This is a genomic window from Tsukamurella sp. TY48 (genome assembly GCF_019656655.1).
GTDB classification, from domain to species: Bacteria; Actinomycetota; Actinomycetes; order Mycobacteriales; family Mycobacteriaceae; genus Tsukamurella; species Tsukamurella strandjordii.
Genome location: NZ_BPMV01000001.1, coordinates 2,939,758 through 3,167,281, shown reverse-complemented (window position 1 = coordinate 3,167,281; position 227,524 = coordinate 2,939,758). Strand labels below are relative to the sequence as shown.

Annotated in this window: 230 protein-coding genes, 2 tRNA genes and 1 riboswitch (2 of these 233 running past the window's edge); of the genes, 97 read left to right on the top strand and 135 right to left on the bottom strand. The window is 70.1% G+C overall.

Features of this window, described 5'->3' with window-relative positions:
- The 4 genes in view from thrC to argS are tightly spaced (at most 12 nt apart) and all read right to left on the bottom strand, a layout consistent with a single transcriptional unit that may run on beyond the window.
- Positions 1-471 carry the start of a threonine synthase gene (gene thrC, locus TTY48_RS15595; protein ID WP_220658350.1) on the bottom strand. 618 nt of this gene lie to the left of the window's left edge, so the window shows 471 of its 1,089 coding nt (coding positions 1-471); the start codon lies at positions 469-471; its stop codon lies beyond the left edge, outside the window.
- Entirely contained in the window at positions 464-1,780 is a 1,317-nt protein-coding gene (locus TTY48_RS15590) for a homoserine dehydrogenase (RefSeq protein WP_220658349.1), read from the bottom strand. Before TTY48_RS15590 ends, thrC begins: the two co-directional genes overlap by 8 nt.
- On the bottom strand, positions 1,780-3,135 hold the full coding sequence (gene lysA / locus TTY48_RS15585) for a diaminopimelate decarboxylase (protein ID WP_220658348.1): 1,356 nt from the start codon (positions 3,133-3,135) through the stop codon (positions 1,780-1,782). Before lysA ends, TTY48_RS15590 begins: the two co-directional genes overlap by 1 nt.
- Positions 3,136-3,147: 12 nt before the next feature.
- Positions 3,148-4,800, bottom strand: a complete 1,653-nt coding sequence (argS, locus tag TTY48_RS15580; protein ID WP_220658347.1) for an arginine--tRNA ligase — start codon at positions 4,798-4,800, stop codon at positions 3,148-3,150.
- 132 nt (positions 4,801-4,932) lie between these two features.
- Between argS and TTY48_RS15575 the strand changes: the two genes are divergently transcribed.
- The 5 genes from TTY48_RS15575 to TTY48_RS15555 all read left to right on the top strand — a co-directional run bounded on the left by TTY48_RS15575 (position 4,933) and on the right by TTY48_RS15555 (position 10,632).
- Positions 4,933-5,005: transfer RNA gene (locus tag TTY48_RS15575), tRNA-Arg, on the top strand.
- 145 nt (positions 5,006-5,150) lie between these two features.
- On the top strand, positions 5,151-5,807 hold the full coding sequence (locus TTY48_RS15570) for a hypothetical protein (protein ID WP_220658346.1): 657 nt from the start codon (positions 5,151-5,153) through the stop codon (positions 5,805-5,807).
- A gap of 222 nt (positions 5,808-6,029) precedes the next feature.
- Positions 6,030-7,541 carry an FUSC family protein gene (locus TTY48_RS15565; RefSeq protein ID WP_374758712.1) on the top strand — a complete coding sequence of 504 codons (1,512 nt, stop codon included), beginning with the start codon at positions 6,030-6,032 and terminating at the stop codon, positions 7,539-7,541.
- 278 nt (positions 7,542-7,819) lie between these two features.
- Positions 7,820-9,778, top strand: coding sequence for a primary-amine oxidase (locus TTY48_RS15560; RefSeq protein WP_220658344.1), 1,959 nt, complete (start codon positions 7,820-7,822; stop codon positions 9,776-9,778).
- A complete protein-coding gene (locus TTY48_RS15555) occupies positions 9,775-10,632 on the top strand; it encodes a universal stress protein (protein ID WP_220658343.1) in 858 nt (285 codons plus the stop codon). The genes TTY48_RS15560 and TTY48_RS15555 overlap by 4 nt, the downstream gene beginning before the upstream one ends.
- A gap of 1 nt (position 10,633) precedes the next feature.
- Here TTY48_RS15555 and TTY48_RS15550 read toward each other — a convergent pair whose 3' ends face one another.
- Genes TTY48_RS15550 through TTY48_RS15540 form a run of 3 tightly spaced genes read right to left on the bottom strand, consistent with a single transcriptional unit; the run spans position 10,634 to position 14,062 of the window.
- Positions 10,634-11,158, bottom strand: a complete 525-nt coding sequence (locus tag TTY48_RS15550; protein WP_220658342.1) for a hypothetical protein — start codon at positions 11,156-11,158, stop codon at positions 10,634-10,636.
- Between the two features lie 50 nt (positions 11,159-11,208).
- Positions 11,209-11,598 carry a hypothetical protein gene (locus tag TTY48_RS15545; RefSeq protein ID WP_220658341.1) on the bottom strand — a complete coding sequence of 130 codons (390 nt, stop codon included), beginning with the start codon at positions 11,596-11,598 and terminating at the stop codon, positions 11,209-11,211.
- 4 nt (positions 11,599-11,602) lie between these two features.
- On the bottom strand, positions 11,603-14,062 hold the full coding sequence (locus TTY48_RS15540; RefSeq protein ID WP_220658340.1) for an HAD-IC family P-type ATPase: 2,460 nt from the start codon (positions 14,060-14,062) through the stop codon (positions 11,603-11,605).
- A gap of 66 nt (positions 14,063-14,128) precedes the next feature.
- On the opposite strand from TTY48_RS15540, the gene TTY48_RS15535 reads away from it, so the two are divergent.
- The 6 genes from TTY48_RS15535 (at position 14,129) to TTY48_RS15510 (ending at position 18,616) form a co-directional block, all read left to right on the top strand.
- Positions 14,129-14,572 (top strand): hypothetical protein, encoded by a 444-nt coding sequence (locus TTY48_RS15535; RefSeq protein WP_220658339.1) that lies wholly within the window; start codon positions 14,129-14,131, stop codon positions 14,570-14,572.
- Between the two features lie 110 nt (positions 14,573-14,682).
- Positions 14,683-15,144 carry an SRPBCC family protein gene (locus TTY48_RS15530; protein ID WP_220658338.1) on the top strand — a complete coding sequence of 154 codons (462 nt, stop codon included), beginning with the start codon at positions 14,683-14,685 and terminating at the stop codon, positions 15,142-15,144.
- Positions 15,145-15,200: 56 nt separating this feature from the next.
- Positions 15,201-15,581 (top strand): hypothetical protein, encoded by a 381-nt coding sequence (locus tag TTY48_RS15525; RefSeq protein ID WP_220658337.1) that lies wholly within the window; start codon positions 15,201-15,203, stop codon positions 15,579-15,581.
- A gap of 17 nt (positions 15,582-15,598) precedes the next feature.
- A complete protein-coding gene (locus tag TTY48_RS15520; RefSeq protein ID WP_220658336.1) occupies positions 15,599-16,153 on the top strand; it encodes a DUF3558 family protein in 555 nt (184 codons plus the stop codon).
- Positions 16,154-16,277: 124 nt separating this feature from the next.
- Entirely contained in the window at positions 16,278-16,901 is a 624-nt protein-coding gene (locus TTY48_RS15515) for a DUF3558 family protein (protein ID WP_220658335.1), read from the top strand.
- Positions 16,902-17,092: 191 nt separating this feature from the next.
- Positions 17,093-18,616, top strand: a complete 1,524-nt coding sequence (locus TTY48_RS15510; protein ID WP_220658334.1) for a long-chain fatty acid--CoA ligase — start codon at positions 17,093-17,095, stop codon at positions 18,614-18,616.
- Here the strand turns inward: TTY48_RS15510 and TTY48_RS15505 are convergent, their stop codons facing one another.
- From TTY48_RS15505 to TTY48_RS15480, 6 genes are all read right to left on the bottom strand, one after another.
- Positions 18,617-21,250, bottom strand: a complete 2,634-nt coding sequence (locus TTY48_RS15505; protein WP_220658333.1) for an AAA family ATPase — start codon at positions 21,248-21,250, stop codon at positions 18,617-18,619.
- Complete coding sequence (locus TTY48_RS15500) at positions 21,247-22,386, bottom strand: exonuclease SbcCD subunit D (RefSeq protein WP_220658332.1); 1,140 nt, start codon at positions 22,384-22,386, stop codon at positions 21,247-21,249. Before TTY48_RS15500 ends, TTY48_RS15505 begins: the two co-directional genes overlap by 4 nt.
- A gap of 108 nt (positions 22,387-22,494) precedes the next feature.
- Complete coding sequence (locus TTY48_RS15495; RefSeq protein ID WP_220658331.1) at positions 22,495-23,274, bottom strand: hypothetical protein; 780 nt, start codon at positions 23,272-23,274, stop codon at positions 22,495-22,497.
- Positions 23,274-26,159 (bottom strand): DEAD/DEAH box helicase, encoded by a 2,886-nt coding sequence (locus tag TTY48_RS15490; RefSeq protein ID WP_220658330.1) that lies wholly within the window; start codon positions 26,157-26,159, stop codon positions 23,274-23,276. Before TTY48_RS15490 ends, TTY48_RS15495 begins: the two co-directional genes overlap by 1 nt.
- Positions 26,160-26,161: 2 nt before the next feature.
- Positions 26,162-26,785 (bottom strand): GNAT family N-acetyltransferase, encoded by a 624-nt coding sequence (locus TTY48_RS15485; protein ID WP_220658329.1) that lies wholly within the window; start codon positions 26,783-26,785, stop codon positions 26,162-26,164.
- 10 nt (positions 26,786-26,795) lie between these two features.
- Positions 26,796-27,224: a thioesterase family protein gene (locus tag TTY48_RS15480; protein ID WP_220658328.1), complete on the bottom strand. Its 429-nt coding sequence runs from the start codon at positions 27,222-27,224 to the stop codon at positions 26,796-26,798.
- A 123-nt stretch (positions 27,225-27,347) separates the two neighbouring features.
- Between TTY48_RS15480 and TTY48_RS15475 the strand changes: the two genes are divergently transcribed.
- Together TTY48_RS15475 and TTY48_RS15470 are read left to right on the top strand one after the other, a co-directional pair.
- Positions 27,348-28,103 carry a hypothetical protein gene (locus TTY48_RS15475; RefSeq protein WP_220658327.1) on the top strand — a complete coding sequence of 252 codons (756 nt, stop codon included), beginning with the start codon at positions 27,348-27,350 and terminating at the stop codon, positions 28,101-28,103.
- Positions 28,104-28,217: 114 nt separating this feature from the next.
- A complete protein-coding gene (locus tag TTY48_RS15470) occupies positions 28,218-31,958 on the top strand; it encodes a multifunctional oxoglutarate decarboxylase/oxoglutarate dehydrogenase thiamine pyrophosphate-binding subunit/dihydrolipoyllysine-residue succinyltransferase subunit (protein ID WP_220658326.1) in 3,741 nt (1,246 codons plus the stop codon).
- Positions 31,959-32,029: 71 nt separating this feature from the next.
- Here TTY48_RS15470 and TTY48_RS15465 read toward each other — a convergent pair whose 3' ends face one another.
- Positions 32,030-32,677 carry a TetR/AcrR family transcriptional regulator gene (locus TTY48_RS15465; RefSeq protein ID WP_220658325.1) on the bottom strand — a complete coding sequence of 216 codons (648 nt, stop codon included), beginning with the start codon at positions 32,675-32,677 and terminating at the stop codon, positions 32,030-32,032.
- Positions 32,678-32,799: 122 nt separating this feature from the next.
- Here TTY48_RS15465 and TTY48_RS15460 point away from each other — a divergent pair, with 122 nt between their 5' ends.
- Positions 32,800-33,627, top strand: coding sequence for an SDR family oxidoreductase (locus TTY48_RS15460; RefSeq protein WP_220658324.1), 828 nt, complete (start codon positions 32,800-32,802; stop codon positions 33,625-33,627).
- Positions 33,628-33,630: 3 nt separating this feature from the next.
- On the opposite strand, the gene TTY48_RS15455 is transcribed toward TTY48_RS15460, so the two are convergent.
- Complete coding sequence (locus tag TTY48_RS15455) at positions 33,631-34,530, bottom strand: hypothetical protein (protein WP_220658323.1); 900 nt, start codon at positions 34,528-34,530, stop codon at positions 33,631-33,633.
- Positions 34,531-34,620: 90 nt separating this feature from the next.
- On the opposite strand from TTY48_RS15455, the gene corA reads away from it, so the two are divergent.
- Together corA and TTY48_RS15445 are read left to right on the top strand one after the other, a co-directional pair.
- On the top strand, positions 34,621-35,697 hold the full coding sequence (corA, locus tag TTY48_RS15450; protein WP_220658322.1) for a magnesium/cobalt transporter CorA: 1,077 nt from the start codon (positions 34,621-34,623) through the stop codon (positions 35,695-35,697).
- Positions 35,698-35,739: 42 nt separating this feature from the next.
- Positions 35,740-36,552, top strand: a complete 813-nt coding sequence (locus tag TTY48_RS15445; protein WP_220658321.1) for a hypothetical protein — start codon at positions 35,740-35,742, stop codon at positions 36,550-36,552.
- On the opposite strand, the gene TTY48_RS15440 is transcribed toward TTY48_RS15445, so the two are convergent.
- The 10 genes from TTY48_RS15440 to TTY48_RS15395 all read right to left on the bottom strand — a co-directional run bounded on the left by TTY48_RS15440 (position 36,549) and on the right by TTY48_RS15395 (position 45,951).
- Positions 36,549-37,178 (bottom strand): suppressor of fused domain protein, encoded by a 630-nt coding sequence (locus tag TTY48_RS15440; protein ID WP_220658320.1) that lies wholly within the window; start codon positions 37,176-37,178, stop codon positions 36,549-36,551. The genes TTY48_RS15445 and TTY48_RS15440 overlap by 4 nt on opposite strands.
- Positions 37,179-37,205: 27 nt before the next feature.
- Positions 37,206-38,078 carry a chromosome partitioning protein ParB gene (locus tag TTY48_RS15435; RefSeq protein WP_220658319.1) on the bottom strand — a complete coding sequence of 291 codons (873 nt, stop codon included), beginning with the start codon at positions 38,076-38,078 and terminating at the stop codon, positions 37,206-37,208.
- Entirely contained in the window at positions 38,068-38,748 is a 681-nt protein-coding gene (locus TTY48_RS15430) for a metallophosphoesterase (protein ID WP_220658318.1), read from the bottom strand. The genes TTY48_RS15435 and TTY48_RS15430 overlap by 11 nt, the downstream gene beginning before the upstream one ends.
- A gap of 7 nt (positions 38,749-38,755) precedes the next feature.
- Positions 38,756-39,937: an ABC transporter ATP-binding protein gene (locus TTY48_RS15425; protein WP_220658317.1), complete on the bottom strand. Its 1,182-nt coding sequence runs from the start codon at positions 39,935-39,937 to the stop codon at positions 38,756-38,758.
- Between the two features lie 28 nt (positions 39,938-39,965).
- Positions 39,966-40,799, bottom strand: a complete 834-nt coding sequence (locus tag TTY48_RS15420) for a carbohydrate ABC transporter permease (RefSeq protein WP_220658316.1) — start codon at positions 40,797-40,799, stop codon at positions 39,966-39,968.
- Between the two features lie 10 nt (positions 40,800-40,809).
- Positions 40,810-41,748, bottom strand: coding sequence for a carbohydrate ABC transporter permease (locus TTY48_RS15415; RefSeq protein ID WP_255585697.1), 939 nt, complete (start codon positions 41,746-41,748; stop codon positions 40,810-40,812).
- Positions 41,745-43,196, bottom strand: a complete 1,452-nt coding sequence (locus TTY48_RS15410; RefSeq protein ID WP_304941251.1) for an extracellular solute-binding protein — start codon at positions 43,194-43,196, stop codon at positions 41,745-41,747. The genes TTY48_RS15415 and TTY48_RS15410 overlap by 4 nt, the downstream gene beginning before the upstream one ends.
- Before the next feature lie 148 nt (positions 43,197-43,344).
- Positions 43,345-44,088: a TetR/AcrR family transcriptional regulator gene (locus TTY48_RS15405; protein WP_220658315.1), complete on the bottom strand. Its 744-nt coding sequence runs from the start codon at positions 44,086-44,088 to the stop codon at positions 43,345-43,347.
- 51 nt (positions 44,089-44,139) lie between these two features.
- On the bottom strand, positions 44,140-45,138 hold the full coding sequence (locus tag TTY48_RS15400; RefSeq protein ID WP_220658314.1) for a diiron oxygenase: 999 nt from the start codon (positions 45,136-45,138) through the stop codon (positions 44,140-44,142).
- A 291-nt stretch (positions 45,139-45,429) separates the two neighbouring features.
- Positions 45,430-45,951 (bottom strand): general stress protein, encoded by a 522-nt coding sequence (locus TTY48_RS15395; protein ID WP_220658313.1) that lies wholly within the window; start codon positions 45,949-45,951, stop codon positions 45,430-45,432.
- Between the two features lie 52 nt (positions 45,952-46,003).
- Here TTY48_RS15395 and TTY48_RS15390 point away from each other — a divergent pair, with 52 nt between their 5' ends.
- Genes TTY48_RS15390 through TTY48_RS15380 form a run of 3 tightly spaced genes read left to right on the top strand, consistent with a single transcriptional unit; the run spans position 46,004 to position 48,529 of the window.
- Positions 46,004-47,278, top strand: coding sequence for a magnesium transporter MgtE N-terminal domain-containing protein (locus TTY48_RS15390; RefSeq protein ID WP_220658312.1), 1,275 nt, complete (start codon positions 46,004-46,006; stop codon positions 47,276-47,278).
- Complete coding sequence (locus TTY48_RS15385; protein WP_220658311.1) at positions 47,275-47,802, top strand: DUF1003 domain-containing protein; 528 nt, start codon at positions 47,275-47,277, stop codon at positions 47,800-47,802. Before TTY48_RS15390 ends, TTY48_RS15385 begins: the two co-directional genes overlap by 4 nt.
- The gene (locus TTY48_RS15380) at positions 47,789-48,529 is read left to right on the top strand and encodes a hypothetical protein (RefSeq protein ID WP_220658310.1); all 741 of its coding nucleotides are present in this window, start codon (positions 47,789-47,791) and stop codon (positions 48,527-48,529) included. The genes TTY48_RS15385 and TTY48_RS15380 overlap by 14 nt, the downstream gene beginning before the upstream one ends.
- Here the strand turns inward: TTY48_RS15380 and ahcY are convergent, their stop codons facing one another.
- Together ahcY and TTY48_RS15370 are read right to left on the bottom strand one after the other, a co-directional pair.
- Positions 48,530-50,005, bottom strand: coding sequence for an adenosylhomocysteinase (gene ahcY, locus TTY48_RS15375; protein ID WP_220658608.1), 1,476 nt, complete (start codon positions 50,003-50,005; stop codon positions 48,530-48,532).
- 148 nt (positions 50,006-50,153) lie between these two features.
- Positions 50,154-51,650 carry an amino acid permease gene (locus TTY48_RS15370; RefSeq protein WP_220658309.1) on the bottom strand — a complete coding sequence of 499 codons (1,497 nt, stop codon included), beginning with the start codon at positions 51,648-51,650 and terminating at the stop codon, positions 50,154-50,156.
- Positions 51,651-51,840: 190 nt separating this feature from the next.
- Between TTY48_RS15370 and TTY48_RS15365 the strand changes: the two genes are divergently transcribed.
- Positions 51,841-52,044, top strand: a complete 204-nt coding sequence (locus TTY48_RS15365; protein ID WP_220658308.1) for a hypothetical protein — start codon at positions 51,841-51,843, stop codon at positions 52,042-52,044.
- Between the two features lie 12 nt (positions 52,045-52,056).
- On the opposite strand, the gene manA is transcribed toward TTY48_RS15365, so the two are convergent.
- The 4 genes from manA to TTY48_RS15345 all read right to left on the bottom strand — a co-directional run bounded on the left by manA (position 52,057) and on the right by TTY48_RS15345 (position 56,387).
- The gene (gene manA / locus TTY48_RS15360) at positions 52,057-53,280 is read right to left on the bottom strand and encodes a mannose-6-phosphate isomerase, class I (protein ID WP_220658307.1); all 1,224 of its coding nucleotides are present in this window, start codon (positions 53,278-53,280) and stop codon (positions 52,057-52,059) included.
- Positions 53,280-54,380, bottom strand: coding sequence for a tobH protein (locus TTY48_RS15355; RefSeq protein ID WP_220658306.1), 1,101 nt, complete (start codon positions 54,378-54,380; stop codon positions 53,280-53,282). The genes manA and TTY48_RS15355 overlap by 1 nt, the downstream gene beginning before the upstream one ends.
- A 49-nt stretch (positions 54,381-54,429) precedes the next feature.
- On the bottom strand, positions 54,430-55,800 hold the full coding sequence (locus TTY48_RS15350; RefSeq protein WP_220658305.1) for a phosphomannomutase/phosphoglucomutase: 1,371 nt from the start codon (positions 55,798-55,800) through the stop codon (positions 54,430-54,432).
- 107 nt (positions 55,801-55,907) lie between these two features.
- On the bottom strand, positions 55,908-56,387 hold the full coding sequence (locus tag TTY48_RS15345) for a DUF3499 domain-containing protein (protein ID WP_220658304.1): 480 nt from the start codon (positions 56,385-56,387) through the stop codon (positions 55,908-55,910).
- A 103-nt stretch (positions 56,388-56,490) separates the two neighbouring features.
- Between TTY48_RS15345 and TTY48_RS15340 the strand changes: the two genes are divergently transcribed.
- Positions 56,491-56,982 (top strand): metallopeptidase family protein, encoded by a 492-nt coding sequence (locus TTY48_RS15340; protein WP_220658303.1) that lies wholly within the window; start codon positions 56,491-56,493, stop codon positions 56,980-56,982.
- 22 nt (positions 56,983-57,004) lie between these two features.
- Here TTY48_RS15340 and TTY48_RS15335 read toward each other — a convergent pair whose 3' ends face one another.
- The gene (locus TTY48_RS15335; RefSeq protein ID WP_374758693.1) at positions 57,005-57,259 is read right to left on the bottom strand and encodes a WhiB family transcriptional regulator; all 255 of its coding nucleotides are present in this window, start codon (positions 57,257-57,259) and stop codon (positions 57,005-57,007) included.
- A gap of 54 nt (positions 57,260-57,313) precedes the next feature.
- On the opposite strand from TTY48_RS15335, the gene TTY48_RS15330 reads away from it, so the two are divergent.
- From TTY48_RS15330 to TTY48_RS15310, 5 genes are all read left to right on the top strand, one after another.
- Positions 57,314-57,481, top strand: coding sequence for a hypothetical protein (locus TTY48_RS15330; protein ID WP_220658616.1), 168 nt, complete (start codon positions 57,314-57,316; stop codon positions 57,479-57,481).
- An 87-nt stretch (positions 57,482-57,568) separates the two neighbouring features.
- Entirely contained in the window at positions 57,569-58,588 is a 1,020-nt protein-coding gene (cofD, locus tag TTY48_RS15325) for a 2-phospho-L-lactate transferase (RefSeq protein WP_220658302.1), read from the top strand.
- Positions 58,585-59,937 carry a coenzyme F420-0:L-glutamate ligase gene (locus tag TTY48_RS15320; RefSeq protein ID WP_220658301.1) on the top strand — a complete coding sequence of 451 codons (1,353 nt, stop codon included), beginning with the start codon at positions 58,585-58,587 and terminating at the stop codon, positions 59,935-59,937. The genes cofD and TTY48_RS15320 overlap by 4 nt, the downstream gene beginning before the upstream one ends.
- Positions 59,938-59,942: 5 nt before the next feature.
- Positions 59,943-60,500: an NUDIX hydrolase gene (locus TTY48_RS15315; protein WP_220658300.1), complete on the top strand. Its 558-nt coding sequence runs from the start codon at positions 59,943-59,945 to the stop codon at positions 60,498-60,500.
- Between the two features lie 2 nt (positions 60,501-60,502).
- Positions 60,503-61,273 carry a hypothetical protein gene (locus tag TTY48_RS15310; RefSeq protein WP_220658299.1) on the top strand — a complete coding sequence of 257 codons (771 nt, stop codon included), beginning with the start codon at positions 60,503-60,505 and terminating at the stop codon, positions 61,271-61,273.
- Positions 61,274-61,298: 25 nt separating this feature from the next.
- On the opposite strand, the gene TTY48_RS15305 is transcribed toward TTY48_RS15310, so the two are convergent.
- The 3 genes from TTY48_RS15305 to TTY48_RS15295 are packed head-to-tail and all read right to left on the bottom strand — an operon-like array spanning position 61,299 to position 64,296.
- Complete coding sequence (locus tag TTY48_RS15305) at positions 61,299-62,162, bottom strand: hypothetical protein (protein WP_220658298.1); 864 nt, start codon at positions 62,160-62,162, stop codon at positions 61,299-61,301.
- 44 nt (positions 62,163-62,206) lie between these two features.
- Positions 62,207-63,082, bottom strand: a complete 876-nt coding sequence (locus TTY48_RS15300) for a 3-hydroxyacyl-CoA dehydrogenase NAD-binding domain-containing protein (protein ID WP_220658297.1) — start codon at positions 63,080-63,082, stop codon at positions 62,207-62,209.
- Positions 63,082-64,296 carry a CaiB/BaiF CoA-transferase family protein gene (locus TTY48_RS15295; RefSeq protein WP_220658296.1) on the bottom strand — a complete coding sequence of 405 codons (1,215 nt, stop codon included), beginning with the start codon at positions 64,294-64,296 and terminating at the stop codon, positions 63,082-63,084. The genes TTY48_RS15300 and TTY48_RS15295 overlap by 1 nt, the downstream gene beginning before the upstream one ends.
- Before the next feature lie 104 nt (positions 64,297-64,400).
- On the opposite strand from TTY48_RS15295, the gene TTY48_RS15290 reads away from it, so the two are divergent.
- A complete protein-coding gene (locus tag TTY48_RS15290) occupies positions 64,401-65,273 on the top strand; it encodes a LysR family transcriptional regulator (RefSeq protein WP_220658295.1) in 873 nt (290 codons plus the stop codon).
- Between the two features lie 37 nt (positions 65,274-65,310).
- On the opposite strand, the gene glgC is transcribed toward TTY48_RS15290, so the two are convergent.
- Positions 65,311-66,528, bottom strand: coding sequence for a glucose-1-phosphate adenylyltransferase (gene glgC, locus TTY48_RS15285; protein WP_220658294.1), 1,218 nt, complete (start codon positions 66,526-66,528; stop codon positions 65,311-65,313).
- A 175-nt stretch (positions 66,529-66,703) separates the two neighbouring features.
- On the opposite strand from glgC, the gene glgA reads away from it, so the two are divergent.
- The gene (gene glgA, locus TTY48_RS15280) at positions 66,704-67,879 is read left to right on the top strand and encodes a glycogen synthase (RefSeq protein ID WP_220658293.1); all 1,176 of its coding nucleotides are present in this window, start codon (positions 66,704-66,706) and stop codon (positions 67,877-67,879) included.
- Positions 67,880-67,882: 3 nt separating this feature from the next.
- Here the strand turns inward: glgA and TTY48_RS15275 are convergent, their stop codons facing one another.
- The 4 genes from TTY48_RS15275 to TTY48_RS15260 all read right to left on the bottom strand — a co-directional run bounded on the left by TTY48_RS15275 (position 67,883) and on the right by TTY48_RS15260 (position 70,623).
- Positions 67,883-68,740: a putative RNA methyltransferase gene (locus TTY48_RS15275; RefSeq protein WP_255585696.1), complete on the bottom strand. Its 858-nt coding sequence runs from the start codon at positions 68,738-68,740 to the stop codon at positions 67,883-67,885.
- 96 nt (positions 68,741-68,836) lie between these two features.
- Complete coding sequence (locus tag TTY48_RS15270) at positions 68,837-69,004, bottom strand: DUF3117 domain-containing protein (RefSeq protein ID WP_220658292.1); 168 nt, start codon at positions 69,002-69,004, stop codon at positions 68,837-68,839.
- A gap of 109 nt (positions 69,005-69,113) precedes the next feature.
- Entirely contained in the window at positions 69,114-69,434 is a 321-nt protein-coding gene (locus TTY48_RS15265) for a DivIVA domain-containing protein (protein ID WP_220658291.1), read from the bottom strand.
- 7 nt (positions 69,435-69,441) lie between these two features.
- On the bottom strand, positions 69,442-70,623 hold the full coding sequence (locus tag TTY48_RS15260; RefSeq protein ID WP_220658290.1) for an erythromycin esterase family protein: 1,182 nt from the start codon (positions 70,621-70,623) through the stop codon (positions 69,442-69,444).
- A gap of 58 nt (positions 70,624-70,681) precedes the next feature.
- On the opposite strand from TTY48_RS15260, the gene TTY48_RS15255 reads away from it, so the two are divergent.
- Entirely contained in the window at positions 70,682-71,392 is a 711-nt protein-coding gene (locus tag TTY48_RS15255) for a MerR family transcriptional regulator (protein ID WP_255585695.1), read from the top strand.
- Positions 71,393-71,414: 22 nt separating this feature from the next.
- Here TTY48_RS15255 and TTY48_RS21390 read toward each other — a convergent pair whose 3' ends face one another.
- The 9 genes from TTY48_RS21390 to mgtE form a co-directional block, all read right to left on the bottom strand.
- Positions 71,415-71,720 (bottom strand): transcriptional regulator, encoded by a 306-nt coding sequence (locus tag TTY48_RS21390; RefSeq protein WP_255585694.1) that lies wholly within the window; start codon positions 71,718-71,720, stop codon positions 71,415-71,417.
- Positions 71,717-72,190 carry a hypothetical protein gene (locus TTY48_RS21385; RefSeq protein WP_255585693.1) on the bottom strand — a complete coding sequence of 158 codons (474 nt, stop codon included), beginning with the start codon at positions 72,188-72,190 and terminating at the stop codon, positions 71,717-71,719. Before TTY48_RS21385 ends, TTY48_RS21390 begins: the two co-directional genes overlap by 4 nt.
- Positions 72,191-72,263: 73 nt before the next feature.
- Complete coding sequence (locus tag TTY48_RS15245) at positions 72,264-73,169, bottom strand: glucosyl-3-phosphoglycerate synthase (protein ID WP_220658288.1); 906 nt, start codon at positions 73,167-73,169, stop codon at positions 72,264-72,266.
- On the bottom strand, positions 73,166-73,978 hold the full coding sequence (gene folP, locus TTY48_RS15240; protein WP_255585769.1) for a dihydropteroate synthase: 813 nt from the start codon (positions 73,976-73,978) through the stop codon (positions 73,166-73,168). Before folP ends, TTY48_RS15245 begins: the two co-directional genes overlap by 4 nt.
- 67 nt (positions 73,979-74,045) lie before the next feature.
- Positions 74,046-75,857 carry a long-chain-acyl-CoA synthetase gene (locus TTY48_RS15235; RefSeq protein WP_220658287.1) on the bottom strand — a complete coding sequence of 604 codons (1,812 nt, stop codon included), beginning with the start codon at positions 75,855-75,857 and terminating at the stop codon, positions 74,046-74,048.
- A 10-nt stretch (positions 75,858-75,867) separates the two neighbouring features.
- Positions 75,868-76,416: a TIGR00730 family Rossman fold protein gene (locus TTY48_RS15230; RefSeq protein ID WP_220658286.1), complete on the bottom strand. Its 549-nt coding sequence runs from the start codon at positions 76,414-76,416 to the stop codon at positions 75,868-75,870.
- On the bottom strand, positions 76,413-77,201 hold the full coding sequence (locus TTY48_RS15225) for a TIGR00730 family Rossman fold protein (RefSeq protein WP_220658285.1): 789 nt from the start codon (positions 77,199-77,201) through the stop codon (positions 76,413-76,415). Before TTY48_RS15225 ends, TTY48_RS15230 begins: the two co-directional genes overlap by 4 nt.
- A gap of 10 nt (positions 77,202-77,211) precedes the next feature.
- A complete protein-coding gene (gene dapE, locus TTY48_RS15220) occupies positions 77,212-78,288 on the bottom strand; it encodes a succinyl-diaminopimelate desuccinylase (RefSeq protein ID WP_220658284.1) in 1,077 nt (358 codons plus the stop codon).
- Between the two features lie 16 nt (positions 78,289-78,304).
- A complete protein-coding gene (gene mgtE, locus TTY48_RS15215; RefSeq protein WP_220658283.1) occupies positions 78,305-79,657 on the bottom strand; it encodes a magnesium transporter in 1,353 nt (450 codons plus the stop codon).
- A 119-nt stretch (positions 79,658-79,776) separates the two neighbouring features.
- On the opposite strand from mgtE, the gene dapD reads away from it, so the two are divergent.
- Entirely contained in the window at positions 79,777-80,727 is a 951-nt protein-coding gene (dapD, locus tag TTY48_RS15210; RefSeq protein ID WP_220658282.1) for a 2,3,4,5-tetrahydropyridine-2,6-dicarboxylate N-succinyltransferase, read from the top strand.
- Positions 80,728-80,736: 9 nt separating this feature from the next.
- Here dapD and TTY48_RS15205 read toward each other — a convergent pair whose 3' ends face one another.
- The 7 genes from TTY48_RS15205 to fdxA all read right to left on the bottom strand — a co-directional run bounded on the left by TTY48_RS15205 (position 80,737) and on the right by fdxA (position 84,625).
- The gene (locus tag TTY48_RS15205) at positions 80,737-81,195 is read right to left on the bottom strand and encodes a hypothetical protein (protein ID WP_220658281.1); all 459 of its coding nucleotides are present in this window, start codon (positions 81,193-81,195) and stop codon (positions 80,737-80,739) included.
- Between the two features lie 106 nt (positions 81,196-81,301).
- Positions 81,302-81,706, bottom strand: coding sequence for a hypothetical protein (locus tag TTY48_RS15200; protein ID WP_220658280.1), 405 nt, complete (start codon positions 81,704-81,706; stop codon positions 81,302-81,304).
- Positions 81,693-82,001 carry a hypothetical protein gene (locus tag TTY48_RS15195; RefSeq protein WP_220658279.1) on the bottom strand — a complete coding sequence of 103 codons (309 nt, stop codon included), beginning with the start codon at positions 81,999-82,001 and terminating at the stop codon, positions 81,693-81,695. The genes TTY48_RS15200 and TTY48_RS15195 overlap by 14 nt, the downstream gene beginning before the upstream one ends.
- Before the next feature lie 37 nt (positions 82,002-82,038).
- Positions 82,039-82,302: a hypothetical protein gene (locus TTY48_RS15190; protein WP_220658615.1), complete on the bottom strand. Its 264-nt coding sequence runs from the start codon at positions 82,300-82,302 to the stop codon at positions 82,039-82,041.
- 13 nt (positions 82,303-82,315) lie between these two features.
- Positions 82,316-83,197 carry a DUF692 family multinuclear iron-containing protein gene (locus tag TTY48_RS15185; RefSeq protein ID WP_220658278.1) on the bottom strand — a complete coding sequence of 294 codons (882 nt, stop codon included), beginning with the start codon at positions 83,195-83,197 and terminating at the stop codon, positions 82,316-82,318.
- Positions 83,197-84,297: a succinyldiaminopimelate transaminase gene (gene dapC, locus TTY48_RS15180; protein WP_220658277.1), complete on the bottom strand. Its 1,101-nt coding sequence runs from the start codon at positions 84,295-84,297 to the stop codon at positions 83,197-83,199. Before dapC ends, TTY48_RS15185 begins: the two co-directional genes overlap by 1 nt.
- A 1-nt stretch (position 84,298) precedes the next feature.
- A complete protein-coding gene (fdxA, locus tag TTY48_RS15175; RefSeq protein ID WP_220658276.1) occupies positions 84,299-84,625 on the bottom strand; it encodes a ferredoxin in 327 nt (108 codons plus the stop codon).
- A gap of 108 nt (positions 84,626-84,733) precedes the next feature.
- Here fdxA and TTY48_RS15170 point away from each other — a divergent pair, with 108 nt between their 5' ends.
- The gene (locus TTY48_RS15170) at positions 84,734-85,954 is read left to right on the top strand and encodes a NupC/NupG family nucleoside CNT transporter (protein ID WP_220658275.1); all 1,221 of its coding nucleotides are present in this window, start codon (positions 84,734-84,736) and stop codon (positions 85,952-85,954) included.
- A gap of 1 nt (position 85,955) precedes the next feature.
- On the opposite strand, the gene TTY48_RS15165 is transcribed toward TTY48_RS15170, so the two are convergent.
- The 6 genes from TTY48_RS15165 to typA all read right to left on the bottom strand — a co-directional run bounded on the left by TTY48_RS15165 (position 85,956) and on the right by typA (position 94,377).
- Positions 85,956-86,708 carry a hypothetical protein gene (locus tag TTY48_RS15165; protein ID WP_220658274.1) on the bottom strand — a complete coding sequence of 251 codons (753 nt, stop codon included), beginning with the start codon at positions 86,706-86,708 and terminating at the stop codon, positions 85,956-85,958.
- A complete protein-coding gene (locus TTY48_RS15160) occupies positions 86,705-89,257 on the bottom strand; it encodes a bifunctional FO biosynthesis protein CofGH (protein ID WP_220658603.1) in 2,553 nt (850 codons plus the stop codon). The genes TTY48_RS15165 and TTY48_RS15160 overlap by 4 nt, the downstream gene beginning before the upstream one ends.
- Positions 89,258-89,292: 35 nt before the next feature.
- Complete coding sequence (locus tag TTY48_RS15155; RefSeq protein WP_220658273.1) at positions 89,293-89,646, bottom strand: hypothetical protein; 354 nt, start codon at positions 89,644-89,646, stop codon at positions 89,293-89,295.
- Entirely contained in the window at positions 89,643-90,530 is an 888-nt protein-coding gene (mshB, locus tag TTY48_RS15150; RefSeq protein WP_220658272.1) for an N-acetyl-1-D-myo-inositol-2-amino-2-deoxy-alpha-D-glucopyranoside deacetylase, read from the bottom strand. The genes TTY48_RS15155 and mshB overlap by 4 nt, the downstream gene beginning before the upstream one ends.
- On the bottom strand, positions 90,527-92,365 hold the full coding sequence (locus TTY48_RS15145; protein ID WP_220658271.1) for an ABC transporter family substrate-binding protein: 1,839 nt from the start codon (positions 92,363-92,365) through the stop codon (positions 90,527-90,529). Before TTY48_RS15145 ends, mshB begins: the two co-directional genes overlap by 4 nt.
- Before the next feature lie 104 nt (positions 92,366-92,469).
- Positions 92,470-94,377 (bottom strand): translational GTPase TypA, encoded by a 1,908-nt coding sequence (gene typA, locus TTY48_RS15140; protein ID WP_220658270.1) that lies wholly within the window; start codon positions 94,375-94,377, stop codon positions 92,470-92,472.
- A 183-nt stretch (positions 94,378-94,560) separates the two neighbouring features.
- Between typA and TTY48_RS15135 the strand changes: the two genes are divergently transcribed.
- Positions 94,561-94,758, top strand: coding sequence for a hypothetical protein (locus TTY48_RS15135; RefSeq protein WP_220658269.1), 198 nt, complete (start codon positions 94,561-94,563; stop codon positions 94,756-94,758).
- Between the two features lie 3 nt (positions 94,759-94,761).
- Here TTY48_RS15135 and TTY48_RS15130 read toward each other — a convergent pair whose 3' ends face one another.
- Positions 94,762-95,445: a TetR/AcrR family transcriptional regulator gene (locus TTY48_RS15130; protein WP_220658268.1), complete on the bottom strand. Its 684-nt coding sequence runs from the start codon at positions 95,443-95,445 to the stop codon at positions 94,762-94,764.
- An 83-nt stretch (positions 95,446-95,528) separates the two neighbouring features.
- Here TTY48_RS15130 and TTY48_RS15125 point away from each other — a divergent pair, with 83 nt between their 5' ends.
- A complete protein-coding gene (locus tag TTY48_RS15125; RefSeq protein ID WP_255585692.1) occupies positions 95,529-96,569 on the top strand; it encodes a cation diffusion facilitator family transporter in 1,041 nt (346 codons plus the stop codon).
- A gap of 125 nt (positions 96,570-96,694) precedes the next feature.
- Positions 96,695-97,915 carry an HNH endonuclease signature motif containing protein gene (locus TTY48_RS15120; RefSeq protein ID WP_220658267.1) on the top strand — a complete coding sequence of 407 codons (1,221 nt, stop codon included), beginning with the start codon at positions 96,695-96,697 and terminating at the stop codon, positions 97,913-97,915.
- A gap of 1 nt (position 97,916) precedes the next feature.
- Here TTY48_RS15120 and TTY48_RS15115 read toward each other — a convergent pair whose 3' ends face one another.
- The 5 genes from TTY48_RS15115 to TTY48_RS15095 are packed head-to-tail and all read right to left on the bottom strand — an operon-like array spanning position 97,917 to position 104,888.
- Positions 97,917-99,863 carry a GMC family oxidoreductase N-terminal domain-containing protein gene (locus tag TTY48_RS15115; protein ID WP_220658266.1) on the bottom strand — a complete coding sequence of 649 codons (1,947 nt, stop codon included), beginning with the start codon at positions 99,861-99,863 and terminating at the stop codon, positions 97,917-97,919.
- A 4-nt stretch (positions 99,864-99,867) separates the two neighbouring features.
- Positions 99,868-100,881, bottom strand: coding sequence for an ABC transporter ATP-binding protein (locus TTY48_RS15110; protein WP_220658265.1), 1,014 nt, complete (start codon positions 100,879-100,881; stop codon positions 99,868-99,870).
- A gap of 12 nt (positions 100,882-100,893) precedes the next feature.
- Positions 100,894-102,495, bottom strand: a complete 1,602-nt coding sequence (locus tag TTY48_RS15105) for an iron ABC transporter permease (protein WP_220658264.1) — start codon at positions 102,493-102,495, stop codon at positions 100,894-100,896.
- Positions 102,496-102,517: 22 nt separating this feature from the next.
- On the bottom strand, positions 102,518-103,579 hold the full coding sequence (locus TTY48_RS15100; protein WP_220658263.1) for a thiamine ABC transporter substrate binding subunit: 1,062 nt from the start codon (positions 103,577-103,579) through the stop codon (positions 102,518-102,520).
- Positions 103,580-103,583: 4 nt separating this feature from the next.
- Positions 103,584-104,888, bottom strand: coding sequence for a glycosyltransferase 87 family protein (locus TTY48_RS15095; RefSeq protein WP_220658262.1), 1,305 nt, complete (start codon positions 104,886-104,888; stop codon positions 103,584-103,586).
- Between the two features lie 193 nt (positions 104,889-105,081).
- On the opposite strand from TTY48_RS15095, the gene TTY48_RS15090 reads away from it, so the two are divergent.
- Positions 105,082-105,777 (top strand): CPBP family intramembrane glutamic endopeptidase, encoded by a 696-nt coding sequence (locus TTY48_RS15090; protein WP_220658601.1) that lies wholly within the window; start codon positions 105,082-105,084, stop codon positions 105,775-105,777.
- A gap of 94 nt (positions 105,778-105,871) precedes the next feature.
- Here the strand turns inward: TTY48_RS15090 and TTY48_RS15085 are convergent, their stop codons facing one another.
- Positions 105,872-107,080: an MFS transporter gene (locus tag TTY48_RS15085; RefSeq protein WP_220658261.1), complete on the bottom strand. Its 1,209-nt coding sequence runs from the start codon at positions 107,078-107,080 to the stop codon at positions 105,872-105,874.
- 48 nt (positions 107,081-107,128) lie between these two features.
- Between TTY48_RS15085 and TTY48_RS15080 the strand changes: the two genes are divergently transcribed.
- Positions 107,129-108,118, top strand: coding sequence for a LacI family DNA-binding transcriptional regulator (locus tag TTY48_RS15080; RefSeq protein ID WP_220658260.1), 990 nt, complete (start codon positions 107,129-107,131; stop codon positions 108,116-108,118).
- Here TTY48_RS15080 and TTY48_RS15075 read toward each other — a convergent pair.
- Genes TTY48_RS15075 through TTY48_RS15060 form a run of 4 tightly spaced genes read right to left on the bottom strand, consistent with a single transcriptional unit; the run spans position 108,106 to position 114,612 of the window.
- Complete coding sequence (locus tag TTY48_RS15075) at positions 108,106-109,434, bottom strand: wax ester/triacylglycerol synthase domain-containing protein (protein WP_220658259.1); 1,329 nt, start codon at positions 109,432-109,434, stop codon at positions 108,106-108,108. The two genes, TTY48_RS15080 and TTY48_RS15075, sit on opposite strands and share 13 nt — an antisense overlap.
- Positions 109,431-110,339 (bottom strand): ROK family protein, encoded by a 909-nt coding sequence (locus TTY48_RS15070; protein WP_220658258.1) that lies wholly within the window; start codon positions 110,337-110,339, stop codon positions 109,431-109,433. Before TTY48_RS15070 ends, TTY48_RS15075 begins: the two co-directional genes overlap by 4 nt.
- Positions 110,336-112,804 carry an alpha-glucan family phosphorylase gene (gene glgP / locus TTY48_RS15065; protein ID WP_220658257.1) on the bottom strand — a complete coding sequence of 823 codons (2,469 nt, stop codon included), beginning with the start codon at positions 112,802-112,804 and terminating at the stop codon, positions 110,336-110,338. The genes TTY48_RS15070 and glgP overlap by 4 nt, the downstream gene beginning before the upstream one ends.
- A gap of 50 nt (positions 112,805-112,854) precedes the next feature.
- Complete coding sequence (locus TTY48_RS15060) at positions 112,855-114,612, bottom strand: 2-isopropylmalate synthase (protein WP_255585691.1); 1,758 nt, start codon at positions 114,610-114,612, stop codon at positions 112,855-112,857.
- A gap of 171 nt (positions 114,613-114,783) precedes the next feature.
- Here TTY48_RS15060 and TTY48_RS15055 point away from each other — a divergent pair, with 171 nt between their 5' ends.
- On the top strand, positions 114,784-115,476 hold the full coding sequence (locus TTY48_RS15055; RefSeq protein ID WP_220658256.1) for a FadR/GntR family transcriptional regulator: 693 nt from the start codon (positions 114,784-114,786) through the stop codon (positions 115,474-115,476).
- Here the strand turns inward: TTY48_RS15055 and TTY48_RS15050 are convergent.
- Positions 115,439-116,269 carry a helix-turn-helix transcriptional regulator gene (locus TTY48_RS15050; protein WP_220658255.1) on the bottom strand — a complete coding sequence of 277 codons (831 nt, stop codon included), beginning with the start codon at positions 116,267-116,269 and terminating at the stop codon, positions 115,439-115,441. The two genes, TTY48_RS15055 and TTY48_RS15050, sit on opposite strands and share 38 nt — an antisense overlap.
- Before the next feature lie 111 nt (positions 116,270-116,380).
- Between TTY48_RS15050 and TTY48_RS15045 the strand changes: the two genes are divergently transcribed.
- Entirely contained in the window at positions 116,381-117,802 is a 1,422-nt protein-coding gene (locus TTY48_RS15045; RefSeq protein ID WP_220658254.1) for an MFS transporter, read from the top strand.
- A gap of 1 nt (position 117,803) precedes the next feature.
- Here TTY48_RS15045 and TTY48_RS15040 read toward each other — a convergent pair whose 3' ends face one another.
- From TTY48_RS15040 to TTY48_RS15025, 4 genes are read right to left on the bottom strand one after another with little or no spacing between them, the layout of a single operon-like run.
- The gene (locus TTY48_RS15040) at positions 117,804-118,304 is read right to left on the bottom strand and encodes a MarR family winged helix-turn-helix transcriptional regulator (RefSeq protein ID WP_344186017.1); all 501 of its coding nucleotides are present in this window, start codon (positions 118,302-118,304) and stop codon (positions 117,804-117,806) included.
- Positions 118,305-118,311: 7 nt separating this feature from the next.
- On the bottom strand, positions 118,312-119,181 hold the full coding sequence (mmsB, locus tag TTY48_RS15035; protein WP_220658253.1) for a 3-hydroxyisobutyrate dehydrogenase: 870 nt from the start codon (positions 119,179-119,181) through the stop codon (positions 118,312-118,314).
- Between the two features lie 13 nt (positions 119,182-119,194).
- A complete protein-coding gene (locus TTY48_RS15030) occupies positions 119,195-120,358 on the bottom strand; it encodes an acyl-CoA dehydrogenase family protein (protein ID WP_220658252.1) in 1,164 nt (387 codons plus the stop codon).
- 17 nt (positions 120,359-120,375) lie between these two features.
- On the bottom strand, positions 120,376-121,896 hold the full coding sequence (locus tag TTY48_RS15025; protein ID WP_220658251.1) for a CoA-acylating methylmalonate-semialdehyde dehydrogenase: 1,521 nt from the start codon (positions 121,894-121,896) through the stop codon (positions 120,376-120,378).
- A gap of 106 nt (positions 121,897-122,002) precedes the next feature.
- On the opposite strand from TTY48_RS15025, the gene TTY48_RS15020 reads away from it, so the two are divergent.
- Genes TTY48_RS15020 through TTY48_RS15005 form a run of 4 tightly spaced genes read left to right on the top strand, consistent with a single transcriptional unit; the run spans position 122,003 to position 127,156 of the window.
- Positions 122,003-123,682 (top strand): AMP-binding protein, encoded by a 1,680-nt coding sequence (locus TTY48_RS15020; protein WP_220658250.1) that lies wholly within the window; start codon positions 122,003-122,005, stop codon positions 123,680-123,682.
- Between the two features lie 54 nt (positions 123,683-123,736).
- Complete coding sequence (locus TTY48_RS15015; RefSeq protein ID WP_220658249.1) at positions 123,737-124,501, top strand: ABC transporter ATP-binding protein; 765 nt, start codon at positions 123,737-123,739, stop codon at positions 124,499-124,501.
- Complete coding sequence (locus tag TTY48_RS15010; protein WP_220658248.1) at positions 124,498-126,105, top strand: ABC transporter permease; 1,608 nt, start codon at positions 124,498-124,500, stop codon at positions 126,103-126,105. The genes TTY48_RS15015 and TTY48_RS15010 overlap by 4 nt, the downstream gene beginning before the upstream one ends.
- Positions 126,106-126,160: 55 nt before the next feature.
- Positions 126,161-127,156 carry a helix-turn-helix transcriptional regulator gene (locus TTY48_RS15005; protein WP_220658247.1) on the top strand — a complete coding sequence of 332 codons (996 nt, stop codon included), beginning with the start codon at positions 126,161-126,163 and terminating at the stop codon, positions 127,154-127,156.
- Positions 127,157-127,164: 8 nt separating this feature from the next.
- Here TTY48_RS15005 and TTY48_RS15000 read toward each other — a convergent pair whose 3' ends face one another.
- Positions 127,165-127,371: a hypothetical protein gene (locus tag TTY48_RS15000; protein ID WP_220658246.1), complete on the bottom strand. Its 207-nt coding sequence runs from the start codon at positions 127,369-127,371 to the stop codon at positions 127,165-127,167.
- Between the two features lie 176 nt (positions 127,372-127,547).
- Between TTY48_RS15000 and TTY48_RS14995 the strand changes: the two genes are divergently transcribed.
- The 3 genes from TTY48_RS14995 to TTY48_RS14985 all read left to right on the top strand — a co-directional run bounded on the left by TTY48_RS14995 (position 127,548) and on the right by TTY48_RS14985 (position 129,834).
- On the top strand, positions 127,548-128,186 hold the full coding sequence (locus TTY48_RS14995) for an HAD-IA family hydrolase (RefSeq protein ID WP_220658245.1): 639 nt from the start codon (positions 127,548-127,550) through the stop codon (positions 128,184-128,186).
- A 68-nt stretch (positions 128,187-128,254) separates the two neighbouring features.
- Positions 128,255-128,824, top strand: a complete 570-nt coding sequence (locus TTY48_RS14990) for an RNA polymerase sigma factor (protein ID WP_220658244.1) — start codon at positions 128,255-128,257, stop codon at positions 128,822-128,824.
- Positions 128,821-129,834 (top strand): DUF4349 domain-containing protein, encoded by a 1,014-nt coding sequence (locus TTY48_RS14985; protein WP_220658243.1) that lies wholly within the window; start codon positions 128,821-128,823, stop codon positions 129,832-129,834. The genes TTY48_RS14990 and TTY48_RS14985 overlap by 4 nt, the downstream gene beginning before the upstream one ends.
- Here TTY48_RS14985 and TTY48_RS14980 read toward each other — a convergent pair.
- Entirely contained in the window at positions 129,804-130,778 is a 975-nt protein-coding gene (locus tag TTY48_RS14980; protein ID WP_220658242.1) for a DUF5995 family protein, read from the bottom strand. The genes TTY48_RS14985 and TTY48_RS14980 overlap by 31 nt on opposite strands.
- Before the next feature lie 258 nt (positions 130,779-131,036).
- On the opposite strand from TTY48_RS14980, the gene TTY48_RS14975 reads away from it, so the two are divergent.
- Complete coding sequence (locus tag TTY48_RS14975) at positions 131,037-132,560, top strand: OFA family MFS transporter (protein WP_220658241.1); 1,524 nt, start codon at positions 131,037-131,039, stop codon at positions 132,558-132,560.
- A gap of 57 nt (positions 132,561-132,617) precedes the next feature.
- Here TTY48_RS14975 and TTY48_RS14970 read toward each other — a convergent pair whose 3' ends face one another.
- Entirely contained in the window at positions 132,618-133,013 is a 396-nt protein-coding gene (locus TTY48_RS14970; RefSeq protein ID WP_220658240.1) for a MerR family transcriptional regulator, read from the bottom strand.
- A gap of 10 nt (positions 133,014-133,023) precedes the next feature.
- Between TTY48_RS14970 and TTY48_RS14965 the strand changes: the two genes are divergently transcribed.
- Complete coding sequence (locus tag TTY48_RS14965) at positions 133,024-133,662, top strand: NAD(P)H-dependent oxidoreductase (RefSeq protein WP_220658239.1); 639 nt, start codon at positions 133,024-133,026, stop codon at positions 133,660-133,662.
- A gap of 1 nt (position 133,663) precedes the next feature.
- Here TTY48_RS14965 and TTY48_RS14960 read toward each other — a convergent pair whose 3' ends face one another.
- The 5 genes from TTY48_RS14960 to TTY48_RS14940 all read right to left on the bottom strand — a co-directional run bounded on the left by TTY48_RS14960 (position 133,664) and on the right by TTY48_RS14940 (position 137,285).
- Entirely contained in the window at positions 133,664-134,290 is a 627-nt protein-coding gene (locus TTY48_RS14960; protein ID WP_220658238.1) for a maleylpyruvate isomerase family mycothiol-dependent enzyme, read from the bottom strand.
- A gap of 51 nt (positions 134,291-134,341) precedes the next feature.
- Positions 134,342-134,908, bottom strand: a complete 567-nt coding sequence (locus TTY48_RS14955) for a DUF1707 domain-containing protein (RefSeq protein ID WP_220658237.1) — start codon at positions 134,906-134,908, stop codon at positions 134,342-134,344.
- A gap of 9 nt (positions 134,909-134,917) precedes the next feature.
- A complete protein-coding gene (locus tag TTY48_RS14950) occupies positions 134,918-136,126 on the bottom strand; it encodes an RNA polymerase sigma factor (protein WP_220658236.1) in 1,209 nt (402 codons plus the stop codon).
- Positions 136,126-136,512, bottom strand: coding sequence for a YciI family protein (locus TTY48_RS14945; RefSeq protein ID WP_220658235.1), 387 nt, complete (start codon positions 136,510-136,512; stop codon positions 136,126-136,128). Before TTY48_RS14945 ends, TTY48_RS14950 begins: the two co-directional genes overlap by 1 nt.
- An 80-nt stretch (positions 136,513-136,592) precedes the next feature.
- The gene (locus tag TTY48_RS14940) at positions 136,593-137,285 is read right to left on the bottom strand and encodes a type 1 glutamine amidotransferase domain-containing protein (RefSeq protein ID WP_220658234.1); all 693 of its coding nucleotides are present in this window, start codon (positions 137,283-137,285) and stop codon (positions 136,593-136,595) included.
- A gap of 91 nt (positions 137,286-137,376) precedes the next feature.
- Here TTY48_RS14940 and TTY48_RS14935 point away from each other — a divergent pair, with 91 nt between their 5' ends.
- On the top strand, positions 137,377-137,811 hold the full coding sequence (locus TTY48_RS14935; RefSeq protein ID WP_220658233.1) for a MarR family winged helix-turn-helix transcriptional regulator: 435 nt from the start codon (positions 137,377-137,379) through the stop codon (positions 137,809-137,811).
- On the opposite strand, the gene TTY48_RS14930 is transcribed toward TTY48_RS14935, so the two are convergent.
- Both TTY48_RS14930 and TTY48_RS14925 read right to left on the bottom strand, forming a co-directional pair.
- A complete protein-coding gene (locus TTY48_RS14930; protein WP_255585690.1) occupies positions 137,808-138,248 on the bottom strand; it encodes an acetyltransferase in 441 nt (146 codons plus the stop codon). The genes TTY48_RS14935 and TTY48_RS14930 overlap by 4 nt on opposite strands.
- A gap of 17 nt (positions 138,249-138,265) precedes the next feature.
- On the bottom strand, positions 138,266-138,916 hold the full coding sequence (locus tag TTY48_RS14925) for a hypothetical protein (RefSeq protein WP_220658231.1): 651 nt from the start codon (positions 138,914-138,916) through the stop codon (positions 138,266-138,268).
- 88 nt (positions 138,917-139,004) lie between these two features.
- On the opposite strand from TTY48_RS14925, the gene TTY48_RS14920 reads away from it, so the two are divergent.
- Together TTY48_RS14920 and TTY48_RS14915 are read left to right on the top strand one after the other, a co-directional pair.
- Positions 139,005-139,637 (top strand): DUF2461 domain-containing protein, encoded by a 633-nt coding sequence (locus tag TTY48_RS14920; protein WP_220658230.1) that lies wholly within the window; start codon positions 139,005-139,007, stop codon positions 139,635-139,637.
- 13 nt (positions 139,638-139,650) lie between these two features.
- Positions 139,651-140,433, top strand: coding sequence for an SDR family NAD(P)-dependent oxidoreductase (locus TTY48_RS14915; RefSeq protein ID WP_220658229.1), 783 nt, complete (start codon positions 139,651-139,653; stop codon positions 140,431-140,433).
- A gap of 2 nt (positions 140,434-140,435) precedes the next feature.
- On the opposite strand, the gene TTY48_RS14910 is transcribed toward TTY48_RS14915, so the two are convergent.
- The 3 genes from TTY48_RS14910 to TTY48_RS14900 all read right to left on the bottom strand — a co-directional run bounded on the left by TTY48_RS14910 (position 140,436) and on the right by TTY48_RS14900 (position 141,826).
- Positions 140,436-140,789: a hypothetical protein gene (locus tag TTY48_RS14910; RefSeq protein WP_220658228.1), complete on the bottom strand. Its 354-nt coding sequence runs from the start codon at positions 140,787-140,789 to the stop codon at positions 140,436-140,438.
- Positions 140,790-140,858: 69 nt separating this feature from the next.
- Positions 140,859-141,365 (bottom strand): MepB family protein, encoded by a 507-nt coding sequence (locus TTY48_RS14905; RefSeq protein WP_255585689.1) that lies wholly within the window; start codon positions 141,363-141,365, stop codon positions 140,859-140,861.
- Positions 141,366-141,367: 2 nt separating this feature from the next.
- A complete protein-coding gene (locus TTY48_RS14900; protein ID WP_220658227.1) occupies positions 141,368-141,826 on the bottom strand; it encodes a peroxiredoxin in 459 nt (152 codons plus the stop codon).
- A 73-nt stretch (positions 141,827-141,899) separates the two neighbouring features.
- On the opposite strand from TTY48_RS14900, the gene TTY48_RS14895 reads away from it, so the two are divergent.
- Entirely contained in the window at positions 141,900-142,241 is a 342-nt protein-coding gene (locus TTY48_RS14895) for a DUF3060 domain-containing protein (RefSeq protein WP_220658226.1), read from the top strand.
- A gap of 4 nt (positions 142,242-142,245) precedes the next feature.
- Here the strand turns inward: TTY48_RS14895 and TTY48_RS14890 are convergent, their stop codons facing one another.
- Entirely contained in the window at positions 142,246-143,172 is a 927-nt protein-coding gene (locus TTY48_RS14890) for a GNAT family N-acetyltransferase (protein WP_220658225.1), read from the bottom strand.
- Between the two features lie 28 nt (positions 143,173-143,200).
- A complete protein-coding gene (locus tag TTY48_RS14885) occupies positions 143,201-144,352 on the bottom strand; it encodes an FAD-dependent monooxygenase (RefSeq protein WP_220658224.1) in 1,152 nt (383 codons plus the stop codon).
- Between the two features lie 92 nt (positions 144,353-144,444).
- On the opposite strand from TTY48_RS14885, the gene TTY48_RS14880 reads away from it, so the two are divergent.
- Positions 144,445-145,008, top strand: a complete 564-nt coding sequence (locus TTY48_RS14880) for a TetR/AcrR family transcriptional regulator (RefSeq protein WP_220658223.1) — start codon at positions 144,445-144,447, stop codon at positions 145,006-145,008.
- On the opposite strand, the gene TTY48_RS14875 is transcribed toward TTY48_RS14880, so the two are convergent.
- Genes TTY48_RS14875 through TTY48_RS14865 form a run of 3 tightly spaced genes read right to left on the bottom strand, consistent with a single transcriptional unit; the run spans position 145,005 to position 146,261 of the window.
- Positions 145,005-145,442 (bottom strand): YdeI/OmpD-associated family protein, encoded by a 438-nt coding sequence (locus TTY48_RS14875; RefSeq protein WP_220658222.1) that lies wholly within the window; start codon positions 145,440-145,442, stop codon positions 145,005-145,007. The two genes, TTY48_RS14880 and TTY48_RS14875, sit on opposite strands and share 4 nt — an antisense overlap.
- 4 nt (positions 145,443-145,446) lie before the next feature.
- The gene (locus TTY48_RS14870; RefSeq protein WP_220658221.1) at positions 145,447-145,794 is read right to left on the bottom strand and encodes a VOC family protein; all 348 of its coding nucleotides are present in this window, start codon (positions 145,792-145,794) and stop codon (positions 145,447-145,449) included.
- Between the two features lie 32 nt (positions 145,795-145,826).
- A complete protein-coding gene (locus TTY48_RS14865) occupies positions 145,827-146,261 on the bottom strand; it encodes a VOC family protein (protein WP_220658220.1) in 435 nt (144 codons plus the stop codon).
- Positions 146,262-146,434: 173 nt separating this feature from the next.
- On the opposite strand from TTY48_RS14865, the gene arr reads away from it, so the two are divergent.
- On the top strand, positions 146,435-146,845 hold the full coding sequence (arr, locus tag TTY48_RS14860; RefSeq protein WP_220658219.1) for an NAD(+)--rifampin ADP-ribosyltransferase: 411 nt from the start codon (positions 146,435-146,437) through the stop codon (positions 146,843-146,845).
- On the opposite strand, the gene TTY48_RS14855 is transcribed toward arr, so the two are convergent.
- Positions 146,838-148,319: an MDR family MFS transporter gene (locus TTY48_RS14855; protein WP_220658218.1), complete on the bottom strand. Its 1,482-nt coding sequence runs from the start codon at positions 148,317-148,319 to the stop codon at positions 146,838-146,840. The genes arr and TTY48_RS14855 overlap by 8 nt on opposite strands.
- Before the next feature lie 150 nt (positions 148,320-148,469).
- On the opposite strand from TTY48_RS14855, the gene TTY48_RS14850 reads away from it, so the two are divergent.
- Positions 148,470-148,934, top strand: coding sequence for a nitroreductase/quinone reductase family protein (locus tag TTY48_RS14850; RefSeq protein ID WP_255585688.1), 465 nt, complete (start codon positions 148,470-148,472; stop codon positions 148,932-148,934).
- A 54-nt stretch (positions 148,935-148,988) separates the two neighbouring features.
- On the top strand, positions 148,989-149,597 hold the full coding sequence (locus TTY48_RS14845) for a vancomycin high temperature exclusion protein (RefSeq protein WP_255585687.1): 609 nt from the start codon (positions 148,989-148,991) through the stop codon (positions 149,595-149,597).
- Positions 149,598-149,609: 12 nt separating this feature from the next.
- Here TTY48_RS14845 and ychF read toward each other — a convergent pair whose 3' ends face one another.
- From ychF to TTY48_RS14825, 4 genes are all read right to left on the bottom strand, one after another.
- A complete protein-coding gene (gene ychF, locus TTY48_RS14840) occupies positions 149,610-150,683 on the bottom strand; it encodes a redox-regulated ATPase YchF (RefSeq protein ID WP_220658217.1) in 1,074 nt (357 codons plus the stop codon).
- 83 nt (positions 150,684-150,766) lie between these two features.
- Complete coding sequence (locus TTY48_RS14835) at positions 150,767-151,750, bottom strand: ABC transporter substrate-binding protein (RefSeq protein WP_220658216.1); 984 nt, start codon at positions 151,748-151,750, stop codon at positions 150,767-150,769.
- Between the two features lie 42 nt (positions 151,751-151,792).
- On the bottom strand, positions 151,793-152,803 hold the full coding sequence (locus TTY48_RS14830; protein WP_220658215.1) for an ABC transporter permease: 1,011 nt from the start codon (positions 152,801-152,803) through the stop codon (positions 151,793-151,795).
- On the bottom strand, positions 152,803-154,365 hold the full coding sequence (locus TTY48_RS14825) for a sugar ABC transporter ATP-binding protein (protein WP_255585685.1): 1,563 nt from the start codon (positions 154,363-154,365) through the stop codon (positions 152,803-152,805). The genes TTY48_RS14830 and TTY48_RS14825 overlap by 1 nt, the downstream gene beginning before the upstream one ends.
- A gap of 354 nt (positions 154,366-154,719) precedes the next feature.
- Between TTY48_RS14825 and TTY48_RS14820 the strand changes: the two genes are divergently transcribed.
- The 7 genes from TTY48_RS14820 to TTY48_RS14790 all read left to right on the top strand — a co-directional run bounded on the left by TTY48_RS14820 (position 154,720) and on the right by TTY48_RS14790 (position 163,044).
- Positions 154,720-156,990, top strand: coding sequence for a carbon starvation CstA family protein (locus tag TTY48_RS14820; RefSeq protein WP_220658214.1), 2,271 nt, complete (start codon positions 154,720-154,722; stop codon positions 156,988-156,990).
- Positions 156,951-157,151: a YbdD/YjiX family protein gene (locus TTY48_RS14815; RefSeq protein WP_220658213.1), complete on the top strand. Its 201-nt coding sequence runs from the start codon at positions 156,951-156,953 to the stop codon at positions 157,149-157,151. Before TTY48_RS14820 ends, TTY48_RS14815 begins: the two co-directional genes overlap by 40 nt.
- An 83-nt stretch (positions 157,152-157,234) precedes the next feature.
- Positions 157,235-158,686 carry an Ada metal-binding domain-containing protein gene (locus tag TTY48_RS14810; RefSeq protein WP_220658594.1) on the top strand — a complete coding sequence of 484 codons (1,452 nt, stop codon included), beginning with the start codon at positions 157,235-157,237 and terminating at the stop codon, positions 158,684-158,686.
- Entirely contained in the window at positions 158,683-159,192 is a 510-nt protein-coding gene (locus tag TTY48_RS14805) for a methylated-DNA--[protein]-cysteine S-methyltransferase (RefSeq protein WP_220658212.1), read from the top strand. The genes TTY48_RS14810 and TTY48_RS14805 overlap by 4 nt, the downstream gene beginning before the upstream one ends.
- Entirely contained in the window at positions 159,189-160,430 is a 1,242-nt protein-coding gene (locus tag TTY48_RS14800) for an AI-2E family transporter (protein WP_220658211.1), read from the top strand. The genes TTY48_RS14805 and TTY48_RS14800 overlap by 4 nt, the downstream gene beginning before the upstream one ends.
- A 36-nt stretch (positions 160,431-160,466) precedes the next feature.
- Positions 160,467-161,555, top strand: a complete 1,089-nt coding sequence (locus TTY48_RS14795; RefSeq protein ID WP_220658210.1) for a DNA recombination protein RmuC — start codon at positions 160,467-160,469, stop codon at positions 161,553-161,555.
- Positions 161,556-161,622: 67 nt separating this feature from the next.
- A complete protein-coding gene (locus TTY48_RS14790; protein WP_220658209.1) occupies positions 161,623-163,044 on the top strand; it encodes a DUF6542 domain-containing protein in 1,422 nt (473 codons plus the stop codon).
- Between the two features lie 21 nt (positions 163,045-163,065).
- On the opposite strand, the gene TTY48_RS14785 is transcribed toward TTY48_RS14790, so the two are convergent.
- A complete protein-coding gene (locus TTY48_RS14785) occupies positions 163,066-163,227 on the bottom strand; it encodes a DivIVA domain-containing protein (protein WP_220658208.1) in 162 nt (53 codons plus the stop codon).
- 40 nt (positions 163,228-163,267) lie between these two features.
- On the bottom strand, positions 163,268-164,218 hold the full coding sequence (locus TTY48_RS14780) for a 4-hydroxy-3-methylbut-2-enyl diphosphate reductase (protein WP_220658207.1): 951 nt from the start codon (positions 164,216-164,218) through the stop codon (positions 163,268-163,270).
- 60 nt (positions 164,219-164,278) lie between these two features.
- On the opposite strand from TTY48_RS14780, the gene TTY48_RS14775 reads away from it, so the two are divergent.
- Genes TTY48_RS14775 through TTY48_RS14765 form a run of 3 tightly spaced genes read left to right on the top strand, consistent with a single transcriptional unit; the run spans position 164,279 to position 166,427 of the window.
- A complete protein-coding gene (locus TTY48_RS14775; protein WP_220658206.1) occupies positions 164,279-164,917 on the top strand; it encodes a lipid droplet-associated protein in 639 nt (212 codons plus the stop codon).
- Positions 164,914-166,218, top strand: coding sequence for an exodeoxyribonuclease VII large subunit (gene xseA, locus TTY48_RS14770; RefSeq protein ID WP_220658205.1), 1,305 nt, complete (start codon positions 164,914-164,916; stop codon positions 166,216-166,218). The genes TTY48_RS14775 and xseA overlap by 4 nt, the downstream gene beginning before the upstream one ends.
- On the top strand, positions 166,215-166,427 hold the full coding sequence (locus TTY48_RS14765) for an exodeoxyribonuclease VII small subunit (RefSeq protein WP_220658204.1): 213 nt from the start codon (positions 166,215-166,217) through the stop codon (positions 166,425-166,427). The genes xseA and TTY48_RS14765 overlap by 4 nt, the downstream gene beginning before the upstream one ends.
- Here the strand turns inward: TTY48_RS14765 and TTY48_RS14760 are convergent, their stop codons facing one another.
- Positions 166,428-167,045, bottom strand: a complete 618-nt coding sequence (locus tag TTY48_RS14760; RefSeq protein WP_220658203.1) for a DUF4245 domain-containing protein — start codon at positions 167,043-167,045, stop codon at positions 166,428-166,430.
- Positions 167,046-167,166: 121 nt separating this feature from the next.
- Between TTY48_RS14760 and glpX the strand changes: the two genes are divergently transcribed.
- A complete protein-coding gene (gene glpX / locus TTY48_RS14755) occupies positions 167,167-168,189 on the top strand; it encodes a class II fructose-bisphosphatase (RefSeq protein WP_220658202.1) in 1,023 nt (340 codons plus the stop codon).
- 66 nt (positions 168,190-168,255) lie between these two features.
- Positions 168,256-169,674: a class II fumarate hydratase gene (locus TTY48_RS14750; protein ID WP_220658201.1), complete on the top strand. Its 1,419-nt coding sequence runs from the start codon at positions 168,256-168,258 to the stop codon at positions 169,672-169,674.
- Positions 169,675-169,680: 6 nt separating this feature from the next.
- Here TTY48_RS14750 and TTY48_RS14745 read toward each other — a convergent pair whose 3' ends face one another.
- The gene (locus TTY48_RS14745; protein ID WP_220658200.1) at positions 169,681-170,229 is read right to left on the bottom strand and encodes an NPCBM/NEW2 domain-containing protein; all 549 of its coding nucleotides are present in this window, start codon (positions 170,227-170,229) and stop codon (positions 169,681-169,683) included.
- 158 nt (positions 170,230-170,387) lie between these two features.
- Between TTY48_RS14745 and TTY48_RS14740 the strand changes: the two genes are divergently transcribed.
- A complete protein-coding gene (locus tag TTY48_RS14740; RefSeq protein WP_220658199.1) occupies positions 170,388-171,044 on the top strand; it encodes a hypothetical protein in 657 nt (218 codons plus the stop codon).
- 79 nt (positions 171,045-171,123) lie between these two features.
- Entirely contained in the window at positions 171,124-171,720 is a 597-nt protein-coding gene (locus TTY48_RS14735; RefSeq protein WP_220658198.1) for a bifunctional 2-polyprenyl-6-hydroxyphenol methylase/3-demethylubiquinol 3-O-methyltransferase UbiG, read from the top strand.
- Between the two features lie 8 nt (positions 171,721-171,728).
- Here TTY48_RS14735 and TTY48_RS14730 read toward each other — a convergent pair whose 3' ends face one another.
- From TTY48_RS14730 to TTY48_RS14700, 7 genes are all read right to left on the bottom strand, one after another.
- Positions 171,729-173,423, bottom strand: a complete 1,695-nt coding sequence (locus TTY48_RS14730; RefSeq protein WP_220658197.1) for a fumarate hydratase — start codon at positions 173,421-173,423, stop codon at positions 171,729-171,731.
- A gap of 78 nt (positions 173,424-173,501) precedes the next feature.
- Entirely contained in the window at positions 173,502-174,830 is a 1,329-nt protein-coding gene (locus TTY48_RS14725; RefSeq protein WP_220658196.1) for a permease prefix domain 1-containing protein, read from the bottom strand.
- Positions 174,827-175,174: a PadR family transcriptional regulator gene (locus tag TTY48_RS14720; protein WP_220658195.1), complete on the bottom strand. Its 348-nt coding sequence runs from the start codon at positions 175,172-175,174 to the stop codon at positions 174,827-174,829. Before TTY48_RS14720 ends, TTY48_RS14725 begins: the two co-directional genes overlap by 4 nt.
- A 63-nt stretch (positions 175,175-175,237) precedes the next feature.
- Positions 175,238-176,602 carry a PhoH family protein gene (locus tag TTY48_RS14715; RefSeq protein WP_255585684.1) on the bottom strand — a complete coding sequence of 455 codons (1,365 nt, stop codon included), beginning with the start codon at positions 176,600-176,602 and terminating at the stop codon, positions 175,238-175,240.
- A gap of 198 nt (positions 176,603-176,800) precedes the next feature.
- A complete protein-coding gene (locus TTY48_RS14710; protein ID WP_220658193.1) occupies positions 176,801-177,631 on the bottom strand; it encodes an acyl-ACP desaturase in 831 nt (276 codons plus the stop codon).
- A 74-nt stretch (positions 177,632-177,705) separates the two neighbouring features.
- On the bottom strand, positions 177,706-179,004 hold the full coding sequence (glyA, locus tag TTY48_RS14705; protein WP_220658192.1) for a serine hydroxymethyltransferase: 1,299 nt from the start codon (positions 179,002-179,004) through the stop codon (positions 177,706-177,708).
- A 30-nt stretch (positions 179,005-179,034) separates the two neighbouring features.
- Positions 179,035-180,264, bottom strand: a complete 1,230-nt coding sequence (locus tag TTY48_RS14700; RefSeq protein ID WP_220658191.1) for a DUF885 domain-containing protein — start codon at positions 180,262-180,264, stop codon at positions 179,035-179,037.
- 87 nt (positions 180,265-180,351) lie between these two features.
- On the opposite strand from TTY48_RS14700, the gene coaA reads away from it, so the two are divergent.
- On the top strand, positions 180,352-181,275 hold the full coding sequence (gene coaA, locus TTY48_RS14695) for a type I pantothenate kinase (protein WP_220658190.1): 924 nt from the start codon (positions 180,352-180,354) through the stop codon (positions 181,273-181,275).
- 23 nt (positions 181,276-181,298) lie between these two features.
- Complete coding sequence (locus TTY48_RS14690; protein WP_220658189.1) at positions 181,299-181,910, top strand: TetR/AcrR family transcriptional regulator; 612 nt, start codon at positions 181,299-181,301, stop codon at positions 181,908-181,910.
- Between the two features lie 10 nt (positions 181,911-181,920).
- Here the strand turns inward: TTY48_RS14690 and TTY48_RS14685 are convergent, their stop codons facing one another.
- The 6 genes from TTY48_RS14685 to TTY48_RS14660 form a co-directional block, all read right to left on the bottom strand.
- A complete protein-coding gene (locus tag TTY48_RS14685) occupies positions 181,921-182,928 on the bottom strand; it encodes an oxygenase MpaB family protein (protein WP_220658188.1) in 1,008 nt (335 codons plus the stop codon).
- Positions 182,929-183,044: 116 nt separating this feature from the next.
- Positions 183,045-183,818, bottom strand: a complete 774-nt coding sequence (locus tag TTY48_RS14680; protein WP_220658593.1) for an isoprenyl transferase — start codon at positions 183,816-183,818, stop codon at positions 183,045-183,047.
- A 114-nt stretch (positions 183,819-183,932) separates the two neighbouring features.
- Positions 183,933-184,718 carry an ABC transporter ATP-binding protein gene (locus tag TTY48_RS14675; protein ID WP_220658187.1) on the bottom strand — a complete coding sequence of 262 codons (786 nt, stop codon included), beginning with the start codon at positions 184,716-184,718 and terminating at the stop codon, positions 183,933-183,935.
- Positions 184,715-185,755 (bottom strand): glycine betaine ABC transporter substrate-binding protein, encoded by a 1,041-nt coding sequence (locus TTY48_RS14670; RefSeq protein WP_220658186.1) that lies wholly within the window; start codon positions 185,753-185,755, stop codon positions 184,715-184,717. The genes TTY48_RS14675 and TTY48_RS14670 overlap by 4 nt, the downstream gene beginning before the upstream one ends.
- Complete coding sequence (locus tag TTY48_RS14665) at positions 185,752-186,612, bottom strand: ABC transporter permease (RefSeq protein WP_220658185.1); 861 nt, start codon at positions 186,610-186,612, stop codon at positions 185,752-185,754. The genes TTY48_RS14670 and TTY48_RS14665 overlap by 4 nt, the downstream gene beginning before the upstream one ends.
- 103 nt (positions 186,613-186,715) lie before the next feature.
- Positions 186,716-187,471 carry an SDR family NAD(P)-dependent oxidoreductase gene (locus TTY48_RS14660; RefSeq protein WP_220658184.1) on the bottom strand — a complete coding sequence of 252 codons (756 nt, stop codon included), beginning with the start codon at positions 187,469-187,471 and terminating at the stop codon, positions 186,716-186,718.
- A 126-nt stretch (positions 187,472-187,597) separates the two neighbouring features.
- Here TTY48_RS14660 and TTY48_RS14655 point away from each other — a divergent pair, with 126 nt between their 5' ends.
- Positions 187,598-188,524 carry a DMT family transporter gene (locus TTY48_RS14655; protein WP_220658183.1) on the top strand — a complete coding sequence of 309 codons (927 nt, stop codon included), beginning with the start codon at positions 187,598-187,600 and terminating at the stop codon, positions 188,522-188,524.
- Here the strand turns inward: TTY48_RS14655 and TTY48_RS14650 are convergent.
- From TTY48_RS14650 to mca, 6 genes are all read right to left on the bottom strand, one after another.
- Positions 188,445-188,987, bottom strand: a complete 543-nt coding sequence (locus TTY48_RS14650) for a DinB family protein (RefSeq protein ID WP_220658182.1) — start codon at positions 188,985-188,987, stop codon at positions 188,445-188,447. The two genes, TTY48_RS14655 and TTY48_RS14650, sit on opposite strands and share 80 nt — an antisense overlap.
- 9 nt (positions 188,988-188,996) lie before the next feature.
- Positions 188,997-190,058 carry a 3-deoxy-7-phosphoheptulonate synthase gene (locus tag TTY48_RS14645; RefSeq protein ID WP_255585683.1) on the bottom strand — a complete coding sequence of 354 codons (1,062 nt, stop codon included), beginning with the start codon at positions 190,056-190,058 and terminating at the stop codon, positions 188,997-188,999.
- Positions 190,059-190,264: 206 nt separating this feature from the next.
- Positions 190,265-192,265 (bottom strand): thioredoxin domain-containing protein, encoded by a 2,001-nt coding sequence (locus TTY48_RS14640; RefSeq protein ID WP_220658181.1) that lies wholly within the window; start codon positions 192,263-192,265, stop codon positions 190,265-190,267.
- An 18-nt stretch (positions 192,266-192,283) separates the two neighbouring features.
- Positions 192,284-194,170 (bottom strand): glycosyltransferase family 39 protein, encoded by a 1,887-nt coding sequence (locus tag TTY48_RS14635; RefSeq protein ID WP_220658180.1) that lies wholly within the window; start codon positions 194,168-194,170, stop codon positions 192,284-192,286.
- A gap of 64 nt (positions 194,171-194,234) precedes the next feature.
- Positions 194,235-194,540, bottom strand: a complete 306-nt coding sequence (locus TTY48_RS14630) for a hypothetical protein (protein WP_255585682.1) — start codon at positions 194,538-194,540, stop codon at positions 194,235-194,237.
- A complete protein-coding gene (gene mca / locus TTY48_RS14625) occupies positions 194,540-195,406 on the bottom strand; it encodes a mycothiol conjugate amidase Mca (protein ID WP_220658178.1) in 867 nt (288 codons plus the stop codon). Before mca ends, TTY48_RS14630 begins: the two co-directional genes overlap by 1 nt.
- A 60-nt stretch (positions 195,407-195,466) precedes the next feature.
- Here mca and TTY48_RS14620 point away from each other — a divergent pair, with 60 nt between their 5' ends.
- From TTY48_RS14620 to greA, 3 genes are all read left to right on the top strand, one after another.
- Complete coding sequence (locus TTY48_RS14620) at positions 195,467-195,895, top strand: DUF4307 domain-containing protein (protein WP_220658177.1); 429 nt, start codon at positions 195,467-195,469, stop codon at positions 195,893-195,895.
- Positions 195,892-196,662 carry a queuosine precursor transporter gene (locus TTY48_RS14615; protein ID WP_220658176.1) on the top strand — a complete coding sequence of 257 codons (771 nt, stop codon included), beginning with the start codon at positions 195,892-195,894 and terminating at the stop codon, positions 196,660-196,662. The genes TTY48_RS14620 and TTY48_RS14615 overlap by 4 nt, the downstream gene beginning before the upstream one ends.
- Before the next feature lie 163 nt (positions 196,663-196,825).
- On the top strand, positions 196,826-197,320 hold the full coding sequence (greA, locus tag TTY48_RS14610) for a transcription elongation factor GreA (protein ID WP_220658175.1): 495 nt from the start codon (positions 196,826-196,828) through the stop codon (positions 197,318-197,320).
- 70 nt (positions 197,321-197,390) lie between these two features.
- On the opposite strand, the gene TTY48_RS14605 is transcribed toward greA, so the two are convergent.
- Positions 197,391-198,413, bottom strand: coding sequence for a polysaccharide deacetylase family protein (locus TTY48_RS14605; RefSeq protein ID WP_220658174.1), 1,023 nt, complete (start codon positions 198,411-198,413; stop codon positions 197,391-197,393).
- A 163-nt stretch (positions 198,414-198,576) separates the two neighbouring features.
- Here TTY48_RS14605 and TTY48_RS14600 point away from each other — a divergent pair, with 163 nt between their 5' ends.
- On the top strand, positions 198,577-199,422 hold the full coding sequence (locus TTY48_RS14600) for a hypothetical protein (protein ID WP_220658173.1): 846 nt from the start codon (positions 198,577-198,579) through the stop codon (positions 199,420-199,422).
- Here TTY48_RS14600 and TTY48_RS14595 read toward each other — a convergent pair.
- On the bottom strand, positions 199,419-200,591 hold the full coding sequence (locus tag TTY48_RS14595) for a cystathionine gamma-synthase (RefSeq protein ID WP_220658172.1): 1,173 nt from the start codon (positions 200,589-200,591) through the stop codon (positions 199,419-199,421). The genes TTY48_RS14600 and TTY48_RS14595 overlap by 4 nt on opposite strands.
- A gap of 25 nt (positions 200,592-200,616) precedes the next feature.
- Positions 200,617-201,999, bottom strand: coding sequence for a cystathionine beta-synthase (locus TTY48_RS14590; RefSeq protein ID WP_220658171.1), 1,383 nt, complete (start codon positions 201,997-201,999; stop codon positions 200,617-200,619).
- Positions 202,000-202,068: 69 nt separating this feature from the next.
- Here TTY48_RS14590 and TTY48_RS14585 point away from each other — a divergent pair, with 69 nt between their 5' ends.
- Entirely contained in the window at positions 202,069-202,989 is a 921-nt protein-coding gene (locus TTY48_RS14585) for an SGNH/GDSL hydrolase family protein (RefSeq protein ID WP_220658170.1), read from the top strand.
- 75 nt (positions 202,990-203,064) lie between these two features.
- Entirely contained in the window at positions 203,065-204,417 is a 1,353-nt protein-coding gene (locus TTY48_RS14580; RefSeq protein ID WP_220658169.1) for a serine/threonine-protein kinase, read from the top strand.
- Positions 204,418-204,505: 88 nt separating this feature from the next.
- On the opposite strand, the gene TTY48_RS14575 is transcribed toward TTY48_RS14580, so the two are convergent.
- From TTY48_RS14575 to TTY48_RS14565, 3 genes are all read right to left on the bottom strand, one after another.
- On the bottom strand, positions 204,506-205,414 hold the full coding sequence (locus TTY48_RS14575; RefSeq protein WP_220658168.1) for a Bax inhibitor-1/YccA family protein: 909 nt from the start codon (positions 205,412-205,414) through the stop codon (positions 204,506-204,508).
- Positions 205,415-205,544: 130 nt separating this feature from the next.
- Positions 205,545-206,084, bottom strand: a complete 540-nt coding sequence (locus TTY48_RS14570; RefSeq protein WP_220658167.1) for a Clp protease N-terminal domain-containing protein — start codon at positions 206,082-206,084, stop codon at positions 205,545-205,547.
- 18 nt (positions 206,085-206,102) lie between these two features.
- On the bottom strand, positions 206,103-206,309 hold the full coding sequence (locus tag TTY48_RS14565; RefSeq protein WP_220658166.1) for an RNA polymerase subunit sigma-70: 207 nt from the start codon (positions 206,307-206,309) through the stop codon (positions 206,103-206,105).
- An 87-nt stretch (positions 206,310-206,396) separates the two neighbouring features.
- On the opposite strand from TTY48_RS14565, the gene TTY48_RS14560 reads away from it, so the two are divergent.
- Together TTY48_RS14560 and TTY48_RS14555 are read left to right on the top strand one after the other, a co-directional pair.
- Positions 206,397-206,470: transfer RNA gene (locus TTY48_RS14560), tRNA-Leu, on the top strand.
- A gap of 103 nt (positions 206,471-206,573) precedes the next feature.
- A riboswitch (guanidine-III (ykkC-III) riboswitch) is annotated at positions 206,574-206,638 on the top strand.
- Between the two features lie 17 nt (positions 206,639-206,655).
- Positions 206,656-206,970, top strand: coding sequence for a multidrug efflux SMR transporter (locus TTY48_RS14555; protein WP_220658165.1), 315 nt, complete (start codon positions 206,656-206,658; stop codon positions 206,968-206,970).
- 21 nt (positions 206,971-206,991) lie between these two features.
- Here TTY48_RS14555 and TTY48_RS14550 read toward each other — a convergent pair whose 3' ends face one another.
- The 5 genes from TTY48_RS14550 to eno all read right to left on the bottom strand — a co-directional run bounded on the left by TTY48_RS14550 (position 206,992) and on the right by eno (position 210,637).
- Complete coding sequence (locus TTY48_RS14550) at positions 206,992-207,273, bottom strand: short-chain dehydrogenase (RefSeq protein ID WP_220658164.1); 282 nt, start codon at positions 207,271-207,273, stop codon at positions 206,992-206,994.
- Positions 207,274-207,414: 141 nt separating this feature from the next.
- On the bottom strand, positions 207,415-208,371 hold the full coding sequence (locus TTY48_RS14545; RefSeq protein WP_220658163.1) for a Ppx/GppA phosphatase family protein: 957 nt from the start codon (positions 208,369-208,371) through the stop codon (positions 207,415-207,417).
- Positions 208,368-208,901 (bottom strand): DUF501 domain-containing protein, encoded by a 534-nt coding sequence (locus TTY48_RS14540; RefSeq protein WP_220658162.1) that lies wholly within the window; start codon positions 208,899-208,901, stop codon positions 208,368-208,370. Before TTY48_RS14540 ends, TTY48_RS14545 begins: the two co-directional genes overlap by 4 nt.
- Positions 208,901-209,323, bottom strand: coding sequence for a septum formation initiator family protein (locus TTY48_RS14535; RefSeq protein WP_220658161.1), 423 nt, complete (start codon positions 209,321-209,323; stop codon positions 208,901-208,903). Before TTY48_RS14535 ends, TTY48_RS14540 begins: the two co-directional genes overlap by 1 nt.
- A gap of 27 nt (positions 209,324-209,350) precedes the next feature.
- Positions 209,351-210,637 (bottom strand): phosphopyruvate hydratase, encoded by a 1,287-nt coding sequence (gene eno, locus TTY48_RS14530; protein ID WP_220658160.1) that lies wholly within the window; start codon positions 210,635-210,637, stop codon positions 209,351-209,353.
- 151 nt (positions 210,638-210,788) lie between these two features.
- Between eno and TTY48_RS14525 the strand changes: the two genes are divergently transcribed.
- From TTY48_RS14525 to TTY48_RS14445, 17 genes are all read left to right on the top strand, one after another.
- On the top strand, positions 210,789-211,796 hold the full coding sequence (locus TTY48_RS14525; protein WP_220658159.1) for an isopenicillin N synthase family oxygenase: 1,008 nt from the start codon (positions 210,789-210,791) through the stop codon (positions 211,794-211,796).
- Positions 211,793-212,215 carry a hypothetical protein gene (locus TTY48_RS14520; RefSeq protein ID WP_220658158.1) on the top strand — a complete coding sequence of 141 codons (423 nt, stop codon included), beginning with the start codon at positions 211,793-211,795 and terminating at the stop codon, positions 212,213-212,215. Before TTY48_RS14525 ends, TTY48_RS14520 begins: the two co-directional genes overlap by 4 nt.
- A gap of 115 nt (positions 212,216-212,330) precedes the next feature.
- The gene (locus TTY48_RS14515; RefSeq protein ID WP_220658157.1) at positions 212,331-212,690 is read left to right on the top strand and encodes an NADH-quinone oxidoreductase subunit A; all 360 of its coding nucleotides are present in this window, start codon (positions 212,331-212,333) and stop codon (positions 212,688-212,690) included.
- Entirely contained in the window at positions 212,681-213,235 is a 555-nt protein-coding gene (locus TTY48_RS14510; RefSeq protein ID WP_220658156.1) for an NADH-quinone oxidoreductase subunit B family protein, read from the top strand. The genes TTY48_RS14515 and TTY48_RS14510 overlap by 10 nt, the downstream gene beginning before the upstream one ends.
- Positions 213,232-213,951: an NADH-quinone oxidoreductase subunit C gene (locus TTY48_RS14505; protein ID WP_220658155.1), complete on the top strand. Its 720-nt coding sequence runs from the start codon at positions 213,232-213,234 to the stop codon at positions 213,949-213,951. The genes TTY48_RS14510 and TTY48_RS14505 overlap by 4 nt, the downstream gene beginning before the upstream one ends.
- 17 nt (positions 213,952-213,968) lie before the next feature.
- Positions 213,969-215,228 carry an NADH-quinone oxidoreductase subunit D gene (locus TTY48_RS14500; RefSeq protein ID WP_220658590.1) on the top strand — a complete coding sequence of 420 codons (1,260 nt, stop codon included), beginning with the start codon at positions 213,969-213,971 and terminating at the stop codon, positions 215,226-215,228.
- A complete protein-coding gene (gene nuoE, locus TTY48_RS14495; protein ID WP_220658154.1) occupies positions 215,225-215,947 on the top strand; it encodes an NADH-quinone oxidoreductase subunit NuoE in 723 nt (240 codons plus the stop codon). The genes TTY48_RS14500 and nuoE overlap by 4 nt, the downstream gene beginning before the upstream one ends.
- A complete protein-coding gene (nuoF, locus tag TTY48_RS14490) occupies positions 215,944-217,281 on the top strand; it encodes an NADH-quinone oxidoreductase subunit NuoF (RefSeq protein ID WP_255585681.1) in 1,338 nt (445 codons plus the stop codon). The genes nuoE and nuoF overlap by 4 nt, the downstream gene beginning before the upstream one ends.
- Positions 217,282-217,283: 2 nt before the next feature.
- Positions 217,284-219,593 (top strand): NADH-quinone oxidoreductase subunit G, encoded by a 2,310-nt coding sequence (locus TTY48_RS14485; protein WP_220658589.1) that lies wholly within the window; start codon positions 217,284-217,286, stop codon positions 219,591-219,593.
- Entirely contained in the window at positions 219,590-220,897 is a 1,308-nt protein-coding gene (nuoH, locus tag TTY48_RS14480) for an NADH-quinone oxidoreductase subunit NuoH (protein ID WP_220658153.1), read from the top strand. The genes TTY48_RS14485 and nuoH overlap by 4 nt, the downstream gene beginning before the upstream one ends.
- Positions 220,890-221,393, top strand: coding sequence for an NADH-quinone oxidoreductase subunit NuoI (gene nuoI, locus TTY48_RS14475; RefSeq protein ID WP_220658152.1), 504 nt, complete (start codon positions 220,890-220,892; stop codon positions 221,391-221,393). The genes nuoH and nuoI overlap by 8 nt, the downstream gene beginning before the upstream one ends.
- Positions 221,390-222,163: an NADH-quinone oxidoreductase subunit J gene (locus TTY48_RS14470; protein WP_220658151.1), complete on the top strand. Its 774-nt coding sequence runs from the start codon at positions 221,390-221,392 to the stop codon at positions 222,161-222,163. The genes nuoI and TTY48_RS14470 overlap by 4 nt, the downstream gene beginning before the upstream one ends.
- Positions 222,160-222,459 (top strand): NADH-quinone oxidoreductase subunit NuoK, encoded by a 300-nt coding sequence (nuoK, locus tag TTY48_RS14465; protein ID WP_220658150.1) that lies wholly within the window; start codon positions 222,160-222,162, stop codon positions 222,457-222,459. The genes TTY48_RS14470 and nuoK overlap by 4 nt, the downstream gene beginning before the upstream one ends.
- Before the next feature lie 3 nt (positions 222,460-222,462).
- Complete coding sequence (gene nuoL / locus TTY48_RS14460) at positions 222,463-224,340, top strand: NADH-quinone oxidoreductase subunit L (RefSeq protein ID WP_220658149.1); 1,878 nt, start codon at positions 222,463-222,465, stop codon at positions 224,338-224,340.
- On the top strand, positions 224,337-225,812 hold the full coding sequence (locus TTY48_RS14455) for an NADH-quinone oxidoreductase subunit M (RefSeq protein ID WP_220658148.1): 1,476 nt from the start codon (positions 224,337-224,339) through the stop codon (positions 225,810-225,812). The genes nuoL and TTY48_RS14455 overlap by 4 nt, the downstream gene beginning before the upstream one ends.
- The gene (nuoN, locus tag TTY48_RS14450) at positions 225,809-227,251 is read left to right on the top strand and encodes an NADH-quinone oxidoreductase subunit NuoN (protein WP_220658147.1); all 1,443 of its coding nucleotides are present in this window, start codon (positions 225,809-225,811) and stop codon (positions 227,249-227,251) included. Before TTY48_RS14455 ends, nuoN begins: the two co-directional genes overlap by 4 nt.
- Before the next feature lie 33 nt (positions 227,252-227,284).
- Positions 227,285-227,524, top strand: the 5' portion of a protein-coding gene (locus TTY48_RS14445) for a hypothetical protein (RefSeq protein WP_220658146.1). The gene runs 117 nt beyond the window's last position; 240 of the gene's 357 nt are visible here — the first part of the coding sequence; it begins with the start codon at positions 227,285-227,287; its stop codon lies off the right edge, out of view.

The following is a 227,524-nucleotide window of genomic DNA, read 5'->3' as shown; positions in this document are numbered from 1 at the left end:
GAAGGTGGCGGTGGTCTTGCGGGCCAGCTCCAGGCAGTCGTCGAAGTTGCCGTCCACCTCGATGATCTTGGCGCCGTACATCACGGCCTGGGCCAGCTTGCCCATGGCGATCTTGCCGGCCGGCACCAGCACGGCGCACTCGATGCCGGCGATGGAGGCGTAGGCGGCGGCCGAGGCGGAGGTGTTGCCGGTGGACGCGCAGAGCACGCCCTTCTTGCCGGTGGCCTTGGCCTCGGTGACGGCCATGGTCATGCCGCGGTCCTTGAACGAGCCGGTGGGGTTGAGGCCCTCCACCTTGAGGTACACCTCGCAGCCGGTGAGCTCGGACAGCGCCTTGGCGGGGAGCAGCGGGGTCGCGCCCTCGCGGAGGGTGACGGGCTCCCAGCCCGGCTCCCAGGTGTCGCACACGGGCAGACGGTGACGGTAGGCCTCGATCAGGCCGGGCCAGGGCTTGTGGACTGCCTCAGTCATTGGTTCCCTCCAGACGGAGCACGGAGGACACGGCGGTCACCACGTCCAGGTTCTTCAGGGCCTCGACGGTGGCCGAGAGGGCCGCGTCGGGAGCCTTGTGGGTCAGGATCACCAGGCGCGCGCCGCGATCGGGCGTGTCGGCCTGCTGGCGGACGGTGCTGATCGAGACGTTGCGCGCGGAGAACTCGTTGGCGACGGCGCTGAGCACGCCGGGCCGGTCGGCGACCTCCATGGCCACGTAGTAGCGGGTGTGCACGTCGCCGATGGGGGCCACGGGCAGGTTCGCGTACACCGAGTCCAGGGGGCCGCGGCCGGAGTGCACCTTGTTGCGGGCGGCCATCACCACATCGCCCATCACGGCGGAGGCGGTGGGCGCGCCGCCCGCGCCGGCGCCGTAGAACATGAGGCGGCCGGCGTTCTCGGCCTCGACGAAGACGGCGTTGTAGGCGCCGTCGACGCTCGCGAGTGGGTGCTTGAGCGGGACCAGCGCCGGGTACACGCGGGCCGAGACCCGTTGTTCGCCCGCGGCATCGGTGAACCGCTCGCAGATGGCGAGCAGCTTGATGGTGCAGTCGAAGGCCTTGGCGGCCTCGATGTCGGCGGCGGTCACCGAGGTGATGCCCTCGCGGTACACGTCGTCGGCGGTGACGCGGGTGTGGAAGGCGATCGAGGCCAGGATGGCGGCCTTGGACGCGGCGTCGTAGCCCTCGACGTCGGCGGTGGGATCGGCCTCGGCGTAGCCCAGGCGTCCCGCCTCCGCGAGCACGGTCTCGTAGGCCTCCCCCTTCTCCGCCATGTTGGAGAGGATGAAGTTGGTGGTGCCGTTGACGATTCCGGCCACGAGCTCCACGGAGTCGCCGGCGAGGGACTGCTGCAGCGGGCGGATCACCGGGATGGCGCCGGCCACGGCGGCCTCGAAGTAGAGGTCGGCGCGGGCGCGGTTCGCGGCATCGGCGAGTTCGCCGGTGTACTCGGCGAGCAGCGCCTTGTTCGCGGTCACCACCGACTTGCCGGCCTGCAGCGCACGCAGCATGTGGGTGCGGGTGGGCTCGATACCGCCCATCACCTCGATCACGATGTCCACATCGTCGCGGTCGATCAGCGATGCGGCGTCGGTGGTCAGGAGCGCGGGGTCCACGCCGCGGTCCTTGGCGATATCGCGCACGGCGATACCGCGGATGGCCAGCGGCGCACCGACGCGCGCGGTGATGTCGTCGGCGTTGTCGATGAGGATGCGGGCCACTTCGGCCCCCACGGTCCCCATGCCGAGCAGGGCCACGCCGAGCTCACGGTTCACGGGTTCAGTCATCAGAGCACCTCCAGGCTCACCAGGTCGTCCACGGTCTCCCGGCGCAGGATCAACCGCGCCGCGCCGTCTTTCACCGCCACCACAGCCGGGCGGGGCTGCATGTTGTAGCGGCTGGACATCGAGTAGCAGTAGGCCCCCGTGGCGGCCACGGCGAGCAGGTCGCCCTCGGCCAGGCCTTCGGGGGTGTCGGTGTCGCGCACCAGGATGTCGCCGGTCTCGCAGTGCTTGCCGACGATGCGCGAGGGTACGGGCGCGCCCTCGGGATCGCGGTCCGCGACGGCCACGGTGTACTCCGCGCCGTAGAGCGCGGGGCGGATGTTGTCGCTCATGCCGCCGTCCACCGAGACGTAGCGACGGAAGGGGATATCGGCATCGCCGTCGAGCGCCACGTCCTTGATGGTGCCCACCTCGTAGAGGGTGATTCCGGGCGGTCCGGCGATGGCGCGGCCGGGCTCGACGGCGAGGTGCGGGGTCGCCAGACCCAGTGCCGCCGATTCGGTTTCGACGATGCTGCGCAGCTTCGCGGCGAGGTCGGCCACGGGCGGCGGATCGTCGTCCGGGGTGTACGCGATGCCGAGGCCGCCGCCGAGGTCGATGGTGTTCAGCTGGGCGGTCTTCTCCGCGCCGAACCGGGCGACGATGTCGCGCAGCAGTTCCAGCACGCGACGGGCCGCGATCTCGAAGCCGTCCACGTCGAAGATCTGCGAGCCGATGTGGCTGTGCAGGCCCACGAGCCGGATGTTGTCGGCCTCGAAGACCGCCGTGACGGCCCGCATCGCCGGTGAATCGGACCCGTTCGAGGCGAGGGAGAAGCCGAACTTCTGGTCCTCGTGGGCGGTGGAGATGAACTCGTGGGTGTGCGCCTCCACACCGGGGGTCAGGCGGATCAGGACGTCCTGGACCACGCCGCGCTCCCCCGCGACGGCGTCGAGCCGGGCGATCTCGGAGAGCGAGTCGATCACGATGTGGCCGATGCCGGAGTCGACGGCGTAAGCCAGCTCCGCGACCGATTTGTTGTTGCCGTGCAGGGCGATCCGGTCCGCGGGGAACTCGGCGCGCAGGGCGATGGCGAGCTCGCCGCCGCTGCACACGTCCAGGTTCAGGCCCTCGTCGCGCACCCAGCGGGCGATCTCCATGGAGAGGAAGGCCTTCGAGGCGTAGTGCACGGCGGCGTCGTCGCCGAAGGCCTCGCGCATGCCGCGGCACCGGCCGCGGAAGTCGTCCTCGTCGATCACGAACAGGGGCGTGCCGAATTCCTCGGCGAGAGCGCGCGCGGGGATTCCGGCCACGGTGACGCCACCGTCGGCCTCGCGGCGCGCGTGCGTCGGCCAGACGCCGGGAGCGAGTTCACTCACTTGCGGGGCCTCTCACATCCGGTCGGGCGCCGAAACGCCCACGAGGGCCAGGCCGTTGGCGAGCACCTGGCGGGTGGCTGCGCACAGGGCCACGCGGGCCCGGTGCAGGTCGGTCGGCTGCTCGTCGCCGAGCGGCAGCACGCGGCACTCGCCGTAGAAGCGGTGGTACGCGCCGGCCAGCTCTTCGAGGTAGCGAGCCACGCGGTGCGGTTCCCGCATCGAGGCGGCTCCCGCTGCCACACCGGGGAATTCGCCCAGCGTGCGCACCAGATCGCCCTCGCGCGGGTTGTCGAGCAGGCCCAGGTGCTCCGTCGATCCCACGATGCCGAGTTCCGCGGCCGAGCGGGCGATCGCGGAGAGGCGGGCGTGCGCGTACTGCACGTAGTACACGGGGTTCTCGTTGCTGGCCTGGGTTAGCAGGTCGAGGTCCAGGTCGATGGAGGTGTCCACCGAGCTGCGGATCAGCGAGTACCGGGCCGCGTCCACACCCACGGCGTCGACGAGATCGTCGAGGGTGATCACGGTGCCGGCGCGCTTGCTCATCCGCACGGGCTGACCGTCGCGCACGAGGTTCACCAGCTGGCCGATGAGCACCTCGACGCGGTCGGGGTCGTAGCCCATCGCCGCGGCGGAGGCCTTGAGCCGGCCGATGTAGCCGTGGTGGTCGGCGCCCAGCATGTAGATGGCCAGGGTGAAACCGCGGTCGAACTTGTGCTTGAGGTAGGCGATGTCACCGGCGATGTAGGCGGCGTTGCCGTCCGACTTGATGACCACGCGGTCCTTGTCGTCGCCGTAGTCGGTGGAACGGAGCCACCAGGCGCCGTCCTTCTCGTACAGGTTGCCGTTGCCCTTGAGCTGCTCGACGCTCTGCTCCACCAGGCCCGAGGTGAACATCTCGTCCTCGTGGGTGAACACGGCGAAGTCGGTACCGAAGTCGTGCAGAGTGCGCTTGATGTGCTCGAACATCAGCTCCACGCCGTCGGCGCGGAAGGCCTCGATGCGCTCGTCCTCGGGGAGGTCGAGGATGCCGGGCCGGTTCTGCACCACGGTGGCGGCGATCTCGCCGATGTAGTCGCCTGCGTAACCGTCCTCGGGGACGGGCTTGCCGGTGGCGGCCGCATCGAGCGAGCGGGCGAACCGGTCGATCTGCGCGCCGTGGTCGTTGAAGTAGTACTCGCGGGTCACCTCGGCGCCCTGCGCTTCGAGGACGCGCCCCAGGCTGTCGCCGACGGCGGCCCAACGGGCGCCGCCGAGGTGCACGGGGCCGGTGGGGTTGGCGGAGACGAACTCGAGGTTGATCAGCTGGTCCTTGAGCGCGGTCCCGTGACCGAAGGCGTCCTTCTGGTCCAGGATCGAGGCGATCAGCTGATTCTGGGCGTCGGCGGCGAGGCGGATGTTGAGGAAGCCCGGGCCGGCGATCGTCGCCTCGTCGATGCCGTTCGCGCTGGACAGGGCCTCGGCGAGCCAGGTCGCGAGGTCACGCGGGTTCACTCCCGCCTTCTTCGCGACCTGCATCGCGAGGTTGGTGGAGTAATCGCCGTGCTCGGGGTTGCGCGGGCGCTCGACGGTGACGCGTTCCGGGAGCACCGAGACATCGAGGCCGCGCTCGGTGAGCACGGTCGTCGCGGTCGCATGCAGGAGTTCCGAAAGGTCAGCGGGAGTCACCGGTACATCCTATGGTGCGGGGAGTTCGCCCCAGCAGGCAGGACGTACCGATGACGGGGCCGCGACGCGCCACGGGCCCGCCAGCCGGTTTCCGGTCTGCCGTGACGATGCGCTAACCTTGCGTAGCCCTGCGCCCCCGTAGCTCAGGGGATAGAGCGTTCGCCTCCGGAGCGAAAGGCCGCAGGTTCGAATCCTGCCGGGGGCACTTTTTTGTATCCGCCGCATCTCTTGGGGCACGCCACCCCCACCACATGCCACATAGGGCGTCGGTGCCGCGCGTCCAGCCTCTTCCCACGATCACCGTCATGTGGAATCGTGAATCCGTGATCAGTCGATACCGTGGTGCATCGTTGGCGCTGCTGGTGCTCCTCACCGGTTGCTCCGCTCCGGATGACGGCCCGATTCAGTACGGACCAACATCTCTGATGAGCCGATCGTCGCCCCCGCCGATCGCGCCCGGCGATCCTGTTCCACTGCAATCCGCGACACCGGGAATCATCGTGGCGCCGGTGGGATCGAATGCGACGTGCCAGCTCGGCATGACGGCCGCTCAGGGGCAGGGCGAGAATCAGGTCCGCTACGCGATCGTCGGCAAGGAGTGCGCGGCACCCGTGGGCACCCAGATCGAGAACGTTGACGCCAGGGCGCTACTCGGGACGATCGCCGCCGTTGTCCGGGGTGGCAACGGCACATGGTCTGCGGTTGCGGTGAAGCTCGAGCCGGGCGTCGGCTGGTCCGTTTCTGCGCCGGGCGCCGTCGCCAACGCGGGCGACAAGGTGAAGGTCATGGGTATCGGCGAGCGGTTCCGGGTGGAGATCGAACCGAACCGTCTCCTGCGCCTGTCGGGCTTCACCTCTCCCGCGGGCAGGTCGGGTGCGGCCGTTCTCGATTCCGAGGGCCAGATCGTTGCTATATCTGCCGGAGACGGCGCCGCAGCCATCCCGATCTCGGAATTCTTCAGCGCCACAGCCGCCACCCCCGGCCTCGAAGGTCTGGTGCTCCTGTGACGAGCCGGGTGTCGCGTCCCTTGGGCTGAGGTGATTCCCCGCAGTTTCGCAGTCCCCGCGGGGTGATGGAATGAGTATGTGACTGCTGGCGAACCGAACCACGATCCACTCCCGCCGGTCAGTCGTGTGCGATCACTCGTCTTCGCGCAGTCGGCGGCCGGGCCGTGGCGCTGGGGTGCGGGGCTGCGGGCCGCAGCGGCGGTCGGAATTCCGGGCGCGGGCATGGTTGCCGCCGGCCACGGATCGTCGGCCCTGTTCGCGACGTTCGGCGCCTTCGCGGTCCTGTACGGCGAGGGCCGCGCCTACCGCATCCGCGCACAGGTGGTGGGCATCGCCGGAATCGCTCTGCTACTCAGCGTGATCGTCGGCACCGCACTCGGATCGGTGATCCCCGAGAGCAGTGTCCCGATCCGGATAGCGTCGGTACTGATGGTGGTCGTCCCGGCAGTCCTCGCGGTCTACGTGGTCGATGCACTGCGCCTCGGTCCGCCGGGGGCGTTGTTCTTCGCTCTGGTGGGATCGGGTGCCGTGATCGCCACCGAGGCGGGAGCCGGTGCGGCGTCACTCGTCGTCGGCACCGCGCTGGGAGTGGTGTCGTCGGTCGTCGTGTCCATGGCCGGTGCGCTTCGTGATCCGTCGCGTCCGCAGCGCGAGGCGGTCAACCGCGCCGTCGGGGCGGTCGACGCGTACCTCGCCCCCGACGGCGCGCGGACCGCCACGCAACGCAACGCCGCCGGATCGGCGCTCATTGCGGCGTGGTCCACGATGGACGATGCCCGCGCCGGTGCACGCTCCGCCGACGCCCCTCTCCTGGAACGCCTTCGCGATGCCAACCACCGCTTCACAGCCACGCAGGACGACACCGTCGAATCCGCGGGTGTGGACCCCACGCGCGAGGTGACCACCTCGACGATGCGGCCGAGCATCCGCCACCGCCTGCGGCGCTCGTTGACGATGTCCTCGCACGCGATGGTGACGGCAGTCCGAGTCGGTGTCGCATGCATCGCCGCCGGCGCCGCGAGTCTCGCGCTCGGTTTCGACCGCCCGCATTGGGCTGCCATCAGCGCCCTGGTCGTACTCCAATCCGGTGTCGATCGAGTACACGGCACCGTGCGCGGCCTGCAGCGTTTCATGGGGACCGCAGTCGGGCTCGCTCTCTATGCGGCGCTGTACGGGCTCGGACCGACCGGGTACGCGCTCATCGCGATCGTGGCCGTGCTCCAGTTCTGCATCGAGATGATGATCACGCGGAACTACGCGGCGGCGGTCACCTTCATCACGCCAGTCGCGCTGATGGCGAGCGGCGCCGGCGCGACGACGGGGTCGGCCGGACCCGTGATCCGGGACCGGCTCTTGGAGACCGTGATCGGCGTGATCGTCGCCTTCCTGGCGATGTACTTCCTGTATCCGAACGCGCACCGTCGCACCTTCGAATGGACCGCGCAACGCGTGCGCTCCACCGCCCTCGCACTCGTCGACCGGCCCGATGAGGTGGGCGCGGAGCCTGCCCGCGAACAGGCGCGGTGCCTGCACTTCGAGGTGGAGGGATGCGTGCGCGCGGCCATCGACTCGGCACACAACGAGCCTGAGTGGACCGATCAACACTGGCCCGCGCAAGCGCGACTCGTGCACTCCGGCTACGACCTGCTCTCGGCATTCTGGACCGCGCCACACGACCGCCCCCTGCCTGACGGTGCCGCCTGGACACGACGCTTCGTCGACCGAACCGAATGATTCTCAGCGGGCGGAACATCTCCCCGGCGCGCGACACTCGGATTCTGTCCATTTCGGACGCAGTGTCCATCGCGGACAGAATCCGAGAGCGACAAGTAATCCGATCCCCTCTGGCCCGCAGCCCGGCGTCGCACGACGCTCGAATCGCGCTCCGATTCGGAGCGACGACCATAGGATCAATGGACGCACCGGCGCGTGCTTCACGGTGTGGCACGGAGCACTGTGGAGATGATCGATCCACGCGCGCGCACGACCCGACCAGAGAGGCTCCCGCCCCGATGAGCGATTTCCAGCATCCCCTCGACCCGCTGACCGCCGATGAATTCCGGGCGGTCACGAGGCTGCTCGCGGACGCGCACGACGTGGACGAGAACTGGCGGTACGCGTCGATCGAGATGATCGAGCCGAGCAAGCCCGAGATCGCCGCCTTCGACGCCGACGGTGCGCCGTGCGAGCGCGCAGCCCAGGCCGTCCTGTACGACCGGAGCTCGAACCGCACGTTCCGGGCCCGGATCTCGCTGACCGACGGTGCCGTCACCTCCTTCGAGCACGTCCCGGACGTACAGCCGAACGTCACCGTCGACGAGTGGGTCGAAGCCGACGAGGCCCTCCGTGCACACCCTGACGTGATCGCCGCGCTCGCCGACCGCGGCATCACCGACCTGGACCTGGTGTTCATGGACACCTGGACGTACGGCGAGGTGCTCATCCCCGAGAAGTACAAGGGCCGCCGCATCGGCTGGTCGGACACCTGGGTGCGGGCGGCCGAGGGCGCGAATCCGTACGCCGGGCCGGTGAACGGCCTCCACTGCGTCATCGACCTCGCCACCATGGAACTGCTCGAGATCGAGGACACGTTCCGCGTGGACCGCCCGAAGATCATGGGCGAGTACGTGCCGCGCATGGTGCCCAAGGAGATCCGTGACGCCGATACTCGCGGCCCGCTCAAGCCGCTGGAGATCACGCAGCCCGAGGGGCCGTCGTTCACCCTCGAGGGCAACAAGCTCTCGTGGCAGAACTGGTCACTGCGTGTGGGTTTCAACTATCGCGAGGGCATGACGCTGCACGCCGTCACGTACAACGACAACGGCACCGAACGCAAGATCGCCCACCGGCTCTCGTTCGCCGAGATGATGGTGCCGTACCGCGACCACTGCGACGATCACTACCGCCGCACCGCCTTCGACATCGGCGAGTGGGGTCTCGGCTTCATGACCACCTCACTCGCGCTGGGCTGCGACTGCCTGGGCGAGATCAGGTACCTGGATGCGACCCTGCACAACAGCAAGGGTGATCCCTACCGCATCGAGAACGCGGTCTGCATCCACGAGGAGGACAACGCGGTCCTGTGGAAGCACGTGGATCACCATGCGGGGTCGGAGGTCCGGCGCATGCGCCGCCTCACGGTCTCCTTCCACGTGACCGTCGCGAACTACGAGTACCTCACCTACTGGCGGTTCTACCAGGACGGCAGCATCGAGTGCGAGGTCCGCGCCACCGGCATCATGGTGGTCAGTCACATCGCCGAGGGCGCCGCGCACCCGCACGGCACGCTCGTCGATCAGCGCACCTACGCGCCGTTCCACCAGCACTTCCTCACGGCCCGTATGGATCTGGATATCGATGGCGAGCAGAACACCGTCTACCGCTCCGATACCGAGCCGGTTCCCGTGGGCCCCGACAATCCGTACGGATTGTCGCTGCAGCAGGTGAACACGCCGCTGCGCACGGAATCCGAGGGCAAACAGAACCCGAACTACGCCACGCAGCGATCGTGGAAGATCGCCAACGACAACGTCACAACGGGTATCGGCCTCTCCCCCGCCTACAAGCTCGCACCCAGTGGCGCCTTCCCCCCGATGTTCCCCGACGATTCGCCCATCCTCGGCCGTTGCGAGGCGATCAAGCACACGCTGTGGGTGACCCCGAACGCCGCCGACGAACGCTGGCCGGCGGGTGAATTCGTCAACCAGGGCGGCTCCGGCATGGGTCTTCCGGCGTGGACCGCCGCCGACCGGAACATCGAGAACACCGACGTGGTGCTCTGGTACACCTTCGGCATCCACCACATCACCCGGCCCGAGGACTGGCCGATCATGCCCTCCGACACGGTGAGTTTTTGGCTCAAGCCCTTCGGCTTCTTCGACCGCAACCCTTCGCTCGACGTGGCACCCTCGCCCGCGAAATGCTGCACTGAGCAGGATGATTCCCCCACGGACGGAGGCTGTTGCTCGTGATCGTCTACGTGGCCTACCTCGCCACCGACGGCGGCCGCGATGCCGTCGTGCTCGGTGCGCAGCTCGCCCGCACCTTCGATGCGGAGCTCGCGATCGGCATGATCGTTCCTCCCGATGGCAACGCAGCGCTCGCTCCCGGGGATTTCGACGATGTGCTCACCGCCCAGGCCGACGAGTGGTTGGCCGAGGCGCGGGATCTGGTGACCGACGACATCCCGGTGTCCACGCACATCGGGATCTACGACTCGATCGCGGAGGGCATCATCGCCGAAGCCGCGCGAGTGGGCGCGACCCTGATCGTGGCGGGCGGCTCCGGTGGAGGCCTGCTGGGTCCGTACTCCCTGGGCTCGGTAGTCAACGACCTGATTCACTCGGCACCGCTGCCGGTGGCCCTCGCGCCGCGGGGGTTCCGCAATCAGGGTGTCCGCACCGTCCGCGAGATCACCTGCGCGTTGGGTACACGATCCGGTGCCGATGCCGTGCTGGCCACCGCCATCCGCGGGAGCCAGCGCGCCGGCGTGCCCCTGCGCCTCGTCTCGCTCATCGCGCTCGATCTCATGCCCGCCAAGCGCAGTGACGACCCGAACGCCGTCTACGCCGCGGAGAAGCACGCCGAACGCCTGCTCGACGAGGCCCGCGGCAAGTTGCCCGCCGTCGTCGAAGTGCGTTCGGCCGTGGTCACCGGCCCCAGCGTGGAGGACGCCGTGCGGCGACTCGACTGGCAGCCCGGCGACGTGGTCCTGGTCGGATCCAGCAGGCTCGCGGCACCGCGCAGGCTGTTCCTCGGCACGACGGCCGCGAAGATGCTGCGCGTGGTGGCGGTCCCGATGATCGTTGTTCCGCGCGAACTCTGAGTCAGCGACGGCCCGCGTGGTCGAGCGCGGTGGCGATCCGATCCGCGACGAACGCCGCGCGTAGGGGCGTGGTGACGAAGTAGTGATCGCCGCAGGTGAAACTCCATTTGGCGTAGTTCACGCCCCGGTTCCGCCACCCGTTGCGCTCGTGCTCCAGTAGTGCGGCGACCACCGCGGGAGCCGACTCCTGCAAGCCGTCGCCGGCCGTGCGCCGCAGCTCGACGGCGCCGTCCACCACGGCGACGTCCACGTCACCCATCTCCTGATACTCACGGTCGGAGACCTGTCGCGCCTCGTCCAACAGGGTGCGGCGTTGCTCATCGGTACCGCCGATGCAGAGGTCGCCCACCACCAGGTCGGTGCCGCCGTCGTCGAGCGCAGCGAGCTCCGCCTCGTCGAGCAGAACCACCCGACTGTCGGTGACGAAGGCGATCGCCAGGGGCGACGCCAGTGATTCCCAGACCGCGCGAACGCGAACATCGCTCGGTTCGACCACGGTCTCCGATCCCTCAGCTTCCGTGTCCATACCTGGACCCTACGCCTCGCACCTCACCCGCGAGCCCCCGAAAGAGCCCGTCAGGTCGGACCGAACGACCAATCGCCGACCAGGAGGAACCACCAGAACCACGGCACCCCCGCGCCGAAGGCGAAGATCGGCACGGCCAAGAACCGCACCCGCCGGATGCACCCGACGTACAACGCCGCCGCACACGCCGCCACCGTAGCCGTGATTGCCACCGCCACCGCGGTGCTCGCCTCGACCTCGCCCGTCGTGTCCAACAGAAGCAGACCGAGCACGAGCGCAATGAGCGGAAGAATCGCCAGCGTCGCCAATGTGATTGCGATCCAACCCGCGGCTTCCCGGGCCACTGCACCCGCGAGCTCGGCCGGTGACACGAATACGAGCCAGGCCGCAGCCGCTCCCAGAGCGCACGCGAGCGGAGCTCCGGGGAAGATGAGTTCCACCTGGTTATCGCTTTCTGCGGGAAACCCCGTGGAAGACCTTGGGCGCGAGGCGGCGGAACACCTCCACCATCACGATCGCGGCGGCGCCGAAGGCGAACCCGGTGCCCACCATCTGCGGATCGCTGATGTCCAGGAAGAACTTCTGCTGCGCCCAGGGGATGGAGAACAGCACCACGTAGAACGCTACGGACACCCCGACCAGCAGGATCTTCCACCAGTTGTACGGCCGCGCCACCAGGGCCAGCACCCACAGCGAGCCGACGAGCAGCGTGATGAGCGCCGCGGTCGAAGCCTGGATCTGCTGGGTCGTGAGCGCAGCCGCCTTGCCGCCGACGGCGGCACCCGATCCGCCGGGGTTCACCACCACCCAGCACAGGAAAGTGGCCAGGCCCACGGCCGTGCCCGACGGTGCGGCCAGGCGCAGCACACGGCCCACGAAGCCGGTCTTAGCCCGCTCGTTGTTCGGCGCCAGCGACATGACGAAGGCCGGGATACCGATGGTGAACCAGGCCGCGATCGTCACGTGAATGGGCTGGAACGGGTACGAGATCGGGGTGAAGCCGAACAGCTTGGCGCCGATGCCCGCGAGGCCCACGAGCCACGCCAGCAGCACCGCGTACACCGTCTTGGTGAGGAACAGGTTCGCGACGCGCTCGATGTTGCCGATCACCCGGCGGCCCTCGCCCACCACGTACGGCAACGTGGCGAACTTGTTGTCCAGCAGCACGATCTGGGCCACCGAGCGCGCGGCGGAGCTGCCCGAGCCCATCGCGACACCGATATCGGCGTCCTTGAGGGCGAGCACGTCGTTGACTCCGTCGCCGGTCATGGCCACGGTGTCGCCACGGGACTGGAGCGCCTTGACCATGGCCCGCTTCTGATCGGGGCGCACGCGCCCGAAGGTCACGTTGTCGGTGACGACGGTGCCCAGCTCGACGTTCTCGGCGGGCAGCTTCCGGGCGTCCACGGAGGAATCCGGCGAGCCGAGTCCGAGCGAATGCGCGACGGCGCCTACGGATACCGCGTTGTCGCCGGAGATCACCTTCACCGCGACGCCCTGCGAGTCGAAGTAGTCGAGGGTGCCGCGCGCGTCCGGGCGCACCCGCTGCTCCAGCGCGATCAGCGCGCGGGGCACCAGGTTTCCGGGTGCGGCCAGGTCGCCGGTGTCGGTGTCGACAGGTACATCGGTGGTGGCCACGAGCAGCACCCGCAGCCCCGTCGAACCGAGCTCGGTGGCGCGCCGCGCACCGTCGGACTCGGGATCGAGGAGCACGTCGGCGGCCCCGAGGATCCAGTTGCCGCGCGGGGAATCGCCCTCGGCGAGGGAGATTCCGGACCACTTCTTGGCGGAGCTGAACGGGGCGATCGCGGTGGCCCGCCATCCGGGCGAATCCGGGTAGGCCTCGGCGATGGCCTGGACGCTGGCGTTGGGTCGCGGGTCGAGCGCGGCGATGGCGGCCAGTGCCTGCTCGATGTCGCTGCGGTCCCCGTGGAGCACGTCCACCTCGGACAGTCGCATGCCGTTCTCGGTGAGGGTGCCGGTCTTATCGGCGCACACCACGTTCACACGCGCGAGGCCCTCGATCGCGGGGAGTTCCTGCACCAGGCACTTGCGCTGGCCCAGGCGCACCACGCCGACGGCGAAGGCGATCGAGGTCATGAGCACGAGCCCCTCGGGGATCATCGGCACGAGGGCCGCGACCATGCCGAGGATCGCCTGGTCGAGGCTCTGCCGCGAGATCACCAGCTGGTTCACCACGGTGAGCACGCCTGCAGGGACCAGCAGCCAGGTGATCACCTGGAGGATGCGGTCGATGCCCGAGCGCAGCTCCGAATCGACGAGGGTGAACTTGCTGGCCTCGTCGGCAAGCTGGGCCGCGTAGGCATCGGCGCCGACCTTGGTGGCGCGGTACGTGCCGGACCCGGACACCACGAAGCTGCCGGAGAAGATCTCGTCACCCGGCTGCTTGTCGACGGGGTCGGCCTCGCCGGTGAGGAGGGACTCGTCGATCTCCAGGGCTTCGGAGGCGATGGTCTCGCCGTCGACCACGATCTGATCGCCCGGCCCCACCTCGATCACGTCGTCGAGTACCACGTCGGATTGCGGGATCTCCACGGACTGTCCGTCGCGCCGCACCACCGGCCGGGCCTGCCCGACGATGGCGAGCGAATCGAGCGTCTTCTTCGCGCGCAGCTCCTGGATGATGCCGATCGCCGAGTTGAACACGATGAGCAGGCCGAACAGCCCGTTGATCAGCGAGCCGGTGAACAGCACGAGGACGAACAGCACACCCAGCATCGCGTTGATCCGGGTGAAGACGTTCGCGCGGATGATGTCCCACGTGCTGCGGCCCGAGCGGTTCGGCAGCTTGTTGACCTTGCCCTCGCGCACCCGCTCCTGCACCTGCGCCGTCGTGAGACCGGCGGCGGGGTGGTCGGCGGCGGTATCGGGTACTGCTGTCATGCCAGCGAGTCTAATGACGACCGAGGTATGCCCGGTGGTGCGATGCACCACGATAGATTCATCGCCGTGAACAAAGTCCGGGTCGTGCGCGCCGTCGGTGATGCCGGCTGGTGGGCCTACGTGGTGGCGATGATGCTGGTCTTCCAGCAGATGGGATCGGGATGGACGGCGTACGTCCCGTTGACCGATGCGAAGCGGTACTCGAATGGCGTACCCTCCGCCTTCGGCTACTTCGAGCAGCTCAATGCGGTCTCGACGCTCGGTGCCATCGGCCTCGGGTCGGCGGTCACGACGTCGATCGTGACCGCGCTCTGGCTGCCGACCCGGCGGGCGCGGGCCATCGCCGTCGCCGCTCCGCTGCTCGGCGCCCTGATCGTCTGGCTCGCCTCGAAGCCCCTCGCCGAGCTCGACGTCCTCGCGGCGTTCTTCGGGTTCCTCGCGGGCATCGCGGTCCGCGAGGCCGGCACCCGATGGTCACTGCGTTCGTTGCCGAGGGGGACGCAGGAGTGAGCCGCGCCCTGTCGGCGGCCTCGCTGTGGGTCTGCCCGGGACTGGCGGTGGTTCTGGTCTTCGTCGCGTTGGCCGCGCTCCGGCTGCGATAGCCCCGTACGCTACCTCGCATGGGAGCTTTCACCGTCGAACGGTCCACCGTGATCGACGCACCCGCCGACGTGATCTTCGGCCTGATCGACAATTTCCACGAGTGGCGGCATTGGTCGCCGTGGGAGGGGCTCGACCCCGATCTGAAGCGTGATTACAGCGGCCCCGCGGATGGGGTCGGCGCCACGTACGCGTGGAGCGGCAACCGCAAGGCCGGCGCGGGCCGGATGACCATCACCGGCGCGCTACCGAACGACTCCGTGGACATCGATCTCGACTTCGAGAAGCCGATGGCTGCGAACAACCACGTGCGGTTCGACATCCGTCCCGACGGTGGCGTCTTCCGGGTCACCTGGACCATGACCGGCGTGACCACCGGCTTCTTCGCTCTGGTGGGCAAGATCGTGCCCATGGACCGGTTCGCGGGCCGCGATTTCGAGCGCGGCCTCGCCGCGCTGAAGGCCCGCGCCGAGAACACCTAGGGAACCGATCGCCCCGCTCGTGCGTCCAATGGGAAAGCACGCGCATAGGAGGTCCCATGCCGCCCACCCCCGAGCCTGAGAAGATCCGCGAAGAAGCGATGAAACGCATCGCCGACCGTCCCGTCATGGTTCGCGACGGTGACGCGATCGAGGAGTTGGCACGGGCGCACGAGCGCCATGCCGAGAGGATTATCGCGATCGCCAACGAACTCCGCGATGTTGGCGCAGTGAACTACCTTGGGAACACGGTCGAGGGACACGCAGCGACCAACAACATCAGGGCAGCAGTCCACACTGACCCACGGTCCGTCACTGAAACTCTGCGTACACAAGCCAGGACTGCCCGGCATATCGCCGAGTCGCTGCGCGAAATCGGTCGAAGGATCGACCGAACCGAGACACAGAACCAAACTACGATTCAGAACAGCACTTCGTGAAACGGTCCGCTGCAGCTATGGCGATCTCAATCGGGCTGACAACCACCGCATGCACCATTGGACTGCCGGGCGATCCGGTGCCAGCCATCGATGTGAGCGCTTCACTACCATTCAAGCCCACGATCGTGGAACGCGTGAACGGTCGAAATGACGGAACTTCGTTCGAACCGTGTGTTGCATACAGCGCAACCGAGCTGTCGGCGCTGGGCATCAACGGCGCATCCGTTTCAGACGCCGGATTCTCCGAGTCGCCGAATTACCGTGGTTGTCACTGGACTTCGCAAGACGCAGCTACGCAATACAGTCAGATCGTCGGCGATGAAGCCTCCCTTGAGACATACAAGCGGAAACACTCTTATCGGCAGTGGAGACCCGACCGGGTCGCATCCGGCCGCACTGTCGCGATAGCTCCCGATTCCAACGATGGATGCATCGCAGCGTTCATCTCGCGCGACGCGGTCGTGGCGACGATCGTCGCCGGCAATCTATCCAAACCACCATCGGCCGGGCTGCAGGAAGAGTGCGACAAGGCATTCGCGTTCGCGAGCCTCGCGGCATCGAAGGCACCATAGCGTTTCTGCGTTATGCAGGATGTGCATAACCACCTGAAAGAGGCAGCCGAGGCAATCGACCATCAGACGGCGCCCCTCGGCCGGAGATCGATCCCACATAGCCAGGCCGCCTAGAGGAGGCTCCATGCCCGCAGGCCCTCAGATCGGTGAACGAGCTCTCGATTGCGCGACCACATCTATGAGGTCGTTGCTGTTCTGCATCGTCGTCCTCGCGGCTGCTGCGACCGCAGCGTGCGCGGTCACCGGGGACCCGATACCGGCGATCGATGTTTCGGCGTCGCTACCCGTGGTTCCGACGATCTCTGAACGAGTCAATGGCCGAAACGACGGGACGACGTTCGAACCGTGTACGGCCTATCGAGCCGAGGAATTGATCCCCTTGGGGATCGCACCGTCTTCGATCTCCGACGCCGCGTTCTCGGACTCCCCCAACTTTCGTGGCTGCGACTGGCTGTCCCCTGACAGGATCACGTTCATCAGCCAGATTCTCGGCGACGAGAAGTCCCTCGACAACTACAAGCGCAAGCACTCGTACCGGAAGTGGCAACCGGACAGGGAGGTGAACGGCCGCAGCATCGCAACGGCCACCGATTCGAATGACGGCTGCATCGCCGCATTCATGTCGATGGAGGCAATTGTCGTCTCCGGCATTCGCACTTCGACTGCGGGTCGACCGTCGCCGGGGTTGAAGCAAGAGTGCGACAAGGCGTTCGCGTTCGCGAGCCTCGCGACGTCAAAGGCACCGTAGCGCTTCAGCGTTATGCAGGATCTGCATAACGCCCGCGAGGCAACACCCACTCCTCCTGGCCGTCACTCTGCCGACTCCCTCGCCGCCAAGCACCACAACACCGCGCCTGAGAATCTGGCAAAACGGCCACCGCCGCGGCGTTCCCGGTCGAAGATCGATCCCACATCGCCACGCCGCCTCGAGGAGAGTCCATGCCCGCACGCCCGCAGATCGATCTCGGCTCCTGGATCGCTCGCCGCGCCGCCGTCAGCGCCGATCGTCCGGCCATCACCTACGGCGAGAGCACGTGGACGTACGCGGAGTTCGCCGACCGGATCGATCGCCTCGCGGCCGAGCTCGTCGCGGGCGGGATCGCGGCGGGCGACCGCGTGGGCTACGTGGGCTTCAACCACCCCGACTTCCTCACCAGCATGTTCGCCGCGTCCCGCGCGGGGGCGGTCTTCGTGCCGTTGAACTTCCGCCTCACCTCCGCCGAGCTCGAATACATCCTCACCGATGCCGGCGTGCACACCCTGATCGCGGACGCCGATCGCGCCGCCGTCGTCGAACCCGTGCGGGCATCGTCGGGCCTGCGCCGCGCGATCGCCCTCGACCCGGTCGACGGATGGGAACATCTCGATACCCTGCTCGCCGGACGCGACCCCATCACGGACCCCCAGCACCCCGGGGAAGACGATCTCGCGCTCATCATGTACACCTCCGGGACCACCGGCCGCCCCAAGGGCGCCATGCTGACGCACGGAAACATGTTCTGGAACAACATGAACGCGCTCCTCAGCCTCGATACGATGTCCACCGACATCAGTCTCGTTGCCGCACCCCTGTTCCACATCGGCGGCCTCAACGTGACCACCCTGATCACCCTGCAGAAGGGCGGCCAGCTGGTGATCCTGCCCGCCTTCGATCCGACCGCCGCGCTCCACCTCATCGAGAAGCACCGCGTGACAACCATGTTCGGCGTCCCCGCGATGTTCCTGTTCATGAGCCAGGTGCCCGCCTTCGACACCACCGACCTCTCCACCGTCCGACAACTCACCTGCGGTGGCGCGCCCGTCCCCGAACCCCTGATCGCGCTCTACAACGGCCGCAACATCCCGTTCTGCCAGGGCTACGGCCTCACCGAGACCGCCCCGCTCGCACTGGTCATGGACGTCTACGACACCGCCCGCAAGATCGGCGCCGCAGGCCACCACATCCTGCCGCTCTCCGAGGTCGCGCTGCTCGGGCCCGACGGTGCGCCGGTCCCCGACGGCGAGCGCGGCGAGGTCTGCGTGCGCGGCCCGCAGGTGACCACGGGCTACTGGAAGAACCCCGCCGCCACCAGCGCGTCGATCGACGCCGAGGGCTGGTTCCACACCGGCGACGTGGGCGAGCAGGATGACGACGGCTACGTGACCGTGGTCGACCGGGTCAAGGACATGGTGATCTCCGGCGGCGAGAACGTGTACCCGGCGGAAGTGGAATCGGTTCTGTACAACCACCCCGCGGTGGCCGAGGTCGCGATCATCGGTGTTCCGCACGAGAAGTGGGGCGAGGCGGTCACGGCGATCGTGGCGCTCAAACCCGACGCCACCCTCACCCTGGACGAGGTCCGGGACTTCGCGAAAGGCTCGCTCGCGCCGTACAAGCTGCCCCTGGCACTGCACATCGTGGATGCCCTCCCCCGCAACCCCGCAGGCAAGGTGCTCAAGTTCAAGCTGCGCGAACAGGTGTAGTTAGCCGAGCGCGACCTCGGTGACGCCCTCGCGGCCGCGGAGCGCGTCGAACCTGCCCGGCACGCAACTGAACACGATCACCTGCGCGGATCGGCCCGCCGTCACCAGCGCGTCGGCCATCGCCCCGAGCCGGGTGGGATCGCTGTGCCCGAGGGCATCGTCGAAGATCACCGGCGCACCGTCGGCACCGTCCACCAGCCGCGCGCACGCAAGCCTGCTGAGCACCCCCAACTGCTCCTGCGCACCGCCCGACAGGGATTCGAAGGGCACCGTGACACCGTCGACGGTGCGCGAGGCGATGGTCAGATCGTCGCCGACCGTGATCGTGAGGGGATCGCCGAAAACGGTGCGCCCCAGTTCTTCGAGCGCGTGCTGGTACGGCGCCTGGACGCGGGCGCGCCGGGCGTCGCGGTGCGCGGTCAGCGTGTCGTGCAGCAGCGCCGCGGCGCGGGCGCGCTCCTCCACCGAGGTCAGCGCCCGCTCGGCGTGCACGAGTTCGGCCTCGGCGGCGTCGAGCCGGTCACGGCGGCCGTCGGCCTGGAAGAGGCTCAGCTGCGCGGCGAGCCCGGCGAGGTGTTCGCGTGCCTCAGCCTCGGCGGCTCGCGCCCGGTCGGCGGCGCTCCGCGCCGATGCCAGCCGGCCGGCGAACCCCGCGACATCGGCCTCCTGTGCGGCGCGCTCGTGCTCCGCGAGTGCCGCGGCGGCAGCCGCCCTGGCCTCGGCGGCGGCATCGGCTGCGGTACCCAGCGCCTCGTCGTCGGCGTCGCGCCGCACGCGCTCCAGCTCCGCACTGAACTCGGAGGCCGCACTGTCGAAGTGCTGCAACCGATCCGCGGCGACCTGCGCATCAGTGGCTGCCCGGTGCAACTCCTGCTGCTTCTGCCCGAGCTGTTCGCGGGTCTGCTTCTCCTCGCCCCGCGACGCCACCTCGGCCTGAGTCGCCTCCATGAGGTTCCGCTTCGCGATCTCCGCATCGGCCGCGAGCAGCTCGGGATCGACCGCGGCCTCCAGCTCCACGATCCGCGCCGCCGACTCGTCGGCCATCTCCCGCAACTCGCTCAGGCTGGACTCGCCCAGGGCGTGCGCCAGGGCGATCCGGGCCTCCTGGAGCTCGACCTCGATCGACTCGCGCTGATCATGCAGCTCCCGCGCCTGCGCAGCGTCGGCGGCACCGGCCTCGCGGCACGCGGCGAGCACTGCCGCGTGAGCGGCCTTGACCTCGGCGGCCGCATCCGCGCTCTCGCCGCGCTGCACCACCTCGATCCGCACTGCACCCGGTACCTCGATGGCGGTGCCGTTGCCTGCCACCACTTCCACGGGCTCCTCGCCGATCAGCCGGCCGTCCACCAGTACATCGGTGAAGCCGAGGCGTTCCAGCCGCAGCGTGGCCGCCAGCGCGGAGAACCTGGCCTGCGCCCGCTCCAGCCGTTGTTCGGAAGCCGTGATGGCCTGCAGCGCGCGGCGATCCATCGGGTTGCCCGCCAGCCGGTTCCGCGCGTCCTCGACATCCTTGCCGAGCAGCTCGGCCTGCTCGATGCGGCTGCGGAGCCGTTGATAGCCGGCGGCCTCGCGGGCGTAATCGACCGCGTACTGGGCCTGCGCCTTGCGCTCGCGGCGATCCGCGGCGACCGCCGTCAGCTCGTGCACCGTGGTCTCCAGCCACGCCGCCTCGGCCGCGAGCACCTCGCGGTCGGCGAGGGCCTTATCGCGGAGCACGCGAACCTGCGCGGCCCGTTCGGTGGCCTGAGCCTGCTGCGCGATCAGGCGGCGGCGACGGTTCGCGGCATCCCCGGCATGCTGTTCCCGCAGCGTGGCCGATTCCAGCACCGCGCGGGCGTGCGATACCTGCGACTGCAACCGGGTGACGCGGTCCTGATCGGCCGCAAGCGTGTCCAACGCGGCGACCGCCGCCACCCGGCGGTCGACGATCGACGCCAATCGACCGGAGGCGGCCGCGTGCTGATCGACCACCAGGTCGACCTCCCGCAGTGCCGCCTCGGCCTGCTCGAACGCGCTGCGGGCCGCCGCATCCCGGCTCCGCGCGGCCGCCAACTCACCCGTGGGCCGCCCGGTGGGAGTGAAGTACCGAGCCCGCTCGGCGGCGACGGACTCGGCCAGGCGCTCCGCCCCGGGTTCATCGTCTCCCGCGCCGCCCGACGCCGAATCGAGCGCCTTCGCGAAGGCGGCGCTGTCGCGCAGCGAGGGCTGCCCGGGACCGGGGCCCTGCAAGACGGTGAGCGCCGCGAGCAGATCGGCATCGACGTGGGTGCGCATCTGCTCGGCCACCCACGCCTCGGCGGTGCCGCCGGTGAGCTGCTGCGGGGTGGGTTCGAGCACGGTGAGCGTGGTGCCGGGGCGACGGTGGTACTGCTTGGCGTACACGAAGCGATACGGCCCCACTGTGAGTTCGGCCTCGACGTAGGGGCCGGCGTCACGATGCGCCGGACACACCGCCTCGACCCGTTGCGACTTCGAGGTGGCCTTCACATCGAGCAGTAGCTGCAGCGCCTCCACCATCGAGGATTTGCCGGCCTCGTTCGGGCCGTGCAGCAGCGTGACGCCGGTGTCCGCGAACGCGATCTCGCGCTCTTGCACACCGCGGAAGTCCTTGACCGCCAGGCGATGCAGCCTCACGCGACCACATCCTGCCGGGTGAGGCGGTACAGCAAAGCCAGTGCACCGGACGCGTCGGCGGCGCGCTCGCCCCCGCTGCGCGCGATACCCAGGAGCTCATCCGCCGCCGCGGCGGCGGGCCCGGACAGTTCGAGCGATTCCAGCTCGTCCTCGCCGGGCAGCACCGCCAGGTCGGTCTTGCGCTCCCACAGTTCCACCGCGGCGAATCGCGCGCGCAGCGCCTCCAACTCGGCGTCGAGCTCCGCCTTCGCCACCAGCCCCACGGTGCCGGTGAAGCCGACCTTGACCACCGTGCGGTCCTTATCAGGCAACGCCGACAACGCCGCGACGGCGGCGGTCACATCGCGCTCCGCGGACAGCGGGAACTCCCGGGAGGCGAACCGCCAACTGCCCACCCGCACCGGCTCGACAACGGCGGCGCCGCCGTCCTCGGGGACGTCGACCAACAGCACCGACCCCGAATCCCGCTCCTTGTGGTCGAAGTTGGTGACCTCCGGCGCGCCGCTGTAGAAGACTCCGGGCCGCAACTGCGTGACCGAATGCCGATCGCCCAGCGCCACGTAGCGCAGTTCACCGCGGTCGAGCCGGGCCCCGAGCTCGGCCACGTCGATCAACCGCTGGTCCTGGGCGCCCACGGGCAGCGTGCCACCGTGCCCGACGGCGATCCGGATCACACCGGCCTCCGGCGCGGATGCCGCGACGACCGCCTCCGTGAGCGGATCGCCCGCCGGATGCTTGGAGAACCACGGCGCGGCGAGCAGCTCCACACCGGGCCGCACGGTGTGCACCCCCGCGGAGTCGAGCACCACCACGTTCTCGGGGCGATGCCGGGCGAAGACCTCCGAGGTGTAGATCGAGGCGGCGTCGAGCGGATCGTGATTGCCGGGCAGCAGGTACACCGGCACGCCGATGGTGGCCATCCGGTCGAGGCTGCGGGCGATCACCGCGGGTGCCAGGCGGTTGTCCTCGAAGACATCGCCGCAGACCACCACGAACTCGGCCGACCGCTCCGTGGCCAGGGCTCCGAGCCGGGAGATGGCGTCCAACCGGGCGTCGGTGAAGCGGGCCTGCGCGTCCGCATCGAGGAAGTGCCTGGTCATGCCCAGCTGCCAGTCCGCCGTGTGCACGAAGCGCATGTCCACCCCCTCGTCATCTCACTCGATCGCGTCGCCTCAAGGATAGTGACCCGCACCGACAAGTTCCGCGATCGCCACGGCCCGGCGCCGGAACCTCACCGGGCACCGTCAGCGCGGATCGCGCAGCCGGTCGTACAGCTCGGCGAGCTCGTCCTGCGCTTCGGCCACATCGGCGGGCTTCGTCCCCGTGCGGCGCAGCGCGGCGCGCAGCAGGGCCGGGTCCAACAGGGTCATCGCGTCGACGGGGCTCGGCTCGGGCAGGGGCGGGAGGTCCATGCCGTCGCCGTAGAAGGCCGCCGCGCCCGCATCCCATTCGTCCTCGGCCGACGGTGCCGCCACCGGCGCCGGACGGGCCGCCCCCGCCGGTTCACGCCCCGATGCCGCGACCCGCGCGAGCAGGCCCGCGAGCGGGACACCGGCGAAGTCGAGGACGAGGCTGGGATCGAGGTCGGCGGCCGCGCAGAACTCGTAGGTCAGCGCGAGCGCGTGCACACAGGCGCCGCTCTCGTCGGGGCACGCGCAGCTGACCTCCACATCGGAGGCCGTCTCCGGCAACACCAGATCTCCCAGGGCCCGGCCGAGATCGCCCCGGGTCACCCCGAGCAGTTCGCCGGTGGCGCCCTGCGCCACCAGCAGCGACACCACCGCCGCCGGATCACCCGGGATCCGGGACAACCCCACGCCGAACGGATCGAGCTGGCTGCCCTGCACCGTCGCGGTGATCGAGGCCGGCACCACCGCCAGCGAGAACACCTGATGCTCCTGATAGAGCCGCCGCGCGTACTGCACCTTGCGGCGCTCGGTGACCTCCTCGCGCTGCGCGATCAACCGCCGCGTGAACCAGGTGCCGCCCATCGGCCGCGCCGTATCCCGCGCGCGCCGCGCCATCAGAGCGCCGCCGCATCGTCGCGCAGGGCGATCAGCTCGTACAGCTCATCGTTGTTCAGCTCGGTGAGCCAGGCCTCGCCGGTCTGCACCGTCATGTCCGACAGCTCCCGCTTGGCCGCGATCACCCCGTCGATCCGCTCCTCCAGCGTGCCCGCGCACACGAACTTGCGCACCTGCACGGCTCTGGTCTGCCCGATCCGGAAGGCCCGGTCGGTGGCCTGGTTCTCGACCGCCGGATTCCACCAACGATCCACGTGCACCACATGATTCGCAGCCGTGAGGTTCAGTCCGGTACCGCCCGACTTCACCGTGGCCACCAGGACCGGAGCACCGTCGCCCGCCTGGAACCGCTCGACCATCGCGTCCCGATCGCGGCGCGGCACCGAACCGTCGAGCACCGGGACCTCCGCGCCGAGCAGCCCGGTGAGCCAGGGCTGCAGCATCCGCGCGAACTCGGCGTACTGGGTGAACACCAGCGCCCGCTCACCGTCGGCGGCAACGGTCTCCAGGATGTCGGCGAGCAGTTCCACCTTGCCCGACCGGTGCTGCCCGCGGCGCAGCAGCGGCGAGCCGTCGTCCAGGTAGTGCGCCGGGTGGTTGCACACCTGCTTGAGCCGGGTGAGCGAGGCCAGCACCAGCCCCCGCCGGAGCATCCCCTCGGACCGGCGGAGCTCCTCGACGAGGCGGTTCAGCACCGCCTGGTACAGGCCCGCCTGCTCCGGCGTGAGCGAGGCGCGAATGGTGAACTCCGCCTTCTCCGGAAGCTCCGGAGCGATATCCGGATCGGTCTTCACCCGGCGCAGGATGAACGGCGAGGTGAGCGACGTGAGCCGCCGCGCCGCAGCCCGGTCCTGTTCCCGTTCGATCGGCATCGCGAACCGATTGCGGAAGGTCCGGGCGGAGCCGAGCAGTCCCGGATTCACCAGATCGATCACCGCCCGCAGGTCCTCCAAACGGTTCTCGACGGGCGTGCCGGTGAGGGCCACCCGGTGCGCCGCCGGAATCGCCCGCAGCGCCTTGGCCGCGGCCGTGTTCACGTTCTTCACGTGCTGCGCCTCGTCGACCACGATGCGGCCCCACCGCAAGGCCGACAGCAGCTCCCGGTCACGGGAGGCCAGCGCGAAGGTGGTGATCACGATGTCCGCCTCCGCGACCGCCGCGGCGAAGGCCTCCCCGGAGGCGCGGTCGGAGCCGTGGTGCACCAGCACCCGCAGGCCCGGTGCGAACCGCTGAGCCTCGGCGGCCCAGTTCCCCACCACCGACATCGGGCACACGATCAGCGTAGGAGCCGGGGCATCGACCGCCGCATCGCCGCGCTCGTGACACAGCAGCGCGAGCACCTGGATCGTCTTCCCGAGCCCCATGTCATCGGCGAGTACCGCACCGATCCCGCTGCGCCACAACGTGACCAACCATTCCAGACCGCGCAGCTGGTAGGGCCGCAGCTCGGCCTTCAAGGCCGACGGCGCGGTCACCGTCGCGGGGGCGATGGTGCCACCCCGGTACACCGAGTCGAGCCAGCCGAGACCGTCCACCGCGACCAACGGCGCCGGCAGCGCGGCGGGGTCGGCGATGAGGCCGAGCAGGTCACCGAGGTCGTGCGCCGTGCCGTCCTCCTTGGCCTTGCGCTGCTCGGCCACGAAGCGCGCCGCGTGCGCCAACGTGCGCCGGTCCGCGCGTACCCAGCGGCCACGCACCTTGACCAGCCCGGACATGGTGTTCGCGAGACCGGCCAGCTCGCTGGCCGTGAGCACCGCATCGCCCACGGCGAGCTGCCAGGCGAAATCCTTGATCTCGGCGAGCCCGGCCTGCACCGTGAGCGCGGTGCGGCCGGGCTGCTCGCGACCGGTGAGCCGCAGCGCCGGCCGCACCGTGGCGATCGAGGTGGGCAGCAGCACCTCGTACCCCGCCTTGGTCAAGCCCGGAGCCCCCTCCAGGAACAGGGCCTCCGCCTCGCCTGTGGTGAGCAGGAAGTCCAGCGAACCCGGGTCCTGCCGAACACCTTTGAGTGGCGGGTACACCGCGAGGGCGCGGGCGAGCTCGCTCGCCAGGTCGTCCAGGTCGACGGGGCTCATCCGCACCGGATCGGCACGGACGGGAGCCGCCCCCGGCACCCGCCGGCACACCTCCAGCCGCCACGGCGCATCCGCCGGAGCGGTCACCGGGTCGATCTCGCCGGGCCGCTTACCGTCGGGTTCGATCAGCCGGAGCACCAGCAGGGTCTCGGCGGAGCGGACGCTGCCCGACCACTCGGTCCACGCCGCGGGTGCGCCGGCGTCGGCGACCCTGTCCGCAGCGAGCGGCTCACCGTCGACCAGGGCGCGCAGGGACGGCGCCGCCACCCAGTCCCACGGCCCCGCGCCGAGCCTCCGGCGCGCGTACCGGTCCGTGAGCTCGGCCGCCATGTCCAGGATCGCGGCCAGGTCTCCCCCGCGCCGCAACGCGGCGGGCATCGCCGCGGCGGCGGTCTGCACCCAGGTGCGCCACTGCACCGATTCCAGTGGGGCCCACCGCACCAGCCACTCGCCGTCGTCGCTGCGCAGCACCGGGGTGACCGCACCGATCGCCACGAACCGCTCCACCGACTTCGCCACCCACCGCAGGTAGCGCAGGTCGCCACCGCCGTCGTCCGGGCCGAGCTCGTCGAGCAGTGCGGCGGCCCGCTCGGGGCCGAGCGTGAGCACGGGCGCGACGAGCTGCCCCTGCGGGCCGGCGACGGTGGTGGAGCGGCGTGGCCTACGGTCGCCGAGGACAGCGGCCACCGGCGCGGGGAGCACCGCGGGATCGGGTTCGGCGGTGGGCTCACCGAGATCGTCGGAGAACCACAACGCCAGGCCGAGCCCGGGACGCCAGAGCCCGTGCGCGGCCGCCTGGGGGCGAGGCACGGCTACTCCGCCACAGCGCGATACGCCTCGTGCCGGTGGCGCAGACGGTGCTGCAGGTGCGACCGCACGGCCGGCCACTCGTGCCGGAGGATGGAGAAGAGCACCGCATCGAGCAGTGCGCCGTTGCGGTAGCGCTTGTTGCTGCGCAGCACGCCGTCCTGCTTGGCTCCGAGCCGCGCGATGGCCTCCCGCGACTGGGTGTTCACCCACTGCGTACGCAGGCCGATGCACTCACAGCCGAGCGTGTCGAAGGCGTGCTCGAGGAGCAGCAGCTTCGATTCGGCGTTGGTGCCCGTGCCGTGCGCGGAGGCGCGGTTCCAGGTGTAACCGATCTCCATCCGGGGCACGTCGGGATCGATGTCGTAGTAGGTGGTCATGCCCAGCACCCGGCCCGCCGTGTCGATCGCAGTGAACGGGATCATCTGCCCGTTCGCCTGCAGATCCAGCCGGCGGTCGATCTCGGCCGCGAGCCCGGACGGTGCCGGGACGGAGGTGTACCAGCGGTCCCACAGCTGCCCGTCCTCGAGCGCTTCGAGCAGACCGTCGTAATGGTCGTGCGACAGCGGGGCCAGAGTGACCAGGTGCCCGGTGAGCGTGACCGGCTGCAGCGGGGTGGAGAACGCCATGCAGCGGAGACTACGCGTCGCCACCGACACGGAGCCGACCGAGCGCGGCCCGCAGGCCGTCCGGGATCGGCGTGGGCCGGCGGGTCCCGCGGTCGACGAAGACGTGCACGAACCAGCCCTCCGCCGCGGCCTCGCCGTTCTCGGCGAAGAGCGTCACGGCGTAGGTCACGCTGGAGCCACCGAGCCGGGTGACGGCCAGACCCGCCGTCACCCGCTCCGGGAAGGCCAGCGGGGCGTCGTAGCGGCAGTGAGATTCCACACAGAGCCCGATGGTCGGGCCCGCATGGATGTCCAGGCCGCCCTCCCGGATCAGATAGGTGTTGATCACCGTGTCGAAGAAGCTGTAGTAGTCGACGTTGTTGACGTGCCCGTATACGTCGTTGTCCTTCCACCGGGTGGGGATCTCGAGGGTGTACGGCTGCTCGTCGATGCTCGGCACGGGTCGCACCCTACGCGGCGAGCCCACCCCGGTCCGTCCGGACGGGGAATGAATATCGCGTTGCAGTGGTAACAAGGGGTGGAGAGCGGTGCCCGCTGCGGGCGCCCAGCTACGGAGGTCATCATGGCGAAACAGCCCGCCAACATCGAGCCCAACGTGCCCGCCACCCGTGACGGCGGCGGCGTGCTGGGCTCCGTCATCGATCGCGCCGCCCGGCTCCAGGCCCCCGCGGTGGCGAAGTACGTCACGAGCCTGCGCGAGGCGCACCCGGACGAGAGTCCGGCGCAGATCATCGGGCGGATCGAGAAGCGCTACCTGCTCACCGTGACCGGCACCGGCGGCGCTGCGGGCGCCACCGCCGCCGTCCCGGGCGTGGGCACCCTGGCCGCGATCGGGACCGTCGGCGCCGAGACCGTGGTCTTCATGGAGGCCTCCGCGCTGTACGCCCTGGCCGTGGCCGACGTCTACGGCATCTCGCCCGACGATCGCGAGCTGCGCAAGGCGCTCGTGCTCACCGCGGTACTCGGCGAGGCGGGTCTCGGTGCCCTGCGCACCACTGTCGGGGCCAAGAACGCCACCCTGATGAACCTGAAGAAGAACCCCACCCAGCTCCCGGGCCTGGGCAACCTCAACAAGCAGCTGATGAAGATGTTCAGCCGGCGGTTCCTGGCGAAGAAGTCGCCGCTGGTCCTCGGCAAGCTGCTCCCCGCGGGCATCGGCGCCGTGGTGGGCGCGGGCGGCAACCGCGTGCTGGGCAAGGGCGTCATCAAGAACTCCCGGAACGCCTTCGGTCCGGTCCCGACCACGTGGCCGTCCCCCGGCCTGCGGGTCGTCGAGGGCTCGGTGGCCGAGCCCGGCGGGACGGCGTTACCGGAGTAACCCGCCGCACGAATTACGCGGTGGACTACCCTGGACCACGCAGATTTGCGCCGACTGCGATCCGGTTCGGCGCACGCATGATACGACGATGATGAATCGAGGCGAGGACCTGCCGTGAGCAGCAGTTCTGTATCGGATTTCGGCCAAAACGAGTGGCTGGTCGAGGAGATGTACGAGCGGTTCAAGGCCGACCCGAATTCGGTCGACCCGAGCTGGCACGATTTCCTCTCCAAGTATCAGCCCGGCGGCACCGACGCCGCGGCGAACGGTAGCGCTCCCAGCGCACCCGCCGCGCCGAAAGCCCCCGCTGCTCCGGCCCCCGCGGCCGCCGCACCCGCGGTGGCCGCACCCGCGGTGGCCGCGCCGGCGAAGACCACGGAGTCCACGCTGACTCCGGCGCCCTCCGCCCCGGTGACCCCGGCACCGTCCTCGCCGGCCAAGCCCGCTCCCGCACCGAAGACCCCCGCAGCGGCCGAGTTCCCCGCCGAGGAGGAGCATCAGGTGCTCCGCGGCGCCGCGAACGCCGTGGTCAAGAACATGAACGCGAGCCGTGAGATCCCGACGGCCACGTCGGTCCGCGCGATGCCGGTCAAGGTCATGTTCGACAACCGCGTGGTGATCAACAACCACCTCGCGCGCACCCGCGGCGGCAAGATCAGCTTCACCCACATCCTGGGATACGCGCTGGTCCAGGGCGTCAAGGCGTTCCCGAACATGAACCGGCACTTCGCCGAGATCGACGGTAAGCCGAACGCGGTCACCCCGCCCCACGTCAACCTCGGCATCGCGATCGACCTGGTGGGCAAGAACGGCAGCCGCAGCCTCGTGGTGGCCGGCGTCAAGGGCGCCGAGACCATGGACTTCTCGCAGTTCGTGGCCGCCTACGAGGACATCGTGCGCCGCGCCCGCAACGGCAAGCTGACCGCGGAGGACTTCGCGGGCGTCACCATCTCGCTGACCAACCCCGGCGGCATCGGCACCGTGCACTCGGTGCCGCGCCTCATGGTGGGCCAGGGAGCGATCATCGGTGTGGGCGCCATGGAATACCCCGCCGAGTTCCAGGGCGCCAGCGAAGAGAAGATCGCCGACCTCGCCGTCGGCAAGCTCACCACGCTGACCTCCACGTACGACCACCGCATCATCCAGGGCGCCGAGTCCGGCGACTTCCTGCGGTACGTCCACGAGCTCACCCTGAGCGACGAGTTCTGGGACGACATCTTCCGCACCCTGCACGTGCCCTACGAGCCCGTGCGCTGGCGTCGCGACATCCCGCCGCACGGCATCGACAAGGACGCCCGCGTCCTCGAGCTGATCGCGGCGTACCGCGCCCGCGGCCACCTGATGGCCGATGTGGACCCGCTGCGCTTCAACAACGACAAGCTCGAATCGCACCCCGACCTCAACGTGCTCACCTACGAGCTCACGCTGTGGGACCTGGACCGCACCTTCAACGTGGGCGGATTCCACGGTGAAGACCGGCTCAAGCTGCGCAAGGTGCTGTCGGTGCTGCGCGATGCGTACTGCCGCCACGTGGGCATCGAGTACGCGCACATCCTCGAGCCCGAGCAGCAGAAGTGGTTGCAGGAGCGCGTGGAGACCAAGGACACCAAGCCCACGGTCGCCGAGCAGAAGTACATCCTGTCCAAGCTCAACGCCGCCGAGGCCTTCGAGACCTTCCTGCAGACCAAGTACGTCGGCCAGAAGCGCTTCTCGCTGGAGGGCGCCGAGTCGGTCATCCCGATGATGGACGCCGTGCTGGACCAGGCCGCCGAGCACTCGCTCGACGAGGTCGTCATCGGCATGCCGCACCGCGGCCGCCTCAACGTGCTGGCGAACATCGTCGGCAAGCCGTACAGCAAGATCTTCACCGAGTTCGAGGGCAACCTGAACCCGGCGCAGGCGCACGGCTCGGGCGACGTGAAGTACCACCTCGGCGCCGAGGGCAAGTACTACCAGATGTTCGGCGAGAACGAGATCACCGTCTCGCTGGTGGCCAACCCCTCGCACCTCGAGGCGGTCGACCCGGTGCTCGAGGGCATCGTGCACGCCAAGCAGGACATGAAGAACCCGCCCGAGGGCGTGCACCCCGTGATGCCGCTGATGCTGCACGGCGATGCGGCCTTCGCCGGACAGGGCGTGGTGGCCGAGACGCTGAACATGGCGAACCTCGACGGATTCTCCAACGGCGGCACGATCCACATCGTGGTGAACAACCAGGTGGGCTTCACCACGTCGCCGGAGAACTCGCGCAGCTCGCAGTACTGCACCGACGTCGCGAAGATGATCGGCGCGCCGATCTTCCACGTCAACGGCGACGATCCCGAGGCCTGCGTGTGGGTGGCCAAGTTGGCCGTCGACTTCCGTGAGCGCTTCCACAAGGACGTCGTGATCGACCTCGTCTGCTACCGCCGCCGCGGTCACAACGAGGGCGACGACCCGTCGATGACGCAGCCCGGCATGTACGACGTGATCGACACCAAGCGCGGTGTCCGCAAGTCCTACACCGAGGCCCTCATCGGCCGTGGCGACATCTCCACCAAGGAGGCCGAGGACGCGCTGCGCGACTACCAGGGCCAGTTGGAGCGGGTCTTCAACGAGGTCAAGGAGCTGGAGAAGTTCCAGGCCGAGCCCGCCCCGTCGATCATCGCCGACCAGCCGCTGCCGAGTTCGCTGGTGACGGCCGTGCCGCTCGAGCAGCTGCAGCGCATCGGCGACGCGTACGCCAACGTCCCCGAGGGCTTCACCGTGCACCCGCGCGTGGCCCCCGTGGTCAAGCGCCGCTTCGAGATGTCGCGCGACGGCGGCGTCGACTGGGCCTTCGGCGAGCTGCTCGCCTTCGGCACCCTGCTGGAGGAGGGCCGCACGGTCCGCCTCGCCGGCCAGGACAGCCGCCGCGGCACGTTCACGCAGCGCCACGCGGTGCTGATCGACCGGCAGACCGGCGCGGAGTACACCCCGCTCGATCACCTCGGCGAGGACGGCGCGGAATCGCCCGGCCGGTTCATGGTCTACGACTCGGCACTCACCGAGTTCGCGGGCCTGGGCTTCGAGTACGGCTATTCGGTGGCCGACGAGTCGGCGCTGGTGTGCTGGGAGGCGCAGTTCGGCGACTTCGTCAACGGCGCGCAGTCGATCATCGACGAGTTCATCAGCTCGGGCGAGGCCAAGTGGGGCCAGACCTCCGGTGTCACGCTGCTGCTCCCCCACGGCCACGAGGGTCAGGGCCCCGATCACACGTCGGCCCGCATCGAGCGGTTCCTGCAGCTGTGCGCCGAGGGTTCGATGACGGTCGCGATGCCGTCGACCCCCGCGTCGTACTTCCACCTGCTGCGTCGTCACGCCCTCGACGGTGTGCGCCGCCCGATGGTGGTGGCCACGCCGAAGTCGATGCTGCGCAACAAGGCCGCGGTGAGCCCGCTGGAGGACTTCACCACGGGCAAGTTCCGTTCGGTGATCGACGACCCGAGCTTCGAGGTCGAGGGCGGCAACCGCGACGGCGTCACCAAGCTGCTGCTGGTCTCGGGCAAGCTCTACTACGAGCTCGAGGCCCGGCGGAAGAAGGACAAGCGCGACGACGTGGCGATCATCCGCCTGGAGCAGCTGTACCCGCTCCCCTCGCGCCGTCTGCCGGCCACGCTCGACAAGTACCCGAACGCCACCGATGTGCGGTGGGTGCAGGAGGAGCCGGCCAACCAGGGTGCATGGCCGTTCTTCGGCCTGGAGCTGCCGCAGCTCGACGGACGGCTCGTGGGCATCAAGCGCGTCTCGCGACGCGCGATGTCGGCACCGTGCTCGGGTTCGTCGAAGGTGCACGCCGTGGAGCAGGCACAGATCATCGACGAGGCCTTCGCCTGATCGACTGAATCACGATGCAGGGCCGGTCTTCCCACGGGGAGGGCCGGCCCTCGTCGTCGGTGCGGGCCGCGCTAGACCAGATCGAGGCCGACGGCTCCGGCCATGCCGACGAACATCGTCGCGAGGTGATCGACCACCTCGTCACGCGTCATCTCGGCGAAACCGGCGTTCTCGTCGAGCCATTGCACGAGGGTCTCCTCGACCACCGCGATCCAGCCGTGCACGGCGAGGACGAACCGGGTCGATCGTTCGATGCCGATGTTCTCGGCCTGCTGTACGAACTGATCGACGATCTGCTCGCGGACTGATTTCACGGCGGTCCGGATCCGCGGCTCCGACCAGCTGACGCCGGCGAGCATCGGCAGCAGGGACTGCCGGTTCTCCATGATGTGATCGACGTAGGTTCCGAGGGTGGCGCTGAGGATCGGCATCACGTCGGCGATGTCCGCGGGATCGCGTTCCGGCGTGGCCACCTCGCCGACGATGCGGGCCTGCTCCTCGACCAGGGCCACCTGGAAGTCGAGCTTGGAGTCGAAGTAGTGGAACAGCAGACCGGCCGAGACGCCGGCCTGGCTGGCGATCTCCTCGATGGACACCTGTTCGAGCGCCTGGTGTTTGAGGCTCTGCAGGCCGAGGTCGATGAACTGCTGGCGCCGCGCCTGGGGGCTCAGTCGGGTGCGCTTACGCCCCACCGCGGCTGCCACGGACTTTCTGGTCACCTACTGAATGCTACTCAATAGGTCGTTGACATATGCCCGTTCCCGACCCTACTGTCGAGTAAGTACGCCGGGTTCCGGCGCATCAGTGCAGCTCAGCTTGGACAAATGTGAGGATTTCCACCATGAAGAGTTTCCGCGGCAAGGTCGCCGTCATCACCGGCGCCGCCTCCGGCATGGGCCGCGAGCTGGCCCTGCAGCTCGCCGATGAGGGCGCCAAGCTGTCGCTCTGCGATTACGATCCCGCCGGCCTGGAGGAGACCGCCGAGCTCGCCCGCGCCCGTGGCGCCGAGGTGCACACCAAGGTGGTCAATGTCGGTGAGCGCGAACAGCTCCTGGCCTACGCCGACGATGTGGTCGCGCACTACGGCACCGTCAACCTGCTGTTCAACAACGCCGGCATCGCGCACCACGAGCCCGTCGAGACCACCTCGTTCAAGGACTACGACCGGGTCATGGACATCGACTTCTGGGGCGTGGTCAACGGCACCAAGGCCTTCCTGCCGCACCTGATCGCCTCCGGCGACGCACACATCATCAACACCAGCTCCCTGTTCGGCCTGCTCGGTGTGGGCGGCCAGAGCGCCTACAACGCCGCCAAGTTCGCGGTGCGCGGGTTCACCGAGTCGCTGCGGATCGAGATGCTCGCCAGCGATCACAACGTGGGCGTCACCTGCGTGCACCCCGGCGGCATCAAGACCGCCATCGCCCGCAACGCGACCGTCGCCGAGGGGAAGAACCAGGCCGCCAGCGCTGAGATGTTCGATAAGTACCTCGCTCGCACCGAGGCCGACGACGCCGCCCGCGTCATCCTCAACGGGGTCAAGAAGAACCGCGGCCGCGTCCTGATCGGCGCCGACGCCAAGATCATCGACGTTCTCGTACGAGTGGGCGGCTCGGCGTACCAGCGGGTGAACGCGCTGGTCGATTCCCAGCTCAACAAGCGCCTCTAGCGGTCAGTGCAGCGGGTGATCGGCGCCCCAGGCGTCGGTCACCTGCTCCACGGTCTTCTCCCCCGACCGCACCTTCTCGACCATCGCGGCCAGATCGATCGTGGTCAGCTCGCCTGCGATCGCCGAGAGTCGCTTGTTCTGCTGCACCGTGACGCCGTCCCGGCGGAACAGCGGCACCACGGCGCGCGCGGGCACCGTCGAATCCGGGTCGGCAACCTGGTTGAGCTGCTGCGCCGCGGCCGTCAGTGTGCCCAACTGCGCGAGCCCGGCGCGCCCCTCGGCCACCTCGCGGGCGGCGGCGGCATCGTCGGCCACCATCGTCACCGGCCCCACGGAACAGCCGTAGCGTCCGCCGAGGTCGGTGGGGGTGCCCTGCGGGACCGCCACCGGCCCGGTCAGCCCCTCGCAGTCGCGCAGGCTCGCCGGGGCGGCGCCGGGCCGGGAGTACAGCATCGGCTGGTCGAGCGCGAGCGTCGGGTCACCGAGCCCGAGCCCCTCGGGGAGCACGGCGCTGAGCGCGACGAACTGGGCGTCCCACTGCGCCTTCGAATCCTTCTCCTCGGCGGCACGCGCCGTCGGCAGGGGCGCCCCGGGCCGGTAGCGGTCCCACAGCGCGCCGGTCAGCGCGGGGGCCACCGTGACCTCGCCCCGCTCCACCGCGGCCACGGCGGCGTCGCCGGGGCCGATTCCGAGCCGAGTATCGACCGGCGTACCGATGCCGCGGAGCGCGTTCGCGTAGATCAGGCCCTCGATCCGGGAGGCGATGTCGTCGGAGGTCGCCAGGGTCACGGTGCCGGTGCTCGTCCGGGGGCCGAGATCGGAGGCGTCGCCGGCATCGGCGCAGCCGGCGAGGGCCGCCGCGAGCAGGGTCGCGGCGCCGAGGCGCAGGATCGGACTTCTCACGCCCTCTTTCTACCCGGCCTCCCGCCACGGTGGGGAATCCGCCCGCCCGCGGGCACCGCGAACGCCGTTCGGCGGGTCTAATATCAGCGCATGCCCTCGATGCCGTCCCTACCCCGGGCGGGTACGCCGCGCCGCGATGCCGTCGTGCCCCGAGTGCCCGTCCCGGTCGCACGCGCCGTGGTCGACTGCGGTGTGTACGTCGACGGTGAGCGCCTTCCGGGCCGGTTCACCTACGTCGAGGCCATCGAGGAGGTGCGCCGCCGCGGTGAGGGCTACGTGTGGGTGGGCATGCTCGATCCCGATCAACACCAGATGGACGAGGTGGCCCGGGTTTTCGGGCTGCACCCGCTGACGGTCGAGGACACGCTGGTCACCCATACCCGTCCCAAGGTCGACCGGTTCGACGACAACCTCTTCCTCATCCTCAAGACGGTCAACTACGTGGGTCACGACCGCACCGACCCGATGGCCCGCCTGATCGAGATGGGCGAGGTCATGGTGCTCGTCGGCCCCGACCACGTGATCACGGTGCGGCACGGCGAGCACGGCAGCCTGCGCCGGGTGCGGCGGAACCTGGAGGCCAACCCCGAGCTGCTCCGGCTCGGTCCGTCGGCCGTGATGCACGCCGTGGCCGACCACGTGGTGGACACCTACGTGGCCGTCTCCGATCTGCTGGAGGACGATATCGACCGGGTGGAGGAGGAGGTCTTCCGCGCCCGCTCCCGGATCCAGGTCGACGAGATCTACCAGCTCAAGCGCGATGTGGTGGAGCTGCGCCGCGGTATTCATCCGCTCTCGCACGCGCTCAAGCGGCTCACCTGCGATTTCGACGACATCATCCCCACCGAGATCCGGCGCTACTTCTCGGACGTGGTCGATCACCAGTCGATGGTGGCCGATCACGTGGAGACCTACAACGATGTGCTCAGTTCGCTGATCGACGCCGCGCTGGCGAAGATCGGGATGCAGCAGAACGAGGACATGCGCAAGATGTCGGCGATCATCGGCCTGGTCGCGGTGCCCACGATGATCGCCGGGATCTACGGCATGAACTTCGACAACATGCCCGAACTGCATTGGAGCTATTCCTATTACGCCGTGCTGGCCGTGATGCTGCTGGCCTGTCTCGGGCTGTTCGTCACGTTCCGCAGGATCAAGTGGCTCTGACCGCACCGGTGTGGTGATCTGAACCATCGGTACGCTCAGCTCATGATCCGTGAGCTGTGGGACCGCCGGAGCGAGCTCTGGGCCCGGGGGAACGACGGTGCGCCCGCCCACGTGTGGGTGGCGCGCAGCGCCGCGTTCGGCCTGGTCGCCGCCGCGTGGTCCACGTGGGGCGGCACGGTCGGGCAGTTCGTCCCGCAGAATCCGGTGGTCGACTTCCTCCTGAAGAACTCGACCAAGGCGCTGATCGCCCTCTACCTGCTGTACGCCGCGCGCTCGAAGCCGCGCGCCGTAGTCGCCGTCCTGGTGATCGTCGCGAGCATCATCGGTGGCGACATCGTGACCAGGCTGTCCACGCAGTGGATCCTGACCATGATGAGCGCCCCGGACTACTCCGGCGGCCTCGCGTCCGATCCCGTGTACTGGTTCATCCAGGTCTCCGGCGGGATCCTCAATCTCGTCATGATCTGGGCCGCCTGGGGCATCGCGCGACGGCGCAGTACGGCGTGGGTGTGGTCGCTGCCCGTCCCGATGCTGTTCACGGTGCTCGTGCCGCTGTGGTTGCAGAACAACCTCGAGTGGGTCGGCGAGACGTCGAACCGCGTCCAGCTCGCGAACCTGCTCGTCGGCGTGCTGCCCGCGGTCGTGTCGATCCTGGCGGGGTGGGCCGCGGACGTCGCCTTCGGTTCCGCGCCGCCGGAGCAGCAGGTTCCGATCGCCGCGGAACCGACCGTGCCGGAGGGCATGGTCGCCGTGCCGCGATCGGCTACCGATGGCGTCGCCGAGGATCCGCTCTTCGGGGCGGCGCCGCCGGACGATCCGCTGTTCGGGCCACCGGATCCGGCCGACCGCGGCTAGACCTCGCGGGCCGCGGGACGTCCGGGGTCCGACGGGTCGATGCCCGCCTCGGACCATGCCTCACGGAGTGCCGCAGCGCCTTTCAGCCGTACCCACGCCGCCTCGTTCGCGGTGATCGGATCGGCTCGCAGGAAGCGCACCGGCTCTCCGTCGCGCTCCAGGTCGGGCACCGTCGACTCGCCCAGCAGGACCGCGGTGAACGGGGCACCGGCCCAGAGCGGCGAGCCCAGGTCGACGAGCGCGTCGGGTGCCAGCACCAGTCCCTCGACCGACGGCGAGGCTCCGAGGATCGCGACCGCACGGTGCACCCCGTCGAGCGCCGCGCCCGGACCGTCGGCGGCGGGAGGGGTCGACCCGGCCCGCTCGCTCCGCTCCCGGCGCCGTAGTTCGAGGACGACTTCCGCGCGCGGGCCGTCGTCCGCGGCCACGATGGCGTTCGGATCGGTCATCGGGTGGCGAGAGCAGCCGAGGCTGGCGAAGGCGACGGTGCCCTCGCCCACCCAGCGCAGCACCGTCATCGGCTCCAGGCCGAGGAAGGTCACCGATGCCGAGGCGGGCGGCGCGAAACCCCGCCCGTCGTAGTGCGCCGACAGGTGCGCCCGGACGTCGTCCACCACGGAAGTCACGGCTTCGATCCTACGAGCCCGCCCCGGTCAGAAGAATTGCCCCGGCTGCCAGGGCTTGCGGGTGGTGCGCTCGCCCACCTCATCGATGATCTCGGGGCTCCACTCGTGGCTGCGCACCAGCCGGTACCGCTCGCACGCCACGAACAGGTACACCTCGGCGTCGGTGGCCTGCGCCATGATTCCCGCATCCCGGGCCATGGCCACCACGGGGCTGAACTCGTCGCGGTACCAGCGGTCCGCGACCTCTTCCCGGGACAGGTACTGGCCGGTCTCCTGGACGAGCCGGAACCCCCAGGCCTCCACCGATTCGGCGAGCACCGAGTAGTCCCAGGCGTTGGTCATCCGGATGCGGTCGCGGGCCTCCCCCGTGAGCGGCACGCGCTCCAGGAACAGCCGGCGGTGGTCCTTGAGCAACAGGTCCGAGCGGACCGCGATGCCGTCGGCGCCCACCCGGGTCACCACCTCGGTGACGTAGGCGTCGATCGTGGTGAAACCCCGCGCGAAGGCGATGGACACGCGGTGGTGCCCGTCCACCACGAAGTACATGTCGCCGATCTTCTTCACCTCGATCGGCGGCATGGCCTCACCCCGCCGCTGCGCCGCCGCGAGCCGCTGCCAGCGCGCCCGCAGGGCGGGTGTACGGGGACGGAAGTACCGGTCGAAATCCCGTGTGCGATCGACACTGCCGACGATCTGTGCGGTCGGGATCACCTGCAGTCCGAGGTTGCGCTCGGAGACCATGCCGAGCGCGCCGACCACCTCGTCGTAGGGCAGCACGTCGTTCACGTCGCCGGGCCGTCGACGGATCCAGGCGGCGAGGCGCGCGATCTCCGCGCGGCGGCGGGACCGCTCGAAGTCCGAGCGGGCGTCCTCGTCGGGGAAGCCGGTGTCACGCGCCACGTCGTCGCTCCCGGATGGTGTAGGCCCCGGGCGATCCGGGGGTGATGTCGAAGTAGGTGTAGCCCACGGTGTTCAGCACCGGAACGTCGGCGATCTCCAGGTCCGGTCCGGGCCGGCCGTGCGGGTGCACATGGCCGTGGACGAAGACCTGGGGGCGTAGCCGGCGTACGAGCGTACCGAGGGCCGCGAAGCCGCGGTGCGGCGCGTCCTCACCGTCGCCCACGCCCTGCGCCGGGGAGTGCGCGAGGACCACGTCGACGGTGGGCCGACGCCATAGGGAGGCGAGCCACAGGCGCCAGGCCCGACGACGCTGCTGCCCCTGAGTCCACTGATTCGCCCCCGACCGGTAGCGGATCGAGCCGCCGAGGCCCGCCACCGTCAGCCCGCAGACGGTGACGATGCGCCCGTCCGCGTTCACGCCACCCCGCGGGCCGGGCGGTTCCTCCGGCAGGCCTCCGCGCACGTATCCCCCACGGGTGCGGCGGTATCCGCGGTGATCCGGATCGTGATTGCCCGGGACGAAGACGCACGGCACGCCGTACCGGTCGACCAGCGCTTCCAGGTACTCGCCGGTCAGGTCCCCCGCGCCGAGGATCAGGTCGGGCCGCAACGTCGAGGAGGCCAGGGCCAGGCCCGGGACCTCCTCGTCGCTGACGGCGAGCACGCGCACCGCGATGCTAGAGAGCCAGGTTGACGCCGGTCGAACGGTCGAAGACGGAGATCTTCGCCGGGTCGTAGTACAGGTCGACGTCGGCGCCGCGGGCGGCGGTGGAGTCGGCGGACAGGCGCGCGACGATCTCGTCGACACCGTCGAGGGGGGCCGACTGTCCGTCGGGGGTCAGGTCGGCGAGGGCATCGACGCGACCTGTCGCGGAGGGCACCGAGAAGTGCACGAACTTGTCCGAGCCCATCGATTCGAGGACGTCGACCTTCGCGGTGAAGGTGAGGCCGCCGACCCGCTGGTTCGGGTCGAGCAGGCGGGCGTCCTCGAAGTGCTCGGGGCGGATACCCACGGTCACCTCGCCGTTCTTGTTGCCCGCGGCGGAGGCTTTCTCGGCCAGGGCGGGGGCGTCGAGGAGCAGGATCTCGCCGAGTGCGGTGTCGATGCCCACGGAGGTGAGGCGGCCGGGTACGAAGTTCATCGCGGGCGAGCCGATGAATCCGGCGACGAACAGGTTGTTGGGGCGGTCGTAGAGATCCTGCGGTGCACCGATCTGCTGAACATCGCCGCTCTTGAGCACCACGACGCGGTCGCCGAGGGTCATCGCCTCGGTCTGGTCGTGCGTGACGTACACCATGGTGGTGCCCAGGCGCTTCTGCAGCCGGGAGACCTCGGTGCGCATCTGCACGCGCAGCTTGGCGTCGAGGTTCGACAGCGGCTCGTCCATGAGGAAGGCCTTGGGGCTGCGGACGATCGCGCGGCCCATCGCCACGCGCTGGCGCTGGCCGCCGGAGAGCTGCGAGGGCCGGCGGTCGAGGTGCTGCGTGAGGTCGAGGGTGCGCGCGGCGTCCTCGACGGCGGCGTTGACCTGATCCTTGGGCAGCTTCGCGAGCTTGAGCGGGAAGGCGATGTTCTCGCGCACCGTCATGTGCGGGTACAGCGCGTAGGACTGGAAGACCATCGCGATATCGCGGTCCTTGGGCGCCTTCTCGTTCATCCGCTCGCCGCCGATGCGCAGCTCACCGCCGGAGATGTCCTCCAGGCCGGCGATCATGTTGAGCGTGGTCGACTTGCCGCAGCCCGAGGGCCCGACGAGGATCACGAACTCGCCGTCGGCGATCTGCAGGTTGATGTCGCTGACGGCGGTGCTGCCGTCGGGGTAGGTCTTGTTGACGTGGTCCAGGACGATGTCAGCCATAGTTTTGCTCCTTGAGTACTTTCCGGCGTCAGCCCTTGACCGCGCCGGAGGTCAGACCGGCCACGATCCGTCGCTGGAAGATCAGCACGAAGATGATGATGGGGATGGTCACGATCACCGCTGCCGCGGAGATGGAACCGGTGGGAGTTTCGAATTCGCTGCTGCCGGTGAAGTTCACGATCGCCACCGGGGCGGTGATCGACGAATCCGTCGCGGTCAACGACAACGCGAACAGCAGATCGTTCCAGCAGAAGATGAACACCAGGATGGCCGCGGTCACCACGCCCGGGGCGGCGAGCGGCGCGATCACCTGGCGGAAGGCCTGCGCCGGGGTGGCGCCGTCCATCTTCGCGGCCTTCTCCAGCTCCCAGGGGATCTCGCGGAAGAACGCCGAGAGTGTGTACACCGTGAGCGGCAGCGCGAAGGTGATGTACGGCAGGATCAGGCCGGGCCAGGTGTCGAACAGGCCGATCTTGCGCTCGATGTTGAACAGCGGCGAGATCAGCGAGACCTGCGGGAACATCGCGATCAGCAGCGCCGCGCCCACGAACAGCTTCTTGCCCGGGAACTGCAACCGCGCCACGGCGTACGCGGCGAACATGCCGATGATCACGGCGATCACCGTGGAGATCAGCGCGATGCCGATCGAGTTCACCAGCGGCCGCACGAATCCGTTGCCGGAGAAGATCGCGGTGTAGTTCTCCCACGTCGGGTTGGTCGGGATCAGTTTCCCGTCGCCGACGGTGGCGACCGGCTTGAACGACAGCGAGATGATCCACAGCACGGGGATCAGCGCGTAGGCGATCACCAGAAGGTCGATCGCGCTCCAGGCCAGCTTGCGGCCGGCGGTATTGGCAGCCATATCGTTTCCCCTACCGTCGATCGTCCGAGTCGGACCCCGGCACGGCGGTGCCGAACGCCTTGATGAAGATGAACGCGATGATCGCGACGCAGATGAAGATCAGCACCGAGATCGCCGATCCCACACCCAGGTTGAAGGCCTTGAACAGGTTGTCGTACCCCAGGATCGATACCGACCCCGTTCCGTTGCTGCCGTTGGTCAGGATGTAGATGTTGTCGAAGATCCGGAACGCGTCCAGCGTGCGGAACAGCAGCGCCACCAGGATCGCCGGCTTCATCAGCGGAATGATGATCTTGGTCAGGCGGGTCCACGGTCCGGCGCCGTCGAGCGCGGCGGCCTTGAGCAGATCGTCGGGCACCAGGGCCAGGCCGGAGAGCAGCAGCAGCGCCATGAACGGCGTGGTCTTCCACACCTCGGCCAGGATGATGATCGCCACCGACGGCCACTGCTCGGTGAGCGGGGCCGACCCGGTGGGCAGCAGGTTCGCAAGATAACCGGTCCCCGGAGTCCAGGCGTAGAACCAGGAGAACGCGGCGACCACGGTGACGATGCCGTACGGGATCAGCACCACGGTGCGCACCACGCCCTTACCGACGATGGTGCGGTGCATCACCAGCGCGATCGCCAGGCCGAGCACGAACTCGATCGCCACCGAGATCACGGTGATCAACGAGGTCATGCCCAGTGCCTGCCACCAGTAGCCGTCCTGCAGCACGGTGCCGTAGTTGCTGAAACCGACGAACTCGTCCTGGCCGGGAGCGGCCAGCGACGACTTCTGCAGGCTCAGCCAGAAGGCGTAGACGATCGGGTACGCCGTCACGGCCAGCATGACGATCGCGGCGGGGGCGATGAGCATCAGGCCCAGGCGCTTCTCCGCGCGCTGCCCCTCGCTCGCGGGAGCGGGGGCGGGTTCGATCCGCTCCACTGTGGCGGTCGGTCCGGATGTCATGGCACCAGGCCCTTTCCGTTCATGGCCTTCTCAGCGGCGTCGGTCAGCTTGTCCGCCAGCTGCTCCGGGTCCCACGAGCCCACGGGGGCGAGGGTGGCCTGGAGCAGGGTGGACATCGCCGTGTACTGCGGCGTGATGGGCCGGACCGCGGAGGTGTTCTCCTGCAACTGGTCCCGGATCAGCGTGGCCATCGGGTAGGCCTTGCGGAACTCCGGATCGTCGTACAGCTTCGGCAGCACCGGCGGGGTACCGCCCTTGACCGCGTACTTGCGCTCGGCCGACTCGTTGGTCAGGCAGGCCAGCGCTTCGAAGGCCTGCTTCTCGTACCGGGTGGTCTTCGCGACGGCGAAGTTGATGCCGCCCACCGTGGTCTTCGCCGGCTTGCCCGGGATCACCGACGGGTACGGCGCGAAGTCGAACTTCTGCCGTGTCAGGTTGTTGATCTCGTTGAGCTGGCCGACCGTGGGCTCCGGCGGGTTCTTATCGTCCTTCGCCGGATTGAGCAGCGCGTCGTACTTGGTGAGCTCGGGCAGGAAGGGCACCGAGCCGGCGGCGGCGTTCTGCTTGATGCCCGCGAACACGAAGGGCCAGTTCACCTGGAAGATCGCCTTGCCCGATTCCATCGCCAGGCGGGACTCGCCTTCCTTGAGCTGAGTGAACGACGGATCGCGGCCGGGTGCGGTGGCGATCGACTTCATGATGCTCAGCGCCTTGACGGTGGCGGCCCGGTGCTCCGGTGTGTCGGTGAGGGTCACCGTCTTGCCGTCGTCGGCCAGCATGCGGCCGCCCGCGCTCTCGAGCAGGGAGTTGAACCACACGACCACGCCCTCGTACTGCGCCGCCTGTGCTTCGATCTGGGTCGGCCCGCCGAGCGCGCCCGACTTACCCGCGTACTCCACCACCTGGTCCCAGGTGAGCTTCGGCGCGGCCGGACCGATCTTGCGGCCCAGCACCTTCTCCAGCGAGTCCTTGCGATACCAGAGCAGCTGCGTGTTGGTCCACGCCGGCGCGGCGTACTGCGTGTCCTGCCACATCGCCGTCTTCAGCGGGCCGGCGAGCACCGTCTTCTGCGCCGTGCGGGTGAGCGCCTCGGGCAGCGGCAGGATCCATCCCGCCTCCGCGAACTCGGCGGTCCAGTTCACGTCCAGGCCCATCAGGTCCATGGTCCGGTCGTTGCCGGTGGCGCGCCGGGCGAGCTGGAGGCGCTGATCGTCCGCACTCTTCGGCAGGGCGTGGCCGACCACCTTGTAGTCGGTGGTGGAACAGTCCTGCGCCACCTCCTTGACGAGCGTGGCGCCGTCGGCGGGGGCGTACACGTTGAGCGTGACGCCGTCCTCCTTCGCGCCGCAGCCCGCGAGGATGGTCACCCCCATCGTGGCGGCGAGGCCGGCAGCGGCCAGCTTCGCGGTTCGCCCAGGGGTGAACCCTGATCTCGGTCCGGTCGTCACGCGCCGCCTCCTAAAGCCGCCCCTCGACCGGAGGCGTCGCAGCACGAAAGCTAGCGGACGCGAGCGGTGAGGTGAACCACATTCGGCATTATCGTGCCAGATCGGGCGTCCGGATTGCGCAGAGCCCGGGAATCGCCCGACGGTGCCGTCATCCTCCGGACCGTGGGTCGGTGCCGGGGCGTTCGGTGAGCTGGTGCAGCACCGTGCTGAACTCGATGTCCGGGTCCACCTCGATCCCCACGCCTCGCGCGGCACCGTCGAGCACGAACCACGTGATGCCCGTGAGCGATTCGACCACCTCGGACCGGGTTTGGCCCCGGATCGGGGCCTCGCCGCGCACCCAGCTGGTGAGCGTGGCCTCCACCATCGTGAACACGACGAAGGGAACCGCCGCGAAGCCTGTGGCGTCGAGCCCCGTGAGTGCGGCGATGCCGTCGATGGTGGCGCGGGCGCGCGTCACGATGCGTTGTTTGAGATCGCTCATGGCATCGGGGGCGTCGGGCGCGGCCTCGGACGGACCGGAACGCAACAGGTCCACCAGGCGCGGATTGTCCTGCATCCAGCCGGCCGCCGAGGCGACCGAACGCCGCAGGATCTCCCGGAGACTTCCCGAGGAGATGTCGAGATCGGCCTCGAGTTCGGCGGCGAAAGCGTCGACGACGTAGCCGCGCAGCGCACGCGCGAGATCGTCTTTGCTCTTGAACTGGCGGTACACCACCGATTTCACGAGTCCGGCGCGGTCGGCGATGCGCTGCACCGAGATCGGGGCACCGGGCGCTGACTCCTCGACGAGCCCCGCCGCCGCGCGCAGGATCAGATCGCGGCGCTGCGAATTGTGTTCACGCCAGCGCAGCTCGTACCCGGAGCCGGGCTCCTCGGTGTGCGTGGCCATACCGGCCGATGCTACGCGTCACCGGCGCACCCCAGCGCGAGCCGCCGGCGATCACGCCACCTGCGCGGGACGGGTGGGCTCGCCCCGGTACCTGGCGTGATGTCCGTCGATCTTGAGCAGCTTCCAGATCCGTCGGCCCGTGGGCGTCATCAATCCGAGGTCGTCGGCCAGCGCCCGCATCTCGGCGAAGTAGTCGTTGAGGAGGGCCCGCGCGGTGGGGCCGCGCCAGAACGCCTCGCGGCGCACCTCGCGGGGCACCTCGAACTTCTCGAAGAACTCCTTCGGCGGGGTGAAGATCTCCCCCACCAGCCAGCGCATCGCGAGCGGGAAGGCCACGGCGCAGATCCGCTTCTGCCGCTTGGTCATCCCCTGCAGGTGCGCGTGCAGGAATTCGTGCGCGAAGGAGATGTGGCGGGCTTCCTCGGCCACGTGGATCTGCATGGTGCGCAGCACCAGCGGCGGAATGTCGCCACCGTGGCGCATGATCGCCTTCTGGTAGTGATCGATCGGCTCCTCACCACCGAGGATGCCCATGAACAGGATCACGTGCGCGTAGCCCCCGAGCACGCCGATCATCGGTGACGCGCGGCGGAATCGCTTGCGCATCCCCGGGACGTCCACATCGATGCGGTTCACCAGCTCCTGGAACATCTGGATGTGGTTGCACTCCTCCGTCATCTCGTGGAGGCAGTAGCGGAACTCCGGCGACTTGTTCGGGAGCTTCATGATGTACTGCATCATTCCGCGGATCAGGATGGACTCGAAGGCGGCACCCACCTTGATGGTGTTGGCCATCCGCCACTTCCCGATCTCGATCCGCCGCTCCAGCGGCAGGTCGCGGTACCACTGGGTGGCACCGAGCGAGTCGAGCGTCGGGGGCAGCACCCAGCGCGGGTCGTTCGGATCGAGCCGCAGCTCCGGGGAGTCCCAGTCGATGTCCAGGTAGGGATCGAATCGACGGTGCACCGAGCCGTCGGACAGATCGGCGAGCGTATCGACGTATCGCTGATCGAAGGCCGTGGCGCCGGTGCGCCCCAGGATGTCCGCCATGAGAGTCCTCCTCGTGATTTCTATCACCTCTCCGCAATTTAGCAGGACTCTGGGACTCGGTAAACAGCTTCCACGCGATCTTCACCGATGCCGCCGCCCCATCCACCCCCGCCAGCTCCCACCTGGGACGCGGCCTCCCCTACGTGTCATGGTCTCCCCCCTGCAGCCGACCCGGGGACGCCGTTGTTCGACGGGGAGACCACGCCCCGGCAGGGAGCTACGGTCCGCGAACGACGAAACGCCGCCCGCCACAAGTCACGTGGCGGGCGGCGTCATCGACCGCTGAAGCGGCTACTGGATGTTGAGGCGGGCGAGCATGTCGCGGGCCTGCTCGGCGTGGTGCGGATCGCACAGCACGTCGTAGCGACCGGCCACCAGCTGCATCGTCGAGGAGAAGTCCCGGGTCCCCCGGGACGCGGCGTAGGGCACGGCCGTCGTGATCAATCCGAAGATGACACCGCCGATGACACCCGCGATCACCGTCGAGAACAGGGCATCGCCGCCGCCCACGAAAAGCCCCACGAGCAGACCGAGGAACAGGCCCAGCCAGGCGCCCGAGCCGGCACCGGCACCGAGCACGCGTCCCCAGGTCAGGCGGCCCGTGATGCGCTCGACCTGCATCAGGTCGACACCCACGATGGTCACGTTCTCCACCGGGAACTGCTGATCGGAGAGGTAGTCCACGGCGCGCTGCGCCTCGGCGTAGGTGTTGTAGGAGCCGATCGGCCAGCCGTTCGGCTTCGTCGGGAGCCTGCGCCCACCGGCGGCCCCCGGTTGGTTCTGGCCCGCGGGTCCGGACAACGGATTGGACATTTCGGCGCCCTCCTTCGCATGCGACGTCGGAAACGAAACTACCCTGAAGACCATGTCGGCTGTCTCCAGAGTATTCGTGGCACGACTCGCCGGCCTCCCCGTGGTGGGTCCGGACGGCGAGTCCATCGGCCGAGTCCGCGATGCCGTGATCGGCCTGCGCTCCGACCGGAAGGCGCCGCGGGTCCTGGGACTTGCGGTCGAGCTCGCCAACCGCCGCCGCATCTTCGTCCCCATGCTGCGCGTGACCAGCATCGAAGCGGCCGCCGTCACCCTGAACACCGGGTCGGTCAGCCTGCGCCGCCTGCACCTGCGGACCGGTGAGGCCCTCGTGCTCGGCCAGGTGCTCGGTACCCGCGTCCGGGTGGATGAGCCCGGCGAGACCTACGACGGTTCCGACGCCTCCGTCGTCGATGTGGGGATCGAGCAGACCCGCACCCGGGACTGGGTGGTGCACCGGCTCGCGGTGCGCGTGCGTGGCCGGAGCCTGGGTCGACGGGGCGGTGTGCACGTCGTGGACCTGTCGCACATCACCGGATTCACCTCGACGGCGCTCACGGGCACCGATCAGGACGTGGCCGACGCGCTCACCATGTACGACGACATGCGCGCCACCGATGTGGCGCAGGCCCTGCGCGAGCTGCCCACGGAGCGCCGGCTCGCGATCGCGGCAGCGTTCGACGACGAGCGCCTCGCCGACATCCTGCAGGAGCTCGGCACCGACGATCAGACCGAGGTGATCGCGCACCTGTCCAAGCCGCGCGCCGCCGACGTGCTCGAGGCCATGGACCCCGACGATGCCGCCGACCTCCTCGGTGAGCTGCCGGTGTGGCAGCGCGAGGAGCTGCTCACCGTGATGGATCCCGAGGACTCGGGGACCGTGCGACGACTGCTCACCTTCTCCCCGTACACCGCGGGCGGCATGATGACGCCGGAGCCGATCGTGGTCACCCCGTCGACCACGGTGGCCGAAGCCCTTGCCAGGGCGCGCAATCCCGATATCACCCCCGCGCTGGCGAGCATGGTCTTCGTGGTCCGGCCGCCGACGGCCACGCCCACCGGGCGGTACATCGGTGCCGTGCACCTGCAGAAGCTGCTGCGTGAGCCGCCCGCGAATCTGGTGGGCGGCATCGTCGACACCGATCTGCCCAAGCTCAGTCCCGACGATCCGCTGGGCGATGTGACCCGCTACTTCGCGGCGTACAACCTGGTGGCGGGCCCGGTGATCGACACCGAGAACCACATGTTGGGAGCGGTTTCGGTGGACGACCTCCTCGACCACCTGCTGCCCGAGGACTGGCGCGACGAGGACATCGAGGAGGCCAAGTGAGCGACCGATCACGGCTCGACACACCGCTGCTGAACCGCAGCATCAGCCTCAACCTGGGCGAGGACATGATCGGCCAGGGCGCCGAACGCGTGGCCCGATTCCTGGGCACCGGGCGCTATCTCGCGATCCAGACGGTGATCGTGATCGTGTGGATCGCCATCAACGTCAGCTGGGTGGCGTTCCGGTTCGATCCGTACCCGTTCATCCTGCTCAACCTCGCCTTCTCCACCCAGGCCGCGTACGCCGCGCCGCTCATCCTGCTGGCGCAGAACCGGCAGGAGAGCCGCGACCGGGTCTCGCTCGACGAGGACCGGATGCGCGCTGCGCAGACCAAGGCCGATACCGAATTCCTTGCGCGCGAACTGGCTTCGGTGCGACTGGCGGCGGGCGATGCCGCCAGCCGTGATTACATCCGCCGCGAGCTCGACGATGTGCACGAGAAGCTCGACGCCCTCACCGCCCTGCTGCAATCGATGGAGCATTCGCAGCACGCACCGAAGGAACGGTCCGATGCGCCCGACTGATCCCCGGGAACTGCTCTACCCGGTGCTGCCTCCGCAGACCTACCGGGAGCTGGGCATCGCGCCCCCGCAGCCGCCCCGCACGGCCTACGGACAGGGCGGTCCGGTCTCCGCAGCGGGAACCCCGTTCCTCACGGGCAGCGCCGTGACCGGCACTCCCGTACAGGGTGCCCCCGTACCCGCCTACCCCACGCCGGCACCGGGCACCGTCGTGCCAGACGCCGCGGGGCGGGCACCGTCGGGTCCGGGCCCCGTGCCACCCGCGCCGGCGCCGAACACCGACCGGACCATCTGGATCATCGCGGGAGCCACCGCGCTGATCATCGCGATCATCGTGGGCGCCACCTGGATCATCCTGTCGTCCCGCGGAAGCGACGACGAGACGCAGATCCGCGCGGTCATCGAGGCCGAGATCCAGGCGCAGAACAAGCGGGATCTGAACGCGCTCATCGCTACCCGTTGCGCGAGCGATCAGCAGTTGTTGCGGCAACAGTTCACGCAGCAGACCTTCGCCGCCGAGGTCGATTCGTTGATCGGGCCGGGCGGCAGTTGGAAGGTCACCGTGAACTCGGTGTCGGTCGATGCGGATGCGGGCACCGCCACCGCGGAGGAGACGATCGAGCCGATCGCTCAGTCGGCGATGTTGCCGCAGACCATCACCGACACCGCCACCCTCCGGAGGGAGTCCGGAGAGTGGCGGGTGTGCGTCAGTTCAGCGATGGTGCGCTGATCAGTAGCGGTAGTGCTCCGGCTTGTACGGGCCCTCGACGTCCACGCCGATGTACTCCGCCTGGTCCTTGGTGAGCTTGGTCAGCTTGCCGCCCAGGGCCTCGACGTGGATCTTGGCGACCTTCTCGTCGAGGTGCTTGGGGAGGCGGTAGACCTCGTTGTCGTACTCCTCGGGCTTGGTCCACAGCTCGACCTGAGCGATCACCTGGTTCGAGAAGCTGTTGCTCATCACGAACGACGGGTGGCCGGTGGCGTTGCCCAGGTTCAGCAGGCGGCCCTCGGAGAGCACGATAATCGACTTGCCGCTGTCGCCGAAGGTCCACAGGTCCACCTGCGGCTTGATGACGGTGCGGGTGGCGCCCGAGCGCTCCAGGCCGGCCATGTCGATCTCGTTGTCGAAGTGGCCGATGTTGCCCAGGATCGCCTGGTCCTTCATCGCCTTCATGTGGTCGAGCAGGATGATGTCCTTGTTGCCCGTGGAGGTGATCACGATGTCGGCGTCGCCGATCGCGTCCTCCACGGTGACCACGTCGAAGCCGTCCATCAGCGCCTGCAGCGCGTTGATCGGGTCGACCTCGGTGACCTGCACGCGCGCGCCCTGGCCCGCGAGCGACTCGGCGCAGCCCTTGCCCACGTCGCCGTAGCCGCAGATCAGCACCTTCTTGCCGCCGATCAGCACATCGGTGCCGCGGTTGATGCCGTCGATCAGCGAGTGCCGGGTGCCGTACTTGTTGTCGAACTTGCTCTTGGTGACCGAGTCGTTGACGTTGATCGCCGGGAAGGCCAGCTCACCGGCAGCGGCGAACTGGTACAGGCGCAGCACGCCGGTGGTGGTCTCCTCGGTGACGCCCTTGACGGACTCCGACACCTTGGTCCACTTGGTGGCGTCCTTGGCCAGCGACTCGCGCAGCAGGGCCAGGAACACCTGGTACTCGTGGCTGTCGGCGTCCTCGTCGGTGGGCGGGACGATGCCGGCGGCCTCGAACTGCGCGCCGCGCAGCACCAGCATGGTGGCGTCGCCGCCGTCGTCGAGGATCATGTTGGCGGGCTCACCCGGCCAGGTCAGCATCTGCTCGGCGCACCACCAGTACTCCTCCAGCGTCTCGCCCTTCCAGGCGAACACCGGGACGCCCTCGGGCTTCTCCGGGGTGCCGTTGGGGCCCACGACCACGGCCGCGGCCGCCTCGTCCTGGGTGGAGAAGATGTTGCACGAGGCCCAGCGGACCTCCGCACCCAGCGAGACCAGGGTCTCGATCAGCACGGCGGTCTGCACCGTCATGTGCAGCGAGCCCGAGATGCGCGCGCCCTTGAGCGGCTGCACATCGGCGTACTCGCGGCGCAGAGCCAGCAGGCCGGGCATCTCGTGCTCGGCCAGACGCAGCTGCTTGCGGCCGCTCTCCGCGAGCGAGAGGTCGGCGACCTTGAAATCGATTCCGTTCGCCGTATCGGCGGTCAGCGCAGTAGTCACGCGCTCCAGGCTATAGCCACCTGTGGGTTCATTGGTCGCCGCCCCGTTTCGGTTGCGTCGCGAAATCCCCGCGTCCTGGCGTCCACAGGCACCACCACGGCTCGACCAACGAGAACGCGGCCGGTGCTCAGGAGCACCGGCCGCGTCTCGTCGAGGATCAGTCCGCCAACGACTCGATGACCTCGCCGCGCTCGCGGCGGCCCAGAACGGAATGATTCTTCGAGTAGATGAAGTAGACGAGCACGCCGAGCGCCATCCAGATGAGGAAGCGGATCCAGGTCTCGATCGACAGGTTGAACATCAACCAGCCGCAGGCGAGGACCGAGAGGATCGGCACCACGGGCACGAACGGGGCGCGGAAGCCCCGCTGGAGGTCGGGGCGCTGCTTGCGCAGCACGATCACGCCGATGGATACCAAAACGAAGGCGAACAGCGTGCCGATGTTGATCAGCATGGTCAGCTCCTTGAGCGGGAAGATCCCGGCCAGGAGCGCGACCACCACACCGACGCCGACCGAGATCCGCACCGGGACGCCACGGTCGGAGGTCTTGGCCAGCTGGCGGGGCAGGAGCCCGTCCCGCGCCATGGCGAAGAGCACGCGGTTCTGGCCCATGAGGAGCACCATGACCACGGTGGTGAGGCCGGCGAGCGCGCCGATGGAGATGATCGTCGCCGCCCAGTCCACGCCGTTGAGCGAGAAGGCGTAGGCCAGGTTCTTCTCGCCGCCTTCGCCGGCGGTGGTGGCGAGGTCCTTGTAGCTGGCCATACCGGTGACGACCACGGTGACGGCGATGTACAGCACCGTGACGATCGCGAGCGACCCGAGGATGCCGCGCGGCACGTCGCGCTGCGGCTTCACGGTCTCCTCCGCGGAGGTCGCGACGATGTCGAAGCCGATGAACGCGAAGAAGACGATGCCGGCGCCGGCGAGCACGCCGAACCAGCCGTACGATGAGCCGCTGCCGAAGATCGCCTGGAACAGCGTGGAATCCCGCGTTATCCCCGCGTTCTCGCCCGGCACCGACTCGGGGACGAAGGGCGAGTAGTTCGAGCCCTTGATGTAGAAGGCACCCACCACGATGACGAGCAGCACCACGGCGACCTTGATCGCCGTGATCACGGCCGACACCCGGGACGAGACCTTCGCCCCGAAGGTCAGCAGCACCGTCAGCACCCCGACGATGAGCATGGCGCCCCAGTCGATCGTCTGCCCGCCGATCTGGACCGCCGCCGGGCCGGTGCCGAACACCGTGCCCAGGTAGCTCGACCAGCCGCTGGCGACCGCGGCCGCGGCGATGGAGAACTCCAGCACCAGGTCCCAGCCGATGATCCACGCGACGAACTCGCCGAAGGTCGCATAGGAGAAGGTGTACGCCGAACCGGCCACCGGCACCGTCGAGGCGAACTCCGCGTAGCAGAGGGCCGCGAGCCCGCAGGCGACCGCGGCGATGAGGAACGAAATCGAGACCGCGGGACCAGAGAAGTCGCCGGCCGTCGACGCGCCGATCGTGAAGATACCCGCGCCGACCACGACGGCGACACCGAAGATCGTCAGATCCCAGGCGGTCAGCTGTTTCTTGAGGCGGGTGCCGACCACCTCGGTGTCGGCGATGGACTGCTCCACCGATTTGGTGCGCAGCAGCGGGTTAGACATGGGTTCTCCACTCTCCGATTCCCGGACGTAAGACCTAAATCAAACACCACGTGCGCACCATCTCGCGGCATTTCGCCCGCTCGACGGCAGGTGTAACCGCGAAGTTACGCACACAAGTTACCGGCGAGTGTTACCCACGGGTACTCGAAAGTCGTTGGCGTACCGACAAGTAACACTTACCGTCGGGCTTATGACCAAGACATTCGCGCACACCACCGACCAGACCGTTGCGCAGCTGCTCAACATCGTTGAGGGCGGCGACGACGTGTTGCTGACCCGCGACGGCAAGCCGCTCGCCGTGCTCACCGCCGCGCTTCCCGCTCCCGAGGCGGTCTCGACGATGCAGACCTTCGACATCCCGGAGGCCTTCTACGAGAACCTGCCCGGCTACTGATCTTTTCCGGGGCTAGTGCCCGCCCACCAGGGTGCGGAAGAATTCCGCCGCCGGTGAGTGGGCCGTCACCACGACCCCGGGATCCGATGCCGCCATCCACAGGCCACTTCCGGCCGGGATGTCGATCGACCGGCCCGCACTGCGCACGGTGACCGTTCCCGCGGTCACCACCAGCAGCTGCGGGCCGCGTGCGTCCAGCTCCACCGAGGCCGCACGCTTGAGGGCGGTGCCGTCCAGCCGGACCCGCGACAACCGGAATTCCGGTGCGGGCGTACCGAAGACGACTTCCGTTCCCACCGTCGACGTGCCGGGCGCGAGCTCGGACGGATCGCGCGGCGCGAAGTCCAGCACGCGCAGCAGTTCGGGGACGTCCACGTGCTTCGGCGTGAGCCCGCCGCGGAGCACGTTGTCGGAGTTCGCCATCACCTCCACGGCGGCACCGCTGATGTAGGCGTGCAGGTTTCCCGCCGCGAGGTACAGCGCCTCGCCCGGTTGCAGCACCACCCGGTTCAGCAGCAACGAGGCCAGCACACCCGCATCGTCCGGGTACCGCTCCCCCAGCGTGAGCGCCAGCTTGGCCTCTCCGCGGAAGCGCTCCGCCCCCGATTCGAGGTACCGCACGCAGCCGTCGAGCACGGCCGGGACCAGAGTCGCGAGCGCCGGCTGAGGCAGGGTGATCCAGGTGGTCACCAGCGCGCGCAGGCCCTGCGAATCGGGTTGGCCCGAGAGCAGTCCCAGGTACGTGTCCAGTTCCGGGACCGCGAGGGCGCGCAGCAGTTCCATCGTGGCGGCGGGATCGCGGAAGCCCGCCAGCGCCTCGAATCGGCTGAGCGCCACCACGACCTCGGGCTTGTGGAAGGGATCGCGGTAGTTGCGTTCCGGATCGTCGAGCGGGATACCCGCGGCGTTCTCCCGTGCGAACCCGTCCTGCGCCTGCTCCTGCGACGGGTGGGCCTGCAGGGACAGCGGCTCGTCGGCGGCCAGCACCTTCACCAGATACGGCAGGGTGTCGCCGAACTCGGCACGGCAGGCTCCTCCGAGCTCGGACTCGGGGTCCGCGGAGATCACGCCGAGCAGATCGCTGCCATCGGCCAGCCGCGCGGGGTCGGCCGGATGCGCGCCGAACCACAGCTCGGCCTCGGGATGGTTGGACGGTACGGGCCGCCCCTGCATCGCCGCCAAGACCGTGCGCGAACCCCACGCGTACGGACGGATCACACCCTCGATCCGCTGCATCACGCCTCCCCGGTCAGGCGCCGGTACACCGACGCGAGATCGAACCGTACTGCCAGCGAGAGGAGGTCCGTCGCGTCCACGCGCGGCGACCGCTCACCGTCGTCCGACGCGTCCTCGTCGATCGCCAGCAGTTCCATATCGGGCAGGGCACGCATCCGCGCCCCCACCTGCGGCGCGCGATCGCGCACCGTCAGGACCATGACGCGCAGCGGTACCTGGGCCGCCGGACCGTCCAGGAACGGGTCGTGGAACAGCGGGTCCGCCGCGCTCGCGCCGAGCGCGCCGCCCGACGGTGCCGCGGCCAACTCCGGCGTGGCCAACTCGACGTCCGCGAGACCGACCGCCGCGACCACCTGTCCGCCGAGCGTGAGCGCCTGCGACGCGGCGTGTTCGGCGATGGCCAGCCCGGAGGCCGTGTCCGCGGTGAGGGCCACGCGGCGGCCGGCGAGGCGAGCCGCCAGCTGTTTGGCGGGGTTGGTCTCGAGCCCGCGGTCGGGATGCCCGCGCAGGGCCTCCTCGTCGAGCGCATCGGCCAATGTGAACAGGTATCCGTGCCCGGGTTCCGCGTCGCGGTCGGTACCGCTGAGGCGGCCGATCACGGCCAGCAGCGCCGCTGCCACGCCGACGAATCCGAAGCGTTCGGGGACGCGCAGGCGCGGTGCGAGGTCGATCGCCCGTCCGGCGGCCGCCTCCGCGACCGGGCCCTCCATGGGTACGGCGACGACCACGGTGGCACCGCGGCGGGCGGCGACGGCCACGGCCCGCGCGAGGACCAGATCGCCGGCGTCGAATCCGCAGACGACCACCACGTCGAGCGCGCCCACCCAGGGCGGCAGCTCGGTGGACCGGACCAGGGGGACGTCGAGCTTGCCTGCGGTGAGGGCTTCGACGAAGCCGGCAGCAGCGGCAGCCGGACCGGCGCCGCACACGACCACGACGGCGCGGGGGGCGAGTCCATCGAGCGGGGCGAGGGCACCGTCGTCGACGAGCGATGCCACCGCTCGCACCTGGGCCCCGGCGAGTGCCGCCGACCGCAGGTGCCCACCGACGTCGGCGGCGATCAGTCCAGCGGGGTCATCGAGATCGGCCACCTCGGTCACGGTCTCCTCCGTCCTCGCCCGTTCGGAGTCAACACGCGGTTCCCTCCGATCAAGCGCGCACAATCGCCAGGATGCGCTCGGTCAGCGCCCGCACCTCGTCGGGCGTTGCGGCCTCCACGTTGAGCCGCAACAGCGGCTCTGTGTTGGACGCGCGAAGGTTGAACCAGGCACCCGAATCCAACTGTACCGTCACGCCGTCCAGTTCATCCGTGCTCTCGATCTCGTCACCGAAGGCGTCCAGAACGGCACGGGTGCGCTCGCCCTGATCGGCCACGGTCGAATTGATCTCGCCGGAGGCGGCGTATCGGTCGTAGACGCCCATCAACTCCGAGAGCGGCCCGGCCTGCTCGCCGAGCGCGGCCAGCACGTGCATGGCGGCCAGCATGCCGGAGTCGGCGCCCCAGAACTCGCGGAAGTAGTAGTGCGCGGAGTGCTCACCGCCGAAGACGGCGCCGGTCTCGGCCATCTGCGCCTTGATGAACGAGTGCCCCACGCGGGTGCGCACCGCGGTGCCGCCGTTCTCGGCGATGATCTCGGGCACGGCCTTGCTGGTGATCAGGTTGTGAATCACGGTGGCGCCGGGGTTCTTCGCGAGTTCGCGCTCCGCGACCAGAGCGGTCACCGCGGACGGCGAGACGGGCTCGCCCTTCTCGTCCACCACGAAGCAGCGGTCGGCGTCGCCGTCGAAGGCCAGGCCGATATCGGCGCCCTGTTCCACCACGAACTTCTGCAGGTCCACGAGGTTCTTCGGGTCCAGCGGATTAGCCTCGTGATTGGGGAAGGTGCCGTCGAGCTCGAAGAACAAGGGGCGCACGTCCAGGGCTTCGACGGGGCCGAGCACCGACGGCACGGTGAACCCGCCCATGCCGTTGCCGGCGTCGACCGCGACGCGCAGCGGTCGCGAGCCGGAGAGATCGACCAGCGTGCGCAGGTACTGGCCGTACTCCTCGAGCACATCGCGCTCACTGATCCGGCCGGCCGCACCGTCGTAGTCCGGAACGCCCGCGGCCACCTGCTCGGTGATCTCCCGCAGGCCGGAATCCTGGCCCACGGGCTTGGCGCCGGCGCGGCACAGCTTGATGCCGTTGTAGGCGGCGGGATTGTGCGAGGCGGTGAACATCGCGCCGGGGCAGTCCAGCAGGCCGGAGGCGAAGTACAGCTCGTCGGTGGAGGCCAGGCCGATGAGCGTGGCGTTCACGCCCTGGGCGACGGCGCCCTCGGCGAACGCGCCGGACAGCGACGGCGACGAATCGCGCATATCGTGCCCCACCACGATGTCGGTGGCGCCCTCGCCCCGCATCAGGGCTCCGAACGCCGCCCCCACGTCCCGGACGAAGTCCTCGTCGATCTGCTCGCCGACCAGTCCGCGCACGTCGTACGCCTTGATCACAGCCTGTACCGACTCCAGCGGTCGCACCACGCCCTCGATCCTCCTCATAGATCGCGCGCGGGCACCACGGCGGCGCCAGCGCGAACGCTTCACCCTATCGGTTCCCCCGGCCGCGAGCGGCGATCCGCTGGACGGGCCTAGTCGACGGGATCGGGCAGCACCCGCAGATGGCCCCGGCGACCGGGACGCGCGGCGTGCTTCGGCGCACCGGCGGAGCCCTGTGCGGACGGCGTGACCTGGGGTCCGCCGAGGCCGTCGTGCACCGGGCGCATGGCCCCGATCGGCGGCAGGGACCGTACGGGCGTGTCGCCGGCGGGACCGTCGCCGACGGGGCGCGGCGCACCCTCGCGGACGGTGTCGGCCAGGGCGGTGAGATCGTCGTCGAGCGCGGCACCGCCGACGGAGGCGACGCTGTACGCAGGGAGGTTGCGCAGCATCTCCCATCCACGGGGCGCGGTCATCCGGCCGGCGTGGAAGTCACAGAGGTCCCAGGCGTGCGGCTCGCTGGTGGTCCCCAGCGGGCCCAGCACCGCGATCGACTGCCGGTAGTCGAACGTCAGCGTCGCCACGGCGAGGTTCCTGCAGCCGGGACGGCAGCACTGACGGACGGAGTTCACGTCAAGAAGATTAGCGCCTGGCCCGGTACCGGCGCGCCCCGACACACCGCGGGACGGCGGCCGGCCGTCGCGACCGGCGGTCCGGGCCTACACTGAGCCGAGAATGAGAGCACGGGTGGACCGGCGCGCACGATTGCGGCAGCGCGTCGCGAGGGATCGCCGCGATCACGGACTGCGGGCGCCGTTGGTCCCGCGCGGCCTGCCCGCCTACCGCACCAAGGCGCAGGACTTCGATGAGATCGTTCTCGACGCTTATGCGGAGATCGATGGTCTCTGGCACGACCGGCTGGCGGATCTCGATATCGCGGTCGACGATGTGCCGGGCATCCTGCCGAAGGATCCGGACTCGGTGTCGTGGCCCGATGAGGTGGAGGCCGATGGGCCGATTCCGCTCGCGCGGCTGGTTCCGGCGGGGATCGATCGGCGCGGCAATCACACTCGTGCGCGCTTGATCCTGTTCCGCCGGCCACTGCAACGGCGGGCGAAGACTGATTCCGATCTCCTCGAGGAGATCCTCGCGATCCTGGTGCACCAGATCAGCGACTACCTCGGGGTCACGGAAGAGACCCTGCTCGCCGGCCCCGACTCGATGTAGCGGGCCGGCCGAACGGGTTACGTCAGATGATGCCGCGCTTGAGCTTGCGGCGTTCGCGCTCGGAGAGGCCGCCCCAGATACCGAAGCGCTCGTCCTTCGCGAGGGCGTACTCGAGGCATTCGTTACGCACCTCGCAGCCCAGGCAGATGCGCTTGGCCTCGCGGGTCGAGCCGCCCTTCTCGGGGAAGAAGGCCTCGGGATCGGTCTGCGCGCACAGGGCGCGGTCCTGCCACTGATCCTCGATCGCCTCGTAGAGTTCCTCGAAACCCGTGGGCACCAGAGAAAGATGCGCGCGGCCGGACACACCGGAGAAGCTTCCGAACGGTTCACGATGAGCGTCGATCGTCATCGGCCCGCCTCCCTCGTTGCTTTCGTGGTGTTCGTTGATGTTTCGGTTCTTCTCGTGTCCGCCGCTGATGATCCCGCAGCACTGAATGACACTGTTGTGATTACACACGCGCAAGAGCGCCACGTCAAGCTGAACCCGGAAATTAGCTAATACCACCCGCGAACCCGGAAACGAGACCTCGACACGAGGTAGAGATGTAGTCCGCGTCACATGCAGGCGGGGGCTACCCTCGGTGCGGTGAAGGTGACGGTGCTGGTGGGCGGTGTCGGCGGGGCGCGATTCCTCCAGGGTGCGCGCGAACGGTTCGGGACCACCCCGTTTCCCGGAAACGACGACGGCGGGACTTCGGAGCACTCCGTCACCGCGGTGGTGAACGTGGGCGACGACGCCTGGATGCACGGTGTCCGGATCTGTCCCGACCTCGATACCTGTATGTACACCCTCGGCGACGGGATCGATACCGAGCGCGGCTGGGGGCACAAGAACGAGACCTGGAACGCCAAGGAGGAGCTGGCCAAGTACGGCGCGGATCCCGACTGGTTCGGACTGGGAGACCGCGATCTGGCCACCCATCTCATCCGCACCCAGATGCTCGCGGCCGGCTATCCCCTCACCGAGGTGACCGCCGCGCTCTGCAATCGGTGGCAGCCCGGCGTCCGGCTGCTGCCGGTCACCGACTCGCGGCACGAGACCCATGTGGTGATCGCCGATCCGGACTCCGACGACGGTGCGCGGCGCGCCATCCACTTCCAGGAGTGGTGGGTCCGGTACCGCGCGAACATCGAGACCTTCGGCTTCGCTCAGGTCGGTGGAGGCGACGGTGCGCCGGCGGGCGGGAAGGCGCAGGCCACCAAGGCTGCGGTCGCCGCGATCGAGGACGCCGATGTGGTCTTCCTCGCCCCGTCGAACCCGATCGTCTCGATCGGCGCGATTCTGTCCGTGGGCGGCGTCCGCGCGGCGCTGCGCACCACGAAGGCCAAGGTCGTGGGTGTCTCCCCCGTGATCGGCGGCGCCCCGCTGCGCGGGATGGCCGACCGCTGCCTGGAGGTGCTGGGCATCGAGACCAGCGCGCAGGCCATCGGTGAGCACTTCGGGGCCCGCAGCGGCAACGGCATCCTGGACGGGTGGCTGGTCGCGGAGGAGGATTCCGGTGTCGCGATCGACGGCCTTCCGGTGGCGGCGGTACCGCTGCTCATGAGCTCTCCGCAGGCGACCTCGGCGATGATCGACGCCGGACTCGAACTGGTCGGCCTGTGACGCGCCCGGAACGCGACCACGGCGCGGCATCGCTGGAGATCCTGCCCGTCTTCGGGATCGGCGAGGTGGTGCTGGGCGACGACGTCTCCCGGGTGATCGCCGACGCCGCACCGTGGCTCGCCGACGGTGACGTCGTGGTGATCACCTCCAAGATCTTCTCCAAGGCCGAGGGCCGGGTGCTGCCCGCGCCGTCGGACCCCGAGGAACGGGACGCCTTCCGGCGCCGCCTGATCGCCGACGAGGCCGTGCGTGTGCTGGCCACGAAGGGCCGCACGTGGATCACGGAGAACAAACTCGGCGTGGTGCAGGCGGCGTCCGGGGTGGACGCCTCCAACGTGGCCTCCGACACCGTCGCCCTGCTGCCCGAGGATCCCGACGGTAGCGCCGCCGCGGTGCGGTCCGGCCTGCGCGAACGCCTCGGCGTGGACGTGGCCGTCCTGGTGACCGACACCATGGGGCGCGCCTGGCGCACCGGGCAGACGGACGCCGCGATCGGCGCCGCCGGCATGGAGGTGCTGCACGGGTACGCCGGCGCGGTGGACTCCTACGGCAACGATCTGGTGGTCACCGAGATCGCGGTGGCCGATGAGCTCGCCGCGGCGGCCGATCTGGTGAAGGGCAAGCTGGGCGGAGTGCCGGTGGCCGTGGTGCGGGGATTCGAGACCCGCTCCCCCGCACCCGGTTCGCCGCTGGCGGACGCCCGTGGCCTGGTGCGGCCGGGTGAGGACGATCTGTTCCACACCGGAGTGGAGGCCGCCCGACGGCAGGCGCTGCTGCTGCGCCGCTCGGTGCGCACCTTCGCCGAGGAACCCGTGCCCGAGGACGAGGTGCGCGCCGCCGTGGCCGAGGCGCTCACCGCCCCCGCGCCGCACCACACGCATCCGGTGCGGTTCGTGTGGGTGCGCGATCGTGCCCGGCGGGTGGCGCTGCTGGACGCGATGAAGGACGCGTGGTCCGCGGATCTCAGCGGTGACGGCCGATCGGCGGAGTCGGTTGCGAAGCGGGTGCAGCGTGGCCAGTTGCTCTACGACGCACCGGAACTCATCCTGCCTTTCATGGTTCCCGATGGCGCCCACGACTACCCGGACGCTCGCCGCACCACGGCCGAGGAGACGATGTTCACGGTGGCCGTCGGCGCCGCCGTGCAGTCCTTGCTCGTTGCCCTCGCGGTCCGCGGGATCGGCAGCTGCTGGGTGGGTTCCACGATCTTCGCCGCCGGGACCGTGCGCGCGATCCTCGACCTGCCGGAGGATTACCGGCCCGCCGGAGCGGTGGCCGTCGGATACCCGACGGAGCCCGCGACCCCGCGCGAGCCGCTTCCGCCCGGCGACATGCTGATCGAAAGGTAGACCCGATGTCGTTCGCCTCGCTGCACGCCTCGGCCGTCGATGCGCTCGCTCGTTTCGACGCCCGCACCGATGCCGACGATGCCTTGCGGCACACCATGCTCGCCTTCCTGGACGCGCAGCCGAACGGTTGTGCCCGGGCGAACGTGCCCGGCCACATCACGGCCTCCGTGGTGATCCTCAACGAGGCGCGCACGCACGTGGTCCTCACGCACCACCCGCGGGTCGGAGAGTGGCTCCAGCTCGGTGGCCACTGCGAAGAGCCGGACGTCTCGCTCCCCGCCGCGGCACTGCGGGAGGGCCTCGAAGAATCGGGCCTGGCCGAGATCGCCGTCGAGGACGACCTGCTCACCCTGCACACGCACCCGATCCGGTGCTCTCTCGGCGTTCCGACGCGGCACCTCGATCTGCGGTTCCGCGCCATCGCGCGGGGCGCGGGCACTCCGGACCTCGCGATCAGCGAGGAATCGAACGACCTGCAGTGGTGGCCCGTCGATGCGCTGCCCGAGTCCGCGGAGCGGACCACCGTGGCCCACCAGGTGCGCGCCGCCCTCGCGCGAGGGTGACGGTGCCGCCCCGCCGCGTCGACGATCCCGCCGAGCTCGCCTGGCTCGGTGCGGAGGACGACAACGGATGGTGCGGCTACTACCGATCGGGGTGGGATGCGACCACCTGGGTACTGAATGCGATGTACTCGAACCCCTCGCCCACGCAGGACGACCGCGCGGAACGACGCTCATCGATCTCGTTCGGCGGCGTGAGCCCCGGACTGGTGAACGGTGTCGAACTGGGAATGACGTCACGCCCGGAGGCGTGGCAACGCATACGGTGGAGCGACTACATCGGCGCCGGCTTCGGCGAGGGGCGCAGATACCCGCCGTGCGCGCACTGGTTTCCCGATGGCTTCGGATTCCCGCCCTCGATCGCACCGCCGTGCGAGGGATCCCTCGATCACGAGAGCTTGGACGGACTCCTCGCCGCCATCGCCTCCGTCAGTCCCGACGGAAGCACCACAGAGTGTTTCGCCTACTTCGGCGGCGGACCGCTGCTGAACGAGGGCTCCGAATCCGGACTGTGGCGCTGCCGCCTGTCCGAGATCCCGGAACTGGTCGCCGCCACCGGCGGAGTGGTCGAAGACCCTCGGGGTCGAACCTTCAGCGGATTCTCGCCCTCCAATTTCTGGCCCATCGACAGGTCGTGGTTCGTCTACACCGACTACGACCTGTGGGGAACCGAGGTCAGCGGCAGTCCAGAACTCATCGCGGCTGTCGAAGCCCACCAGGACCTCGAGACCGTTCACTGGGACTGGCCCCGCCGCCCGGGACTGGCGGACGACTGACGCTCGCAACGGTACGAGCAGGTGATCAGAGCAGCGCGATCCCGGTGACCGGCGTGCCGAGCGCGGCGATGGTGCGCTCGGCACCGTCGTGCCCGGGAAGCGGCACGGCGCGGATCTGGCCGCCCAGATCGGAGACGTAGACCAGTCCGCCGTCGGTGTCGACGGCCAGGCCGATCGCCTCGTGGAAACCGCGGGCGAGGATCTCCGGAGTCCCACCGGCGGTGCCGGGCGCCGGGATCGGTGCACGGTTGAGGGTGTTGCCGGAGGGTTCCGCGCCGCGGTCGGTCCAGTAGAGGTATCCATCGGCGAGTTCGAGGTCGATGGGTTCCGGCAGCCCGTCCCAGAGGGTTTCGACGTCGGAGCGCTGCCCGGGCGTCCCGTCGAGGGGAGCGCGCAGGATGCGGCCGCGCCCACCCTTCGCCGGACCCTTCTGCGTCCAGTACAGCCACCCGCCGGCCGAATCCACAGCGACTCCGACGCATTCGTTCTCGATGCCCGGCTCCTGGTTGATCACCAGATCGACCCGGTCGGTGCCGTCGAACCGGCAGCTGGACACCCGACGGCCCTCACGATCGGACCAGTACAGGCGGTCGCCGTCGGCGATCAGTTGCTTCCCGGTGGTGATGTCGCCCTGCGACACCACGTACCGGGCCTCGGAGCCGTCCATCCGGACGGAGCGGACACCGCCGTTGCGGGCCGAGAAGTCGGGCTCCGCTTCGGCCGTCGCCGTGGGCATGCCCATCGTGGTCCAGTACACGGTGTCGCCCACCACGGTGATGCCGTCCGGGGCGTCGCCCGCGTCGCGGGTGAGGTGCTCCACGGCACCGGACTCCACGTCGATGCGGACGATCGCGTTCTCCTGGATCAGCAGTGCGAGCAGTGCTGTCATGGTGTTCTCCTTACGCAGGACCGGCGGCCGTGAGCCGCGCGGTATCAGTTGTTGCGTGTCTTCTCGGAGCCGTCGGCTTCGGCGAGGGCGCCGAGGATGGCGCGGGTACGCCGGTCCCGCTGCTCCGAAAGCCGTTCGTAGGCATCCTCACCCGTGCCGTAGGCGGCCTCGACGGCGTCGTACACCTCGCCCGCGCGGGCGGGATCGGGAGCACCGATGTCGAAGGTCATCTGCGATCCCACGTGTGCGGCGAGGTGCCGGATTCCGCCCGGACCGCCGCCGAGATGGTTGGACTCGAAGGGCCCGATGGTCGCCCAGCGCAGGCCGAGCGAGGCACGCACGAGCGCGTCGAGTTCGGCGGGATCGATCACACCCTCCTGGACCAGATAGGTGGCCTGCTGGTTGAACACCCGCTGCAGACGGTTTCCGACGAAGCCGGGGATCTCCTTGTTGAGCCGGATCGGCAGCTTGCCGAGCTCCCGGTACACCGCGATCGCACGCTCCACCGTGGCGCTGGAGGTCTGCGGCGACGGCACCACCTCGACCAGCGGCATGAGCTCCGGCGGGTTGAACGGGTGCCCGATCACGATGCGGTCGGCAGCGGGGTTGCCGGCGGCGAATTCCGATGGCAGCAGCGACGACGAGGACGAGGCGAGCACGACACCGTCGCGCGTGTGCGCGGCCGCGGTGCGGAACAGCTCCCGCTTGAGGTCGATGCGCTCGGGGCCGGCCTCCTGCACGTAGTCGGCGCCGTCGAGGGCGGTGGCGAGGTCGGGCACGGCGGTCGCCGCGACGCCGTCGAGCACGTCGACGAGATCGGGCCGCGGATCGCTCACGCGCACCTCCCAGCCCGCATCGGCGAACAGGCGCGCCCAGGACACGCCGATCACCCCGGCTCCGATGATGGTGACGACGGGCATCAGTTCTCTCCCTTTCCTGCCGCCCGGCGGGCCGCCGCCAGGACGCTCTCGGTGCTGCCGCCCGCCCGCTCGGGCAGGCTACGGATGTTGACGGGTGTGCGTGAGTACTCGATCGGGTTGCGGGCGAGACGGATCCGCCCCTCGGTCGGGTGGTCGACCTCGGTGATGAGGCCGATCTCGCGGACGTACGGATCGTCGGGCAGATCGGCGATGTCGACGACGAGGCCGTACGGCATGTCGTTCTCGGTGAGGTACGCCTCCCACTGCGCCGTGGTGAGGCGATCGGACGTGTCCAGCACCCGCTGCACACCGGCGGTGAAGAAGGGCCGGTCGATCACCGGATCCTGCCAGCGCGGATCGGCGGCCAGCGCGTCCTCACCCACCGCGACGAGCAGTGCGCGGACGGCCTCGTTGGTGTACGGGACGGCGGCGATGGCGCCCCCGTCGGCGGTGTGCATTGCGGCGTGGGTCGGCGCCAGGCTCAGCGGATTACCGACGTCGCCCTCCGCGGGGACGAAGACCTCGCCGGCCAGATGCTCCACCGTGTTCACGGCGATCATCGCGTCCGCCATGGCGAGCGAGACACGTTGTCCCGCACCGGTGCGCTCCCGCTCGTACAGCGCGCCCAGGATCCCGCTCAGGAGGTACAGCGAGGCGGTCTTGTCGGCGATGTAGGTGGGGACGAACTGGAGCGAACCGGCCGCCCGGCGTTGCAGGTCGACGAGGCCGGACACGGCCTGGACCACCTCGTCGTAGGCGGGGCGCCCGCTCTCCTTCGAGGCCGCGTTGAAGCCCTGGGCGTGGGCGAAGATCAGGCGCGGGAAACGCTCGCGGATCTGCTCGTAGGCGATGCCGAGCCGTTCCTGTGCGCCGAGACGCATGTTCGTCACGAGCACGTCGGCGTCGTCCAGCAGGTCGAGGAGGTCCCGGTGCCCCTCGGGCGTCTTCAGGTTCAGGGCGACGCTGCGCTTGTTCCGGTTCACCTGCAGATACAGCGGCGCCATACCGGGCGACCGGCCGATGTTGGCCGGCGCGGTGCGGGCGGTGTCGAAGGGCGGTTCGATGCGCACCACATCGGCACCCATATCGCCCAGGATCTGCGTCGCCATCGGTCCCATGACCACGGTCGACAGATCCACGACCGTCACTCCGGCGAGCGGCCCCGTCGCCGCGCCGCCCAACTCCACCTGTCCACGTACCTGCGCCTCGTCCATGGCGTCCACCTCTTCCTTCCGTCTGCACCCAGCCTAGTTACTTAGATGTGCTCACGGAATGACCAAGGTTGCAAACCCGGTGTTATCGATGCGATAAAAGCAGGGTGGACGTCAGGCACCTGCGATACTTCCTCGCCGTCGCGCGCGAGCTGAACTTCACCCGCGCGGCGCAGTCCCTGCACATGTCCGTGCCGCCGCTCTCGCAGCGGATCAAGGCCCTCGAGGGCGAACTGGGCGTCCCTCTCTTCGACCGGTCGACCCACCACACGCACCTCACCGCCGCCGGGGAACGACTGCTTCCCCTCGCCGAACGCGTCGTGGCCGATATGGATCGCATCCCCGCGACCGTCCGCGACGACCAGGGCCGCCGGCACCTGCGGTTCGCCGTGCCGGATGTCCTCGGCACCGGCCATCGCCGCCGGATCGGCGCGCTGCTCGACCTGTCGTCACCCGGCTTCGACATCGAGGTCTGCCAGGTCGCCTCTCGCGAGGCCGCCCGTGCCCTGCTCGACGGTGCGATCGATCTCGCACTGAGCCGCGTCCCGCCCACGCATCCGGACCTCACCGAGACGATCCTCGGTACCGAGCCGCTCGCCGTGATCTGCTCGGCCGAGCACTTCCCCGCCGGAACGGTGCTGACACCGTCGAACCTCGCAGGCTTCACCCTGGTCGGCGGTCCGGCGCACTGGATCCTGCGTTCGGATGCCGACCGGGCCCCGCTGCGCGCGGCCGATATCCGGATCGACGCCTCGCCCTCGTACTCGGACCTGTCGGGAATGCTGTTGATGCTCGGGCGCAAACGACGGTTCGCACTGATCCCCGCCGATACGGACTTCGTCCGCGCCGTGGACCCCACGGAGTTCGGCGTGTACGCCGCCGGCGAGGGCTTCGCACCGCTGGTGCTCCGCCTGGTCGGCCGCAGCGCCGATCAGTGGCTCGCACCGCTGATCGACATCGCGGCCGACGCGCTGCGCTAGACGACGCGCTGCGCTGACGGGCGGCCGCCCGGCGGGATCAACCGATCCGGATGCCCTTGCCCACGGTGACCACACCACCGGCCGAGACGTCGAAGCGCTCGCGTTCGCGGTCGAGGTTCACCCCGAGGATCTCCCCGCGGCCCACCACCACGTTCTTGTCCAGGATCGCCTTGCGCACCACGGCACCCGGCTCGATCCGGACGCCGGGCATGAGCACCGATCCCTCGACGGTGGCACCGTCGCCGATCGTGACGTTCGCACCGATCACCGAATTGCGCACCGTGGCACCGGAGATGATGCTGCCCGCCCCCACCATGGACTCCTGTGCCAGGCCGCCGCGCGCGAACTTGGCGGGCGGCAGGTTGTCGTTCTCGCAGCGGATCGGCCACTGCCGGTTGTAGAGGTTGAAGATCGGGTACACCGAGACCAGGTCCATGTGCGCGTCGTAGAAGGCGTCGATCGTGCCCACGTCGCGCCAGTAGCCCGCATCGCGCTCCGTGGCGCCGGGAACCTTGTTGTCGCTGAAGTCGTACACCGCGGCCTCGCCCGCGGCGACGAAGGCGGGGATGATGTCGCCGCCCATATCGTGATCCGAATCGGCGTTCTCCGCGTCCGCGATGATCGCGTCCACGAGGGCCTGGCGGCTGAAGACGTAGTTGCCCATCGACGCGAAGGTCACGTCCGGATCGTCCGGCGTACCGGGCGGATCGGCCGGCTTCTCCAGGAACTGGGTGATCCGGCCCGAATCGTCGGCCTCGATGCAGCCGAAGGCCTTCGCCTCCGCGCGCGGCACCCGGATCCCGGCCACGGTGACGCCGGCCCCGGATTCGATGTGCGCCTGCACCATCTGCGACGGATCCATCCGGTACACGTGGTCGGCACCGAAGACCACGATGTAATCCGGATCGTCGTCGGTGATCAGGTTCATCGACTGGTAGATCGCGTCCGCACTGCCGGTGAACCAGCGCTTGCCCATGCGCTGCTGGGCCGGAACCGGGGTGATGTACTCGCCGCGGAAACCGAACATGCGCCAGGTCTGGCTGATGTGCCGGTCGAGCGAATGCGATTTGTACTGGGTGAGAACGCACAGGCGCTGATATCCGGCGTTCACCAGATTCGACAGCACGAAGTCGATCAGCCGGTACGAGCCCCCGAAGGGCACCGCCGGCTTCGCCCGGTCCGCGGTCAGCGGATAGAGGCGCTTTCCCTCACCGCCGGCGAGGACGATCCCGAGGACACGCGGCTGTCTGCTCACGGGTGCCACGCTATCGCCTCAGGGCGGCCCCGTGCAGGGTTCCGCGCCGTTCGAGACGAGCACCACGCGGACACGACGAACCGCAGACGACCGGAGGCCGACGCCCAGGCGAACAGCGGGCCGGGCGTGCGACGAACCCGCTGCACGCGCGCACCGCACCCTCTACCGTGGGCGCATGCGCGTTGCGATGATGACCAGGGAGTATCCGCCGGAGGTGTACGGCGGAGCGGGCGTTCACGTCACGGAGCTGGTCGCCCGGTTGCGCGAACTGTGCACCGTGGACGTGCACTGCATGGGGGCGCCCCGCCCGGAGATGAACGACGTGACCGTCTCGGACCCGGACCCCGCACTCGCCGGCGCGAACACGGCCCTGCAGATGTTCTCGACCGATCTGCGCATGGTGGACCGCGCGCAGGGTGCGGACGTGGTGCACAGCCACACCTGGTACACCGGCCTGGCCGGACACCTCGCGGCGCAGCTCTACGGGGTGCCGCACGTGCTCACGGCCCATTCGCTGGAGCCGCGGCGGCCGTGGAAGGCCGAGCAGTTGGGCGGCGGCTACCGGCTGTCGAGTTGGGCCGAGCGCAATGCGATCGAATACGCCGACGCCGTGATCGCCGTGAGCCGCGGCATGGCCGACGACGTCCTCGACGCGTACCCGCGGCTCGACGCCGACCGGGTGCACGTGGTGCGCAACGGGATCGACACCGAGGTCTGGCACCCGGTGCCGGCGTTCGGCGAAGGATCACCGCTCACGGCGCGGGGCGTGGACCCGGACCGGCCGATCGTCGCCTTCGTCGGCCGGATCACCCGGCAGAAGGGAGTACGGCACCTGGTCGCCGCCGCGCACGGCTTCGCCCCGGAGGTGCAGCTGGTGCTCTGCGCCGGTGCACCGGACACCCTCGAGATCGCCGCCGAGACCGCTGCGGCGGTGGCCGAACTCGCCGACTCGCGCGATGGTGTCTTCTGGATCCAGGACATGCTGCCCACCCCTCAGGTGCGCGAGATCCTCTCCGCCGCCACGGTCTTCGTGTGCCCCTCGGTCTACGAGCCGCTCGGGATCGTGAACCTGGAGGCGATGGCCTGCGGTACCGCCGTGGTCGCCTCCGATGTGGGCGGCATCCCGGAGGTGGTGGCCGACGGCGTGACCGGCACGCTGGTGCACTACGACGAGGCGGATACCGCGGCCTTCGAGGCCGATCTCGCCGCCGCGGTCAACGCCCTCGCCGCCGCGCCGGACCGGGCCGCGGCCTTCGGCGCCGCCGGCCGGCAGCGGGCCATCGCCGAATTCAGCTGGGAATCGATCGCCGCGCAGACGCTGGACGTCTACCGGCACTGTCTGACCCGCTGAGTCTCAGCGCAGCCGGTAGACGCTCACCGTCCCCGAGGCGGTGACCTCGGCCGGACCGTCGGCCGTGAGGGCCGCGAGGGCCGCCGCGCGCTCGGCCGCGGAACCGTGATGCGCACTGGGCCCCATCGCCACGAGATCCGCCGCGGCATCGGCGTCCAGTTCCATGACCCACTCGTGCTTGGCGCGGGACTCCAGATCGAACCGCTCGTGCAGCGCACCGTCGAGCCGCGCGACCTTGCCCTCCTCCACGGAGATCATGCCCAGCGGCCCCACCAGCTCGCGGAGGTGCCGCGCCGTGGGCGTGAGCACCACGAACCGGCCGCCCGGTGCGAGCACTCGCGCGAACTCGGAGACGTTGCGCGGCGCGAAGACCGAGAGGACGGCGCCCACGGCACCGTCGGCCACGGGGAGCCGGTCCCAGCCGTTCGCGACCACGGAGCCGATCGACGGTCCGCGGCGCGCCGTGCGGCGCGCTGCGGGTTTGGACAGATCGAGGCCGATTCCGGTGCCGCCGCGCGCGTCCACGGCGCGGGCGAGGTACTCACCTTCGCCGGCCCCGCAGTCGAGGATCGGACCGAGTTCGACCGGCAGGTCGGCGGTGGCCGCGGCGACGGCGTCGTGGAAAGGCCGGTAGTGCCCCGTGGCGAAGAACCGTTCGCGGGCGGCGATCATGTCCGCATCATCGGCGATGAGATTGGCCGCACCGCCTCCCAGCAGTGCCACGTAGCCCTGCCGGGCCACGTCGAAGGTGTGCCCGCGCGGGCACACCAGCGTGCCGCCGTCGGCGTCGAGGCCGAGACCGCAATGCGGGCAGGCCAGTGCGGGCAGCACGGCCGTCAGGCCGGGCGGAAGGTCGACCACGGATCACCCCCGGTGGGAGAAACGAGAAGATCCCACGCGGTGCGCCCGCGCGGGATCTTCCGGAGAGTTTTTCGGCTTCGTATGGATCGGCCGGCGTCAGGAAGTGACGCCGCGCAGCTCCTCGCCCAGAGCCGCGGCCTCCTCCGCGGTGAGCTCCACCACCAGACGTCCCCCGCCCTCCAGAGGTACGCGCATTACGATCCCGCGTCCCTCCTTGGTCGCCTCCAAGGGGCCGTCCCCCGTACGTGGCTTCATCGCCGCCATCCGTTGCTCCCTTCAGATACTTCACCCGACCGGGCTAACCCGGTGCGAGTCCGCAGTACATTCTAGCTTGTGCGCTGCGGCGATCGTCCAGGACGCAGGTATTGCACACCTAGCCGGTGCTCCCCGCGGCCTCCTCGTCGGTGACCTCCGGGTCCCGTTCGGCCGCCAGTTGTGCGCGCAGCACATCGATCTCGCGTGCCAGACGCTCCAGCGCCCAATCGACCTCCTGGGGCTTGTACCCCCGTACCACCTGCTGGAATCGCAGGGCGCGGATGTCCGCGCCCGCGACGTCCTCGGCGGGCAGCACCGTGGGCGTCGCATCGGTCTCCAGCGGCGGCGTCTCCTCGCCGCGGCCGAAGACCAGCGCGGCCACACCGAACAGCACGGCGCCCACCGCCAGCAGGCCGAGGGCGTACAGCAGGATCACCATGGGGCCATCATGCCCGAACCTCCCGCAGGAACAGCACGCCGTCGGCGTCCGCCAGGTGCGCGGCGTCCAGCGGGAAGTACGCACCGAGCGCATCGCGATCGAGCCGGGTGGCGCATCCGCCGAGCCGCTCCGCCAGGTCCGCGCCGCGGTAGAGCTGGGCGTTCGGCTGCTGCGCCCGGTACAGCTCCCCCTCGACGGTGCCCGGCTCCGGCACCGCGAGACCGTGTCCGGGCGCGGTACCGATGCCCATCGCGATGAAGCGGTAGTCGTCGCCGAGCCGCACCTGCGCCTGCACTCCCCCTCCGAACCACGACAATTCGTGCGGCCCCATCGTCATCGTGCTCGCCTCCCGCTGCAGGTGGCGGTTGTGGGCCAGGACGACGGTGCCGCCCCGGACCGCCTCGCGGTCGGCGATGGCCACCAGGTGATCGCCCATCATCGCGTCGCGCTGGGCGATCAGCCGACTGAGCCGCTCGGGTCCCTCCGTGGCCATCGCCGCGTGGTAGCGGAGCATGCCCACGGCCGTCCGCAGGTCCGCGCGCAGCCACCACCATCGGTCGGGGTCCGCGGCGAGCAGGGGCGACGCCGCGGCGACGGCGGCGCACAGGTCGTCGGCGAGCAGGCGCAGGCGCATCACCTCGGCGGACCCGCCGATCGACCGCTCCGCGTGGTACATCGCGGCCTCCTCGGTCCAGCGGGCCTCGTCGCCGATGAGCTCCTCGATCCGCCCGGCGCTGCCGGGGACGCCGTGCGCGAACGCCTCGAGAGCGGCGTGGACCCGCAGGAGCGGGTCCCTGGGGCTGGGCGCAGCGGCCATCTCCATCGGCCCGTCGAAGCCGTAGAAGCGCACGGGCTCCTCCAGGGTGCGATTCACCTCCCGGAGCCACCGCACGAGTTCGCCCACGGCCTCCAGCCGATGGACGTACGGATGGCTGAGACCCTCGTCGAGGACGTGCTCGACGTCGATGTCGGCACCGTGGATGTAGGCGTTCACCAGCGGTGCACGGTGGAAGTCGGATTCCACGGCGATCGATCGATAACCGCCGCGCAGCACCAGGTCGCGGACGACGGCGTTGCGGGCGCGCAGGATCTCCTCGGACCCGTGCATGGGCTCGCCCAGAGCGAGCAGTCGGGGCGGGCGCGGACGATCGGCGATGAAGGAGATGATGTCGACGTTCTGGAGAATCATTCCCTCAACGGTATCGTTGAACTCTCTGTTGAAACTTTCACCGAAAAAGACCAGTAACGTGCACCCGAACCCTCAACAAGGCCAGCGCCCCATCGACCTCGCCCGGCAGCACGGGCTCTCGACGCAGGCGGTGCGCAACTACGAGGACCAGGGCGTCCTGCCGACCGCGGCGCGGACACCCGCGGGGTACCGCGTCTACGCGGCCGCGCACGCCACCGCGCTCGCCGCCTTCCTGGCGCTCATCCCGGGGTGCGGTCACGCCCGCGCGGCTGCCATCCTCCGCGCAGCGAACCGGGCCGATCTCGAGGGCGCCTTCGCGCTGCTCGACGAGGCGCACGAGGAGCTCTCGGGTGATCGCGCCACCTTGCGGCAGGTGCGCGCCGCGCTCGCCGGGCTCGCACCGTCCGCCGGCGGCGCGTCCTCGGGCGGCGACCTCTTCGTGGGAGACGTGGCCCGCATGATCGGCGTGGTCCCCGCGACACTGCGGACCTGGGAGCGGGAGGGGATCGTGGCGCCGGACCGCGACCGCGCGACCGGCTACCGCGTGTACTCCCCTGCCGACCTGCGCGACGCCCGGATGGCGCAGCAGTTGCGGCGCGGCGGTTATCCGCTCGCGGATATCGCCACCCTCACCCGCCGGGTCCGCGAGGCCGGCGGCGTGGAGCCGCTGCGCGACACCCTGGACGGCTGGCAGGCCGCGATCACCGCCCGCGGCCGGGCGCTCGTCGCGGGCGCCTCCGCCCTCGATGCCCATCTCGCGGCGCTCTGAGGGCTCACCCCGCTCTGAGGGCTCACCCCGCGGCGATATCCCGGAGCGCGGCGAGGTGGTTCCGGAAGGCCGTGCGGCCCTGCGAGGTCAGCGAGAGCCAGGTGCGCGGACGCTTACCCACATAACCCTTCCTGATCTTCACGTAGCCCGCCGCCTCCAGCTGCGCCGCCTGCTTGGAGAGCACCGAATCCGAGAGCTCGACCGCATCGCGCACGGCGGCGAATTCGGCGCTCTCCACCTTCGACAACGCCGCGACGATGGAGAACCGCACGGGCGCGTGGATCACGTCGTCGAGCCGGTGCCGGGCGTGCGCCCCCTCCGCCGTCACCGCAGCGGCAATCTCGAGATCGAGCGCGCCGCGAGCAGCGCGGGCGTCATGGTGAGAACGGCGGCCACGATCACCCACGGGAACGGAACCGCGTCCATGCCGGCCTGCACGATCACGTAGACCACGTAGAGGAACATCGTGCCGAACAGGCCCACCGTGTACCGGCTGGTGAAACCGCGCGGAGCGGCCTTGGCGCGGCGCATCGTGACCACAGCGGCGACGATCGCCAGGACGTACAGCGCCATCGCCAGCCCGAAACCGCCCTGCCGCAACCATTCCGGTGCACCGGGGTTCCCGATCGTGAGCCGCAACGCGAGGATCAGCGCGCCCACTGCCATCGCGATCCGGATCAGGCCGCGTTCCAACCGGTCCCGGTCCGCAGTAGTGGCCACCCCCGCGTCATCGGCGACGGCCAGCGTGAGGCGCGCCTCCTCGGGCGTCATGCCGGCCGGATCGGAGATCTCGTCCATCGGTCCACCTTCCGTCGAGATGACTCAACCGTAGAAACTACTTTCCACTTCGTCAAGTAGTTTCCTATCGGTCTCAGAGGGAGTCGACGGGCGGACGGTCCTCCAGATCGACGTCGGTGGTCACGGCGGTGAAGCGGTCGTCCGGACCGGCCTGCACCAGGTACTGCGTGATACCCACCCCCGAATCGGCGACGCCGCAGCGCCGCAACGCCGTTCCCAGGATCTGCCGGCTCATCACGCCGAGATCGCGCAGATCGCGGTTGCGGTGTTTGCGCACCGAGAGGTTCACCTGGGCGATCCCTGCCAGGCCGTACCGGGCGTGGGCATCGAGCAGCAGCCCGATCTCCACGCCGTACCCGGGCGCGAAGGGCACCGAGGCGAGGAACTCGCGGGTCCCCGCGTATTCGCCGCCCAGGGGCTGGATGATCTCGGTCAGCTCCGGTCGCAGGGCCGCGAGAACCGGGCGGGCCACCAACTCGGTCACCCGGCCGCCGCCCGTCGGGTCCTCGCCGGCCTTGAACACCCGCAGCGGCCGCCGGTAGTACGCCTTGACCAGGTGCACGCCGGTACCGAACAGCAGCGGCCCCAGCAGGCGCGGCACGAACTGCGGATCGGGTTCGATCAGATCGGAGTCGATGAACGCGATCACATCGCCCGACGACGCGGCCACGCCGCGCCACAGCGCCTCGCCCTTGCCCGCCACCGGCGCCAGCCCGGGTACCGCGTCCTCACGCGAGATCACCGTGGCGCCGGCCGACCGGGCGCGTTCGGCGGTCGCATCGGTGGACCCCGAGTCCAGCACGATCAGCTCGTCGACCAGGGTGCCCACGAGCGGCGCGATCGTCGCCACCACATCACCGACGGTGCCCTCCTCGTTGAGCGCGGGCAGCACCACGGAGACCGTGCGCCCGGCCTTCGCCGCGACCAGCTGCTCGATCGTCCAGGTGGGCTGTTCGACGATCCGCTCGGAGGCGCTCACGCCAGACCCCGCACCACGCGCGCAGGCGGACGGGAGCCGTCGATCGCGGCCACCATCTCGACCACGCGGCGGGTGTCCGCCACCTGATGCACCCGGAACATCCGGGCACCGTCGCGCGCCGCGAGCGCGGTGGCGGCCAGCGTCCCCGCCACTCGCTCCTCCAGTCCGGCGTCCAGGGTCTCGCCGATGAAGTCCTTGTTGGACAAGGCCATCAGCACCGGCCAGCCGGTGTCCACGAGGCCGTCCAGGTGTCGCAGCAGCGCGAGCCCGTGGTGCGTGTTCTTCCCGAAGTCGTGCGTCGGATCGATCACGATGCCGTCCTCGCGCACACCGGCGGCGAAGGCCGCGTCCGCCGCCGCGACGAGATGCTCGCGCACCTCGGTCACCACATCGGGGTAGCCGACCCGATAGGGCCGCGACCGCGGGACGGCACCGCCCGTGTGCGAACACACCAGGCCCGCTCCGGTCGCGGCGGCCACTCGGGGCAGGTCGCGATCGGCGCCCGCCCAGGTGTCGTTGATGAGGTCGGCACCGGCGTCCACCGCCGCCTCGGCCACCGCGGATCGCCAGGTGTCCACGCTGATCAGCAGGTCCGGATGCCGCTCGCGGACCTGGGCGATGAAGGGGACGGTGCGCGCGATCTCCTCGGCCGCATCCACCGTCTGTCCCGGGCCGGCCTTGACCCCGCCCACGTCCACCACGTCCGCGCCCTCGGCGACGGCGGCGTCCACCCGCTCCAGCGCGGCGTCCACGGCGAAGTAGCTGCCGCGGTCGTAGAAGGAGTCCGGGGTGCGATTGATGATCGCCATCACCAGGGCCCGGTCCGTGGGCACGGGGCGGCCGCAGAGCGTGGGCCGCACCGACGGGGCGGCCACGTCAGTTCCGCAGATCCGGAACCTTGGCCGCCGCGACGTCGTCCGCGTACCCGTCGTAGGCGGGCACGTAACCGTCCGCACCGCCGACGAAGACGTACAGCGGATCGTCGCCGGTGTCGGCGAAGCCCTCCTTGCGAAGATCACCCTTGAGGCTCTTGAACGTGGAGGTGACCTCCAGGCTGGGTACCAGCCGCACGTAGAGCGGAATCGCGTAGCCGGGCAGCCGGTCCCGCAGTTCGGTGGCGAGCACACCGCCGTCGAAGTCCCAGCCCTGCGCCAGCTTCACCGCGGCCATGCCGGCCTTGCCGTCGGCGCCGGGGATCGCGATGCCGTAGACGATGGCACCCTCCACCTGATCGGCCTCGTCGAGCGCGCCCTCCACCTCGGTGGTGGCCACGTTCTCGCCCTTCCAGCGGAAGGTGTCGCCGAGCCGATCGACGAAGGCGATGTGATCGAAGCCCTGGTTGGTGACCACGTCGCCCGTGTTGAACCAGACGTCGCCGTCCTTGAAGCCGTCGCGGATCAGCTTGGCGTCGTTGGCCTTACCGTCGGTGTAGCCGTCGAAGGGCGCCGATTTGGTGATCTTGGTGAGCAGCAGGCCGTTCTGGCCCTTCTTCACCCGAGTGAGCCGGCCCTTGGCGTCGCGCAGCGGGCCGGCGGTATCGATGTCGTACTCGACCACGGCGTGCGGCAGTGGGCACAGGCCCACGGTGCCCTCGATGTTGAAGACGTTGACGAAGGCGATGTTGGTCTCGCTGGCCGCGTAGAACTCCATGATCCGCTCGATGCCGAAGCGCTCCTGGAACTCGCTCCAGATCTCGGGCCGCATGCCGTTGCCGGCCGCGACGCGGATGGTGTTCGACCGGTCGCTGGGCTTGGCCGGCTGGTTGAGCAGGTACCGGCAGATCTCGCCGATGTAGATGAACATCGTGGCCGAGTTCTCGTTGGCCTCGTCCCAGAACTTCGACGCCGAGAACTTGCGGCCCACCGCCAGCGTGGCACCCGAGACCAGCACCGAGCCGAGGGCGACGAGCGCAGCGTTGTTGTGGTACAGCGGAAGTGGGCAGTACATGACGTCGTCGCCGCGCATCCGGACGGCGGTCGCACCGAAGCCCGACATGCCCTTGAGCCAGCGGTAGTGGGTCATGATCGACGCCTTGGGCATCCCGGTGGTGCCCGAGGTGAAGACGTAGAAGGCGCGGGTGCTCGCCGGCAGCGTCGCGGTGACGGCGGGGTTCTCGATGGCCGACGGATCCTGCGTGCGCACCTCGCGGGCCTGCTTGGCGAGATCCTCGACGGTGAGCAGCACCCCGTCGGCCGGCTTATCCGCCGCGTCCAGCGAGTCGAAGGCCTCGAGGTCCTCCTCGTCGGTGACGATCGTGCCGGTGTCCAGGATGTTCAGGCTGTGCGCCAGCACGGAGCCGCGCTGGTTGTAGTTCACCAGGCCGGCGGTGGCGCCCACCTTCACGATGGCCAGCATCACCAGCACCATCTGCGGGTGGTTGTGCATGACCACGCCCACCACATCGCCCACCTTGACGCCGCGCTGCTGCAGCACCCGCGCGTAGGTGTTCACGGTGGCGTTGGCCTCGCCGTAGCTGATGCCCTCGCCGTGGAACCGCAGGAAGTCGCGCGAAGGGTTCTTCGCGGCGCGCTTCTGGAACACCGTGCCGATGGTCTCCTTGCTGTTCTGCGACCGCAGCAGGATGGACGGCCCCTCCTTGACCAGGAGCGGCAGATCCGGCACCAGCAGCCGGATGCCCTTGGCCAGATCGGTCAGTCCGACGGTGGTGTTCTTGTGCGCGGAATTCACGGCCGCGATCTTACCCGGGGGTTGTCCGGCCCCGGCAGGCGTCGAGCGCGTCGGTGACGCCGGTCGCACGGTGCAATCGGGCCAGGGCCGCGTCACCGACGAATCCGCGCGCCGCGAGCTGGTCGATCCAGTCCAGCAGTGGGGCGTAGAAACCGTCGTGATCGAGCACCACCACGGGCTTGTCGTGCATCGCCAGATAGCCCGCGGTCCACGCCTCGAAGAACTCCTCCAGCGTGCCCACGCCGCCGGGGAGCACCAGGAAGGCCTCGGCGTTGTCGTCCATGAGCTGCTTGCGCTCGCGCATCGTGTCCACCACCAGCAGCTCGTCGGCGCCGTGGTCGGCCACCTCCCGGTCGACCAGCGCCGTCGGGATCACCCCGAGGGTGTGTGCGCCGCCGTCGCGGGCGGACTGCGCGACGGCGCCCATCATCGAGACGTGGCCGCCGCCCCACACCAGGGTGTCGCCGCCGGCGGCGATGCCGGCTCCCACCTCGTGGGCCAGCCGGATGTACTCGTCGGGGACGGCGCGTGAGGCGCAGAACACGGCGATGGCCGTCACAGGCGGTTCTCCTCGTGGGTTTCGGCGTCGAGCGCCTTGTGGGCCGCCACGATGATGTCGATCGCCTCGTCGACCGAATCGGTGACGGTGATCAGCTCGCCGTCTCCCGGCGAGATCATGCCCTCGTCGGTGAGCGTGCCACGGATCCAGTCGACGAGGCCGCCCCAGTACGCCGACCCCAGCAGCACGATCGGGAAGCGCGTCACCTTCCGGGTCTGCACCAGGGTGAGCGCCTCGAACAGTTCGTCCAGCGTGCCGAAGCCGCCGGGCAGGCACACGAAGGCCTGCGAGTACTTCACGAACATCGTCTTGCGCACGAAGAAGTAGCGGAAGTTGATGCCGAGGTCGACCCAGTCGTTGAGGCCCTGTTCGAAGGGCAGCTCGATGCCGAGGCCCACGGACAGTCCGTCGGCGTCCTTGGCGCCGCGGTTCGCGGCCTCCATCGCCCCGGGGCCGCCGCCGGTGATCACGGCGAAACCGGCCCGCGCCAGACCCGCACCGAGCTCGCGGCCGAGCGCGTACTCGGCGGAGTCGCGCTTGGTGCGCGCCGACCCGAAGACCGTGACGGCGGTGGGCAGTTCGGCGAGCGCCCCGAAGCCCTCGACGAACTCGGCCTGGATGCGCATCACTCGCCAGGGGTCGCGGTGCAACCAGTCGGCGTCGTCCGCGTTCTCGAGGAGACGCTGATCGGTGGTCGATGACTCGGTGGCGGCGGCGCCCTGGACCCGGACGGGGCCGCGGTAGCGCAGGTAATGCTCCTCGGAGGGCTTCTTATCGGCGACCATGACGCACAACCTACCCAGCGAGGAAGGCGCGCAGCACGGCGGCCACCTCGGTGATCTGCGCCGTCTCGACCTGTTCGTCGCGCTTGTGGGCGTAGTTCGGATCGCCCGGGCCGAAGTTCACCGCCGGAATCCCGAGCGCGGCGAAGCGCGAGACATCGGTCCACCCGTACTTGGCGCGGAACCGGCCGCCGGCCGCCGCGACCAGCTTCGCCGCCGCGGGGGCCGCGAGACCGGGCAGGGCACCGGGCGCGGCGTCGGTGATCTCGACGGTGAGCCCGCCGTCGGCGATGGGAGCGGCGAGCACCTCACGGACGTGCGCCACCGCCTCGTCGACGGTGCGGTCCGGCGCGAACCGGAAGTTGACGTCGACGAAGGCCTCGTCGGGCACCACGTTGCCCGCGACGCCGCCGGAGATCTTCACCGCCGAGAGGCCCTCGCGGTACTCGCAGCCGTCGATGTCGACGGTGCGCGCGGTGTACCCCTGGAGCGCGGTGAGGAGCGGGCCGAGCTTGTGGATCGCGTTGTCGCCCAGCCACGACCGGGCACTGTGCGCACGCGTCCCGGACGCGCTGATCCGCAGCCGGATGGTGCCCTGGCAGCCCGCTTCGATGAGCCCACCCGAGGGCTCGCCGAGGATCGCGACATCGGCCTGCAGCCACTGCGGCAGTTCGCGCTCGATCCGGCCCAGGCCGTTGAACTCCGAGGAGATCTCCTCGCATTCGTAGAAGATCAGCGTCAGATCGTAGGCCGGTTCGGCCATCGTGGCGGCCAGGTGCAGGAAGACGGCGTCCCCGCTCTTCATGTCCACGGTGCCGCAACCGTGCAGCACGCCGCCCTCGAGGCGGCTGGGCACGTTATCGGCGATCGGCACGGTGTCGAGGTGACCGGCCAACATCACCCGTTGCGGCAGTCCGCGATCGGTGCGGGCCAGCACGTTGTTGCCCACGCGGAGCACCTCGAAACCCGCCAGCGCGCGCAGCGCTGCCTCCACCTCGTTCGCGATGCGTTCCTCGTCGTGGCTGACGCTGGGGATGTCCACCAGCGCGGCGGTGAGGTCGATCGGGTCGGCGGCGAGTTCGAGAGTCACCCCCTCAGGGTAGTGCTCAGATCCCGAGGATCGCCTTGGCGATGAGGAAGTACAGGATCAGGCCCGTCGCATCGACGAAGGTGCTGATGAACGGGTTGGAGAAGACCGCGGGGTCGACGCCGATCGATTTCGCGACGATCGGCATGAGGCCGCCGACGGTGGCCGACATGGTGCACACGCCGAACAGGGTGGCGCCGATCACCAGGCCCACGTCGGTGCCGAACAGCACGCCGGCGATCACGGTGCCGAGGCCGCCGAGGATCAGGCCCAGGGTGGCGCCCACGCGGATCTCCCGGCCCAGCACGCGCATCACGTCGCGGGTGGTGATGTCGCCGAGGGCGAGCGCGCGGGTCACGGTGGTGGCGGCCTGGTTGCCGGTGTTCCCGCCGGTGCCGATGATGAGCGGCACGAACAGCGAGAGCACCACCATCTCCTGCAGGCTGTCCTCGAAGACCGACAGCACCTTCACGGTGAGCGTCGCGCCGATCGCGAGCACCAGCAGCCACACCACGCGCGAACGCACCAGCGTGCGCACCGGAGTCGAGAGGTACGGCCGGTTCAGCGGCTCCACACCGCCCTGGCGCGCCGCGTCCTCGCTCTCCGCCTCCTCGAGGATGCGCAGGGCGTCGTCGACCGTGAGGATGCCCACCAGCCGGTGCTCATCGTCGACGATGGGCATCACCAGCAGGCGCTGTTCGGCGCACCGTCGGGCGGCGTCCTCGGCCGACTCCCGGGCGTTCGCGGTGCCGGCGATGTTCATGATGTCGCGGACCGGCGTCTCGGGGGCGCTGCGCATCAGGCCGCGGAGCCCGACGATGCCCACCAGGATCCGGCCCGGTCCCACCACGGGGATGCCGTAGATGGTCTCCACCTCGTCGATGTGGGCCCGGACCTCCGCCAGCGCCTGCTCGGCGGTGTCCTCGGGGTGGACCGAGACGAACTCGGGCGTCATCTCGCGGCCGACCGAACCCTGCGGATACCCGAGCAGCGCCGCGGTGGCGGCGTGTTCGCTCTCGGGGAGGCCCTGCAGCAGCCGGGCGGCGACGGTGGCCGGGAGCTCGTCGAGCAACGTCACCCGATCGTCCGGGTCGAGTTCGGCGAACAGGCCGGTGACCTGCTCGTCCTGGAGGTCGTGGATCAGCTCGCCCTGCAGCGGCGCATCGAGCGATTCGAAGACGGAGAGCGCCTCGTCCTTCGCGAGCAGCCGGAAGACGACGGCGCGGTCCTTGCGGTTCAGGCGTTCCAGGACATCGGCGAGATCATGCGAGTTCAACGGTGCGATCAGCGACGAGACCTCGGTGAGGTCTCCATCGTCGACGGCGTCGTCGATGCGGTTGGCGAGCTTGGCCGGGTCGAGGGTCGTGGTCACTCAACGCACGGTATCCGAACTTCTCGATCTCGCAGCACGAGGCCGCCGTCGGCACCCGGCACGCTCGCGCGCCTCGCCTGGGGCCGCGCCCGGATCACCCCTCCCAGTACGCTGAGCGGGTGACGAATCGCGGAGCTGTTGCATACGGACTGGCCACCATCACCGACGACGGAACGGTGCTCGACACCTGGTTCCCCGCGCCGGAGCTGACCGACGGTGCGGGCACGACCGGGACCGAACAGGATCCCGCCGGCGCCCCCGCGGAGCTCACCGCGCTCGCGGGAACCGATGCCGATCGCAAGGTACGCGTGGTCGTCGTGAAGACCACGATCGCCGACCTCTCCGCCGCGCCGGCCGACGCCCACGACGTGTACCTGCGCCTGCACCTGCTGAGCCACCGGCTCGTGCAGCCGCACGGGCTGAGCCTGGACGGCCAGTTCGGGCTGCTGGCGAACGTGGTGTGGACGAACTTCGGCCCGTGCTCCCCCGCCGGGTTCGAGCTGGTGCGCGCGGCGCTGCGCAAGCGCGGCCAGGTGACCGTGTACTCGCTGGACAAGTTCCCGCGCATGGTGGACTACGTGCTGCCCACCGGCGTGCGCATCGGCGACGCCGACCGCGTGCGGCTCGGCGCCCACCTCGCCGAGGGCACCACCGTGATGCACGAGGGCTTCGTGAACTTCAACGCCGGGACGCTCGGTACCGCGATGGTCGAGGGCCGCATCTCCGCAGGCGTGGTGATCGGCGATCACTCCGACGTGGGCGGCGGCGCGTCCACCATGGGCACCCTGTCCGGTGGCGGCAAGGAGATCATCAAGCTCGGTGAGCGCTGCCTGCTGGGCGCGAACTCCGGCCTGGGCATCCCGCTCGGCGACGACTGCGTGCTGGAGGCGGGGCTCTACCTCACCGCCGGCACCAAGGTCACCGGCCCCGACGGCACCCAGATCAAGGCCCGCGAGCTGGCAGGACGATCGAACCTGCTGTTCCGGCGGAACTCGGTGACCGGCGCCGTCGAGGTGGTGCCGTGGAAGAGCGAGGGCGTCGAGCTCAACGCCGCCCTGCACAAGAACTGAGGCTGCGCGTCACGCGCTGATCGGGACCAGGCCCACCGGCGATGTGACGGTGCAGCGGGTCACCTTCCGGAGTCGGTCGACCCGGTACGGGGCGTCACCCCGCTTGGCGCTGCGCCAGTCGTCGGAGGACAACTGATCGCGATTGGCGACCTCGATCGACAGTTGCCGGGTCTGCGGCGTGAAACACGCCGCGGAGATGTGCGCCGTCGCAACCCGGGTCCGGGCGTTCAACGGGACGATCCGTGGCTCCGCGGCGATGTGCTCACTCGGGGCGCCGATCACATCCATGGCCTCCGAGACGGTGAGGCCGACCAGGCTGCCCAGCGGCAGGTCGTGTGCCGCGACGGCGCGCCCGCCGATGTCCGGTCGGCTCTGCAGCAGCTTCGCCTCCGCGAACCACAGCCCGGCTCCGGCCAGCAGCACCGCCAGCACCATGACCACCATCGGGCGAACTCCCCGGTCCCACACGCTCAACACCTCGACCAACCGTAACGACGTAAACTTTGCAATAGCGTACTGGATGGGCCGGCGTTCACCGCATCAATCATCGCGGCGCGGGTCGGGTGCGCCGGCGTCACCGCGCGCCGAAGACGCGGCCACCGACGCGGACCACCGGCCGGCCCCGGGAGATCGCCCATCGCCGCGCGCCGCTGCGGACGGTCTCGACGGCCACCCACGCCCGCTCATCCGCGCTGCCCTCGGCGCGCAGCCAGGCGATGTAGGCCCGCGCATCGTGGGCGGAGCAGTCGGCCTTCGGGTGGCCCGCCGCGTAGTCGAGGAAGCCATGCGGCCAGGTGGGGAGCGACCGCAACTGCGGGCACGCCCGGCCGGCCGAACCCGCGCGCTTGACGGCGAGCACTCTGGACGTCAAAGCCGCTCCACGGGAATCGAATCCGCGCGGCACGCGACCCGACAACAGGTCGTCGAGCACATCGGCCTGACGCCGGCGCAGGCGCTCGCGCGCCTCAGGAGGAACCACAGCTGCTCGAACTGCTGGAGCTGCAGCTGCTGGACCCGCCGCAGCTGCTCGAACTGCAGCTGCTCGCACTGCAGTTGCTCGCGCTGCAGTTCGTTCCCGTGTCGTGCCCGTGATGGGCGGAGTCCGCGGCACCGGCACTGCCGCCGGCGAAGAACCACGACGAGGAGGAATCACTGCTCGACGAGCCTCCGCCGGAGCGACGACGCTTGCCGCCCTTGCCCTTGTTCCCGCCCGAGGTCGCGGATACGAGCCCGACCACGAGCAGTACCACCACGATGATTGCGAAGATCTCCATTTAGGTACCTCCCGGTTCACAGTATCGACCTATCGGGTCAGCACCCGCCGCCGCCACCACCGCAACCTCCGCCACCACCGCAGGAGCTTCCACCGCCGCAGGAGTGGCCGCCACCGGAGTGCCCGCCGGAGTCACCGCCACCGAACATCCAGGCCACGCCGTCGCCGCCGGCTCCGAGCTTCGCGGCACGCCGAGCCTTCTTGACACTCTTGGGTGTTCGGGTCACTGCCAGTGCCACCACAGCGGTCACCGCGAACGCGGTGACGAGGAGAACCGGCACAACAACGAAGAGAGCGCTCATGTCAGCACCTCCGTCAGTCGATAGCGAGAACCTCTCGCAGCGTTAGCATCTCGTGCCGGACGGCGGATTCGATCACGGATTCATCTCGTTCCAGCAACACTCCGGGAACATCGCCCTGACCTGCGGAAACACACCCAAGAGCAGGCTGTGAATCTCGCCAGGCGGCCAGCAGTTCCAGAACTTCCGGACGAATCGGGTCGGCGTGGGTGTCGAGATACAGCTCACCGTCGAACCGGCCACCCGCGATGTGCACGTAGGCCACCGCATCGAGCGGGTATCGGCGCAGCTCAGCGAGCGGATCGAGCCCCCGCGCCAGGCACGAGGCGTACAGGTTCGCCAGGTCGAGCACCAGGCCCACCCCCGTGCGGTCGACCAGTTCCCGCAGGTAGGTGGGCTCGTCGTAATCGTCCTCGGGCCAGGCGAACAGGGCCGCGATGTTCTCCAGCGCCAGGGGCACCGGCAGCGCCGCCTGCGCCGCGCGCACGTTCTCCACCAGCACGGCGAGGGATTCGGCCGTGCGCGGCGCCGGCATCAGATGTCCGGCCTCCAGCACCGCGGCGTGCGGGCCCTCCTCGTCGTCGGTGCCCACCTCGCCCGCCCGGACGAAGGCCACGTGCTCGCTCACCAGCGGTGCGTCGAACGCGACCGCGAGATCGGCGAGGCGCCGCAACCGCTCCGGATCGGGCAGATCGGCGCCCGCGAGCCCCAGTGTCACACCGTGCGGGATCACCGTGACCCCCAGGCCTGCCAGCGTGAGCAGATCCGCGGGCAGGGCCGAGGGATCGAGGTTCTCGGCGACCACCTCGGTGAAGGAGATCTCCCCCGCTCGTGCCGCCTGCTCCAGCATGCGGGCGATCTCCGGCCGCCAGGCGGCGGAGACCCCCGAGATGGTCATCAGGACAGGCGCTGCGCCGCGGCGGCGATGCGCTCGTCGGTGGCCGTGAGCGCGATCCGCACGTGCCGTGCGCCCCGCGGGCCGTAGAACTCGCCGGGCGCCACCAGGATTCCCCGCTCGGCGAACCAGTCCACGGTGTCCCGGCAGGCCTCGTCGCGGGTGGACCAGAGGTACAGCCCGGCCTCCGAATCGTCCACCGTGAAGTCCGCGCCGCGCACCGCGTCCAGCAGCACCGAGCGGCGGGCGGCGTAGCGAGCGCGCTGCTCCGCCTCGTGCTCGTCCACCGACAGGGCGTAGGTCATCGCGGCCTGCACCGGGAACGGGACGATCGCGCCGGCGTGCTTGCGCACCGCGGCCAGATCGGCGATCAGCTGCGGATCGCCCGCGAAGAAGCCCGCCCGGTACGAGGCCAGGTTCGAGGTCTTCGACAACGAGTGGATCGCGATGAGTCCGGTGAGATCGCCGTCGGACACCCGCGGATCGAGGATCGAGACGGGCTCGGCGTCCCAGGCCAATCCGAGGTAGCACTCGTCGGAGGCCACGATCACATCGCGCTCACGGGCCCACTGCACCACCTTGCGCAGGTGATCGACGCCCAGCACCTTGCCGGTGGGATTCGACGGCGAGTTCACGAAGACCAGGGCCGGGTTCTCGGGGCCGAGCTGGGCGGTCCCGTCGGCCCGTACCGGCGTCGCTCCGGCCAGCAGCGCACCCACCTCGTAGGTGGGGTACGCGACCTCGGGGATCACCACCGTGTCGCCGGCGCCGAGGCCGAGACCCGAGGGCAGCTGCGCGATGGCCTCCTTCGTGCCGATCACCGGCAGGATGGCCGACTCGGGCAGTGCCACGGAACGGTACCGCCGTTCCAGAGCGCCAGCGGCCGCCTGGCGGAGTTCCGGGGTGCCGATGGTGGCCGGGTACCCCGGGAAGGCCGAACCCTCGTACAGGGCCCGACGGATCGGCTCGGCGACCGGATCGACGGGGGTGCCGACACTCAGGTCGACGATCCCGTCCGGATGCGCCGCCGCCCGCGCCTTCGCGGCGGCCAGAGTGTCCCAGGGGAAGTCGGGCAGCCGGGAGGCGAGCGGAATGCGCGGCACGCTAGTGCTCGGTGTTCATCGGCGGCAGGGCCTTGATGAACGGGTGATCGTAATCGATCTTGCCGGTCTTGGCGGCGCCGCCGGGCGAGCCGACCTCGTTGAAGAAATCGATGTTGGCGGTCACGTACTCGGACCACTCGTCGGGGACGTCGTCCTCGTAGAAGATCGCCTCGACGGGGCACACCGGCTCGCACGCACCGCAGTCGACGCACTCGTCCGGCTGGATGTACAGCATCCGGTTGCCCTCATAGATACAGTCGACCGGGCACTCCTCGATGCACGCCTTGTCGAGCACATCCACACAGGGCTCTGCGATGGTGTACGTCACCTGATCACTCCTTCGGACACGTCGAGACCTACCGACAGTATTCCTGGCCGCTGGAACAAGTCACAAAGAAGTGTCGCCTAACCTGCCGACGTGTGATTTCATTCACCGGTGCACGTAATCGTCGGTGTGTTCGGTCTCATCGTGTTCCTCCTGCTCGCGTACCTGCCTACGCGAAACGTCGCCATGCTCAAGAAGAAGGCGCCGTACATCCTCGGGATGATCGCGATCCAATTCGTCCTGGGCCTGGTCATGCTCAAGACTCCGGTCGGTCAGACCGTGATCGACTGGCTCGCACGCGGCTTCAAGAATCTGCTCGCGTTCGCCCGCGAGGGCACCACGTTCGTCTTCGGCGGCCTCGTCGACTACAAGACGGACGAGTTCGGCGTGCCGTTCTTCATGAACGTGCTGTTGCCGATCATCGTGGTCTCCTCACTCATCGGCATCCTGCAGTTCACCAAGCTGCTGCCGCTGATCATCAAGTACCTCGGCCTCGCGCTGTCGAAGATCACGGGCATGCCGAAGTTGGAGTCCTTCAACTCGGTGAGCTCGGCCATCATCGGCCAGTCGGAGAACTTCATCGCGATCAAGAAGATCCTGCCGACTCTCCCGCCGAACCGCCTGTACACGCTGTCCGCGTCGGCGATGTCGACGGTGTCGATGTCGATCGTCGGTGCCTACATGACGATGATCGAACCGCGGTACGTGGTGGCCGCCATCGTGCTCAACCTGTTCGGCGCCTTCATCGTGGTCTCGCTGCTCAACCCCTACGAGGTGGCGCCCGAGGACGATGTCTTCGCCGCACCGGAGCAGAAGAAGCAGTCCTTCTTCGAGATGCTCGGCGAGTACATCATGGACGGCGCCAAGGTCGCGCTCACGGTGGCGGCCATGCTGATCGGCTTCGTCGCCCTGCTCGCCCTCGTCAACGGCCTGTTCGCCTGGGTCTTCGGCGGCACCACCTTCCAGGAGGTGCTGGGACACGTCTTCGCGCCCTTGGCGTGGCTCACCGGCGTCCCGTGGGGCGAGTGCGTGCAGGCGGGCCAGATCATGGCCACCAAGCTGGTGAGCAACGAGTTCGTGGCGATGATGTCGTTCACACCGCAGAACCCGTCCGGCGAGGGCGCGGTGGTGCTGAGCGAACGCGCGACCGCGATCGTGCAGACCTTCCTGGTCTCCTTCGCCAACTTCAGCTCGATCGGCATCATCGCCGGCGCCGCCAAGTCGCTGGCACCCGATCAGGGCGACCAGATCGCCAAGTTCGGCCTCAAGCTGCTCTACGGTGCCACGCTGGTCTCGTTCCTCAGCGCCACCGTCGTCGGCCTGATCTCCTGAGTCAGTCCTTCTCCGGCTCCACCGCAGTGGAGGAGCCGGAGAGCACGGCCTCCAGGCCGAGGATCTTCGCACCGTCCGAGGCGCGGGATTCGACGGTGCGCAGCGTCGCGAACTCGCCCACGTAGCCGGCGAACGCGCCGACCACGGGCAGCTTGCTGAGTTTGTCGAAGGTGGAGGCGGGACGCGGCCGCGCGTCGAGCGCCGAGCGCGCCGACTTCACGGTGTGCACCACCTCGCGCACGGCACCGATCGCGGAGCCGATGCCGCCGCGGAGCCGATCTGTGGTCTCGCGGACGGGCACCAGCTCGTTCCACCCGGGATTCTCGCCGAGCAGCGAGCGGGCGTCGATCTGCCGTCGGGCGAGCACACGGGCCACCAGGTCGATCTGCTCCGACATCTCGGTGATGCCGTGCTCGCCCGCCACGCCGACCACCACGATGGTCTGGTTGGCGAACCCCAGGTACGGCTGCAGCGGCAGCACGCGGGCCACGAATCCCAGCGCGTTCGGCCATGCCACGGCGACCGTGGTCACGGCGCCGACCGGGATCACCCACCAGCGCGAACGCCCGTCGGAGTCGCGGCGCAGGTAGCCGTTGACAACCGGGATCGGGGTGAGCCCCGCCAGCGTGGAGACGAAACGCGCGCTCACCACCGCGGGACGGGTCACGGTGACGAAGACGCCGACCGTGCGCGCCAACTCCAGATCGGTGACATCACCGGTCACCGCGCCGCCCTGCGGCTCCAGCGCGTTCACGCGGCACCCCGCTGGGCGTGCGTCGTGGTGCGCTCGCGCGCCGGGCGCCCGATGCCGTTGGCGATCGCGTGCAATTCAGCCACCGTCTTCTCCGATCCGTGCGACGAACCCGCCATCCGGGAGATCGTCTCCTCCATGAGCGTGCCGCCCAGGTCGTTCGCGCCGCCCTGCAGCATGGCCTGGGTGCCCGCGGTACCCAGTTTCACCCATGACGTCTGGATGTGCTCGATACGGCCGTGCAACATCACCCGCGCCAGGGCGTGCACCGCGCGGTTGTCGCGCTTGGTGGGCCCGGGACGGGCGGCGCCCGCGAGGTACAGCGGGGCGCTCTGGTGCACGAAGGGCAGCGGCACGAACTCGGTGAAGCCGCCGGTGCGGTCCTGGATGCCCTTGAGCACGTTCAGGTGCGTCACCCAGTGCGCCGGATTGTCGACGTGGCCGTACATCATCGTCGAGCTGGAGCGGATCCCCACCTCGTGGGCGGTGGTCACCACGTCGATCCACGCCGACGTGGGCAGCTTGCCCTTGGTGAGCACCCACCGCACCTCGTCGTCGAGGATCTCGGCCGCGGTGCCGGGGATGGTGTCCAGACCCGCCTCCCGCAGGCCGATCAGCCAGTCCCGCACCGACTCGCCGGAGCGCGCCGCGCCGTTGACGATCTCCATCGGACTGAAGGCGTGCACGTGCATCCCCGGCACCCGCTGCTTCACCGCGCGCACCAGATCGGCGTAGCCGGTGGCCGGCAGATCGGGGTCGATACCGCCCTGCATGCAGACCTCGGTGGCGCCCACCTGCCACGCCTCCTCGGCGCGGTCGGCCACCTCCTTCATCGACAGGGTGAAGGCATCGGCGTCGCCCTTGCGCTGCGCGAAGGCACAGAACCGGCAGCCGGTGTAGCAGATGTTGGTGAAGTTGATGTTCCGGTTGACCACGTAGGTCACGGTCTCGCCGACGGTGTCCTTGCGCAGCTGATCGGCAAGGGCCACCAGGGCTTCCAGGCCGTCGCCCTCGGCGTAGGCCAGCGCCCGGTACTGATCGTCGGACAGCCCGCCCGGGTTCTTCTCCGCCGCCCGCAACGCGGACAGCACATCGGACTCCACCTTCTCCGGCGCCGACAGCGAGAGCACCTGTTCGCGCACGGATTCCCAGTCACCGAAGGCGGATCCCAGATCGGAGCGGGTCTCGGTGTTCCGGCCGTCGGTGTCGATGGCGGTGTTGAGGTCCACGCGGCCCGACGACGCCCACTCCTCGTCCGGCTCCTGCCACGGGATGCCCACGGGGAAGGCCTCGGGGTTCGCGAGGCCGGTGGCCGGATCGGACAGGGCCGTGACGTGCGGCGAGACCCGGGGATCGATCCACGGGCTGCCCGCGCGCACGTACTCCGGGTGCACCGCGAGGCGCTGCTGCAATCCGAAACCCGCTTCGGCGGTGAGGTTCCGGAGCGCATCGAGGTCCGGCCAGGGCCGTTCGGGGTTCACGTGATCCGGGGTGACGGGCGAAACGCCGCCCCAGTCGTCGATACCCGCCTCCAGCAGCAGGCGGCACTCCTCGCCGGAGACGAGGTTCGGCGGCGCCTGCACGCGCATCTTGGGTCCGAGCACGAGGCGGGTGACGGCGATGGTCGCGCGGTACTCGTCGAGCCCGAGATCGGCCACGTTCCGCATCGCCGTATCCGGCTTCGCACGGAAGTTCTGGATGATCACCTCTTGGATGTGTCCGAAGGCCTTGTGCACCTTGCGGATGGCGAGGATCGACTCGGCGCGTTCACGCTCGTTCTCGCCGATCCCCACCAGCAGTCCGGTGGTGTACGGCACGGAGAGGCGGCCGGCGTCCTGCAGCACCCGCAGCCGCACGGCCGGGTCCTTGTCGGGCGATCCGTAGTGCGCCTGCCCCTTCTCGGTGAACAGCCGCTCCGAGGTGGTCTCGAGCATCATGCCCATCGACGCCGAGACCGGCTTGAGGCGCGTGAGCTCCTCCCAGCTGGTGACGCCGGGGTTCAGGTGCGGCAGCAGGCCGGTCTCCTCCAGCACGCGGATCGACATGGCGCGCACGTAGTCCAGCGTGGAGTCGTAGCCGCGCTCGTCGAGCCAGACCCGCGCCGCCTCCCAGCGGTCCTCCGGACGGTCGCCGAGCGTGAAGAGCGCCTCCTGGCAGCCCAACTCCGCGCCGCGCCGCGCGATGTCGAGCACCTCGTCGGGTTCGAGGAAGGCGCCGTGGCCCTCGGCGGCCAGTTTGCCCGGGACCGTGACGAAGGTGCAGTAATGGCACCGGTCGCGGCACAGGCGGGTGAGCGGGATGAAGACGCTCTTGGAGTAGGTCACCTGGCCCACGCCGGCGTCGTCGACGAGACCGGCGTCGCGCAGCCCGGCGTCGCGGACCCGGGCCGCCGAGAGGCACAGGTCGGTCAGATCGTCGCCGCGGGCGGCGAGCAGGACCTGCGCCTCGTCCACGTTGAGGGTGGCTCCGTCGCGCGCGCGGCGCAGGGCACGGCGCATCGCGGAGGGGGTCGGTTGGTACGGCTCCGCCGTTCGCTTCGGGACCGAGGGCATCGGCAGAAGCGCGGGAGTCGGCGTGTCAGCGTCCGTCACTCATCCGATGATGCCAGGTATCCGGCTACAACCGGCATTCCGATTCCGCAAACGAGCAGAAGCGGCAGTCGCCAGTCGGTGTACATGATGCTGTTCCCGGGTCCTCCGAGCAGGAAGACGACCACCACGACGAGGAATGCGATCACCGGGATCGCAGCGAAACGCGCCTCTCCCCCGAGCCGCCGGCAGGCGACGGAGATCCCGGCCAGCAGCGCCCCGAAGCCGATCGCCGAGATCGGCAGGGGCACGGCGCCCACGTAGAGGTACAGGTACATCGTGGCGCCCACCGCGCACACCGCGCCGCCGATGGCGGCGGCGATGTACGCGAGCACATCAAGGGCGTCGTTCACGGCAGCCCCGCGAACAGGTCCCGCTCGACTCCGTCGGCGCCGGGTGCGGCCGTTCCGTGCACCAGGATGAAGGCCTCTTCGGTGAGGATCGGCTGCGCGATGAGGTTGGTGAGCGCGAGGGCGGTCCCGTCGTCCGAGACGGTGAGCTGGGTGGCGTGCGCGCGCAGCGCGGCGATCTTGCGCTCGGCCACGGCCGAGACGTCGATGCGGGTGGTGACGGCGGCGTCCTCGTGGGCGGGCAGGGACGCGCTGTCCGGGATCCGCCAGTCCTGCGGGAGGTCGGCGCCCGCGAGCGCGGCGACACCGTCGTCGATCTGCCGACGGGCGGCCACCGTCCAGTACAGCTTCGCGACTTCCCAGGGCTCGCTGGAGCCGCCGGGCTGCGCAGCCGCGGCGACGGCCGCGGTGGTCACGGTGTGCGCGGCGATGTGGTCGGGATGGCCGTAGCCGCCCACCTCGTCGTAGGTCACCACCACCTGCGGGCGCACCGCGCGGATGATCTCGGCGAGCGCCGCCACTGGCGCACTTCCGGCGGCGGCCGTCGCGAAGGCGCGGGGATGCTCGGCCGCGGGTGTCCCGGCCATCCCGGAGTCGCGCCAGCGCCCCGCGCCGCCCAGGAACCGCGGCCGCAGCACGGGCCCGCCGGGGGCACTGAGGGCGGCGAGGGCGGCGGTGATCTCACCGATCCGGTAGCCGCCCAACTGATCCGCCTGATCGGCGACCAGCTGCGCGTAGGGCGGGTCCATCACCTCGCCCTCCTCACCGAGCGTGCAGGTCACCACGGTGACCTCGGCGCCCTCGGCCAGATAGCGGGCGATGGTGCCGCCGGTGGTGATCGTCTCGTCGTCGGGATGCGCGTGCACCAGGAGCAGGCGCCTGGTCACTTGGTGCGCTCCCAGCGCTCGACCCCGGTGAAAACGCCGTCCACGGGCGGACCGTCGAGCGTGACGCCCTGCACGGTGGGGCTGACCGCCGACAGGGTCATGTCCTGCAGGATCGGCAGCACGGTGGCCTTGGACCACAGCGCGGCGTCGATCGCGCCGAGGTCGATGGGGCCGCCCCGCAGCCCGTCGAGCGCGAGGCCCTGGAGCTCGGGATCGCACAGGCCGGCGAGGTTGCCGCCCACGGTGGTGGCCTGCGGGTCGGTGCTGATCGAGGGCCGCGCGCTCGGGGTCGCGGTCACCGTCACGCCGCTCGACGCCGACGGTGTCGGGCACTCCACCCGGCTCGCCAACCGCTCCACCGGGGTGGGAGCCAGTCCGGACCATCCGACCACCGCGTCGACCGACCCGTCGAGCAGCGCGGTCCCGGCGAGCACCTGCGGTTCGCGGATCACGACCGAGGCGAAGACGCCCATGGCGCGCAGCTGATCGGTCAGGTTGCTGGCGACGGCGAAGGCCTCCTGACTGCCCTGCGGGACGCCGATCCGCAGGAACATGGGCACCCCGTCGCGCACGTACTGCTGCACGTTCTGGCCCGGCGACGGTGACGGCGGGACCGGCAGTGCCGACGGATCGGAGCTGGTGGGCGGGACCGGCGAGGCGGGTGTCACGGGCGCCGGCGCGGGGGTCGGCGGCACGCTCTGGCTGGGCGGGATGGCGGCGTTCTGCAGCGTGTACCCGGCACCGGCGAGCACCTGCTCCAGCCGCCGCTTGGCGTCGGCGGGCGCGGGCGGAACCGGCATCGTGGGCGCGTAACCGGGGTCCGACGGAGCCAGCACCTGGGCTCGCGCCGGGCGCACGGTGTCGCCGCTGGACCCCACCGTGGTGAGCAGATCCACGTTCACCGCGTCGAGCAGGGCGCGGCGCACCGCACCGTCGGTGAGGAAGGGCGACCGGGTGTTCAATGTGAGCGACAGGGTGCGCGGCGCGGGCTGTTCCGCGGCCCGGACCTGGTAGATCGAGGTCAGTTGCGCGAGCAAGGACGGTCCGCCGTGCACGGCCACCACCTGGACGTCGCCGGTGCGCACGGAGTTCGCGAGCTGGGCGTCGCTGCCGCCCTTGCGGAGCACCACGCGCTCCACCCGGGACGGGTTCATCCAGTAGCGGTCGTTGCGTTCGAGGGTGACCTCATCGCGCGCGACGTCGACCTTCTTGACCAGGTAGCCGGCGCCCGAGGCGGGGATCCGGTCGCGCATGGCGCCGTTGAAACCGCCCGGCGAGCCCTTCACGAGGTGACTGGGAAGCAGGTTCTGGAACAGGGTGCGCCAGCCCGGCAGTTCGTCCTTGAGGGTCACGATCACCCGCTTGCCGCCCGCGCCCGACTGCACCGACTCGATCTGCCGGTACGGCGCCGACCCGACCGTGTCGGGGGCGGTGATCATCGACTCCCACAGGTAGACGAAGTCCTCCGCGGCGATCGGCGCACCGTCGGACCACTGGGCGTCCTGCCGGATGGTGTACACGATCTGCTTGGGCGTGGGCTGCTCGATCGTGGGCACCAGATCGGTGTTCTGCTCCAGCTCGACGCGGCCGTCGGGCCGCTTGGCCTCGCGGAAGACGCTGGGCAGCGTCATCGCGGCCAGTGCCCGTGCGGCGGGCGAGCTGTTGGAGGCGAGGTGCGGATTGAAGCCCGCGCCGAGGCCGTCGATCGCGACGAGCACGGTGGCTCCGCTGACCACGGGCGCCTGCGGCGGGGCCGAGGTCTCCGAGCCGGGGACCGCGGGTGGCGGGTCCGCCACGCACCCGGTGAGCGTCGCCGCGAGGAGGGCGGACGTCACCGTCACCCTCAAGGACCGTCGCCGCACCTTCGGCTCCCTCCTGCACGCTCGTCGCCCCGACCCTCACGGCCGGGGCGTCGACACCACCGTAGTCGGGCGGCGGATCAGCCCGCGGACTGGTCGCGCGACTTGGCGCGCGAGCGCTCACGAGCGCGCTCGGTGCCGTTCAGGTGCACCTTACGCACCCGGACAACCTCGGGAGTCACCTCGACGCACTCGTCGCCGGCGCAGAACTCCATGGCCGCCTCGAGCTCCAGCTTGATGGGCTTGGCGAGGGTCTCCATCACGTCGGCGGAGGACTGACGCATGTTGGTCAGCTTCTTCTCCTTGGTGACGTTGATGTCGAGGTCCTCGGCGCGCGGGTTGATGCCCACGACCATGCCCTCGTAGGTGTCGGCGCCGGGCTCGACGAAGAAGGTGCCGCGGTCGGCCAGCTGGATCATGGCGAACGGGGTCACGGTGCCCTGGCGGTCGGAGACCAGCGAGCCGGTGTGGCGGGCGCGGATCTCGCCGGCCCACGGCGCGTACTCGTGGAAGACGGCGTTGGCGATGCCGGTGCCGCGGGTCTCGGTGAGGAAGTCGGTGCGGAAACCGATCAGGCCGCGCGAGGGCACGACGAACTCCATGCGGACCCAGCCGGTGCCCTGGTTGGCCATGGTCTCCATGCGGCCGCGGCGGTTGGCCAGCAGCTGGGTGACCGAGCCGAGGTACTCCTCGGGCACGTCGATGGTCAGGTGCTCGTAGGGCTCGTGCACCTTGCCGTCGATCTTCTGCGTGACCACCTGGGGCTTGCCCACGGTCAGCTCGAAGCCCTCGCGGCGCATCTGCTCGACCAGGATGGCCAGCGCCAGCTCACCGCGGCCCTGCACCTCCCACTGGTCGGGCTTGCCGATGTCGAGGACCTTGAGCGAGACGTTGCCGATGAGCTCGGAATCGAGGCGCGACTTCACCATGCGAGCGGTGAGCTTGTGGCCCGAGACCTTGCCGACCAGCGGCGAGGTGTTGGTGCCGATGGTCACCGAGATGGCGGGCTGGTCGACGGTGATGCGCGGCAGGGCGACGGGGTTGTCGACGTCGGCGAGGGTGTCGCCGATCATGATCTCGGGGAAGCCCGCGACGGCCACGATGTCGCCGGCCACGGCCTCCTCGGCGGGCTTGCGGTGGACACCCTCGGTGGCCAGCAACTCGGTGACCTTCGCGTTGGTGATCACGGGCTCGCCGTCGACCTCACGCATCCAGGCCACGGTCTGGCCCTTGCGCAGGGTGCCGTTGTGGATGCGGACCAGCGCGAGGCGGCCGAGGAAGGCCGAGGCGTCGAGGTTCGTGACGTGGGCCTGCAGCGGGGCGTCCGCGTTGCCCTTGGGGGCGGGGATGCTGTCGTGCAGGATCTGGAAGAGCTCGTCGAGGTTCTCGGCGTCCGGGACCTCGCCGTTGGCGGGCGCAGTGGTGCTGGCCTTGCCCTCGCGGCCGGAGGCGTAGACCACGGGGAGCTCGAGCGCGAGCTCGGCGGCCTCGGCGGCCTCGTCCGACAGATCGGAGGCGAGGTCGAGCAGCAGGTCCTGGGCCTCGGTGACGACCTCCTCGATGCGGGCGTCGGGGCGGTCGGTCTTGTTCACCACGAGGATCACGGGCAGCGAGGCGGCGAGCGCCTTGCGGAGCACGAAGCGGGTCTGCGGCAGCGGGCCCTCGGAGGCGTCGACCAGCAGCACGACACCGTCGACCATGGACAGGCCGCGCTCGACCTCGCCACCGAAGTCGGCGTGGCCCGGGGTGTCGATCACGTTGATCACGGTGGTGCTGCCGTCGGCGTTCACACGGTGCACGGCCGTGTTCTTCGCCAGGATGGTGATGCCCTTCTCCTTCTCCAGCTCACCGGAGTCCATCACGCGCTCGGTCGGCTCTTCGCGCTCTGCGAACGCGCCCGACTGCCGCAGCATGGCGTCGACGAGAGTGGTCTTCCCGTGGTCGACGTGCGCGACGATGGCGACGTTGCGGAAACTGGGCTGAGCCACTGTGGTTCTCCTGGAGGTGGTCGTCCGCGCCGGCGGGAGCCGAGCTCGCGCGGACACGATGAAGGGGGCGTGCGCACACGCCTGGTCGTGACCAGGTTACTGGCACAACCCCCGGGAAGCCGCATCGTGGCCGCCGGGTGTGACGGCTGGCATCTCGCCATTAGGTTGCGCTAACCTACATAGATGGGTAAGACCAAGGCGCACAAGCTCGTGGGCAGCAAGCCCAAGAAGAAGTGCTGCCGTAAGAAGACGCGGTGCATGAAGTGCCCCGTCGTGATCCACAAGCTCAACCGGCTGGCCGCTCACGGCGCCTCGAAGAAGGAACTCGAGAAGTCGCTGAAAACGGTGCGCGCCAATCCTGATCGCACCCGCGTGGCGTAGCGGTCAGTCGTCGCGGCCGGCGGCGCCCCGGATCAGGGCGGTGAGCACGGAGGAGAGGATCTGGACGAGGTCGTGCGGGTCCGTGTGATCGTCGGAGTGTTGCCACCAGGCCATGAGGAACTCGTTCACCGATGGGATGAACGCGGTGTACATCCAGGGCTGCGTGGGCGGCGCACCGGCGGTGGCGGCGGCCCCCTGGAGGAGCTGGGCCCACTCCCGCCGGTTACCCAGCCGGTGCTGTTCGAATTCGGGGCTGACGCCGACGACCTCCACGAAGCCGACCCGCAGGCTGCGCGGATCGTCGAGCAGGGCACCGATGTAGGCGTCGAGCGCGGCGACGATGATCGCGCTCCGATCCGCGGAGCCGGCGGCGTCGCGGACGTGATCGCCGATCGCGGCGAGCACCGCCTCCCGGGTGCGTTCCTGGATCTGGTCGTAGACGTGGCGCAGCACGGCCTCGCGGTCGTCGAAGAGTTCGTAGAAGTGCCGCCGGGACACCCGCGCGCGCTCACAGATCGCCGAGACGGTGGTGTGCCGGTACCCGCGCGAGGCGAACAGTTCGAGCGCCGCCTCCTCGATCCGGGTGCGTCGCGCCTCCTGTCGGGTCTCCGCGTCCGCACCGCCGTAGCGGCGCCCCTTCCTGCGAACGGTGGGCTCGATCTCCGTGCCCGGCGCTGGTGACCTCACGGATTCAGAACCTACCCGCATCGGGTGGTGCCCGGAGTTGCGATCGCGCAGAGTTCTCGGGAGTGCCGACGTAGCATTCGACCATGACCGCGGATTCCGGACGATCGATCTACGACTCCCCCGGCGAAGCCGCGGACGGCGACGCGCCCTCGGAGAGCTTGGTGACGGTGCTCGTGGCCCTCGCCGCGAACGTGCTCATCGCGGTCGCGAAATCGGTGGCCGCGGGGATCACGGGCTCCGCCGCGATGGTGGCGGAGGCGGCGCACTCCTGGGCCGACGCCGGCAACGAGGTCTTCCTGCTGATCGGCGCCCGGCGGGCCGAGAAGCCCGCCGACGCCACGCACGTGCTCGGTTACGGCCGCAGCGGCTACGTGTGGTCGATGTTCGCGGCCTTCGGCCTGTTCAGTGTGGGCGCCGCGGTGTCGGTATGGCACGGCATCACCTCGCTCAATGCGCCCGAGGTGGCGGCGGATTACACCTGGGGCTACGCGGTGCTGGCGATCTCCTTCGTCTTGGAGAGCATCTCCTTCGTGCAGGCGGTGCGGCAGACGAAGGCGGGTGCGCAGGAGCGCTTCCTGCATCCGCTGCGGTACGTGCGGATCACCTCGAATCCCGTGCTGCGCTCGGTGTTCGCGGAGGATCTCAGTGCGTTGATCGGCATCGTGATCGCGGCGTCGGCGATGGCGCTGCACCAGATCACGGGCAATCCGGTGTGGGATGCGATCGGGTCGATCCTGGTGGGCCTGCTGCTGGGGTTCGTCGCGCTCTTCCTGATCCGCCGCAACATGGACTTCCTCACCGGGCAGGTGGCCACTCCCCTCGCGCGGAATCGTGCGCTGACGGCGCTGCTGGCCCACCCCGACGTGTCCCGGGTCAGCTTCCTGTACATGGAGTGGGTGGGTGCCGACAAGCTCTTCCTGGTGGCCTCCGTCGATGTCGAGGGCGAGCTCCCCGAGAGCGATGTGGCGGCACGGCTGGCCTCGATCGCCGACCAGCTCAACGGCTTCCCGTGGATTCAGCGGGCGGTGATCACCCTCAGCCGGCCGGGCGACACCACCGCCCTGCAGCCCGAGGCTCTCCCCGACTGGTACCTCCCGGAGGACCAACGAAATCAAACACCATGAGTCATGATGGCGCCGGGGTCCATCTGTCTCTCAACCGAAACCATGAATCTCCCATTCGTAGACCTCACGCTCGACGAGTACCGCTCCCGCACAAACTTGTCAGTGGGTGGTCGTAGTGTCGGGTCATGGACGAGGAAGACGAATCCGTTTCCGCCACAGGGGATGGCAGTGATGTTGTTGCCAGTCTGGCCGGGTTGGAGCGGGCTCGTGCGCGGGTGGTCTTCGATCAGTATCGGTTGATCGCGGAGTTGTTGCGGGTGCGGGTGTGTGAGCGAATCGCTGCCGGTGTCGCGCAGGATCGGTGGGAGGCCGGTGTCGCAGCAGAGATCGGGTTGGCGCTGCGGGTCTCCCCGCATCGCGCCGCTTCCATGCTCAACCGCGCTCGGGTGTTGGCGGCGGATCTGCCCGCCACATCGGCACGGTTACGCGATGGGGATGTCTCGCCGGAGGCGGTGGACGTGATCATCTCCGGTCTCTCGCATCTGGAACCGCGACTGCGAGCCGAGGCCGATTCCGCCCTGTGTGGTGAGACCTTCGCTGCTGCCGGGCTGGGGCTACGGCGACTGCAGGATCGAGTGCGGGAGACCGCGTACCGGTTGGATGCGCGGGCCACGGTGGACCGGATCGGGCAAGCAGCGAAAGACCGGCGAGTCACCATCCGCCCGGCACCGGACTGCATGGCGCGGGTATCGATCCTGCTGCCCGTCGCCCAGGCCGTCGGGGTGTACGCCGCGTTGAAAACTGCAGCCGACGGGGTGTTCGGTGCTCCGGGGGAAGTGCGGAGCCGGGCGCAAATCATGGCCGATACCGCATTCGCGCGTCTCACCGGCCGTGACGCCGCAGCCGGCCAACCGGTCACAGTGAATCTCACCATCCCGGCGGCGGTGCTGCTCGGTGACCAGCCGGGCACCGCGCATCTCGCGGGCGGCGGCACACTCCCGGCGGAGATCGCCCGCCACCTGATCGGGACAGCTACCGCGAACGCCGTCGCCTGGGTCAAACGGCTGTACGTGCAACCGGAATCCGGAGCGGTCGTCGCGATGGATTCCCGGGCGCGGTTGTTCCCGGCGGGGTTGGCGGAGGTGATCGCCGCCCGCGACCGGTACTGCCGCACCCCGTACTGCGATGCACCGATCGCCCACACCGACCACATCGTCGCGCACACAAAAGGTGGCCCCACGAGCCTGGCCAACGGGCAGGGACTGTGCGCGGCGTGCAACTACGCCAAAGAAGCCACCGGCTGGACCAGCCGCACCGTCACCGACCCGTCGGGAAGGCACACCGTCGAAACCCGCACGCCCACCGGGCATGTGCACCGATCCACCGCACCGCCCCAGGCCGCGTGACCTACGTCAGGCGCGCCGCCAACCGACAGGCGTTCATGTAGGCGATGGCCTCGATGGAGATCATCGGATTCACACCGCTGGGCGTGGGGAAGCAGGAGGCATCGGCCACCACCAGGTTCGGCACCTCCCAAGTGGCGCCGTCGGGATCGGTGGCGGAGGTCTTCGGGCTGCCACCCATGGCGGCGGTACCCATCAGGTGCAGCGCCGCCATCATGCAACGGGCCGGTGCGTAGCCCTGTTCCTGTGCGGCGACGGCGAAGTCGTCCAACGGCCCGGGCAGCGTGGCGGCGACGCGGACCTGATGTGCGGACCGTACCGATGTCGCGCCGGCGGCGGCGATGATCTGGGCGGCGCCCACCACCCCGCGATGCAGGTGCGCGGCATCGTGATCGTTCAGCCGGTAGTGGGGCACGGGCTCACCGTCGCGCCCCACGGCGACGCGTCCACTCCCGGTGTCGCGCAGGATCACTCCCACCGCGGCGGTGTTGCGCAACGAGCGCATCTCGTCGGCGAGGTGGGCGGCCGAATGCCAGGGCTGGAAGATCGCCGCGGCACCGGGGTGCAGCGGCCCGGTCTCGTAGATCACGCCGTACCCGCGGCCGTCGAGGTCGGCGTGTTCGGTCGAGTACCGGGTCTGCAGCCCGCCCTCCCACGGCAGGACGTCCTCGTCGAAGCGCCCGGACACCGCCGTCGCCGGATGCAGCCGGAGGTTCTCGCCGATCTGCTTGTTCCGCAGTCCCGATCGGCGCAGCAGGGCGGGTGTCTGCAGGGTGCCCGCCGAGACCACCACGGCGCGGGCCGACACGGTCAACGGCGCACCGTCGGACATCACGGCCTCGACCCCGGTCGCGCGACCGCGCTCGACCCGGACCGTGCGCACTTCGGCGCCCACCACGATGCGCGCACCGCCGTCGGCGGCGTCCTGCAGCCAGGTCTTCGCGACCGACTGCTTCGCACCGATCCGGCAGCCGTAGCCGCACCGCCCGCACTCGACCCCCTGGTCGCAGCCGAGCACGTTGCGCGGCATGGCATCGCAGTGCCAACCCAGCGACCGGAGGCCGCGCTCCATCACCTCGTCCCGGTGGGCGATGCGGTCGTGGTCGGTGTTCACCGACAGCCTGCGCTGCACCGCGGCCAGCGCCCGATCGAACTCCTCCCCCGCGAACTGTGTGGCGCCGTGGCCCGCCCACTCGGCCCGCACGTGGTCGGGCGTCGGGAACGAGGTGGTCCAGTTGACCACCGTGCCGCCGCCCAGGGTTCCGCCCGCCATCAGCGAGAGCTGCCCCTCCGCGGTCGCGGCGGGCGGTCCGGCGTAGAGCGAGGTCAGCGAGTCCAGTTCACCGGCGCCGAAGTCCCGGTCGTCGTGATACCCGCCCTTCTCGAGCACCACCACGTCGAGACCGGCCGCGGTCAGCACGGCCGCAGCGGTGCCGCCGCCCGCGCCGGAGCCCACGATCACCACATCGGCCGTGAGGGTGGCACCGCCGGGCGGGACGACGAACGGCGTGATCGGCCGCGCCGGGGCGTCGGGCACCGGACCGAAGGCCTCCGGGTAGCCGATGTCGGCGCGCACCGCGGTGGCGTCCGGCGCGATGTAGTAGGCGCCGATCAGCAGGGACCGCAGGCCCTGGAAGATCGACCGCTTGGCGCCGATCGACGACCCGCCCCAGCGCAGCAGGACCTGCTCGCGTTCGGCGGGGGTCAGGGATGAGAACCGGCGCAGTCCGATGCCGTGCGCCGGTCCCATGCCCCGGGTGTCCCAGAGGTCGAGGAAGATCTTCATCTCGCGCTGCTCGCGCGGGAGCAGCTTGTGCCCGGCGGTGCGCGCGACCGTCGTGATGAAGTCGAGGTCGCGCGGGCCGGGCAGGCCGTCCCCTCCGGGGATCAGCGTCTCGGCGATCGCGAGCAGTGTTTCGGCCTGGCGGGACGTGAACGTGGCTGAGGTCACACCCTCATCCGATCACAGCCACCCGCCTCGGGTTCAACGCGACATGCACCGTGTCGCCATCGGGCGGTGCGGAGTCACCGTGCGCATCCACCCTGAGTTCACCGTCGGGGGTGTCGACGGACACCGTGATGCGCACCCCGTCGGCGGTGGGTACCGAGCCCACGACCAGCGCGGGAACCCCGTGCGCCTGGATCACCACGGAGCCCGGCCGCAGCCCGAGCTGGAAGCGGCCGTCGGGGCAGTCCACGATCACCGGGCCCAGCACCGTTCGGGCCTGGCCGCCGTCGACGCGGGCCTCGACGAGCGTGGTGTACCCGAGGAACCGGGCCACGTCGGGGGTCCGCGGGCGTCGCCAGAGCCGGGCGGGTGCGTCGGACTGCACGATCCGTCCGGCGGTCATCACGGCGACGGTGTCGGCGAGCTCGACCGCCTCGTGGTGGTCGTGCGTCACGATCAGCGCCGGGGTGCCGGTCTCGCGGAGGATGCGGCGCAGGTCGCCCGCCAGGCGGTCGCGGAGCTGCCGGTCCAGGGCCGAGAGCGGCTCGTCGAGCAGCAGCAGCCGCGGGCGCGGCGCCAGGGCACGGGCCAGGGCCACGCGCTGCTGCTGCCCGCCGGACAGTGCGCCGACGGGGCGCGATCCCAGGCCCGGCAGCCCGACCAGGTCGAGGAGTTCCTCCACCCGGGCATCGGCGTCGGCGCGGCTCCAATGGTGGCGCTGCAGCCCGTAGCGGATGTTGCCCGCCACATCGCGGTGCCCGAACAGCTGACCGTCCTGGAAGACCACGCCGAAGCCCCGACGATGCGTGGGGGTCCGGGCGAGGTCCGCGCCGTCCCAGGTGATGCGGCCGCCGGCCAGCGGTTCGAGTCCGGCGACGGCGCGCAGCAGCGTGGACTTGCCGCAGCCCGAGGGGCCGAGCAGCGCGGTGACCGGGGCGTCGGGAACCCCGACGGCGAGCGTGACGCCGTCGACCGCGGTCTGCGCCCCGTAGCGGACGGTGGCGTCGTCGATGGTGAGCATGGGTGTCCTCCCTCAGAACTCCGCCTGGCCCGCGTCGTCGCGGCGCAGCGCCTCGACGGCGGCGATCACCACGACGGTGGCGGCGATGAGCAGTACCGAACACGCTGCGGCGAGCGCCGCGCTCTCGAATCCCGGGCGCCCCATGATCCGTCCGATCAGCACGGGGAGCGTCATCTGCCCGGGCTGCACCAGGAAGCTGGCGGCGCCGAACTCCCCCAGCGTGACGACGTAGGCGAATCCGGCGGCCACCGCCACCGAGCGGCTGATCACCGGCAGGTCCACGGTGGTGAACACGCGCACCGGTGAGGCTCCGAGTACGGCGGCGGCCTGGCGCTGCCGCGGATCCACGGCGCCGAGCGCGGGCACCAGTACGCGCACCACGAGCGGGACCGCCACGAGCGCCTGCACGAAGGGCAGCACCGCGGGCGATTCCCGCACGGTGGGCAGCGATTGCAGGGCCAGCAGGTAGCCGAATCCCAGGGTCACTGCGCTCACGCCGAGCGGCAGCATCACCACCGCATCGGCGAATCGGCTGAGCAGTCCGGTCGACCGGGAGATGGCGATCGCGGCGAGCCCGCCGACCAGGAGCGCGATCGCGCCGGCCTGGACGGCGGTGAGCAGTGACATCTGCAGTGCCTTGAGCGGCACCACACCGCCCACGTTCTCGCTCAGGCGCCGGTACGCGTCGAGGCTCATTCCGCCCGCGGCGTCGGGCCGCAGCGACCGCAGTACCAGGGCGAGCATCGGGTAGGCCAGGAGCAGGGCAGCGATCGGCACGCCGAGCAGGACTCCGATGCGGGTGCCGCGGCCGCCGGCGGGGCGCGGCGCGGTCGACCCCGACGCGGGGCGGCTCCCCTTGTGGCGCAGTGCGGCACTCACCAGGACGGCGATCACCACGATCACGATCTGCACCAGCGCGAGCAGGGCGGCGGTGCGGAGGTCGAAGGCTCCCACCACCTCCTGATAGACCGCGGTCTCCAGGGTGCGCAGGCCACTGCCACCCACCACGAGCACGATGCCGAAGCTGGTGGCGCAGAACAGGAAGACCACCGAGGCCGCCGAGGCGATCGCCGGGACGAGGGCGGGGACGGTGGCGGTGAGGAAGGCGCGCACGGGGGTGGCGCCCAGGGTGCGGGCCGCCTGCGCGGTGCGGGGGTCGAGTCCCGCCCACACGCCGCCGACGATCCGGGCGACCACCGAGACGTTGAAGTACGCGTGCGCGATCAGCACCGCCCACACGGTTTCCGAGAGCCCGAGGAAGCCCAGTGCACCCTCGTCGGCGAAGAGCGTGCGGAAGGCCACGCCCACCACCACGGTGGGCAGGACGAAGGGCACCGTGGCCAACACCCGGACGATCCACTGCCCGCGGAAGCGGGCCCGCGCGGTGAGCCAGGCCAGCGGAAGCCCCAGGGCCACGGTGAGCAGCGTGGACGCGGCCGCCTGCCACACCGTGAACCACACCAGGCCGAGACCGCCGGCGCCGGTGAATCCGGCCCAGGGCGACGGGCCGTCGGAGGTGAGACCGCGGGCGACGATGGCGCCCACCGGCCACAGGAAGAAGACGCCGATGAACAGCAGCGGCGCCGCGATCAGGGCGTAGCGGGCCCGGTTCACCGGCCTGTCCCGACCCGCCGGTTCACCGGCCCATGATCTGGCGCCACTCCCGCACCCAGCCGTCGCGCTCGTCGGCGATCCGGTCGGCGGGAAGGGTCGCGGGCCGCGGCGGTACGGGCGCGTACTGCTGCCAGGTCGCGGGCAGCGGCACATCGCGGGTCACCGGGTAGACGTACATCGCATCGGGGATCGCGCCCTGGGCCCGGGGCGAGAGCAGGAAGTCGATCAGCTTGCGGGCACCGTCGGGATTCTTGGTACCGCGCAGCACCCCGGCGTACTCGACCTGCCGGAAGCAGGTGTCCGGCAACGCCTTCGTGGGCGGCGCGGAACCGTCCTTGCCCACCTCGGCGGCGGGCGAGCTGGCGTACGAGACCACGATCGGCCTCGGACCCTTGCCCGACGATCCGGAGAAGTCGGTGGAGTAGGCGGTGCTCCAGTTCGTGGTCACGGAGACGTCGTTGGCGCGCAGCGAGGTCCAGTAGTCCTTCCACCCGGCGCCGAGCGTGGCCACGGTGCCGGCGAGGAAGGCCATACCGGGCGAGGCGGTCTCGGGATGCTCGACCACGGTGAGGCCGCGGTACTTCGGGTCGGCGAGGTCCTGGTAGGTGACCGGCGCGGGGAGACCCTTGTCGCGGAAGTAGCGGGTGTCGATGTTGATGCAGACATCACCGAAGTCGATGGCGGTGAGCTGTCCGACGCCGGGGATCGCGTAGTCGGCGGCGCCGTTCGCGGCGGCGGGCGAGGTGTAGTCGTCGAAGACGCCCGCGCGCACCGGTCGCGCGGCGTAGGTGTTGTCCACCCCGAAGGCCACATCCCCGGGCGGATTCCCCGGGGTGAGTGCGAGTTTGGTGGCGAGCTCGCCGCCGTCGCCGAGGGCGACGGTCTTCACGGCGAGCCCGGTCTGCCGGGTGAACTCGGCGGTCACCTCGTCGGGCAGTTGGAAGCTGTCGTGGGTGACCAGGGTGACGGTCCCGGTGGCCGACGGTGCGCCGCTCGGCGACGACGGCGCCGTGTCCGTCGCACAGGCGCTCAGCGCCAGGGTCGCCGCCGTGAGGACGAGGCCGATCCGCGCGAGGTTGTTCATCGGCTCAGACTACGGCCTGCAGCCTGCGCCGCTGCGCGAGGATCAGCGCGACCAGAGCGGCCGCGGCGGCCAACCCCTGCGCCATCAGCAGCGCCCAGATCGGTCCGTCGCCGAGACCCAGCGACGTCAGCACGTCGTCGGTGTAGTGCACGCCCACCAGTCCCACGACGATCAGCGTTGCGGCGACCACCGTCGACCACGGGGTGTAGCCCTTCCCCGGGCCGCTGAACCGGTCGTCCCCGAGCCGCCCGAGCGGACCGTGCACCACCCAGATCAGCAGCGGCACGATCCACACCCAGTGGTGGATCCAGGAGATCGGCGAGCCGAGCAGTCCCAGCAACTGCACCAGAACCAGCGCGATGAGGGCGTCCCCGCGGCGCACCACCCACCAGGCGGCGAACAGCAGGAGCGCGGCCACGGCGAGCGAGACCATCCACACGGTCCCGTCTCCCACGTCGTGCCCCACGAAGCGGGAGACGGCGCCGCGCAGCGACTGGTTGTCCGGTTTCGCCGGATCGCCGATGGGGCCGGTGTCACCGAGCAGGACGGTGAAGTAGCGCCGGGTCTCGGACGGCAGCAGCAGGTAGCTGATGGCCACGGTGGCGCCGAAGGTGAGCCCGGAGAAGACGGCGGCCCACGGTCGGCCGCGGGCGAGTAGGAACAGGCCGCCGACCGCGGGCGTGAGCTTGATGCCCGCGGCGATGCCGATGAGCGCGCCGGAGGCACCGTCCACCTTCTCGGGGCGCACCACCAGACGCGGCCGCCCGGACTCCGCCCGGGCCACGAGGTAGGCCGCCCACACGCCGAGCGACATGAGGACCACGTTGATCTGGCCGTAGTCGAGGTTGGTGCGCACCGGATCGATCCACAGCGCACCGGCGGTCCAGAACAGGGCGTGCTCGACCGGCACGTCGCCCAGGCGCGACGGTGCGCCGCGGCCCGCCGCGAGGATGGCCAGGCTCATGCGGACCACGAGGAAGAGCAGTCCCGCGGTGAGGAACACCCAGCCGACCGCGACCACGGAGAAGGGCAGGAACTTCAGCGGGTAGAAGCACAGGGCCGCGAACGGCGGGTAGGTGAAGGGCAGCGGCTGACGCGGTGTGTAGTCGGTGAGCGCGAAGTCGTAGAGCGTGCCGTCGGAGACGCGCTGCGCCGCCTCGTAGTAGACCCGCAGGTCGACGAAGTTGAAATTGTGCTCGCCGGCCGCGATCCACACGAGGCGGGCGGCCACCGAGAGCACGAACACGGCGAGCGCCACACGGCGCAGGTTGCCGCGGGACGTCGGCCCGGAGCGGTCGGACGTCGTCACGGGGCACCAGACTACCTGCGCGGCCACCGTCACCCCATTCGCGAAGACGGGGCGGCGTTCACGCTCGGCGAACACCCTTCCCGGTCACAGAGCATTGCGCGGACCGCGGACCGTCTGGACCATGGAGCGGGTGACCTCAGCAACCCAGCCCGCCATCCCCGAACAGTCCGCCCTGCGTTCGGCGGTCTCGGGCGTGCGCGCCTATGTCGACATCGCCGTCGTCGTGGGTGTGCTGGTGGCCACCAACCTGGTGGCGCACTTCACCGGCAGCTGGGCGGCGCTGCTGGCCGTGCCGATCTCCGCCGCGGTCCTGCTGGGCATCGCCCGGTACCGCGGGCTGGATTGGCACGAGCTGGGCTTGGGCCGCGAGCACTGGCGTTCCGGCGCGAAGTACGCCGCGGCGGCCGTGTTCATCGTGGCCACCGTGATCGTGGTGGGAGCGCTGCTGCCCGTCACGCGCGGCCTGTTCCTCAACGACCGCTACGCCACCTTCTCGACGGCGATCATCGCGTCGATGGTGATCATCCCGCTGCAGACGGTGATCCCCGAGGAGATCGCCTTCCGCGGCGCGCTGCACGGCACCCTGTCGCGGGCCATGAAGTTCCGCTGGGTGGTGGTGACGGGGTCGCTGCTCTTCGGCTTCTGGCACATCGCCTCGTCGCTCGGGCTGACGGCGGGCAATGCCGGCCTCACCAAGATCCTCGGCAGCGGGCCGCTCGCGCAGATCGCGGGGATCGCGGGCGCGGTGCTGGCGACCGCCTTCGCGGGCTGGGTCTTCACCTGGCTGCGTACCCGCAGCGGCTCCCTGATCGCGCCCATCGCGCTGCACTGGTGCCTCAACGGCGCCGGCGCCCTGGCCGCCGCTTTCGCCTGGCAGCTCCTGCGCTGACCGTTCCCGGCCCCGTCGCCTCCCTCTAGGGACGTCACATCCCTAGCGTCAGGTCCAGTCCCTCTGTCCATGGCGCTGGGGAATGCATGCGTGACTAGGGCAGGCTCCGTGACGGCTCGCGGGCGGCGGGGGCGACGAGGACGGCCACAGCGACGGCCACCAGCACCACGATGAGCGCGTAGAGCAGCGTCACGTGGGCACCGAGGAAGCCGATGATGGGCGGTCCGGCGAGGAACGACAGGTAGCCGACGGTCGAGACCACGGACACCCGTGCGGCCGCCATCCGCGGATCGTCGGCGGCGGCCGACATGCCCACCGGGAAACCGAGCGAGGCGCCCAGACCCCACAGCGCGACGCCGATGTAGGCGGCCCAGGTGGGTCCGAAGATCACCAGCGACAGGCCCACGAAGGCCAGGCCACCGCAGGCGCGCAGCGTGGGAACGCGCCCGAACCGGTCGAGCACCTTGGTCCCGGCGAGCCGACCGATGGTCATGAAGGTGACGAAGACGGCGAAGGTCAGCGTGCCCACGGTCTTCGAGGTGCCGTGGTCGTCGACCATGGCCAGGGCGAGCCAATCGTTCGCGCTGCCCTCGGTGAGCGCCATGCCGAGCACCATGAGGCCGATCAGCAGGATGCGGGGCTCGCGCCACACCGCGAGCCGCTCGCGCCGGGTGACGGGGGCGTGATCGTCGGCGTCGTGCGCCTCGAAGGGCACGTGCCGCAGCGCGAACCATCCGGCGATCAGCAGCACGATGTTCACCACGGCGAGGTGCGGCAGTAGCGGGACGTGCGCCGCCTGCGCGGCGGCCGCGGTGAGGGCGCCGGCCACGGTGCCGAGCGAGAAGGCCGCGTGGAAGGCGGGCATCACGGTGCGCCCCAGCGCCCGCTCGTTCTCGGCCCCGGACAGGTTCATGCAGACGTCGGTCACGCCGTGCGAGAGCCCCACCAGTATCAGCGGCAGCAGGGTCAGCGCGTACACGCCGGACTGCGCGCCCGCGGCGGCGGCGATCATCGTGACGCCGAGAGCGGGCAGCGTCACGGCCATCACCCGGCGGGCGCCGAACCGGGCGGCGAGCGCCCCGGAGCCGAGCAGCCCGACCACGGAGCCGACCGCGAGGCCGAAGGTCAGGAGGCTCACCTGCAGCGTGGTTGCGCCCAGGTCGTCACGGACCTGGGGCAGCCGCCCGAGGTAGCTGGCGAAGGTGAGCCCGCTGAGCGCGAAGATCACGAAGACGGCGTTGCGCCACGCGAGCACCGAGCCCGGTGTCGCGTCCGCCTTCTGGTCCTGGAGGTCCACGCTCACGATCAACCTTTCGAAACGTTTCGATCGACACTGCTAGGCTAAGTCCCCATGGCACGCGGGTCAAACCGAATAACGCTGGTGCACGTCGCGGAGGCGGCCGGCGTCTCGCTGTCGACCGCCTCGCACGCCTTCGGTGTGGACAAGCCGATCAGCGAGGCCACCCGCGCCCGGGTGCTGGCCGCGGCCGCCGAGCTCGGGTACGAGGGGCCCGATCCCCGCGCCCGGTCGCTGCGCAGCGGGCGCACCGACATCATCGGCGTTCAGGTCGACGACGAGGCCGGACGGGCCTTCCGCGATCCGGTGATCATCGGGATCCTCGACGGCGTCTCCGCAGCCCTGGCGGCGAGCCCCACGTCGGTTCTCCTCGTGCCCGATTCGGTGCCCGAGGAACGACTGCGCACGCTCCCGGTCGACGGCATCGTGGCCGCCGGCTGCTCCCCCACGTTGACTCAGCTCCGCGCCGCCATGGCCAAGCGCTCGATCCCCGTGGTCACCGCGGGGAACCAGGTCGACGACATCGGCAGCGTCGGCGTCGAGAACCGCGCCGCGACCCGCCTGCTCACCGACCACCTGCAAGGCCTCGGTCACCGCACCGTCGGCGTGATCCGGCTGCGGCACGGCGATGTCGAGCGGGCCCGCACCGAGGCCGCACTCGCGGCCTTCCCCGGTGCCGAGGTGGCCGCGAGTGCGGACAGCACGATCGACGAGGGATTCCGCGCCGCCGACGCCCTCCTCCGCCGGGGCGCACCGACGGCGATCGTCGCCCAATCCGATCTCCTCGCGGTGGGCGCGGTGCGTGCCGCCGAAGCCCGCGGCCTGCGCGTCCCGGAGGACCTGTCGATCGTGGGATTCGACGGCATCCGCGTGGACGGCTTCGCCCGCGACCTCACCACCATCCGGCAACCGATCGTCGAAATGGGACGGCTGGCCGCCCAGGCCGTGCTGGCCGCCCAGGACGGGGCGCCGCTGCCCACCCTCGCGATGCCCGTCGATCTCGTGGTGGGCGATACCACCGGTCCTGCGTCTCAGCGGGCCTGAGCCACCGCGCGCAGGGCCTCGTCGAGCAGCGCCGCATAGACGTCCGGATCGGGCACGGCCGTGCGACTACTGGTGACCGACAGCGTCACCGCATCGCCGAGCCCGTGCACGCCGTGCGTGAGACCCATCGCGGGCGACAGCGCGGGGAATCCGGCGGTGAACACCGAACGCCCGCCGAGTAGTTCGAGGTCCGACGGTCCGCGGTACACACTGGAGATCACGGTGGCTCCGGCCATCGTGGCCGGTCGCATGGCCGGATCGAAGGAGAGCACACCGATGCGGTCGAGCGGAGCGGGCGTGGTCTCGTCGGGCGCGGAGACGGTGCGCCACAGCGGGTCCGCGGCGCGGGTGCGCGCATCGTCGAGGGCGGCGGCGATCCGCGTGGCACGCTCCCCGAGGGGGAGGCCGGGGAACAGCGGCACCGAGACGTTGCCGAAGGAGTTGCGCTCCTCCGGCTTCCGCTCCCGCGCCACCATCACCTCGGCGCACAGCGCATCCGGAACCCTGTGCTCGCGCAGCCGCAGGTACCGCTCCACAGCGAGCGAAACGGCGGTGAGCGCCCCGATCGTGACGGTGCCGACACGGTCGAGATGAGCGCGTTCCCGCACCAGCATCCGGACATCCCGGCTGTCGTCGGGGCGCGCGTTGAGCGGCGTGATCGGGCAGCCCGGAACCGGGGGCGGCAGCGCGCCGGCGGCGGTGCGCTCGGCGATTCGGGCGCGGGCGGGCGCCACCCGGGTGCCGCGGATCACCGTGCGTACCAGGTCCAGTGGCAGCGCGGCCAGTCCGCGCGCCGCGCGCACCGGGTCCGGCGCCGGCCGCACGGGTGGGTCCCCGCCCTCGCGACCGCCCGCGCCGAACAGCTCGCGGGCGATCTCGGCGCTGCGCCGCCCGTCGGCGAGGCAGTGCGCCACCTGGAGCACCACCACCGTGGCATCGCCGGTGCACCGCGGTGCACCGCTCACGCGCGGGAAGACGTGCAGCCGCCAGGGCGCGACGGTGGCGTCGACCTGGCGGGCGAACAGCCGCGCCACGGCATCGGGGATCCGGTCCCACGACCGCGCGACGCCCTCCCGCACGTCGATCACGGAGCACGGCGCCCACGAGGGGCGCTCCAGGTCGAAGGGCGCGGGCGCCACCCGGATCCGCAGGTCCGGGATCGACGGTGCGCGGCCGACGACGAGGTCGGCCACATCCGCGGCGCTCGGCGACCGGCCGTCGCCGTGGTCGAAGCAGTACAGCAGGAACTGGTCGCTGGGGATCACCTGCGACGCCCAGAAGGTGCGGGCATCGCGCGGTGCCAGCAGCGGGCTCACGGCAGCAGATCGCGTCGGTACACCAGGCCGGCGGCGCCGACCAGCGGCGCGTCCTTACCGAGGCCGGCCGGGACCACGCGGGCCGCAGCCACGTAGGGCAGCGGGTGCCGGGCCAGTTCCGTCTGCACCTGGTCGACGAAATCGTCGGCCACGTTGCAGAATCCGCCGCCCAGCGCCACCACGCTGACCGGGACCAGGGCGACGGCGCTGCCGATCCCCTGCCCGAGGGCGGCGGCGCACCGCCGGACCGCGGCGATCGCCACCGGGTCGCCCGCTCGGTACGCGGCGCCCAGTTCCTCGCCCGTGGTGCCGGTGAAGCCCTGGGTGCGGGCCCAGTCCACGGTGTGCGGTCCTGAGGCCACGGATTCGAGCATGGTGGTGCGTCCCAGGCTCTCCGATCCGGTGAAGCCGGACAGTTCGACCTGCCCGATGTGCCCGGCGTTGCCGCCGAGCACGCGTCCGTTCACCACGAGGCCGCCGCCGATGCCGGTGGAGACCACCATGCCGAGCACGTCGTCGTGACCGCGGCCGGCGCCGAGCCAGTGCTCGGCGAGCACGATGGCCACGCCGTCGCGGCGGAACTCGACGGGGAGCCCACCGGCCGCCTCCGCGACGGTGTCGCGCAGCGGGAAGCCGTGGAGCGCCTCGATGTTGATCGGCGCGGTGGTTCCCGCGGCCTCATCGACCGGACCGGCGGAGGCCAGCCCCACGGCGCTCACTTCGACGTCCGGCGCCGCGGCGAGGGCGTCGCGAACCACACCGGTGATCCGCTGCGCCAGTTCGTCGGCGGAGGCCTGCTGTCCCGTCGGTGCGCGGCGCCGCGTCTCCTCGATCACCGTGCCGTCGGGTGTGACGAGTGCCGCAGCAACTTTGGTTCCGCCGAGATCGACGGCGAGCACCGTCATCGCGCGTACCGCACGAGGCCGAGTTCCGCCGGACCCGCGAGCAGCCGGTGCTGCGGCAGCACCCGCACCGCGTAGCCGAAGCGGCCCACGTGGGCGGGCAGCACGGCCCGGTACCGGCTGCCGTCGAAGTGCAGGCGCACGGGCGTGCCGTTCACCAGTTCGCCCGCGCCGTCGACCCCGCCGATCACCGCTTCCACGCGCACGTCGCCGTCCTCGAGGTCGCCCAGGTCGATCTCGGCGGTGAGGTCCACCCCGTCGGGCACGACCTGAGCCTGCGAGTTCCCCACGCGCACGGCGTCCCATCCGGCGCGGACGCGGCCGGTGTATTCGACCAGCTCGTCCACCAGGGGCCGCACGGCCCGCGCGGAGCGGGCTGCCGGCCGGTAGTAGTCGGTGGCGTATTCACGCACCATGCGGTCCGCCGAGACCTCGGGGCCGGTGACGGCCAGCGTGTGCCGGACCTTGGCCATCCACCGGGGTGGGGCCTCCGCGGGTTCGCGGCGCTCGTAGAAGGTGGGCACCACCTCGTGCTCGATCAGGTCGTAGAGGGCGTCCGCCTCGATGTCGTCGCGCCGCTCCGGATCGATGCCCACCGCGGAGGGGATGGCCCACCCGTTCTGACCGTCGTACAGCTCGTCCCACCAGCCGTCGAGGACGGAGAGGTTGAGGCCGCCGTTGAGCGCGCTCTTCATCCCCGAGGTACCGCACGCCTCGAGCGGGCGCAGCGGATTGTTCAGCCACACATCGCATCCGTGGTACAGGTAGCCGGCCATACCGATGGAGTAGTCGGGCAGGAAGGCGATCCGGTGCCGGATGGCCCGGTCGTCGGTGAACGCCAGGAACTGCTGCAGCAGCCGTTTGCCCTCATCGTCGGCGGGGTGACTCTTGCCGGCGATCACCACCTGGACCGGCCGCTCGTCGTCGAGGAGCAGGGCGCGCAGGCGGTCCGGATCACGCAGCATCAGCGTGAGCCGCTTGTAGGTGGAGACCCGGCGCGCGAAGCCGATGGTGAGGGCCGTGGGATCGAACATCCGCTCCGTCCAGCCGAGTTCGGCGTCGACGGCTCCCCGCTCGCGCCAGGCGGCGCGGGTGCGCCCGCGGACCTCGTCGACGAGGCGGGCACGCAGGCCGTTGCGGATGCGCCACAGCGCATCGTCGGGGAGGGCGAGCGGATCGGAGGCACGCTCCTGGACCGCGCGGTCCGCCCAGGTTCCGCGGTGCACGCCGTTGGTGACGGAGCCGATGGGCACCTCGGCGGGCTCGAAGCCGGGCCACAGCCCGGCGAACATCTGCCGGCTCACCACGCCGTGCAGCTTCGAGACACCGTTGGCGCGCTGGGCCAGCCGGAATCCCATGTGGGCCATGTTGAAGACGTTGGGGTCGGCCTCGGCGCCCAGTGCGATCACGTCGTCGAGCGGCACGGTGGGCAGCAGCGAGCACATCGGCCCACCGTCGCCGAAGTAGCGGCGCACCAGATCCACCGGGAAACGGTCGATGCCGGCCGGGACGGGAGTGTGGGTGGTGAACACAGTGGCGGTGCGGGCCACCGCCTTGGCGGCCTCGTAGCCGAGCTCCTCGGTGGCCATGAGCTCGCGGATGCGCTCCAGCCCGAGGAAACCGGCGTGCCCTTCGTTGGCGTGGAAGACCTCGATGCCGGGGTGTCCGGTGAGGTCGCAGAACGCGCGGGCGGCGCGGACGCCGCCGATGCCGAGCAGGATCTCCTGGCGCAGCCGGTGTTCCGCATCGCCACCGTAGAGCCGGTCGGTCACCGTCCGCAGATCGGCGTCGTTGGCGTCGATATCGGTGTCCAGCAGCAGGAGTGGGATCCTGCCGACGAAGGCCCGCCACACCGCGGCGTGCAGGACCCGGCCCTCGGCGAGCGTCACCGAGACCCTGAGCTGCTGCCCGTCGGAGAGCTGAACGGGGCTCAGCGGCAATCGCTTCGGATCCAGCGCGGGGTACCGTTCGAGCTGCCATCCGTCGGCCGAGAGCGACTGCTGGAAGTAGCCGTGCCGGTACAGCAGGCCCAGCGCCACCAGTGGCAGGCCGAGATCGGACGCGGCCTTGAGATGATCGCCGGCCAGCACGCCCAGTCCACCGGAGTAGTTGGGCAGGGTCTGGCTGATGCCGAACTCCATGGAGAAGTAGGCGATGGCGCGGGCACCGTCCTTGAGTCCGTCGGCCCAGGCCGGGCGGTCGAGGTAGTCGTGCAGATCCGCCTCGACCGCCCGGACCCGGGCCACGTACTCGGGGTCGTCGCCGAGCTGCGCGACCCGAGCCTGATCGGCCCCGTGCAGCGCGGCCAGCGGGTCGTGGGTGGCGGCCCAGGCCTCGGGCGCGAGTGCGGCGAACAGGTCCTGGGTGGGTCCGTGCCACACCCAGCGCAGGTTGAGCGCGAGTTCGGCGAGCGGCGCGAGCGTCTCGGGATAGGTGGGCTCGACGGTGAAGGTTCCGGTGGCGTGCACGGACGCCAAGCCTATTGCCTGCCCGGGGCCGCTGCGACGTTACCGGCGGGTCACTTGTCCCGGTCGGCGGCGTGCAGCACCGCGGCCGCGGTGGCGGCCAGCACCGACCGGTGTCGTCCCATGCTCCAGCGCACCTCACCGTCGCGCCGGTACTCCAGCAGGGTCAGCGCATCGGCGTCGTTGCCCCGCCCCACCGCGCTCTGATGCAGGGACAGGACATCGAGTTTCACATCGTGTTCCGCAAGTGCGGCGGCCAGCGCCTCGACCGGACCGGCACCGTCTGCGATGGACCGGTGCGAGACACCGTCCACCCGGAGGTCGACGGTGACGCGGCTGCCCGCGCCGGTCTCGGTCGCGGTGCACTCGACGAGCTGGAACCTCCGCTCGGCGGGGGCTCCGAATGCGGACTCGAAGACGGCCCACAGCGTGGCGGCGTCCACTTCCGCTCCGTGCTCATCGGTGTGCGCCTGCACGTGCCGGGCGAAGTCGATCTGCAGGCGGCGCGGCAGTTCGACACCCAGATCGCGCTCCAGCAGGTAGGCGATGCCGCCCTTCCCGGACTGGGAGTTCACCCGGATCACGGCGTCGTAGGTACGGCCGATATCGGCGGGGTCCACCGGCAGATAGGGCACCCACCAATCGATCTCACGCTCGGGTCGTCCCTCGGCCGCGGCCCGCTCCCGGTGTTCGGCGAAGCCCTTCTTGATCGCGTCCTGATGGGTACCGCTGAAGGCGGTGTGCACCAGATCGCCCACGTACGGGTGCCGCTCCGGGATCGCGATGCCGTTGCAGGCCTCCACGGTGCGCCGCACCTCGTCGATGTCGGAGAAGTCCACCATCGGGTCGATGCCCTGCGCGAACAGGTTCAGCGCCAGGGTGGCGAGGTCGACGTTGCCGGTGCGCTCGCCGTTGCCGAAGATGCAGCCCTCCACCCGCTGCGCCCCGGCCAGGACGGCGAGTTCGGCGCACGCGATGCCGGTGCCGCGATCGTTGTGCGGGTGCACCGAGAGGATCACCGCGTCCCGCCGGGCCAGGTTCCGGTGCATGTACTCGATCTGATCCGCGTACACGTTGGGGGTGGCGATCTCGACGGTGGCGGGCAGGTTGAGGATCACCGGGCGGTCGGCGGTGGCGTCCCACAGGCTGGTCATCGCATCGCAGAGGTCCAGCACGTAGTCGGGTTCGGTGAGGTTGAAGACCTCGGGTGAGAACTCGAACCGCACGCCCGCCTGATCTCCCGCGGCGGCCAGCAGGTCGCGTCCACCGTCCAGGATCAGTGACCGCAGCTCCTCCCGGTCCCGCCCCAGCACCACATCGCGCCAGGTGGGTGCGGTAGCGGTGTACATGTGGATGACCACGTCGTTCGTGATGCCGCGGATGGACTCCACGGTCCGCTCGATGAGGTCGGTGCGGGCAGGGGTGAAGACGACGATCGTCACATCGTCGGGCGCGATGCCGGTCTCGGCGACCTGCCGCACGAAGTCGTAGTCGGTCTGCGAGGCGGAGGGGTAGCCGACCTCGATCTCCTTGTAGCCCATGGCCACCATGAGTTCGAAGAAGCGGCGCTTGCGCGCAGGATTCATGGGCTCGGGCAGCGCCTGGTTCCCGTCCCGCAGGTCGACGGGCACCCACAGCGGGGCCTCGGTGAGGCGCCGGGTGGGCCACTCCCGGTCGGTGAGCGGAACCTCGACACGGGAGTACACGTCGCGGTACCGATGGGCGGGCATCTGCGATCCACGCTGACGGTTCCAGGCGGGCGCGGAGGCGGGGACGGGGCCGGCGGGGGTGGAGACACTGGGGAAAGCCATGGGTTCTTCCTTCTCGGATGGTTCTCGACCGGCGCGACGCTCCCCCACGGCGGGCGGCCGGTCGATCCGGATCAGGCCCCGCCGTGGCGCGGAAGGAGATTCAGGCTCCGCAGTGTCATGCCGATGACCCTAACACAACTCCTCAGACAAGCCGACAAGTATCCTGTTCCCATGCCTCCCCTGCGCCGCGAATCCCTCGCCGACCAGGCCGCCGAGCGGCTGCTGGAACGCATCCGCGCGGGCGAGTGGGAGCTGGGCGCGAAACTCCCCGGGGAGACCACACTCGCTCCCCAGCTCGGCGTGGGCAGGTCGACGGTGCGCGAGGCCATCCGGCGCCTCGCCGGGATCGGTGTCCTGACCACCCGGCAGGGCTCGGGAGTGTTCGTGACCAGGTTGGATGCACCCTCCGGGATGGACTCGATACTCGACCGCGCCGATATCGAGGCCGTGATCGAGGCCCGGATCGCGATCGAGGCCGAGGGCGCCGCGCTCGCGGCACGGCGACGCACGGAGGCCGATCTCGACGCCATCCGCGCCGCTCTGGCCGTCCGCGCGGCGCACCGGGGGGATCTGGCGCGGCACGTGGAGACCGACACCGCCTTCCATCGGACGGTGATCGCGGCGGCGCACAGTCCCGTGCTGTTGGAGATGTTCGACGGGATCGCCGCGCACCTGCGCCGCGCGATGATCGACATGCTGCGCACCCGCGCCGGAGGATTCGGCGACGACGCCGACCAGGAGTCGCACGCGGACCTGCTCGCGGCGGTCGAACGGCGCGACGCCGAAGCCGCCGCCGGGCTGAGCCGCTCGCACCTCGCCGGCCTGCTCAGCCGGGTCGGTGCTCCGCCGGCACCAGGCGCGTGAGCCGCTCGCGGGTGCGGTCATCGCGCGGCAGGTAGGTCAACATCCGCAACCAGGGCCGGTCGCGCAGGTTGAAGGTGCTCACCTGCAGGTGCAGCTCCCCCACCCGCGGATTGCGGATCGTCTTCTCCCAATCGGCGGCGTCGAGCACGAGGCCCGCGTGCCACAACTGGGCGAACAGTGGTGACGCCGCCTGCAACCGGGCCAGCAGGGGATCCCACGCGGGATCGGCGTGACTGTCGGCGTAGATCGCACGCGTGCGGGCCACCACGGCCTCCAACTCCTGGCGGTCCGCGGCGTAGGCGCCCAGCCACAGTTCGTCGGTGAAGTCGAGCCACAGGCAGTTGCGGTCCTCCGGCGCGAACTCCTCGACATCGGTGATGAGGAACCGGAAGGCGCGGTTGTACCGGACCATGTCGCCGCGAGCGTTGAGCACCACGGCGGGGTTCGGCAGCAGCGCATCGAGCACCGGCTGCACCGTGGAGGCCGCGCCGGTGTCGGCCGGCGGACCGGGCTGGTGCCCGGCCAACCGCAGTACGTGATCTCGCTCCCCCGCATCCAGGAGCAGGGCGTCGGCCACGGCGCACAACACCTCCGGGCTCGGGTTCACATCCCGGCCCTGCTCGACCCACGTGTACCAGGTGGTTCCCACATTGGCCCGCGCCGCGACCTCCTCGCGGCGGAGCCCGGGGGTCCGGCGTCGCCCACCCACCGGCAGCCCCACCTGCTGCGGCGTCACCTGCTCCCGACGGGTGCGCAGGAAGCGCGCCAGTTCGGCGTTGTTGCGGGTGGCCATGCACCGAGTATCCCCCGCTGCCGCCCCGGAAGGGGCCGCCAGCCCGGTGGTCTCACTACTAGGATCCGTGCGGTCTGGATACCCGGATACCGCAGGAGCAGGGTCGGCGTCATGACCGATTCCCCCACTCCGCGCCTGACCGGCGCCGGCCTGGCCGTTCTGGGCCTGGCGTACTTCCTCACCACGTTCCTGTTCGCCTCGGCCAATGTCGCGGTGCCGAGCATCGCGGAACACCTGTCCGCGTCGCCGACCCAGCAGTCGCTCGTCTTGGCCGCGTTCTCGGCCATGTTCGCGACCGCGCTGATCCTGTTCGGGCGGCTCGGCGATAACCGTGGGCGACGCCGGGTGTTGGTGATCGGCCTCGGCGCGGTCGGAATCACCTCGGTGGCAGCGGGGTTCGCGCCGGATATCAGCTCGTTGATCGTGCTGCGCGGCGCGCAGGGCATCGCCGCCGCAGCGTTCACCCCGCAGGTGCTCTCGACCATCCAGGCGACGACCACCGGCGACGATCGCCGCCGCGCCGTCGCGGTGATCGCGGCCACCGCCGGGGTGGGATTCTGCGGCGGACAGGTGCTCGGTGGCGCGCTGCTGGCCTGGGACCCGGGCGGGTTCGGCTGGCGCTCGGTGTGGTGGTGCACCGCCGTGATCGCCGTCGCCGCCGCGCTGGCCGGGCGCGCGGTGCCCGACACCCGGGCCGATCGGCGGCTGCCGCTGGACTACCGCGGTGCGGCGCTGCTCACGGTGGCCCTGCTCGCCCTCCTGGTCGGCCTCGCGATCGGCGGCACGCTCGGCTGGCCCGCGGTGTCGTGGGTGCTCCTGGCCTTGGCGGCGCTGTCCGGCGGCGCCTTCTGGACCGCGCAGCGCCGGGTGGAGGCCGCGCGCGGGGCCCCGCTCGTCCCGCCGTCGGTGTTCGCGCACCGCCCGATCCGCGTGGGCCTGCTCATGGCGCTGCTGTTCTTCTCCGGTTACGGCGCCCTGGTCTACGAGTACGCCCTGGTGACCGAGCACGCACTCGGGATGAGCCCCGCCCTATCGGGCCTGACGCTGCTGCTCTACGGCGTGGCCTTCGTGGCGGTCTCGTTGCGGCAGCCCGCGATCCACCGTCGCCTGGGTGCCCGCACCATGCCGGTCGGTGCCGCCGTGAACGCCGCGGGGCTGCTCGCGCTCGCGGCCAGTGGGTTCGCGCCGCACGGGTGGGCGTGGGCGGTGCAGCCCGCGTTGGTCGTGGTGGGCGCCGCGCAGGCGATGCAGTTCGGTCCCCTCGTCTCCACGATCATGGGTGCGGTGCCCGATCGGATCGCGGGCCTCACCGGCGGGCTGGTGAACACGGCGCAGCAAGCGGCGCTCGCCCTCGGCGTGGCAACCCTGGGCACCGGCTACACCGCGCTCGCGACCGGGATGCCGGCGCAGCACGCCTTCGCCGTGATCCTGCTCGTGCACGCGGCACTCGCGGCCGCCTTCGCGCTGTGTGCGCGCAGCCTGCACCGCGACCGTCCGGCCATCACCGGCGAACTCGTTCCGGCGCGCGAGTGAATCAGAAGTCGCCGTGGAATCTCCGCAGACTGCGGATGGCGCCGACCAGGTCCGCCGATTCATCGTCGGGCATGCCGAGATCGGCGAAGACGTCGTTGAGCACGAGCGTGGCCTCCTCCACCAGCTCACGCCCCTCCTCGGTGATGGCCACCAGGGTGGTCCGGCCGTCGGTGGGGTGCGGGCGGCGCTCGACCAGCCCCGCCTCGCCGAGCCGGTCGATCGCGTGCGTCACGGAGGAGACGTGCACCTGGAGCCGCGTGCTGGCTTTGGAGATGGGCAGCTCGCCCTGGCGGGTGAAGGCCAGTAGGCGCAGCAGCTCGAACCGGGAGAAGGAGAGCTGGAAGGGCTTGAGCGCGGCCTCGATCCGCGCGAGCAGGATCTGGTGCGCGCGCATCACGGAGGTCACCGCCTCCATGCCGACAGCGGTGGCGCCGCCCCAGCCCGCGTCCTCCCAGTTGCGCCGGGCGAGCGCGATCGGGTCCCGGTCGTCGGACGTCTCCACCAGATTCCTACCTCAGCGTGTGAATGATCGCGCTGAAGTCTAGGCCCCCGTTGTCCTCGGCGAACGCCGAGTACAGCTGTGCGGCGTGGGTGCCCAGCGGGGCGGACGATCCGGTGGACGCCACGGCGTCCATCGCCAGGCCCAGATCCTTGTTCATCAGGGCGGTCGCGAAACCGGGCTTGAACTCGTTGCCCGACGGTGCGCCCGGCACCGGCCCCGGCACGGGGCAGTTGGTGTGCAGCGACCAACAGTTGCCGGTGGCGCCGGTGACCACGTCGTAGAGCGCCTGATCCGCCAGGCCCAGCTTCTCGGCCAGGACGAAGGCCTCGCCCACCACGATCTGCTGCACCGCGAGGATCATGTTGTTGCACACCTTGGCGGCCTGCCCGTTGCCGGAGCCGCCGCAGTGGATCACCTTGCCCGCCATGGGATCGAGCACCGGCTGCGCGGCGGCGAAGGCCGCGTCGTCGCCGCCCACCATGAAGGCGAGCGTTCCCGCATCGGCGCCCTTCACGCCGCCGGACACGGGGGCATCCACCTGGAGCATTCCCGCGGCCTCGGCCAGTGCGTGCACCGCGCGGGCATCGTCGACCGAGATCGTGGAGCTGTCGATGAACAACGTGCCCTTCGCCGCATGGGGCAGCACGGACTCGTAGACCGACGTCACGATCGCCCCGTTGGGCAGCATGGTGACCACCGCGTCGGTGCCGGTCACTGCCTCCTCCGCGGTATCGATCACGGTGACGCCGGCGGCCCGAGCCGCGTCCTGCGCAGCGGGCACCAGGTCGAAGCCGCGCACGGTGTGCCCGGCGGCCACCAGGTTCTTGGCCATCGGTCCGCCCATGTGGCCGAGTCCGAGGAATGCGATGGTGCTCATGAAAACGCCTCTCCTACTTGCCCTGGATGCGGGCGGCCTCGGCGCGGCCGATCACCATCCGCATGATCTCGTTGGTGCCCTCGAGGATCCGGTTCACCCGCAGGTCTCGGACGATCTTCTCGACGCCGGTCTCGTGCAGGTAGCCGTAGCCGCCGTGCAGCTGCAGCGCCTGATCGGCCACCTGGAAGCAGGTCTCGGTGACGAACTTCTTGGCCATGGCGCAGAGCTCGACCTTGTCGGGATCGTTGTCGTCGAGTGCGGTGGCGGCACGCCACAGGATCAGCCGCGAGGCCTCCAGCGAGGTGGCCATATCGGCGAGCGTGAACCGGATGGTGGGCTCGTCGATCAGTTTGCGGCCGAAGGTCTCCCGCTCCGTCATGTACTGCAGTGCCAGGTCGTACGCGGCCTGCGCACCGCCCATCGAGCAGGCGGCGATGTTCAGCCGGCCGCCGTTGAGGCCGTTCATGGCGATGCCGAAGCCCTTGCCCGCACCCTCGGCGCCGCCGAGCATGCGCGACGCCGGGATGCGGACGTTCTCGAAGATCACCTGCGTGGTGGGTTGGCTGTGCCAGCCCATCTTCACCTCGGCCGGCCCGAACGAGAGACCGGGCGTGCCCTTGTCCACCAGGAAGGTCGAGATGCCGCGGGCGCCCTCGCCCTCGCTGCGGGCCATGACCACATACAGGTCGGAGGCGCCGCCGCCGGAGATGAACTGCTTGGTGCCGTTGAGCACGAAATCGTCGCCGTCGCGCTCGGCCTTGGTGGTGAGCGAGGCCGCGTCCGAGCCGGCGCCCGGCTCGGTGAGGCAGTAGCTGGCCATGATGTCCATCGGCGCCAGCTTGGGGATCCACTCCTCGCGTTGCTCCTGCGATCCGTAGGTGTCCACCATCCAGGTGCACATGTTGTGGATCGAGAGGAAGGCGGCGGTCACGGGGTCGCCCTTGGCGAGCTCCTCGAAGATGCGCACACCGTCGAGCCGGCGCAGCCCGGAGCCGCCCACGTCCTCGCGGGTGTAGATGGCGGCCATGCCGAGGCTGCCCGCCTCCTTCATCTCCGCGATGGGGAAGTGCTTCTCGGCGTCCCACTGCAGGGCGTACGGCGCGAGCCGTTTGCGCGCGAAATCGCGTGCCATGTCGACGACGGCGCGGTCGTCGCCGGTGAGTACGGGGTAAGGCATGTGTCCGTGATCCTCCGTCAGCGCATCGTCGGGATGGAGAACTCGGCCCCGTCCTTGATGCCGGACGGCCAGCGCGAGGTGACCGTCTTCGTCTTGGTGTAGAAGAGGATCGAGTGCGGACCGTGCTGGTTCAGATCGCCGAAGCCGGAGCGCTTCCAGCCGCCGAAGGTGTGGTACGCCACGGGAACCGGGATCGGCACGTTGACGCCCACCATGCCCACCTCGACGCGGGCCACGAAGTCGCGGGCGGCATCGCCGTCGCGGGTGAAGATGGCCACGCCGTTGCCGTACTCGTGCTCGGTGGGCAGGGCGATCGCCTCCTCGTAGTCCTTGGCGCGCACGATGCACAGGACCGGTCCGAAGATCTCGTCGGTGTAGATCGACATGTCCTTGGTGACGTGGTCGAACAGGGTGGGGCCGAGGTAGTTGCCGCCGGACAGGTCGGCGTCGCCGAAGGTCAACTCGTCACTGGTCCGCTCGCGGCCGTCCACCACGAGGTCGGCGCCGGCGTCCACACCCTGCTGGATGTAGCTCTTGGTGCGCTCCACGGCGGCCGGGGTGATGAGCGGGCCGTAGTCGGCCTTCGGGTCGTGGCTGTGGCCCACGCGCAGCTGCTGCACGCGCTCGACGAGGCGCTCACGGAGGCGGTTGGCGGTCTCCTCGCCCACGGGCACGGCCACCGAGATCGCCATGCAGCGCTCGCCGGCGGAGCCGTAGCCGGCGCCGATGAGGGCGTCCACCGCCTGGTCCAGGTCGGCGTCCGGCAGGATCACCATGTGGTTCTTGGCGCCGCCGAAGGCCTGGCTGCGCTTGCCGTTCTTAGCGGCGGTCTCGTAGATGTACTGCGCGATATCGGAGCTGCCGACGAAGCCGACGGCCTTGATGTCGGGGTTGTTCAGCAGTGCGTCCACCGACTCCTTATCGCCGTGGACGACCTGGAAGACGCCCTCGGGCAGACCGGCCTCGATAAACAGCTCGGCGAGGCGGACGGGGACGGAGGGGTCGCGCTCGGAGGGCTTGAGCACGAAGGCGTTGCCGCAGGCCAGGGCCGGGCCGGCCTTCCACAGCGGGATCATGGCGGGGAAGTTGAAGGGCGTGATGCCGGCGACCACGCCGAGGGGCTGGCGCATCGAGTAGACGTCGATCCCGGTGCCCGCACCCTCGGTGTACTCGCCCTTGAGCAGGTGCGGGATGCCGATCGAGAACTCGATCACCTCGATGCCGCGCTGGATGTCGCCCGCGGCGTCGGCCAGGGTCTTGCCGTGCTCACTGGAGAGCAGCGAGGCCAGCTCGTCCATGTTCTGGTGCACCAGCTCGATGAACTTCATGAAGACGCGGGCGCGGCGCTGCGGGTTGAACGCGGCCCACACCTTCTGCGCCTCCTTGGCGCGGGCGACCACGTCGTTCACCTCGGCGGTGGTGGCCAGCGGCACCGTGGCCTGGACCTCACCCGTGCTGGGATCGAAGACGTCCGCGGTGCGGCCCGTCCCCTCCACCCGGCGTCCGTCGATGAAGTGCGGGATCGCCCGTGTAGCCATGGTCTGTCCTTCTCTCGAGTTCTGGGAAGTCATCGTGAACCTTGCGCGATGTGTTGCCGATCACTATATACTTGGATATCCAAGTAATCAACCGGAAGGCGTGAAAGTGACCAGTGCACAGGGATATCGGGACTTCCTGGCCGCCCGCGACCTGCTCGTGGAGCTCGCGGAGGACTACGACGCGGCGCGTGAGCGGTTCGCCTGGCCGCAGCTGGACGAGTGGAATTTCGCGCTGGACTGGTTCGACCGGGTGGCCGAGACCAACGACGCCCCCGCGCTGTGGATCGTCGAGGAGGACGGTTCGGAGTCGAAGTTCAGCTACGCGCAGATGAGCGCCCGCAGCAACCGCGTGGCCAACTGGCTGCGCGAGCGCGGTGTGAACCCGGGCGACCGGATCCTGCTGATGCTCAGCAATCAGGTGGAGCTGTGGGACGTGATGCTGGCCGCCATCAAGTTGGGCGCCGTGGTCATCCCCGCCACCACCCTGCTCGCCGAGGCGGATGTGGCCGACCGCATCTCCCGCGGCGGCGCCAAGCACGTGATCGTGCGCAGTGAACTGGCCGACCGCGTGCCCGCGGATGCGCAGGTCACGCGCATCGCCATCGGCTCCCCGGTGCAGGGTTGGGAGACCTTCGCCGCCGCGTACACGGCCTCGGATCACTTCACGCCCAGCCACACCACGCACGCCGACGACACGCTGCTGCTGTACTTCACCTCCGGCACCACCAGCACCCCGAAGCTGGTGGAGCACACGCACGCCTCGTATCCCGTCGGGCATCTGTCCACGATGTACTGGATCGGCCTGCGCCCCGGCGATGTCCACCTCAACGTGAGCTCCCCGGGCTGGGCCAAGCACGCGTGGAGCAACGTCTTCACCCCGTGGATCGCGCAGGCCTGCGTGTTCATCTACAACTACAGCCGGTTCGACGCCGCGGCCCTGATGGGACAGATGCAGCGCGCCGGTGTCACCAGCTTCTGCGCACCGCCCACGGTGTGGCGCATGCTGATCCAGGCGGATCTCAGCGCGCTGCAGAACCCGCCGCGCGTCGTGGTGGGCGCGGGCGAGCCGCTGAACCCGGAGGTCATCTCGCGCGTGCGCGACGCCTGGGGCGTCACCATCCGCGACGGTTTCGGGCAGACGGAAACCACGGTGCAGGTGGCGAACACACCGGGGCAGCCGCTCAAGGACGGTTCGATGGGCCGGCCGTGCCCCGGGTACGACGTAGTTCTCGTCGATCCCGCGACGGGCGAGCAGGGCGTGGACGAGGGCGAGATCTGCCTGCGCCTGGACCCGCGTCCGCTGGGTCTGATGGTGGGGTACCACGGTGATCCGGAGAAGACCGCGAAGGTGATGGACGGCGGCGTCTACCACACCGGCGATGTGGCCTCGAAGGACGCGGAGGGCTATCTGACCTACGTGGGCCGCACCGACGACGTCTTCAAATCGAGCGACTACAAGATCAGCCCGTTCGAGTTGGAATCCGTTCTGCTGGAGCATGAAGCGGTGGCCGAGGCGGCCATCGTGCCCGCCCCCGACGAGCTGCGGCTCGCGGTGCCGAAGGCGTACATCGTGCTCGCCGAGGGTTACGAGCCGAGCGCGGAGACCGCCCGGTCGATCTTCGAGTACAGCCGGGGGCACCTCGCGCCGTACAAGCGGGTGCGCCGGATCGCCTTCGCCGATCTGCCGAAGACCATCAGCGGCAAGATCCGCCGCGTCGAGCTGCGCAAGGCGGAGGAGCAGGGCCTCACCTCGCAGGAGTTCCGCGAGGACGAGGTGAAGTCCTGATCGCACCCACCGATCTGATTGATGTGTTTCGCATCATGAACTAGCGTGCACGGCATGACCACCCCCGCGCCGCCCGCCCTGCTCCTGGAGGACCTCCATCTCGCTTTCGGGAGCAAGGAGGCGGTGTCGGGGGTGTCCCTGTGGGTGCCGCAGGGATCGATGTTCGGGCTCGTGGGCCCGAACGGCGCGGGGAAGACCACCTCACTGTCGATGGCGGTGGGGCTGCTGCGCCCCGGGCGGGGACGCTGCCTCGTCTTCGGCGTGGACGTGTGGGGCGATCCGCTCACCGCGAAGCCGCTCATCGGGGTGCTCCCCGATGGGCTGGCACTCCCGGACCAGTTCACCGGCCCGGAGCTGCTCACCTACCTCGGGCGGCTGCGCGCCATGCCCGAGCAGGTGATCGCGCAGCGCCGCGACGAACTGCTCTCGGTGCTCGGGCTCGCCGATGCCGGCGGCACGGTGATCGCGGACTACTCGGCGGGCATGACCAAGAAGATCGGACTCGCGGCGGCTCTGCTGCACGGGCCGCGGCTGCTCGTCCTCGACGAACCCTTCGAAGCCGTCGACCCCGTGTCCAGCACCTCGATCCGCGCCATCCTCATCGACTTCGTCCGCGGCGGCGGCACCGTGATCCTCTCCAGCCACGTGATGGCCACGGTCTCGGAGCTGTGCACCCACGTGGGCGTCATCAACGCCGGCCGGGTGGTGGCCGCGGGCACCGTCGATCAGGTGCGGGCCGGTGGCACGCTGGACGAGGCCTTCGTCCGCCTCGTCGGCGGCGCCGCCCACACCGGGGGCCTGTCGTGGATGCAGTCGTGACGGCGCCGGGTCCCGGCGCCACGGCCCCCGCGGCGCCCAGCCTCAACCGCACCGTCGCACAGATGCAGTGGACGCTGTACAAGCGCCGTTCCAGCGGCGGCCGATTGGCCCTGAACATCCTCGCCGGCGTCTTCGCGGCCCTCGTCGCGATCGCTCTGGTGGTCGGCTCCGTCGCCATCGGCATCAACGGCGATCCGGCCGGCGGAGCGTGGATGGCGGTGGTGCTCGCCGGGATCGGCGCGATGTGGGCGTACCTGCCCGCGCTGTCGGGCTTCTCCGACAGCGGCCTGCAGCCGCGGCAGTTCACCCTGCTGCCCCTGCGGCCGCGCCCCTTCGCGCGGGCGCTGTTCCTGTCCTCGCTGATCGGGATCCCGGTTCCCGTCACGGTTCTCGCGTGCTGTCTCATCCTCGGCTACGCGGCGGGCCGCGCACCGGTCACACTGCTGGTGGCGATCCCCGCGGTCCCCCTCACCGCGCTGCTGTTCGTGGCGCTGTCCCGGGTGATCTCCCTCGGGCTGTCCCAGGCCATCCGCTCGCGCCGCGGGCGCGAGCTCGCGATGCTCGCCTTCGTCCTCGTCTTCTGCGTGCTGTACGCCGGGCAGTTCGTCCTCAACCAGCGCCTCGGGGAGACCTTCGACGCCGGGGGCCCGCGCGGCGCCTACGCGATCCCGTTCGCCTGGGGCATCGCGGCCGTCGAACGCGCGGCGGAGGGCCAGTGGTCGATCGCGATCGGCGCGCTGATCGGACTCGCCGCGCTGTCGGGCCTGCTGCTCCTGGCCTGGCAGGCCCTGGTGGCCCGGCTGTTCGACGGCCGGGTGGCACCGTCGACCTCGGAGCGCTCTGCCCGCAGCCGCAGCGGCTACCTGCGCCAGGGCTGGCGGGCCACTCCCCGCGGTGCGGTGGTGGCGCGCGAGCTGGCGGCCTGGCAGGGCGACGTGCGCCGGCTGTACCAGCTGCTCCCCACGCTGGCCTTCGGCGCGATGAGCGCCGTGATGCCGCTGTTCCTCCCGGATTTCCCGTTCAACGCGCGGTGGGGCGCATACTTCGTGCTGATGATGGCCACGATGGGCGCGATGAACCTGTACGGCCTCGACGGCAAGACCTTCTGGCATCTGGCGATGGTGCCGTCCGCCGCCTCGGCGGACGTGCGGGGCCGGCAGATCGCCTGGGCCCTGGTGACGCTGCCCATCGCCGTGGTGGCCGCCGTGGTGGTGCGCGCCTTCGGCGACGATCCGTGGGATCGGGTCGAGGTACCGATCGCGGTGACGGTGGCGATGCTCGGCGTGGGGGCCGGACTGATGATCGCCGGCTCGGCGAGCGCCCCCTATCCGGTGCCGGACGCGAAGAAGATGATGTCCTTCTCGACCCGGAACTCCGCGGGCGGCGCGGCCATCGGCTGGTCGCTGGGCTCCATCGGGATCCTCGCGGTCACGGCGGTGCCGTGCGCGCTGCTGGCCGCCCTGCTCCCGGCCCCGCTCCGGTGGACGGGCATCGCGCTGGCCGCGGTGCTCGGCGCCCTGGGCTGGTGGTGGGGCGGCAGGATCGCCACCGGCCGCCTGATCACCCGGCCCGACCTGATCCAGTACGCGGTCACCCGCAACTGAATCGGTATCGGCCGATCACCGGGCGCGAGCGCGCCGCGCGGCCTACCTTCGGCTCATGCTCACGTACGTTCTCGATGTCCGCGACCTGTCGGACGTGCGCTTCGTACTGGCGCCACTGAACGAGACGGCGTTCAGCCTGTTCCACCTGGATCAGGAGCGTGCCGGCGCCCCGCACCTGCGCCGGTGGCACGACAACGCCCGCGCGCAGCGCGATCTGTACGACCACCGGTTGATCAGCGCGCTCATCGCGCCCTCGGGAAACGCGATACCGGACTTCCTCACCCCGATGCCCGACGCGGGAATCGCGCGGCCCTCCCTACAGGACGGTCTCGCGGCGGTGGCGGCCACCGATCCCGCGGTGATCCACGAGCAACTGGACGAGCTGCGCGAGGGGCAGCGGCCCTCGGCGACGCTGGCCCGCCTGCTCGACGCGGACGATGCCGGCACCCGGATAGCCGAGGCCCTCGATCGGTACCACCGGGTGACCATCGCACCGATCTGGCCCGCGGTGAACCGGATCCTGGAGGCGGACATCACCTTCCGCGGCCGGGAGCTCGCCCTCGGCGGCCCCACGCAGCTGTTCACCTCGTTGACGCCGCACCTGAGCTGGGACCGCGATGGGGTGCTGCGACTGGATCTGGCCTACGCCCGCAGTGCCGGCGAGTATCCGGCCGCCGGGCGCGGACTCACGCTGATCCCCAGCGTCTTCGTCACGCGGCTGGTGAGCGCCCACTCCCCCGCCTCGGCGGCCCCGCACGTGGGCTACCCGGCGCGGGGCAGCGCGACCTTGACTGAGTCGATGCGCACGGTGCCGCCCGGCGCGCTGCGCCGGCTGATCGGCGGCGCGAAAGCCGATGTGCTGCATGCACTCGACGAGGCGGTGTCGGTCAGCGAGCTGGCGCGGCGGTTGGAGGTGACTCCGCCCGCGGTGTCCCAGAGCCTGCGGGTGCTCTACGAGAACGGGCTGATCGACCGGGCCCGGAGCGGCAGGGAGGTGCTGTACCGGCGCTCACCGGAAGGGGAGCGGCTGGCGCGGGGGCACCGCGCCTGACGGCGGACTCAGGCGCGCAGGTACGCGGGGCCCACGTACTCGGGCTGGGTGGCCACGAAGCGCTGGGCGAGGGTGCGCAGGCCCACGAGGAACCCCTCGGGACGGGGCGCACCGGCGGGACGCGAGGCCTCGTCGTGCAGGTCCGCGAGACGGGCGTAGACGGACGCGGTCATGGGATCGACCGCGAGGTTGTGGTGGTGACGGAATTCGCTCATGCCACCAGTAGACCGATCCGCACCGCGCGGGGCCAATCATTAAGCCATGCCCTTAATTGTGATCGGGAACACTGTGCGCCACGCCATATTTCGCGCCCGCCGTGGATGTCGGGAATCCCGCTCGGGCGTCGCCACAGCCCCGTAGAGTGGCGTAGACCACTACTCAGGAGGACAGATTGCTCACCGCCCGCGCGCTGCTACTGGACATGGACGGCACCCTGGTCGATTCGCACGCCGTCGTGGAGCGCTGCTGGAGCCGCTGGGCGCTCGATCACGGGCTCGATCCGCAGGAGGTGCTCGCCGTGGCGCACGGCCGGCAGGGGCACGCGACGATGGCTGCGCTCCTACCCGACCGGCCGGTGGAGGTGAACCTCGCGGAGAACCGCGCGCTGCTCGCCCAGGAGACGGCCGATACCGAGGGCATCGTGCCGATCGCCGGCGCCCCGGAGTTCCTGGCCGCGATCGCCGCGGCGCCGCACGCCCTGGTGACCTCCGCCGACACCGCGCTCGCCACCGCCCGGATGGGCGCCGCCGGACTGCCCATGCCCGCGGTCCGCGTGACCGCCGAGGACGTGCGGGCGAGCAAGCCGGACCCGGAGGGCTTCCTCAAGGGCGCCGCGCTGCTCGGCGTCGCGCCCGCGGACTGCGTGGTCTTCGAGGATTCCGAGGCCGGGATCGCGGCCGCCAAAGCCGCCGGGATGCGGGTGGTGGGCGTGGGACCGCGCTCGGCCGATTTCGCGCCCGACGTGCAGGTCGACGATCTGACCGCGGTCACGGTCACCGTCGCCGGCCCGACGGTGCGCCTATCCTTCTGACCTGCGCCTTCGACTCGGAGTGAGACGATGGGACCCGCCCTCGACATAGACCGGGTGTGACGTCCACGATGAGCAACGAGCAGACAGACGACAGAGGCCTGCTCACCCGCGCCGCAGCGGGACAGGCCGACGCCTTCGCGGCGATCTACGACAGACACGTGCGGCCGGTGTACTGGCAGGCCTACGGCGTGCTGCGGGATGCCGAGGCCGCGCAGGAGACAGCACAGGACACCTTCCTCACGCTGTGGCGGCGGATCGACGAGGTCCACCTGGTGGACGCGTCCGTCCTGCCCTGGCTGCTGGCCACCGCCCGGTACACCGCGCTCAATGCGAGCAGGAAGCTGACCGCCACCCGGCTGCGATCCGCGCCCATCGAGGGTGAGGAGCCCGCCGCCGCAGCGACCGCGTCCCCCGAGGACGAGGTTCTGGCGCGAGAGGTCCGCGAACGCATCGCGAGCGCCGTCGCGGCGCTCTCCCCCATCGACCAACGCCTCTACCACCTCTGCGTGGAGGGCGAACAGACCTACGACAGTGCGGCCCGCGAGCTGGGCGTGACCCATGCCGCGGTCCGCAATCGCGTTTCCCGGCTGCGCGGCCGCCTGCGCGCCGACCTGAGCACCCTGAGGGAGCAGTCATGACCGAGCCGATCACCCCCGACGACGTCCTCACCGACGACCGGATCGCGGCGATGCGCCGCACGGTCATGGGCGAGGTGCGCGACGACATCGCCGCCCGCCGCAACGCCCGGCGCACGCGGACCCTGGCCCTGTCCGCAGCGGCCACCATCGCCGTGGTCGGCGTGGCGGGAGGCGTTCTCGCGGGCCTGTTCACGGTAGGAGACTCCTCGAACGCCGCTCCGGAGCAGAGCTTCCTGAGCCCGGGGACGACGGTGCAGGGATCCGCCCCGGTGATCGGCGGCGAGCCCGCGGCCCCGAAGGGCGCCGCGCCGGTCCCCGGTACCGCGGCCCAGCCTCCCTTGCCGACCGATGCACCCGATCCGGGGGCCACGAACCGGCAGGTGGTCACCACCGGCTCGGTGAACCTGACGGCCGCCGATCCCGCGCGCGCCGCGAAGGAGCTGGTGGCGGCGGTCGAGAAGGCGGGCGGCCGGATCGATGACCGCAGCGAGTCCGGCACCGGCGACGACAAGTCCGCGCTTCTCACGGTGCGCCTGCCCAGCGACCGGGTCAACGACACGGTGGCCACGATGTCCACTCTGGGCGAGGTGGATTCGGTGCAGCTCAAGCACGAGGACGTGACCTCGACGGTGGTCGACCTCGATGCCCGGATCCGCGCCACCCAACTGTCCGTGGACCGGCTGACCGCGATCCTCGCCCAGGCCGACACGTCCGACAAGGTGATCCAGGCCGAGGGGGCGCTGACCACCCGGCAGCGGGAGCTGGAGAGCCTGCAGTCGCGACGGAACGCGCTCGGCGAGCAGGTCTCGCTCTCGACGCTCACGGTGTCGATCGACGCCGAGAAGCCGGAGCACCGCGGCGGGTTCGTCGGCGGACTCCAGGACGGCTGGAACGCGCTGACCGCGGCGGGCGGGTGGCTGGTGACCGCCGGCGGCGCGCTGGTGCCCTGGCTCGCGCTGATCCTGGTGCTCTACGCGGGCTACCGGGCCGTGCGGCGGGCGCGTTCCTGACCGACGGGAGCGGCGGTTCCGGGCGACGGTACCGGCGCGCCGAGGCCGCCGAGTCCGGAGAGGACGTCGAAGGCGATCTCACCGGTCTGCCACAGTGCCTGGACCGCGCCCTCCGCGGCGGGACGAACGGCGAGGTCCTGCAGCGCCATACCGTTGGCGAAGGTGATGGTGTTGTAGCCGTCATCGGCGGCGCGCAACATCAGGTTCGACGCGACTCCCGCCCCGACCAGCCGGTCGAGACCCTGGCCGAAGAAGTAGAAGGTCCACAGCCCCCACAGATCGGCGTTGTAGATCCGCTTGCTGCGCTCCGGGATCACGTTGCCGTTCTTGGCGATCGAATCGACGATGCGATAGAAGTCGAGGGCGTTGCGGGCCGTGCTCCGGGTGGCCGCCACCGTGTACGCGAGGTCGACGGTGATGTGCGCGTTGTAGCCCGCCATGGCCACCCGGGCCGGCGGGAGTTCACAGCGGCCGGCGAGCCGGAAGTAGTTGGCCCACCACGACGGGACGGGCGCACCCGTCCACTGCGCGTGCACCGCACGCAGGTACCGGCTCACCAGGTCGATCGACAACGCCTTCGCGTACCGCGGATCATCGAGACCGGCCTCGTGCCGCTGGACGGGGACCACCGCGTCCTCGATCACCCCGTCCATGCCGACACCGAACAGGCCGCGCCAGTCACGATGCGCGGCGAGGATGTTCGCGATCTCACGTTGCCGGGCGGTGAGATCGTCCAGCGTGGCGAAGGTGGGGGCGGTGGGCATCCCGCGCAGATCCGACCGCGCCGCGATGCGGGCGTTCTCCGCTGGGCTCAGGGCACTGGTGCCGCAGTAGTGCGACGGGGCCGCGTGCACCGGTCCGACGCCGATCGTGATGCTCGCCGCGACCACCAGCGCGAGTACCGAACCGTGCACGGCCGACCGTGCCCGCTGCCGACCGATCATGGCCTTCTCCGTTCGCCCGGCACGTTCCGGGGTTCGGTCCCCGCGTGCGCACCACCGAGGTGAACAGTGTGGGTCAGGCCTCGCCGAGCGCCACCTCGGGGTCACCGAGGCGGGCGGAGTTCACGATCCGTCGCGAGGTGATCAGCGCCCGCACATCCCTGCCGCCGGCGGCCGGGGCACACGAAGATCGCGTGACCCGGCCCCTGATCCGCCCGCCGCACGGTATGACTGGGAGGCTCGCTTCCGACGGAGGACCACATGCCCGCACTCTCGTTCCTCGACCGCGCGCACTCGGTGGCACCGCCCGGCTACAGCCGCTGGCTCATCCCACCCGCCGCGCTCGCCATCCACCTGTGCATCGGACAGGCGTACGCCACCAGCGTGTACAAGGACGCACTGGTCAAACACTTCGACTCCAGCCTCACGGCGATCGGCGTGATCTTCTCGGTGGCGATCGTGATGCTCGGGGTGTCGGCCGCGCTGTTCGGCACCTGGGTCGACCGGGTGGGCCCGCGCCGCACGATGTTCACCTCCGCGTGTTGCTGGTCGGCGGGATTCCTCATCGCCGCGGCGGGGATCGCCACCAAGCAGCTGTGGCTGGTGTACTTCGGCTACGGCGTGGTCGGCGGCATCGGCCTGGGTCTCGGGTACATCTCCCCCGTGTCCACGCTGATCAAGTGGTTCCCGGACCGCCCCGGCCTCGCCACGGGCATGGCGATCATGGGCTTCGGCGGTGGTGCGATGGTGGCCGCACCGCTGTCGAAGCAGTTGCTGTCCCTGTACGGCGGCACCGAGGCCGGGGGGTCGGCGGTGGTGAAGCTGTTCATCACGTTGGGCATCGCCTACTTCGTGGTGATGATGCTGGGGGTGTTCACGGTGCGCGTTCCCGCGCCGGGCTGGCATCCGGCGGGATTCGACCCGGCCACGGCACCGTCGACCGCGATGGTGACCTCCGGGCAGGTCTCCGCGGCGAACGCGATCAAGACGCCGCAGTTCTGGCTGCTGTGGGTGGTGTTGCTGTGCAACGTGACCGCGGGCATCGGCATCCTGGAGCAGGCGGCCGACATGATCCAGGATTTCTTCCGCGGCGGGAACGGGATCTCGACCGTGACGGCCACGGTGGCGGCGGGCTTCGTGGGACTGCTCTCGGTGGCGAACATGGCGGGGCGGTTCGGCTGGTCGACCACCTCGGACTACCTGGGTCGCAAACGCACCTACATGGTGTACCTCGGCGTGGGAATCCTGCTGTACCTGGGACTGTCGACGATCGGCTCGTCGTCGACCGCGCTGTTCGTGTTGTTCTGCGCGGTGATCATCTCGTTCTACGGCGGCGGCTTCGCGACGGCACCCGCCTACCTGCGTGACCTGTTCGGCACCTTCCAGGTGGGCGCCATCCACGGCCGCCTCCTCACCGCGTGGTCGACGGCCGGCGTCCTGGGGCCGCTCATCGTCAACGGCGTCCTGGACGCCCAGGGCACGCCGGGCGATCTCCGCGCCGCCGACTACCGGCCGGCGCTGCTGATCATGACGGCGGTACTGGCGATCGGCTTCGTCGCGAATCTGCTGATCCGTCCGGTCGACGGTAAGTGGCACGAGGCCGGCGCGGTCACCGACGCCGTCGATTCCGATGTCCGGGGCGCAGCGAACGAGCTCGTGACCGAGACCTCGTCGGCGGGCCGGTACCGGCCTGCGATCATCGCGACCTGGACGCTGGTCACGGTGCCACTGGCGTACGGGCTGTTCTACGCGGGCAAGGCGGCGCTGCAGCTGTTCTCCGGCTGATTCCCTCGGGTGCAGTGGGGCGGGCCCGATCGAGCCGGTGACCACCGGCGAGCAGGCCTAGCGGTTGTCCACCACGTAGTCGCGCAGCTCGTCGAGCTTGCGCCGGGCGGCGTTCAGCTCGCGGATGCGGGCATCGAGCACCGTCCGCCGGTCCTTGATCCGGGCGAGCGCGGACTCGACCTCCTCCGGGGTGGCCGGCGCCTCCCCGCAGACGATGCCCACGAGATCGGCCGTCTCCGCGGCCGAGAGGCCCGCCTCGATCAGGCAGCGCGCATCGCTCACGGTGCGGACATCGTCCTCCGTGAAGACGCGGTATCCGTTCGCCCCGCGATCGGGGGCGAGGATGCCGGTGGCCTCGTAGTGCCTGATCATGCGCGGCGTGGCACCGGTGCGGGCGCACAGATCCCGCATCTGGAGCTCGGGCTTGACTATGACACTGGTGTCAGCGTTCATGCTCTCCAGTATGACCGATACACACGATCAGTTCCGCGGTCTCATCGTGACCGCCCACCCCGACCCGCAGTCCGCGACCGCCGCCACCGCGCGCGCCGTCGCGGACGGATTCCGCGACGGCGGCTTCGCCGTGGTGGATCAGTACGACATCGTCGCCGACGGATTCGACGCCACGTTCCGGATCGACGATCTCGCCGCGTACCGCGACGGCGATTCCCCGCTCCCGGAGGAGGTGCGCGCGCAGCAGCTCCGGCTGGAGCAGTACGACGCGCTCGCGATCGTCTTCCCGGTCTACTGGTGGACCCTGCCGGGCGCCCTCAAGGGCTGGATCGACCGGGTGTTCACGCGTGGCTGGGCGTACAACGATCGAGGGCCCGAGGTGGAGCTCGCCGCACCGAAACGGCTGTACTTCTTCGGGATCGGCGCCACCGACGCGGCCACCTATCGCGAGCACGGATACCTGGACGGTATGCAGGCGCAATTGGTAGACGGTCTCGCCGGCTACATGGGCGCCAAGGATTCCGAACTGGTGCTGCTCTACGACGGCGAGTCCCGGCACCACGAGAAGCACGAGGCCCGCGAGGAGGCCGCCCGCACGGCCGCCGCGGCGATCGCCCGGCGTGCCGGCCGGAGCGAGGACGCCGCCTGAGTCAGGCCCCGAGCCGGCTCGTCAGTTCCGCCAGGCCCGGTCCCGCCAGGTCACCGAGGGCGACGGTGCGCCCGCTCACGGCGAGCAGCAGAGCCAGGGCGGGCCCCGTCACCTCGGGTCCGTCACCGAGCGTGACATCGGCGTCGTCGGCGTTGATCCGCAGGCCGGCCACGTGCTGTTTGGCCCCGCCCATGGACGTGCTGGTGCGGGCCTGCAGTTCGAGCGCGCGGACGACGGCCCACAGCGGGTACTCGCCCACCGCACCGAGCGGACGGCGGATGTCCTCGCCGTGCACGATCGACTCCACGAGCCGGGTGTCGAGCGGCGCCGGCGGCGTGGCCGTCGCATCGACGACGGCGCGGAAGGCGGCCAGCATGTCGGCCGCGGAACCGCGCTCGCGATCGACGCCGTTCTGGTTGTCGCGGTCGAAATCGAACCGGGCGGCGAGCATGCCCCGCAGGAAGCCGAGCCGGGTGGTCTTGGCGGTGGAGATCTGGTGCGCCGTCACATCGCGCACCGTCCACCCGGGGCACAGCGACGGGGTGTCCCAGCGGGATTCCTCGACACCACCGAGGAATTCGATGAGTGCCCGCCGTTCGGCGTGAACCATGGGCCAGACGTCCGACATGGAAGCTCCTTGATCGAGGTGCGCGACCCCCACCCTAGTTCCGATCGCGGATCAGCGGCGCAGTACCACCGAGCTTCCCGATGTCGCGGAGCCGCGCAGCACGATCGTCGGGCCGCCGGGCGCCGCCGGTTCACCCGCCTTGTCCTTCACCGAGCTCCATCCCGATGTCGCGAGGCCGGACCGTTCGACCCGCATCGCGGGACCCAGGCGCAGTTTCAGGGTGCTCCAGGTGACCTGGACGTCGATCTCCACGCCGCCGTAGGGGAAGTCCGCGGTGCGGAAATCGAGCTTGGCGGTGCCGGTCGAGCCGGTGATCCGCAGGCGGGCGGGCACCGTCCACACTCCCCCGCGCACCACGGTGTCCCAGTCGATTTCGAGCACCTCCGGCGGGCGGTCCACGGTGGGATCCGGCAGCGCCGGAGGGAACAGGCGATCGCCGACAGGGAGGTCCGCGACCAGTTCGCGGAGTTCTCCGCGGGTCGCCGCTCGGTACGCGGCGTGCGTGCGCTGGTCGAACTCGTCCACCGTGAGATAGCCGGTGGCCATCGACTCGCCCAGCAGTTCAACGGCGCGTTGCCGCTCGGGGTCGCCCACCCTTATCCCATCGCTGTCGGCCATGGCCCGACCCTATCGACTCCCGTCGGACCGCGGGAAGCCTCCCGGGAGGCTCGCGCGTCGGGATTCGAGGTACGCACGCTCAGCCGGATCGGTGGTCAACGAGATCGCCTTGTCGTACGCGGATTTCGCTTCGGGGTCGCCGAGGCTCAAGAGATGGGCGCGCAGGGCCCACGCGGTGTGGAGACGCTCGGTGTCGGGCAGGGCGTCGAGAGCGGCCAGGCCCGCGGCGGCGCCGTCCAGTTCGGCGGTGACGGCGGCGAGCGCGACGCCGCCGCCCCGCGTGGGGGCGAGCGCCTGCAGCGATCGGTAGAGCCCGTGCAGGGTGCGCCAATCGGGTGTTCCGCCCGCCGGCCGGGCGCAGTGCACGGCGCCGATCGCGGCCTCCAGTTGGAAGCGGCCGACGATGCCCAGCGCGTGCGCCGCACGGAGATGCCGGTGCCCGATGCCGATGAGATCGCGGTCCCAGCGGCGTGGATCCTGCTGTGGGAGTGGGACGAAGTCGCCGTGCTCAGACAGGCGTGCGGGCAGTCGCGCACTGCTCAGGTAGAGCGTGGCCGCCAGGCCGTGGGCCTCCGCGATCGTGGGAGCGGCGTCGGTGATCGTCTCGGCGAGGCCGAGGAGCAGCGCATGACGTTCGCGCGGCGGTGAGGGCCATTCGATGCTGTAGGCGCCGTACACGGCTTCGAGCACGGCCTCGATCCGGGTGTCGATCTCGTTCTCGCCGGGGACCTCGAAGGGGATGCGGTCGCGCTGGATCCGCTTCTTGGCGCGGGTGAGCCGGGCGGCCATGGTGGCGGTGGGGATGAGGAAGGCGCGACCGACCTGTTCGGCGGTGAACCCCAGCACCGTGTTCAGCATGAGCGGTACCGCGGCGTCGGCCACCCCGGGATGCGCGCACACCAGGAGCAGCTCGAACCGGCGATCGGGCTGATCCTGCAGCGCCGGACCGTCGTGGACGTCGTCGAGCGGGACCGTGGCCTGCACCGCTGCCGACTTCCATCGATCCCGCTGACGGTTGCGCGCCACGGTGAGCAGCCACGCATCGGGATCGTCGGGCACACCGTCGGCCGGCCACCGCGTGAGGGCGCGCTCGAAGGCGTCGGCGAGCGCGTCCTCCGCGGCGGCGAGGTCGTGGGTGCGGGCCGCGAGCAGCGACAGCAGCCGACCGTACGAGGTGCGGGCGGCGTGCTCCGCCCGCACCTGCGGGTCGGCGTCCATCAGTCCGTGCAGGCCGCGGCGTCCCAGACGCCGCTGTCACACGCGGCGGCAACCCGGCGCACCTCGATCACCGCGTACTGGGTGGCGGGGTGCTGCTGCGCCCAGGCGATCGCGGCGTCCTGGTCGGGCACATCGATGATGAAGACCCCCGCGAGCACCTCTCGGGTATCGGCGAACGGGCCGTTCTCGATCCGCAGGTCCCCGTCGCGGCGGGTCACGGTGACCGTGCGGGCCACCGGCTCCATGATCTCGGCGCCCACGAAGACCCCGGCCGATTCGAGAGCGGCGGTGTAATCGGCCATGGCCCGCTGCATCTGCAGCAGGACCTCGGTGGGAACGTCACCGTCGGCCGGTTCGGCGTTGTTGAGCAGCAGCGCGTAATGCATGATTCCTCCTGGTGTCCACTGTGCCCCAGGGTGGGGCACAGTGATGACGATCGACGCGCGGAGGAATCGACAGGGCCGCGCTAGCGGTTCGCGAGCAGGGCGAGGACGCCCTCGGCGACCGGGTGCGCGCTCGCGGGGTTCTGCCCGGTCACGATGGTGCCGTCGGTCACCGAGAACGGAGCCCAGGCCTCGTCGGCCTCCACGTAGGTGGCGCCGCGCTCCGCGATCCGCTCCTCGAGGTTGAACGGGACGATGGGGTCGAGCCCCGCGAGCACCTCCTCGTTCCAGGAGAAGCCCGAGATGCGCCGGCCCGCGATGAGCGGGGCACCGTCGGCCTTCGTGGCGCCGAGCAGGCCGGCCGTGCCGTGACAGACCGCGGAGACGATCTTGCCCGCGGCATCGAACTCGCGCAGCAGCGCGGCGAGTCGCTCGTCCGTGGGGAAGTCGAACATCACGCCGTGCCCACCGGTGAGGTAGATCGCGTCGAAGTCGGCCGCGTCGACGTCCTTGAGCGAGACCGTGTTCGCGATCCGTGCCATGAACTCGGGGTCGTCGTAGCGGGCGCGCGTGCCGCCCTGGGCCAACACCTCGTGACTGAGGGATTCGGGGTCGATGGGAACGAAGCCGCCGTCGATGCTGGCGATGGTGGTGGTGTGCCCCGCGGCCTCGACCGCGTCGACGAAGTGGGTCAGTTCGCCCAGCCAGAGGCCGGTACGGCGGCCGCTCACGCGGTACGACGGGACGCTGGTGGTGACGACCAGGATGTTGCTCATGTTCCACTCCTTATGGTTTGTCCAACAACTCAACCGTAACACATATCAGTTGTTCTACAACTGATATGTGGAGCGTTGCTACGCTGGGCGGGTGGAGGAACATGACGAGACCTGCGACTTCGGCTGGTCGATCGGGGTGCTCACCAAGGCCTACGCCGACGAGGTGGCGCCGATCCTGGACCGCCTGCCGCGGGGAATGCGCGGCTACCAGACGCTGTACGCGGCGGCGACGTACGACCTGCCCACACAGTTGGCACTCGCCGACTATCTGATGATCGACAAGTCGGTGATGCCCTACGTGGTCGACGATCTGGTCGCGGCGGGACTGGTGACCCGCGAACCGTCGCCGACCGACCGGCGGGCCCGGCGCGTGGTCCCGACGAAGGCCGGATTGGCCACCTTGGACCAGGTCGGCAAGGCTGTGCGCGATGCGGAGGGGCGACTCCTCGCGCCACTCTCCCCCGACGATGCGGCCACCCTCCGACGGGCGGCCGCCATCGTCGCCCGGACGTCGCGGGACGGCTAGCCCGCGAGGGCCAGGTGCAGGAGCGGATACGGGCGGCCCTCGCCGTCGGTCGCGCTGCGCCCGGCGACCGTGAAACCCTTGCGGGCGTAGAAGCCGACCGCCTGCTCGTTCTGCTCGTTGACGTCAACGGTGCGCACCCCCTGCTCGGCGACCACGTGGTCGAGCAGGGCGCCGCCGATTCCCCGACCGCGCGCATCGGCGTCCACGAACAGCATCACCAGTTCGCGGTCCGCCGTGCCGGCGAAACCGACCGGGCGGCCGTCGAGGTCGGCGACGGTGAGCCGCACCTGCGGGAAGTACGAGTCCGCGAGGTTGCCTTCGATCTCGTCGCGGTCCGCGGAGGCGAGGAAGTGGTGCGTGGCGTCGACGGAGCTGCGCCAGATCCGGACGAGCCGCGGGTACTCGTCGGGGCCGGATGTCTCACGCAGCTCGATCACGGGCCGATTGTCCGGCATCAGGCGCCGGCGTCGCCACTGATATCCCGCCACGGGTAGTTCTTCGGGCGGTGTCGCGGAGGGATCAGTTCGAGCCCCTTGTCCGGCGCGACCGAGTAGATGTAGCGTCCCACGGCCCGCGGCGACGGGCTGTGGAAGGGCGTGATCCGGATCGCCGCAATCTGGTAGTCGCGGAACCAGAAGCGATCCGAGACCGTTGCCGACGCAACCGAATACATCATCGCACGGGAGCGTCGCCCGGGCGGCAGACCGAAGGTGTAGACGACGGCCTGTTGATACGCGCCGGCCGCCTCGATCGTGTGACCCACCGACGTGACCTCGGACCACCGCCACCGCCGGAGGGCCGGGTCCTCGACCCGACTGAAGCTGACGCCCTCACTGGAGAGAACGGCCACCTCGCGCCCGGAGTACATGCCCACCAGAATCAAGACGGTGAGACCGGACATCGCGATTCCGGCGATCGCGGCGAAGACGAACAGCACCACGGCGCTGACAGAATCCACGCCTTCCGACATCACGAGCGCGGCGGTCGACAGCATGAGGACCCCGGTGAGGCCGAAGAGGAGCACGAGCGCGATGCCGGCGGGACGGAAGCCGAGCCGCACCACCATCGGCCGAGGCCCGCCGGAAGACACTTCCCCACCACTCATCTTTCTTATTCTTCATATGTAGATCGCGATGCGCAATTCTCTCGACCGCGCGCCGTCTGCGTCGCCCGCCTGGCGGTAGTGTCGCGGCATGAGCTTCACCGGATTCCCCGAGGCGGCGCTGGACTTCTACGACGACCTCGAGGCCGATAACTCCAAGGTGTTCTGGGAGGCGCACAAGGAGATCTACCGGTCGGCGGTCGCCGAGCCGATGGCGGCGCTGACCGACGAGCTGGCCGACGAGTTCGGTACCGCCAAGATCTTCCGCCCCTACCGCGATGTGCGATTCTCCAAGGACAAGACGCCCTACAAGACGCATCAGGGCGCGTTCGTCGGCGTCGGTCCCGCGACGGGCTACTACGTGCAGATCGGTGCGCCCGGGGTCCGCGTGGGCGCCGGCTTCTACGACGCGAGCCCCACCCGGCTCGCCGCTTTCCGCAAGGCCATCGACCATGACCGATACGGCCCCGAACTGGAACAGATCATCGCCACGCTCCGCCGCAAGGGCTGGGAGATCGGCGGCGACACCGTCAAGACCGCGCCGCGGGGCTGGGACGTCGATCACCCGCGGATCGAGCTGTTGCGGCACAAGTCGCTGTCCGCGATGCGCGACTACGGATTCGGCGACATCATCGGATCACCGAAGCTCGTCGCCCAGATCCGCAAGCACTGGCGCGAGACCGCACCGCTGCTCGATTGGCTCGTCGAGCACGGCGACCGCTGACCCTGGAGGCACGATGACCCGCGACCTGTTCGACCTCACCGGCCGCACCGCGGTGATCACCGGCGGCAACGGAGGCATCGGACTCGGCATGGCCGAGGGGCTCCTGGACGCAGGCGCCGCCGTCTCGATCTGGGGACGCTCGTCCGCGAAGAACGCGGCCGCCGCGCAGCGGCTCGCCCACCACGGCGATCGCGTCGAGGTGCTCGCCTGCGATGTCTCCGATAAAGCGCAGGTCATCAAGGCCTTCGACGGTGTCGTCACGCGATTCGGCCGAGTCGACGCGATGTTCGCGAACGCCGCCCGCGCCGCCGCACCGCGCAGCTTCCACGACATCGCCGAGGAGCAGTTCGACGAGGTCTTCGGCACCAACATCAAGGGCACGATCTTCTGCTTGCAGACCGCCGCGGCACACATGCGCGAGCGGGCGCAGCAGGGTGATGCGTTCGGCCGACTCGTGGCCACCAGCAGCCTCGCGTCGATCTCGGGCATGGCGCGCGGCGAGGACTACGCCGCCACCAAGGGCGCCGTGGATTCAGTGATCCACGCCCTCTCCGTGGAGTACGCCCGGTACGGGGTGACGGCGAACGCGATCGTTCCCGGCTGGATCGAGACGGAGATGACCGCCCCGTCGCTCGGCGACGATCGGCTGGCCTCAGCGGTATCGTCGCGGATTCCCCTGCGGCGCTTCGGGAAACCGGAGGACTTCGCCGGTATCGCGGTCTATCTCCTGTCGCGAGCCAGCAGCTATCACAACGGCGACCACCTGGTGATCGACGGCGGCTACCACCGCTTCTGAGATCAGTCCTCGAGCGCGGTGACCGCGATGCCGTAGGGCAGGAAGCGCACCTTCCGCGTGGCATCGGTGTTGTGCTGATGTGCGCGCAGCGCCTCGATCTCGGTCTTGAAGACCTGCTCGACGCGGGCCGCACCGTCGTCAGCGGTGGCGATGATGGCCCACACGCCGTCTCCCGCCTCCCCCGCCGTCTCCGGTTCGCGGCGCGTGCGGCGCCCGGCCTCGTCGAACAAGCCCGAGAAGACGTCGCGCCCGCCGGTCGCGCCGCCGACGATCCGGCCCAGCATGTCGCGGGCCTCCCGAGCGATGTCGTCGAACTCGCCCGATCCGAATCCGAACGGATTCTCGTTCCCTGCCATGTGGACTCCCTGGTTCGATTGCTCTGTCATTCCAGTGTCCACACCGCGGCGCGACTGTGCCAGTGCCGATCAGCCGTGAGCAGAGACCGCGAACACCGAGGCGATCCGAGCGGGGTCGAGCGCACCGTCGGCGGAGGCCTCGAGGAAATGCTCGACCTGCCAGGACCGCGTGCGAGTCGCCTGCCCCGCCGGGGGCTCGACCCAGGGCGGGTAGATGCGGAACCCACGCTTGCCGCCGCGCCCACCGTCGGCGAAGACACCCCGGCTGACCAGCACGTCGCGCGGAAAGGCGAAGTATCCGCCGCGGTCGTCCTGGTGGCTGGCGATCACAAGGAAGGCCACGCCATCGGCGGCGTCGAGGGGCCGGATCGGGCCCGCCGCGGATCGTCGCCATGCGGTGACGAACTGCCCGACCTTGGTCGGGGTGGTCTTCCCGATCCGGAAGGCGACGGTAATACCGCCGGCCTCGACGGTGTGCGCGCCGTACTCCTCGCCCTCGGGCTCGGGGACCGGGCGCGACGGTGCGAGCCCCGCCTCCCCGAGAGCGGTCAGGAAGGCGGCGAGCTCAGGGCGCACCGTCAGCTGCGCAGTGCGGACAGCGCGCGATCCGCGTGGGCCTGCATGTTCACCTCGGAGGCGATCACGTCGGCGATGGTGCCGTCGGCGCGGATGGCGAAGGTGGTGCGCTTGGTGGGCATACCGGCCAGCTTGAGCAGGCCGTCGCGGCGGACGCCGTAGGCCGAGGCCACCGCACCGTCGACATCGGAAAGAAGCGGGTAGCCGAGCTCGTGCTTGGCCGCCCAGTCCTGCTGCTTCTCGACCGCGTCGCGGCTGATACCGACGCGCTGCACACCGGCCTCGGCGAACTCGGTGGCCAGGTCACGGAAGTGGCAGGCCTCCTTGGTGCAGCCGGGCGTGAACGCCGCCGGGTAGAAGAACAGCGCCACCGGGCCGTCGGCCAGCAGGTCGCTGAGCTTGCGCGGATGGCCGAGCTGATCGGGAAGCTCGAAATCGGGGGCCTTGTCTCCGGGTTTCATAGCTCCACGCTAGCCGCCGACCGCGAGACGGTACATTTCGGACTGCATACTTTCGACTCGGGGGAGACAGATCATGAAGAACCGCATTCTCACCATCGCCGCAGCCACCGCTCTCGGCGCCGCACTCGCGCCCGCTGGCATCGCCGCCGCCGGCCCCGGAGACGTCTTCGGCAGCGGCATCACCCAGACCGTGCACTGCATGAGCGACGGTGTGTCCGTGAGCGGCAGCCGCAACACCCTCACGGTGGTCGCGCATTGCGACCTGCTGATGGTGTCCGGCGACGGCAACGTGATCACCACCAGCTACCCGATCAAGAACATCGTGGTGACCGGTCGCGACAACATCATCAAGTGCGACGGCTACTACGGCACGAAGGTCTCCGACCGGGGCTTCGGCAACGTCGTGAAGTGCTGACGCGTCAGGCGTCGTCCGCCTGAGCGAGGTGCTCGAATCCGAGATCTCCGGGCAACCACCACGCACTGTTGCCACCCTCTGCACCGGTGAGCTGGGCGATCTCGACATAGACCTCGTCGGCCGCGGGGTTGATCAGCACGGCGCCGGTGTCGAGTTCGATGCGCAGGCCCTCGCGCGGTCGTACGGAGGTGCCCGTGACGGTGCCCGGGGTGAGGCCTCGCACCGCATCCGCGTACCCGAGATCCGGTTCCCGCCAGGTTCGTCCGCGGTATTCGATCGCCGGCCACACCTCGCAGTTGAGGACCGCCGGCCCGGGATCGGAGCGCGGGCCGTCGAAGCGCATCTGCACGTAGTCGTTGACGACGAACTCCACGGAGTACATCCGCTCGCCGACGAGCATCGCCAGCACGTCGTCCGCCCACTCCCCGCCCCCGGGGAGCTCACCCCACCGTGACCGGAACTCGGTGCGCACCACGGGTGGCGCCACCGATTCGTCCCACGGCTCGGTCGGGCCGGTGAGGGACCTGCGGAGGATCGTCACAGCGGGAGTCGGAAGAACCAGAGCGCCGCAGTCCTGCCACCCGAGCGCCCAGAGGAACCGGTACCCGGTCGATTCCGGGTCTGCACATGCCATCACGCCGGCACATCTCGCGCGGGCGGCCTCCGCGGTCCACGCCTCCATCAGGAGGCGGCCGATGCCCCGTCTCCGGAACGGTCCGAGCACCTCGACCACGTCGATGAAGGGGTACACATCACGAAAAACGCTCCACCGCAGCCACCCGATCGGCCGGTCGTCGTACACCGCCACGATCACACGACCAGCGGCGATCGCCTCCACCAGCACCGAGCGGCGGGCGATCTGATCGTTCTCGACGAGGAAGGGCAGGTCCTCGGTCGAGGCGGCACGCACCGTGGCACCGTCCAGTTTCATAGCCTCCACGCTAGCGGGATTCCGTGCATCACTTCGGCCGCGGGAGCCGGGACTGCAGGAACGGGCCGAGGACCGGCGCGGTGAGGGCGCGAATCATCAGGTCCTGCACCACGAGGTGCAATCGGCTCGGCGGTGCGAACCGGGCCATGCCGACACGCGCCTGCTTCTGCTTCCGCTCCACCTCGTCGCGCAGGCTCGCTTCCCAGCTGCGCAGGGCCGCCGCGGTGTCGTCGTGGGCGGCCAGCGCCCGCCCCAGGCGATCGGCACCGTCGAGCGCGAGGCCCGCGCCGTGGCCGGCGAAAAGTGACACGCACCAGGCCGCGTCGCCGAGCAGCACCACCCGGCCGGAACTCCACGACGGCATCACCACCTGACTCACGGAATCGAAGTACGCCTCGTCACCCGCCCCTGCGATCGCTGCCCGCAGTCCCCCGCCGAGGTCGGCGAAGCGCCTCTCGATCGCGGCGACGGGCCCGGCTGCGAGATCGGCGGCGACCGAGTCCGTGCGGTAGGTGACGAACGCCGAGGCGCTCTGCGTGCGCGGACGGAACACCGCGGCGGTGCGCCCGACGTCGATGAAGGTGTCCGCGGTCTGCGGCGATAGGCCTTCGGGTGGCGCGTCGAGGGTGAACGCCGCGACCACGTGGTTCAGCTCGCGGACGAAGGATTCGGACGGGCCGAAGGCCAGCTCGCGCACGCCCGAGTGCAGGCCGTCGGCACCGATCACGAGGTCCGCGTCTTCGACGGTGCCGTCGCTGAGCGTGACGCGCAGCGGCGCCGAAGGGACGTCCTCGATCGCCGTCACCGTGGTGTCGAAGCGGATGTCCGCGCAGCCCTGGACCGCCTCGTACAGAACGGATTCCAGGTCTCCGCGGAACACGGTGAGCGCGCGGTCGCCCAAGGACTCCGCCATTGCCGCGGGCATGGTGAGCCTGGTGCTGCCGTCGGCGCGGACGAGATTCGAGGTGAACATCCCCTGATCGTGCGCGCGGAGCGCACCGTCGAGCCCGAGGCGTTCGGCGGCGTCGAATCCCGTCCCGAGGAGGTTGATCAGGTAGCCGCCAGTGCGCCGGGCCCGCGCGCGCTCGACGACGACGATCTCGTGGCCGTCGCGGTGCAGGCGCAGCGCCGCCGCCAGTCCGGCGATTCCCGCGCCGGCGATGAGTACCCGCTGTGGCATGTCGGCCTCCCTGATATGAACGAGTGTTCATTCCAGTATGAACGAGTGACCATTCTCTGCGCCAGTGGCCCCCACCTCGTAGAATCGTCGGCATGCCCCGGGGAGTCGCGATCGACGGAGTCCGGCAGCGGCTGTTCGCCGCGGCCGAGACCGTGATCCTGCGCGAGGGGGCGGGCGGCCTGCGGGGCCGTGCGGTCACCGCGGAGGCCGGCGTTGCCACCGGGCTGCTGCACGCCCACTTCGGAGACTTCGAGGGCTTCCTCGTGGCCTATGCGGTCGACCGCAGCTTCCTCCTGACCGCCGCCGCGGGCGAGATCGAATCGCTCCGCCCACCCGATCTCGGCGACGCACTCGCCTCCCTCCCCCAACCCGCGGCAACGGCCTTCGCCCGCCTGCTTGCCGCGCGACCGGACCTCCAGGGCAAGGCGGCGGAGATCCTCGGTGCGGAGTCGGCCGGGTTCGCCGGACTCACCGACGGCGTCACGCAGTACCTCACCGCGGCGCGGGACGACGGGCACCTGGCCGCCACCACGGATCCCGCGGCACTGGCCTACGCGATCATCGCAGTGCTACTGCGGGCGTGGAACGAGGGCGACCGAGAAGCCCTGTCGCGCACCGTGATCGGGACCCTCATGTCTGCGGCGGCCACCGCCTAACGGAGCGCGTCCACCACCGCGGCGATCCGGCGTTCCCGGGTCTCCGCACGCTTGGCCTCGGTGACGCCGCGGGCGTACTCCTTGCGGCGCGTGTAGTTGAGCGCGTCGAAGGCGGCCCGCACCGCGGGGTCGGCGTCGAGCGCGGCCGCGAGATCGTCGGGCAGGTCGACGGTGCGCTCGGCATCGTCGAGCTCGATGGTGGCGTCCACGGTGTCGCCGATCTCCACGCCGAGTTCCTTCCGCGCGGCCTTCGACAGCCCGATCATGTTGCAGCCACCCATCGGTGCGACGCGCAGGCGCGCCGTGCGATCGCCGATGGTGACGCGGAACGCCGGCCGCTTGCCGCCGTCGAGTGCGGCGACCTGCTCGTCGGTGAGCATGATGGCGGTGGCAGGACCGGTGGGTTCCAGGGTGCTGTGGACGCGCAGTGTCATGAGGTCATGCTCCTTGTTCCGCGGGCGCGCCGCCCACACCGATCTCGTTGCCGTCGGGGTCGAGGAAGATCGTCTTCCGCACACCGTTGTCGTAGTCCTCCTGCGTATCCGGGTGCAGACCGCGTTCCGCGGCCGCGGCGAGGAAGGCGTCGAGGTCGTCGACGAACAGGGTCACCGAGGAGTGTCCGGCGTGCTGCGGCAGGAGCTCGACGTAGACGTGACAGTGCTCGGCGAGGGTCCAGACGTGCTCGGTATCGTTCGGCGCGAACGCCTCCACCGGACCGAACAGCGCATCACCCCAGGCGATCGCCTCGGGAAGCCTGCTGACGGCGATCCTCGCGAACAGATCCACGGCTACTCCTCTCGCTCGTTCTTCAGCGTGTGTCAGTCGAGGCAGAACTCATTGCCCTCGACGTCCTGCATCACCAGACAGGATTCGTTCACCCCGTCGGCTTCGAGCAGCTCGTACCGGGTGGCGCCGAGCGGGATGAGACGCGCGCACTCGGCCTCGAGTGCGGCGAGCCGTTCGGCGCCGACGAGGCCCGTGCCCACCCGGACGTCGAGGTGCACGCGGTTCTTCACCACCTTGCCCTCGGGTACGCGCTGGAAGAACAGCCGCGGACCGACGCCGTTCGGGTCGATGCACGCGAACCTGCTGCCCTGCCAGTCCGGCGGCAGGCTGGCATCGAAGGCGTCCCAGGAGTCGAAGCCCGGAGGTGGCGGCGGCACAACGTATCCCAGCACCTCGCACCAGAACAGCGCGACCTTCTTCGGGTCCGCGCAATCGAACGTCACCTGGATCTGCCTGACTTCAGCCATGGTGCCAACCCTAGTCAGCGCACCGGTCAGTTCACGACCTAATTCCGCCGTTCTCCCCGCCGATGATCCGATCCGCGGCCACGAGCCGGAGGGAGGAAGGAATCGCGGCCGCGGGAGGGCGGCGCACCCGCTCCTCGGGCCCCGTGAGCCGTCCGCGGAGGTAGCCTGGGTCGATGAGCGACGCGTTGGACGAAGGCCCCTTCTTCCACGGCACGAAGGCCGATCTCCAGGTCGGAGACCTCCTCACCGCGGGGTTCCGGTCGAACTACCGGCCCGAGATCGTCATGAACCACATCTACTTCACGGCCCTGCGCGACGGCGCCGGGCTCGCCGCAGAACTCGCAGCCGGCGACGGTGAGCCGCAGGTGTACCGGGTGGAGCCGACCGGGGAGTTCGAGAACGACCCGAACGTCACCGATAAGAAGTTCCCCGGCAACCCCACCCGCTCCTACCGCAGCAGCGCTCCCCTGCGGATCGTCGAGCGGATCGACGACTGGACCCGCCTCTCGCCGGAAGCGCTGCAGCAGTGGCGCGATCGGCTGGCCGCGATCCGTTCCGACGACCGCGCCGAGATCATCAACTGACGGTCCGGGACTCCTCCGTCGCCGGCTTCGCGGCCGGGAGCAGGAGCGCCGCCACGACCACCACGACGCCCATCAGCGCCGCCGCGACGAAGGCCCACTCCAAGCCGCCGACGAAGGCCGACGGCTGCGACGCCCCCGCCTCGACGAGCTGCGTTGTGCGGTTCGACATGACCACGATCAGCGCGGCCGTCCCGATCGCGCCGGCCACCTGCTGCAAGGTGCCGAGCAGCGACGAGCCGTGCGAGTACAGGTGCTCCGGCAGATCGCCGAGGCCCACGGTGAAGACGGGGGTGAAGACGGCGGCGAGGCACACCATCAGCGCGACGTGGATCGCGACGATGACCGGGTACGGCGTGGTTGCGCCGATGCGGCTCAGCGCGCCGAGCGCGATCACCATGCCGATCGAGCCCGGGATCACCAGCGGCCGCGCGCCGACGCGGTCGTAGATCTTGCCGACCTTGGGCCCGAGCAATCCCATCGCGAGGCCGCCCGGCATCACCAGCAACCCGGTCTGCAGTTCGGAGAGTCCGCGCAGGTCCTGGAGGTAGAGCGGCAACAGGATCATCGATCCGAGGAAGGCCATGAACGCGGCCGACATCAGCAGGAGCGAGACCGCATAGGTGCGGTGCCGCAGGGTGCGCAGATCGAGGAGCGGCATCTCGCGCTGCTGCAGGCGCACCTGGTAGGCGGCGAAGGCGGCGATCAGGAGAACGCCTGCGGCCACGGTGAGGACGGGGCCGGTCCAGCTGCCCGTGCCGATCTCGCTGAGACCGTAGACGAGGCTGCCGAATCCGCCCGCAGCGAGCGCGACGCTGAGCCAGCTGACCGGCGTGCTCTCGGTCTCGCCGACGTTCTCCAACTGCCGCATCCCGGCGATGCCGACGAGCACAGCGATGGGCAGGACGAAGGCGAAGATCAGCCGCCACGAGCCGAAGTGCAGAATCACCCCGGACACCGCCGGACCCAGCGCCGGCGCACACGACATGGCCAGCGTGACCTGCCCCATCACGCGGCCGCGGTCGCTCTCCGGGACCACGGTCATCAACGTGGTCATCAGCAGCGGCATCATGATCGCGGTGCCGCCCGCCTGCACCACGCGGGCGGCGAGCAGCACCTCGAAGTTCGGGGCGATCGCCGCGAGCGCGGTACCGGCGCTGAACGTGGCCATCGCGACCGCGTACGCCGTGCGGGTGCTGACGCGCTGCAGGAACCAGCCCGTCACCGGGATCACCGCGGCCATGGTGAGCATGAAGACGGTCGACAGCCATTGCGCGGCGCGCGCCTCGATGTGGAAGTCCGTCATGAGTCGCGGGATCGCGTTGATCATGATCGTCTCGTTGAGGATCACCACGAAAGTAGCCGCGACCAGCAGTTTGATCACCAGCGGCGTGCGCCCGGCCTGCTCGGTCCGCTCGTCGGAGGGCGTCGTCACGCCGGTGGGTGGGTGGTCCATCGGTTCAGTGTGCGTGCTCATGGGGATTCCTCATAGTCGATTTCCGACGACCGCCGTCCGGTGCCGTCATCTATACGACGAACCCCTGACAGGTTTTTCGACATCGGCGCAACCGCGGATTCCTCGATCACTACCTAGCCGCAGCGGGGTGAGCGGGCCTACCGTTGAACCGTGAGCCGGAGCGCAGGTACCGCCAAGACGATGCCGCTGCAAGGAGTGATGAACGCAGTGATGCGCACACTGCTGCGCGCGCCCGGGTCATCGAAATTCCTCGGCGGCCGACTGCTCACGCTGTACGTGGTGGGGAGGAAGTCGGGCAAGGTCTTCGAGGTGCCCGTCGCCTATACCAAGCACGACGGGGACCTGCTGGTCGGGTCGCCGTTCGCGTGGGGGAAGAACCTGCGCACCGGTGAACCGATCGACATCCAGCTCGCCGGGCACCGTCGGACCGCCGACGTGCGGGTCGTCTCCGACGAGGCCGGCGTGGTCGAGCTGTACGGCGTGATCGCCGCCGACAACACGAACTTCGCCTCGTTCAACGGCATCGGCTTCGGCGCCGACGGCTCCCCCGATCCTGAGGACCTCCGGCGGGCTTTCGAGGGCGGCGCACGGGTCTTCATCCTCACCCCACGCTGAGGGCACCGCCGTCGCCACACCGGCTTCGGCCGGACGATCAGTACCCTCGGTCCGGTGTTTGCAACCCTGCGCCGCTTGATTCGGTACATCGTGATCGCGGTCGTCATCGTCATCGGGATCTCGAGCGCCTGGGTGCAGTGGGAGAGCCGCTCGCGCATCGATCAGAACGCGTCCCGACAGTGGGTGGTGGTGTTGGGCGACCGCGTGCGCGACGGCGAGCCCTCGGTGTATCTGCGGGAGCGGCTGGACACCGCGCTGACGATCCTGCGCGAACGCCGGGCCCAGCGCGTTCTGGTGTCGGGTCACGCGGTGTCGACCAAGGGCGACGAGGTGGCCGCGATGCGGAAGTATCTGGTCGAGCGCGGCGTCGGTGCCGATGCCATCACCGACGACCGGTTCGGCGTCACGACCTACAACACCTGCGCCCGCGCCAAGACCGTCTTCGACATCGACGAGGCGATCCTGGTGACGCAGGATTTCCACCTCCGCCGCGCGGTCGCCCTGTGCGAGAGCCAGGGCATCGACGCGGTCGGCGTCGAGGCGGATTCCGACGCCGGCGTATACCTCACCGTGCGCAATTGGGTCCGCGAGATCGGCTTGTCGCGCCCCAAGGCCGCACTCGACGCCCTGCTCGATCCGGGTCCGACGACGCGTGACCGATGAGGCGTGCGCGCGTTAGACGTTGAAGCGGAACTCCACCACGTCACCGTCGGACATGACGTAGTCCTTGCCCTCCATCCGGACCTTGCCGGCGGCCTTCGCGGCGGCCATGGTGCCGTTGGCGTCGAGGTCGGCGAAGGAGACGATCTCGGCCTTGATGAAGCCCTTTTCGAAATCGGTGTGGATCACGCCGGCGGCCTTGGGGGCGGTGTCGCCCTTGCGGATCGTCCAGGCGCGCGACTCCTTGGGGCCGGCGGTGAGGTAGGTCTGCAGGCCCAGGGTGTGGAAGCCGGCGCGGGCGAGCGAATCGAGGCCCGGCTCGTCCTGGCCGATGGACTCCAGCATCTCGGCCTGATCCTCGGGGTCCAGCTCCAGCAGCTCGGACTCGATCTTCGCGTCGAGGAAGACCGAGTCGGCGGGCGCGACCGCGGCGGCCAGCTCGGCGCGCTTGGCGGCATCGGTGAGCACGCCCTCGTCGGCGTTGAAGACGTACAGGAAGGGCTTCGCGGTCATCAGGTGCAGCTCGCGGATCGGCGTGGTGTCGAAGCCTGCGGCGAACAGCGTCTTGCCGTCCTCCAGCACGAGCTGCGCGGCCTTGGTGGCCTCCAGCGTCTCGACCAGCTCCTTGTTCTTGCGCGCGTCCTTCTCCAGCCGCGGCAGGGCCTTCTCGATGGTCTGCAGATCGGCCAGGATCAGCTCGGTGGCCACGGTGTCGATATCGGCGAGCGGATCGACCTTGCCCGCCACGTGCACCACGTCCTCATCGGAGAAGACGCGCACCACCTGGCAGATCGCGTCCGCCTCGCGGATGTTGGAGAGGAACTGGTTGCCCATGCCCTCGCCCTCGGACGCGCCCTTGACGATGCCGGCGATGTCGACGAACGACACCGTTGCCGGGAGGATCCGCTCCGAGGAGAAGATCTCGGCCAGGCGGGTCAGCCGCGGGTCCGGCAGGTTCACCACGCCCACGTTCGGCTCGATGGTGGCGAACGGGTAGTTCGCCGCCTCCACCTCACTGTTGGTGAGGGCGTTGAACAGGGTGGACTTGCCGACGTTGGGCAGTCCGACGATTCCGAGGGTAAGGCTCACAGGACCTCATTCTACGTGCCGACCTCGGCACTCCCCCGGCGGCGCGGACAACCCGCATCCGCGCCGCCGGAGGGCCGCCACCCTCACCGGTAGAGGCTGCCCGAGATCTTCGGGTCGTCGATGTTGGTCTTGTCGTACCAGTAGTAGCCGGTGTCGATGTTCTTCGGCAGCGACTCACCGTTGATCGCCTTCACCGCGGCGGCCACCGTCTCGCGGCCGATGCCCACCGGATTCTGGGTGATGGCACCCGCCATCAGGCCCGACTTGATCGCGTCGATCTGCGCGGCGCCCGAATCGAAACCGATCACCTTGATGTTCTGCTTGCCACTGCGCTGCACCGCGTTCACCACACCGGTGGCCGCACCCTCGTTGGTGCCGTACAGGCCGGCCAGATTCGGGTAGGCCTCCAGCATCGTCGAGGTGAGGTCGGCGGCCTTCGCGGGATCGCCGCCGTACTGCACGTCCACGATCTTCACGCCGGGCGCGTTCTTCTTGATCCAGTCGGTGAAGCCGTCGCGACGATCCACACCGGTCTTCGAGGTCTGATCGTGCGCCACCACGCCGATCTCTCCCTTGCCACCGATCAGGTCGACCATGCGCTTGGCCGCCTCACCGGCCGCGGCGAAGTTGTTCGTCGACGCGGTGGTGACCGGGATATCGCTGTCCACACCGGAATCGAAGGCGATCACCGGAATGCCCTTGTCCTTGGCCTGCTGCAGGATCGGCGCCACGGCGGAGGAATCGAGCGCGGCGATCGCGATCGCCGCGGGATTGCGATCGAGTGCGGTCTGCAGCAGCTGCACCTGCTTCTCGACCTGGGTCTCGCTGTCCGGCCCCTCGAAGGTGATGGTCCTACCGAGCTCCTTCGCGGACTCATCGGCGCCCTTGTTGACGGCCTTCCAGAACTGATGCTGGTAGCCCTTCGAGATGATCGCGATCTCGCCGCTGCTACTGGTGGAACCACCGCTGGAACATGCGGTGAGGGCGGTGGCCGTGGCCACCGCGGCGACGGTGACGGTGGCCGCGCGGGCGAGCCGCCGGAGCGGCGTGGAAGACAGTGTGAACACGCGATTTCTCCTTGATGTGGGGTGAACGATGCGAACGGACGGTCAGGTGCGCTTACGCACGATGTCGATGTAGACGGCCACGAGGATCACGGCACCCACGGCGATGGACTGCCACTCCTGCGGGATCGACATGATCCGCAGGCCGTTGGTGAGCACGCTCATGATCAAGATGCCGATCACGGTGCCGGTGATGGTGCCCCGGCCGCCGGCGAGCGAGGTGCCACCGATCACGACGGCGGCGATCGCCTCCAGTTCGAGGCCCTGGCCTCCGGTGGGCTGCGCCGAGTTGAGGCGGGCCGCGGCGAGGACGCCGGCGAGCCCCACGAAGACGCCGGAGAAGGTGTAGATCGCCACCTTCCACGACCGCACGTCCACACCCGACAGCCGGGTGGCCTCCTCGTTGCTGCCGATCGCGTAGGCGTAGCGGCCCATCTTCGTCTTCGCCAGCACGAAGCCGGCGATCACCGCCATCAGCGCCAACAGCACCACGCTGAACGGCACCCGCGCGCCCGAGACCAGCGAGGCGTTGGCGATGTCGCTGAACCCGGGGACCGAGGTGAACCGGATCGGTTCGGTACCCGAGATCACCAGGGCCGCACCGATGGTCACCAGCATCATGGCCAGGGTCGCGATGAACGGCGGGATACCGAGGTAGGAGATCACCAGGCCGTTGACCAGCCCGATGAACGCGCCGAACAGCACGCCGCCGATCACGCCGACCCACAGCGGCAGGTTCCAGTGCACGAGGAAGACGCCCGTCATGACCCCGGACAGGATCATGGCCGTACCGATCGACAGATCGATGCCGCCGGTGATGATCACCGCTGTGGTTCCCAGCGCCAGCAGGCCGATGGTGACCGAGGCGACGAGGATGCCCGTGAGGTTGCTGGCGGTCAGGAAGTTCGGGCTCGCGAACGAGAAGAAGACCACGATCACGATCAGGCTCACGAAGGCCAGGAACTGCTGCATCTGGCCGCGGATCCAGTGCATCGGATTGAACCCGCCGGCGGCGCCGGACTCCTCGGGCGTGCGGGTGGCGGTGGGCGTGGCCATCACTTCACCGCCGTCTCGTGGAATCGGGTGGCGTTCTCCATGATCGTCTCCTGGGTTGCGTCGGTGCTGTCGAGAATGGTGGCGAGCCTGCCGTCGCTCATCACCGCGATGCGGTGGGACAGCCGGAGCACCTCGGGAAGATCGCTGGAGATCACCATGATCGCCTTCCCGGCGGCGGCCAATTGTTCGAGGAGCCGGTAGATCTCATCCTTGGCACCCACATCGATGCCGCGGGTGGGCTCATCGACGATGAGGATGTCGCAGTCGCGGGCGAGCCACTTCCCGATGATCACCTTCTGCTGGTTACCACCGGAGAGGTTGCGCACCGCCTGCTTGATGGACGGGGTCTTCACCCGGAGCCGCTCGACCATCTCCGTTGCGAGCGTGTCGAGTTCGCCGTCACGGATCACGCCGAACTTCGAGTGCGCCGCCAGCGAGGACAGGGCGATGTTGTCGCGGACCGTCTGGTCGACGATGGCGCCGAAGCGTTTGCGGTCCTCGGAGAGATAGCCGATTCCGAGGCGGGCGGCCACCGCCGGCGAATCGATACGACGCTCGGTGCCCGCCACCTCGATGGTTCCCGCGGTGATCGGATCGGCACCGACGATGGCGCGGGCGAGTTCGGTGCGACCAGCGCCCATGAGACCGGCGAAGCCCAGGATCTCGCCGCGGTGCAGTTCGAAGGAGATGTCGTCGAGCGGGTGCTTGCTGCACAGCCCGTCGACCTTGAGCGCCACCTCACCCTGCTTCTCCGGCACCGTGGGTCGCCGCTCGTCACTGACCTCGCGGCCCACCATCATCTCGATGATCTCGCGCATCGGGGTGGTGGCCGTGGGGCGCTGCCCGACGTAGGTGCCGTCGCGCAGCACGACGATGCGGTCGGAGATCCGCGGAAGCTCGTCCATCCGGTGCGAGATGTAGATGACGCCGGTGGTGTCGGTGATGAACCGGTCGATGAGCTCGAAGAGGGTCTGCACCTCGGCTTCGTTGAGCGCGGCCGTGGGCTCGTCGAGGATGAGCAGACGGGCGTCCTCGGAGAGCGCCCGCGCGATCTCGACCATCTGCTGCTTGCCCACCGTGAGGTCGCGGACCCGGGCATCCGGATCGATCACCATGCCCAATCGATCCAGCAGGGCCGCGGTCTCCCGCACGGTGCCGCGGCTGTCGAGGATGCCGAACCGGGTGCGCTCGCGTCCCAGCGTGATGTTCTGCGCCACGGTGAGATCGGGCACCAGGCCGAGTTCCTGGTGGATGATGCTGACGCCGAGGGACCGTGCGTGCGCGGGCGAGGTCAGCTGCACGGGGTTGCCGTCGATCTCGATGGTCCCCTCGTCCGGGGTCTCGACGCCGCTGAGCAGCTTCATGAGCGTGGACTTGCCTGCGCCGTTCTCCCCGACGAGGGCGATGCGCTCGCCCGGGGCGACCTCGAGGCTGACGTCGTCGAGCGCGACGACGCCGGGGAATCGCTTGGTGACGCCGGACATCCGGATCAGCGGGACCGTGCCGCCGGCCGGGCTCGCCGCCTGATCCGCAGCCTGCTCCGGAGCGTGGTCGTCGCTCACCGGACCACCACCCCGATCGCCACCGACAGGGCGGCGGACACGCGTTCATTCAGGTTGGACATGCAACTCCTCTGTGTGCTGGATCACATTAGAGATCGGATGTTTGCGTGTCAACACCCCCAACAAATCCGCAAAACAGCGGAATTGTCCGCGCTTTGCATCGGACACATCAGATGTTCGGCGCGCCCGGACGTCACCCTCCCGGACGTCTCCCGCGCAAGCCGCACCCGGCCACGGACCCGCGCGCCGCGCACCGTCGCTCCCGAGCCGAGGAAGCCGATTCCCCGACACCCGGGGCGGCCGGATGAAACGATGACCACTGCGCATCACCACTCGTCCCCACCAGGAGGCCTCGTGTCAGCTCCGACCGCTCCGTCGACCACGGAGACCGACGGCGACATCACGTACGTCCGCACGGATCCGGCGCAGCCGCCGGTCGCGATCATCGATCGCAGCCCGATCACCACCAAGCACAAGCTGATCTTCGGCGCCATCGCGCTGCTGGGCGCCGTCGCCTGGGCGATGATCGCGCTGGCCCGCGGCGAATCGGTGAACGCGGTGTGGTTCGTGCTCGCCGCGGTATGCACGTACGTGGTGGGGTACCGCTTCTACGCGCGCCTCATCGAGCTGAAAGTGGTGCGCCCGCGTGATGATCACGCGACGCCCGCCGAGGTCCTCGAGAACGGCACCGACTACCTGCCCACCGACCGGCGGGTGCTGTTCGGGCACCACTTCGCCGCCATCGCCGGCGCCGGACCACTCGTGGGCCCGGTGCTCGCCGCACAGATGGGTTACCTGCCCGGCACGATCTGGATCATCGTGGGCGCGCTGGTCGCCGGCTGCGTGCAGGACTACCTGGTGCTGTGGGTCGCCACCCGGCGGCGCGGCCGCTCGCTGGGCCAGATGATCCGCGACGAGCTCGGTCCGGTGGGCGGCGCCGCCGCGATCATCGGCATCGCGGCGATCATGACCATCCTCATCGCCGTGCTCGCGCTGGTCGTGGTGCAGGCCCTCGGCCACAGCCCGTGGGGCGTCTTCTCCATCGCCGCCACCATTCCGATCGCCCTGTTCATGGGCGTGTACCTGCGCTACCTCCGCCCGGGGCGGGTGTCCGAGGTCTCGCTGATCGGCTGCGTCCTGCTGCTCGCCGCCGTGATCGGCGGCCGCTACGTGGGCGAGAGCAGCTGGGGCAAGGAGCTGTTCACGCTGACCCCGGTGCAGCTCAGCTGGGCGATCATCATCTACGGCTTCGCCGCCTCCGTGCTGCCCGTATGGCTGCTGCTGGCCCCGCGCGACTACCTCTCCACCTTCATGAAGGTGGGCACCATCGTGCTGCTCGCCGTGGGCATCCTCATCGCGCGCCCCCTCATGGAGGCCCCGGCGGTGTCCGACTTCGCCACCCGCGGTGACGGTCCGGTGTTCGCCGGATCGCTGTTCCCCTTCCTGTTCATCACCATCGCCTGCGGCGCCCTGTCCGGCTTCCACTCCCTGGTCAGCTCCGGCACCACGCCGAAGCTGCTGGAGAAGGAGGGCCAGATGCGGTTGATCGGCTACGGCGGCATGCTCACCGAATCCTTCGTCGCGATCATGGCGCTGATCACCGCGTCGATCATCAACCAGCACTTCTACTTCGCGATGAACGCGCCGATCGCCAAGACCGGCGGCACCGCGGAGACGGCCGCCACCTACGTCAATTCCCTGGGACTGAGCGGAGATCCGATCAGCGGAGAGCAACTGTCGCAGGCGGCCAAGGACATCGGCGAGGAATCGATCGTCTCCCGCACCGGTGGCGCGCCCACGCTGGCCTTCGGCATGTCGGAGGTGCTGCACCAGGTGTTCGGCGGCTCCGGGATGAAGTCCTTCTGGTACCACTTCGCGATCATGTTCGAGGCGCTGTTCATCCTGACCACCGTGGACGCGGGCACCCGCGTGGCACGGTTCCTGGTCTCCGACGCGCTGAGCAACCTGGGCGGCCCGTTCAAGCGCCTCAAGGACCCCAGCTGGCGCGTCGGCGCCTGGGCCGCATCGCTGCTCGTGGTGGCCGGCTGGGGCAGCATCCTGCTGATGGGCGTGACCGACCCGCTGGGCGGCATCAACACGCTCTTCCCGCTGTTCGGCATCGCCAACCAGCTCCTGGCCGCGATGGCGCTCACCGTGGTGGTCGTGGTGGTGGTCAAGAAGGGCTACTACAAGTGGGTCTGGATACCCGCGATACCGCTGGTCTGGGACCTCATCGTGACCATGACCGCATCCTGGCAGAAGATCTTCAGCTCCGACCCCGCGGTGGGCTACTGGAAGCAGCACAGCAACTTCAAGGCCGCTGCCGAGGCCGGAAAGACCTCCTTCGGTTCCGCGAAGACACCGGAGGCCATCGACGCCGTGGTCCGCAACACCTTCATCCAGGGCACGCTGTCGATCGTCTTCGCCGTGATGGTGCTGGTCGTGGTGATCATGGGGGTGTGGACCATCTACCGCACCGTGACCGGCAACGGTCGCCCGCTCACCGAGGAGGAACCGGTGCCGAGCCACCTGTTCGCACCCAGTGGACTGATACCGACACCCGCCGAACGGGAGGTGCAAGCGCAGTGGGACGCACAGGGAGTGGCCCGATCCTCCGGGCACTGAAGGCCGTCCGCTGGTACGTGGCGTCCGTGATGGGCGACAACCACTACCAGCGGTACCTCGCGCACCGTCGGGCGACGCATCCCGGGGAACCCGTGATGACCGAACGGGAGTACTGGAAGGCCCGGCACGACGGTGCGACGGTGACCGCGCGCTGCTGCTGAGCAGGCACATCACGGTGGTGTCCGAAACCCGCTAGCGCACGGTCCGGTGGGGTGCCAGAGTCGAAGCCGTGACCACCAGCTCGATCCACCTCGACTTCGACCGGTGCTACCGGGCGATCGCCGGCCGGGACGCCCGGTTCGACGGCCAGTTCTACACGGCCGTCGCCACCACCGGCATCTACTGCCGGCCGTCCTGTCCGGCGACCACGCCGAAACGGGAGAACGTCAGCTTCCACCTGACCGCCGCCGCCGCGCAGTCGGAGGGCTACCGCGCCTGCCGGCGGTGCCTGCCCGACGCCGTTCCCGGCTCGCCGCGCTGGAACCTCGAATCCGATCTCGCGGCCCGCGCCATGCGCCTGATCTCCGACGGCACCGTCGACCGCGCGGGCGTCCCCGGCCTCGCCGAACGGCTCGGCTACAGCCCCCGCCAGCTCACCCGGGTGCTCACCGCCGAACTCGGCGCCGGCCCGCTCGCACTGGCCCGGGCGCACCGCGCCACCACCGCTCGCATCCTCATCCAGAGCTCGTCGATGCCCTTCTCCGACATCGCCTTCGCCGCCGGGTTCTCCTCGATCCGACAGTTCAACGACACCATCCGCGAGGTCTTCGCCCGCACCCCGTCGGAACTGCGCTCCTCCGGCCGCGGCGCACCGTCGGCCACCGGAACCCTGAGCCTGCGACTGGCGCTGCGCGGCCCGTACGCCACCGGATGGGTGCGGTGGTTCCTCGGCGCGCACGCGGTGACCGGACTCGAGCACCTCGACGGTGACCGCTTCACCCGGGTGCTCAGCCTGCCGGGCGGTGACGGGATCGCCACCGTCGACCTGTCCACCGTTACAGAAGGATTCATCCGCGCGACGCTCTCGCTGGCCGCGATGAGCGACCTGTCGGTCGCGGTCACGCGGCTGCGGCACCTCCTCGATCTCGACGCCGATCCGATCGCCGTCGACGACGCCCTCGCGGCGGATCCACACCTCGCCCCGCTCGTCCGGGCCACCCCCGGAATCCGCCTGTTCGGGTGCGTCGACCCCGCGGAACTGCTGCTGCGCACCATGATCGGGCAGCAGATCTCGATCGCCGCCGCCGCGACGCACCAGGCCCGGCTGGTGCGGGCCCTCGGCGCGGAGGTCGACGATCCCGAGGCCCGCGTGACCCACGCCTTCCCGGCCGCCGCCGTGGTCGCGGACCGCGGCGGCGAGGTGCTCACCGGTCCGGCGGCGCGGGTCACGGCGATCCGCTCCGCCGCCGCGGAGCTCGCCGAGGGCCGACTCGTGCTGCATCCCGGCATGACCCGGTCCGACGCCCGCGAGGCCCTGCTCCGCCTCAAGGGCGTCGGCCCGTGGACCGCCGACTACGTGGCCATGCGCCTGCTGGCCGATCCCGACACCCTGCTCGCCTCCGACCTGGTGGTCGCCAAGGGCGCCACCGGGCTCGACCTCGACATCACCGCGAACCACTGGAGCCCGTGGGGCAGCTACGTCTCGCTGCACCTGTGGAACCACGCACTGACCACCTCGGACCGGAAGGCACCATGACCACCTACAGCACCACCCTCGACACCCCCGTCGGGCCGTTCACCGCCGTCGTCGACGCCGACGGGGCCGTGCTCGCCTCGGGATGGACCGCCGACACCGCGGACCTCGTGCCGCTGATCCACACCTCGCTGCGCCCGCGCACCGTCGAACCACGGAGCGAGCTGGGCGCGGTGACCGCCGCCGTGCGCGCCTTCCACGCCGGCGATGTGACGGCGATCGACGCCGTCCCCGTCCGGCAGCGGTCGGGCGAATTCATCGATCACGCGTGGCAGGTGCTGCGCACCGTGAAGCCCGGCGAGCCGGTGACCTACACCGAGTACGCCGAACTGTCCGGCCGCCCGGCAGCGGTGCGAGCAGCCGGAATGGCCTGCGCCCGGAACGCCGCCGCACTGTTCGTCCCGTGCCACCGCGTGCTGCGCACCGACGGCACGCTCGGCGGATTCCGGTGGGGACTCACCGTCAAGGAATGGCTGCTCGGCCACGAGGCACTTACGATCGCAGCGTGAGCGAAAACAGCGAGGGCGACTCCCCCACCCCATCGGCGGCCAAACCGACCCGCAGCGAGGTGTACGGCGATGCGGGCCGCTGGCTGGCGTCGTGGAGCATCCGCATCGTCGCGGTGGCCGCGATGCTGTACGTGGTGGTGTGGGTGATCGGCGAATTCTGGTCGATCCTGCTCCCGGTGATGCTGGCCGTGCTGCTGTGCACCGTGCTGTGGCCGCCGGTGCGCTGGCTGCGCGACCGCGGCTTTCCACCGGCGGTGGCCACCGCCACGGTGCTCCTGCTGGCGCTCGCCCTGCTGGGCGGGGTCATCGGCGCGATCGCACCGTCGATCACCAGCCAGTCGCAGCAGATCGCCGACAGCGCCGTGGCCGGCGTGCGCAAGATCCAGGAGTGGGTCCAGGGCCCGCCGCTGAACCTGCAGGACGAGCAGATCAGCAAGTTCGTCACCTCCATCACGCAGAAGCTGCAGTCGAGCGCCGAGTCGATCGCCTCGGGCGTCTTCACCGGTGTGAGCGCCGCGGGCTCCGTGGTGGTGGCCGTGGTGATGGTGGCGATGCTCACCTTCTTCTTCCTCAAGGACGGCGACAAGTTCCTGCCGTGGATGCGCCGCCACTCGGGCACCCCGGTCGGCGATCACCTCGTGGAGCTGCTCAGCCGCATCTGGACCACTCTCGGCGGGTTCATCCGCACGCAGGCACTGGTGAGCCTCATCGACGCCGTGTTCATCGGCCTCGGCCTGGTGATCCTCGACGTGCCGCTGGCCTACGCCCTCGCGGTGATCACCTTCCTCGGCGGGTTCATCCCGATCGTCGGTGCCTTCGTGGCCGGCGCCCTGGCCGTGGTGGTGGCGCTGGTGACCAACGGCTTCACCACCGCGCTGCTGGTGCTGCTCGTGGTGATCGCGGTGCAGCAGTTGGAGGGCAACGTGCTCTCCCCGATGCTGCAGTCGCGGTCGATGAACCTGCACCCCGTGGTGGTGCTGCTGGCGATCGCCTTCGGCGGCACCCAGTTCGGCATCATCGGCGCCTTCCTCGCCGTGCCGGTGGCCGCCGCACTCGCCGTGCTGTTCCGCTACCTCGGCGAGCTGGTGGACGACAAGACCGGCGAGACACCGCCACCGGAGCCCGAGGCGCCGGCGAAGCCGGGCTTCAAGGACCGGATGCTCGCCAAGCTGCGACTGTCCGAGCCCGCCGCGGACGCGGACCTCGACCCCGCCGGCCCCGCCGCCAAGGCGGACTGACCCGAACTTGTCAGTCGGGTCGGCCATGCTGGCGCCATGGACCTCACCTGCCTGCTCGTCGCGATCCTCGCGCTGCTGGTCGGCCTGGCCGCCGGAGTGATCCTCGCCCGCTACCTGCCGGCCCGTACCGCACCGGGGGCGGGCGGCCCGTCGGCCTCGCCCGAGGCGCTCGCGGGCCCGGTGGGCGTGCTGCTCGCCCCGCTCCGGCAGACGCTCGACGCGCTCGGCCACGAGTTCGCCGTGGCCGAGCGCAGCCGCGTCGCCGCCTTCGCCGGCCTGCGAGAGCAGATCGGCACCGTGGCCCGCACCAGCGAGGCGCTGCGCGCCGAGACCGCCACCCTGCGCTCGGCGATGAAGTCCTCCACGGTGCGCGGGCGCTGGGGCGAGCTGCAGCTCGAACGGGTCGTGGAGCTCGCCGGGCTGAGCCGGCACTGCGATTTCTCCACCCAGGTGGCCGGCGCCGTGGGCGGGGAACGGGTGCGTCCCGACCTGGTGGTGCACCTGGCGGGCGGCCGCGACCTGGTGGTCGATGCGAAGGTTCCGCTGGACGCCTACCTGCAGGTGCTCGAGGCGCCGCCGTCCGAGCACCCCGCGCTGCTCGCCGATCACGCCCGCCGGTTCCGCTCGCACGTGGTGCAGTTGTCGGGGAAGCGGTACTGGGACGCCATCGGCTCACCGGAGCTGGTGGTGATGTTCGTGCCTGCCGAGGCCTTCCTCGACGCCGCACTGCAGGCCGACCCCGATCTGCTCGAATTCGCCCTGGACCGCAATGTGGTGCTCGCCACACCCACCACCCTGATCGCAATGCTGCGCGCGGTGGCCCTGGCCTGGCGGCAGCACGCCCTCGGTGAAGACGCCGAACGCATCCACGCCCTGGGCCGCGAACTCAGCGAACGGCTCGACGTGCTCAACAATCACTTCTCGTCGCTCGGATCCGCGCTGACCAGGGCCGTCGACGCCTTCAACACCACCGTCGGCTCGTACAACGCGCGGGTGGGCGTCACCGCGCGGCGGCTGGCCGACCTGGCCTCGATGCCCGACGGTGCGCGCGACGACCATCCGGGGCTCGACGCTGCGCCGCGCGCGGTTCCCCACGGTGCACATTCTCGGATCTCACAGCTGTAGCCGGTACGGTTCTCTTGTGTCGAAGTTCCCCCCGTCTCGCTCCCAGGTACCGGTAGACGAGCGGTCCGTGCTCGCAACCGTGCCCGGACTGCCCTGGTGGGGCGCGATCCTGACCCTGCTCGCGTTCACCGCCGTGGGACCACTCGTGTCCGACCGGTTCGCGGGAAGCAATGCCGGCGTGCTGTCGATCGCCGTGGGCGCGGTGCTCGCTGTGCTCGCCGTGCGCAACCGCTCGCTGTTCACCGCGATGGTCCAGCCGCCGCTGGTGATCGCCACTGCGATCCCCGCGTACCGCTGGTTCGCGATGCCCGAACCGCGCAGCACCAGCAAGATCCTCACCGAGGTGATGTTCCCGCTGGTCTCGCTGTTCCCCTGGATGTTCTGGATCACCGTGGTCGTCGTGGCCATCGGCGCGGCGCGGCTCGTGCTGTACCGGCGCCTCACCGCCGCCGCCCGGACCGCGCAGCGCAGCAGCCAGCCGAGTACCGGACGGACCACGGCCAAAGCCGGCGCGAAGGCGGCGGGCGCCACGGGCACCGCGGCCAAGCGCGGCGACGACCGCACACCCGAATCGACCGGACTGCCGCTGGGTGAGCGGCTGCGCGCCGCGTTCGCCCGGTTCCGCACGCCTGCCGCCGCGACGGCTCCCGCGGCCGCGCTGGCCGCCCCCGGTGGCACCGCCGGCCGCACCGAGCGCCACCAGTCGCGGGCCGCCTCGTCGGCGCCGCGCTCCGCGCGCCGTCCCGCCCGGGACGCCGTCGATCCGGTGCCGCCGCGCGCGACGCCGCGACGCGAGGAGCCCGCGGCACCGTCCACCCAGCGCAACCGTGTGGTGCGGCCCGACTCCGTGCTGCCGCCGCGTCCCCCGGTCGCTCGTCCCGACGCCGAGGACCGCCGCACCGATTCCGGGCGTCAGCCCCGGCCGCGGCCGCTCACCGACGGTCCGCTGGTCGCCCGCAGGGATCCGCTGCGCGAGCGTGATGTGCGGGAGCCGCGGGAAGCGCCGCGCCGCGTGCAGCGGGATGCGCCCCGTCCGCCCCGGTTCCGTGACGCCGGTCGCGATGCGGTCGCCGCCCGCGAGCCGCAGTCCGGGCCTCGGCGCGCCATCCCCCGGCCGGAATCGCGCGACTACCGCCGTGAGGCCCGCGATCTCGATCGGGCCCGCGATGTCGAACCGCCGTCGAAGCCGCGCGCCGAGCGCGAACGCCCCCGGCTCCCGCGCGACGATTACGCGTCGCTGCCCCGGGTGTCCGGTGGCCGCGCCGCCCAGCCCGATCTGCCGAGCCTGTCGCGGGACGCCGATCGTCCGGGTCGCCGCGGTCAGGATGCGCCGTCGCTGCCGGGGAAGTACGAGCACTACCGCGCGCCGCGGTACCGGCCGGTGCAGGACGAGAAGCCGGTGGAGACGGATTACCGGGCCGATTTCGAGGACGACGGCTCGTCGGGTTCGGTGCCGCGGCAGATCCGCCGGCACCGCTACAAGGACTGACGACCGAGCCTACGAGGGGCGCTAACGGCCCTCGTAGCGCGCGAGCCGCGCGTGCAACTCCCGGAGGGACTCCTCGACCCGATCGAGGAAAGCGTCGACCTGGTCCTCGTTGTAGCCGCGTTTTCCGATCGGCGGCTTGCTGAAGGCGACCCCGCGGACCTCGTCCGGCGTCAGAGGATTCATACGATCAACTATATTGCATGTCCGCGATCGCGGATACGGGTCAGGCCTTGGCGCGCGGACGCAGCTCGCGCGGCAGCGCGAAGACCAGCGTCTCGTTGGCGGTGGTCACCGTCTCGACCTGGCCGAAGCCCTCGTCCGCGAGGTACTCGACCACGCCCTTGACCAGGATCTCCGGCACCGAGGCGCCCGAGGTGATGCCCACCGTCTGCACGCCGTCCAACCACGCCGGATCGATCTCCCGGGCGAAGTCGATCAGGTGTGCGGCGCGGGCGCCGGCCTGCAGCGCGACCTCGACCAGCCGCACCGAGTTCGACGAGTTCCGCGAGCCCACCACGATCACCAGATCGCACTCGGGAGCCATGGCCTTGACCGCCACCTGACGGTTCTGGGTGGCGTAGCAGATGTCGTCGCTGGGCGGATCCTGCAGCTTGGGGAACTTTTCGCGGAGGCGGCGCACCGTCTCCATCGTCTCGTCCACCGAGAGCGTGGTCTGCGAGAGCCAGACGATCTTGTCCTCGTCGCGGACGGTGACGTTGTCGACCGCGTCCGGACCGTCCACGAGCTGCACGTGCTGCGGCGCCTCACCCGCGGTGCCCTCGACCTCTTCGTGCCCCTCGTGGCCGATGAGCAGGATGTCGAAGTCATCGCGCGCGAACCGCTTGGCCTCCTGGTGCACCTTGGTGACCAGCGGGCAGGTGGCGTCGATGGTGCGCAGGCTGCGCTGCGCGGCGCCCTCGTGGACCGCCGGCGAGACGCCGTGCGCCGAGAACACCAGGAGCGAGCCCTCGGGCACCTCGTCGGTCTCGTCGACGAAGATCACGCCCTTGTCCTGCAGCGTCTCCACGACGTGCCGGTTGTGCACGATCTCCTTGCGCACGTACACCGGGGCGCCGTGCTTCTCGAGGGCCTTCTCGACCGTCTCGACCGCTCGATCGACGCCGGCACAGTAGCCGCGCGGCTCGGCCAACAGGACGCGCTTGCCAGAAGTCATGTCTCCAGGCTACGGCACCTGGCGGTGTGATGAGACCCCCGATGAGGCACCCTGTAGGGCATGAGTCGTTTACCGTTCGTGCTCCGCGTGGCGGTCGGGGCCGTGGCGCTGGCCGCCGAGAAGGGCCAGGAGATCGCATCGGGCGCCGTGAGCGCGCCGATCACGCTGGGCAGCATGTCGGCGCAGGCGTTCATCCGCATGCAGCAGGACCTGGCCGAGCTCGCCGTGCGCGGCGATCACACCCTGGAGACGATCTTCCCTCCCAAGGAGGAGGAGCAGCCGGAATGGGCCACCTTCGACGACGACGAGGACGTCGACGTCGATCTCCCGTCCGCGCCCGCCGTGCCCTTCGGCACGGTGCGCCCCGGCGCGGAGAAGGCCGAGAAGAAGGCCGAGGAGGCGCCCGCGACGAGCGCCCCGGAGCCGGAGCAGCCGGAGGCGGCACCGTCGGGCGCCGGACGGTACGCGCTCTACAGCTCCCCCGCGCCGTCGGCGGCCGCACCCGGTCCGGACACCGCCGACCTGGACCTGCCCGATGCGGTGCGCCGGCTCGACTACCCCGAGCTCACCCTCGCGCAGCTGCGCGGCCGGCTCGCGAGCCTGTCGAGCGACGATCTGGCGGCGCTGCTGGCCTTCGAGCGTGAGCACAAGGCGCGGGCCCCGTTCCTCACGATGCTCGAGAACCGCCTGAATCGGTGACGACTCCCCCGGCCCAACCGAACACGGCACAGCTCGGCGCGGCGAGCGGCGGCGCATCGACCGCGGAGCAGCCCTGGCCCGTGCGTGTGGTCTCGATGAAGGTCGCGCAGTGGATCGACCGGCTCGGCGAGGTGTGGGTCGAGGGCCAGATCACGCAGCTCAACCGGCGCGGTGGCGGCACTGCGTTCCTGGTGCTGCGCGATCCGTCGGCGAACGTCTCGCTGCAGGTCACCTGTCTTCCGGCGGTGCTCGATCGGTCCGAGGTGCCGCTCACCGAGGGCACCCAGGTGATCGTGCGCGGCAAGTTCAGCTACTGGACCGGGCGCGGCAGCCTGTCGCTGCGGATCACCGAGATCCGCGCCGTGGGCGTGGGTGAGCTGCTGGCCCGGATCGAGCGGTTGCGGCAGCTGTTGCACGCGGAGGGCCTGTTCGATCCGCGGCTCAAGCGGCCGCTTCCCTTCCTGCCGCGCACCGTCGGACTGGTGACGGCGCGGGCCAGTGCCGCCGAACGGGATGTGCGGTCGATCGCCGAGGGCCGGTGGCCCGATGTGCGGATCCGCGCCGAGTACTCCACCGTGCAGGGGCCCACTGCGGTGCCCCAGCTGTTGACCGCGCTGCGCGCGCTGGACGCCGATCCCGAGGTGGACGTGATCATCCTGGCCCGCGGCGGCGGCAGCGTGGAGGATCTGCTCCCCTTCTCCGACGAGGCCCTGTGCCGCGCCGTGCACGCCGCACGCACGCCGATCGTCTCCGCGATCGGGCACGAGCCCGACAATCCGCTGTGCGATTTCGCCGCCGATGTGCGGGCCGCCACCCCCACCGACGCCGCCAAGCGGGTGGTCCCGGACGTGCTGGCCGAGCGGGACCGGGTCGCCGAGCTGCGCGATCGTGCCGCGGCCGCCCTGCGCGGTTGGGTCGGTCGCGAGGTACGCGCCCTGGAGGCGATCCGCTCCCGGCCCGCGTTCGCGCACCCGCACCGCCTGGTCGACGACCGCGCCGACGACGTGGACCGGCTGCGCCGGGACGGGCGCCGGGACGTGCGCCGGCTGCTGGACCGCGAGGCCGACGGTGTGCGGCACCTGGCGGCCCGGCTCACGGCGCTGGGCCCGGCGGCGACGATGGCGCGCGGCTACGCGATCGTGCAGAAGGTGACGCCCGACGGGGAGAACCCGGTGGTGCGTGGCATCGACGAGATCGCGCCCGGCACCCAGCTGCGGGTCCGGCTGCCCGACGGTGCCGCGAAGGCGGCCGTGATGGGCGTGGAGAGACTGGCGACGAACACCGAGGAGACCGACGAGTGAGCGACGATGTGACGCCCGTAGCCGAGCTGGGCTACGAGCAGGCCCGCGATGAGCTGTCCGAGGTGGTGCGGATGCTCGAACAGGGCGGACTCGACCTGGACGAGTCGCTGAACCTGTGGGAGCGCGGCGAGGCCCTGGCCAAGCGCTGTGAGGAGCATCTCGCGGGCGCCCGCGAGCGCATCGAGAAGGCGCTCGGCGAGGCGGACTGACTAGCGCGGGCCGGGCAGGGGCGACGGTGCCGCGGTGCGCGGCAGCGGCGTCTGATCCTGGACCAGGCTCGCGAGATCGGTGAACCGCGGCACGGTGGCGCCGCCGTAGAGCACGAGGACGGTGCCGTCGAGGTCGAGCGACCATGCGTTGCGGCCCTTGTCGTTGGGGCCGTACACCTGCCAGGTGCGTCCCCCGACGGGCATGCTGCCGCTGGGCTTGGTCTTGCTGCCGTACACCGATTCCACCACCGCGTCGGCGGGTGCGTTGGACTGCGAGAGCTGCAGCGAGTTCTTCTCCGGTGTCACGTAATTCACGGTGAAAACGGTGCCGCCGGCGATCTGCTGATCGCGGGTGGCGGTGGCCTTCCAGCTCTCCGGTACCCCATTGGCGACGCCCTCGCCCGCCGGCATCCGCACGGGGAATCCGAGGTTCGCGGCCGACAGTTCGTAGACCGGCTTGGGGTCGATCGCCGCGACCGTCTCGTCCTTCGGATCGGCACCGAAACCGAACAGGAAGTTCTGCGAGGCGAACACGGCGAGCAGGCACAGCGCGATCAAGGGCACCATGGTGAGCACCAGGTCGCGACGGCTCTGCAGGATACGGGGTTTCTGTGCCACGGTCTCCAGTATCCCGAAGGCCCGGATCGGCCGTCGAGGCGGCATCGATCAGGGCATGGAAGAATCAGCCCCGAGCCGGGGCGCGTGGGCGCGTCACCGTCAACCTGACGAAGGGATCCGCATGTCCGATACGCACGCCGACGGCACCACCTCGACCCCCATCGCGCCGGATCGAAATCTCGCGATGGAGCTGGTGCGAGTGACCGAGGCGGGCGCGCTGGCCGCGGGACGCTGGGTGGGTCGCGGCCAGAAGGAGTCGGGCGACGGCGCGGCCGTGGACGCGATGCGGCAGTTGGTCTCGACGGTGTCGATGAGCGGCGTCGTGGTGATCGGCGAGGGCGAGAAGGACGAAGCCCCGATGCTCTACAACGGCGAAGAGGTGGGCAACGGCTTCGGTCCGTCGACCGATGTCGCCGTGGACCCGGTGGACGGCACCACCCTGATGGCCAAGGGCATGCCCGGGTCGATCGCGGTGCTCGCGGTGGCCGAGCGTGGCGCGATGTACGACCCGTCGGCCGTCTTCTACATGAACAAGATCGCCGTGGGCCCCGAGGCCGCCGGCGTGATCGACATCCAGGCCCCGATCGCCGACAACATCGCGAAGGTGGCCAAGGCCAAGGGCATCAAGGTCTCCGATGTCACACTGACAGTGCTCGACCGCCCCCGGCACGAGCAGCTGATCGCCGACATCCGGGCCACCGGCGCCATCGTGCGGCTCATCTCCGACGGTGACGTGGCCGGCGCGATCGCCGCGGCCCGCCCGGAGGCCAAGACCGACATCCTGGTGGGCATCGGCGGCACGCCCGAGGGCATCATCGCCGCGGCCGCGCTGCGCTGTATGGGCGGCGAGTTCCAGGGCACCCTGGCGCCCAGCTCCGATGAGGAGAAGCAGCGCCTGGCGGATCTGGGCATCGACCCGACCGAGGTGCTCACCACCACCGATCTGGTGCGCGGCGACCACGTCTACTTCGCCGCGACCGGCGTGACCGACGGCGATCTGCTGCGCGGCGTGAAGTACCGCGCCGACGGCGCCACCACGCAGTCGATCGTGATGCGCAGCAAGTCGGGCACCGTCCGGATCGTGGACGCCACGCACCGCCTGGGCAAGCTCAAGACCTACGCCCCCATGTTCGGCGAGAGCTGACCGCGCCGCGAGAAGTAGCACACATCCAGTAACCCCGGCCGCGGCGCCGGGGTTACTGTCTTAGGTATGGCTAAGAATGATGGTTCGCCGCAGGGCGAGTACCGGATCGAACACGACACCATGGGTGAGGTGCGGGTGCCCGCGGCCGCCCTGTGGCGCGCGCAGACGCAGCGCGCGGTGGAGAACTTCCCGATCAGTTTCCGGCCGCTGGAGCGCGCGCAGATCCGCGCCATGGGGCTGCTGAAGGCGGCGTGTGCGCAGGTCAACAAGGACCTCGGACTGCTGGCCCCGGAGAAGGCCGAGGCCATCATCGCGGCCGCGCAGGAGATCGCCGACGGCGAGCACGACGATCAGTTCCCGATCGACGTCTTCCAGACCGGCTCGGGCACCAGCTCCAACATGAACGCCAACGAGGTGATCGCCTCGATCGCGGCGGCGAAGGGGGTGCAGGTGCACCCGAACGACGATGTGAACATGTCGCAGAGCAGCAACGACACCTTCCCCACCGCCACCCACGTGGCGGCGACGGAGGCCGCGGTCACCTCGCTCGTCCCGGCGCTGGAGCACCTGCACGCCGCGCTCGCCGCGAAGGCCGAGCAGTGGCGCACCGTGGTCAAATCGGGCCGCACGCACCTGATGGACGCGGTACCGGTCACGCTGGGCCAGGAGTTCGGCGGCTACGCGCGGCAGGTCGAGGCCGGGATCGAGCGGGTGCGCGCCACCCTCCCCCGGGTCGGTGAGGTGCCGATCGGCGGCACGGCGGTGGGCACCGGCCTCAACGCTCCGGACTACTTCGGCAGCAAGGTGGTCGCCGAGTTGGTGAAGCTGACCGAGGTCGAGGAGATCACCCTGGCCAAGGACAATTTCGAGGCGCAGGCGGCGCGCGACGGCCTGGTGGAGCTGTCGGGGGCGCTGCGCACGGTGGCGATCTCGCTGACCAAGATCGCCAACGATGTGCGCTGGATGGGTTCCGGCCCGCTCACCGGCCTCGGCGAGATCGCGCTGCCCGATTTGCAGCCCGGTAGCTCGATCATGCCCGGCAAGGTGAATCCCGTTCTGCCCGAGGCGGTGACGCAGGTCGCCGCGCAGGTGATCGGCAACGACGCGGCGGTGGCGTGGGGCGGCGGTAACGGCGCCTTCGAGCTCAACGTGTACATCCCGATGATGGCGCGCAATGTGCTGGAGTCGGTGAAGCTGCTGACCAATGTCTCGGTCCTGTTCGCGGACAAGTGCATCGCCGGCCTGCAGGCGCACGAGGAGCGGCTGCGCACCCTGGCCGAATCGTCGCCGTCGATCGTGACGCCGCTGAACTCCGCCATCGGCTACGAGGAGGCGGCCGCCGTCGCGAAGCAGGCGCTCAAGGAGGGCAAGACGATTCGCCAGACGGTGATCGACCGCGGCTTGATCGGCGACAAGCTCTCCATCGAGGAGCTCGACAGCCGGCTGGACGTGCTGAAGATGGCGAACGTCGACCGCAAGCGCTGACGCCGGTCAGGTGAGCGATGCCGCCCCGATCGCCCCGTACGGGGTGCCGGCCGGAGTGCATCTGCCGTCGGTGGCCAGAGCCGAGACGGTCAGCGAGGCGGCTCCGGCGAGGGGTATCGCCAATGCCGCGGGCTGATCGTCACGGTCCAGTGTCTGTGCGAATCGCGATTGGCCGTCTACCAGGATCTCGATCCGCACCTGCAGCTCCTCCGGGGTGTGCGGTTGCAGGCCGAGAGTGCCGGTGAGCGTGCTGAATTCGCCTGCGAGGCGGTAGATCGCGGCGGACGCGGTGCCCTCGCAGCCCACCCATATGCCGGTCGCACCGGGGTAGGTGGCGCCGCCCAGGACGGCGGTGAGGGCGCGCCCCGTGTCGCCGCCGGCGTTCGCGGACGAGAGCCGCGCGTACAGCGGCGTCCCGGTGGGCGTCGCGCGCTCTGCGGACGCAGGAGCGGCCACGGCGCTCGATCCGTGCTCCGTCCGGTGCGCGCCGTCGCTCGCCGAGGACTGCGAACCGCACCCGGCGACGGCGAGCGCCAGGGCGCACGCGATCGGCATGAGCGGCCTTCCTCTTTTCACGCCGAACAGCCTAGTGCGCGTGCCGACGGTGCGCGGCGCCTCGACCCGCGCCGCCGAAGTACGCCGATAGGTCGTAGGTCGCCCGATCCGCCCCGACCCGCTAGGTTGGATCGCAAACAATCGATCGAAGGGTGACCGTGAACGCGCATACTCGTAAGACCATCGCCAAGATCCTCTCCAACCCGGCGCCGCGCCAGCTCAAGTGGAAGGACTTCGTCCACGTCTGGGACGACGTCGCGGACAGCGTGGAGTACGAGAAGGGCGATCGTCTGGTGGTCCACATCAACAACGAGCGCGTGTTGTTCCACCGTCCTCACAACGACGTCGTGTCCATCGACGACATCGAGCGCGCCCGGCCGCTGCTGCGTGCCACCCAGGAGACCTCCGATGCGGGAACGCTGCTGGTGGTGGCAATCGACACCAAGCGGGCGCGGCTGATCGACTACGACCTCGACTCCGCTCGCACCTCCAAGGAGGAGAAGGACCTGCGCAACAGCGACCCGCGGGCCCGCCGGATGCGCGCCGTGGAGCGCAAGACCGGCAACGACGACGAGCAGGTGCTGGTCACCTACTTCGACAAGATCGCCGCGACCCTCGCCGAGGATGAGCAGTCCTTCGTGGTGCTCGGCCACGGCGGCGGCAAGTCGGACATCGGCGCCGAGTTCATCGAGCGGCTGCGCAGCCACCACCCCCAGGTGGCCGAGCACCTCGCCGGCTCCGGCTACATCGACCTCAGTGCCGCCACCGACACCGATATCGAGAAGAAGGCCATCGAGGTCCTGCACGGCGAGTAGTCGCCGCACCGTCGAGCGCCGGGCCGGAGAGCATCCGCGGCCCGGCGCTCGTTTCGGCTCCACGGGTAGGTTCGAGTCCATGAGCACTCCGCGATGGTTCACCGACACGAAGGACGGGCACAGCGAGTGGTACATCGAGCGGTTCCGCTCGATGGCCCGCGAGGGCGCGGACCTGTCCGGCGAGGGCCGGTTCGTGGACGCGATGGTCGGTCGCGGCTCACGCATCCTGGACGCCGGCTGCGGGCCCGGCAGGGTCGGCGGTTACCTGCACTCGGTGGGCCACGACGTGGTCGGCGTCGATGTGGACCCGAAGCTCATCGCGGCCGCGCAGGCCGACCACCCGGGCCCGCACTGGATCGTCGAGGATCTGTCGGCGCTCGATCTGCCCGCGCAAGGTGAGGCCGAGCCCTTCGACGCCATCGTGTGCGCAGGCAACGTGCTCGTCTTCGTGGCGGAGGGAACGGAAACCGCTGTGCTGCGGAACTTCCGGAAGCACCTGAAGCCCGAGGGCTTCGCCGTGATCGGCTTCCACACCGACCGCGGACTGAGCCCGCAGCAGCTGGACCGCTACGCCGCCGACGCCGGCCTGCGCACGGATCTGCGCCTGGCCACCTGGGACATCAAGCCCTGGCACGACGGCGCGGACTTCGCCGTCACCATCCTCCGCCCGGCCTGAGCCTGGGACTACCGTTCCTTCGAGCGGACCCGGATGCCGCTGAGCGGGATCGACACCTCACCCGAGGGATCGGTGAAGAAGTCGTTGCCCTTGTCGTCGACCACGATGAAGGCCGGGAAGTTCTCGACCTCGATCTTCCACACCGCTTCCATGCCGAGCTCGGGGTACTCGATGATCTCCTGGCTCTTGATGCAGTCGAGCGCCAGCCGGGCGGCGGGGCCGCCGATGGAGCCGAGGTAGAACCCGCCGTGGCTATCGCACGCCTGGGTGACCTGCTTCGAGCGGTTCCCCTTGGCCAGCATCACCATCGAGCCGCCGGCGGCCTGGAACTGATCGACGTAGCTGTCCATCCGGCCCGCGGTGGTGGGGCCGAAGGAGCCGGACGCCATGCCCTCGGGCGTCTTCGCCGGGCCGGCGTAGTACACCGGGTGGTCCTTGAGGTACTGCGGCATCTCCTCGCCCGCGTCGAGCCGCTCCTTGATCTTGGCGTGCGCGATATCGCGCGCCACGACCAGCGGGCCGGTCAGCGAGAGCCTGGTCTTCACCGGGTACTTCGACAGCTCGGCGAGGATCTCGGGCATCGGCCGGTTCAGGTCGATCTCCACGACCGCGCCGCCCTCGATGTCCTCCGCGACACCGGCGTCCGGCATGTACTGCGCCGGATCGGTCTCCAGCTGCTCCAGGAAGACGCCGTCGGCGGTGATCTTGCCGAGGGCCTGACGGTCCGCCGAGCAGGACACCGCGATCGCCACGGGCAGCGAGGCGCCGTGCCGCGGCAGCCGCACCACGCGCACATCGTGGCAGAAGTACTTGCCGCCGAACTGCGCGCCGATGCCGAAGGACTGGGTGAGCTCGAAGACCTTCTCCTCCAGTTCCTTGTCCCGGAAGCCGTGCGCCGCCATCGAACCGGTCTCGGGCAGCTCGTCCAGGTAGTGCGCCGAGGCGTACTTCGCCGTCTTCAAAGCGAACTCGGCCGACGTGCCGCCGATCACGATCGCCAGGTGGTATGGCGGGCAGGCCGCGGTGCCCAGCGAGCGGATCTTCTCGTCGAGGAACGTGAGGATGCGGTCCGGGTTGAGGATCGCCTTCGTCTCCTGGAACAGGAAGGACTTGTTGGCGGAGCCACCGCCCTTGGCCATGAACAGGAACTTGTACTCCGGCCCCTTCGGGCCCTGCTCGGTGGCGTAGATCTCCACCTGAGCCGGCAGGTTGGTGCCGGTGTTCTTCTCCTCGTACATGGTGATCGGCGCGTTCTGCGAGTACCGCAGGTTGAGCTTGGTGTACGCGTCGTAGACGCCGCGGGAGATCCACTCGCCGTCCTCGACCCCGGTGAGCACGCCCTCGGACTTCTTGCCCATCACGATGGCGGTGCCGGTGTCCTGGCACATCGGCAGCACGCCGCCGGCGGAGATGTTGACGTTCTTGAGCAGGTCGAGTGCCACGAAGCGGTCGTTGCCCGAGGCCTCGGGATCGTCGATGATCTTGCGCAGCTGCTGCAGGTGAGCGGGCCGCAGGTAGTGGCTGATGTCGTGCATCGCCTCCGCGGTCAGCTGCTGCAGTGCCTCGGGTGCCACCTTGAGGAACTTCTGCCCGTCGACCTCGAAGGTCGAGACGCCCTCGGTCGAGATGAGCCGGTACGGCGTCGAATCAGGACCGATGGGGAGCAGGTCGGAATAGATGAATTCGGGGCTGGACGAAGTCACCCTTCCGAGGGTATTCCTCGAGATATCGACGGCGCGGCTTAGGCTGCCCTACCTGCGGCGACCACGCCCGACGGTGCGCTAGACGAATCCGAAGACGGGCGGGAAGACCAGGGCGACGATCGCCGCCCACGCGGCGTAGGCCGGGAGCGTGCCGGTCTGCCAGCGCTCGATCTCCGCGAACTCCCTGCGGCCCCGCACGAACCCGGCGCCCAGGACTGCGGCCCCGGCGAGGATCACCAGCAGCACCAGGTTCAGTCCCAGTGCCGCGGCCTTGTTCGGCGACGAGCCGAATTCGGCGGTGCGGGTGATCATCGCGACCAGCACCACCAGGTCCACGGCGATCGCGGCGACCACGAGCGCCACCTGCAGCCGGTCGAAGACATCGGGGCGGCGCCGAGGATCGCGGGCCGAGACGGCGTACAGCAGTAGGCCGACGACCAGCACCAGCACCGCGGTCATCAGAACCAGGAGATCGCGATCGGCGCCCACCAGGCCGGGGCGCGAGGCGAAGGCGCCCAGCACCACGATCAGCATCACGAGCGTGATCGGGGTGAAGATCCGGGTCAACACGGGGGCGATGTTCTCGATCACCTCCTGCTTCGCCTCCACCAGCCAGGCCGCCACCAGGACGGCGCCGCCGATGCACACCGGCAGGACCCACTCGGTGATCACGGATTCGGCATTCAGGCCCACGGCGCCCAGCGCGTTGATCGTGAGGGCGGTGATCGCACCGCCGCCCAGGGCGATCAGCAGGAAGTAGATGACGAATTCGCCGGTGAACCGCACGAAGTCCATGCGCCGGGGCGCGGATCGCCACGCGCCACCCGTGTAGGCCACCCCCACCCCGAACCAGAGCACCACCGGGGTGGCCAGCACGGTGAGGACCTCGGTGGACCCGCCCGACCGGAAGGGGTACACCGCGATCAGCGCCGCGACCACCGCGAAGGCGCCGATCACCGCTGCGGCCGCCCGGACGTCCATCGCGCGCTTGAACGCGAAGTAGGCCACCAGGAACGGCGCGACGGCGAAGGCCGCGAACCTGGGCGCCGCATCGCCCAGCAGCCACAGCACCGCGAGCAAGGACAGTCCGGCTCCGGCGCCGAGCGCGAGGACCACCGGTAGTTCGGCGGGGCGGCCGGAATCCTTGTCGGCGCTGCCCAGCACGAGTTGCTTCCACAGCCGGTCGGAGTGTTCGCGGGCGAACTCATGCGCCACGGCATCGGCGGCCCCCATCCGCTTGACCGCCACGAGGAAGGACTCCTCACCGTCGAGCCCGCGCGCCTCGAGGTCCGAGATCTGATCCCGCAGATGTGATTCGAGCTCGTCCACCTCGTCGGCGCGCAGACGGCGCCGACCCTCGAGGTAGCCGCGCCACTGCCGGATCTGGGCGTCCACCGGGCCCGTCATGCCGGCCCCGGGAGCGCACCGTCGGACCAGATGCCGTCCAGGGCCGCGCTGACCACCCGCCACTGGTCCCGACGGTCCGCGAGCGCCTCGCTCCCGGCGGGCGTGATGGCGTAGTGCTTGCGTTTGCGGCCGGTGTCGGCGATCTCCCAGCGGGATTCCACGTGGCCGAGCCGTTCGAGCCGGTGCAGCAGCGGGTAGAGCATGCCGTCGGACCATTCCAGTCGACCGCCGGACAGCTCGCGGACGCGGGTGAGGATCGCGTACCCGTAGCTGTCGCCACGGCTGAGGATGCTCAGCACCAGCGGGGTCGCCGATGCGGCGACCAGATCCTTATCGATGTGCACGCGACCTCCATACCTAGAACCACTAGGTACAGGTATACCTTGTGGTTCTAGGTACGGCAACGGTCAGGCGCCGGGGGCGAACTCCTCCAGCATCTCGGTGACCAGCGCCGCGATCGGCGAACGCTCGGAGCGGGTGAGCGTGACGTGCGCGAACAGCGGGTGCCCCTTGAGCTTCTCGATCACCGCGGCCACGCCGTCGTGCCGGCCGACGCGCAGGTTGTCGCGCTGCGCCACATCGTGGGTCAGCACCACCCGCGAGCCCGCGCCCAGCCGCGAGAGCACCGTGAGCAGCACGTTGCGCTCCAGCGACTGCGCCTCGTCGACGATCACGAAGGAGTCGTGCAGCGACCGGCCGCGAATGTGCGTGAGCGGCAGTACTTCCAGCATCCCGCGCGACATCACCTCGTCCATCACCTCGGGCGAGGCGAGCCCATCGAGGGTGTCGAAGACGGCCTGCGCCCACGGCCCCATCTTCTCGTTCTCGGTGCCCGGGAGATAGCCCAGGTCCTGGCCGCCCACGGCGTACAGCGGCCGGAAGACCACCACCTTGCGCTGAGTCCGCTTCTCCAGCACCGCTTCCAGGCCCGCGCACAGGGCGAGCGCCGACTTACCGGTGCCCGCCTTACCGCCGAGGGAGACGATGCCCACGGACTCGTCGAGCAACAGATCCAGGGCCACACGCTGTTCGGCGCTGCGGCCGTGCAGGCCGAAGGCCTCGCGATCGCCGCGCACCAGCTGCAGCTGCTTGTCCGCGGTCACCCGGCCGAGCGCGCTGGAGGTGCCGCCCAGCAGCCGGACTCCGGTGTTGCAGGGCAGTTCCCGCGCGGCGTCGTGATCGATCACACCGTTCGCGAACAGGGCGTCGATGTCCTGCGACGCCACCTCGAGTTCCTCCATACCGGTCCACCCGGAGGTCACCACGTCCTGAGCGCGGTACTCATCGGCGGTCAGGCCCACGGCGCCGGCCTTGACGCGCAGCGGGATGTCCTTCGACACCAGCGTCACGTTCTTGCCCTCGGCGCGCAGGTTCAGGGCGCAGGCCAGGATGCGGGCGTCGTTGGTCCCGGTGCGGAAACCCACCGGCAACACGGACGGGTCGATGTGATTGAGCTCCACCTGCACGGTGCCGCCGCCCGGGGTGGGGATCGGCTGGTCGAGGCGGCCGTGCTCGAGCCTCATATCGTCGAGCATGCGCAGCGATTCGCGGGCGAACCAGCCGAGCTCGGCGTGGTGGCGCTTGCCCTCGAGTTCGCTGATCACCACGAGCGGGAGCACTACATCGTGCTCAGCGAATCGGGTGATGGCCCAGGGATCGGACAGCAGGACGGAGGTGTCGAGAACGTAGGTCCGAGTGGTGGTCACGGTGACGCTCCTAGCCTGCGCGGCGCCCACGCAAGCGTGTAGCTGCGGCCGGCCGGTTCCAAACATCGTCGCTGCGTAGGTCTGCTACGCCGCGAGGACGAGGACCGGGGCCGGCCCTCTCGTGAGAACTGGTGAACCAGTCACGGTTGGAACCTCCCGGGACGAAATGCTTCCCCGCAATCCGTCACCGCCAAACTAACGCCGAACGCGCCACGCGGCTCGGAGGCTGCGCGGCGCGTTCGTGAACAGTTCGTTACGGCGGTACTACAGGGCCAGACCCCAGCGCGCGAGCAGCACGTTGATCAGCTCACGGTCGCGCTCGGCGGTCGCGATCTCGGCGTCCACCACGATGCGGCGCGACTCGTCCAGGCCCTCGGCGGTCTCGGCGCCGATGGCCGAGACGACGCGCGCCTGGCCCAGCAGGGCGTCCTTGGCGTGGCCCTCGTTGACGTCCAGGGCCACGGTGAACAGCTCGACCCAGTACTGCAGCTGCACCCGATCGTCGGCGGCGATCTTGCGCAGCGTGGTCACGAGCCCGGCCGGCGTGCCCTCGGCCTTCTCGGCGAAATCGGCGAGCCGGTCGAAGTAGTCGGCGGACAGCGCCTCGTGCGTCATCACCATGGCGATCTGCTCGGCCACGTGGAGTTCGTCACGGGTGCCCTCGTACTGCCGGTAGCCGCGGGTCACGGCCTCCAGGCGCCAGGCCTCCAGCTGCTCGACGTCGAACGTGCGGCTGACCACCACGTGATCGCGCAGCGCGATGGCGTGGCGGTTCTCCTCGGCGGTCCAGTGGCCGACGAACTTGCCCCAGTCGGAATCGATGAGGTGGTGCTGCGCCAGCAGCCGGTGGAACGACGGCAGGTGATCCTTCGTCAGCAGACCCAGGACCAGGCCGTGAGCCACGACCGGGTGCACCTTCACGTCCGCCGGAGCGAAGTCCTCGCCGCCGAGGAAGGCGTAGTTGCGACCGTCGTCCCACGGAACGTAATCGTGGGGCTGCCATGCGTCACCCGCCTCGACGTAGGCGGCACGGATGTCCGGCAGCGCCTTGTCGATGGCGAGAGTCAGGTCGTCCTCGGAGGTGGTGGAAGTCACCCGGACACTGTAGAGCAGCCGCTACCCGGCCTTCAAATCCCAGGTAGGGCCCTACGGGTACCCGAAACCCGGGTTCAGCGCGAGAGCAGGCCCCAGTCCTCCAGGCCCTCGTACAGCGGCACCTCGAGCGCGAGCGCCGAGACGCGGGCGCGCAGCGCGGACAGATCGGCCGACTTGCCCAGGGCGAGTGCCGTACCGATGATGTCGGCCACCTCGGTGAACTCCGCGGCACCGAAGCCGCGGCTCGCCAGCGCGGCGGTGCCGATCCGCAGGCCGGAGGTGACCATCGGCGGGCGCGGGTCGAAGGGCACGGCGTTGCGGTTCACGGTGATGCCCACCTCGTGCAGCAGATCCTCGGCCTGCTGGCCGTCGAGGTCGCTGTTGCGGAGGTCCACGAGCACCAGGTGCACATCGGTGCCGCCGGTGAGCACGGTGATGCCGGCGTCGGCCACGTCCTTGCCGTTGAGGCGGTCCGCGAGGATCTTGGCACCGTCGAGCGTGCGCTGCTGCTTCTCGCGGAACTCCTCGGTGGCGGCCACCTTGAGGGCGACGGCCTTGGCGGCGATCACGTGCATGAGCGGGCCGCCCTGCTGACCGGGGAAGACGGCGGAGTTGAGCTTCTTGGCCCACTCCTGCTTCGCCAGGATGATGCCGGAGCGGGGGCCGCCGAGGGTCTTGTGCACGGTGGAGCTGACGACGTCGGCGTGCGGGACGGGGCTGGGGTGCAGGCCCGCGGCGACGAGGCCGGCGAAGTGCGCCATGTCCACCCACAGGTGGGCGCCCACCTCGTCGGCGATGGACCGGAAGGCGGCGAAGTCGAGCTGGCGCGGGTACGCGGACCAACCGGCCACGATCACCTTGGGCCTGGAGTCGAGGGCGATCTTGCGCACCTCGTCCATGTCGACCCGGTGGTCCTCCTTGGAGACGCCGTAGAAGACGTTCTCGTAGAGCTTGCCGGAGAAGTTCAGGCGCATGCCGTGCGTGAGGTGGCCGCCGTGCGCGAGGTCGAGGCCCATGAGGGTTTCGCCCGGCTCCATGAGGGCCTGCAGCACGGCCGCGTTGGCCTGCGCGCCGGAGTGCGGCTGGACGTTGGCGAACTCGGCGCCGAACAGCTCCTTGGCGCGGTTGCGGGCGAGGTCCTCCACCACATCGACGTACTCGCAACCGCCGTAGTAGCGGCGGCCGGGGTAGCCCTCGGCGTACTTGTTGGTGAGCACGGAGCCCTGGGCCTGGAGCACGGCGCGCGGCACGAAATTCTCCGAGGCGATCATTTCCAGCGTGTCCCGCTGGCGCGCGAGCTCGCCGTTCATGGCGGCGGCGACCTCGGGGTCGAGTTCGGCGAGGGACGCGGAGTTCACGCTGGAATCGCTCATGAGCTCATCCTAAGCGGCCCATGACGCCCGTCACCCGGCGGCCGGTGCTACGGCGGCGAGCTCGCGACGCAGGGCCGACGGGGTGAGCGGCTCGTCGAGCAGGCGCCCGAAGCGGTCCAGCCGGGCCGGACCCGGTTCGGCGAGGTCGAGCCAGGAGCCGAGCAGCGCGTAGCCCTCGACGTAGGTGCTGATGTAGGCGCGCCACAGCGGGGAGCTGAGGAAGCGCAGCGACTGCCGCGCCGAGGTCTCCGTGGCCAGGCCCCAGCGCCGCAGGTAGGCGATCACCTCGTCGTCGGTGCCGCCGCGGTCGTGCAGCAGCAGGGCGGCGTCCTGTCGCACGTGCAGCAGCCCGGCGGAGGCCACGGAGATCGCCTCGGCCAGCTCACCGTCGAAGGCGAGCCCGAGGTCGGCGTAGATCTCCTGCGCCCAGCGGCCCCAGCCCGGGCCGATCGCGGCGCCGAGCGCGTGGTCGGCCAGGCCCTCGGCCATGAGGCACTGCGGGGTGTTGACGAGGAAGATCGTCTGCTCGGGCTGGTTCTGGCCGTGCACGAGCAGGTCTTCCTTGCGGCAGTGCTCGGTGTGGTGGCCGGGGTAGGCCTCGTGCGCGATGAGGTGCGGCAAGGACGACAGGTACTGCGGCAGATCGCCGTTCACGGCCACCCGCGAGGCGTAATCGCCCAGGTAGTAGTTGAATCCGGACCAGGGCTTGTCGTGTTCGATCTCGAAGGACACGGTCTCCGCCTCGGGCAGCGGGTACCGCGCGCGCACCACATCGCGCAGGGCACCCGCGAGCGCGTCGACCACCTCGGGCACCCGGTCCTTCGGGACGAGGAACCGGGCACGCTGCTCGGCCATCCGCTCGGACAGCGACCCCGGGCCGGGCAGCAGTTCGTCGAGGCGGGCGTGGGCGGCCTCGTAGTCGGCGGTGTCGTGCGGGGCGATGTCCACGTCGAAGTAGGCCCGTACCTCCTCGACGAAGCCGATCGGCGCACCGTCGAACTTGCGGGCCGAGCAGGCCAGCGCGGCCACGTGACCGCGCAGGAATTCACGGCGCTGCTCGCCCAGCGCGGTATCGGCCTCGATGTCGCGCAGCAGATCGCGGGCCGCGGCGGCGAGTTCGGCGGGGGTGGGCGGCGCCTCCTGCGCCACCGCCCGGCGGTGCTTCGGATCGCCGAAGTAGGCGTCCACGAAGCCCTCCTCGATCCGGTCGAAACGGAGGCCGAGGCGCAGGTAGCGGTCGGTGACGGTGAGCTCGCGCATGCCCGCAGGATACTGCCGTGCGGACGGGGCCGAGCGCGCGTGCCAGACTGAGAACATGTCAGCCCCGGCGCGCCACGGAGTCGTCTCGTGAGCGAAGCCAGCCCCTACATCGAGTTGGACCGCGCGCAGTGGCGCGAACTCCGGCAGTCGACGCCGCTGTCGCTGACCGAAGAGGACCTGTCGCACCTGCGGGGCCTGGGTGAGCAGATCGACCTCGCGGAGGTGGCCGAGGTCTACCTCCCCGTCTCCCGTCTGATCCATCTGCAGGTGGCGGCGCGACAGCGGCTGTACGCGGCCACGGCCACCTTCCTCGGGGAGCAGCGGCACGAGGGCCAGGTGCCCTTCGTGATCGGTGTCGCGGGCTCGGTGGCGGTGGGCAAGTCGACCACGGCCCGTGTGCTGCAGGCACTGCTGGCGCGGTGGGATTCGCACCCGCGGGTTGATCTGGTGACCACGGACGGCTTCCTCTACCCCACCGCCGAACTGGAACGCCGCGGCATCATGCACCGCAAGGGATTTCCCGAGTCCTACGATCGCCGTGCACTGCTGCGGTTCGTGACCGCGGTGAAGTCGGGCGCAGAGGACGTCACGGCGCCGGTGTATTCGCATCAGCTCTACGACATCGTGCCGAACGAGTTCATCCACGTGCGGCGCCCCGACATCCTGATCGTCGAGGGGCTCAACGTGCTGCAGACCGGGCCGCGGCTGATGGTCTCGGACCTGTTCGACTTCTCGGTGTACGTGGACGCGCGGATCGAGGACATCGAGCGGTGGTACGTCGATCGCTTCCTGTCGATGCGCACCACGTCGTTCGCGGATCCGCAGTCGCACTTCCACCACTACGCCGACCTGTCCGATGCCGAGGCGCGCGACCGCGCCGAGGGCATCTGGGCGGGCATCAACCGGCCGAACCTGGTGCAGAACATCCTGCCGACCCGGCCGCGGGCCACCCTGGTGCTGCGCAAGGACTCCGACCACTCGATCAATCGCGTGCGCCTGCGCAAGCTCTGATCCCCCGCCTACGATCAGCTGTCATGACCCGTCCCGGCGCATCCCTGCCCGAACTGCTGCTCCGCGCCGGTACGCACTCCGATGTCAGCGATGCCGACGCCGAGGTCTACCGCGCCGCACTCCGGGCGCTCGGCACGGCCGGTACGCGCAAGGTGACGGTGGATGCGATCGCCGCCGAATCGGGGATGAGCCGGATGACCCTGTTCCGCCGGTTCGGTTCCAAGGACGACATCCTGGCCGCGGCGCTCGCCTGGTCGTTGGGCCGCCTGTTCGTCCAGACCGCCGAGGTGGTGGCCACCACTCCCGATGTGGCGCAACGGATCGAGGAGGTGTTCGTGCTGTGCTGCCGGTTCGGGCGCACCCTGTTCCCCGATTCCTCCCCCGAGGAGCGGGCGGCGCTGTTCGCCGACGAGCGGCTCGATCTGGTGGGCCACGGCATCCGCTTCGTGACCGCGATCATGGTGCAGGAGCAGGAGTCCGGCGCGGTTCCCGAGGGCGGCACCGAGATCCGCGCCGACGCACTGGTGCGGATCACCACCGCCTGCTTCGCGATCGAGCCCGCACCGTTCGACCTGGGCGACGAGGAGGCCGCACGCGCCTACGCGCGCACGGCCCTCGTCCCCCTGGCGCGGTGAGCCCCGAGCGTCAGCCGAAGGGGCAACCGGCGGAGGGCGACTTCGCGCGCTGCTCCGGGGTGCGCTCGCGCTGGAACGCGGTGAAGTCCGGCAGGTCCCGCTGCTTCATGGCACGCAGGGCACGCGCCTTCCCGCGGGCGTAGTACGCCAGCGGCGTGTAGCCCACCCGCTCGGGAATCACCTTGTACGCCTGGCGGATCGCCGCGGTCACCGCTCGGTAGAGATACTCCTCGCGGCGTGTCCACCCCACGCCGAGGATCTCACGGACCTCGGGCCGCAGTACCCCGACGGTGAGCAGGTAGACCGCGCGGTTGACCGAGACGCCGATCGGCTTGAGCACCGGCTCGATCGCACGGAGGAACGGGCCCGCCTCCGGCGGCAGCGGCGGGTTGCCGTGGGCGAAGTCGTCGAGGAACTGCAGCGCGCCGGGGTGCGCGACCAGCTTCGTGAGCATGTCCTCGTAGTAGCGGTCGAAGGCGTCCGGCTCCCAGGGGACGGCACCGTCCGGCACCTGGACGATCGCGGCGATCTTGCGGGAGTCGTCGAAGATCTCCAGGACATCGGCATCGGTGAGTGGGCGGCCGAGGCTGCGCGGCAGGGAATCGATGCCCGTGACCGTTCCGGTGGCGATCACCCAGCCGTAGGCCTCCGGATTGAGCGCGCTGATGTGCTTCCCCTCGGCGTTGCGCATCTGCAGCGGCTGATGCTGCGCCCGGAGCCGGTAACCCTCCTCGACGGCGGCGTCCTCGCCGAAGTACCAGCGCTGCACCGAATCCATCGACCGGATCGCGCGACCCACCGGGTCGGTGTACGCGACGCTGAACTCCCCCACGATGTCGCCGATCACGGGATGCATCAGCTGCATCACGAACGCCGCGCCGTTGATCGGCAGGAACGCCCACTGGCCGGCGACGGTGCCGCTCATCCCCAGCGGGTCGATGAACTGCGATCGCGGCCCGTAGCGCTCCGGCGCACGAACGGTCTCGGTCCGGCTCTCGGGTTCCGCCAGCTGGGTCATGCCGCCTCCTCGGTGTTACGACTGATACATGAATCGTAACAGCGCGTGGCGCGCATCACCATGACGATTGATAGAAATTTCTCGAATCCACTCACATGGGCGGGTTCAGAGCCAGGTCAGGCACCGAATCGACGGTGCCGCGCCGCGTAATCGCGCAGCGCGCGCAGGAAGTCCACCCGCCGGAACTCGGGCCAGTAGGCCTCGGTGAACCAGATCTCGCTGTACGCGCTCTGCCACAACAGGAATCCGGACAGTCGCTGCTCCCCCGACGTGCGGATCACCAGATCGGGATCGGGCTGGCCGGAGGTGTACAGGTGCTGATCGATGCCCTCGACGGTGACGGCGTCCGCCAGCTCCTCCGCCGTGGCGCCGGCCGCGAGCTTCTCGTCGAGCAGCGAGTGCACCGCATCCACGATCTCCTTGCGCCCGCCGTAGCCCACGGCCACGTTGACGTGCGTGCCGGTGCGCCCCACGGTGCCCTGCGCCGCCTCGGTGAGCCGGCGCGCCGCATCGGGCGGCAGCAGCTCCATGGCGCCCACGATCTTCACCGACCAGTTCTTGTCGGGCCCGGAGATCTCCTCCACGACATCGGTGATGATCTCCAGCAGGGCCGCGAGCTCCTCGGGGTCGCGCTGCAGGTTCTCGGTCGAGAGCAGGTAGATGGTGGCCAACTCGACGCCGGCCTCGTCGCACCAGCCCAGCATCTCGGCGATCTTCTTCGCGCCCATGCGGTAGCCGTGGCTCACATCGTCGAATCCGGCCGCCCGCGCCCACCGCCGGTTGCCGTCGCAGAGCACGGCCACGTGCCGCGGGCGCTGCGCACCGTCGCGGTAGGCGGACGTGAGATCGCTGATCAGGCGCCGCTCGTACAGCGCGTATGCGGGGGCCACGAGCTTGCGTGCAGGCCCGGTCGGGAGCGACACGGAGCGCAGCGACGCGGGCAGTCTGGGGGCACTCACCACGGGAGCAACCCTACCGCTGGAACCTGTGGGTTCCCGGGTGGTTCAGTCGTGCGCGGCGTAGATCGCCGCCGCCAGCTCCGTGCGCAGCGCCTGGAATTCGGGCGTACCGGTCACCGCGGGGTCGCGGACCACATCGGGCCCGTCGCCCGGCAGTTCCACCTTCCGGTCGATCACCACGCGCCCGGGACGCGCGCTCATCACCAGCACGCGGGTGCTCAGGAACACCGCCTCCTCGACCGAGTGGGTGATGAAGACGATGGTCTTGCCGGCGTTGCGCCAGATCTTCAGCAGGTCCACCTGGAGCCGCTCACGCGTCAGGGCGTCGAGCGCGCCGTAGGGCTCGTCCATGAGCACGATCGCCGGATCGTTGACCAGCACCCGCGCGATCTGTGCGCGCTGCTGCATACCGCCGGACAGCTCGTAGGGCCGCTTGTCGCCGAAGTCGCCGAGCCCCACCAGGTCCAACAGCCGCTGTGCCTGTTCACGGCGCTCGGTCTTGCCCACTCCGCTCACCTTGGGCCCGAACTCGACGTTGCCGCGCACCGTCAGCCAGGGGTACAGGGTGGGGGCCTGGAAGACCACGCCACGGTCGGCCGACGGTGCGGTCACCTTCGACCCGCCCACCTCGACGACGCCCTCGGTGGGGTCCTCGAATCCGGCGATGAGCCGCAGCAGGGTGGTCTTGCCGCAGCCCGACGGTCCGACGATGGAGACGAATTCGCCCGGCTCGATGGTCAGGTCGGTCGGTTGCAGGGCCACGGTCTGGCCGCTGGCGGTGTCATAGGTCTTGCCGACGCCGGTCAGTTCGACGCGTTCGGTCTCGCTCACTTCGCTGCCTCTCCGTACACGCCGTCGGTGTAGTGCTGCGCCGAGCCGACGCCCTGCACCTGTCCCTGCTGCAGCAGGAATTCCGCGGTTCTGCGGATATCGGCGCCCAGCTGTCCGCCCAGGTAGTCGGGTCCGGCCTGCGTCGCCTTATCGAAGTAGGCGTACCCCTTGACCTGGGTGAGCACCTGCTCCAGCGGTACGCCGAGCTGGCCGGCGATGTGCTCGGCGGCCTTGTTCGGATCGGTGTTGAGCAGGTTCGCGGCCCACCCCTGCGCGGCGCTCCACACCTTGAGGAAGGCCGCGTTGTTCTGCACGAAGTCGGCGCGTGCGCCCTCCAGGTCGAAGGTGGGAGCGCCCTGCTCGGCGACCTTCGCGCTGTCGGTGAGCGGACTGCCCTTGAGCTGGCTGAGCGTGGGCTCCCAGATGTACGTGGCGTCGATCTGGCCGCCGTTCCAGGCGCCGCGGATGGCGTCGGGGGCCAGGTTGATCACCTGGGCGTCCGTGACGCCGGCCTTGTCCAGCGCGGTCAGCAGGCTGTAGTGCGCGGTCGAGGCGAAGGGCACGGCGATCCGCTTGCCCTTGAGGTCGGCCACGGTCTTCAGCGCGGGATCCTTGGCCACGAGCGATTCGGCGGCGCCGATCCGGTCCTGGATCCAGATCACCTTCATGTCGATGTTGAGCGGGGCGCTCAGGGCCTTCGCGGCGGGCGCGCTGCCGAGCAACCCGATGTCGAGCGAGTTGGCGCCGAAGGCCTGGATCACGTCGCCGCCCGAGGAGAACTTGCTCCACACCGTCTTCACGTTGGGCAGGCAGGTGTTCAGCAGGCCGGTGTCCTTGACGATGAGATCGCCGTTGGGGATCTCCTGCCAGCCGATCCGGACGGTGCCGGTCACCGACGGGTCCACCGCCACGGGGCACGGGGTGGCGCCACCGATCGAGCGGGACTGCTCGGCGCGGCCGGACTCGACGATGCAGCCGGACAGCGTGAGCCCCACGCCGACGAGGGCAGCCGCCTTGAGGGCGGTCAGGCGGTTCATGCCTTCCCCTTCCACGGAACGGCCAGCAGGCCGATCCACTTGATCAGCGAATCCAGCAGCAGCGCGGTCACACCGATCACGATGATGCAGGCGATGGTGAGCGGGGTGTTGAGCTGCTGCCCGGCGAGGTAGGCGAGGCCGCCGATGCCGGGGATGCCGTTGTTGAGTTCGGCCGCGACCACGGTGGTCCAGGCGAAGCCCACGGCGATGCGGATGCCGTTGATGACCTCGGGCAGGGTGGCCGGGACGATCACGCCGCGGATGGTCTGCAGCCGGTTCGCGCCGAGGGCGCGGGCGGCGTTGATCTGGTCCTGGCTCACGCCCTGCACGCCGTTCACGGTGGAGATGGCGATGGCCGGGAAGGCGGCGAGGAAGAGCAGCCAGATCTTGCTGGTGTCGCCGATGCCGAACCACACGATGAGCAGGCCGATGTAGCCGAGCGGCGGCAGCGCGCGCAGGAAGTTCAGGTAGGGCTCGATGATCGTGTTGATGGTCTTCGAGGTTCCCATGGCGAAGCCCAGCAGCGGTCCCAGGATGATCGCGGCGCCCACTCCGGCGAAGATCCGCTGGAGGCTGGCCACCAGGTGCTCCCAGAGGAAGTAGTTCTGCTCGCCGAGCACCTCGCGCGGGACACCGGGCGCCACCTGGTGCCAGGTGCTGGCCCGCACCGCGGCCTGCCACACGGAGGCCGGGGTGGGCAGGAACTTCTCGTCGATCAGGTGCAGCCCGCTGATCAGCCACCACACCGCCAGGAAGGCGATGAGCGCGGTGATGCGCACGAGCCACGAGCGGACCGCCTCCGGGAGGGGTTCGATCACGGCGTTCTTCACCCGCAGGAGCGGGGGCTCTCCAGCCATGAACGTCCTCTCGTCCGGCCGGCCCTCGTCGGGCGGCACGGTGACGTGACCTTTCCAGATCTCACCATGCTGGTACAGGGTTTCGATCGGAGTGGGTTTTTCGTCAGACGGTGCGCCGGTGCACCTCGCGCGCGCTCACCTGATCGCGGGCCAGGATCGTGATGTTGTCGATGTTCACGTGCGGCGGACGAGTCACGGCCCAGGTGACGGCGTCGGCGATGTCGTCGGCGTGCAGGTTGTCCACGCCCTCGTAGACCTTGGCGGCACCGTCCACATCGCCGCGCAGCCGGACGACGGAGAACTCGGTCTCCACCAGGCCCGGGTCGATCTCGATCACGCGGATCGGCTCCCCCTTGAGTTCGAGGCGCAGGGCGCGGGTCACGGCGCGGGCGCCGAACTTCGCGGCGTTGTAGCCGGCGCCGGTGGCGTAAGCCTCGTGGGCGGCGATGGAGCCGATGGTCACCACGCTGGCCGACGGTGACTGCCGCAGCGTGGGCAGCAGCCGCTGGGTGACACGCAGGATCGACAGCACGTTGATGTCGTACATGCGCAGCCAGTCCTCCTCCTTCGCGGCGTCGATGGTCTCGGTGCCGATGGCGCCGCCCGCGTTGTTGACCAGGACGTCGACGGCGGGGATGGCGTCGGTGAAGGCCTGCACCGAGTCGACATCGGTCACATCGAGCGGCAGCGCGGTGACGATCCGCTCGGGGAACTCGGCCTCGAGCTGCCGCTTGAGGTCCTCCAGGCGCTCGACGCGGCGGGCGCCGATCACCACGTCGAATCCCGCCCGCACCAGGTGCCGCGCGGTGGCGGCCCCGATTCCGCTGCTCGCTCCGGTGACGACGGCGACTTCACTCACGGGTACTCCTCGGCTCGGCGGGCGGTGCGGTGTCACCGTATCGCGCCGATGCGCGCTGCCGCCGGGCCGAAGCCCCGCGACCGATTCCCGCCAGCACGCGGGCCGGTGCCGCGGTGGACTGGGACCATGCGCTCGATTCCGCTGCAGTTCACCGCCCTGGCCCTGGCCTGGGGGTCCAGTTTCCTGTTCATCAAGGAGGGGCTCGCTGGCCTGTCCCCGGCGCAGGTGACGGCGGCCCGGTTGACGATCGGGGCGCTCACCCTGGCGGTGACCGCGGCGGTGCTGCGGGCTCCGCTGATCCGGGAGCGGCGGGCGGTGGCGCACATCGCCGTGGTCGCGGTGTTGCTGTGCGTGCTGCCCTTCACACTGTTCGCGTGGGCGGAGCAGCGGATCGATTCGGCGGTGGCGAGCATCATCAATTCGACGACGCCGCTGATGACGGTGGCGGTCACGCTGGTCGCGCTGCGATCGGAGCGTCCGAGCCGGAATCAGCTGCGGGGAATGGCGATCGGCTTCGCCGGGGTGTTGGTGGTGCTGGCGCCGTGGCAGCTCGGGGCGGCGGGATCGATCGCGGGACAACTGGCCTGCCTGGCGGCCACGGCGAGCTACGGGGTCGCGTTCGTGTACCTGCGCAGGTTCGTGACCCCGCTCGGCCTTCCGGCGCCGTCGGTCGCGCTGTACCAGGTGGCGATCGGGGCGGTGCTGATCGACGGCTGGATCCTGCTGGGGGATCGTCATCAGGCCGTCGCCTCGCCGCGGGTGGTGGCCGCGATGGTGGCCCTCGGGGTCTTCGGGACCGGGCTGGCGTACCTGTGGAACACGAACATCGTGGCCGCCTGGGGCGCCGCCGCCGGATCCTCGGTGACCTATCTGACGCCGGTGGTGGGCGTGCTGTTGGGCGTGGCCGTGCTCGGTGAGCGGTTGACCTGGAATCAGCCGGTGGGCGGGTTGGTGGTGATCGCCGGGATCGTGCTCAGCCGCGTGCCAGCCCCACGTCCACCCGATGATGCTCCAGATCGTGCAGTGCGTAGCGCGCGAACGAGTCCACGGTGAAGGCGGAACCGTTGCTGCGCAGCCCCCGTCGTTCCCACTGATCCTCGCCGACGGCCCGGTAGGCGTCGGCGAAATCGGCGGCGGCGGCCGCGAGTTCACGGGCCACCACCGCCGGGTCCTGCGCGGTGTAGTCGTCCTCGTCCGCGGTGGCGTCCTGGTCCCAGTTCGCGAACCGCGCACCGTCTGCCACGGCCTCGTCGTAGGACAGCATCAGCGCGAGCCGGGATCGCATGATGCGGTGCACATCCCGGATGTGGCAGCCGTACTCCAACGGCGACCAGGTGCGCTCGTCTGGCCGGACCGCGACGCCGGGCCGGGCGAGCACGGCCTCCCAGCCCGCCGCCGACCGCGCGATGCGATCACCGACGTCGGTGCGGCGCACCGAGTCGGGGTCGTACCCGCACTCGGGGCACGCCCGCTCCATGACCCAGGTCCAGTCCTTGGTGTCCGGTGTGATCGCCATGCGCAGAATCTACTGCGCCACCGCCGCCGCGAGATCGTGCAGGACCGAATCGCTCGTGGCGAAGTCCATGCACTTGTCGGTCACCGATTGCCCGTAGACCAGCGGCCCTGGACCGGGCTGCTGCGCACCGGCGACGAGGAAGGACTCCAGCATGATGCCGGAGATCCCCGTCTCCCCCGCCGCGATCCGGGCGGCGATCTCGCGCGCCACCTCGGCCTGACGGACGTGGTCCTTGCCGGAGTTGGCGTGCGAGGCGTCCACCATGAGCGACGGTGCGATGCCCGCCTTCTGCAGCGCCGCGACGGCCGTGCTCACCGAATCGGTGTCGAAGTTGGGGCCCATGCGCCCGCCACGAAGGATGATGTGGCAGTTGTCGTTCCCCGCGGTCTCCACGATGGCGGCGGTGCCGTCGTCGTCGGTGCCGAAGAAGACGTGGCGGGCCGCGGCGGCACCCACGCCGTCGATCGCGACCTGGACGTTGCCGTCGGTGGCGTTCTTGAAACCGATCGGCATCGACAGGCCCGAGGCCAGCTGGCGGTGCACCTGCGATTCGGTGGTGCGGGCACCGATCGCACCCCAAGCCACGGTGTCGGCGATGTACTGCGGGCTGGTGGGTTCGAGGAACTCACAGCCCACCGGCAGGCCGATCTCCAGGATGTCCAGGAGCAGCTGCCGGGCGGTGCGCAGGCCGCGCGGAACGTCGTAGGACTCGTCCATCCCGGGGTCGTTGATCAGGCCCTTCCAGCCCACGGTGGTGCGCGGCTTCTCGAAGTACACGCGCATCACGATCAGCAGTTCGCCGGCGAGTTCGTCGGCGATCGGCTTGAGCCGGCGCGCGTAGTCGAGGGCGGCCTCGGGATCGTGAACGGAGCACGGCCCCACCACCACCAGCAGGCGGCGGTCGCGGCCGGCGATCACGTCGGCGATCGCGGCACGGTCGGCCTCCACCTGCGCGGCGAGGCGCGGGGCCAGCGGCAGTTCGCCCTGCAACGCTGCGGGCGAGGGAATCGCGTGGAACGCGGTGACCCGGCGATTCGATGTGGACGCCGGACTCTCGAGCTCGATGGTCATGTCAACCTTCCTGGTGTACTGCGGCACCAGACGAATTCCCCCGGTGCCTACGAAAAAGGCAGCGATCGCTCGCTGCCTCGGCTCCGGGTGTGTGTGCGGCTGAAGTTATCCGCGCATGCGCGCTTCACCGCCGGCTCCACCCGGAGCCTCGGTAAAGCGCCAATACATGTGCGCGTTCATACCCACATCAAGGAAGATAGCACACCCTAAGCCGACAGCTCTGTGGCGAGGGTCTCACCGTCGGTGACCGGCAGGGAGCAGACCGTCCCCCGGCACACGTAGGCGGCGGCGCGGCCGTCGACCGGGCCTCGCCCCTCCAGCAGCGGATGCGAATCTTTAGGTCCGGCAACGACTACCGCGCCTCCGGGAGCCAGCCTCCGGGCCTCGGCGGCGAGCGCCGCGGCGCCGGCACCGTCGGCCACGGCGATCTGCAGGCCCGCCGCGGCCTGCTCCGCCACGGCCAGGTGATGCCCGGCTCCGCGCGGCACGCGACGGATCAGCTCGCCCGACCGGGCGCGGGTGGCGGCGGCGAGGCTCGCGTACCGCTCCCCCAGCAGCGCCTCGGCGTAGGTGAGCGCCTCGGCCATCAGGCTCGCGCCCGACGGTGTCGCCCCGTCCGCGGGATCGCGCGGGCGGGTCAGCAGGGCTTCGCCGTCCGACGGTGCGTCGTACCAGCCACCCGCGGCCTCGGGGTCGGCGAAGCGGTCGACGGCGGCGTCCAGGATCGCCGTAGCGGCATCCGCCCAGGCCTCGTCGCCGGTGCGCTGCCGCAGAGCCAGCAGACCGGTGACCAGGGCTGCGTAGTCCTCCAGCATGCCCAGCGCCTCCCCGACCTCGCCGCCGAGCGAGCTGCGACGCAGGACCGTTCCGTCCCAGTGCTTCTCGAGGAGGTAGCGGGCGCAAGCGGCCGCCGCATCGACCCGGCCGGCCTCGGCCAGCGCGGTGATCGCCAGGCCGTTCCACACCGTGACGATCTTGTCGTCGCGGGCGGGCTGCGGGCGGGTCAGCCGTGCCGCGAACAGCTTTCGCCGGACATCGGCGAGCCGCGCAGGATCAGGCTCGCCCCGCAGTTGCAGCGTGGAGGTGCCGCCACTCTCCCCGTCGCTGCGCTCGCCCGGCTGCTCGAAGGTGCCACGCTCGGTGACCGCGAATGTGTCTGCCGCCCAATCACCGTCGTCCTCGCCGAGCACCTCGACCAGCTGGGCGGGCGTCCACACGTAGGTGGCGCCCTCCACGCCGTGACCCTCCACCTCGGTGTCGGCGTCCAGCGAGGAGGCGAATGCGCCATCGATCCCGAGGTCGCGCACCAGGAAGTCCGCGGTCTCCTCGGCCACCCGCAGCGCCAGCGACGAACCGGTGCGCCGCCCGAGGTGCGCGTAGAAGCGCAGCAGCAGCGCGTTGTCGTAGAGCATCTTCTCGAAGTGCGGCACCACCCAGTCGGCGTCCACGGCGTACCGGGCGAAGCCGCCGCCCAGTTGGTCGTAGATGCCGCCGCGGGCCATCGCCTCCGCGCACCGCACCGCCACCCCGTAGGCCGCGGGGTCGCCGGTGCGTTCGTGGTGCCGCAGCAGGGCTTCGACGGTGGCCGAGGGCGGGAACTTCGGGGCCCGGCCGAAGCCGCCCGACGGGTCCTCGTCGGCCACCAGGGTCGCGACGGCGGCGGCGAGGTCGTCGGAGCTGGGCGGCGCACCGTCGGGCAGGCCGGACGAGGCCTGACGTAGATGTCCGGCCACCTGCTCGGAGACCCGGTCGACCTCACCGCGGCGCTCGCGCCAGGTGTCGCCGATGGCGTCGAGGAGCTGCGGGAAGCTGGCCTGCCCGTTGCGCGGCTCCGGCGGGTAGTAGGTGCCGCAGTAGAATGGCACGCCCGCCGGGGTGAGGAAGCAGGTCATGGGCCAGCCGCCCTGGCCGGTCATGGCGACGGTGGCGTTCATGTAGATCGCGTCCAGATCGGGCCGCTCCTCGCGGTCGACCTTGATGCACACGAAGCCCTCGTTCATCTGCTGCGCGATGGCCTCGTTCTCGAAGGACTCGTGCGCCATCACGTGGCACCAGTGGCAGGCGGCGTAGCCGATGGACAGCAGGATCGGGACGTCCCGCTCCGCCGCCTCCGCCAGCGCATCCTCGGACCACTCACGCCAGTGCACCGGATTGTCGGCGTGCTGCCGGAGGTAGGGGCTGGTGGACGCGCCGAGTCGATTGGTCACGTCCTCCAGCGTAGGCGGCTACGGGGTGAGCTTGTAGACGGTCGCCGCACCGACCGTGGTCGCGGTGTAGTTCTGCTTCACCCAGTTCTCGATCTCGGAACTGCCACGGCCGGGACCGAATCCGCCGGAGGCGATGTAGTAGGAGATCCGACCGTCGCGCACCCACTGCTGGAACTGCGCGAGAGTGGGTGCGGGATCGGAGCCGCTGAAGCCGCCGACCGCGATCACGGGGCGGCCCGAATTCAGTTGCAGCGCACCCTGGCTCTGCGCGCCGTTCACCGCCGCCGCCCAGTCGGTGTCGGTGCCCTTGAGCAGCGCGACCACCTGCGCGTCGGCGCCAGCATCTCTCGGGCGCCCGTCGGCCTCGCCCTGCCGTTCGCCCGAGAGGTCGGCGCGGGCACCGTCGGGGCGCATGCCTCCGCCCGGGAAGGCGCCGCCCGACTTGGCCGTCTGCACCGCGGTGGGAACGCCGCCGCTGTGCGCCGTGCCCGCGGTCGAGACGCTGAACGCCGCGGTCGCGAGGCCACCGGCGAGCAGCGCCAGCATGAGTACGGCGGCCACGGAACGCCGCCCGCCCGCGCGGGTCACGATGAGTGCCGCCACCGCGAGCACCGTCAACGCCCCGAGCACGATTCCGAGCACCGGCCAGGCGTAGCCCGCCCGCCAGGCCCGGACGATGCCCCAGCCACCCGCGGCAACCACGAGCACCACGAGCGCGAGGGTGCCCGGCACCGTCAACCGCCTGCTCCACGCGACGGCCGCGCCGCAGCCCACGAGCACCGCGATCGCCGGGGCCAGCGCAACCGTGTAGTACGGATGCACCGTGCCGCTCATGTACGAGAAGACCACGCCCGTCACCACCAACCAGGTACCGAACACGGTGAGCCCCAGGGCCACATCGCGATCCAGGCGGCGGCGCGCCACCAGGACCAGCCCCACCACGAGCACCAGCAGCGCCGCGGGCAGCAGCCAGGAGATCTCGTTGCCGAACTCGTTGCTGAACAGCCGCGCCAGGCTCGGAGTGCCGCCGAAGGAGGTCCCCGTCGCACCGCCGCCCGGTCCGCCGCCGCCGCCGCCGGGACCGGCCGCGCCGCCGCCGGAGTTCCCGACGATGCGCGCCAGCCCGTTGTAGCCGAGCACCAGATCCATGAACGTGCCGTCCTTCGAACCGCCGATGTACGGCCGCGAGGACGCCGGCCACAGCACCGTGAGCAGCACGTACCAACCGGCCGAGATCACGACGGCCACGACGCCCAGCGCCAGATCCCGAGCCCGCCGCAGCCAGGTGGTCTGCGCGAACAGCAGGTACGCGAGGCCGAAGCCCGGCAGCACCAGCAGGCCCTGCAGCATCTTGGTCAGGAAGGCGAAGCCGAGCAGCGCGCCGCACGCGACGAGCCAGCGCCACGACGCCGCCTGGCACGCCCGCACCGTGCAGTACGCCGCCGCGGTCATCAGCAGCACGAGCAGCGCGTCGGGATTGTTGAACCGGAAGATCAGCACCGCGGCCGGCGTCAGCGCGCACACCGCGCCCGCGAGCAGCGCGCCGCCGGTGGCCGTCCGCTCGGGCAGGGCGGCCAGGAGCCGCCGCGTGGTCAGGTACACCAGGCCCACGGTGGCCACCCCCATCACCGCCTGCGGTACCAGCACCGACCACGACGAGAGCCCGAAGATCCGCACCGACAGCCCGGTGACCCACAGCGCGGCGGGCGGTTTGTCGACGGTGATCACGTTGCCCGGATCGAGCGATCCGAACAGCCAGGCCTTCCAGTTCAGGCCGCCGGCCTGGGCGGCCGCGGCGTAGAAGTCGTTGCCGTAGCCGTTGATCGCGAGGTTCCAGCAGTACAGCAGCGCCGTCATGCCGAGGAGCGCGGACACGGCGAGGCGCCGCGGAGTCAGATGCTTCACCCCACGAATCTCGCCCGTGGTCCTGGCCGGACCCGGCGGTGGGGCTGGGAGGTCGCTGTGAGCGCTACGGGGTGCGGTCGCGGCCCGGATCGTCGACGGGGGCGGTGCCGTCGCCGGTTGCGGGATGCTCGACACCGGCGTGATCGGTGCCGCCGGCCTCGTCGCCCTCGCCGGGCTGCTCGTCGTCGAAGGACTCGGGCAGGTTCTTCACGTGCTTGTTCATCGACCGGATCAGCAGGAAGGTCACCGCCAGCAGGGCGACGATCACCGCGAGCCCGAGCGGGGTGGCCTTGCCGAACTCCGGGCCCTTGGGCTTGGGATCGTCGGCCAGCAGGATCACCGCGTCGGACGCCAGTTGGAGGACGCTCATCACTTCTCGACTCCGCTGAACAGGTCCGTCTCCGGCATCCGGGTGCTCACGGTGGTCTTGGCGAGCTCGTACTCCTCGGTGGGCCACAGCCGCTGCTGCCACTCCATCGGCACCGCGAAGAACGGGCCGTTCGGGTCGATCTGGGTGGCGTGCGCGCGCAGGGCGTCGTCGCGGACCGGGAAGAACTCGCCGCACTCGACCTGCGTGGTCACGCGGGCCATCATGTCGTTCTTCTCGTCCTTCCACCGCTCCAGCCACTCGGCGTAGGGGTTGTCCAGGCCGGCCTTCTCGAACTCGTCGGCGAAGGCCTGGAACTTCCCGCGCAGGAAGCCGTGGCTGTAGTAGACCTTCGAGATCTGCCAGGGCTCGCCCGCCTCGGGGAACTGCTCCGGATCGGCGGCGGCCTCGTAGGCGGCCATCGACACCTCGTGGGTCTTGATGTGGTCGGGGTGCGGGTAGCCGCCGTTCTCGTCGTACGTGAGCATCACGTGCGGGCGGAACTCGCGGATCACGCGCACCAGGCGTTCGACGGGGATCTCCAGCGGCTCCAGCGCGAAGCTGCCCTCGGGCAGTGGGGGCAGCGGGTCGCCCTCGGGCAGGCCCGAGTCCACGAAGCCGAGCCACTGGTGCTGCACGCCGAGGATCGCGGCGGCCTTGGCCATCTCCTCGCGGCGGACCTCGGGCAGGCGGTCCTTGACGCCGGCCACGTCCATCGCGGGATTGAGGATGTCGCCCCGTTCGCCGCCGGTGAGGGTCACCACGAGTACGTCGTCGCCCTCGGCCGCGTAACGCGCCATGGTCGCGGCGCCCTTGCTCGACTCATCGTCCGGGTGTGCATGAACGGCGAGTAGCCGGTATCCGGTCATGCACTCCAGTCTCCCTGATCGGCCGACGGGACGCCGCGCCGGGTGTGCTTCGATGGAGGCATGTCCACCGTCCCCGCCCGGCCGTCCGATCGGTATCCCGACGAGCAGGATCCCCGGCACACCCGCCGGCTGCTGGTGATCGGGCTCGTGGTCGTGGTCTTCCTCGGCGTCGGCCTGGCCTATCTCGGCTACTCGAAGTTCTCCGACAAGCCGGTGAGCGGCGAGACGGCGGGGTACTCCGTGGTGTCCGATTCCACCGTCGAGGTGCAGGTCACGGTGACCCGCAAGGACGCCTCGCAGCCGGTGAGCTGCATCGTGCGCGCCAAGAACAAGGCGGGCGACGAGGTGGGCCGCCGCGAGTTCTACGTCAAGCCCTCGGCGGACCCCGTCGTGGTGGTCTCGAGCGAGGTGCGCACCACCGCTCCCGCCGCCGTGGGCGACGTCTTCGGTTGCGGAACCGACGTGCCCGCGTACCTTGACCGTTCGTGAGCACTGACAGCACCCCCGAGAACGAACCGAAGTCTGGGCGGCCGGCCCGCACCAGCGCGCCGGCGTTCGCCACGATCCCCAGTCCCTACTTCCCCGCGCTCGTCGGCATCTTCGTCGGCGTCATGATCATCTCGAACATCACCGGCACCAAGGCCGTGAGCCTGTGGTCGTCGTCGCTGCACTTCGAGATCATGGGCCTCACCTTCGACGGCCTCCCCACGGACGGCGCCTTCTACCTCTTCCCCCTCGCCTACGTCCTCGGTGACGTGATCTCCGAGGTGTACGGATTCAAGGCCATGCGCCGCGTGATCGCCGTGGGCTTCGGCATGCTGGTGCTCACGGCCACGTGCATGTGGATCACCAGCCTGCTGCCCGCACCCGCCGATGCGCCCGCTTCGGCCGCCGCGTTCGACACCATCGCCACCGTCGTGCCGATGCTGCTGGTGGCCGGTCTCGCCGGATACGTCGTGGGTGAGTTCATGAACTCCTACGTCCTGGTGCGGATGAAGGCCTGGACCGGCGAGAAGCACCTGTGGTCCCGGCTCCTGGGTTCCACCGTGGTCGGCGAGTTCTTCGACACCCTGGTCTTCTGCTCCATCGCCGCGCCGGCGATCGGCTGGTCGGGCTCCGAGTTCGTCGCGTACACGATCATCGGCTTCGTCTGGAAGACGCTCGTCGAGATCGTCATCATGCCGCTCAGCTACGCGGCCTGCGCCTTCCTCAAGCGCCGCGAGCCCAGTTACCAGCAAGCCCTGCTCCAGGTCTGACCCCCGGCACCATGACGCTAGTCATGGTAAGATTGCGGGATGCACGGTTCCGCGTCGGAGCCGTGTATTGCTGCATTTCGGGCCCCGGCGCCGACCGGGGCCGGTCCGCTCCCGGGCACGTCGCCCGAGCGGCCCCTGAACCACTACGACGAACGGAAGTGACATGACGGACACTCAGGTGACGTGGCTGACCCCGGAGTCGCACGAGCGCCTCAAGAACGAGTTGGACGCGCTGATCGCCAACCGCCCCGTCATCGCCGCCGAGATCAACGAGCGTCGCGAAGAGGGCGACCTCAAGGAGAACGGCGGCTACCACGCGGCCCGCGAGGAGCAGGGCCAGCAGGAGGCGCGCATCCGCCAGCTGCAGGAACTGCTCAACAACGCGAAGGTCGGCGAGGCCCCCACCCAGTCCGGTGTGGCGCTCCCCGGCTCGGTCGTGAAGGTCTACTACGACGGCGACGAGAAGGACACCGAGACCTTCCTCATCGCCACTCGTGAGGAGGGCGCGCAGGACGGCGGCCTCGAGGTCTACTCCCCCAGCTCGCCGCTGGGTGCCGCCCTCATCGACGCGAAGGCAGGCGAGACCCGCGAGTACACCATCCCCAGCGGTGCCACCGTCAAGGTCACCCTGGTGAGCGCGGAGCCCTACCACTCGTAACAGACGACAGCGGGCTCACTCCGGCGTGGAGTGAGCCCGCGTCATCGTTCGGTTCCCTTGTGCGGCCGGCCTATCCGGCGGAGCGCGTGCGCAGGAGCTGACTCACGGTGACGAAGGCGTACCCCTGATTCGTGAGGTCCGTCAGAGCCCGGTCCAGAGCCGTCGCCGATGCCAGGAAGGTGTCGTGCAGCATGACGATCTGGCCGGGCTTCATCTGCATCAGCACCTTGGTCAGACCGTCCGGGTCGCCCTGGTAGTTGTAATCGCGGGTGTCCAGGTCCCACAGGATCTGCGACAGACCCAGCTTCTTCCCGGTGTCCACCACCGACTGCGAGGTGTGCCCGCCCATGGGCCGGAACAGCGTGGGCGTGATGCCCACCGTCTGCTGCACCGCCGCATTGGTCTGCGAGAGCTGCGTGCTGTTCTCCTCCGCCGACAGCGTGGTCATATCGGGCTGCGACCAGGTGCCGTTCGCCACCTCGTTGCCGGTACCGGCGATGGCCACCATGATGTCGGGGTTCAGCGTCACCTGGGCGCCGGTCACGAAGAACGTGCCGCGGGCATTGTGCTGATCGAGGGTCTGGAGGAACTGCCGGGTGGCGGGTCCGGGGCCGCCCGAGAAGGTGAGCGCGACGCACTTGCTCTTCGCGCAGTCCACCGAGCCGTCGGGCAGGTACACGGGCTTGGCCACGGCGCTCGGCACCGAGGTCGGGCTCGGCGGGGGCGGTCCGGCCGGCGCCGCGGCCTGGGGCGACGGTGCGCCGGCCTGTGCGGTCGGGGCGGGAGCGGGGGCGACGGGCGCGGCGGGACCGGTCGGAGCCGGCGGCGGCACGACGACCGTCATGGTGCGCGGGGCGGGCGACGATGTCGCGGGGGCGCTCGGCTGACCGGGTGCGGTACCGCCCGGGCTCAGCCCGGCGCCGGGGACCGCGGACGGGGTGCTGGACGGCAAGGGATCGAAGGTCAGGCTCGAACCCGCACGGTCCGTGGACGTCCCGTTCACCGTGCACGCACCGACGATGGCGCCGGCGATCACCAGCGCACTTCCGCCGACCGCATAGTTGCGGACCTTTCGGCTCTGTTTGGGCCTCAAGAGCACACTCCAGACACTTGTGTCATCTTCTACAACACCAGTCACACTAGTCTCATCAGCCACGATTCGGTAGTCGCGGCAGCGGATGGTGACCGAGTCGTTACACCCGCGGCGCCCGGCCGCGCGGCTTGCCTCGGGCGCGGACCCACCGCATCATGGCCACATGGGGGTGCCGTGGAGCGCGATCGACCGGGGAACGCGCCTGTTCTGGCGCACCGTCGGGCGGCGGATCGATCCCGACGGTGCGCAGTCCTGGCTCGCCGCACCGTCCAACCCGGTCGGGGCCGGCGGCGACGCCTGGCTCGAGCAGTGGGAGCGCGCGGGACGCGTCGGGGCCGGCACGGCCGACGACGGCCTGATCCCGGACATCGGCGCCCTGGACGGGCCGGACTTCCGCTCCGCGGACCTGCACCCGCTGGTCCGCGACTTCTACGAGCACACCGGCGCCTACCGGATGGATGTCTGGTCGCAGTGGAGCGCGGTCTTCGCGCCGGGCGGCGAGGCGGTGGCGCGACTGTTCGGGCGCCGGGTCGAGCAACTCGCGCTGCCGGTCCAGCCCCTCGCGGTGAGCCGCGGCATGACGAGCCGGGTGCGGCCCGTCCTCGACGCCGAGGGTGAGCGGGCCGGGACCGCGTGGCTGCGCACGCTCGGCGCCGACGGATCGTCGGTGTACAGCGGCTACTACCGCGTCGGGGGTACGCCCGGCGACCCGCAGCCGCACGTGCACGTCTCGTTCCCGCTCGAGGAGGGCAACGTGCAAGTCTTCCTCACGCCCCGCGCGGAGCGCGACGGTGCGCTGACCCTGCTCTCCCGGGGTGAGACCTTCGGCCGCGACGGCGCGTACATCACCGTGCGGTCCGGCGGCGACTGGTACGCCGCGAGAGCACGACTGCGCGAACGCTTCCGGGTGTTCGTCGACGAGCAGGGTGTGCTCCGCACCGACCACTGGCTATCGGTGCGATCCCGCCCCGCCCTGCAACTGCACTACCGGCTCGAACGCCTCGACTAGCCGAGCGCGTTCTCCAGGTCGGCGATGAGATCGCCGATGTCCTCGATGCCCACGGACAGGCGCACCAGATCCTCGGGGACCTCGAGCTGCGAGCCAGCGGTGGACGCGTGCGTCATGGCCGCGGGGTGCTCGATGAGCGATTCGATGCCGCCCAGCGACTCGGCCAGGGTGAACACCTCGGTCCGGGCGCAGAACCGCTGCGCCGCCTCGCGACCGCCCGCCAGCCGCACGGAGATCATGCCGCCGAAGCGCTTCATCTGCTTGGCCGCGACCGCGTGGTTCGGGTGGCTCTCCAGGCCCGGGTACAGCACCGTCGAGACCTCGGGACGACCGGAGAGGAACTCGACGATCCGCTCGGCGTTGTCGCAGTGCCGGTCCATCCGCACGGCGAGGGTCTTGATGCCGCGCAGCGCGAGGTACACGTCGAACGGTCCGGGCACGGCACCGGCGCCGTTCTGCAGGAAAGCGAAATCGGTGTCGAGCTGCTCGTCGTTGGTGACCAGCGCGCCGCCGACGGTGTCGGAGTGCCCGCCCAGGTACTTGGTGACCGAGTGCAGCACCACATCCGCGCCCAGCGTGAGCGGGGTCTGCAGGTAGGGGCTGGCGAAAGTGTTGTCCACCACCAGCTTCGCGCCGCCGGCGTGCGCCACCTCGGCGAGGGCCTCGATATCGCCGATGTTGAGCAGCGGGTTGGTGGGCGTCTCGATCCACACCAGCTTCGTGTTCGGGCGGATCGCCGCGCGCACCGCGTCGACGTCGGTGACCGGCGCCGGGGTGTGCTCGATCCCCCACTGCGAGAACACCTTGTCGATCAGGCGGAAGGTGCCGCCGTAAGCGTCGTCGGGGATGATCAGGTGATCGCCGGGGCGCAGCGTGGCGCGCAGCAGCGTATCGGTGGCGGCCATACCGGAGGCGAAGCCGCGGCCGAACGTGCCCTCCTCGATCGCGGCGAGGTTGGCCTCGTAGGCGCGACGGGTCGGATTGCCGGTGCGGGCGTACTCGAAGCCGCCGCGCATGCCACCGACGCCGTCCTGGGCGAACGTGGAGCTGGCGTAGATCGGCACGTTGACCGCGCCGGTCAACGGATCGGGCTCGTAGCCGGCGTGGATGGCGCGGGTCGAGAAGCCCTGCGCGGCACGGCTGTCGGCGGCGCTCTTCTGCTCACTCATGATGCGATGCCTTTCGTCTTGCCTGCTACTTGCCGTGGGAGAGGAAGCCGAGCACGTCGTGCCGGGTGATCACGCCGACGGGCTTGCCGTCGTCGATCACCATCAGGGCGTCGGACTCGCGCAGCGCGGAGTTGGCGGCGCTGATCGGCTCGCCCGCGCCGATCAGCGGGAACGCCGGGCCCATGTGCTTGCTCACCGGGTCGGCGAGTGCCGCGCGGCCCTCGAAGACGGCCGAGAGCAGCTCGCGCTCGGTGACCGCGCCGGCGACCTCACCGGCCATGATCGGCGGCTCGGCGCCGACCACGGGCATCTGGGAGACGTTGTACTCGGCGAGGATCTCGATGGCGTCGCGGATGGTCTCCGAGGGGTGCGTGTGCACGAGGTCGGGCAGCTCGCCCTTCTTCCCGCGCAGCACGTCGCCCACCAGGGCCTCCTGCTCGTTGGGGTCGAGCGGGGCACGCAGGAAGCCGTAGCTGCTCATCCACTTGTCGTTGAAGATCTTCGACAGATAGCCGCGGCCACCGTCGGGCAGCAGCACCACGACCACCGCATCGGGATCGCGCTCGGCCACCCGGAGCGCGGCGACCACGGCCATACCGCAGGAGCCGCCCACCAACAGGCCCTCCTCGCGGGCGAGCCGCCGCGTCATCTCGAAGGAATCGGCGTCGGAAACGGCGATGATCTCGTCCGGGATGTCGGGATCGTAAGCGGTGGGCCAGAAGTCCTCGCCCACGCCCTCCACGAGGTAGGGGCGGCCGGTGCCGCCGGAGTACACCGAGCCCTCGGGGTCGGCGCCGATCACCTTGACCGTGCCGCCCGACACCTCCTTGAGGTACTTGCCGGTGCCCGTGATGGTGCCGCCGGTGCCGACGCCCGCCACGAAGTGGGTGATCTTGCCCTCGGTGTCGCGCCAGATCTCGGGACCGGTGGTCTCGTAGTGGCTGGCCGGGCCGTTCGGGTTGGAGTACTGGTTGGGCTTCCACGCGCCGGGGATCTCGCGGGTGAGCCGGTCGGAGACGTTGTAGTACGAGTCCGGATGCTCGGGCGCCACCGCGGTGGGGCACACGACGACCTCGGCGCCGTAGGCCTTGAGGACGTTGCGCTTGTCCTCGCTCACCTTGTCGGGGCACACGAAGACGCACTTGTAGCCGCGCTGCTGCGCGACGATCGCCAGGCCCACGCCGGTGTTGCCGGAGGTCGGCTCGACGATGGTGCCGCCCGGCTTGAGCTCACCCGACTTCTCCGCCGCGTCGATCATCTTCACGGCGATGCGGTCCTTGCTGGACCCGCCCGGATTGAGGTACTCGATCTTCGCCGCGACCAGGCCGGATCCGGGGGTGACCACGGAGTTCAGCCGCACCAACGGGGTGTCGCCGATCAACTCGCTGACGTGTCCTGCGATACGCATGGCTCTATCGTCCCAGAACGCTCCCCGCGCCTTCATGCCGGTGTACGGGATCGCCAGTAGATTGTGCTCATGGGTTACACCCGGCGCCGGTTCACGCGCGACGCCCTTCGCACCTCCGCGGCCGCCGCCGGTGGTGCCGGTGCCACCTGGGGCGCGTATGCGCTGCTCACCAAGCAGGCCCGCACCGCCCGCACCGTGATCCCCCACCGCACCGACAAGGCACCGTCGAAGGACGGCGTCTACTACCCCGGGCGCGACGGAGTCGAGCGGCCCGGTCCGGCGCATCCGGCGGACGTCAAGCTCATGGTCTTCGGGGATTCCACCGCCGCCGGTCTCGGGGTCGACGATGCCGAGCACACCCCGGGGGTGCTGATCACGCGCGGCCTGGTGGCGGAGACGGGCCGCACGGTGCAGTACGCGTGCAAGGCGATCGTGGGCGCCACGTCGAAGGGGCTGGCCGGTCAGATCGAGGCGGCCTTCATCGCGAAGCAGATCCCCGATGTGGCGGTGATCATCGTGGGCGGCAACGATGTGACCGCGCTGAACGGGATCGAACCGTCGGCTCGACGGCTGGGCGAGGCGGTGCGCCAGCTGCGGGAGGCGGGTGCCGAGGTGATCGTGGGGACATGCCCCGATATCGGTGTCGTGACGGCGATTCCGCAACCCCTGCGGTCGGTGATCCGGCGGTACGGTCTGCAACTCGCGGCGCGGCAGAAGGCCCAGGTGCTGGCCGCCGGCGGACATCCGGTGCCCTTCGCCGACACGCTCACCCCGGAATTCCTCCAGGCGCCGGAGCGGATGTTCTCCCCCGACAACTTCCATCCGTCGGCGGCGGGCTACGAGCTGGCGGCGCGGCTCATCCTGCCCGAGGTGCTGGCGGCGCTGGGCGAGTGGCATGGCCCGCTGCCGTCGCCGCCCGAGGTCTCGGAGGCCGCTGATGCGCAGCGCATCACGGCGCGTCTGCGGCGGGCCCTGCGCGCCCGCGACTGAGACCGGTGCGTCGCTGTGACCGAATCAGGACATGGCTAGGACGATGCCGGTGCCTGCCGCCGCGAGGATCGACCCGTGCATGCGACCTCTCCCCTCCCCTCCCGGATCGATGAGTACCCGGTGGTCCGCCGGCTGGGGGCGGGCGGCATGGGCGAGGTCTTCCTGGTCCGGCATCCGCGGCTGCCGCGGATGCAGGCGTTGAAGGTGCTGCGCACGGCCGCCGCACCGTCGAATCCGGCGTCGCTGGCGCGGTTCGAGCGTGAGGCCGACATCCTGGCGCGGCTCACCCACCCGAACATCGTGGAGGTCTACGACCGCGGTTGGTGGGACGGGCGGCCGTGGATCGCGATGGAGTACGTGGCGGGGACGTCGGTCGGGAATCTGCTGCGGCGCGGCCCGCTCCCTCCGGATGCGGCCCTCGCCGTGCTGCGTGCGACCGCGGAGGCCCTCGATTACGCGTGGACGCAGCACCGGGTGGTGCACCGGGACGTGAAGCCCGACAACATCCTCGTGGTGGGAGTCGGTCCCCGGATCGAGCGGGTGACGGTGGCCGATTTCGGCATCGCCAAAGCGGCCGATGCCCCCGCGAACATCACGGCCTTCGGGATGGCGCTGGGCACCACGGGCTACGCCGCGCCCGAGGTGCTCACGGGGCACCCGAGCGACGACCGCTCGGATCAGTACAGCCTCGCGGCCACGGCGTTCACCATGCTCACGGGCACAGCACCGTTCCGCGGCGAGCGCGCGGCAGTGCTCGACGCCCAGCTCACGGTTCCCGTCCCCGCGGCCACGCAGCGCAACGCCGCCTTGCCCGCGGCCGTCGACCAGGTGCTCGGCCGCGGCCTGAACGCCGATCCCCTGCAGCGATTCGGTTCGTCGCGCGAGTTCGTCGCAGCACTCGACCGCGCGCTCTCCGCTGCGGCGCCGACGGTGGCCGCTCCCGTTCCTGCGGTGACCGTTCCCTCGGGCACCGGGACCCGTCCGCAGTCGCCGACTCCCCGCGCGGAACCCGCCCCGCTGCGCCCCGAACCCACCGGCGCCGCGCCCACATTCGCCACGGCGCCGCGCCGACGCCATCGCGTGATGGTGGTGGTCGCGGCCGCCTTCATGCTCGCCGGCGCTGCGCTGGTGGGCACGGCGCACTCCGCCTCGGTGCGCAGTAGCGGCGCTTCGGCTGTGCCCGCGGCGACGCCGGTGGCGACCCCGGGGTCCTCGGAGCTGGTCGGCGATGCGCCCGCTGATGCCTCCGCGGATGCGGCGACGATGCCCGACCTGCGCGGGCTGTCCTTCGCGGAGGCCGCGGAGGCCACCCGGACCCTCGGCCTCACACTCAGCGTGGTCGATCCCGCCGCCGAGGTCGTGACCACGCAGAACCCGGCACCCGGCGCCATGGTCCGCAGCGGCGACCGGGTCGTCGTCAACGAGTGATCCCCGCAACGGCTGATCCCCGCAACGGCTGCCACGCAACGGCGAAGGCCCCCGCCGGAGCGGGGGCCTTCGTGGTCGCGGTCGGCGACTAGTCGTTGCTGTAGAAGTAGCTCAGCAGTCGCAGGATCTCGACGTACAGCCACACCAGGGTGATGGTGAGACCGAACGCCACGCCCCATGCGGCCTTGGCCGGAGCGCCCGCGCGGATGAGCTGGTCGGCCTGGTCGAAGTCCAGCAGGAAGCTGAACGCCGCGATGCCGATCATCACCAGCGAGAAGATGATCGCCAGGGTGCTGCCGTCGCGCAGCGGGCCGGCACCACCGGAGAACAGGCCGATCACCAGGTTGCCGAGGGCGAGCACCATGGCGCCGATCAGCATGCCGAACATCATGCGGGTGAACCGCGGGGTCACGCGGATCGCGCCGGTCTTGTAGACCACCAGCATGCCGATGAACACGCCGAACGTGCCCAGGATGGCCTGCGAGAGGAAGGCGCCGGCGTTGATGCCGTCAGCGATCACCCAGTTGGCGAAGACGTACGAGATCGAGCCCACGAACAGGCCCTCGAACGCGGCGTACGAGAGCACGATGGCCGGGTTGTCCATCTTGCGGCCGAAGGTGCCGATGAGCACCAGCACGAGGCCGCCGATGGCACCGACGATGGTGAGCGGCGTGGCGAGGCCGGGGTTCGCACCCACGAGGAAGTACGCGGCGGCCGCGAAGACGATGAGCACGCCGAGGGTGGCGGCGGTCTTGGTGACCACATCGTCGACCGTCATGGTGCGGCCACCGGTGGTGGTCTCGTACGGGGCCTGGGGCTGGCCGTACTGCATGCCCTGGGCCGCGCCGGCGGCACCCGCGGCACCCATGCCGAAGCCCGCCGCCTGGTTGTAGCCCTGCTGGTTGTAGCCCTGCGGGTACCCCTGCTGCGGTACGCCCGCCGGCTGCTGATTCCCGCGCGTCATTCCCCGCAGGATCGGATTGCTGCTTTCGCGCACCGTGCTGTCCTTTCGCTTGTCACGTGCACCTACGAACTGTTCAACGAACGCGCCCGCCCGGAGGTTCCCGATTCGGACACATCGCTTTACGATTAGCTTACCGTTCGGCGGACGATCACGCAGAGAGGATTCAGGCGGCAGGTCGGTCCAGCAGGTCGTACAGGCGTTGCCGCAGCTCAGCGGGCGGAAGCACCGACTCGATGGCACCGAGCGCTTCCTGATCGTCGCTGCGCATCACGCCGAGCAGTACGTGTGAGGCGCCGATGCTGCGGTCCTTGCGATGGGTCGCTTCGCGCAGAGCGAGTTGGAGCGACTTCTTCGAACCGGGCCCGAACGGGATGTTGCCGGTGGCGAAACGCTTGCGGATCGGCCGGAGGATGTCGAAGCCGAACTTGGTGGACACGGCGTCGGCGATCGCCGTGACATCGATGCCGACCTCCTTGAGCGCTTCCGCATCCTGATCGGTGATCACGCGCCCGACGCCGCTGGCGCGGATCGCCTCGGCGGTGAGGCCGATGTCGGCGAGCTCGCGCTTGAGTTCATCGTCGGCACCGTCGACCACCCCGAGCATGAGGTGGGTCGGGGTGATGCGGTCGGCGCCCGCCTCGCGGGCCTCTTCCTGCGCGAGCACCACGGAGATGCGGGCGCTCTTGGTGAATCGCTCGAACATGGCGTCCTACTTCCCGGCTTACTTGCCGTATTTCTTGTGCACCGCCTGGCGCGAGACCGCGAGGTGTTCGGCGATGTCCTGCCAGGACCAGCCGAGGCCCCTGGCATTGGCCACCTGAACAGCCTCGAGTTGGTCAGCCAGTTTGCGCAGTGCGACGACGGCTCGCAGACCCTGTGCAGGGTCCTCGGATGCCGCCGATCCGACGAGGGTGGGTGGTGAGCTCACACCTGTCAATCTACGTTGACGCCGTGCACCTGTCAACGCGCATTGACAGGTTCGACGGTGCGCCTGCCGCGCTAGGCTCGTCGGCGCGCCCCCATAGCCCAACTGGCAGAGGCAGCAGACTTAAAATCTGCGCAGTCCGGGTTCGAACCCCGGTGGGGGCACCGACATTCACGTCTTCCGGTCGGACTCTCGTGCCCGCATCCGGTGAGGTTCCTCACCACCTGCGCGAGAAGCTTGCCACCGGCGGCCAATCGGGTAGCCTCAGTGGCGTCGCAAACAGACATCCGGACGAGGCACACCGTACCCGGCCAGCGAAAAGACGGTGTGAACCTAGGAGGTTCACATCATGGCTTGGATCGTTCTGATCATCTCCGGCATCCTCGAGGCCGTCTGGGCCACCGCGCTCGGCAAGTCCGAGGGCTTCTCCAAACTCACCCCCTCCGTCGTCTTCGGCGTGGCGCTCGTAGCCAGCATGGCCGGCCTCGCCTACGCGATGCGCGATCTGCCCACCGGCACGGCGTACGCCGTCTGGGTGGGCATCGGCGCCACCCTCACGGTGATCTACGCGATGGTCACCGGCGAGGAGCCCGCCACGCTGATCAAGGTGCTGTGCATCGTCGCCATCGTGGGCGGCGTGGTGGGGCTCAAACTCGCCCACTGACCGCCGCGCCCGACGGTGCGGTCAGGCCGCGAGCGGTGCGAGGCGCCCGGCCGGGTCCAGGATCTGCTCGACGGTGCCGTGGCGCCGCTCGGCGCGCAGCAGCGCGGTCTCCCACTGCTCCGGATCGGCCAGATCGGCGACGAGCGCGTAGACATCGCCCGAGAGCACCGAGACCACGTCGCGGAAGTTCTCGCCCACCGCGGTCACGCGGGTCCCTCGGCGCGACAGCTCGGCCACCAGATCCACGGTGCCCTTCGTACCGTCCAGCACCACGACGACGCTCTTGACGGAGACCTTCTCCATGTCCTGCTCCCTTCGCCGAAACGGGTTTCCCCGTCGGTTGTGAGATCACCGTAAGCGGCGAAACCCGCTGTGGCAGTGCCAGAACGCTGTGAGTGTGTCAACAGTTCGTTAACACCGGGCAACGGTTCGCGTTTTCCCAGGTCAGGACTGGAGAAGCCCCATCGCGGTGCCGTCCAGAATGTCGTGTTCGGACACCATGAGCTCGGTCACACCGACCGCCGCGAGGCGCTCGGCGAGGGCGATCACCACGAGCGCGCCGCCACCGATCACGTCCGCGCGACCGGGATGCATGGGGCCGAGCGCGAGCCGCTCCGCGGAGGTCATGCCCACCAGCGACCGGCACAACTCCGTCAGTCGATCGAGCGGCACTCGCGCGCCGTGGATCCGCTGCGGGTCGTACTCGGTGAGGCCCAACGCGAGGGCCGCCAGGGTGGTGAACGTGCCGGCCACGCCGATCCAGGTGCGCACGCCGTCGAACGGCACCGTGCGCACGGCCTCGTCGAGGGCCTCGTCGATCACGGTCCGGGCCGTGGCGACCTCGGCGGCGGTGGGCGGGTCGGAGGGCAGGGTCCGCTCGGTGATCCGGACGCAGCCGATGTTCGCCGAGAAGGCGCGGTCCACCACGCCGCCGGAGCCGACGACGAGCTCGGTGGAGCCGCCGCCGAGGTCCACCACGAGGACGGGGTCGCTCGCCGGAAGTCCTGCGGTGGCACCGAGATACGACAGTTCCGCCTCTTCGGTGCCGGGGATCACCTCGGCCTGTGCGCCGGGGGTGATCCGGCCCAGCGCGGCGGCGGTGAGGGCGAGGAAGGCGTCGCGGTTGGACACGTCGCGGGCGGCGGAGGTGGCCACCATCCGCACCGCGGTGGCGCCCAGCCGCAGTGCGGTATCGATGTAGTCGTCGAGCGCCACCCGGACGCGGTCGAGGGCGTCGGCGGCGAAGCGCCCGGTGGCGTCGACGCCCTGTCCGAGCCGCACGATCCGCATCTCGCGGGTCAGCTCGACCAGCCCGCCGTCCTCCCGGCGCGCGACGTACAGGCGAATGCTGTTGGTGCCGCAGTCGATCGCGGCCACCGTCGTCCCGACGGCAGCGCTCACTGCCCGCCCCAGGGGTAACGGGGCTCCGGCCAGTCCGCGGGGATGGCGGTTCCGCGCAGGCCCGCGGCGGCGGCCAGCGCCACCGCCTCGTCGCCCAGCCACACGGTGCCCGGGCCCTCGGCGAGCGCATAGGCGATCAGGACGTGCAGGCACTTGACCCGGTCGGGCATGCCGCCGCCGGTGAAGTCGGTTCCCAAGTCCTCCAGCGCGTTCCGGGAGGCGAGGTAATGCTCGTGGGCGGCGCGGTAGTTCGCCGCGACCTCGGGATCCGAGGCGAGCAGCGCCTCCATCTCCCGCATCACACCGGCGCTCTCCTGCCGGCTGGCCTCGGCGGTGAGCCGCGGATCGGTCAGGTAGTAGAGGGTGGGGAAGGGCGTCCCGTCGGGCAGCCGCGGCGCGGTCTTCACGACCGCCGGGTCACCGTCGGGCGTGCGGTAGGCCACGGCCAGCACGCCGCGCGGAACGCGGCCGAGTTGCTCGGCGACCCGGTCGAGATCGGCCTGCGGGACGGCCGCTGCGTCGCCGGACATCAGTGCGGGACGGCGATCGTGCGCCACACGTTGGTGTACCAGGGATTCTGCTTCGACTGCTCCGCCTCGATCTGCTCGGGCGTGGGCGCCGGGACGCCGGGGAACTGCACGCGGTAGGCGGTCTCCCCCGGCATCACGTACTGCAGCCGGATCCGGGCCTGCTGCTTGATGTACGCCGGATCGTCCTGCAGACGCTTCTGCTCCTCCAGGCGGGCGATGTCGGCCAGCAGCTGGGAGTGCTCGGCCGCCACCTTGTCCTCACGGGCCTGTTCGGACAGGTACGTCCGCACGGGCACGGCGAGGGTCAGGACGAGGACGCACAGCACCACGAACAGCACGACGACGCGACCGGCGCTCCCCGATTCGGGGCGGTCGCCGCCCCCGGGGGAATTGCGCGCGGTCACCACGCGGGTCCTGCTCACGGTGCTGTGCTCCTTCGCTCTGTGGGTCTAGCTGGTGAACTCGAAGCGCGGGAACGCGGTGTCGCCGGCGTAGCGCGCGGCGTCGCCCAGTTCCTCCTCGATGCGCAGCAGCTGGTTGTACTTGGCGACGCGCTCGGAACGGGCGGGGGCGCCGGTCTTGATCTGGCCGCTGCCCACCGCGACGGCCAGGTCGGCGATGGTGGTGTCCTCGGTCTCGCCCGAACGGTGGCTCATCATGGTCTTGTAGCCGTTGTTGTGCGCGAGCGCGACGGCGTCCAGGGTCTCGGTGAGCGTGCCGATCTGGTTGACCTTCACCAGGAGCGCGTTGCCGGCGCCGCGCGCGATGCCGTCCTCGAGCCGCTCGGGGTTGGTGACGAACAGGTCGTCGCCCACCAGCTGGATCTTGTCGCCGATGGCGTCGGTGAGGTCGACCCAGCCGTCCCAGTCGTCCTCCGACAGCGGGTCCTCGATGGAGACCAGCGGGAATTCGGTGATCAGCTTGGCGTAGAACTCGCCCATCTCGGCGGCGCTGAGCACCTTGCCCTCGAACTTGTAGCCGCTGCCCGCGGTGTAGAACTCGGTGGCGGCCACGTCGAGCGCGAGTGCGACATCGGAGCCCAGCTTGAGGCCGGTCTTGCCGATGGCCTCGGAGATCAGCTCCAGCGCCTCGCGGGTGCCGGCGACGGACGGGGCGAAGCCGCCCTCATCGCCGAGGCCGGTGTTCAGGCCCTTGCTCTTGAGCACGGACTTGAGCGAGTGGTAGACCTCGGTGCCCCAGCGCAGCGACTCCTTGAAGGTCTCGGCGCCGATCGGGGCCACCATGAACTCCTGGACGTCCACGCCGCTGTCGGCGTGCGCGCCGCCGTTGAGGATGTTCATCATCGGGACGGGCAGGATGTGCGCGTTCGGGCCGCCCAGGTAGCGGAACAGCGGCAGCGCGGCCGATTCGGCGGCGGCCTTGGACGCGGCCAGCGACACACCCAGCAGGGCGTTGGCGCCGAGGCGGCTCTTGTCCGGGGTGCCGTCCAAGTCCAGCAGGGTCTGGTCGATGATGCGCTGCTCGTCGGCGGGGATGCCGATCACCTCGGGCGCGATCACTTCGAGCACGCCCTCGACGGCCTTGGTGACGCCCTTGCCGCCGTACCGCTCGCCACCGTCGCGCAGCTCCACGGCCTCGTGCTCACCGGTCGACGCACCCGACGGCACCGCGGCGCGGGCGAAGCTGCCGTCGGCGAGCACGATCTCGACCTCGACCGTGGGATTGCCACGGGAGTCGAGGATCTCTCGGGCGCCTACCTGGATGATTTCGGACACGGTCTCTCCTTATGCACTGGCCGAGCTCACGACAATCTCGCGGCTCAGCCTAATGCCCGGCCACAGCGACGCGAAGCTCGGCGCGCGGTCGGGGCGAATCAGGCCGATCGGAATCGGGTGATCGCCGCCACGCCGGAGCTACTCTCCGGACATGACCGCGGTACCCGTCCTGGATCTGTCGCTGCTGGACTCCGACCCGGACGGCTTCGACGGACGGTTGCGCGCGGCCGCGCACGACGTGGGCTTCTTCTACCTCACGGGGCACGGGCTCGGACCGGAGCGGATCGCCGAGGTGCTCGCCGTGGCCCGCCGCTTCTTCGCGCTGCCGCAGGCGCAGAAGGACGCGATCGCGATGGTGAACTCGCCGCACTTCCGCGGCTACACCCGGCTCGGGGGCGAACTCACCCGGGGTGCCGTCGACTGGCGCGAGCAGATCGACCTCGGCCCGGAACGACCGGCACCGTCGGGTCCGGGTCCCGATCACCGGAACCTGGTGGGGCCGAATCAGTGGCCGGCGGCTCTGCCGGAGCTGCGCACGGTGATGGAGCACTGGGACGCAGACCTCTCGCGCATCGCGCTCACGCTGCTGCGCGCCTGGGCCCGTTCCCTCGGCGCCGATCCGCACGTCTTCGACGCGGCCTTCGCCACCGAGCCGGCCACCTTGATCAAGGTGGTCCGCTACCCGGCCGGCACCGATACCGATCAGGGCGTGGGCGCGCACAAGGATTCCGGTGTCCTCACCCTGCTGCTGGTCGATCCGGATTCGGAGGGACTGCAGGTGCTGCCGCCGGGTACGCAGCAGTGGGTCGACGTTCCGCCGCTGCCGGGGGCGTTCATCGTCAACCTCGGCGAGATGCTGGAGGTGGGTACCGAGGGATACCTGCGCGCCACGCAGCACCGGGTGGTCAATCGCCGCGCCGGTGCGGACCGGATCTCGGTGCCGTACTTCTTCAATCCGTCGGTGCACGCGCGGATGCCGCGCCTGCCACTCCCGGCGGAACTGCGCAGCGGGGTCACCGTCGACCCCGAGAACCCGATCTTCGACACCTACGGACGCAACGCGTGGAAGAGCCGGTTGCGCGCGCACCCGGATGTGGCGGCACGGCACTATCCGAATCCCGCTCCTGCCGCCGCGCCGGAACCTATCGTGGGGGAATGACCGGCGCCGGCCCGCTCGTCCTCATCTACAGCTCCCACGCGCAGCACCGCGCGGAGATCATCGCCGCGCTGGGCAGCCGCCCCTCTCCCGATCTGCCCCCGATCACCGTGATCGAGACCGCGACCGCGCCCACCGTGATCACCCGCCTCGACGAGGGCGGGATCGATCTGGCGATCCTCGACGGCGAGGCGGCACCCACCGGCGGCATCGGACTGGCGCGACAGCTCCGCGATGAGATCGAGCCCTGCCCGCCGATCCTGGTGATCACGGCCCGCAAGGCGGACGGATGGCTCGCCACGTGGTCGCACGCCGACGCCTGGGTCTCGCATCCGCTGGATCCGTTCGCGTTGGCCGGCGCCGCCGCGGGGCTCCTCATGGCGGCCGCCGGCCGACACACCGCCGCCGAATTCCGCGAATAGAACCCGTACCCAGGCTTCAGACCTATAGTTGTGATGTAGCTCACAACCGAAGTCAGGGTGGCCTAACCGGTTCTCCCCTTCGGCTTTTCGCACACACAGCGGAGGGAGCAGGGCCGTGAATCCGTACGTGCCGATCCTGGTACTGGGGGCGATCGCGACGGCCTTCGCCGTGTTCTCAGTCGGAGTGGCGCGGTACGTGGGGCCCCGGCGCCGCAACCGGGCCAAGCTCGAGGCCTACGAGTGCGGCATCGATCCGTCGCCGCATCCCACGGGCGGCGGCCGCTTCCCGGTGAAGTTCTACCTCACGGCGATGCTCTTCATCATCTTCGACATCGAGATCGTCTTCCTCTATCCGTGGGCCGTGCACTTCGATGTGCTCGGTTTCTACGGGCTCCTCGCGATGGCCCTGTTCCTGGTGAACGTGTCCGTCGCCTATGCCTACGAATGGCGCCGAGGCGGTCTCGAATGGGATTAGAGGACAAGGTCCCCGGCGGCTTCCTGCTGTCGACTCTGGAGACGGTGGCGGGGTACGCACGGAAGGGTTCCCTGTGGCCGGCCACCTTCGGCCTGGCGTGCTGCGCCATCGAGATGATGGCCACCACCGGCCCGCGGTTCGACATCGCCCGGTTCGGCATGGAGGCCTTCCGCGCCTCGCCCCGGCAGGCCGACCTCATGATCGTCGCCGGACGGGTCAGCCAGAAGATGGCGCCGGTACTGCGACAGGTGTACGACCAGATGGCCGAGCCGAAATGGGTTCTGGCCATGGGGGTGTGCGCCAGCTCGGGCGGCATGTTCAACAACTACGCCATCGTGCAGGGAGTGGACCACGTGGTTCCCGTGGACATCTACCTCCCCGGCTGCCCGCCCCGCCCGGAGATGCTGCTCAACGCGCTGATCGCGCTGCACGAGAAGGTGGCGCACACCCCCATGGGCAGCAACCGCGAGGAGGCCCGCCGCGCCGCCGAGGCCGCCGCCCTCGCCGCCACGCCCACCATCGAACTCCGGGGACTGTTGCGATGACCGACACTCCCGAAACACCCGACGGTGCGGTCGAACCCGCCGGTCCGGCACCGGATGTGGTGCGCACCAGAGAGGGCATGTTCGGCTCCAGCGGCACCGGCGACACCTCGGGGTACGGCCGCATCAGGCGCCCCGTCGCGATGCCCGGACCGGGCGCCGAGCCGCTCCCGGACGGGTACGACGGGGTGCTGGCCCGGCTGCGCGAGGCGCTCTCCGAGCACGAGGGTGCGCCACCCTTCGCCGATGCGGTGGACGCGGTGGTGGTGCACCGCGGCGAGGTCACGCTGCAGGTGCCGCGCGAGCACCTCGTGGCCGTGGCGCGGCTGCTGCGCGACGATCCGCAGCTGCGATTCGAGATGTGCCTGGGCACCTCGGGCGTGCACTTCCCCGAGGACCCGGGCGCCGAGCTGCGCGCGGTGACGCATCTGCAGTCCATCACCCACGGCCGGCGGCTACGGCTCGAAACCCGCTGCCCCGATGCCGATCCGCACGTCCCGTCGCTGTTCGCCGTGTATCCCACCGTGGACTGGCACGAGCGGGAGACCTACGACTTCTTCGGGATCGTCTTCGACGGACACCCGTCACTCACCCGCATCGAGATGCCCGACGATTGGGACGGGCACCCGCAGCGCAAGGACTACCCGCTGGGCGGAATCGGCGTCGAATTCCTCGGGGCCCAGGTGGCGCCGCCCGAATCGCGGAGGTCGTACTCGTGACCGCCACGTACACCGCCATGGGCTCGGACTGGGACGACATCGCCGCCGAGGCAGCCGGCCACGAGCGGATCGTGGTGAACATGGGCCCGCAGCATCCGTCGACGCACGGCGTGCTGCGCCTGATCCTGGAACTCGACGGCGAGACGGTGACCGAGGCCCGGTGCGGGATCGGATTCCTGCACACCGGGATCGAGAAGAACCTGGAATTCCGCAACTGGACCCAGGGCACCACCTTCGTGACCCGGATGGACTACCTGGCGCCCCTGTTCAACGAGACCGCCTACTGCCTGGCGGTGGAGAAGCTGCTGGGCGTCACCGACGAGATCCCCGAGCGGGCCTCGGTGATCCGGGTGCTCATGATGGAGTTGAACCGGGTCACCAGCCATCTGGTCGCGCTGGCAACGGGGGGCATGGAACTGGGCGCGGTCTCCCCCATGCTCAAGGGTTTCGAGATCCGCGAACAGATCCTCGACGTCTTCGAGACGATCACCGGCCTGCGGATGAATCACGCGTACATCCGGCCCGGCGGTGTGGCCGCCGACCTGCCCGACGATGCGGTGCCACAGATCCGCGAGCTCCTGCGCACGCTGCCGCCGCAACTGGATGCGATGGCCTCGATGCTCACGGGCAATCCGATCTGGATGGCCCGCACCAAGGACGTCGGCTACCTCGATCTCACCGGCGCCGTGGCCCTGGGCATCACCGGTCCCGTGCTCCGCTCCACCGGCCTCCCCCACGACCTGCGCCGCAGCGAACCCTACTGCGGCTACGAGGACTACGAGTTCGACGTGATCACCGACACCGGCTGCGATTGCTACGGCCGGTACCTGATCCGGGTGCACGAGATGACGCAGTCACTGCGGATCGTGGAACAGTGCCTGGACCGCCTCGAACCCGGTCCGGTGATGATCGACGACGCCCGCATCGGCTGGCCCGCCGATCTCACCGTGGGCCCCGACGGGCTGGGCAATTCGCGCGCTCACATCGCGGAGATCATGGGCGAGTCGATGGAATCGCTGATCCACCACTTCAAGTTGGTCACCGAGGGATTCGCGGTCCCGGCGGGCCAGGTGGCGGTCTCGGTGGAATCGCCGCGCGGCGAGCTGCTGGTGCACGCGGTCAGCGACGGCGGCACCCGCCCGTACCGCGTGCACTTCCGCGATCCGTCGTTCACCAATCTCCAGGCGGTCGCCGCGATGTGCGAGGGCGGCATGATCTCGGACGTGATCGCGGCCGTTGCCAGCATCGATCCCGTGATGGGGGGTGTGGACCGATGAGCGAGCCCGTCTTCCTGGAATTCGGTGCACGGCAGCACGAATCGGTGCAACTATACCGGCCCGGCGCCCCCACCGAGTACCCCGCCGATGTCGCCGACCGGCTCGGCGCCGACGCGGCCGTCCTGATCGCGCGGTACCCCGAGCCCAGGTCGGCGCTGCTTCCGCTGCTGCACCTGGTGCAATCGGAGGACGGCTACATCACCCCCGCGGGGATCGAATTCTGCGCCCGCACCCTGGATCTCACGGCGGCCGATGTGGTGTCGGTGGCCACCTTCTACTCCATGTACCGGCGCGGCCCCACCGGCGAGTACCTGGTGGGCGTGTGCACCACCACGCTCTGCGCCGTGCTCGGCGGCGACGCGATCCTCTCCTCGCTGTGCGATCACCTCGGTATCGAGCCCGGAGGGACCACCGCCGACGGCAAGGTCACCGTCGAGCGGATCGAATGCAACGCCGCCTGCGATTACGCGCCGGTGATCATGGTCAACTGGGAGTTCTTCGACGATCAGACCGTGGCGAGCGCCCGCGCCCTCGTCGACGCCCTCCGGGCGGGCACGGCACCGTCGCCCACCCGCGGCGCGCCGCTGCTTCCCTTCCGCGAGACCTCCCGCCTGCTGGCCGGATTCGACGACGACCGCCCCGGCGCGGTCTCCGCGTCGGGCGCCGGCGGCGCACCCACCCTGGAGGGCCTGCGGGCCGCGAAGGGGGCACCGTCGTGACCGCGCACCTGACCCCCGTGCTGACCGCGCACTGGGGCGATCCCGAGCCCTGGACCCTGGACTCGTACCGTGCCGCGGGCGGCTACCGCGGCCTGGATCGCGCGCTGGCGATGGCGCCGGACGCGGTGATCGAGCTGGTCAAGGACGCCGGTCTGCGGGGCCGCGGCGGCGCGGGTTTCCCCACCGGGCTCAAGTGGAGCTTCATCCCGCAGCTGCGCGAGGGCGAGGAGCCGAAGCCCGGTGCCGATAAGCCGCACTACCTGGTGGTGAACGCCGACGAATCGGAACCGGGCACCTGCAAGGACATGCCGCTGATGTTCGCCACCCCGCACACGCTGGTGGAGGGCGTGATCATCGCGTCGTACGCGATCCGCGCGCGGCACGCCTTCATCTACGTCCGTGGCGAGGTGCTGGGGGTGCAGCGCCGGCTCCGGGCCGCGGTCGCGGAGGCCTATGCGGCGGGGTATCTCGGAGCGCCGCTCGGCGACGGTTTCTCTCTGGACCTCACGGTGCACGGCGGTGCGGGCGCGTACATCTGCGGTGAGGAGACCGCGCTGCTCGATTCGCTGGAGGGGCGCCGGGGCCAGCCCCGACTCCGTCCGCCCTTCCCCGCCGTCGCGGGCCTCTACGCCTCGCCCACGTGCGTCAACAACGTCGAGTCCATCGCCAGTGTGCCGGCGATCCTGGCGAACGGCGCCGACTGGTTCCGCACCATGGGCACGGAGAAGTCGCCCGGTTTCACGCTGTACTCGATCTCCGGGCACGTGGTGCGGCCCGGCCAGTACGAGGCGGCGCTCGGCGTCACGCTGCGCGAGATGCTGGAGCTCGCGGGCGGGGTGCGGCCGGGTCACGAGCTGAAGTTCTGGACGCCGGGCGGATCGTCGACCCCGCTGCTCACCGCGGAACACCTGGACGTGCCCCTGGACTACGAGGGCGTGGCCGGCGCGGGTTCGATGCTGGGCACCAAGGCGCTGCAGATCTTCGACGACACGGTGTGCGTGGTGCGAGCGGTACTGCGCTGGCTGGAGTTCTACGCCCACGAATCCTGCGGCAAGTGCACGCCGTGCCGCGAGGGCACGTACTGGCTGGTGCGGCTGCTGCGCCGGTTGGAGCGGGGCGAGGGCGAGCAGCAGGACCTGCAGACCCTCGCCGATGTGGCCGACGGCGTGCTGGGCAAGGCCTTCTGCGCGCTGGGCGACGGTGCCGCGAGCCCGATCCTGAGTTCGCTGCAGTACTTCCGCGAGGAGTACGAGCGGCACGTGACCGAGGGCGCGTGCCCCTTCGATCCGGCGGCGGCGATGCGCGAGGCACCGGTCTCGGGAGGTGCGCTGTGACGGTGAAGGCGAGCATCGACGGCATCGAGATCGAGGTCCCGCCTGGCACTCTGGTGATCCGCGCGGCTGAACAGTTGGGCATCGCGATCCCCCGGTTCTGCGATCATCCGCTGCTGGCACCCGCGGGCGCGTGCCGACAGTGCCTGGTCGATGTGGAGGGCCAGCGCAAGCCGCTCGCCTCGTGCACCACCACCGTGACGGACGGGATGGTGGTGCGCACGCAGGCCACCTCGGCGGAAGCGGCGGGTGCGCAGCGCAGCGTGATGGAGCTGCTGCTGGTCAACCATCCGCTGGACTGTCCGGTGTGCGACAAGGGCGGCGAGTGCCCGCTGCAGAACCAGGCGATGTCGGCCGGCCGTGCCGTCTCGCGTTTCCCCGCGGCGGATAAGCGCACCTACCCCAAGCCGATCCCGATCTCCGCCGAGGTGCTGCTCGACCGCGAACGGTGCGTGCTGTGCGCGCGGTGCACCCGCTTCGCCGACGAGATCGCCGGTGACGATTTCATCGAGTTGCTCGATCGCGGCGCCCTGCAGCAGGTGGGCACGGCGGGCGATGAACCGCTGGACTCCTACTTCTCCGGGAACACGGTGCAGATCTGCCCGGTGGGCGCGCTCACCTCCACCGACTACCGGTTCCGGGCCCGGCCCTTCGATCTCACGTCCACGCCCTCGGCGTGCGAGCACTGCGCGAGCGGCTGTTCGCTGCGGGTGGACCACCGCCGCGGCGAGGTGCTGCGCCGCCTCGCAGGCGAGGACGCGGAGGTCAACGAGGAGTGGAACTGCGACAAGGGCCGCTGGGCGTTCGGCTACGCCACGATGCCGGACCGGATCACCACGCCGCTGGTCCGCGGGGCCGACGGTGCGCTCGCCCCGGCGTCCTGGCCCGAGGCGATCGCCGCCGCGGCCGCGGGACTGCGCGGGCGGACCGCGGCGGTCCTGGCCGGGGGCCGCGGCACCGTCGAGGACCTGTACGCCTACTCGGCCTTCGCGCGGGTGGCCCTGCGCACCAACGATGTCGACTTCCGGATCCGGGCGCACAGCGCGGAGGAGGCGGCGTTCCTGGGTTCCGGCGCCGCGGGCGGGGTCACCTACGCCGACCTGGAGTCCGCGCCGGTGGTGCTGCTCGCGGGCCTCGAACCGGAGGAGGAGTCGCCGATCGTGCACCTGCGGCTGCGCAAGGCGGTCCGCTCCGGCAGCACGTGCGTGCTGTCCGTGGCCCCCTACGCCTCCCGCGGCCTGGGTCGGCTCCGCGGCGAGCTGATCCCCTGCCGGCCGGGCGAGGAGGCGCGGGGCCTCGCCGGGCTCGCCGACCGGTTGCCCGACGGTGCCGTCATCCTCGTCGGCGAGCGGCTCGCGGAGGCACCGGGCGCGTTCTCGGCGGCAGTCGCGCTCGCCGCCACCACCGGGGCCCGCCTGGCGTGGATCCCCCGCCGCGCCGGCGAACCGGGCGCGGTGGCCGCGGGGGCCCTGCCGAATCTGCTTCCCGGCGGCCGCAGCATCGACGACCCCGCGCACCGCGCCGACCTCGAAAAGCTGTGGCGCACCGAGGTCCCGGCCACGCCCGGCCGCGACACCGGGGCGATCCTCGCCGCCGCCGAGGCGGGCGAGTTATCGGCACTCGTCTGCGGCGCCGTGGAGGTCTCCGACCTGCCCCGTCCCGAGGCCGCGCGCCGCGCCCTGGAGGCCGGTTTCGTGGTGAGCCTGGAGCAACGCGCGTCCGCCGTCACCGCCCGCGCCGACGTGGTGCTGCCGGTGGCGACGGTGGCGCAGCGTTCCGGCACCTTCCGCGATTGGGAGGGCCGCGATCGCCGGTTCGACGCCGCGCTCCCCGCCCCCGGCGCGCTGCCGGATGCTCGGGTACTCGCGGTGCTGGCCGCCGCGTTGGGCGTCGATCTGGGGTTCACCGACGCCGACGGTGCCGCGGCCGCACTCGCCGCGCTCGGGAACGCGGCCACGGGGCGCACCGTCGAACCCGTTGCGCCCGTTCCGGTGCCGGAGCCCGGACCCGGCGAGGCCCTGCTCGCCACCTGGCGGCAGCTGCTCGACCTGGGCCGCGGACAGGACGGTGAGCCGAACCTCGCGGCCACGGCCCGGCCGCCCGTGGCGCGGCTGTCGGCCGCTACGGCGGCGGAGATCGGTGCCGTCGATTCCGTGACCGTGTCCACGGACCGCGGTGCGATCACGCTGCCGCTCGTCGTGACGGACATGCCCGACCGGGTGGTGTGGCTTCCGCGGAACTCGCCCGGCAGCACCGTGTGCGAGACCCTCGGCGCGGGTTGGGGCGCCGTGGTGCGGATCGAGGCGGCGCCATGAGCCTGCCCGCGATCGGACCGCACGAGACCGTGGACCTCTCGGCCTTCGGCCGGGACCCGCTGTGGCTGATCCTGCTCAAGGCCGTGGCGGTGTTCGCCTTCCTCGTCCTCACCGTGCTGTCCGCGATCCTCATCGAACGCAAGGTGATGGCGCGGATGCAGCATCGGTACGGACCGAACCGACTGGGGCCGTTCGGCATCCTGCAATCGCTGGCGGACGGCATCAAGCTCGCGCTCAAGGAGGGCATCACCCCGAACGGCGTCGACAAGCCGGTGTACCTGCTGGCACCGATCATCGCGACCATCCCCGCCTTCCTCGCCTTCGCGGTGATCCCCTTCGGCCCCGAGGTCTCGATCCTCGGCACCCGCACTCCCCTGCAGCTCACTGATCTCCCCGTGGCGGTGCTCTACATCCTGGCGGTCACCAGCATCGGGGTGTACGGCATTGTGCTGGCCGGTTGGTCCTCGGGATCGACCTACCCCCTGCTCGGCGGGTTGCGTTCCACCGCACAGGTGATCAGCTACGAGGTGGCGATGGGCCTGTCGTTCGCGGCGGTCTTCCTGTACGCGGGCACGATGGCCACCTCCGGCATCGTCGCCGCACAGGACGGCACCTGGTACATCTTCCTGCTGCTGCCCTCGTTCGCGGTGTACGTGATCTCCATGGTGGGCGAGACCAACCGCGCCCCCTTCGACCTGCCCGAGGCCGAGGGCGAGCTGGTGGGCGGCTTCCACACCGAGTACAGCTCGCTGAAGTTCGCCATGTTCATGCTCGCGGAGTACGTGAACATGACCACCGTCTCGGCGTTGGCCACGACGCTGTTCCTCGGCGGGTGGCACGCACCGTGGCCGCTGAACCTGTGGGACGGCGCGAATTCCGGCTGGTGGCCGGTGGTGTGGTTCGTGGCGAAGGTGTGGGTGTTCCTGTTCGGGTTCATCTGGCTGCGCACCACGCTGCCCCGGCTGCGGTACGACCAGTTCATGCGGTTCGGCTGGCAGCTGTTGATCCCGAGCGCGCTGGTGTGGGTGCTGGTGGCCGGCGGGGTCCAGGCCTGGGCGCTGGAGGGCAACGACGTCACGGTGCTCGCCCCCGTGGTCTCGGTGGTCTTCACGCTCGGCGTGATCGGCGTGCTGGCGCTGCGCCACCGGCGGCAGCAGGAACCGCCCGGTCCACCTGATCCGCAGACCTATTCGCTGCCCTTCGACCCGATGGCGGGCGGCTTCCCGGTGCCCCCGCTGCCCGGCCAGTACCTGCCCGAGTCCGCGCATCCCGCACCGAAGTCCCAGGAGGTGTCCCATGGCTGATCCCCTCGGTCTCGGCGGTTTCGGTGTCACCCTGCGCACGATGCTCAGCAAACCGGTCACCGAGAGCTATCCGGAGCAGAAGGAGCCGACCGCCGAGCGCTATCACGGCCGGCACCAGCTCAACCGGTACGCGGACGGGTTGGAGAAGTGCATCGGCTGCGAGCTGTGCGCGTGGAGCTGTCCCGCGGATGCCATCTACGTGGAGGGCGCCGACAACACCGAGGAGGAGCGGTACTCCCCCGGCGAGCGGTACGGCCGGGTGTATCAGATCAACTACCTGCGGTGCATCGGCTGCGGGTTGTGCGTGGAGGCGTGCCCCACCCGCGCACTGACGATGACCAACGAGTACGAGATGGCCGACGGTGAGCGGGCCGAGCTGATCTACGACAAGGACCACCTGCTCGCCCCGCTGAATCCCGGCGAGGAGCCGCCGCCGCACGCGATGCGCCCGGGCACCTCCGCGGCCGACTACTACCGCGGCGAGGTGGACTCGTGACCGGAGAAGAGGTGGCCTTCTGGATCGTCGCGATCCCCGCGGTGCTGTTCGCCCTCGGCGTGGTGCTGGCGTCGAAGGCCGTGTACTCGGCGCTGTGCCTGGCGGCCACCATGATCCTGCTGGCCGTGGCGTACCTGGCGCAGGGCGCGATGTTCCTCGGCGTGGTCCAGGTGGTGGTGTACACCGGCGCCGTCATGATGCTGTTCCTGTTCGTGGTGATGCTGGTGGGCGTCGACTCGTCGGATTCGTTGGTCGAGACCCTGCGCGGGCATCGCGTGGCCGCCGCGATCGCGGGCACCGGATTCGGCCTGCTGCTGGTGACCCTCATCGCCCGTGCCACGCTGCCGATCCCGCGGCCCGTGAACGGCATGCCGCCGCAGTACCCCCCGAACTCGGTGGAGGCGCTCGCGGACACCGTCTTCGTGCGGTACGTGTGGGCCTTCGAGCTGACGGCGGCGCTGCTCATCACGGCGACGCTCGGTGCGATGATCCTCGCCCACCGCGACAAGCTCTCCACCGCACTGTCCCAGCGCGAGCAGTCCATCCGCCGATTCCAGGACGGCCGCCGCGCGACCCCGCTGCCGAACCCCGGTGTGTACGCCCGCGGCAACGCCGTCGACCTCCCGGCCCTGCTGCCCGACGGCACGCCCGCGGCGGATTCGGTGAACCGCACGCTCACCCCGCGCGCCCCGGGGCAGCGCCGCGAGCTCGCCGGCCGGCCGCGCACCCTCGACGACGATCCCGCCTCCCGCACGGAGGTGACGTCGTGAACCCGCACCTGTACCTGTACCTCGCGGCGTTGCTCTTCGCGATCGGCTCCGCCGGGGTCCTGCTGCGCCGCAACGCCATCGTGGTGTTCATGTGCGTCGAGCTGATGCTCAACGCCGCCAATCTCGCGCTGGTGACCGCCGGGCGCCTGCACGCCGTCCCGCAGGGCCAGGTGCTCGCCTTCTTCACGATGGTCGTCGCCGCGGCGGAGGTGGTGGTGGGCCTGGCCATCATCATCGCGATCTTCCGCGCCCGGAGGTCGGTGTCCGTCGACGAGCCGCACCTGCTGAGGCGGTGACCCGTGACGGCTTTGATAGCGGCACTGCCGCTGATCCCCCTCGCCGGAGCGGCGCTGCTACTGCTCGGCGGGCGCCGGACCGATGCCTGGGGACACCTGCTGGGCACGGCGGTCGCGGCGGCCTCGTTCGTGGTGTCGGCGGTGCTGTTCGCCGATCTGGTGTCCCGCGATGTGGCCGATCGATCCGTGGGTACCGTTGTCTACCATTGGTTCTCGGGTGGCTCCCTCTCCGTTGACCTGGCCTTCCGGCTCGATCAGTTGTCGGTGTGCTTCGCCCTGCTGATCACCGGCGTGGGCACGCTGATCCACGTGTACTCCATCGGGTACATGGCCGACGATCCGGGACGGCGCCGCTTCTTCGGCTATCTGAACCTGTTCCTCGGCGCCATGCTGGTGCTGGTGCTGGCCGATGATCTGGTGGTCCTCTACCTGGGATGGGAGGGCGTGGGGCTGGCCTCGTACCTGCTGATCGGCTTCTGGCAGCAGAAGCCCTCCGCGGCCTCGGCGGCGCGGAAGGCCTTCGTGGTCAACCGCGTCGGCGACATGGGGCTGGCCCTGGCGGTCGCGGTGACGCTCGCGGCCTTCGGCACCACCTCGTTCGGCGGGTTCCTCCCCCGCGCCGGTGAGGCGGAGTCGAGCACTATCACCTGGCTCGGGCTCCTGCTGCTCCTGGCGGCGTGCGCGAAATCGGCGCAGGTCCCGTTGCAGAGCTGGCTGGGCGATGCGATGGAGGGCCCCACCCCGGTGTCCGCGCTGATCCACGCCGCCACCATGGTGACCGCCGGCGTGTACCTCATCGTGCGCACCGGCCCGGTCTTCGAGGCGGCGCCGATCGCGCAGGGCGCCGTGCTCGCCGTGGGCACCGTGACCCTGCTCTTCGGCGCCGTGATCGGCTGCGCCAAGGACGACATCAAGAAGGCCCTGGCGGCGTCGACGATGAGCCAGATCGGGTACATGGTGCTGGCCGCCGGCCTCGGCCCCGCCGGGTACGCGCTCGCGATCGCGCACCTGCTCGCCCACGGCTGCTTCAAGGCCGGACTGTTCCTGGGTGCCGGGTCGGTGATGCACGGGATGAACGACGAGACCGATATGCGCCGCTACGGCGGGCTGCGCTCCGTCATGCCGATCACCGCCGTCACCTTCGGCCTGGGCTATATGGCGATCATCGGGATTCCGCCGCTCTCGGGTTTCTACACCAAGGACGGCATCATCGAGGCCGCGCTGGGCCGGGGCGGATTCTGGGGGATCGTGGTGGGCGGCACCGCGATCGTCGGCGCCGGGATCACCGGCTTCTACATGACCCGCGTCATGGTGCTCACCTTCTTCGGTGAGCGCCGGTGGCGCGAGGACGCGCACCCGCACGAATCGCCGCACGTGATGACGGCGCCGATGATCGTGCTCGCCGTCGGCAGCGTGGGCGCCGGCGCCGCGCTGATGGTGGGCGGCCGGATCACCGATTTCCTCGCGCCCGCGGTGGGGACCGCGCCGCCCGCGCACCACCTGCTCCCCGCCTGGGCGGTCACGGCGCTGGTACTGGGCGCCGTCGCGATCGGTGTCGCGGTGGCGGTCCGCGTCACGCGGACGGTGCCCGAGCAGGCACCGTCGGACGTCTCCCCGCTCACCCGCGCCGCGCGGCAGGACCTCTACGGCGATGCGCTCAACGAGGCCGTCTTCATGCGGCCCGGGCAGGCCGCGACGGCCGCGCTGGTGGCGGTGGAGGACAGGGCGCTCGACGGTGCGGTGGGCCTGGTTCCCGAGGGCGTACGCGGGGCGTCGGGTGTGTTGCGGCACTGGCAGACCGGGTACGCGCGCAGCTACGCGCTCACGATGCTGGCGGGGGCGGCGGTACTCATCGGCGCGGTGGCGGTGTGGATCTCATGAGCGCGCCCTGGCTGACCCTGCTGTGGGCGGTGCCCGCGGTGGGCGCCGTCGCGGCCGCGGCGGTCCCCCGGGCCGCGCGCTGGATCGGGTACGCGGCCGCGCTCGTCGCGCTCGGCGTCGCGGTGGGCCTGGCCGCTGCCTTCGACACCGGGGGCGGCTTCCAGTTCGCCGAATCGCACCGCTGGATACCGTCGTTCGGTGCGGGGTACCGGCTCGCGCTCGATGGGACCGGCCTCGTGCTGGTTCTGCTGACCGCCGCGCTGGTCCCGATCCTGCTGCTCGCCGGACGGCGCGAGACCGCACCCGAGGGCAGCGGACGCCTGGCGGGCGCCTACGTCGCGCTGACGCTCGCGGTGGAGGCGGGCGTGCTGCTGAGCTTCGTCGCCACCGACGTGCTGCTGTTCTACCTGGTGTTCGAGGCCATGCTGATCCCGCTGTACTTCCTGATCGGCGGGTACGGCGGCACCGGCAGCGAGCCCGGACGGCGATCGCGGGCCGCGGTGAAGTTCCTGCTCTACAACCTGGCGGGCGGCCTGATCATGCTGGCCGCGGTGGTCAGCCTGTACGCCACCACCGGCACCTTCGACCTGCGCGCGGCGGCGGGAAGCATCGAACCCGGTGCGGCGCAGAACCTCATGTTCCTGGGCTTCCTGTTCGCCTTCGCGGTGAAGGCGCCGCTGTGGCCCCTGCACACCTGGCTTCCCGGTGCCGCCGTGCAGACGACGCCGCCCACCGCGGTGCTGATGATGGCGGTGGTCGACAAGGTGGGCACCTTCGGGATGCTGCGCTACTGCCTCACGTTGTTCCCCGACGCCTCCGCGAAGTTCGCCCCGTGGATCGCCGCACTGGCGGTGATCGGCATCGTCTACGGCGCGGTACTGGCCATCGGGCAGAGCGATGTGATGGCGCTGATCGCGTACACCTCGATCTCCCATTTCGGCTTCATCATCCTCGGGATCTTCGCCCGCACCGGCGATTCGCAGGCCGGTTCGGTGCTGTACATGGTGAACCACGGGGTCGCCACGGCCGCGCTCTTCCTGGTGGCCGGAGTCCTGGTGGCGCGCCGCGGAAGTCGCCGTATCGCCGACTTCGGCGGCGCCTGGGCGAAGGCCCCGAAGCTGGGGGCGATCTTCCTGATCGCCGGGCTCGCGACGCTGTCGCTTCCGGGGTTGGGGCCCTTCGTCTCCGAACTACTGGTGGTCGTCGGCACCTACCCGCGGTGGGCGGTGGCCGCGATGGTCGCGGTGACCGCGCTCGTCCTGTCGGCGATGTACGTCCTGTGGACCTACCAGCGGATCTTCACCGGCCCCACACCGGTGTCGGTGGCGCGCACCGTCGACGACGCCCGCCCGGGCGAGCTCGCCGTCCTGGTCCCGCTCATCGTCGCCCTGTTCGCCCTGGGCCTGTTCCCCGGGCCGGTACTGGATGCGATCAATCCGTCCGTGGCCGCGACCAGTGAGGTCGTGCGATGAACCCGTCGATCGAGTACGCGCAGATCGCCCCGGCGCTGATCGTCTTCGGCGCCGCGATCATCGGCGTGCTGGTGGAGGCCTTCGCCCCCGCCGCGTCGCGCACCGTGGTGCACGGGGTGCTGAGCGGTACCGCGGTGGTCGCGGCCTTCGTCGCGGTGGTCGCCCTCGCGAACGACGATGCGTCGCCGCGCGCGGTGATCCTCGGATCGGTGGCGGCGGACGGATTGTCGCTGGCCCTGCAGGGCCTGTTGCTGATCGCGGCACTGCCCGCGCTGGCGCTGATGGTGGCGCGGGGCAATCCGCTCACGCACACCGAGGCGGTGCCGCTGGCGATGTTCGCGCTCGGCGGCATGCTGGCCTTCGTCTCGGCGGAGGACTGGCTCACGCTGTTCGTGGCGCTCGAGGTGTTCTCGCTGCCGCTGTACCTGATGTGCGCACTGGCGCGGCGTCGCGATCTGCTGCCGCTGGAGGCGGCGCTGAAGTACTTCCTGTTGGGCGCGTTCAGCTCCGCGATCCTGTTGTTCGGTGTGGCGCTGCGGTTCGCCGCCACCGGTTCCACGGACATCGCCGCGGCGCCGCAGGACGAGGTGCTCGGCGCGGCCGGCGCCGCCCTGATCGGCGTGGGCCTGCTGTTCAAGGTGGGTGCCGTCCCGTTCCATTCGTGGGTGCCCGATGTCTATCAGGGCGCGCCCACGCCCGTGACGGCGTTCATGGCGTCGGCCACCAAGATCGCCGCGTTCGGCGTGCTGGTGCGGATCACCATGGTGGCCTTCGACGACGTCCCCTGGCGGCCGGTGGCCGCCGTGGTGGCCGTCGCGACCCTCGCGGTCGGCTCGATCGCGGCGGTGACCCAGTCGGACGTGAAGCGGATGTTGGCGTACTCGGCGATCGCGCACACGGGCTTCCTGTTGGTGGGCGTGTACGCGGGGACGGTCCGCGGGATGGGGGCGGTGTGCTTCTACCTGGCGGTCTACGCGCTGAGCACCGTCGGCGCGTTCGCGGTGGCGGGTGCGGTGCGCGAGGTCCAGCCCGACGGCCGGACTGTCGAGGTGAGCGAGTTGGACCGGTGGGCGGGTCTCGGGCGGCGCCGGCCCGCACTCGCCGGTGCCATGGCACTGTTCCTGCTGGCCTTCGCCGGCATCCCGTTGACCAGCGGATTCGTCGGCAAGTTCGCGGTCTTCGCGGCAGCGGCGGAGCGGGGCGGGGTGTGGCTCGTGGTGGTCGGCGTGCTCGCGAGCGCGGTGGCGGCTGTGTTCTACCTGCGGGTGATCGTGACGATGTACTTCGCCCCCGACCACGAGTACACGCCCGAGGTGCCCGCCGCCGACACTCTCACCTGGTTCGCGATCGGCGTGGGCGCCGTCTCGGTGGTGGTGCTGGGCGTGTACCCGCAGCCGCTGTTGGACCTGTTCGGCGATCTGTCGCTGTTGGGGCGGTGAGACGGTGTACGCACGGCACTACAATCGATCTTCATGAGTGAGAAGCCGCTTCCGTTCAGCAACGGCCTGCAGTTGAAATCGATGGGGGCCGTGCTGCTGCTGGTGCTGGGCGTGCTGATCTGGCGGCTGACCGATGCCACCACCACCGGTGCCCGCGCGCTGTACATCGGGGCGATCGTCTTCGAGATCCTGTTCTTCGTGGGCCTGGTGTACGCCAGCCGCACCATCAAGAACCAGTACGCCCGCGCCGAGGAGGCGTATCAGAAGCAGGTC

Coding starts and splice junctions, on each gene's coding strand:
- TTY48_RS15590 (WP_220658349.1), bottom strand. CDS start 1,780: ATGACTGAACCCGTGAACCGTGAGCTCGGCGTGGCCCTGCTCGGCATG.
- TTY48_RS15565 (WP_374758712.1), top strand. CDS start 6,030: ATGGTTGCCGCCGGCCACGGATCGTCGGCCCTGTTCGCGACGTTCGGC.
- TTY48_RS15560 (WP_220658344.1), top strand. CDS start 7,820: ATGAGCGATTTCCAGCATCCCCTCGACCCGCTGACCGCCGATGAATTC.
- TTY48_RS15550 (WP_220658342.1), bottom strand. CDS start 11,158: ATGGACACGGAAGCTGAGGGATCGGAGACCGTGGTCGAACCGAGCGAT.
- TTY48_RS15540 (WP_220658340.1), bottom strand. CDS start 14,062: ATGACAGCAGTACCCGATACCGCCGCCGACCACCCCGCCGCCGGTCTC.
- TTY48_RS15530 (WP_220658338.1), top strand. CDS start 14,683: ATGGGAGCTTTCACCGTCGAACGGTCCACCGTGATCGACGCACCCGCC.
- TTY48_RS15525 (WP_220658337.1), top strand. CDS start 15,201: ATGCCGCCCACCCCCGAGCCTGAGAAGATCCGCGAAGAAGCGATGAAA.
- TTY48_RS15520 (WP_220658336.1), top strand. CDS start 15,599: ATGGCGATCTCAATCGGGCTGACAACCACCGCATGCACCATTGGACTG.
- TTY48_RS15515 (WP_220658335.1), top strand. CDS start 16,278: ATGCCCGCAGGCCCTCAGATCGGTGAACGAGCTCTCGATTGCGCGACC.
- TTY48_RS15510 (WP_220658334.1), top strand. CDS start 17,093: ATGCCCGCACGCCCGCAGATCGATCTCGGCTCCTGGATCGCTCGCCGC.
- TTY48_RS15500 (WP_220658332.1), bottom strand. CDS start 22,386: ATGCGCTTCGTGCACACGGCGGACTGGCAGCTGGGCATGACCAGGCAC.
- TTY48_RS15495 (WP_220658331.1), bottom strand. CDS start 23,274: ATGGCGCGGCGCGCGCGGGATACGGCGCGGCCGATGGGCGGCACCTGG.
- TTY48_RS15485 (WP_220658329.1), bottom strand. CDS start 26,785: ATGGCGTTCTCCACCCCGCTGCAGCCGGTCACGCTCACCGGGCACCTG.
- TTY48_RS15475 (WP_220658327.1), top strand. CDS start 27,348: ATGGCGAAACAGCCCGCCAACATCGAGCCCAACGTGCCCGCCACCCGT.
- TTY48_RS15460 (WP_220658324.1), top strand. CDS start 32,800: ATGAAGAGTTTCCGCGGCAAGGTCGCCGTCATCACCGGCGCCGCCTCC.
- corA (WP_220658322.1), top strand. CDS start 34,621: ATGCCCTCGATGCCGTCCCTACCCCGGGCGGGTACGCCGCGCCGCGAT.
- TTY48_RS15445 (WP_220658321.1), top strand. CDS start 35,740: ATGATCCGTGAGCTGTGGGACCGCCGGAGCGAGCTCTGGGCCCGGGGG.
- TTY48_RS15425 (WP_220658317.1), bottom strand. CDS start 39,937: ATGGCTGACATCGTCCTGGACCACGTCAACAAGACCTACCCCGACGGC.
- TTY48_RS15420 (WP_220658316.1), bottom strand. CDS start 40,799: ATGGCTGCCAATACCGCCGGCCGCAAGCTGGCCTGGAGCGCGATCGAC.
- TTY48_RS15415 (WP_255585697.1), bottom strand. CDS start 41,748: ATGACATCCGGACCGACCGCCACAGTGGAGCGGATCGAACCCGCCCCC.
- TTY48_RS15405 (WP_220658315.1), bottom strand. CDS start 44,088: ATGGCCACGCACACCGAGGAGCCCGGCTCCGGGTACGAGCTGCGCTGG.
- TTY48_RS15400 (WP_220658314.1), bottom strand. CDS start 45,138: ATGGCGGACATCCTGGGGCGCACCGGCGCCACGGCCTTCGATCAGCGA.
- TTY48_RS15395 (WP_220658313.1), bottom strand. CDS start 45,951: ATGTCCAATCCGTTGTCCGGACCCGCGGGCCAGAACCAACCGGGGGCC.
- TTY48_RS15390 (WP_220658312.1), top strand. CDS start 46,004: ATGTCGGCTGTCTCCAGAGTATTCGTGGCACGACTCGCCGGCCTCCCC.
- TTY48_RS15380 (WP_220658310.1), top strand. CDS start 47,789: ATGCGCCCGACTGATCCCCGGGAACTGCTCTACCCGGTGCTGCCTCCG.
- TTY48_RS15370 (WP_220658309.1), bottom strand. CDS start 51,650: ATGTCTAACCCGCTGCTGCGCACCAAATCGGTGGAGCAGTCCATCGCC.
- TTY48_RS15365 (WP_220658308.1), top strand. CDS start 51,841: ATGACCAAGACATTCGCGCACACCACCGACCAGACCGTTGCGCAGCTG.
- manA (WP_220658307.1), bottom strand. CDS start 53,280: ATGCAGCGGATCGAGGGTGTGATCCGTCCGTACGCGTGGGGTTCGCGC.
- TTY48_RS15340 (WP_220658303.1), top strand. CDS start 56,491: ATGAGAGCACGGGTGGACCGGCGCGCACGATTGCGGCAGCGCGTCGCG.
- TTY48_RS15330 (WP_220658616.1), top strand. CDS start 57,314: ATGAGCGTCGATCGTCATCGGCCCGCCTCCCTCGTTGCTTTCGTGGTG.
- TTY48_RS15315 (WP_220658300.1), top strand. CDS start 59,943: ATGTCGTTCGCCTCGCTGCACGCCTCGGCCGTCGATGCGCTCGCTCGT.
- TTY48_RS15305 (WP_220658298.1), bottom strand. CDS start 62,162: ATGACAGCACTGCTCGCACTGCTGATCCAGGAGAACGCGATCGTCCGC.
- TTY48_RS15300 (WP_220658297.1), bottom strand. CDS start 63,082: ATGCCCGTCGTCACCATCATCGGAGCCGGGGTGATCGGCGTGTCCTGG.
- TTY48_RS15295 (WP_220658296.1), bottom strand. CDS start 64,296: ATGGACGAGGCGCAGGTACGTGGACAGGTGGAGTTGGGCGGCGCGGCG.
- glgA (WP_220658293.1), top strand. CDS start 66,704: ATGCGCGTTGCGATGATGACCAGGGAGTATCCGCCGGAGGTGTACGGC.
- TTY48_RS15270 (WP_220658292.1), bottom strand. CDS start 69,004: ATGGCGGCGATGAAGCCACGTACGGGGGACGGCCCCTTGGAGGCGACC.
- TTY48_RS15265 (WP_220658291.1), bottom strand. CDS start 69,434: ATGGTGATCCTGCTGTACGCCCTCGGCCTGCTGGCGGTGGGCGCCGTG.
- TTY48_RS15260 (WP_220658290.1), bottom strand. CDS start 70,623: ATGATTCTCCAGAACGTCGACATCATCTCCTTCATCGCCGATCGTCCG.
- TTY48_RS21385 (WP_255585693.1), bottom strand. CDS start 72,190: ATGGACGAGATCTCCGATCCGGCCGGCATGACGCCCGAGGAGGCGCGC.
- folP (WP_255585769.1), bottom strand. CDS start 73,978: ATGGCGATCATCAATCGCACCCCGGACTCCTTCTACGACCGCGGCAGC.
- TTY48_RS15225 (WP_220658285.1), bottom strand. CDS start 77,201: ATGGTCGCCGATAAGAAGCCCTCCGAGGAGCATTACCTGCGCTACCGC.
- TTY48_RS15195 (WP_220658279.1), bottom strand. CDS start 82,001: ATGGAGATCTTCGCAATCATCGTGGTGGTACTGCTCGTGGTCGGGCTC.
- TTY48_RS15190 (WP_220658615.1), bottom strand. CDS start 82,302: ATGAGCGCTCTCTTCGTTGTTGTGCCGGTTCTCCTCGTCACCGCGTTC.
- TTY48_RS15185 (WP_220658278.1), bottom strand. CDS start 83,197: ATGACCATCTCGGGGGTCTCCGCCGCCTGGCGGCCGGAGATCGCCCGC.
- TTY48_RS15160 (WP_220658603.1), bottom strand. CDS start 89,257: ATGCCCTCGGTCCCGAAGCGAACGGCGGAGCCGTACCAACCGACCCCC.
- TTY48_RS15135 (WP_220658269.1), top strand. CDS start 94,561: ATGGGTAAGACCAAGGCGCACAAGCTCGTGGGCAGCAAGCCCAAGAAG.
- TTY48_RS15125 (WP_255585692.1), top strand. CDS start 95,529: ATGACCGCGGATTCCGGACGATCGATCTACGACTCCCCCGGCGAAGCC.
- TTY48_RS15120 (WP_220658267.1), top strand. CDS start 96,695: ATGGACGAGGAAGACGAATCCGTTTCCGCCACAGGGGATGGCAGTGAT.
- TTY48_RS15110 (WP_220658265.1), bottom strand. CDS start 100,881: ATGCTCACCATCGACGACGCCACCGTCCGCTACGGGGCGCAGACCGCG.
- TTY48_RS15100 (WP_220658263.1), bottom strand. CDS start 103,579: ATGAACAACCTCGCGCGGATCGGCCTCGTCCTCACGGCGGCGACCCTG.
- TTY48_RS15080 (WP_220658260.1), top strand. CDS start 107,129: ATGGCACGCGGGTCAAACCGAATAACGCTGGTGCACGTCGCGGAGGCG.
- TTY48_RS15070 (WP_220658258.1), bottom strand. CDS start 110,339: ATGACGGTGCTCGCCGTCGATCTCGGCGGAACCAAAGTTGCTGCGGCA.
- TTY48_RS15060 (WP_255585691.1), bottom strand. CDS start 114,612: ATGGCTTTCCCCAGTGTCTCCACCCCCGCCGGCCCCGTCCCCGCCTCC.
- TTY48_RS15055 (WP_220658256.1), top strand. CDS start 114,784: ATGCCTCCCCTGCGCCGCGAATCCCTCGCCGACCAGGCCGCCGAGCGG.
- TTY48_RS15050 (WP_220658255.1), bottom strand. CDS start 116,269: ATGGCCACCCGCAACAACGCCGAACTGGCGCGCTTCCTGCGCACCCGT.
- TTY48_RS15045 (WP_220658254.1), top strand. CDS start 116,381: ATGACCGATTCCCCCACTCCGCGCCTGACCGGCGCCGGCCTGGCCGTT.
- mmsB (WP_220658253.1), bottom strand. CDS start 119,181: ATGAGCACCATCGCATTCCTCGGACTCGGCCACATGGGCGGACCGATG.
- TTY48_RS15030 (WP_220658252.1), bottom strand. CDS start 120,358: ATGCCTTACCCCGTACTCACCGGCGACGACCGCGCCGTCGTCGACATG.
- TTY48_RS15025 (WP_220658251.1), bottom strand. CDS start 121,896: ATGGCTACACGGGCGATCCCGCACTTCATCGACGGACGCCGGGTGGAG.
- TTY48_RS15015 (WP_220658249.1), top strand. CDS start 123,737: ATGACCACCCCCGCGCCGCCCGCCCTGCTCCTGGAGGACCTCCATCTC.
- TTY48_RS15005 (WP_220658247.1), top strand. CDS start 126,161: ATGCTCACGTACGTTCTCGATGTCCGCGACCTGTCGGACGTGCGCTTC.
- TTY48_RS15000 (WP_220658246.1), bottom strand. CDS start 127,371: ATGAGCGAATTCCGTCACCACCACAACCTCGCGGTCGATCCCATGACC.
- TTY48_RS14990 (WP_220658244.1), top strand. CDS start 128,255: ATGAGCAACGAGCAGACAGACGACAGAGGCCTGCTCACCCGCGCCGCA.
- TTY48_RS14985 (WP_220658243.1), top strand. CDS start 128,821: ATGACCGAGCCGATCACCCCCGACGACGTCCTCACCGACGACCGGATC.
- TTY48_RS14980 (WP_220658242.1), bottom strand. CDS start 130,778: ATGATCGGTCGGCAGCGGGCACGGTCGGCCGTGCACGGTTCGGTACTC.
- TTY48_RS14975 (WP_220658241.1), top strand. CDS start 131,037: ATGCCCGCACTCTCGTTCCTCGACCGCGCGCACTCGGTGGCACCGCCC.
- TTY48_RS14970 (WP_220658240.1), bottom strand. CDS start 133,013: ATGAACGCTGACACCAGTGTCATAGTCAAGCCCGAGCTCCAGATGCGG.
- TTY48_RS14965 (WP_220658239.1), top strand. CDS start 133,024: ATGACCGATACACACGATCAGTTCCGCGGTCTCATCGTGACCGCCCAC.
- TTY48_RS14960 (WP_220658238.1), bottom strand. CDS start 134,290: ATGTCGGACGTCTGGCCCATGGTTCACGCCGAACGGCGGGCACTCATC.
- TTY48_RS14955 (WP_220658237.1), bottom strand. CDS start 134,908: ATGGCCGACAGCGATGGGATAAGGGTGGGCGACCCCGAGCGGCAACGC.
- TTY48_RS14950 (WP_220658236.1), bottom strand. CDS start 136,126: ATGGACGCCGACCCGCAGGTGCGGGCGGAGCACGCCGCCCGCACCTCG.
- TTY48_RS14945 (WP_220658235.1), bottom strand. CDS start 136,512: ATGCATTACGCGCTGCTGCTCAACAACGCCGAACCGGCCGACGGTGAC.
- TTY48_RS14940 (WP_220658234.1), bottom strand. CDS start 137,285: ATGAGCAACATCCTGGTCGTCACCACCAGCGTCCCGTCGTACCGCGTG.
- TTY48_RS14925 (WP_220658231.1), bottom strand. CDS start 138,916: ATGAGTGGTGGGGAAGTGTCTTCCGGCGGGCCTCGGCCGATGGTGGTG.
- TTY48_RS14920 (WP_220658230.1), top strand. CDS start 139,005: ATGAGCTTCACCGGATTCCCCGAGGCGGCGCTGGACTTCTACGACGAC.
- TTY48_RS14915 (WP_220658229.1), top strand. CDS start 139,651: ATGACCCGCGACCTGTTCGACCTCACCGGCCGCACCGCGGTGATCACC.
- TTY48_RS14910 (WP_220658228.1), bottom strand. CDS start 140,789: ATGGCAGGGAACGAGAATCCGTTCGGATTCGGATCGGGCGAGTTCGAC.
- TTY48_RS14900 (WP_220658227.1), bottom strand. CDS start 141,826: ATGAAACCCGGAGACAAGGCCCCCGATTTCGAGCTTCCCGATCAGCTC.
- TTY48_RS14895 (WP_220658226.1), top strand. CDS start 141,900: ATGAAGAACCGCATTCTCACCATCGCCGCAGCCACCGCTCTCGGCGCC.
- TTY48_RS14890 (WP_220658225.1), bottom strand. CDS start 143,172: ATGAAACTGGACGGTGCCACGGTGCGTGCCGCCTCGACCGAGGACCTG.
- TTY48_RS14885 (WP_220658224.1), bottom strand. CDS start 144,352: ATGCCACAGCGGGTACTCATCGCCGGCGCGGGAATCGCCGGACTGGCG.
- TTY48_RS14880 (WP_220658223.1), top strand. CDS start 144,445: ATGCCCCGGGGAGTCGCGATCGACGGAGTCCGGCAGCGGCTGTTCGCC.
- TTY48_RS14875 (WP_220658222.1), bottom strand. CDS start 145,442: ATGACACTGCGCGTCCACAGCACCCTGGAACCCACCGGTCCTGCCACC.
- TTY48_RS14865 (WP_220658220.1), bottom strand. CDS start 146,261: ATGGCTGAAGTCAGGCAGATCCAGGTGACGTTCGATTGCGCGGACCCG.
- arr (WP_220658219.1), top strand. CDS start 146,435: ATGAGCGACGCGTTGGACGAAGGCCCCTTCTTCCACGGCACGAAGGCC.
- TTY48_RS14855 (WP_220658218.1), bottom strand. CDS start 148,319: ATGAGCACGCACACTGAACCGATGGACCACCCACCCACCGGCGTGACG.
- TTY48_RS14830 (WP_220658215.1), bottom strand. CDS start 152,803: ATGGCCACGCCCACCGCCACCCGCACGCCCGAGGAGTCCGGCGCCGCC.
- TTY48_RS14805 (WP_220658212.1), top strand. CDS start 158,683: ATGACCACCTACAGCACCACCCTCGACACCCCCGTCGGGCCGTTCACC.
- TTY48_RS14795 (WP_220658210.1), top strand. CDS start 160,467: ATGGACCTCACCTGCCTGCTCGTCGCGATCCTCGCGCTGCTGGTCGGC.
- TTY48_RS14785 (WP_220658208.1), bottom strand. CDS start 163,227: ATGAATCCTCTGACGCCGGACGAGGTCCGCGGGGTCGCCTTCAGCAAG.
- TTY48_RS14780 (WP_220658207.1), bottom strand. CDS start 164,218: ATGACTTCTGGCAAGCGCGTCCTGTTGGCCGAGCCGCGCGGCTACTGT.
- TTY48_RS14775 (WP_220658206.1), top strand. CDS start 164,279: ATGAGTCGTTTACCGTTCGTGCTCCGCGTGGCGGTCGGGGCCGTGGCG.
- glpX (WP_220658202.1), top strand. CDS start 167,167: ATGTCCGATACGCACGCCGACGGCACCACCTCGACCCCCATCGCGCCG.
- TTY48_RS14750 (WP_220658201.1), top strand. CDS start 168,256: ATGGCTAAGAATGATGGTTCGCCGCAGGGCGAGTACCGGATCGAACAC.
- TTY48_RS14745 (WP_220658200.1), bottom strand. CDS start 170,229: ATGCCGATCGCGTGCGCCCTGGCGCTCGCCGTCGCCGGGTGCGGTTCG.
- TTY48_RS14735 (WP_220658198.1), top strand. CDS start 171,124: ATGAGCACTCCGCGATGGTTCACCGACACGAAGGACGGGCACAGCGAG.
- TTY48_RS14725 (WP_220658196.1), bottom strand. CDS start 174,830: ATGACGGGCCCGGTGGACGCCCAGATCCGGCAGTGGCGCGGCTACCTC.
- TTY48_RS14715 (WP_255585684.1), bottom strand. CDS start 176,602: ATGTTTGGAACCGGCCGGCCGCAGCTACACGCTTGCGTGGGCGCCGCG.
- glyA (WP_220658192.1), bottom strand. CDS start 179,004: ATGAGCGATTCCAGCGTGAACTCCGCGTCCCTCGCCGAACTCGACCCC.
- TTY48_RS14700 (WP_220658191.1), bottom strand. CDS start 180,264: ATGCGCGAGCTCACCGTCACCGACCGCTACCTGCGCCTCGGCCTCCGT.
- TTY48_RS14690 (WP_220658189.1), top strand. CDS start 181,299: ATGACCCGTCCCGGCGCATCCCTGCCCGAACTGCTGCTCCGCGCCGGT.
- TTY48_RS14685 (WP_220658188.1), bottom strand. CDS start 182,928: ATGACCCAGCTGGCGGAACCCGAGAGCCGGACCGAGACCGTTCGTGCG.
- TTY48_RS14670 (WP_220658186.1), bottom strand. CDS start 185,755: ATGAACCGCCTGACCGCCCTCAAGGCGGCTGCCCTCGTCGGCGTGGGG.
- TTY48_RS14665 (WP_220658185.1), bottom strand. CDS start 186,612: ATGGCTGGAGAGCCCCCGCTCCTGCGGGTGAAGAACGCCGTGATCGAA.
- TTY48_RS14655 (WP_220658183.1), top strand. CDS start 187,598: ATGCGCTCGATTCCGCTGCAGTTCACCGCCCTGGCCCTGGCCTGGGGG.
- TTY48_RS14650 (WP_220658182.1), bottom strand. CDS start 188,987: ATGGCGATCACACCGGACACCAAGGACTGGACCTGGGTCATGGAGCGG.
- TTY48_RS14645 (WP_255585683.1), bottom strand. CDS start 190,058: ATGACCATCGAGCTCGAGAGTCCGGCGTCCACATCGAATCGCCGGGTC.
- TTY48_RS14630 (WP_255585682.1), bottom strand. CDS start 194,540: ATGAGCGTCCTCCAACTGGCGTCCGACGCGGTGATCCTGCTGGCCGAC.
- mca (WP_220658178.1), bottom strand. CDS start 195,406: ATGACCGGATACCGGCTACTCGCCGTTCATGCACACCCGGACGATGAG.
- TTY48_RS14620 (WP_220658177.1), top strand. CDS start 195,467: ATGTCCACCGTCCCCGCCCGGCCGTCCGATCGGTATCCCGACGAGCAG.
- greA (WP_220658175.1), top strand. CDS start 196,826: ATGACGGACACTCAGGTGACGTGGCTGACCCCGGAGTCGCACGAGCGC.
- TTY48_RS14600 (WP_220658173.1), top strand. CDS start 198,577: ATGGGGGTGCCGTGGAGCGCGATCGACCGGGGAACGCGCCTGTTCTGG.
- TTY48_RS14595 (WP_220658172.1), bottom strand. CDS start 200,591: ATGAGTGAGCAGAAGAGCGCCGCCGACAGCCGTGCCGCGCAGGGCTTC.
- TTY48_RS14590 (WP_220658171.1), bottom strand. CDS start 201,999: ATGCGTATCGCAGGACACGTCAGCGAGTTGATCGGCGACACCCCGTTG.
- TTY48_RS14585 (WP_220658170.1), top strand. CDS start 202,069: ATGGGTTACACCCGGCGCCGGTTCACGCGCGACGCCCTTCGCACCTCC.
- TTY48_RS14570 (WP_220658167.1), bottom strand. CDS start 206,084: ATGTTCGAGCGATTCACCAAGAGCGCCCGCATCTCCGTGGTGCTCGCG.
- TTY48_RS14555 (WP_220658165.1), top strand. CDS start 206,656: ATGGCTTGGATCGTTCTGATCATCTCCGGCATCCTCGAGGCCGTCTGG.
- TTY48_RS14550 (WP_220658164.1), bottom strand. CDS start 207,273: ATGGAGAAGGTCTCCGTCAAGAGCGTCGTCGTGGTGCTGGACGGTACG.
- TTY48_RS14540 (WP_220658162.1), bottom strand. CDS start 208,901: ATGTCCGGCGACGCAGCGGCCGTCCCGCAGGCCGATCTCGACCGGGTC.
- TTY48_RS14525 (WP_220658159.1), top strand. CDS start 210,789: ATGACCGCGGTACCCGTCCTGGATCTGTCGCTGCTGGACTCCGACCCG.
- TTY48_RS14520 (WP_220658158.1), top strand. CDS start 211,793: ATGACCGGCGCCGGCCCGCTCGTCCTCATCTACAGCTCCCACGCGCAG.
- TTY48_RS14510 (WP_220658156.1), top strand. CDS start 212,681: ATGGGATTAGAGGACAAGGTCCCCGGCGGCTTCCTGCTGTCGACTCTG.
- TTY48_RS14505 (WP_220658155.1), top strand. CDS start 213,232: ATGACCGACACTCCCGAAACACCCGACGGTGCGGTCGAACCCGCCGGT.
- TTY48_RS14500 (WP_220658590.1), top strand. CDS start 213,969: ATGGGCTCGGACTGGGACGACATCGCCGCCGAGGCAGCCGGCCACGAG.
- nuoE (WP_220658154.1), top strand. CDS start 215,225: ATGAGCGAGCCCGTCTTCCTGGAATTCGGTGCACGGCAGCACGAATCG.
- nuoH (WP_220658153.1), top strand. CDS start 219,590: ATGAGCCTGCCCGCGATCGGACCGCACGAGACCGTGGACCTCTCGGCC.
- nuoI (WP_220658152.1), top strand. CDS start 220,890: ATGGCTGATCCCCTCGGTCTCGGCGGTTTCGGTGTCACCCTGCGCACG.
- TTY48_RS14455 (WP_220658148.1), top strand. CDS start 224,337: ATGAGCGCGCCCTGGCTGACCCTGCTGTGGGCGGTGCCCGCGGTGGGC.
- nuoN (WP_220658147.1), top strand. CDS start 225,809: ATGAACCCGTCGATCGAGTACGCGCAGATCGCCCCGGCGCTGATCGTC.